Origin of the sequence: Chryseobacterium sp. GP-SGM7 (assembly GCF_049166575.1) — a bacterium.
GTDB lineage: Bacteria > Bacteroidota > Bacteroidia > Flavobacteriales > Weeksellaceae > Chryseobacterium.
This window is the reverse complement of record NZ_JBMHFF010000001.1, coordinates 922,743-1,153,428: the sequence shown is the minus strand read 5'-3', so window position 1 is coordinate 1,153,428 and position 230,686 is coordinate 922,743. Positions and strand designations below refer to the sequence as shown.

Genomic DNA, 230,686 nt, shown 5'->3' with positions numbered 1-230,686 from the left:
CGTTATACTTGACGGTTGATTGAAAGAGGAAGTAAACAATGCTGAGGCTCAACTTACCCGCAATACAATCACCGCTGTAAATAATAGTTTAGAGGATGGCTTTTGCGATGCGTTTTGGAACAAGAAGCAGTGTTTTACCTATCACAATATCCAGATTATTGGAGATTGGCACGCAGAATCTACCATATTGCATGTTGCTTCATACAAAGCGACTATATTGAAGACATTAAGATAGGTTTTCTGGAATTTAATGTATTTTTCTTCTGCTGATCCGCTGATCAATGATTAGATTCTACGCTGACTCGCCTACAAAGCTTCTTCGAATAAATTTAATGCAGGAATTGTAGATATTAAGCTTTGCCAGGAATCTTTCTTCCAAAGAATCACCGAACTTTTTGCAAGTGCTTCAATGTTATATTCTGATGGCGTTCCGTTGTTATAGCTTTCCTGATCTGTCATCCACCAGTTTTCAATTCCAAAACGCATCGTATGATCAGTACCATCCTCACCAAAGCGGTATAATCTGCAACATCCACACATGATAAAACAGTTGTAGTTCCAAACCTCACCATCGTGGAGAAGAGATTGGATTTACGCAAGTTACGTTCTAATCATGCCTCGCAGATCATTTCAAATTCTTCATCGGAAATTTCTACAAACTGTTTTAAATAATCTTTAAATATGCTGAACATAAGCACAAATTTATCAAATTGAATTGGGATAATTAATTAATTAAATTAAGATTATTTTAAATCCTAAAGATGCCAATAATAAACTGACGAATTATTATTTAATACAATTTTTCAGGAGCACCGAGATAACTTGGATACTTATCATTGGGATTTACAATAATACGCTCTAAAACTACTTCCGGATCAATCATAAAAATTTTTAAGGTATGAAAACCTTGTGTTTTCACGTCCAGCGTTGCATCCAGCCATCGCTGGTTATCAAAGACCTCGGTACGACGGGGCTTTCCACGGGAAATAAGAGCATAATTGTGTTCGAATTCCGGCAATGGTTTAAGCGTTTTTGAACGGCTGAGGTTTTCCTGAGTATATTCTTTGAATTCATCGTGATAACCTTTCCTTGCATCAATGATGACAGGATCTTCGTTGTCAATAGAAACTGCAATTCTCAATCCCCGACCAGGATTAACATCCTGCGTTGGTAAAATTCCAAGTAAAACTTTTGCAAGACCTGCCTCAGGTAGAAAAATCTGGTATTCTAATCGAGGTGACTTTTCAGGAGTTGAGCTTGGTGCAGTTGTAGGATTAATTCCCATACACGCCTCTGCCCTTCCTAATCCTGGTAAAATAATCCATTCTGCATTATTTCCTGCCGTCTTGTTACTAAATTTATTGGCTGGTATAGAAAATTCACCAGAATATCCGCCATAGAAAGGATTTTGGCTAACAGGCGTATTCTTTTTTAAAGTTTTTACAGCCACCGGAACTGTTACTTTTCCCTGCCTGATTTGAATCAAACCATCAGCTTTCCCTTCCGGAGCTTTTTTCCAGTCGATGTCTACATAAATGCGTTGTTCAGTTTCTGTTGTTCCTTTTTCTGAACTTAATTTAATCCAGGATTTATTTGCTTTAGCCGTAAATTGAAGCGAACCTTTTCCACGGTTGAAAATGTCAACATAATAACGTTGTTTGTCCAGTGCATCAAATTGCGGAAGTTCCGCTTTTTCATATGTTCCAGGCCAGGATTCGGTACTACCTTCTACTGCAACCCCCAATGTCGGCGATTCCAAAGGCTCAACTTCTGAGAGCGAAGGCAAATTGTTTTCCTTCGGCATCGACCAGTGTTTGTAACCGATATGCACATCGCTCATCATATTTTTCCACTTGCCTCCTGCCATTGAGTCATTATAACGGGCAGTCAGTTTCTTATCCAATTCAAAAAGTTTACGGGCTCGATCAGAATAAAAATTAGCACTCACACGACCTTGTTTGGCGTAAAGATTATTACGGCCTGCAGACAAATAAATTTCTGCCACACCCGCTGAAGCTTTTGTTGGATAAAGCACCAATTGATAATAAGCATCCAATGCTTCTTTAGGTATTTTTTTCTCTAAAGATTCTGCTTTTAAAGTAAGATCCTGCCAAAGCTTTTGAATACGTTCTGCTTCGTGGTAATTGACAAAACTGAAAATATAAGGATCCTGAACCTCCGGCTTACGCATTAGGTTGTATTTGGAATATTTTGATACAATATCTGCAACTTCTTCGGCGTGCTCTTTTCCGAAAATTGAAGTTGCCCAATCCTGCATATATTCAGAAGTTTGTGTTGCGGAGATAGCATCAGGATTCCAGGCATAACGCATAATGAAATCGATGGGCATTTCCTTTGGTTTAAGGTCTCCAACATTGACAATCCAGATACGGTCAATGCCGCTATTATACGCAAGACTTAACTGTTCACGCAGTTTTGGAACTGTTGTGGTGTTGATCCATCGGTCATTCCACGGACCACCGTTCATGTCAATATGATAGTATAATCCCAAGCCGCCTTTCCGCTTTAGTTCGTTTGCGGGTGCGGTACGGCGGATGTATCCCCAGTTATTATCGCAGAAAAGTAATGTCACATCATCAAGAACATTCATTCCGGCATCATAGTAACGCTGGACTTCCGTAAAAATAGCCCAAAGCTGAGGAACTTCTGCCGGATTTTTATCATACACCTTGCCGATAATCTCACGCTGATCTGCAACTACCTGTTTCAGTGTTTTAATATTTTCTGCATCGTCACCTTTACCCATTGCAACGTCTCCGTCACCGCGCATACTCATTGTAATGAGATTATCATAATTTTTATTTCTTTCCAAACCTTCTGTCCAGAATTTCTTCAGATTTTCTGAATTTGTAACATAGTCCCAGTCACCGATCTGATCTTTACGTTTTGTATATTCTTTTTGTGAGCGCATCATCGGTTCGTGATGTGATGTTCCCATTACAATGCCATATTCATCAGCAAGAACAGGACTCATCGGATCATCCTCATTAAAAGCATTTCCCCACATCGCAGGCCATAGGTAATTGGCTTTCAAACGGAGTAAAAGTTCAAAAATATGACTGTACACTTTGGAGTTGATTCCTCCAAAATGTTTTGCAGACCAACCGGAAAAGGAAGGACTTTCATCATTAATGAAGATTCCGCGGTATTTTACTTTTGGCGATTCCTGAAGATAACGGCCTGCTTTAATATAAATATTATTGCTCTTTTTAACTGGTGCATCTGCCCAAAAATACCATGGTGACACTCCCATTTTTTCAGAAACATCATAAATTCCATAGATGGTTCCGCGCTTATCGCTTCCTGCAATGACAAGATTATCTCCAACGGTCTGAATCACAAAACTTTCCCATTTTCCTTTAAGGGCATCTACATTGAGTTTACAATTTGCAACCAACTGATCGATTAGCTTGCTTTTTCCAATAGTACCCACAATGATTGCTCCAGACACAGTTTTTACTTCGGGAGTAACGGGCGATGCTATCCCAGTCACTTTGCGTACGTCATCACCAAGATCATTGGCTGCACGTATGACGCCTTTCCAATCATCAGGATCTACAACAATTTTAGCCGTAACTTTTTCTGAGGCTATCCTGAAAGCATATTGTGTTGATGTATGTTGAATATAATTTGGAAGTAAACTCAGTGTACCTTGAGTGGTTTGTGCATTAGTTATTAAGCCAATACATAACGAAATGATTAAAGCTAATTGTTTAAGCATAGACTTTATATTTAGAATCTTTATACTTTTTTGCCACTACAAAACAGTATTATCTGATAAATATATGAAATTAAATGTTATTTCTACATTTAATAATTTATCCAATATATTGCAACTTTAAAAGAAATAAAATATGGATCAATCTCAAAACTTGGGGAGCAAAATAAAATAATAACTTTGCAGGATGTTAAACGATGCCGAACTTTTTAAATTATTTTTACCGGAACTCTTGATTGAACATTTTGAGATTGTGAAATTTGAAGAGGAAAATAAAATTCTCCATATTTATTTTGAAGAGAAAAATACAGCTCCCAAAGAGTTTTCCACACTCATTTTGCAGTCAAAAGGATTTGTTCCTGAAATTACGGCAGATGATTTTCCTCTCCGCGGAAAAACCGTAAAACTCCATATTAAACGCAGAAGATGGACGGAAACAAAAACCGGAAAGATTATTCAGAGAGACTGGAATCTTATTGCCAATGGAACGCGCATGACACAGGATTTTGCCGAGTTCTTAAAAAAAATCAGCCGATACTAAAGCACTTCCCTGCAAAACAATTGGCGAGATGTATGGCGTGGATGGTAAGAAATTCCAAAGGCAGTATAAACAAAGCCTCAGCAATTTTAACGATTGGGAACAAAAACCGCATGCTGAAGAACAGATTCTTTATCCTGAAAATATCTCATCACAGCTCTCCATTGACGAAGTAGCACTTTCCGAGGGTGAACTCTACACCGTTTTAACCTCAAAAAAGGCAAAAGGCAGAAAAGGATGTCTTGTTGCTGTTATCAGGGGAACAAAAAGTGAAACCGTCATTGAACATCTTTTAAAATTAAGTAGAAAAACACGAATGAAAGTTAAAGAAATCACTCTTGATATGGCAGGTTCAATGAAGCTGATTGCTAAAAGATGTTTTCCGGCTGCAACGCAGGTTATAGACCGTTTCCACGTTCAGAAGCTTGCCACCGAAGCGCTGCAGGAGATAAGAATAAAACACCGCTGGGAAGCTATTGAGCTGGAAAATGAGCTTTTGGAAAGATCTAAAGAAAAAGAAGTAAAAACAGAAATTGAAATTTTCAGCAATGGCGATACCAGAAAACAGCTTTTGGCAAGAAGCAGATACCTCTTATACAAAAGCAAAGAGAAATGGACTCTGGAACAAACTCACAGAGCGGAAATTTTATTTTATCAGTATCCCGATTTGGAAAAAGCATACAGTCTGTCTGATGGACTTCGCAAAATTTACAATCAAAATATCACGAAATCGGTGGCGATGCTCAAGCTGGCGCACTGGTTCAAGAACGCTGAGGAATCCGGATTTAAATCTTTCAACACCTTAATGAAAACAATAATGCTAAACTATAATGGTATTCTAAATTACTTTAATGCACGCAGTACAAATGCTTCAGCAGAATCTTTCAATGCAAAAATTAAAAACTTCAGATTACAGCTGCGAGGCGTAAGGGATAAATCGTTTTTCCTATTCAGATTATATAAACTTTTTGCTTAGTCCCCAAGTTTTAAGATTGAGCCCCTATTTTGGTTTTTTTTGATACTGCGCTAAAACAAAAAACGCTGTAAACATTGATGTTTACAGCGTTTTAGCTTATTTTGGTTTCTAACCTGGCGGAGAGAGAGGGATTTTGTACCCATTTCTCATCGCTTTATGGATAAGATTTTCGCTGTGGCATCTCTGTGAATGGCCTCAAATAGGACATTTGCAAAAAAGTGGTAAAATCCTAATTTAAATTTTACGTAGTAAAACTAAAAATTTCTGCTCAAATCTGCAAGTAAAAAGACCAAAATTTGAACAAGTTTTTTTAAGTTTAATCCAAGAATTTAATCCTTCTTTTAGCGCCTGAATTTTCTCAGTTGGAATATTTCTAAAAGAAAACGAAGAAAAAAAAAAATTAAAAAAAGAAAAAAAGAAAGCCTTTTGAAAATGAGCGTGGCATTCTGTCAAGGTTTTTTGGAAAAAGTTTTTGCGTAGATTTTTTATACGTAAAAAGTTTTTCTGAAAATCCGGAGGACTTGACCTTGACAGAATTTAGCTGTTTGACTGGGAAGCGAATTATTTTTGGTTTCTGTTTTTATTTTTGTCTCATGATTATGAGAATACTCTGTAAAATTGAAAATATCCTTTGTAATAGTTAAAATACTAAGTTCTATCTACTAAAAAGTTTAATAATTCTTGTTCACTTTTATTCATTTTAGTCGTAAATTCACTAAAATTTCCGGAAGGTTGAGGTATTGCTAAGCCTATTTTTTTTAGAATTCCATTTGTTTCTTTTATTCTATACTTTTCAAAAAACGTTGTCTCCTGATTTGGAAATAGCAAGAATCCACAATTAGAATTAAAACGATACATATATGCTATCGTTTTATAATAAATGCTTGTTGCTTTCTCGGTGTTTTCGGAATATGATTTTTGTCGATTAAGTGGGGTATATTTTGCATCACCAACGCAAAATGGTTTTGTCTTACTTATAAAATCTGGATATATTAATTGAAAACTTTTATCATTACTCTCAAAAAGATAATGACTATTTGTTCTTGTTTTATTTTCGGGATGAATAAAATCGTCTTTCAGAATTGTGTTCAAATATTCTTCCCAAAGCCAAGCACCATCAAACAATAATCCATAAATTTTGTCTTTTTCTTTACCAAAAGTTATTTTTTCGTGTTTTAAGATTTTTAAACAAATTTTCTGTAACATTCTATACTCCGTAAAATAAGGATGTGAAAATGGTCTTAGATTAGAAAATATGATTCTTTGACGAGAATTTTTACTGTAAGTACTTTGAGTAACGAAAGTAAATTTACTAACAATGTCTCGCACGTCACTATCATTCGTCAAAATATCGCTACCAAAAGGATGAGTTTTTATATATTCAATTGTATGACGAACAATTTGTGTTAAATTATTATTGTAACTATGTTCTCTTGTGGTATATGCAATCCTACCCATAAATGGGTTGTTCATAAGAAGATGTCTTTTAACATTAATAGCTCCTTTAATATTAGCATCATTATATTCCTCTTTTCTATATGCCTTATACAAGCCTTGTGAATATGCTTTTTTTAAGTAATATGGAAATAGATAAAGCAAAAAATCCCAAATATTTTCTTTATTCGGTGTTTGGTCAAAATTTAAAAGGTTTATTGAAAAAACTTTTTGTAACATATAATGCAAGAAATAGTCATTCTTGTCATTTTTTGCAAATCGTGAAGAAATTGTTAGCTGACTTACATTACGACCAACAAACCCCATCAAATTATATGTTGTTAACTTTTCTTCATCCAAGGAAAAGATATGCGAGTTCTCTATGCCGTCGTGATATTGTCCTAAAGAATGAGGAAAAATAAGCAAATCAGGGCTGTCTTTTTGTAAATCAATAAGATTTTTGTTTGCAATACCAGATAAATCTTCAAAATTTAAATTACTAAATTCATCTATATTTATTCCTCCATTATTATCAGTTGTCCTCATTAAAGTAATATGCATTTTTAAGGACTTCTATTTTGTCTTCTTCATTAGGCATACCCCGTATGTATTCTCTTAACAGAGGTTCAATACGAAGTTCCCAAATGGTTTCAAAGTCTTCTCTCGGATTTCCATTTGTATCAATAAAGTAAGCCCCACCAATATGATACGAAGTATTTAACCCATCTGTTTTTGAAATTTGTTCATTTAGTTTTGCCATTTTATATTTTATTACTTGTGGCAAATTCATATTTTCTGCACTTTGCTCTGCTGTAATTTCAATCCATGAAAAACGTCTACGCATAGCAAAATCAAAACTTTCAACACTGCGATCAATGTCATTCATTGAGCCAATAATGTAAACATTATCTGGAACATAAAATACTTCATTTTCATCTTCGTGTAAATTAGCATATTGTGTTTTCACACCCCCTTTTTTACCTCTGTAAGCCGGATCTATTGAGAAAAAAAGTTCCCCAAATATTTTTGATATTTCTCCTCTATTTATTTCATCAATCACGAAAACAAAAAGAGGCTTTAACTCATCTGCCTTTTCTTGTTTTGTAGATAGATTGTCTTTAAAGTCAATTAAATTAGATACAGATGCTGAAAATTGATTATGAAAATTATTAGTAGTATCAAAATCTTTTATGTCATCTAAATTTTCACAAATTTCTTCTAAACTAGAGTAAATTACTCTATCAATAATATCCCTTTTAGCTTTTAAATCTTTTCCTAACAGTTGCTCTATTCTTAATTTATAATTATTAATCGTAGAATTTACTAACCCTAATGTTTGTAAATATTTTTCATAATCATCTAAGGTGAAATTAATAATGTGTCCAACACTAATAGCACTAACTCCAATAGCTTTTTTACAGAATTCTTTAAAAATTCCATTTTTTAGTTGGAAACCAATATTCCCATTTACATCTGGTTTTGTAGGGCGTAAACCTTCTACAAAATCAGTATAATCGTAGGATGGATGAAATTGGACAAAAGCAAATTGATCACTTTTTTCAAGTTCTTCATCAGATTGAATACCAATTATTTGTTTTGCTATTTGTTTTGCTAAAAATGTTTTCCCTGTCCCTGGAGCACCTGTTAAAATAATATTTTTAGCTTCTTCAAGAAGTTTTGTATAAGGTTCAATATTTTCTGTCATTTGTTGTGTATTCTCATTCCACATAATAATTAATGAATTGAATTCATTGAAGAAAGACTTTAGATTATCATTTGGTAAATTATTATCAAATAAGCCGAGATCATTAATAGATTGATTTACTTTTAAATCAATTCTTTTAGCTGGTTTTAACCACCATTGATATTCTTCTAAGGATAGCGAATCTATTTGATTTCCGTTCCATCGTGCTATGATATTTAATCCTGTCTCAGCCCAATTTAAATAGCATTTTACAGTTTTATAACTACCATAGTTAGGTTGGATGTTAATATAAACATTACCGTTTTCATAATCCTCCCAATTTTTTATCTGATTTTGGATATTTCCCCCATTATAACCTTGTCCAGTAGCATAAAATTCATTTTTGGAATATAAAGGTTCAATATATGATAGATATCCTCTGTTTTTTGTATCACTATTACTTGCTAGCCATTCAAGATGTGCTACAAAGTACTCTAAAAGATGTTTAAATTTTTCGTATTCGTTCATTAGTTTTTTTATTGTCTAACCCTTATACAGATTATTTTTCAAATCAAATATATCATTTGTTACTGAATCTTGTATCATAATATTAAAACTAAATCTTATTCAAATATTTGAACAAAGAATAATTGCTTTATTGAAATTTAATCACATATGGAAAATTTGATTTTGGTGATTATGTGAAAAATTTTTATTCTGATAATCATTAATAATAACAAAACACCATATACTAAACTCATTGCCAGTAACATAAAAGCTATTGTTTTCAAATTAATATTTTCTTTTCTTAAATGCAATAATAAAAGGATTCTAGAGTTGCTAACTTTGTTAGGACACATTCTTATATTCTTTATTGGTGATAGCATAAAGCCTCTTATTGAAAATAACATAAAAGTAGAAGAAAAAATAGAAGATGAAGTACATTTAATTGAGTATAGAGGTATAGTTCCTCAGAATATTATTGAAAAATGGATCAGTTTTGAAGTTTTTATCATGAATTTAGTTAAATACATTCAAAAATAATCGTGTAATTAATTGATAAACTGGCAGTTATATAAAAATAAAGAAAATAATTAACATAGTTAATAAATTTTTTAATTTTGTGTGACGAAATATTTATTTTTTTTATATAAAAAATGATTTAGAGTACGAATTAAAAACTTCCATGAAATATAGTACTGAAATAAAAGAAATTAAAAAGTATATTAGTAAAAAAAGTAATCTTAACTTTGATGCAGTAGATATTTTCAGTGGTGCTGGAGGATTAAGCCTTGGTGCCGAAAAAGCAGGAATGAACATCCTAATTGCAGTTGAAAAAGATTTAAATGCTTCTAAAACTTTTTTGCATAATCATCCATCATCTAAAATTTTATGTGAGGATATCTGTGATATTAATCCATTAGATTATATTAATCCAAATCCTTTTATAGTGTTTGGAGGACCACCTTGCCAAGGATTTTCAACCTCCAATACTAAAACCAGATCGTTAGAAAATACTAATAATTATCTCTTTCATGAATTTCTTAGATTTGTTAAAGAGTTACAGCCATCATGGTTTCTGTTTGAAAATGTAGAAGGAATAACTTCTTTCGATAATGGTAATACTGTTAAGGAAATAAAAAGATTATTCGGTGAACTTGGATATAGTACAACTGAAGATGTTTTATTTGCCTCAGATTATGGAGTGCCACAACATAGAAATCGCTTTATAATGGTAGGTAATAGATTGGGGATTAATTTTGAATTTCCGCAGAAATTTGATTACAAAGTTTCTGTGGAAGATGCTATTTCAGATTTACCATCTCTTAAAAACGGAGATAACATTAATGAACTTTCTTATTCGAAAAGCATATCTAATTCAAGTGATTATGCAAAATTAATGAGAAAAAATTCAAAAAAATGTTTGCAAAACTTTGTATCAAGAAATAGGGATTATGTTTTGGAAAGGTACAAACATATTGGACAAGGTCAAAACTGGAAAGCAATTCCGGATGAGTTAATGCAGAATTATAAGGATAAGAACAATTGTCATAGTGGGATCTATAAACGTCTTAATGCATCTCTGCCTTCAGTTGTTATTTCTAATTATAGAAAAAATATGCTGATACATCCTTTTGAGAATAGAGGCTTATCAGTTAGAGAAGCCGCAAGACTTCAAAGTTTTCCGGATGATTTTATTTTTAAAGGTACTTTATCTCATATACAACAACAAATAGGTAATGCGGTTCCTCCTTTATTAGCTGAGGTTATTTTTAAAGCAATTAAATTTCAGCATGAGCAAGCACTAAATTAAACATTACTAAATTTTAAGCCTTCACCTTCTGCTGTTTTTTTTAAATTATATAATATTGCGGATTGTTTTTCAGATGGCAATGTAATTTTACCACTTGCCATCTTAGATAATATATCGCTTTGCATGCTTGATAGTTTTAGTGCAGATTTATTTTCCATATAATAAACATATAGGGTTTTCCAAATTTTTATAGGAGTTTTTATGACTTGTACCTGCATATCTATACCTGTATCTACAGTTTTCTTGTTTTTTTCTTCTTTTTGAACATATTTAACTTCTTCATTTGTAATAAATAAGTTATCATCAATCTTATCAAATTTAATTTTAAGTTCTTTAACACTTTCCCAACACTTATGATTTTTTGTCCATTGACCAATATTTGCAAATCCAGGAGGTGGAGAAGTTATTTTAAAATATATTTTTTCGGCAATTTTTTCCAATAGGAACAATAAACTTTCTGGAATTGTTTGGTTTTGCCAAATAATATTAAAATTTAAGTTTATTTCCATCTCTTTAATTATAAAAGAAAAAAATGCTATTGTGTATGTTACCGTTTGAGCTCTAAATCCCCCATCATACCACGATGATTTTGTAACTAATCGTTCAACAGTACGGAACATTATAATTTTAGATACAGCATCTTTAAAATAAGACTCTGTTATTGCCAGCTTATCATTTTCTAATGTTTCACTAATGTTTTCTGCAAATTTCTTAAAACTATCCTGTGCACCTTTAGAAACTATATCTGGTTTTTGATTCCATGAGTTTTCAGCTTTAGAGAGTAAAGTTTTATCTATTAGTTGATTTTTAGGGTTTTCCAACAGAAATTTTCTTTTATCAACAGCAGAAAGATACGCTTGACTGTTCAAGTATTCTCCTCGTATTCTTTCATAATACCAATGCGTCCTTCTTTGTGCCCCGTCAGCAGCTGGTGCAAAAATTCTAGTTGAATAGCTCTTCATATCCTTATGAAATGGGCTATTAGAAAAGAAATCAGAATTATTTATTTTATTTTGTGTATTTGCATATTCTGCCACTTTTGAAACAAATTCATCTTGATTATTTGATTCTGTAACCACTGATAATTTCATCTGTACAGAAACTTTTGAAGTATCCATCTTTGAAACTTTATTAGCTGCATATATAGCTGAAGTAGTTTGACCACCATTTACTATTTGAAAATTCTTAATTACGTTTATATTTCCATTTTCTCCAAATTCTACAGAGGAAGCTGTAGCAGTAATACCATTGTTATATGCGAAAAACATTTCTGGTGCAGTTTCTATAGTATTACGTAAACCTCTATTTACAGCTCCTCTAAATTGTAGAAACGTTCTCACATTTTGCTCAAATAATTTTTGACCAAAATCCTCATATACTTTAACTAATGTATCTCCACTAATTACAGTTAAATAAGAATGATAAGAATTGTCTTCATTATTAACTTTTAGATAGGGTAAATCAACTTGAATTTCAAATTCACCAATTCCACCTGCTATTGAATAAATCTTATGCAGATATTCAATATCAATGATTCTAAATTCAGTGTGAAAATTCAAGAAAAACTCTGAAGAGATGTCGGTTAATGTTCTTGTTACTCGCCCATCAGTTAACAACATCAACCTAATTTTTATAATCTGATTCTTTTCATAGTATTTTTTCAGGTTATATGCCATAGAATATGCATCGGATGTTTCTTCCATCTGTAAATAAAAACCCTCAAAACTTTTTTTTAGGAATGATTTCATCCTAGTAAATTTTGAATCTAATTGTGTTTTTGTTAAGGTCTGTATCCCATCATCTTGAAAATATTGATGATTTAAAATTGTCAAAACTCCTCTTTCTTCATCAAAATCATATCCTAATGCTTCAGTACCTTTTTTAGTATATTCTGCATAAGTATAATTTTTAGTCAAATCACCAATTGAAACTAAGTCTTCACAGACAGTTTCAAAAAATGCTTGTGGACGTAATAATGTGCGGCTTTCTGCATCACTAAGAATAGATTGTGTAAAATACTGATGAAATTCTTCAAGACTAACCATACAATTGAATTATATTATTTTATTCACATCTAATTCGAACCTAGTACAGAGCTGAAGGTCAATGGAGTAGTTGACTGAAATTATTTCTGGAGAAGTTTGATGTGGTAATATCCTTGGGAAATCTTTTTCAACAATAAATCCTCGCAAACTATCGACAGTAAATTTATATATAACATCGTAAGTTATTCCTGGCATATACCCAAATTCAATTAATTTACGTTCAAATACTTGAATTATACTTATAGACTCACAAGAAATCAACATATCTAATTCACTAATAAGATCTACGATTGATTGTCCATTTTCAGCTTCTGTCAAGCCATAAGCAATTAAAAATAAAGGCTTTACATCTGTAAATAACTGATGAGTTGAAGAAATGTTAACTTGAGGCCCCCTACTGGTTTTGTAGGATTTTATTTCAATAGATATGTCATCCAAGGAAAAATCTTGTCTGTCAGATTCTGGACCACCCCATGCTGTTATAGCATTTGCTACACCTCTTTTTGGAATAAGTACCTTGTTTAAAAACATTAATTCGGCAAACAAGCCCATTTGTATCATTAAAGATAATGAAATTTCTGTATTCTGCATTAAAAATGCCTGCCAGCGCTTAAGTCTATTTTCGACAGCATAAACCATTTCCTCATTATTGTAGTAAGCTAAACATATAGAGATTATATCTTTGCATACTGAAAAGAAGAGTTCCCAGTCATTTTGTCTATTTAGAATTAAAAATAATTCACCGCAATTTTCATGATTTCTTTTAATCAAAGAAATACCCCTCAATCTAATATCAATTTGAGTAGTCTCAAATTCTTTTGTAGTCTTCAAATAAAACCCATAATTTCCAGTCTGATCCATCATCCAAAACAAGTCATGGTCTATTTCAGAATTTATTCTTCGAATAGAATCAGGTAACATATCGAACCAAGGGTTTAAGAGCTTATCAGTCATCACTTTCGTTTTCTTCTTCTACTTCCTTAAGTAGATTGTTATAATAAACAGTATTTATTTTTAGTGTTATTGTTTCTGTATCACTTAAAACATCACCCGGAAAACTAGTTCCAAATGCAGCTAATGCATTATCATTTATAGATGACATTTCTGGATTTGGTTCAATAATATGTAACATCAAAAGGGGGCGTTTCATTATTCTTCGAGCCTCAATTCTATTAGTTCCAATTTTTTTTCTTTCAGCATCATCAAGAGAAATTGATTCTGCGTTACCAGAAGATACTTGTCTATTTTGTAATTCATAATTATTATCAGATTTAGTGATAATTTTACGCTTCTCTTTCTGTATGACGATGTTCGAATTAATAGTAAATGTTTCACCTTGTCCACTGTAAAGTGCTATATCCCAATTTTCATTACGCTCTTGAACGTATTTTTTTATAAAACTTATAGGCATTCTTGCCGTCAATCCTAGTGGATCATTCTGAAATGTAGTAAAGTCATTTAAAAATTTTAAAATTAGTTTGCGATCAACATCTTTCCATAAAAAATTATTATTAATTTTATGAGAGTCGGCAGGTAAACTGTTTATTAAATTTCTAACACATTCAATATTATTAATGATTTCATTAGATTTAGAACTTAATACGCTTGTTTCTTTTGCCTTTCCATCAAGTCGCATTGAATAATTAAATTCTCTAACATTTTTTTGTTTATTTCTCGCTGTAATTTGTAGAGCACTATTTGGATTTTGTTTTATTGCTAATCCAAATTTTTCGGGAGTCATATTATTGTCAGACATTAGTTGAAAGTCATACATAAGCTCTTCGGTTGCAGTAATTATTTCTGCAAAATCAACAATCTTATTGTAAGGCATATAAATTTTACATAAATCTTCATAACCTGACCTATAACCAAACCATCTCCCCATTTGCATTAGCGTATCATAAAATACAGTATTTCTTAAAAAATAACTTACACTAAGACCTTCAAGTGTATACCCTCTTGCTAAACTTGTGCCTCCAATTACGATTGCATTAGTAACCACATCCTTTCTATATTCTAAGGGAACAGTTGTTTTCTGATGCACTTCACGAACTAAAACGGAGCTTATTTTTTGAGTTAGGACTTCGAGTGTATCCTCCCATGAAAATTCATTTTGGTTAAAGTATTTTGTATAAGTTTCTGATAAAGCCCGAATAAGAAAACTTTGATTTCTAGCATCTGGCAACATCCCAAAAACAATAACATCTTCTTGTATACTTTCAAGATAAGCTGTTATCATTACTGCAATTTTTTGATGTACTCCTGTAAATCGAGTTGCGTGAACAAGCATACTATTATGACTATTTCCATATCCTCGCAAGTTCCTGATTGCAATATTTAAAAGAAATACTTCAATCGCTTCTTTTAAACTATCGGGAATTGAAGAAATTTCAATATCTTTTCTATGACCTATTGGTAAATCATCTTCGTTATCAGTTATTTCAATTAAGTGTTTATTATTGGTATCTAAGAAAATTTTTCGTGCTCCAAAATAGTTTGATGGCGCATCAAGTGAATAAATAAAGTCTTTTGGAAATAAATCACGACCTATACTTTCATTTCCAGCTTCGTGATTTATAAAAATATTTGCATATGGAGTTGCTGTATATGCAACATAAGCACTACGTGAAAAAAGACTCAGTAATTTTCTTATGCCTCCATTTATTGCTGTAGGATCTTCTTCTTCCTTAGTATTTACCGATGCATAATCAGATTCATCATCAATAACAAGCATTGCATGATCTGCGACTTTATTTTTATACTGTTTTTCTAACCAGCTAATGACACTTTTCAATGTCGAAGTGTTCTTTTTGATAACAATTAAAATAGGTACATTGATAGTTTCAAAATTTAGCCCTTGTGAAGCCCTATCAGCATCATGTCTATTAAAATCTCGCAATACCGTGGTAAGACTATATGGTGTAGAAACCTTGTCTAAATCTCCTTTTCCTGCTCCTACTTGTACACCATTTGTATGTCCGACAAAAGCCTCATTTAAACGTTCTTGTGTCTGATTTCTAAGATTATTCATTCCCCCAGCAATTACCACAATAAACTTATAGCCTGCATCTGCAGCTTTGCAGACCAATCCTGCATAATTACCTGTCTTACCTGATTGTACATGGCCAACAACCATTCCGTATCTTGAAAAAAGAGGTAAAATAGGATTTTCGATATTATTCATTACAATATCAGTATCTGTGTCAATTGTTCTTGCAACCTCAGTGGGTAAAAATGATGAAATATAATTCTTGTATCTTTCCCAATAATATTTTTTGTTTTTTTGCTTTTCAACACTTGTCCACCAAGTATTATCTCTCACTTGCTGTTCTATACCTTGAATTAAAATACCTGCTTGCATTTTCACATCAAAATGTGTTTCAAGCTCACGTGTTATTCTTTTCCAATCATCATCTTCCAATTCAGAAATAAATTCTACTGAAATGACCTTTGCAAACATTTCATACCCAATTTTGTTGATTACTAATTTTGTACTGTTTACTTCCTCTTCAATTTTATTTTCAGGTAAAACCCCATCAATCTTCTTAAGATTATTGAAAATATGTTCTTTTATAGCTAAATAGCTTGTAGTATTCATGGCTTAAATATTTCTTGTCGATTTTTAAATATTTCAGTTTTCAATAGTTCTTGCTTATATTCCTCGCTTAATCCAGAATCTTGGAGCATATTAAGCAATTTATTGATATCATCCTCTGTCAAAGCACTTTCTTGGTTTATTGAATGAGGGTTAGTTTGTAGCTTTGATTGAATAGCATCAAGAGGTAAGTAAGCCTGTAAACCTCTTAAATAATATTTTAGTGTTTCTTTTTGATAATCATCAAGGCTAGAAATCAGATTTATAAACAATGGATGATTTTGATTTATTCCGAAGCGAAAACTCTCATTCACTGGAAATATTTCCCAAAATTGAGTTAAACTTTTATCTTCTATTTTTTTTCCCCGAGCTGAAAATGGTCTAGCACCTTTGTCTGTAACCTGATTTATAATACGACGAAGGTCTGATTTTATAATATCAGCAGGCCTTGCTATAGATTTTTTTATGTCAATTCCCCAATGAGAATCCATAGAATTTGGAATTTCAATTCTTACTCTTATAAGCTTATGAGCGTCAATAGCTTTATGAAGCCCCCACCATGTACCATATATGATTATTCTATTTTCACGATATAAATAAAATCCTTGTGACTTTACATATCCCTCTTCTGTAGCATATAGCTCATATTCCTGTTGTGAAATTTTAGAATGGTGTGGCAATATAAAAGGATGTATTTTTACACTAGCACCCAGAATATTTATTTTTTCAGATGTGATCTGTTGTGTAGCAGGATGATTTATATTAAAAGGATTAAATGCTTTAACAGGATTGTTATTTACAAGGATATTTATTTTTTTTGAGGGAACTTGACCTTCCAAAAATTTATGAAAAACAAGTGACAAATGTTTTCTCACTCTATCAATTATTTCAACAAAATTTAGGACGGGAATCTTATCAATGTCTTCCCATATAACTAATGTTCCTGTGTTTAATTTTTGAAATTCATCATAATGAGGAAAATCAGTATAATCTTCAGGTGTAATTAAAAACCATTCATTTTTTTCAGAGATGAAATTTAAATCCCATTGGCGACACGAAATTTCCCCCTGGTTTTTGGTAACAACGGTAAGCTTTTTACATTGTGAAAAAGAAGCTGTCTTAAGTCCTAGACCAAATCTTCCTAAATCATTTTTCTTACGGATGTCTTTTGGGCTTGTACTGGCAAGCCTCATTGCTTCTATAAGTTCTCTTTCAGACATTCCGTTTCCATTATCCAAGATTACTATAGAAATCTCAGGTTTTTTAACAGCAAATATTTTAATTTCTGTACTTTCGGCAGTAATACTATTGTCTATTAAATCTGCTATTGCTACTTCAACAGAATAACCTATTTCTCTTAAGGATTCTATAAGATGACCCACATTTGGCCGAACAGACTCAGTTTTCATTTACTTAGGTATGATTAGTTCTTTTAAATTTTTTAGCAACAACTACTTTAATTTCTCAACAATACATAAAAATATTCGGTCAACCTTTTTTGACTAAAAACCTCTTAACACTTTATTACTACAATATTTTGAAGCATTGATTTGATTATGTATTTATGAAGTAATATTACTAATCTTACACAATACTATCACAATATATTTGATTTCATTTACGGTTTTCCGTAATAACTAATAGATTGTGCTAAAAACTTTCTAAATTTAATTAAAATTATAATTATATTTTTCTAAATAATAATTTAATAAAAAAAAACATAATAAATTTATCTAATTCTATTATGGTTTTAAATTATAATTTACAGAAAATGATGAAAGAAAAAATTATATTGTGAAAAACTGGCAAAAAATTTTATATAAGATTTTGTTTTCAGTAAAAATGAAAAAAAATATTTTTTTTCTCCTCACTTAACAACTCGAAAGATTCAACTGATTAGATTACTAGAAATGCTGAAATTCTAAAATTGAGAATAAAAGTATATGTTACGATTTTATATTCAAGCAGTATGTATGAGTTATTTTGTAAAGTGTTAAATTATAAGAAATTCAGTATTATGATGATATTTCTATTTAGTTATTATAAACAGTATGATTATATAAAAATCAATTATTATCATTAGTTTATTTTTACATTATAGCCCAGATAAATTCAAAGTTTCCTTCTTCCCTCCTTACTTCTAAATTTAAACTCTTCAGAAAAATCTATCATCACCACCTGACTTCCCTGAAACGGATTATAGGACGGCTGATAATCAATATAGCCCGAAGAATGTAGATTCTTCAGGCATTTATGATAGGTGGCTTTTGAGCGGATCTTACTAATGCGCATCACTTCATCGCGGGAAATACTGACCGGATTTCGGAAACGGCTGAAATTCCAGAACTGGAATAAGGCTAAATAGAGGCTGATGTGTGATGGATTAAGCGTATTATCCTGAGCCACCTTTTCATAGAAAGCTGTGAGGTGTTTGATATAATTCATAATTTAGTCTCGGTGCTTCGAAATATCATTGCTTATTTTTCAGCATTTCTTCAATGTCTTTGTAATTGTAATATAGTGTTCCACCGACACGGGTGTAAGATAAAGTTCCATTGATGCGTAGCTTCTGCAATGTTCCGGAGGAGATTTTCAGAAGTGCTTTGACCTCTGACGAACGAAGCCATAATTTCTGTTGGGAAATTTTTATTTGAAACAGGTTTTGTAGGTCTTCCAACAATTCGGTTTTAAATTCCTGAAGGTCTTCTTTGGTGATTAGGTTTACGATCATAGCTACTTCATTTTTGTTTTTGACTTAGTTTTCTTCTACAAAGTTGTAGTATTAAAACATTGAAAACAATAGTGCTAGAGGGATGTGGGCTAAATAAGAACAATCTGGATGATGAAGAAATCTTTTGGAGATTAAAAAAGAATAAATTGGAATTTACTAGATGGTTTACAAAGAAAAAAAGACGAGTTCCGAAGTCTTTTCCCTTTTTACAAAAAAGGCAAGAGAGTCTTGGATATAAAACTTGAAAAGTTTGTATATACAAAGACACATCTTGCTTAATTGTACCGCCGATTTTTCAGAGCTCTGAAATTTGACTGCATTTTACTGATTACTAACCAGTTGTATTAATTGCTTTTGAAAAGAAAAAAAGCAGAAAAGACAATGACATAAGGGCGGTTTAATTTTTGAGCCGCATTGAAAGTACACGGTTCAAATTCTGCACCGAATTAGGGATGACCGGCTCACTTTTTGAGCCAGGTAAGCGTTTTGCGGTAACATTTTTGAGCCAGTTTTCAAAAAAGTGGCGCAATTTTTAAGCAGGGCTGTGAGCTGCTTTACTTTCTTAGATACAATTTAGAGATATGGAGGTTTAATTCTTGAGCCGCATCGACTGTATACGGCTCAAATTCTGCGCCGGGTTAGTGATGAACATCTCACTTTTTGAGCCAGATAAACGTTTTGTGGTAACATTTTTGAGGCGGTTTTCAAAAAAGTGGCGCAATTTTTAAGCAGGATCAGTGTTGAGTTGCTTAGTTTTTGAGCCAGTCTTAGACTGACCTGTACACATTCTGCGCAGGTTTCAATTTTACCTGTACTTAAATCACGCAGGTTTATTATAGATTATCGATCAATCACTTTACGCGAAGATTGATTATATTTGAATTACTTTGAAGTTTTTAAAGACACCCAATGAATTACCAGACATTTGAACCGGATCAGAACTTGACAGCATTTATCAGATGTTATTGGATATTGGAAAGCCCGAAAGAAGAACCCCCTGAAAAGCAGACCATCGTTCCCGACGGATGTATGGAGATGATCTTTCATTATGGCGATCTATACAAACAATACTTGGATAATGGGAACAGCATTATCCAGCCCAGATGTTTTGTTATCGGACAACTTACGCGGCCACTTGAGATTCAGCCGACCGGCGAGACAGGAATTTTCTCTATCCGTTTTCATCCGGAAGGATTTTTGCCTTTTACCACATTTCCTATAAAAGAGATGGAAAATACCGCTGTTTCATTGGAAAAGCTGTTCGGAAATGATGGACTGGAAATTGAGCAACAGATCTTAAATGCCAATTCTACTACGGAGAGAATAAAGCTCATTGAAATATTTTTGCTGAATCGGCTGACTGACATCGAAACCATTGATCGCATTGTAAAATCAACCATAGAAACCATTGTAACAGCCAATGGACAGCTATCAGTTGACGAACTGTCCAGACAAACCAATCTTAACCGAAGACAATTGTTGCGTAAATTTTCTTCGGCCATCGGTTTGAGTCCCAAACAACTATCCAGGACGATCCGATTGCAGGCTGCGCTCAAAATGTTGCTGAATGATCAGTTCTCCAACCTCGCAAATCTGGCTTACGAAAACGAGTACTATGACCAGGCGCACTTTATCAAAGAGTTTAAAGAATTTACAGGATCTACGCCCAAAGAATTTTACGGTGGTCACCTTACGATGTCTTCGCTTTTTTACGGAACGGATTAGACTTGTCCCATTTTTACAATTTTAGTTTTAAAAAACATTGCAACTTTGTCATCTAAATTTTCGACAAAGAAGCCCTCCCGTGTTTGGAAATTAAATAAAATAACAATTATTCAATCAGCTAATATTATGAAAACAGGAGTAAAATTTTTTATTACAGTAATTAGTTTGGCTATTCTCTATGCCTGGACAATAAAGCAGACAAAAGACATTCAAAAAGCAGAATGGCTGATCGGTACTTGGGAAAACAAGACCCAAAGAGGCAGCCTCTATGAAACCTGGACTAAAGCTGGTAATAATGAACTTTTGGGGAAAAGTTATACTGTCAGAGGCAAAGACACGATCGTTTTTGAAAATATCCGGCTCGTGCAGGAAAATAAAAAATTGTTTTACATTCCCACTGTTAAAAATCAAAATGATGGTCTGCCTGTTCGTTTTGTTGCCAAAACTATTTCAGGAAATCAATTGGTCTTTGAAAATCCACAGCACGACTTTCCGCAGATCATTGCTTACACAAAAATCACTTCCGATTCATTGATCGCCGAAATTTCAGGAACAAAAAACGGACAGAAACGCAAACAGACCTTTCCTATGAAAAGAGTGAAAAAGTAAAAATGTAGACAAGCTTTTGTTAATTTGATAAATTAAAATATATAACTGCAAAAATTCTACAGATTGTCCCTTCCTTCACTGTCAGGGATATCAAGATCTTCCAAAGAACTTTTACCACCCGGAGTATCCGATTTTTTGATGACACTGATCTCTCCATTGAGCTCGATGACAACTGCCAAAACATCATCTAACATTTCAATTCCTTCCTGACGCACTACAGCGTTAATCTCATCAACCGTTATGGCCTCGGTGTTCATATTGTCTTTGAGGTATTTGCCTTTATAGAACAGTAAACGTGGAGAGGAATTGATCAGGTGCTCCATCTTATCGGATGTACTTGCCAATTTCGCAAACAGGTATTGTAAAGCTATTATCAGAAATAAGACCATTACACCTTCTGCTAAAGGAACCATCGCAAGCATCATATAGGCCAATGTGGAACCCAGAGCGACCGTGACCACAAAATCGAAAGCATTGAACTTAGCCAAGGTTCTTTTTCCTGAGATCCTGATGAAAAGGAATAGAATGATAAAAGAGGCGATGGTCATCAATGCGACCTGTCCAAGCTTTTCCCAATTTTCAAATAAGAGATCTTTCATTTACTATTTTTATCATTAGTGTTGATAAAATAATGCCAGAAATGAACTGGAATGAGGATAAGCTTCACACAAATGTTTATGGTGCAATCTCTTCCATCAAAGTTGTTTTTCCGACTCTATGGGAACCTGTAAAATCTAAAGAGTTTTATCTTCCACTCATATTCTGGTCATAAAAATCTGTGAATTTATTGATCAGGTCGTCTAAATTTTCTCTATTAAATTCTCCAAAGCCTAATGTCATAACGTGTCCTTCAAAATTATTTGATAAGACACGGTTGAAATTTTCGATATACGTATGAGCGTGTCCCTGCAACTGCAATTCAGCATTTATCATTTTTACCCAATGTTCTTCATCTTTATCATCTATCGAGTAAGTTAAATAAGGCAGAACAAAAGGAACGAATCTATCATATTGCTTATTCTTATGGGGATTTAAATTGTCATTTGGCCAAATCCTGAAATTCTCCAGTAGATTTAAATTTTCAGATCGAACAATTGTAGCAGTTTCATTTCTTGCAATTTCAGAAATAATTTTCCCTTGGTCCTGAGTATACAACCAAAACCAAGCTAAATCCCAGGCAGTAGCACCTTTATGATTTATTAAATTATAAGGATGAAATATTGAATCTATTGCGATATAACCTTTTCCATTACCAATCGTGTTTCTAATAATTTCTATTAAATCATTATGATTGGAGATTTTTTGCATAGGATTTCCATTAATGAATCCATAAATATAGTTCGACGTCCAATTTGATGGTTTATGGTATCCGTCATCAAGAATAGAATTTTCATTGATTTTTTCAGATTGTGAAATTGCGTCATCACTTTCTTTTAATTCATTTTCCTTTTTATGTTTTGTCTTGAAAAAGTCAAAAAATCCCATATTTATCCCTTATTTAATTATTCTTTAACATTCCAAATATACGCATTGAATCAATATCTATAGGTATTTCAGCAATTCAATCTTCCTCAATCTCTTGAATCAGAGAAAATCTGTGAAATTGATTTGGATGTCTAAAATATAGATTCCAGAAACTTTACGATTTGAGGAGTGTTGTAGACATCATCCAAACACAACTTAATTAAGATCTTCATTCGCAGCAAACTTTTCTCTGCACTGATGCTGATACTCTTGTAGCGACATACCATAGATCTCCGAAAACAGTTTTAGAAAGTTGGAGCGAGAGGCAATTCCGCATAATTTGGCAAGAACTTCAGTTTTCTGATGTGCTGTTGTAGGATCTTTCGCGAGCAGTTCGGCGATATACTTAATGCGCAACTCACTTAGGTAACGGTTAAAATGCATTCCTTTCTCTGTGTTAATATAGGCAGATAGATAATTAGCGTTTGTTCCTACTCTTATGGCAATTTTTTTCAAACTCAGGTTCGGTTTTAAAAACTCTTTTTCGTCTTCAAATTTCTGTAGATTCTTCCGAATTCTGTTGCGAATCTCTGCACTCAATGTGGATTTTGGCGGTGAGACATCAGTTTTTAATCTCTCAATATCAACACCCACACCCGCTAAGACCACATCGTATGTTTTCTCGGACTTCTTTTCCAGATAAGTGCTTATAGTGAATATAAGTAAGAACATAGAGACTGCTACAACGCCAACGAGAATATACCTGTAACGTTGTGTAATACTCGAATATTCAATATTTATCCGTTCGGCCTCAAACTGTATAAAAAGATGATGTGTGTCTTCTATGTTTATTTTTTCAATTTTGTGGAGGGTATTGGCAAAAGATAAGCTCTCATCTATATTTGATTTTTTACGGGCATTCTCCAGTAAAATGTTATAGTTTTCCGTAAGCTCAGGAAAGAAAAAATGGTATTTCTGATAAAGAGAATCAACTTTTCTAAAAAAACTAAAGGATTCTTGTTCTCGGTGCTGAGCCAATTTATTCTTTCCCAGATAAAAGTAGATCACTGATATCCCGGCAAAGTCATTTACCCTGACCAGTTCCGGTTGTGCACGATTGAGATCGGCAATACTTTGCTCGTAATTTCCTTTACGGAATTTAGAAATGCCTTCTGATTTAAAAAAACAACTCCTCAACTGGACGAAATCTAAATCTTTGGGTATTTCCCTCTTGCCTATTTCAATTAAGCGGTCGGCACTATCATCATCTCCCATTTGCTGGTAGCAATAGATAAGTTGATGTAAAGTATTATAATAGCCTTTGCGCATATTGTACAGGATATCTGGGGAATTACTTTTCAAAATTTCCTGTCTAAAGAATGCAGAACAGGCCTCAAATTGACTGACCGCTTCATTATAATATCCCAGATAACTCTTCATTACACCCAGGTGATATAATATATTATACTTTATGTATGGACTAGTGCTATATCTGGCGTAGGATAACGCTTTTATATAATCATCCAATGCAGGTTGATAGTCTTTAAAAATAAAGTAAGACACAATTCCCCTTCCAAGATAAGCAGAGGCAATAAGATCGTTATTACAACTATGCTGAGCGGAAGTTATTGCACTGTCTGCATACAGCTTTTTGCGGTATCCTGATGGCTCAAAATGTAGGGCATCATGGTATGCATATGTTAATTCGGAATAATTTTTTTCTTTTTTCGCGAGGGCAATTAAAAGGTCAACGTAAGAAAGTGCTGTAGTATCATTAACCTTCTTGTAATCGTACTTTTTTCTGATTTGATGATAGGCCACATTGTCTGTACTCTGCGCAACCCATAATTCCGCAGTGGAAACCAAAAGCAATATGAACAACCTGAACATCTGCACGTTATCTTCATTTTATTAAAACCTTTTATAAAATTACATTATTTTTTATGGAATATCCAACTGTTTGTAAACTACATAACCAAAATACCATCCATTACGGTTCTTATTCACACAAAATAACATTTGATGTGCTGAATAAGCATCATTTGTCTTTTTGAGCACAATGTCTAATTCCAACTTATAATCACTTTTATGAAAAAACTATAGCCTACAGCTATGCCGCTCTGGGATTTTGATACAGAGGATCAGTTTATAAACTGGCATCAGACATAGGAAACAGGCATCGTAAATCATTTTTTTTGTTGAATTTCTGTTTTACATTTGATCAGTAATTGTAAGAAAAATAGACATATACTTTACACAGAATACTGTCAACAATAAACTAATGTCATGAAATATTTTAAAAAAATAATACCATTTGCGGTAAGCATTTTCTTTGTTATTCTCTTCTGCTATGCAGCTATCAGTAAGATATTGGATTTTGAAAATTTTCAAGCCCAGATTTCAGCATCACCTTTATTGAATAAATTATCACAATTCCTGCCTTACACTATAATCATTGTTGAATTTCTTATTGCAGGATTATTATGTTACCGGAAAACCAGAACTATTGGACTGATAGGAAGCCTTGTTTTGATGCTCATCTTCACGGTATATATCACTTTACTGCTAAGGACAAGTAAAAATCTCCCTTGCTCCTGCGGCGGAATTTTGGAGAAAATGAGTTGGCAACAGCATTTGTATTTCAATATTGGCTGTGTCGTCCTTACTATTATTGCTTTAGGTATAAATCTAAAATACAGCAGGCCTGCTGAATAAGTATGTTACCGTATTATTTACGGATGATCGATCGTGACTGAATTTGTAATTAATGTTCAACCTTACAATTAGACAGCCGAAAGCTGTTTAACAACCGACAATTTTTAATGTATTTACCAACCACAATTTGTCCGGGAACACAAAGAATGCGGTATAATGGTACGACAAGTTTTTAAAACTATGGGTACAACAAGTAATTTTTACCGGTTCATCCATAATTCCCAGACAAGTTTCTAAAGTTTTTAAGGTAATCTTTTTTGATGTATAAAAAGACCGCAATTATGAAATTCAACCAATTTTTAAAAGTTAATGCGGTAGCCATTGCTGCCGTGATATTCTCTGGGGCTGTAATGTCCTTTAAAGTAATGGAGAAAAAGTCTGCTGACAAACAGTATTTTTACAACAGCAGTGATGTGTCAGAAGGTGCATTCGCTGAAGTCGCCAACTGGCAGGAAGGAACAAGCCCATCCTGTATTACTTCAGGAAACAGACCTTGTTCGATGACCGTTCCGGAAGGAAGCAACCTGAGTGATGTGATCGACGGGCTGACCAATGCCCAGGTTCTTGCGATTCACCCAAGTGAAAGAAGACCGTAACTGATCATTTTTTAACAATGAAGGGCTGGAAAATTTCCAGCCCTGTTTTGTTTATCTCGGATTCTGCGGCATTCCGCTCAGCGTTATGATATCTTCCGGAATGGCGATCGCATAGCGAGGGTCGTTCGGTGGTAACGTATAAGTTTGTCCTTTTACCATTCTTGTCAGCGTAATATTAGCCCCATCGCGGTTATACCGTTTGAGGTCTGGCCACCGGAGCCCACGGATCAGAAGCTCTTTCCGTCGTTCCTTCAGAACAATATCCAAAGCCTCCGACTGCGAATTGGCAGTTATAGGAACAAAGGTTCCGGTTTTCCAGCGTTTAATGAGAAGATTGTTAAGATCATTCAATCCCTCCTGAACCCGGTTTAACCTAATCTTGCATTCAGCTGCCATCAGATACAACTCATCGGTAGCAACACTTACGAGCGGACCGTTGGCATTATTATAATACGCCTTGAACAGCACTTCATTGGCAGCATTCTTTCTGAAGAATACACTCTTCCGCAGATCATTATTATCGTACATCTGGTAAATGTTGTCAGGGATTTTGGCCGGAATCAAATGGTATTCATACTTCATCGCTGCCCAGAGCAGAACCTCTTTGTTCAATTCGGCAACAGGATAATCCGCATTAGGATTCAGGGTATTGAAATCCATCAGCTCGCTATTGATGTTTAGTGCCGCTTCCGTTTTGCTGAGCGCTTTCTCATAATCTCCCATAAACAGATAAGTACGGGCTAATAGACCATAAGCCGCTGCCTTTGAGATCCGCATTCCGGAAATTTGTTTTGGTAACAACAATGGAATGGCAGTCTGAAGGTCACTGATAATCTGCTCGTAGGTCTGCTGTACCGTTGACCGCACTGACGGAATATTCATATCCGGATCTAATCTTAGAGGAAGTCCCAAGTCTATTCCTGCGGTTTGAGGATTATAAGCTTTACACCAGACCTGCGCAGCATCAAGGTAGCGGAAGGCACGCAAAGCCAACGCCTGACCCCTGATGTTATCAGCCTGCTCGCCGGTATAGTTCTTATCCTTCATATTGAAGAGTACGGCATTACAGATATAGATGCTTCGGTAACAGGCTGACCAGTCATTTCCGGAGGAAACCGGAGTAGCCACATTGTCCGGCATCCAGATATAAAGGCGTTTGGATGCCTCGAAGCTTAATGCATTATAATCTGCATCCGTCAGGTAATAGTCATCCGAGCTTGTTTCACCGCTAGAGGCAAAATCGACATTCAGAAAACCATAATTGTTGAGCAGCATCTGGTTGTCTTCCAGCTTATCAGGCGTGGCCAGCTTCAGGTCTGACTTTTCGTCTAAAAAATCACTGCAACTCAAAACGGATAGTATTACCGGTATTAGCACTGATAATTTAAAGAGTGTTTTTATTATGTTGATTGTCTTGATCGTTTTCATATCTCTGATTTTTTAATTTTATATTTTTAAAATTTAGCTTTCAATCCTAAAGTATACATTACAGGAGGCTTTACCACATAGCTGCCTAGATTAAAATCAGGATCGATCCCGCTTTTGCTTTCCTGCCATAGGATTCCCAGGTTACTGATATTGGCGTAGAGCTGTAAGGCTTTTAGCGGCATTTGCTGCCACTGCTTTTTGTTTATCTCATAGCCCAAGTTAATGTATTGCAGACGTATATGGTCACCTTTCTCAATCAGAGCCGCTGAACCTGCATAAAAGGCATCCCGGTTGGAGTTGGTTTGATACTGATTGGAAGGCACATCGGTAAATACTTCGTCTCCTGGTTTCTGCCATCGTAAGGCATAATCGCTGTGCCCAACCCAATCTTTAAAAAGGCTGGTGTAATTGATCGATGGCCTTCTGAAATAATACCCCAGCTTATAGGTGATCCCTACATCCAAAGTGAATTGCTTATAAGAAAAGGTATTAGTCAAGGAACCGTACACCGTAGGAATGGCAGAACCAAAATATTGCAAATCCTTCACATCAGCTCCCATTATCTTGGCGTAATCCTTACTGACCTCGCCGTTCAGATAACCTCTGGGGTCACCATTCTGAGGATCAAGCCCTGCCCACTGGTAAGCGAATATGGAATAGATCGGCAAGCCTTCAATGCCCGAAATGGGAACACTTGACAATACAAAATTCCTGGCAATGGTACTGCTTGGATAGTATTTCGTCACCTTGTCCTTGTATGTGCTGAAATTAGCCGTGGTCTGCCAACGGAATGCTTTATTGATGTTGATGGTCCTTAATTCCACATCAATACCGCTCCCTTCAATACCTGCAACATTCCATACCAGGCTGGTTAATCCTATTGTATAATCCAGCGGAACCTGGCCGAAGAGGTTTTCTCCTTTTTTACGGAAATATTCTACAGAGCCGGAGATCCTATTGTTGCGGGTGGCAAAATCCAGTCCTGCATTGATCATCCTTACCGTTTCCCATCGAAGCTGTGGATTGTAATAATTGTCAAATCTAGCCATCTGTTCCTGGGTGTAGGTAGAAACACCCAGTATGGCCATTGTGGTCACGGCAACCATTGCAGGGTTGATATTGCCGTTATAACCGTAAGAGCCTCTGAGCTTGAGTTCAGGCAGCCAGCTAAGCGGATAGAACTTCTCATTAGAGACATTCCAGGAAAGTCCTGCCGACCAGAACGGATTCCACTGGTCATTGGTCTTTAAGCCGAACAGGTTGCTGGCATCTCTTCTGGCACTTCCGGAAATGGTATAGCGGTTATCAAAGGTATAGGCAGCATTGGCATATATGGATACAAAGCGATTGTTGGTTTCCCGCAGGGCATTAAGGTTATCAATAAAGGAAGTACCACCCGTGATCAGTGGGTATTTATTTTTAAAGTCCACCGTACCGAATGAAAGGTTGTTCGAATCATAGCCGTAGTATCTGGTATTGACCGATTGGGAATTGGCATCCCGGACCTCTCCGCCGGCAATGGCTGAGACCTGATGTTTTCCAAATCCTCTGTTGAAATTCAGCTGACCACGGAAATTGTTGATGAGCAGCTGTGAGGTAGTTTTATCCAGTATGCTGCCTTTCGGAACGTTATAGGTCAGACTGCCGTTGGAATTGATGACCGTGAAGCGGTTGACATAATCCCTGACATAGTAGCTTTCTTCATCATAAAGACTGTTGGATAGACCGGTAGTTCTCTGGTACTGGTATTTCAGATCAGAATCAAATCCCTTCAGGATCTTGTAGTTCAGTCCCGCATTGAGGATAATCTCCGAGCTTCTGCCTGTTACTGAGAAATGCTGCCAGTCGGTCAGCGGGTAATAGTTCCAGTCCAGTAATTTTCCATTCCCCAATCCTGATTTGTAGCCCTGCTCAAAAGATTTTGAGACGATGAGCGCATTACCGTTCGCGTCTGCCATTTCCATATAGGGAACCGCATTGGTCTTCATAATAATACTGCCGTAGGCGCTTCTTCCGTTTCGGGTCGCTGAATGGGTAAAGAAGATCCCGGTGTTCAGGGTAAAGTTCTTCAGGGGTTGCCAGCTGTTCTGGAAACGAAGGTTCATACGCTGGTAGTTCTCACCGAGGTTTCCGGTATTGTCATCGTATCCTAATGAAGAAGTCCACGAAAACTGCTGTGCACCGCCAGCCATACTCAGTGAATACTGCCTGTTGTCCAATGGCTGATACATATACCTTTTGAATTGGTCTCGTGAATCAATACCTTTTAGTCGTTCAATTTCCTTCTGAACGGTTTCGTGAGAAAGGAGGCCTTTTTTTTCCTTGTTGAGAAGATCGACAACCGGAGAAAGGACGGGATGGCTCGACGAGTTGATATCGGTGTTATAAAAGTTCTTTTTAAAAAGCTCTTGCTCCACATCGATAAAATCTGCGCTGGAAATGACTTTGAGGTAATTCAGATCCGGTTTGGGGCTTGTTGTGAGAAAGGTATTAAAATCCACCGTGATCGGCTGATTATATTTTGCTCCCTTAGTGGTAATGACAATGACCCCGTTGGCAGCTCGTGCTCCCCAGATGCTCGCAGCTGCCGCATCTTTGAGAATGGTGATGTTCTCAACAATATTGGGATTGATATTGCTGATGTCGCCTTCGTATGGAAAATTGTCCACAACGATCAGCGGGGCTTTCGGTCCCTGAATCGTGCTGAGTCCTCTGACCATAATCTGCGGCGTTCCCTGGGAAGTCCCCCGGCTGATCACAATGCCATTCGCAGTGCCAGCCAGGCGGTCAAGGATATTGGTGGAGACCTGTGTGTTCAGGGCGGTCTTACCTACGGCGGAGAACGAACCTGTGGACCGCTCTTTCGATATTTTCTGATATCCCGTTGTCAGTACCACTTCATCGATCTGTGCCACTTTCTCTGATAGGTAAATCCTCAAAGGTTCTGGAAGTGGCAGTTCCAAAGGAAGTACCTTTTCTTCATAACCTTTACCGAGAATAACCAGGCTGATTCTTTTTTCGTCTGTACTGAGGCTGAATTTTCCGTTTTGGTCTGTTGTGGTGGCGGTTTTGGTATTCTGTATGGCTACCGTTATGCCTTTCACCGGCAATCGGGTGGTTTCATCCAAAACGCTTCCCGTAATTATCTGCTGCGCCATTATGGGAAAAGCAAAACAGGTGGCGGGAAGCATTAATAATTTCTTCATAGTTTGATATAGTTTTGAGTTGTTGATAATTCAATGAAATATTTAAATGTTAACCTTAGAATCAAGTAGATCAATGATCCAATTTGTTTGACGATGGATAGATGACAGATAATTTTCATTATTGAATATCTTTAATGACCATCATCAATAGATTACGTTCTGCTAGGATCAGGTCAAGGTCATATTTCTGAAGTTCTTTCCTGAGTGTCGGGATATCCTTGATGCCGGAGACTTCCAGATCTACATTTCCTGTATAGCCGGTCTCATCGACAAAGATTTCTTTAATGGGAATTTCGCCGTTCAGCATATTGATCATATTTCTGAGCGGTGCGTTTCTGAGGATGGATGGTGTCCGTGGAAAGGTGGAGCGTTTGTCCCCGCCTTTGCTCGCCAGCTTATCTTTCTGACTTGTTCTTATTAATATCAGGCATTGTACAGGTCTCTTTTCCAGTGTTACGGTGTAGCCGGAATAGCGGTTGATATCTTCCAGCATATATTGATAAAGCGCATCAGCCATACTTTCGGGAATGATGAATTCGTAGTTATAAAGATTAGAGGTATCATTGGAACCGTCTGCTTTTTGTTGAAGCACAAGTTTTTGGGGTTCTTTAACTTCAATGAGCATTCTTTTACCTGTAAAGGATTCTTGAGATTGCTGTCTGAACAATTCAAAACCGATGGCATAATACATATCCCAAAGAGGAAGGTTGGTAAATTGTCTGCCATTGATCGCTCCGGATGCTGTGGTCCGGAATGTTCCGCCTGAGCCTATGTCGGGAATGGGGCCTTTGGCAAAGAATGAATAATTGAGGAGCTGGATATTTTTCTGACGGTCATAATCCTCGGAAAGCATCAAGGGACGTTTTCTGTCCATTTGAATAATGGTCTGCAATGAAGATTGCTTTCCATCCAGGATCTCATTAATGGTCTCTTCGGTAAGCTGCGTTGCATCGGTTGTACTCAGTAGTTTTCCATCCTTGATCCAGATGATAAACGGTACACCGGCGTGCGGAAAAAGCTGATGAAAGTAGGAATCGTTATAAACGGAAGTCAGAGTGTTATACTTCTTTCCATTTTGAGACACAAAGAATTTTTCCAGTGCCGGCTTGTCCTGATTGCTTACCGGAAGTATCCTGATTCTGTCCCCGAACTTCTGTTGCAATGTAGTTATCTTAGGAATATTCATCAGGCAGGCACTGCACCAGGTGTTCCAGAAGTCTATTAGAATTAATTTGCTTTTATCTTCTGAAAGATTTAATGTTTTCTGTGAGTGGTTGACTACAGGAAGAGAGGTTGTCCAAAAACTTTCGGGAAGATGTTCTCCGACTTTAACAGACTTGTTCTGTGCAAAGGATGTGGTAGCCGCCACAAGGGTAAAAAGAAGGGACAGGATTCCCCTGCAAAAGATATTTTTCATACTTTTGAATAGGTTTTTAATAATTATTAATCACTCATTATGCTCTTTCCGTTTGGTCGCCAAACTCTTGCGGAAAGGGCTTTCTTATTTTTAATAGGGGGTAATTCTAGGTACTGTTTTCCATTCTCTGATTTTTAACGGTTATTGACTCTTTGGGATTCTTCTTTCAAGGATAAGGTGTGCAGCATCCAGCATTTTGGTAAGATGGATGTAAGTACTGATAAGGTTGCTCTGTTCAGCATTTTTAAATACACCCATTGAGAAATAGACTACGATAGCTATATAGTAATCAAAGTCCTTAATGCTGTATTCGGCAAAAGCCTTTCTAAATACCAGAGTTGGGTTTAGATATTCATCATCAGAAAGAGAAGCCTGCATCAATGGAGAGGAATTCTCAGAATCAGTATTCATTTTCCAAGTCATTTCCTTCAACCTAATTGCATAACAAGCCCGCACAAAAGACCGCAAGACCTGATGAAAATGAAAGATCGCCGAAGAATCCTCATTAATCGCTGTTTTCTTTTTCCCGGCATAGATCATAATATTGTTGAGCATCTGTTTGGCGGTAACCAGGTCATTAAAATAGAAGAATAATTCAATAAGTTTTATCCCGGAATGTTTCCTACTGCCGGACCAAAACCGAGCTTCAAAGTCTACCCTTTTATTTTTCAATCGTTTTTGTATTTACTTTGTTTAATGACCGCATAGGAGGAAGCCTTGGAGTCTTTCTTACAAAGCTCCCCGCCCATACAAGCCAAAAATTAATATGAATGAAATTGTGTCCCGTGAAAGCTTAAAGCCGCAATGGTTGCGCTGCCATTGTATCTGTCCTAATCTGATACTGTATTTTGTAAAAGCAGCTTAGAGAATTGTAGAGATAGCGGACTGCATAGGAAATAAAAACGGCGTGGAACTCTACTTACCGTATCAGAGGTACTGCCATACCCTTTACCACGAATAAGAGAGCCCACGCCAAAGCGTGAGCATTCTACTTATCCTCTCGTGGTAAATGAAAATTGGCAGTTTTCTGATACGAGATTCTAAGCGAATAGCTTCTAATATTTTGAAGTATCGCAAAGTTACATTTAGGTAACTTATTTCACAAATATAATAATATTTTTCGACATGTGACAAATATGTCAATGATATTTTTGACAAATATGTCACTTTTATTTAATGAAATATATTGATGACAAATACTTTATCGCACTTGCTGATCACATAAAATCCATACTTGAAGATAAAAAAATTGATATTGTTGATTTAGCAGCAGCCGCTAATCTCGATAGAAGGCAAGTTTATAGATTGTTAAATAAAGAAAATGTTCCAAAATTATCAACATTATTACGTATTTCTTTAGCGGCGGGAATTGAGCCGCAACAACTTTTTGCACTAAAATTTGATTTTGAAGGTTATATGAAAGAAAATAACATACTTACGGTTACTAAAAAAAAGAAAAAATAATAATGCTATAAATTTTCTCATTCCTAAAATGTAGAGGACACTCAGAACTCAGAAAATTCAGAGAAAATCCAGATCGTATATTTGGATTCTTAATGCTATTAAAAACAATAACCATGAATAAGACTATTGAAAATTATTTTATAAATCATTATCATTATAGGTAAGGTAATTGTTAAACTAACAGTATGGTGACTTGCTAAAAAATGTAAAGAGTCTTTTTTTCTAAACTTAGACAACTTAAATTATTTTCATCAAACCATACTGCAATAGTTTTCGTAAATCTCTATAAGTAGGGTTAAGTTTATTCTCACTATATTTTCCAAATTCACCATACTTTGATACAAATTGATACCAAACCAATTCTTTTTTCTGTTGTTCAATAATACTTTCAAGAAATTCCTTTTTTATATAATATAGCTTTGCTGATTCAGTCCAAATGAACTTAGTTACTTGCTCATTTTTTGAGTTGTAAAAAGATAAATCTTTCGGATTGAAATAAAATTGATTGATATTGGAAATTTTAGGATTTAAAAATGGAAAACTTGGATTCTGATACCGGTTATTTGACCAACCTGACCATCTGTATTCCCAAACGAGCTCATCCATTTCAAATTCTTCTTCACCATAACTTCGGTCTGTATTTTTAACAAATTTGCTCCAATTGATTTCTCCTGCATAAATATTATAGAAAGAATTGCTATCACCAGAATAATAGCTTCCGTTTTCAATACTTTTTTTAAACTTATTGATTTTACTTTTCGATGTCAAAAATGAATGTGTAAACAAATTAAATTGTGTATCATTTTCTTTCCCTTTCTGATTAATAGATGCAGAAAGTAGCACCCATTCTTCATTCGTGAAAAGTTTGTGTATATAGTAAGAATCTATAAAATCGTTATCATCAGAATCAATCCATTCTTGCACTTCTTCTTTGCTGGAAGGAAAAAAACAATTTGCTATAATTTGATTTCGCACTGCACGTCTTGGAAAAGTTGGGTCATAACGAACGTCTAAACACCTGTATCGGTTCTTGTCACCTGACTTAAGTCTATCATCTAAAAATACATAGCCTACAAATTCAAAGTAAGACTGCCAAAGGTATTTTTCTGCATAAAATTTAATTTTAGAACCATATCCATACCTGTAATTTTTCTCTTCTTTAAACTGCTTATTAATTGAGTCAAAAAGTTTTTCGTTATAGCCATTCTCCTTTACTCTCTTTAAAATAAATTCTATGCAATCACTCTCCGAAAAAGTGTTATGTCCTTCGTAACTACTTGTTGAAATTCCTGCTATTTGATGTTTAACAAAATCGTACATATCTACACCTGAAAGCGAAGCATTAAAACGAGAATAAGCTTTCCCATTCTGAGATTTGGTGGGCTTCTTTGTAGAAATTCTAAAATTACCTTTATTAAATTTAATTTTTTTTCGATAGTCAAGTTTGAAGTTTTCATAGGCGAATTCGGTAATTGTTAAAATATACTCAATTACTCCAATATGAGTATTTTTCCAATTAGGCAAAAAATCACTTATCATAAGCTTGAGCGCATTCTCAGTCAAGTCTTTTTCTCTCACAGCCAACAAAGTTCCGCATATGGATGCAATAAGTGATTCTATTGCATTTGCATCTTTGAAATCAAAACATTGTTTGCAAAATCGAAACAATTGATTAGGAAAAGACCGCCCAATTAAATATAGGTTTTCGGTAGCAAAGTCCCTAAGAATTTGATTTGTAGATACTGTGCTAATGAATGAAATGTAGAAACATTCTTCCGCTTCAATAGCTGTTAATTTTTCTCGTAATGAAGCTTTATTGATTGCTTCTAACAAATCATAAGTTGTTGCATTATTTTTCCGTATAATTTCTGTCCAAAGAATATCGATCTCCGTTTGCTTTAAATGAAGTAAAACAGACATTGTAAATAATGAGAGCCCGTGAACTTTCTTTTGAAATATATTTTCGTATAGTTTGCTCAAAAGAAGGTTATGGTTAATATCATCCTTTGTCGATTTTGAAAATATTTTTCTTAATTTTTCTTGCCCTGAAGTATTACCAATATAGTAATCAATATTTCGGTAGCTAATTTCTAAAGTTGTCGTATTGTCGAATAATTCAAAAAACTCTACACCATATCTTGAAGGTAAAAGATACAATAATGAAATCATTATATCTTCAGCCAAAGGATGTGCATTATCTTCAGTAAATAGTTTGTTCTGAATATCGTTTTTGTTTAGCCATTCTTTCGCATCATCTGCTGTTTTAGCATTTACTAATAAAACTTTTGAAGCAATAAGATAGCCTGCCACTAAATCGTAGGCAAACTGAATTTTCTCGTTATCAGTTTCATCCAAATTTCTTTGAAATAGACAAAGACCTTCATCCAAAATTTTGTCCGCTATTGTTCCTGCAAGCGTATCACTATTGGGAGAAATAATGGAAACGAAATCAACAATATCAATATCTCGGGAATTGTCATTCCATAACTTTTCACACACCTGCGAAACTCTAGAATTGATGTTTTTTTTACTTAAGTTATCATCATCGGTAACTTTTCTGATGATGTTATCATAATACTTATCGAAACTTTGAAAAACATTGTCAATGGAAATATTAATATTTCTACTTCCTGTATTAGCTTCAGAAAATATTTTCAATAAAAGAGGATGGTTGAATAAGTCTTTATTAAAGTTCCAGGATGTCGGAACTATGTCATATTTATTGAAGTACTTAGGTACGGCCGATTTTTTTTGTTTTTCCGTAAGCCCCTCCAAAACAAATGTATTTTGAATATCAGTTATGCTATTCTTCTCAAAGATTGAATTAATATACCTGTCTCTGCAAGTTGTGATCAGGCATACATAATCAAGCTTTTTAATTTCAGTTATGATGTCATAAATGTTTGTTCTCCAAATTTCTTTGTAGGGGTTACTTTCATTTAGCCCATCAATAATTATTGGTATTTTAAAGCCCTTAATAAAACCCAATGTATTAAGAGCCCGCAAAAATTGTTTAAAATCATAATACCTTTCTAATCCCAAAGATTCTAATGCTATTTTTTGAGGGAAATCAGATTTCCTAAAATTTGAACCCAGAAATAGAACTGCCGGAATATTTTTTTCAATACAGGTTTTAGCTATATTACAAGCAATGTTTGTTTTGCCATAACCAGCACTGCTAAGAATATGTACCTCTTTTTGATAAATTAAGTCTAATAATTCTACAAGTGGGGTTGGTATTGTCTTATGATTATGGATTCTTCTTTCAAAGTTTTCAACTGTAACAAAATGACTATGTAAAAGATGTATCTGTTCAATGATGTCTTCGTGACGCCAGTCGTATTGCTTTTCTTTTTTGCTTTTCGCCCACTTTCCATCTTTAATAGTTTTGTTTAATTTATCTGCATATGAACGATACGTTTTAAGATAAGATTTAATCTTTTCATCTAAATCTCTACACTTTTCAATACTTAATTTTGAATCCAAAATAATACAGACTTCATCAAGAGTATTGCAAATGAAATCGATTAGCGCCAAAACATCTTTAGCATAATCTGCGTTTAAAAATGATTCTAAATCTTTTCTCTCTATATTTTTTTTTGAGCTTTTAATATCATCCTGTATATATGTACTTTTAAGTTCAATTTCTTTATAAATCTCTTTGTAGTTAAGTAAGTACAGGATTTCTTCATCGTAATCCGAAGGGACATAGAGGTCAGTATCAAACTTTGTATGTAAGTGTTGTATTTGCTGTTGCGTGTATTCTTTTACAAGGTCAAAACTTATAAAATTTGTATTAAAATAATGATGAAATAATCCTCCAAATTTTGAATGTTCACTGGATAAGAAGTTCTTAAAGGTCTCTTTATTCCAATGCAAAATTTTTGATTTTGATGATAACTTATTTAATGATGTTTTTAATTCTTTAAATGCACTTTCTTTAAAGCTTGCTGGTGTACAAACAATCCACAACTTAATATTAGGATGTTCTTTTAATGTGGTAGCAAAATTATTCTCCAGATGTGTTCTTCTTTCCTTCGTAAGACTCGTGTTATCTTCGGTATTATACCACCACTTAACCTGCCATCCTATTTCATCTCCAGCTCTGAGATTTAACTCTGGACAGTCTGTATGAAGTAATAAGTAAAATTCAGAACCTGGGGTATTATAAAAATTATCAAAATATCCATACTTGGAATAACGGAGGTAAGCGACTTGAAAACAAAAAGATTCAAAACTTATGTCTTTAGCCTGTTGGTTACTATCAAATTGACTCCATAAAATATTAATCATACTAATGCCTCTGCCTTATTTTCTGTTTTACACAAATTGATCTGGCTATAATATGGACAACCACCTCTACAGTTACTACTATTTTTACAGGTTCGTTCACAAGTATTCACTTGTGCACTTCGATACGTTTCCCAATGACCATTCCATATATCAGAAAAACTTTTTTCTCTCAAGCTGTATGTGTCTCTATTATGATTTGCAAAAGAACACGGTTTTACATTTAGATTCTCATCCACATAAGCTGAAAAAAAGGCACATTCGCAAGGCTCAATAAAATCAATTGTAGTATTTGTAAAGTGCATCAACATTGGCATAAAACACGAATCGAACCCAATATTTAGATTGCAGGAATGTGCATCCACCAATTTGCAGAATTTTTTCAAATCATCATTCAGCTGTAAACACAAATCTTCTTTGCCTCTTCCCATAGGCTTAAACGTCAGAAATATAATTGAGTTAAAACCTTTAAGTAGGTTATTATATTTTCCCTCCAGAATCTCAATTCCTTGCTTTATGCTTTTCTTGTCAAGTATGAAATGAATGTTTGTTTTAATTCCTTCTTCAATAAAAATATGCGCCTTGGATAATGGTATTGATCGAATATTTGGATAAGAAATGGCAACTGCACCAACAAGTGGTTTTATTTTTTCGGCTATATCTTTTGTGATATGCATTGCATTTGTAGTAAAATTCGGGACTACATTATATTTTCTTGTTACTTTTAATATCTCAATGAAATCAGGATGTTCTAATGGCTCACCGCCACCTAATGCCACCTGAAAAACATTTCCCCAACGCTCATGATTTAATGATTGAATTACACGTTCGTAGTCTTCTAAACTCATAAAAACATTGTTAGGCACACTGTCCCTATAACAAAAGGTACAACCCTTGGTGCAGTGATTAGATATCGAAATATCAACCAATTCAGGCATAGGTGCTCGATAAGGATCATCATTGACTGTTTTTCCCCATCGCATTGTTATACCTGATTTTGGGTCAGCTATAAAATTGTATTCTTCACTGTGTCTTCTAATCAAGTTCATAATTAATAAGTTTGTGTTTGAGTTACTCCAAATCCATAAATTTTCCCAAGCTCACCTTTCATTATATACTCCCCATAAATATATTTCCAAATCTCTTCATCATCCATTTGAGACAAATCCACTTCTTTTCCTTCTGCTTCTATCCATTCTTTTGTGTTTGTATCTCCGTCAGTATTGAACTCAATTTTCTTGTAATAAATGTCTTCATCTCCAAGATATACTCTTGTTCCATTCTCAAGAAGATCTTCTTTTACAAAATCTCTGATTTTAGCAACTTCCTTATCTGTGTAACTCCCAAAGGCTCTTTCCATGGTTTCTAAAAGCTCTTTCTTCATCGTTATGATATAGCTTACAGAACTGCTATTGGAAACAAAATCATTTCTTATTTTCATAATTATAGTTTTAAAATGTTTAAACTTATATACTTGTTTGATTTATATGAATTAGTCCGATAATTTCTTCAAATAATAAGTAGTTTTTATTACCAACTTAAATCTATAAATCCTCCCCAGAATTGTTATAAAAAGTTTTAATTTATTTCAAAATTAAAAATAAGAATTTTAAATATAAAATGACAATTAACTTGTTATGCCCGATTTTGTATATCATTTATATTTTAGTGTTGGATTAATTCTATTCTTTAAAGCAGAAGATAAGAAGTAATTAAAAACTTATATTATAACTAGCAGTAATGAAGTTAACAACAGTATAATTTACGCGAGCTATCATGTAATAAATATTTAGTTAAAATCTTAGAAGACAATCCATTCAAAATTACTATAAGTGATTTTAAAATAAAGTTAGATTAATTTTTATATTTGAATATATTATCATTTACCATATTCCATTCCTCGACCGTATCCATAACCATCTGACAATTCAATTTGTGTGAATCCTTTTTCATGTATCATATCAAAATATCCTAATGTTTCAAATTTTCTAAACCACACATCATTAAAAAGAACATAGGTCAACTTCATTTTTTTATTACCCTTACCAAAAACCTTAACTGTAATATCCAAACTTCTGTCGAGTAATAAATTTCTAAGATCCTTTCCGTATTTTAATCTTGCTTCGGATTCTTCTGCAGCTTGCTTCTTATCTAAATCAGCAATCTGTTTTTTACCGATTAAATTTTCATTCTTTATTAACGAATCCTTGGTCTTTTCAATTTTGCCTTCAAATTTAGATCCTTTGGTTTTTTTAGCGAGGCCGGTAAATCTTATAATTTCAGTATCAACAAAATATTTCTTAGATTTCAAGATATAATATGCATTTTCAACTTCATCCGAAAGGCTTTTAACAGTAATTGCACGTTGATTTAAAATTTCAATTTCATTTTTTGTAAGTCCCAATCGCTTGATTTCATTTTCTTCCGCTAATTTTTGGGCTGAAACTCTTTCTATTTTTTGTTTTTTCTCTTTTTCAGCTGAAATTTCTAATGACGATTTATAAAAAAAATTAATATAGATTATTGAAATAAAAATCATAGCTAAACCTAAAGTTAAAACTAACTGCCTCAATTTTTCTGTTAGCCTAAGGTTTTGTGCTTCACTATTTTTTGGAAACTTATTTTGTGTAGATTTTATTACTGCAGAATTTATAAGAAAAATCGTAAATAAAAATATAAGAATTATTGTTAAAGTTATCATAGTAGTAAAATAGTTTTAGTTAATGTAGTTGCCCTGATTAGAAAGTGCTATTAATTTTTTTTTCAAAATTAGATAGAATTAGTATTTGAAAATTACGGTAATCCGTAAAGTCATTTTCGAGTATACCAAACTTGAGCTTAAATAGAATTTATAAAATAAAAATCAGTGAAAATACTGATTGTTCATTCTATGTTGGTCTTTATTTTTGCTGTTTACGGAAAGCCGTAAAACTAAATGTGAAGAAGAGAGTAAATTTGACTTATCAATTATATTAATAATACTATGCCGCAAACAGTAGATTCTGCATTCAGTGAATTTAATAGGGATTCTGTCAATTTAAATCCCGATAGAACAGTAAAAGCTATCTCTAGCCGAGAGTGGCTCTGGGGACAATTAAATACATTAGATTCAAAAGATAATTTAGATTTCCCATTTAAATATCAAGATAGACATATTAAATATGGGTCCTTTTCAAGAAAAACAAAAATTAGAGAACTTGATGATATTGATATTATGTTCTGTTTTACAGCGGATGGTGCTACATATCTTCAATCTGGAACTACATATTATATTCAAACACCAAACGCAGGTGAAAGATTGAAAAAATTATCAGATGGTGATATTTTAAATTCCAGAAAAGTAGTTAACAAAGTGAAAAATTCTCTCTCAATAATTGAGCATTATAAATCGGCTGACTTACACTCAAGAGGTGAAGCAGCAACATTAAGTCTTCAAAGTTACGAGTGGGTTTTCGATATTGTTCCTTGTTTTTATACCGATACAAATCTTTATTTAATACCAGATGGAAGTGGTAATTGGAAGGCTACTGATCCTCGAATAGATCAAGAATTGGTCACATCAACCAATCAGAATTATAATGGTAGATTATTACAACTCATAAGAACATTAAAATATTGGAATAAGCATAATTCATCTTATACAATAGGATCGTATCTATTTGAGCAATTTGTAATCAATTTTGTAAAAACAAAAACTGAACTATCACAATGGATTGATTATGATATTAAAGACTTTTTTAATTATTTAGCGAATAATATTTTTTACAATGTTGATGACCCAAAAGGTATCCAAGGGAATTTAAATAACCTTACTTTTGATCAAAAAAATTCTATTTCAGAAAAAGCTAATTGGGCATATAATAAATCTTTGGAAGCAATAACCGCAGAAACTTCGGAAAAAAATCAGGAAAAAGCTATTAATAAATGGCGTGAAATTTTTGGATCAAAATTCCCAATTTATGGATAGAGGTAAAGACATATTAGAAAAACAAAATTCTGAAATAAATATAGATAGACTTCTTGCGCAAAGAAGGTTGTATTCTAATGCAAAAAAAGTTAATTACTTTCTTATTTCACTCACGGTGTTTGTTCCGATTATAATTTCGTTAGTGACAAACTTTTCAAAAATCAAAATAGACGAAAGACATTGGATTTATGTTTTATTTACAGTGATTGCAATCGTTTTAGAAAAAATTTTTGAAATATATATTGATAGATGTAAAAAAATGGCTGCATCAATACAAGAGGATTTTGATACAAACATATTTCCTTTAAAAACTAATGAGTTGTTAAATACTACGTTTGTTGATACTGATATAATTAGAAGATATTCAAAAAAGGATAAAAATAATCCTCAAAAAATTGAAAAAGTGACAAATTGGTATTCAAAAGAGATTGAAAACATAAGTACAAATGTAGCTATACTTTTTTGTCAAAGAATGAATATTTGCTATGATCAAAATATTAAAAAGAAATACAACCAGCTTCTTATTGCCTTATCGATGGTGACTTTTATTACATTGCTAGGTTTATCCTTATTTGATAATTTATCACTAATGAAGTTTATGATTGAAGTTATTCTACCTTCGATTCCAATCTTTACTTTTACTTATAAAGAATATAATACCAGCTTAGAATCTGTAGATAATTTACAAAAATTAAGAGAAATTATCGAAGATAATTTGAAAGAAATATCAATTAACTCGTCTATTGATACAGAAGAACTTAGAAGAATACAAGACAGAATTTATCAAAACAGGATTTTAAGTCCTCTGATTCCTGACTTCATTTATATTTTTTTATGGACAAAATTAGAAGACCAAATGAATTATTCTGTCAAAACTAAAATTAAAGAGTTAAGCTAAGCTACTGCCGAGATGTGATTCATAAAAAGTCTTTATCTGAATAAGAATAAAACAATTATCATAATTTCACAACGAAAGAATTTATCACATCGGATCAGCCTTTGATTAATTTAGAGAAGGACATAAAAGATATCAATAGCAAAGTAATAAACTTTAGGGTTTACTATGCGTTAAATCCGCGTGTAGCATTAATTATTCATTATGCTAAAAAACCAAAAGAAAAAAACTGATGAAGAAGAAATAAACGAACTGAACTCATATATGCTTACAAACTCTGATTATTTTATTTTTCCCCAAACAACCGAATTGCTGGAATATTACAAGACTTGTTTATAAAAATTAATTCTTAGAAACAAAAATAAATGCAGAACCTTTTTCAGAACTTTAAAATATTATTAGAAGAAAGATTGGACAGAAAGCCTCTATTGTCAATTGGTGAAGATTCCATAAGATATGATTTTTTTGTAAGTCTAATGGACACCTATAAATTTAGGGCTTCTCAAATTCAAATTGAAGTTCCTATTAATCACCAGTGTTTTATTCCAGCAAAAGACAAAATATCCTATAGAAATGAAAAGCCATTGATAGACTTAGTGGTTGATGAAAATGATTTCAAACTATCTGTTGAGTTTGGTTTGTTTCGCCAAAACAGTAATGAACTTGAATCCATTAATAAAACTGCTCGTCTGGTAAAGCTCTTAAATGATATGGTACGTATAGCTTTGGAATCCTATTTTAACAAAACAAACGGATTATTTATTTGTGTTGCAGATAGTAAAATGATAGGTCATCAAATAAGAAGTAAAATCGTAAATAGATTTCCTGCCGACTATATCATAACAAATGATATTATAGATCATCAGCTTAAGCAGAAAACCAATAATTTTGACAAAAGGTTTCTCAATGTTTTTCAACCACTTAATAGAAATATTGAAAGCAGACTAATTTATAATGAAAATCTTACCGCAAATTATATAGAAAAAGAAACAAAACTCTTAATATGGGACGTTTGTTTAAGATAGAAAATACTTCAGAAAGGTAATGACTGTAAATTAAGTAGATACAAATTCCAACAGTAATCAAAATATAAATTGCTAATTTTTAAAACTTTACCTACAAAATCCACAAAAAATACTAACTTTGGTTAAAACTAACCAACCATGAAACTTATTTTACTACTGCTATTTTTCCCACTGGTCTTAAGCAGCCAACAAACAATAGATAAATTTATTGGTGACGTCACTGTGCAATGGCTCAATGATGGAAGATCGATGAAGCTAAAACATGAATTTAGTTATATAGATCCGAACGGAAAGCTCTGGAAAGTTCCTAAAAATACTATTGTTGATGGCGCTTCAATTCCACAAGCATTTTGGACAATAATTGGAGGACCTTATGAAGGTAAGTATAGAAATGCCTCTGTTATTCATGACTATCATTGCGATAAAAAAACAGAGAATTGGCAGGATGTTCACTTGATGTTTTATCATGCTTGCATAACAGGAGGTACTTCCATAACTAAAGCAAAAATCATGTATGCTGCTGTATATGCAGGAGGTCCGAGATGGGATGTCACCATATTGAAAAGTGGAAAAGAAAAAATCATAACGACTACTACGGCGACTACCAGCAGCAATGAGATGAAAGAAATTTCTGAGTGGATTGAAAGTACTAATCCCTCATTGGAAGAAATAAATAGCAGATTAGATGGTATTGTTGTAGAAACCACCACAAATCGAAAACAAATAAAGATCTGATTCTTCAATCATTACAAAAAGACACTAATTTAATAAATTAATAATTTAAATGGCACATTATGCAATATCTGGTGTTTGGAAAGATGCTAATAATGTAATTACACATTATGCCGTCCATACAGTTAACATCACGGAGAACACTTTCCAGAAAGCTACTAAATATACAAAAGCCCAGGCAGTTCAACTTCTCGATAGCTCGCTAAATTCTGCACAAACTCTTATTTGGAATTACAGTACAGAAAGGTGGAACTGGGGATCAAAAATTGAGGTTGTTGGGTCACATAATAATAGGTATTTGAGAACAGTTCAAGACTCAACAGAACGAAATAATTTGGCTCATCTTATAAATTATGGATGGATTACCAACAATTTCACATAACAGTAATTATAAAAAATATAGAACTATAAAAACTAATTCATGCTATATCTGACATCCGTCGTAAATCTTAAACTGTGTCAATGGTAGAAAGTTACAATATTGGAAATTTTTTAAAGGTAGATCATATTGAAAGGGCTTTTAAATTAATAAATCTGCAAATAGAAGATGATAAATTTTCTTTTAAAACCTTGGAATTTGAGATTTACAGGAAAGATGAGGTTACAAAAAATTTTGATTGTCAGAAATTCTATGATGATCTTATAGAAAAAGATCAACTTTATAACAATAATAACATCTTTTATAATATAGATTATCTGATACCAAAGGGTGTTTATGGTGCAAGGAAATTTAATTTTCTTTCATTTGAGATGCTCATTCTTTACTATGGCTTAGGATTTTACATATTTGATCTAGTAAAAGATTCATATGAAGTCATCGAAACGAAAAAAGAAAACCGAGCTAATATTTCTACTTACTATGGAGGAAAGATAAATTTTAAAGATCCAGAAAAATCGATGCTCTATTATCAAGCCGACTACATCGACTTCAATAATAAAGTTAATAAACAAATTGAAAACATCCTTAGCAAAAAAAAGAAAGCAGTAATAATCAAATTAGATATTCAAGATTATTTCAAATCCATTGATCTTGAGATTTTAATTGATATAATCCAAGAGTTTGCAGTTCCTTCAAATTCAAAAAAACAGAACTTTGATAGCTCAACGATAGAAGAAATTAAGAATCTGCTTTTATTCATAAACAGATCTCTTAAAGGTATTCCTTTGTTTTCCCAAAATATTCTTTCTAATTTTTTAAGCTATTTATATCTATTTGAACTTGATAATTTTGTACAGAATTTAAGCGTATCCAAAGAAGATGATTTTATATACTGCCGATATGTAGATGATTTTTATCTCATTTACAAAAGAAATAAAGGACTTAAAAACGATACTATTGGAGACGAAATCTTTGATATCACAACAAGTATCTCTGAATTTCTTTATGATAATTTAGGATTAAAAATAAATGAACTTAAAACTCAAGCAGTAATAATTAGTGACACAGCTGACTTTGAAAAATTCATCAAAAAAGAAAAAGTCATTAGTATTCCTGATACCCTTAAAGAAGATAAAAAACCTTTAGAAAAGCTTGAAGAAATTAAGATTATAGTAGAAAAACTGAAAAAAGATTATAGATCAACTGGTAAAGTATCGATCACTATACAAGACAGTAATAAACTAAAAGAAATTTTTTCCACTTCTATGAAACAATACCTAAATTCAGCGAATGCTAAGATTTTGGTCGACAAAATGTTTTTAAATTGGTATCCTGTTCTAACACTTTCAAGTACCCAATCTTTGATATATTTATTGAAGCATTCTAATCAAAATAAACTGCTAAAGGACTTTTTGATTGACAAAATGGATTTTAAACTTAGCAATCCACAATATTTATTTTTATTAGAAAAATATTTGCTGTCGAATAAACCTGACACAGCATTTACACAAGAGATTATTGATATCAAAGAGAGTAATTATTACCTAACGCTTATTAAAAGAATGCTAGATAGTACTACGATTGTTTACGACTATGAAGATATATCTATTAACGGTAATGTTCTTACTAGTAAAAACACATTGATGCAACAGATTAAAATGCTGACTTTAGCTGAAATTGAAGGTAAATATAATCTCGCTTTTAATCATCTTTTAAATATCTATCACTATTACTGCTATACCAACGATCCGAATGCTGGGGAATTGAAAAATTATAATAAAATCAATGTTACTGATTTCCTTGATGGGTTAGGTCTATCTATTAAACAACTTAATTTTTCAATGCAGTTTTTTGACCGCCGAAATAAGAATAATATCTCTCATGCAGGAGAGGAACTGATGGAAAGCTGGGTTGTTAATAGAGATGAATACAATAAATATAAGATTAAGTTGAATAAACTTTTAATTAAAATTCAAGAATTCTTAAAATAGAATTTGCGACAAAAATTTCGGCTACTAATAATATGAATCCAACAATTAAAAATTTCTTAGAAGCATTGAATAAGATTGATGAAAGAGACTATAATACTCAACGAGTAAAATTAGTTGACGAAAATATCAATATTTATGAAGATACATTTTCTACTTATGAAAATAATTTTGTCACAAAATTGAATGAAAAATACGCTGTTTTATTGGAGTTAGGAAAAATTGATGAACCAAGAGAATTGATTCACCAATTTCAAATACCAAAAAAATATGCGTATTCTTCAATGGGTGAAGACTCAATACGAAATAGCTTTGAAAAAATCTCTAATATACCTGATGACAAAGTTGATGAATTTAAAGAATTTTATTTAATTCCTGATTTTATCATTCATCAAGATCAAAAGGATAAATCGGCAGCTAATCAAAGATTAATTGCGGAGGTGAAGACTGAAAACAATCTTTCATATAAAAAGTTTGCATATGATTTTTTAAAATTAATCATATATCTGAATAAGTTTAATTTTCAAAATGCAATTTTTTTATCGGTAAACATGGAAGCAAATATTATTGAGGAGTATTTACAGAGGTATTTTTCGGAAAGAATGTATCTTCCTGAAAATTATAATAAGCTACACATTATTCTCAAAGAAAATTATGAAAAAGAGCCTAATGTATTTAGCCTTCAAGAATTCTTTGATAAAAATATCAGAAATACTTTTTAAACACAAGAGAATTGGATTTAAATATACTAATATAATCTTTAAGGACTTTTCTATAATAAGTAGAAAGTTATTTTTGCAAACTTAACCACATCATTGTTTAATTCAGGAGACAAAAAATATTAACATCTACTAATAATCTTTATTTTAAACATCTTTTTTCATTTTACTTCTTAGAATAGCCATATCATCACTCACTTTCTTATCCAAAATCTTCGCATAGTGCTGAGTAGTCTTAATATTCGTATGCCCCAGCATTTTACTTACACTTTCAATAGGAACACCATTGGATAAAGTAACGGTAGTAGCAAACGTGTGCCTTGCAATATGGAACGTCAAATCCTTGTTTATTCCACAGACACTCGCAATTTCTTTAAGATACGAATTCATTTTCTGATTGCTGAGAACAGGAAACAGCACATCTGAATTGACACATTGCGGATGGTTCTCGTATTTTAAAACCAGTTCCTGAGCCACAGGCAATAATGGAACTCTGGTTGAGGTATCGGTCTTTTGACGATGGGTAAAAATCCATTGATCACCATCAATCCCAACGTTGATGTTAGACTTAGACAATTGCTTGACATCCACGTAAGCCAATCCGGTATAGCAGCTAAAAAGGAAGATATCCCGAACTTGGTTCAATCGGTCTGATGCAAATTCCTTTTCGTAAATCATCTGAATTTCGTCTTTGGTAAGATATGGACGTTCGACAGCCTTTATTTTTGCTTTATAGCCGAGAAAAGGATCTTTGGTGATCCAACCGTGTGCCATACACAAACGAATGATCTTTTTGAAATTTTTGAGGTATTTAACGGCTGTATTGTTTGCGCATTTACGCACACTGCGCAACCAGAAATCATAATCACTGATAAAACCGTGATCGATTTGCGTGATATCAATATCAGAAACTTTGTATTTCCAATTAATGAATTCCTGCGTATGCTTTAAAGAAGTTTTATAACGCTCTAATGTTCCTGGGGCAAAATCCTGACCGACCAAAGCTTCCACTTTGTCATTATGCTCTTGGAATATCGGAATAAGCATTCTTTGCTCAATGTCAGTTCCAAGCAGTTTAGATTTTAAACCCTCTGCCGTTACAAAGTTTTCTTCTTTTAGCATCAGGTAGTGGAAATCGTAAACTTTCTGTTCCAAAGTTTTAAGATAGAGATTAAGCGTTTTGGCTTCTTGCGAATTACCCAATGCCTTGTGTGCTTTAACATCCCATTTCTTCGGATCGATATACCTTTTAGCGGCAATGTCTGCTGCCTTGCCGTCTATCGTGATTCGTAAGTAGATGGGAGCGGTTCCGTTTGTTCTGATCTTATTCTTTTTGATAAAGAATAACAGGTTGAATGTTTTGTTCATTGTGTGATAACTTTAATTAATTAATAATTTACTTTTTGTTACCACTTTTTGCAAGATGTACAATCCTTAGACTGCCTATTGGTCGAGCTTTCCTTGATTTTTCGTGACCCATTTTTGTGATTTTTTGAATGGGACACGAAATAGGACGGATCAGTAACAAAATCTGGGGACTAAGCAAAAAGTTTATATAATCTGAATAGGAAAAACGATTTATCCCTTACGCCTCGCAGCTGTAATCTGAAGTTTTTAATTTTTGCATTGAAAGATTCTGCTGAAGCATTTGTACTGCGTGCATTAAAGTAATTTAGAATACCATTATAGTTTAGCATTATTGTTTTCATTAAGGTGTTGAAAGATTTAAATCCGGATTCCTCAGCGTTCTTGAACCAGTGCGCCAGCTTGAGCATCGCCACCGATTTCGTGATATTTTGATTGTAAATTTTGCGAAGTCCATCAGACAGACTGTATGCTTTTTCCAAATCGGGATACTGATAAAATAAAATTTCCGCTCTGTGAGTTTGTTCCAGAGTCCATTTCTCTTTGCTTTTGTATAAGAGGTATCTGCTTCTTGCCAAAAGCTGTTTTCTGGTATCGCCATTGCTGAAAATTTCAATTTCTGTTTTTACTTCTTTTTCTTTAGATCTTTCCAAAAGCTCATTTTCCAGCTCAATAGCTTCCCAGCGGTGTTTTATTCTTATCTCCTGCAGCGCTTCGGTGGCAAGCTTCTGAACGTGGAAACGGTCTATAACCTGCGTTGCAGCCGGAAAACATCTTTTAGCAATCAGCTTCATTGAACCTGCCATATCAAGAGTGATTTCTTTAACTTTCATTCGTGTTTTTCTACTTAATTTTAAAAGATGTTCAATGACGGTTTCACTTTTTGTTCCCCTGATAACAGCAACAAGACATCCTTTTCTGCCTTTTGCCTTTTTTGAGGTTAAAACGGTGTAGAGTTCACCCTCGGAAAGTGCTACTTCGTCAATGGAGAGCTGTGATGAGATATTTTCAGGATAAAGAATCTGTTCTTCAGCATGCGGTTTTTGTTCCCAATCGTTAAAATTGCTGAGGCTTTGTTTATACTGCCTTTGGAATTTCTTACCATCCACGCCATACATCTCGCCAATTGTTTTGCAGGGAAGTGCTTTAGTATCGGCTGATTTTTTTTAAGAACTCGGCAAAATCCTGTGTCATGCGCGTTCCATTGGCAATAAGATTCCAGTCTCTCTGAATAATCTTTCCGGTTTTTGTTTCCGTCCATCTTCTGCGTTTAATATGGAGTTTTACGGTTTTTCCGCGGAGAGGAAAATCATCTGCCGTAATTTCAGGAACAAATCCTTTTGACTGCAAAATGAGTGTGGAAAACTCTTTGGGAGCTGTATTTTTCTCTTCAAAATAAATATGGAGAATTTTATTTTCCTCTTCAAATTTCACAATCTCAAAATGTTCAATCAAGAGTTCCGGTAAAAATAATTTAAAAAGTTCGGCATCGTTTAACATCCTGCAAAGTTATTATTTTATTTTGCTCCCCAAGTTTTGAGATTGATCCAATAGGACATATAAATCGTGACCTAATTTGATTTTTTTTGATACTGCGCTAAAACAAAAAACGCTGTAAACATTGATGTTTACAGCGTTTTAGCTTATTTTGGTTTCCCAACTGGCGGAGAGAGAGGGATTCGAACCCCCGGACCTGTTACAGTCAATAGTTTTCAAGACTATCGCAATCGACCACTCTGCCATCTCTCCAAAAACTTCGATTGTATCGTTGTTTTCAGTGGTGCAAATATATAATGTTTTTAAATTCCAGCAAAATTTTTGCTAAAGTAATTTCAAGAAATTTAATAATCAACTATAAATCAGCAGAATTATTTTTTTAGAATGTCATATTGAAAATTGAAAACAATCGATATGAAATAAAAAAGCACCTCAATCGAGATGCTTTAGTATGTAAAATTTTGAATTTATTACTATAATTCTGCCAAATATTTTTCAGCGTCCATTGCTGCCATACAACCGCTTCCTGCTGCTGTAATTGCTTGTCGGTAGATATGATCCTGAACATCTCCCGCTGCAAAAACTCCCGGAAGATTTGTTCTTGTAGAGCCTTTTTCAGTAACAATATATCCATTTTCATCTAAGTCTATCTGATCTGCAAAAATATCTGTATTTGGCTTGTGCCCAATCGCAATAAAAATCCCGTGAACGTCTACAGTAGATTTTTCCTGAGTCTGATTGTTGATTACCACTGCTCTCTCTACCAAATTATTTTCACCTTCAATTCCTATTAATTCATGGTGAAATTTCACTTCAATATTTGGCGTATTTTCCACTCTGTGAATCATTGCTTTTGATGCTCTGAATTCATCTTTTCTCACTAACATCGTTACTTTATTCACCAATTTAGCAAGATAAGTAGCTTCTTCAGCTGCTGTATCTCCTGCTCCAACAACAACTACATCTTTTCCTCTGTAGAAAAAACCGTCACATGTTGCACAAGCAGAAACTCCTCCTCCGTTGTATTTTTTCTCGTCATCAAGACCAAGATATTTTGCAGTAGCTCCCGTAGAAATAATCACAGATTTTGAAAAAATCTCTTTGTTTCCGGCATATAATTTATGAATACCACCAACTTCTTTTGAAAATTCTGCCTTAGTAATTAATTCGTAATGAACTTTTGTGTCGAATCTTTCAGCCTGCTTCTGCAAATCCATCATCATTTCAGGACCTGTAATTCCTGCAGGATAACCTGGGAAATTATCAACTTCTGTAGTCGTAGTTAATTGTCCACCTGGTTCCAAACCTGTGTATAATTCGGGTTTAAGGTCTGCTCTTGCTGCATAAATTGCTGCTGTAAAACCAGAAGGTCCAGAACCTACGATTACACAATCTAAAATATTTTGTTCCATAATTTCTTAATCAATTTTAAGGGTGCTAATTTCGGAATTTTTAATGTGTTATTAAAAGAAAATTAATGATACTTGTCAATATTTAACATGTTAAAAGTCGATGACTAAAATTTGTAATCGCTTACCACATTGCGACCCGACCTGAATGGAGCTCTTTTTGTAAATCAGGGAAATGCAAAGGCACAAAAAAGCGGGAATGGAGGGCGGGAATTGTCGCCATAAAAAATATTAAAATAACTTCCGACGTAATCAGATTGTCGACCACAAATAAAATTCACTTACAAAGGAAAATTGACCTTTCACAATTCACCATTACACTTTCATTTTGATCTTATCAACATTGATGATTTTGTACACCAATTCTTTAATCAGTTCGGCATCATTCATACTAACGGCACCCAAACCTTTTCCTTTCATATCAAATTCCCTTAAAATAGAAATAACACGGGTTGAATGTTTCAAAGGATACAATCTCGCAGCTTCCGCATAATCTTTGATAAAATAAGGATTCACCCCCATCTGAGAAGCAATTGCTTGCGGCGGTTGACCAATCATCGTATTGTAAATAATCACATTCGAAAAATAGCTGTACAAGCTCGCCATCATCATCACAAACGGATTGTTTTTCGGGTTTTTACCCATAAAATGAGCAATTTTGAAAGCTGCATTTACATTTTTTGTTCCTAAAGCTTTCTGAAGCTCAAAAACATTGTATTCCTTGCTGATTCCGATGTGGTTTTCAACGACTGTTCCGTCTAAAATCTGTCCGTCTTTAAGGATTATTTTCAGTTTTCCGAGTTCGTTGGCAATTCTCGAAAGGTCGTTTCCAAGATATTCTGCGAGAAGGTGAGAAATATTCGGTGCGGTTTTTATACCTAATCTGATGCATTCATCGGCAATCCATTTCGGGAGATTATTTTCTCTGATGGATTCGCTTAGGAAGAGAAAATTGGCTTTGTCTAAAGATTTTGTAACTTTTTTACGACTGTCTAATTTCTTGTGTTTGTGGGCAAAAACCAAAACGGTTGACGGAACAGGATTTTCGACATACGCTTCCAAAGCTTTGCTTTCATCTTCATTCAGCTTTAAATCTTGTGCTTCTTTTACGATAATAACCTGTTTGTCGCCCATCATCGGAAACTGTCGCGCCAAAGAAAGAATTTCCTGGTAGGTTGTATCTTTTCCGTAGATTACTGTTTGGTTAAAAGCTTTTTCGTCTTCTTCGAGAAAGTCGTGCTCAAGAGCTTTTACAGCAACATCTATAAAGTAAGGTTCTTCTCCGTGGAAAAAATAAATCGGTAAAACTTCTTTATTTTTAATATTTTTGAGGATTAAATCTAATTCTTTCATCGTATAAATGGAACTTCCAAAACTGAACTTTCAGGAAACTTTTGATTTTAAATTCAAGAAAGACAAAGATAAGTTTTTTATTTATGACTTGGTTCGCAAAACTTACCTTTTGCTCACACCTGAAGAATGGGTAAGACAGCATTGGGTACATTATTATCTCACCGTAAAGTCCTACTCTGCTTCAGCTTTAATTACTGAAAAAAAAATTGTTTTAAATGGTTTAACCAAAAGAATAGACCTTTTAATTACGGAAAAAGCGCAACCAAAAATCCTGATTGAATGTAAAGCTCCACAAATTAAATTAACAGAAAAAACTTTCGAGCAAACAGCAAGATATAATTCTATTATCGGCGCTTCTGAAATTATTTTAACGAATGGTTTGCAGCATATCAATGCGTTTTATGAGAATGGTGAGTATCAGTTTTATAAACCAAATTAATTGTTAATATATTTGTAAATTATGAATCATAAAGTATTGCAGAAATATGGCTTAACAATGGCAAAATCGCCGAAAAAATTTCATGGAATCATTTATGGAAATCCAATTGCTAATTACATTTATAATTATAGACATCCTGACGATGTGGCAGATTATATAGCAGATCTGGATTTAGCTATTTCAGGTAATTTCTCTAAAATTGAAGATCCTGATCATGGAGGTGGGATGGGAAACTATTGGTTTGCCCAAATAACGCCTACTCATTTTGAATTGTGGCAGGAAGGGCATGAAAAAATAATAATTCCTTTAGAAGATTGGAAAGAAATATTGCTGGCTTGGAAAGAATGTCTGGAGTAGAAATTTTTGCGATATTTCATTAATTCGACATATTTTTTTTACTTTATTAATTCTGTGAATCTTTTAAAGAACAGTAAAAACTTTAAACAAATTCTTAATCTCAATATTTGTGCATAATATTTGCGTACTTTGATTTTAAATTAATTAAAATATGCTTAAATCAATCTTAATTACCACTACTCTGCTTACATCGACAGCAATTTTCAGTCAGACTCTTAAAAAAGTTTCTTATCAGGATGGTACACAAAAACTAAATGGATTAGTAACTTCAAACGCTGGTAAAAAGCTTCCCGGAGTTCTTATTCTTCCTGCCTGGAAAGGAATCGACAACGAAGCAAAAACTGCGGCTGCAGATCTGGAAAAGCAAGGCTATGTTGCATTTATTGCAGATATTTATGGCGAAGGGAATATTCCGACAGACAATGCTTCTGCGGCAAAAACTGCCGGATTTTATAAAAAAGATTACGCTGCTTACCAGAGAAGAATTTCACTGGCTTTAGAACAACTAAAGAAAAACGGAGCTATTTCAGATAAAATTGCTGTAATCGGATATTGTTTTGGCGGAACCGGTGCATTGGAATCAGCAAGAGGCAAATTGCCTGTTTTGGGTGTTGTATCTATTCACGGAAGTATAGGAAAAGATCAATCAAGACCGAATGATGCTATTTCAACTAAAATCTTAGTAGAAAATCCTGCCGAAGACAAAAGTGTAACATCCGAAGATTACAATAATCTGGTGAAAGAAATGAATGACGGTAAAGCAGACTGGCAAATTATTACATACGCCAACTCAAAACATACTTTTACAGACCCGAAATCTCCCGATTACAATGAAGTAATGGCAAAAAGAGCCTGGAATCACACGCTCTTATTTTTGAAAGAAATTCTGAAATAATAATTAAATTTTAGAAACGAAAAAGCAACCTCATTTATTTGAGGCTGCTTTTTTATATATCACTGGTTTCATTACAATTAGAACACCAGCAATACTCTCTTTCTTTATCTTTTAATCTAATTTTCGTAGTTTCTCCACAGTTTTCGCAGGTAGAATTGCCGCTCTCAACTTCTTTTGCTTCAAAATCGCAATCAAAACAGCTCCACGTTGTTACAGGAAATTTCCCGCCAATAAACCATGTGAAAGACTTCTCTTTACATTTCGGACATATTTGTAATCCCATAATTTTTTTTCTTATTCTCTATTTACCAATTCCATCGAAAAAGCAGGAAGGCAAATCGCAATATATTCGCAAGGTTCTGAAAACGGATTGCTGTAACGAATTCTTGCCCCTTTCTCAATTAAGATGCTTTGTCCTTTTTCTAAAACAACATCTTCGCCATCAATTTCAAATTGTTTTTTTCCGGAAATAACAATGGTAAATTCATCAAATTCCGGAGTCTGATGTGGCTCGCTCCATTTCGGTGGCGCAATCATATGAGCAATGGATATATTTGAATTTTGAGTTGAATTACCCCAGTGTTCTTCAATTAATTTTCCATCGGTAGTAGGAACGATAAAAGGTGATTTTTGAATTTTATATTTTTTCATACATTATTTTTGAACACAAAGTTCGCAAAGATTTTTGACTCCTAAATATTTTTTAAGTTTCGCAAAGCCGTTTCACTTGTACAAGCACACAATCTAATTTATTTTCTCACAGATTTAGCAGATTACACTGATAATTTCAATATTTAAAATCTGCTAAATCTGCGAAAAAAATTTTAATTTAAATCAAATTTTAAATTATCTTCATTTTTAATTTCGTACACAAAATTAGTTCTTGTCGGTTCGCCAAAATAAGCAACTTCTTCTTCCATAATTTTTTTTCCACCCAATCTTTCTATTGCGATCTGTGAACGGAAATTTTCTTTTCCTATGTGAAAATGAACCGTATCTACAAATTGAAATACATAATCGAGCATCAACTTTTTAATTTGCGGATTAATTCCTTTTCCCCATGATTTTGTACCGTAAAAAGTATAACCGATGAAAATACTGTTTTCTTTTTCGTTAAAATCATAAAAACGGGTGCTTCCTAAAACCTCTCCGCTAGATTTTTCAATAATCTTGAAAGCTCCGTTGCTTTCTATTGCTCCATTGAAAAAATTTTCAAAAATGTCTCTTTCATAGCGATTTTTATTAGGATGCTGTTCCCAGACTTCCGGATCTGAAGCTACTTTATACAAAGCCTCAAAATCCCCTTGAACCAAGGGGATTAATTGATATTTATCGTTTTCTAATTTAGGCTGAATCGAAAAATTCATTGATTATAAATTTTAAAACTTAGCTTTTGGCTTTTGCAGCGTCAGATTCTATTTTTTTTATTTCCTTTAATTTTTCTGCAATTTTTGTTACAGCTTCTGGTTTTGCAGGTTTTAAAGCAATTTCCGCTTGAGCCATATCCCATTTGATTACTAAATTTCCAGAATTTTCGTCTGTTGGGTTTAATGTAATTTCAAACCACTCTTGTTTGTCTGCCAATTTATTTACGGGAACCATTACCTCTACAACATCTTGTTTCGGATCATAAGTATAAGCGCCCCACTGTTGAAAATCTTTATTTAAAATTACCTTCCATTCTTTTTCAGTCGGCACAATAAATAAGCCATAAGTTCCTGCCGGAACTGCTTTCCCTCCAAAATTCACGGACTGACCAAAGGTAATTTTTGTTGAAGAATTTGCTCCCGCTCTCCAGACTTGTCCGTAAGGAACCAATTCTCCGAAGATTTTTCTCCCTTTCACTCCTGGTCTTCCGTAATCTACAGTAATTTTAGACATTGAAAACTGTTGTTCAACTTTCTGACGCGGGCTCGCTGCCGGTACAGAATAATCTTGTGCAAAACTTAAAGCCGAAGCTGATATACAAACTGCAAATAATATTTTTTTCACTTATTTTAAATTTTGCCTAAAATTACAAAATCGAGTTCAGAAATCACTTTTTGTGTTAGATAAAATTTGTTAAATAAATTATCGTATTTAATAAATGAATGTCCCGTAAATAGTAATAACTAAATTTTAAGAAAATTCAGTTAAGATCTTTTCAGAATGTTTAGATTCTGACGGACAGAGAAAATGATTGCCGATTTTAACGTTACCATTAAAAACGAGCGACATTCATAAAAAAAAGAGGCTGCCTCAAAAATGGAACAGCCTCTTAAAAAATATCTTAATCCGAGAACTACATGGTTTCCATCTTAAAGCTCATACTTTCAATTACTTTCAAGATTGCTTCAACTGTATCCATGGATGTTAAACAAGGAACACCGTTTTCTACACTCATTCTTCTGATTTGGAAACCGTCTCTTTCAGCCTTTTTTCCTTTGGTAGTAGTGTTTACTACGTATTGAACTTTTCCTTTCTGAATCAGGTCGATAAGGTTCACACTTTCCTCCCCGATTTTGTATCCTATTTTACAAGGAATACCTTTTTCTTCCAGGAATTTTGCAGTTCCTTCTGTAGCCCAGATTCTGAAACCAACTTCATGGAATCTCGCCGCTAAATCTGCTGCTTCCTGCTTGTGTTTATCTGCAACTGTAAATAAGATTGAACCGTGCATCGGAACTTTCATTCCAGCTGCAACCAAACCTTTATACAAAGCTTTTTCCAGAGTTGTATCTTTCCCCATCACTTCACCTGTAGACTTCATTTCCGGACCTAAAGTGATGTCAACTTTCGTTAATTTTGAGAAAGAGAATACAGGAACTTTTACGAAAACTCCTTCTTTTACCGGAACCAATCCGTTTTTATACCCTAAATCTGTAAGTTTTTGACCTAAAATAGCTTTCGTGGCCAAGTTCGCCATTGGAACATCCGTGATTTTAGATAAGAAAGGAACCGTTCTGGATGATCTTGGATTTACTTCGATGACATACACATTTCCTTCAAAAAGTACGTACTGAATGTTCATCAAACCAATCACATTCAATCCTTTAGCTAATCTCTGCGTGTAATCTACCAAAGTTTCGATTTCTGCCTGAGTTACATTTTGTGTAGGATAAACCGCAATCGAGTCTCCGGAGTGAACTCCCGCTCTTTCGATATGCTCCATAATCCCCGGAATAATCACTGTTTCGCCGTCACAAATAGCATCAACTTCTACTTCTTTTCCGGTAATATAACGGTCAACCAAAACCGGCTGATCCGGACTTGCCTCTACCGCAAACTCCATGTAATGAGCTAATTCTGCTTCGGTGTAAACAATTTCCATAGCTCTACCTCCTAAAACGTAGCTTGGACGAACCAACACCGGATAACCGATTTCGTTGGCAATTTTTATCGCTTCTTCTTTTGAAGTTGAAGTTTTTCCTAAAGGCTGAGGAATTCCCATTTCCTGAAGAGCTTTTTCGAACTTATCTCTGTTTTCAGCTCTGTCTAAATCTTCTAAAGTTGTACCTAAAATCTGTACGCCGTGAGCTGCCAGTTTATCTGCCAAATTGATCGCTGTCTGTCCGCCAAACTGTACCACAACGCCTTTTGGTTTTTCAAGTTCGATAATATTCATTACATCTTCTTCCGTTAAAGGTTCAAAGTATAATTTGTCTGAAATTGAAAAGTCTGTAGAAACTGTTTCAGGATTATTGTTGATAATAATCGCTTCGTAACCCATTTCTTTGATCGCCCAAACCGAATGAACCGTTGCGTAATCAAACTCAACACCCTGCCCGATTCTGATGGGCCCTGAACCCAAAACGATGATTTTTTCTTTATCTGAAGCGAAAGATTCATTTTCTTCTTCGTAAGTTCCGTAGAAATAAGGTGTTTCAGATTCGAATTCTGCGGCGCAGGTGTCTACCATTTTGTAAACCGGCATCACTCCGTTTTCTTTTCTGAAATTGAAAACTTCTCGCTCCGTTACATTCCAAAGAACTGCAATATTGATGTCTGCAAAACCTAATTTTTTAGCTTCTAATACAATGTCTTTGCTAAATTTGTTTTCAGCAATAACTTTTTCGAAATCAATTAATTTCTTGATTTTCCAGATGAAGAATTTATCAATTTTACTCCATTCCACGATTTGTTCCCAATCGTATCCTCTTCTTAAAGCATCACCGATGATGAACAATCTTTCATCATCACAAACTCTGATTCTTCTTTCGATTTCTTCTGCCGTTAAAGCTGCAGCCTGTTTGGTTTTTAAACCGATATGTTTAATTCCTGTTTCTAAAGAACGGATCGCTTTCTGTAAAGATTCTTCGAAATTTCTTCCGATTGCCATTACTTCGCCCGTTGCTTTCATTTGCGTTGATAATCTTCTGTCTGCCGTTTCAAATTTGTCGAAAGGGAATCTTGGGAATTTAGTTACCACATAATCCAAGGCTGGCTCGAAACAAGCGTAAGATGTTCCTGTAACCGGATTCATGATTTCATCAAGCGTTAATCCTACCGCAATTTTTGCTGCAATTTTAGCAATCGGATAACCTGTTGCTTTCGATGCTAAAGCTGATGAACGGGAAACTCTGGGATTTACTTCGATGATATAATATTCGAATGAATGTGGATCTAAGGCCAACTGTACGTTACATCCGCCTTCGATTCCTAATGCTCTGATGATTTTCAGTGAAGCGTTTCTCAATAACTGATACTCTCTGTCAGAAAGCGTCTGAGAAGGCGCCACAACGATTGAATCTCCTGTGTGAACTCCAACCGGATCGATATTTTCCATGTTACAAACCACAATCGCGTTATCGTTTGCATCACGCATTACTTCATATTCGATTTCTTTGAAACCTGCGATTGATCTTTCAATGAGACACTGAGTTACAGGGCTGTGTTTTAATCCTAATTCAGCGATTTCTTTCAATTCAGCTTCTGTAGCAGCGATTCCACCACCAGTTCCACCCATTGTGAAAGCAGGACGAACAATTACAGGATAACCAATTTCGTTTGCGAAATTTAATGCTCCTTCAACTGTGTTTACAATGTCAGATTCCGGAACCGGCTCGTTCAATTCTCTCATCAGTTCACGGAACAAATCTCTGTCTTCCGCTCTGTTGATCGCTGAAAGCTTCGTTCCCAAAACTTCAACTTTACATTCTTCAAGAATTCCTGATTTTTCCAATTCTACCGCCATATTCAGTCCGGTTTGTCCGCCAAGTGTTGGTAAGAGCGCATCCGGACGCTCTTTTCTGATGATATGACTTACAAACTGAAGTGAAATTGGCTCGATATATACTTTATCTGCGATTTCAACATCTGTCATAATCGTTGCAGGGTTTGAATTGATCAAAATTACCTTATAGCCTTCTTCTCTCAAAGATAAGCAAGCCTGCGTTCCTGCGTAATCAAATTCCGCCGCCTGACCGATGATAATTGGACCTGAACCGATTACTAAAATTGTTTTTATATCTGTACGTTTTGCCATTTTTTTATTTAGATTAAAGAATTACTAGCAAGGAGCCATAATTCTAAACTTTAATTTTTTACTTTTTATCTGAATTATCTTTCATATTTGTCATTCCGTAGAAATCTAAGCAATATTTCAAACTGTTTTGTTGAGATCCTTTCAGGATGACAAAGTGTGCGATTACTTTTTGAAATCTTCCATTAATGTAATGAAATCATCAAACAAATAATTCGCATCTTCAGGACCCGGGCTAGCTTCCGGGTGGTACTGAACTGAGAAACAAGGGTGAATTTTGTGTTTCAGACCTTCATTTGTTCTGTCGTTCAGCGCGATATGAGTTTCCAGTAAATCTGTTGCTTTAAGGCTCTCCTGATCTACTGCGTAACCATGGTTTTGAGAAGTGATGGCCACTTTGTTTTTTTCTAAATCTAAAACCGGGTGATTTCCTCCTCTGTGACCGAATTTCAACTTGAAAGTTTTCGCGCCACAAGCTAAACCGATTAACTGGTGACCTAAACAAATTCCGAAAATGGGAACTTTTCCTAATAACCCACGGATCATTTCCAGAGCCTGTTGATTGTCTTCAGGATCTCCGGGACCGTTTGACAACATAATTCCGTCCGGATCCATCAACAGAATTTCTTCTGCCGTAGTATCGTGAGAAACAACAGTAATGTCGCAATTTCTTTGAGATAATTCCCTGATAATCCCTAATTTAGAACCAAAATCTACAAGTACCACTTTAAGTCCTCTTCCTGGATTTGCATACGAAGTTTTTGTAGAAACCTGTTCCACCTGATTGGTTGGAAAAGTGGTGCCTTTTAATTCTGCAACAACGTCATTTTCATCAGCCTCGGCGTTTACGATTTTCCCTTTCACCACTCCGGAATTACGAAGAATTCTTGTCAGTCTTCTTGTATCGATTCCAGAAATTCCTGAAAGTTTTTTCTTTTTAAATAATTCATCTAAAGTAATCTGAGTACGGAAATTCGATGGCAAATCACAAATTTCTTTCACAATAAGACCTTTGATCGCCGGCTCTATACTCTCATAATCATCCCTATTAATCCCATAGTTTCCGATAAGCGGATAGGTCATGCAAACAATCTGACCGCAATATGACGGATCAGAAATCAGTTCTTGATACCCCGTCATTCCGGTATTGAAAACCACTTCTCCGGCAGTTTCCAACTCTGTTCCGAAACCTTCTCCATGAAACACTTCACCGGACTCCAGTATTAACTTTTTCTTCATTTTCTTTATCTCTTTATTCTTTATTTACTCTCTATTTAATTCTTTAACCACCCCGTCAAAAATTCTTTGAATTTTTGCCATCCCTCCAAAGGAGGGTAATTGCGAGTGTTTTACTTTTAACTTGGCTCTTTTTCCTTGGCTCTTATTTAAAAGTATAACCTTTATTCTCCAAAGCCTTCTTTAAAATCGCCATTCTCGCGAAGACACCGTTCTGCATCTGCTTGAAAACTCTTGAGCGTTCGCATTCTACCAAGTCGGTATCTATTTCTACTCCTCTGTTGATTGGAGCAGGATGCATGATGATCGCTTCTTTTTTCATGGCTTTTTCTCTTTCTTTCGTTAAACCATATTTTCTGTGGTATTCTGAAGCGGAGAAACTCATTTTTGAATCATGTCTTTCATGTTGGATTCTTAACAACATCAGAACATCAACTTCTTTAATCAATTCATCTACCGAAAGATAAGTTCCATTAATTAAAGCTCCTTCGTCAAACCATTGTTCAGGTCCTGAGAAGTAAACTTTTGCGCCCAATTTCCTTAACGCTTCTGCATTTGAATTGGCAACCCTGCTGTGTTTTACATCTCCGACAATTCCTACTTTTAATCCTTCAAATTTTCCGAATTCCTGATAGATGGTAAGTAAATCAAGCATACATTGAGATGGGTGGTTTCCCGTTCCGTCGCCTCCGTTGATGATGGGAAGGTTAATATTTTTTAAATCATCAAAATATCGGTCTTTTTTATCTCTGATTACGACAAGGTTTACTCCAAGACTTTCAATGGTCTTTACTGTATCATACAAACTTTCGCCTTTATTTACCGAACTGTTGGCTGCATCGAAAGGAACCACTTGCAAACCCAATTTTCTTTCGGCAATATCGAAGCTGGTTTTGGTTCTTGTGCTGTCTTCAAAAAAAAGGTTTGAGCAAAAAACTTCACCTTCAATTTTGGCAGTTTTTCCGTTGGCAAAAGCCAATGCTTCGGTTAGTATGATGTTGATTCTCTCGGTACTTAGTTCTGTAATCGTAAACATAAAATCTTAATTTTTGAACATAAAAAAAGCGAAGAAACATCTTCGCTTAAAATAAATAAATATCGTAAAGGGCGTCTACGCCCGGTAATTCTAATGATATAAATACTGTGTTATTCATTAGGTGCAAAGGTATAACTTTTCGGCGAACTGGCAAAACCAAATTTTCATTTTTTAAAAAATCTGTTTCACTTTTTATTCTAACATTTAAATACTATTTTTGTTTCGAACTCAACTTTATATTTTATGGACTTAAAAGACAAAATGATTCTCAGTATTATTCAGGAAGATTCTACTCATTCTGTAAAAGAAATTTCAGAAAAAATTGGTCTTACCTTTACTCCGACGTATGAACGCATCAAACAGTTGGAGAAACAGGGAATTATTGAAAAATATGTAGGTCTTCTCAATCGTGAAAAATTAGGTTTAAATATTGTCGTTTACTGCAACGTCCGTCTGAAAGAGCAATCTAAAAAAGTATTAGAGACTTTCGAGAAAAACATTATGCAGCACGATGAAGTTCAGGAAATCATCAGTCTGTCCGGTGAATACGATTATATGCTGAAAATTATCGCTAAAGATATTAATTCTTATAATGAGTTTACCGTGAATGTGATTTCAAATATTCCGAGTATCGGGCAATATCACAGTTCTATTGTGTTGCATGAAGTGAAGAAGTCGACTAAGTTTAAGATTGATTTGGCATAAAATTTTAAGTTTAAACCATTAAGGATATTTTAGAAGTTAAGTTTTAATTAAATAAATCTTGGGAATCTGCACCTTAATTTCCTTCACTTCTTAATTTAATTTTAATGGTTTAAAACAATCATTAACTCAGCAGCTTCCCTTTCAATTTATTAAACTGATATTCAATTTTGTCTAAACATAAATTCCCTATACTTCCCTGATGAGTATGATTCAGATTTCCGATTTCAAAATCAAACTGATTATTTTCAATCTCCTGCCCTACTTTTACGTAAGCATCACGGAATGAACTTCCGTTTTTCACTTCTTCATTAATTTTCTCTACGCTGAAAAGATATTTATATTTTTCGTCTTCCAAAATACCATCTTTCACATGAATATTTGGTAAGGTATAATTTAAAATTTCCAGACATTCCTTTAATGAATCAATTGCAGGGAACAGAATCTCCTTTGTCAGCTGCATATCTCGGTGATAGCCTGAAGGAAGATTATTTGTCAATAAAATAAACTCATTTGGCAAGGACTGAATTCTGTTGCAACGTGCACGAACCAATTCGAAAATATCCGGATTTTTCTTGTGAGGCATGATGCTGCTTCCCGTTGTAAACTCTTTAGGAAAACTGATGAAATCAAAGTTCTGACTTAAATAAAGACAAATATCATAAGAAAATTTGCTTAAAGTTCCCGCCAAAGCTGCCATTGCCATAGACAGCATTTTTTCCGATTTTCCACGGGTCATTTGAGCATAAACGGAATTGTAATTCATCGACTGAAAGCCCAAATTATACGTCGTACTCTCACGATCTATCGGAAAAGACGAACCATAACCCGCCGCCGAACCTAATGGATTTTTATTGATGATATTTTTTACCGAAAACAACATTTCAACATCATCCAACAACGCTTCTGCATACGCTCCGAACCATAATCCGAACGATGAAGGCATCGCAATTTGAAAATGTGTATAGCCAGGAAGAAGAACATTTTTATGCTGTTCTGCCAATTTTATTACTATTTGAAAAAATTCATCTGTTAGTGTTGTAATTTCACGGATTTCATCTAATAAATATAATTTGATATCCAATAAAACCTGATCGTTTCTAGAACGTGCCGTGTGAATTTTCTTTCCGGTATCGCCTAGTTTTTCAATTAAAATAGATTCAACCTGCGAATGGATGTCTTCCGCACTTTTATCAATTTCAAAAGTTCCGTTTTCGATATCTTCTAAAATTTCCGCCAAAACAAATAACATCTGCTGTGATTCTTCATTGGAAATAATTCCGACTTCTGCCAACATGGTACAGTGTGCCATTGAACCTTTAGCATCATATTTTGCCAAACGCTCATCAAAGTCAAGATCCTTCCCGACTGTAAATTTATTAACTAATATATTGGTGGCATTGTCATCTTTTTGCCATATTTTTTTCATAAAATTCTTTTTTTTATTTTAAAATTTTCTTTTGTCTTGAAACAAAAGAAACAAAAATTGCCTCCATAAAGTCGGCGAATGTTATTTCAAGACTTATAAACTTCCGCTAAAAAATATTTTTATTCTCTAAAAATCCCAAAACTCGTGCGAATTGAATATTGGTTCTTCGATTCTAAATTTGTGTCGCACTCAAACAGTGGGATTTTCTTAACGTTCATAAAATTATTTTTCTTAACGCTCCAAGTCACTGTTTTTAGACCTCATAGACTCCCATCATCCCTCTTCTAGCTTCCAGCCTATAAAACCTTTTCCAAAATCTGGATGTAAATCTCAATTCCCTCCGAAATTTCTTCCACAAAAATAAATTCATCCGCGGTGTGAGAACGTGTACTGTCGCCCGGACCGAGTTTTACCGATGTACACGGAATAATTGCCTGATCGGAGGAAGTTGGCGAGCCGTAAGTTGTCCTTCCGATTTCCAAACCGGCTTGAACAAACGGGTGATTCATTTCAATTTTTGAAGAATTTAGTCTAAATGATCTTGCCGTTAAAGTTGACTTCATCTGCGATTGGATGATTTCAAAGGCTTCTTTATTGGAATATTCATCGGTAACTCGTACATCCAAAGTGAAAGTACAGGATTCCGGTATGACATTATGCTGAACTCCGGCGTGAATTCCTGATAACGTTACTTTTATCTCACCCAGATAATCCGAAACTTTTGGAAATTTGAAGCTCAGAATTTGCTGCAGATCTTCCATACATTTCACAATCGAATTATCGTTATTCGGATGAGCGGCATGAGAAGGAGCACCTTTCATTTCCCCGTCAATCACCAAAAGTCCTTTTTCCGCAATTGCCAGATTCATCTGCGTGGGTTCTCCTACAATGGCAAGCTCCACATTCGGAAGCTGCGGAAATAAAGCTTCAATTCCGTCAAAACCTGAAATCTCCTCCTCTGCCGTCAAAGCAATCACTAAATTATATTTTAGATCTTCTTTCTCAAAAAAATGCAGAAAAACCTGCGCCATCGAAACCAAAGAAGCACCCGCATCGTTGCTTCCCAATCCGAATAATTTTCCGTCTTTCTCAATCGGTAAAAACGGGTCTAAAGTATAAGCTTTATTCGGTTTTACCGTGTCGTGATGCGTATTCAGCAAAATCGACGGTTTGAAAACATCAAAATTTTTATTCACCGCCCAGATGTTATTTTTAAAACGTTTTGTCGGGATCTGATGTTTTTTGAAAAAATTTTCAATTTCCACAGACGTATTAAATTCATCTTTGCTGAATGATGGAATTTCAATCAGTTTTTTCAATAATTCTACTGCGTTATTCAGTAATTCTTCTTTACTATAAACAGATTTCAGTTCCTGCATGATGATTTTCTATATGGTTTTTTAGTTCGGTCTCTTTAATTAAGAATACCTTATTGACTTTATTTTTTACTGCTCCCAAAGCATTTTCCAGTTTGGGAAGAATTCCTTTGTGAAGCTTCCCTTCCTCTTTTAAGGTTGAAAATTCTTCTTCGGATATATTTTTAATAACAGATTCCGGATTGTTTACATCTTCCAAAACACCTTTTTTATCAAAACAATATAATAATTCAACATCATATTTCATCGATAAAGACTGAGCGATAACCGATGCAATCGTATCTGCGTTTGTATTGAAAAGATGTCCTTTTTTATCATGAGTAATCGCCGAAAACACAGGAACCAGTTCCAGTTTCAGCAATTTTGAAATCAATTTTCTGTTCACGCTTTTCTCTGTGATATCTCCCACAAATCCGAAATCTATTTCAGCATGTTCTCTTTTTTTGGCTTTAATTAAATTGGCATCTGCACCGGAAAATCCTATGGCTTTACATTTCTTCTGTTGAAGTTTGGCCACAATATTTTTGTTAATTCCTCCCGCATAAACCATCGCCACAATATCCAAAGTATCTTTATCCGTGATTCTTCGTCCGTTCACCAGCTTCTGCTCAATGCCTAATTTATCTGCTAAAGTCGTTGCTAATTTTCCGCCTCCATGAACAAGGATTTTCTTTTCCTGAATTTCAGAAAACTGTTGAAGAAATTGTTCTAATAATTCCTCATCGTCAATTAAAGCACCCCCTATTTTTATAACGAAAAGCTTTTCTTGCATGATTTAATTATTTTGAATTAATTTCATCTAAAATTTCAGAGAAAACCGCCTGAGCAGAGAAAATTCGGTTTTTTGCCTGTTCATAAATGATTGAATTTTCACCATCCATCACTTCATCACTCAATTCTACATTTCGACGAACAGGAAGGCAGTGCATTACTTTTGCCTGATTGGTATTTTCCAACTTTTCATTCGTCAGCATCCAACTTTCTTGTACCTCGGGCATTGCCGCATAATCATCAAAAGACGACCAGTTTTTAACATAGATAAAATCTGCATCTTTCAACGCTTCATCCTGATCGTGAATTACTGCCACATTTTTTGTGAAATTTTTATCCAAATCATATCCTTCAGGATTGGCGATGACAAAATCTACGTCCATTTCCTGCATCCATTCTGCAAAAGAATTTCCTACTGCGTGGGCAATCGGTTTGATGTGAGGCGCCCAGGTTAAAACCACTTTCGGTTTACGGTTTACACTGAGCTTGTCGAAGTGCCAGTTTTCTGTAATCGTGATACAATCTGCCAAACTCTGCAAAGGATGACGTGTTGCCGATTCCAGTGAAATCACCGGAACTTTTGCATGTTGCTCGAACTGGCTTAAAATACTTTCATTCACATCGTCTTCTTTATTTTTCATTCCTGCAAAACAACGAACCGCAATAATGTCGCAATATTGATTTAATACTTCAATAGCGTCTTTGATATGTTCAACGGTATCACCATTCATCACGGCGCCATCTGCAAACTCCAAATTCCATGCTTCCTGAGCTGCATTTAAGGTTAAAACATTTAAGCCTAAATTTTGAGCTGCAATCTGACTGCTTAATCGGGTTCTCAAACTTGAATTTAAAAATACAAGTCCAATGGTTTTTCCTTTTCCTTTGTTGGTTTCCGAAAGAGGATTTTCTTTAATTTGTAAAGCTTTTTTTATAATTTCCTGTAAGTTTTCAACATCGCTTACAGAGGTGAATTTTTTCATTTTGAATTGATTTTTTTTACCACAAAAGTCACAAAAGATTATTGTCAATTTTTAAGTTTGATACTTTGAAAATATAAGTTCACATAAGATGAAAATATTTTATTTTCAAAAACTTTAATGCTCTTTAAAAAGTTTTATAGATTCTTAAAATCATAAAACTTTTGTGACTTTTGTGGTTAATTAATTATAGATTTTCTAAAACAGTTTTTAAAGCACTAATGAATACATCAGTTTCTTCTTTTTTAATGTTAAGCGCCGGAAGAATCCTCAACACGGTCTTATCATTAGAATTTCCTGTGAAAATATGATGATTGTACAACAGGTTGTTTCTCACTTCTGAGCAATCCCTGTCAAGTTCAATTCCAACCATCAAGCCTTTCCTTCGGATCGTTTTAATATGTGGAAAATCTTTAATTTCATTTTCAATATAAGCGCCCATTTTCTGAGCATTTTCGATGAGATTTTCATCTTTCATCACGTCTAAAACCGCAATCGCTGCAACACAAGCCAAGTGATTTCCCCCGAAAGTTGTTCCCAGCAAACCATAGCTTGCCTGAAATTTCGGATGAATCAAAACGCCGCCAATTGGGAAGCCATTCCCCATTCCTTTAGCTGTTGTGATGATATCGGCTTCAATTCCAAATTCCTGATGGGCAAAGAAATAGCCGCTTCTTCCGTATCCTGACTGAACTTCATCCAAAATCAAAACAACATCATGTTTTTTACACAATTTTTTGATTTTAGTTAAAAATTCAACTGTTGGAATCATAATTCCGCCAACTCCCTGAATTCCTTCAATAATGACAGATGAAATTTCACTTCCTTGTTTTTCAAAAACTTCTTCAAGTTCTTCGATATTATTCCATTCAGATTTAATAAATCTTTCATCATAATTTACCGGAGCTGCAATTTTCGGATTATCCGTCACTGAAACTGCCGCCGAAGTTCTTCCATGGAATGAACCTGAAAAATACAGCACTTTACTTTTTCCGTTGTGAAAAGAAGCCAGTTTTAAAGCGTTTTCGTTTGCTTCAGCTCCTGAATTGCACAGAAATAAATTATAATCCTCCAAACCTGAAAGTTTTCCTAATTTTTCAGCCAATTCGGTTTGTAATTCATTCTGAACCGAGTTTGAATAAAAAGATATTTTGTCTAACTGGTTTTTTAATTGAGTCTGATAATGCGGATGGTTGTGCCCGATAGAAATCACAGCGTGACCTCCGTAAAAATCAAGATATTTTTCTCCTTTATCATCCCAAAGGAATGATCCCTGAGCTTTTATGGGATTGATGTTGAATAATGGATATACGTTGAATAAATTCATTTTTTGTTTTTTTATATTTTTCTTTTGTCTTGAAACAAAAGAAACAAAAATTCAAGACTGGAAACTCCGGCTAAAATTTTAAATAATTTCCTAAAATTTCTAAACTCGGGCGGAAAGCAAAAGTTCGTTTCTTAAAGATTTTTTTAACCCGCCACTCAAACAGGAGAAATTTTTTAACGGAAATTCTTCAAAATTTCTTAACGCCTCCGTTTCCTAAGTCATTTTAAGTTGTGTTCTAAAAATTCACGATTGACTATTTGACAATTGACTTTTAAAGTTTTCTTTTAAAATGCAATCGGTTTTAAGTTTAATCCTGAATTCTCTTCCCAATTCATGGCAATATTCATGTTTTGAACTGCTTGTCCGGAAGCTCCTTTCAACAAATTGTCAATCGCTGAGTGAATGACTGCAACATTTCCACTCTTTTCAATATGAATCACACAGCGATTCGTGTTGACAACCTGCTTTAGATCAATTGCTTTTTCACTTACCTTTACAAAAGGCTCATCTGCATAAAAATCCTTAAACAATTGCTCAATATCTGAAAGTTCTACATCTGTTTTCACCGTGGAACTCGTAAAAATTCCCCTCGCAAAATCCCCTCTCCATGGAACAAAATTCAGACTGATTTCATTATGATTAAAAGAAACTAACTGCTGCAAAATCTCATCCACATGCTGATGTATCAAAGTTTTATAGGCTGAAATATTATCATTTCTCCAGGTAAAATGCGTCGTTGCCTGCAAAGACTGACCCGCACCTGTAGAACCTGTAATTCCCGTTGTATACACTTCATTCAACAAACCTTTTTGAGCTAAAGGAAGCAAAGCCAGTTGAATTGCCGTTGCAAAACATCCCGGATTGGCAATACTTTTTGCTCCTGAAAGTTGTTTTTTGTTGATTTCAGGCAATCCGTAGATAAAATTTCTGTTTTCAAAATTTCCATCTAAACGAAAATCATTTCCTAAATCGATGACCAACGTTGAATCTTTTACCGGATTTTGAGTCAGCCAATTCTGGCTTTCTTTATGAGGAAGACATAAAAATAAAATATCTACTTCTTCAGGTTTATCCGTTAAAACCATCTCACAAACTGTCGTTAAATCCGGGTACAAATCTGAAATTTTTGTACCTGAATTTGAACGACTATATAAAAAACTCAAAGACACGTGAGGGTGAAAAGCCAGCAGACGAACCAGTTCGCTTCCTGTGTAACCGTTGGCGCCAATGATTCCTGCTGTTTTTGTTTCTTTTTGATTAATCTCAATCATTTTTACATTTATTGTTGATAATTGATAGGATTTTCATCCTATCCTTTAATAAACCGTCCCTTCGGGACTCAATTTATCGCAGCGAATTGCATGCAGCCTGACTTGAGCGGAAATCCTTTTGTGAGGAGAAACGACGACAAAAGATTGGGAGCGGAAGGCTGATAAAGCTGCCCAAATCTTATTTATTTATCTGATATTATTTATATAAATATGATAGGATTTTCATCCTACCCTTTAGTAAATCGTCCCTTTAGGACTCTTTTAATTTATATTCTGATTAATCTGATGATATATATTTAAAGAATTGCTTACAATTTTCGTGTAGCCTTTCACGTCTTCGCCTGTCCATGCTCTGTTTACTTCGCCGTAGCTTCCGAATTTATCAGACATTAAATCATGCTTAGATTCAATTCCATTCAAAATAAATCTGTAGGGATGAAGGGTTATAAAAACCTTTCCGCTGACTGTTTTTTGAGAATCATCTAAGAAAGACTCGATATTTCTCATCACAGGATCTAGGAAAAGTGCTTCGTGAAGCCAGTTTCCGTACCAATCTGATAATTGAGACTTCATCATCTGCTGATATTTTGAAAGTGTATGTTTCTCCAATAAATGGTGCGCTTTGATAATCACAGATGCCGCAGCCGCTTCAAAACCAACTCTTCCTTTAATCCCAACAATCGTATCTCCAACGTGAATATCGCGACCGATTCCATAAGCTGAAGCCAATTCTTCAATTTTCTGAATGGCATAAACGGAATGTTTAAAACTTTCGCCATTCACCGCTATAACTTCACCATTTTTAAACTCAATTTCAAGTTCTGAAGGCTGAGTTTCTTTAATCTGAGAAGGGAAGGCTTCTTCCGGAAGATAATTTCTTGACGTCAACGTTTCTTTTCCTCCGACTGAAGTTCCCCAAAGTCCTTTATTCACAGAATATTGTGCTTTTTGGAATTCCATTTCATAGCCATAGCTTTTTAAAAATTCAATTTCTTCTTCACGGGATAAAGATAGATCACGAATGGGCGTAATGATTTCAGCATTCGGGCACATTACCTGGAAAATCAGATCAAAACGAACCTGATCATTTCCCGCTCCTGTACTTCCGTGAGCAATCGCATCTGCTCCAACTTCAATCGCAAATTTTGCAATTTCCTGTGCCTGAATGGTACGCTCTGCGCTCACAGACAAAGGATAGGTATTGTTTTTCAGCACATTTCCAAAAATTAAATACTTTACGCAAGAATTGTAATAATCTTCCTGAGCATCGACGCACCTGTATTCTTTTACCCCAAGATTCAGGGCTTTTTTCTCCAGTTCATTTTCCTCTTCTTTAGAAAAACCTCCTGTATTTACAGTGACTGCATAGACTTCATACCCAAGTGTCTCACTCAGATATTTAGCACAGTATGAAGTGTCTAAACCTCCGCTAAATGCTAAGATTACTTTCTTGCTCATTTTGATATTTATTTTCGGGTTGATGATTTACAACACCATTTATTTTATTATTTTCAGAAACGAAAAGCATTGCAGTACAAAGGCAGTTTTTCCGTTCTTTTTTCATTAAAATCTCATAATTTACACAGCTTTTACAGCCGTTCCAAAATTCTTCATCCTGAGTCAGTTCAGAATAAATTACCGGTTTGTAACCCAGATCGCTATTGATTTTCATTACGGCAAGACCTGTTGTTAACCCGAAAATTTTAGCATACGGATATTTATTTTTGGATAATTCAAACACACGATCTTTAATTAATGTTGCCGCCCCTTTTTCCCTGAATTTTGGAGAAACAATCAAACCTGAGTTAGCCACAAACTGACCGTGTGACCAGGTTTCTATATAACAGAAACCTACCCACTCCCCGTTTTCAGTGGCAACCACAGCATTACCTTCTGAAATTTTTTTACTTAAATATTCGATAGAACGTTTTGCGATACCCGTTCCTCTGCGCTGTGCAGAATCATACATTTCCTGCTGTATTTCACTCACATACATCAGATGTATGGATGAGGAAACTTCTATTTCCATTTATTTATCTGAATTTTTTGGCAAATTTAAAACATAATAACTTTAAAAACCAAATTAAAAAGATAATTTTATTGAATTAAATTAATAAACAGGTAATTTTATCTTTAAGGCAAATTAATATTTTGCTAAATTATTATATATTTGCTAAAATACTATATATGGAAAATATTTGTCCGAAATGCAAAGGCGAAAAAATAGTTAAAAGCGGAATCATCAATGAAAAACAAAGATTCCATTGCAAAGACTGCAATTATTATTTTACAGTAAAAAAACTGGGGAAACAGATTGACGATTATTATGTAACCAAGGCTTTACAACTCTATCTTGAAGGCTTGAGTTTCCGTGAAATAGAAAGAATTATTGGTGTTTCACATGTAACAGTAAGTTCGTGGATTAAGAAATATAATATAATCCGCCCACCTCATTCTGACTTTCATCCTGTCTACAAAATTTTAAAGCAAAATGAATTGGTTGAATACATGGGTAAAGAAGAAAACATTAAAAATTCCGGACTTATAATCACTCAGTTTGCAGATAAATATATGCTGATCAAATGGGAACGATTTAAAAAATAGGTTGTTGAGTTTTTAGTTATAAAATATAGGTTTAAAAAATTAACAACCTAATTATCAAAATTTTAAATTGACATAAAGATAATTTTTTAACTTATTATTATCATTTATAATTCATAACTATATAGTAAGCATTTATATATATTAAATTTTCACAAGTAAATTATTAATTACAATTTGGCTTTCACAAAATAACAGCCAAAAAATTAATAATTTATGAAGAAAATATTAAGTTTTATTGGATTAGCTTTAATCAGCAGTTCTGTATATTCACAAGGTTCTCCAGATTACGGAGGTGGTCTAAAGATCAATATAAATCCTGAAGGAGATAAATACGTAAGATTTATTCTCTGGGATCAGTTCTGGATCAGAAACTCTGATATGAATCCCGGAAGTATGGTTGGAGGCGAACCTACCGACAATACATGGAATTTAGGAAATCGCCGTGCACGTATTTTAGCTTACGCTCAAATCACCAAGCGTTATATGATCATGACGCATATTGGAATTAATAATCAAACTTTTATTAATGGTGGCGCAACAGGAACTACCGGAACAGGTGGTTACGGAAACGGCAAAAAACCTCAGCTTTTCTTTCACGATGCATGGAACGAGTATGCCGTTATAATGCCCGGTGAAGCAGGAAAATTCAGTCTTACTTTAGGAGGCGGACTTCATTATTACATGGGACTTTCACGTATGACAATGGCTTCTACATTAAACTTTCTGACTTTAGATTCGCCGATTTTCAGCTGGCCATTGATTGATAATTCAGATCAGTTTGCGAGACAGATGGGCGTGTTCGCAAAAGGAAAATACGGGAAATTTGAATACCGAATGAGTTTAAACAAACCATTCGCAACAGATTTGACTCCAGCCAACACTTTAATTCCGGGAAATGAGGTGGCAGTTGATAACAACGGAAACCCAAATTGGTCTAAAGCTGGTTATTTTGAATACCAGTTTTTAGATACAGAATCTAATCTCCTTCCTTTCAAAGTAGGTTCTTACTTAGGAACTAAAAAAGTTTTCAACCTTGGAGCTGGTTTTTATCATCAGGCTGAAGGAACAAGAACTTCTCTCAATTCAAACATAGAAAAACACGATATTACTTTACTTTCTGTGGATGCTTTTGCCGATATTCCTTTAGGTGAAGCTAAAAATAAGATGGCAGTTTCTGCATATGCAGGATATTTTAACTATAATTTTGGTCCGAATTACATCAGGAATTTAGGAACGATGAATATCGCAGCCAACGACCCGAATTTTGTAGGGCAAAGAGCTTTGGCAGGTCCCGGAAATTTACAGCCGATGATCGGAACCGGAAATGTTGTTTACGCTCAGGCTGGATTATTACTTCCAAGTCAGGCAGAAAAACCGAAAATCAGAATTCAGCCTTTTGCAGCGTATACTTACAAAGATTTTGAAGCATTTGACAAACCTTCATCGCAGTTTGATGTGGGAGCCAACTGGTTTTTAGACGGTCATCACGCAAAAATTACAACACAGTATTCTACAAGACCGGTTTACACAAGCCCTGCTGAAAACCCTAAATCTAAAGGAGAATTTATTGTACAGTTCCAAATTTATCTTTAAAAAAAGACTATTTCCATTATAATAATTTAAACAAAAAAATCTAGTGATATGAGCGAACAACATCATAATGCTTACGAGAATATGACAGATAAGCAGAAAAACCGCACCATCTGGAGCGTGATCACCGCATCATCCCTCGGAACTTTAATCGAATGGTATGATTTCTACATTTTCGGAAGTCTGGCTATCGTTTTAGCTACAAAATTTTTCCCTGCAGACAATCCTACCGCAGCATTTTTATCTACTTTGGCAACTTTCGCCGCAGGATTTGTCGTAAGACCTTTCGGAGCTTTATTTTTCGGAAGATTAGGAGACATTATCGGAAGAAAATACACGTTTTTGGTAACGTTGTTAATCATGGGATTCTCCACGTTTTTGATTGGATGTATTCCCGGTTACGAAACTATCGGATTTATGGCACCGGTTTTAGTTTTAATCTTAAGACTATTACAAGGTTTGGCTTTAGGTGGAGAATACGGAGGAGCAGCAACTTATGTGGCAGAATACTCACAACCGCACAGAAGAGGTTACTGGACTTCATGGATTCAAACAACGGCAACCGCAGGACTTTTCATTTCATTAATTGTCATTTTAATTACTAAAAACACGCTTTCTGCTGAAGATTTTGATTCGTGGGGATGGAGAGTTCCGTTTTGGATTTCAATTTTAATGGTGGGGGTTTCTTATTTCATCAGAAAAAATATGAAAGAGTCTCCGCTTTTTGCAAAGGCTAAAAGTGAAGGAAAAACTTCAAAAAATCCTTTAAAAGAAAGTTTCGGGAATAAATTTAACTTCAAATTTGTTTTGTTGGCATTATTCGGAGCTGCGATGGGACAAGGTGTAATCTGGTACACAGGTCAGTTTTACGCCATGAGTTTCCTTCAGAAAGTAATGAATATCAATTCGATGCAGGTCGATTATTTGATGGCAACAGCTTTATTGATGGGAACACCGTTTTTTGTATTTTTCGGCTGGTTATCTGATAAAATCGGAAGAAAAGCGATTATGATGACGGGAATGCTGGTTGCAATTTTGGCGTACAGACCAATCTACGACAGCATGTACAAAAGTGTCAATATCGAGGCAAAAACCGTTGCCGATAACGGAATAAAAGAAACGAGAACTGCAGCAGTTCACAAAACAATTGCTTCAGACAGCTTAGTTACATTTCACAAAGAAACTTCTTTTACAGACGGAACTTTAATGAAAAAAGACAGCATCGTTCATTGGTCAGCATCTGGTCCGGTGATGAAAGACGGAAAAGCGGAAGAACCAAAAGTATCCACATCGATTACACTGAACGATGATACGAGATGGTATTTGGTATTCTTGGTTTTCATTCAGGTGATTTTTGTAACGATGGTTTATGGTCCGATTGCAGCATTTTTAGTTGAAATGTTCCCGGTGAGAATTCGCTATACCTCGATGTCTTTACCATACCATATTGGTAATGGCGTGTTTGGAGGATTGCTTCCTGCCGTAGCAACTTATCTGGTCACTCAGGGAAAAGATGCGGGTCATGCAACCTGGTATCTGGAAGGACTTTGGTATCCTATCGGAGTTGCAGCAGTCTGTTTAGTCATCGGATTGATTTATCTTAAAAATAAGAATAATAATATCCACGATTAATAGGCGTATTCACTTAAAAATTATTAATTTTAAATCTAACAAAATGGACGGATTAAAAAAAATATTAGGCATTGTCTGGATCTTGATCGCACTTGCGGTGGCGTATCTGGGAATAACAGTAATGGGCGTTCCGAAACTAATGTCAGGAAAACAGGAAGACCTTGTATTCGGAATCATCATACTTTTCGTATTGGTACCGATTGTTTCCGGCGGAATGGCAATCTTCGGATATTATTCTTTAACCGGAGAATACTCGGATGACAAGAAATAAATTATAAGCGATAAATTGATAATTGATGAATGATCCTGTTCATCAATTATCGTTTATCAACAATCATTCATCAATCATGAAAAAGCGTCACGAACAAAAACTGATTATTCTGAGCGTAGGTTTACTTATTGCTTTCAGTATTCCCATTGCATTGCTTTTCAACAGTGAAAAAGAAGTTTTTGGTTACCCGATGATTCTTGTTTATTTGTTTTCGGTTTGGATGGTTTCCATCATGATCTCTTTTGTAATTGTAAAAAAATATGATGAGTAGTTTCGCATTATTTGTCGTTGTTTTAATTTACCTCGCACTTTTGTTCTTAGTTGCCCATTTAGCAGAGAAGAAAAAAAGTAAGTTGTGGATTAATAATCCTTACATCTATGCTTTGTCTTTGGCTGTCTATTGTACAGCATGGACGTACTATGGAAGTATCGGCGTTGCAGCAACAAGCGGACTTAATTATTTAACGATCTACATTGGCCCAATTATCGTAATTCCTGCCTGGATTTACATTAATACAAGAATTGTTCGTATTTCAAGAGTAAATAAAATCAGTAGTTTGGCAGATTTCATTTCTTTAAGATATGGAAACAGCAGAAGTTTCAGTGCTATTATTACTTTGGTTTGCATTTTTGCGATTGTCCCTTACATTGGTTTACAGATTAAAGCAATTTCAGAGACTTTTCACCTGGTGACAGAAACAGCAATTTCAAAGAATATTTTTACGGATAATGCAACGTTTGTTGTGATTCTTATTGCCGTATTTTCATCATATTACGGTACAAAGTATGTTGATGCTTCCGAAAAACGTTTAGGGATAATTTCAGCGATTGCCTTGGAGAGTTTTTTAAAATTGTTTTTCATTATTATTTTAGGATTATTCGTTATTTATTTTGCATTTGACGGATTTTCAGATTTGTACCAAAAAGCCAGTAAATTTTCAGATTTCAAAGCAAAAAATACATTTAACGGAATTGAAGGTGCGATGAACTGGATGGTTCTCTGCATGATTTCCGGAACGGCTATTTGTATTTTGCCACGACAGTTTCATACTGCCATTGTTGAAAACAGACAGGAAAAACATATCAAAACAGCGATTTGGTTTTTCCCATTGTATCTTTTAATATTCACCATTTTTATCTTTCCAATCGCTTGGGGCGGAAGATTGATTTTTGAAGGTCAAAATGTAAATCCCGAATTCTACTCTATTCTGATTCCACAGTATTTTGATAATACTTTGATTACCGTTTTGGTTTTTTTAGGTGGATTAAGTTCTTGTATTTCGATGATTATTATTTCCGCGATTACACTATCCATCATGCTTTCTAATAATTTAATTATTCCTTACGGATTATTAGGAAAATTTAAAGCAGAAAATGAGATTAAAAACACAAGAAATATCACCAACATCCGTAAATTTTCGATTTTTGGATTAATTATTTTAGCTTTTGCTTTCTACAAATATTTTATTTTAAAAACTTCTTTAGATTCGGTTGGTTTAATTTCATTTGTTGTGATTGCTCAATTGGCACCTTCATTTTTCGGAGCGATATTCTGGAGAAGAGGAAGCTATAAAGGTGCAGTGATCGGACTTTTTGCAGGTTTAATTATCTGCTATTTTGGATTAATCATTCCGCAGTATTATTTCTCTTATAATTCTGAATTAAAAGGAATTCTGCGAGAAATGTATGATGTTTTTCAGTTTTTCGATATTACTTTTTTAGACAGAATTCCTGAAATTTTCTTTTGGTCGATTTTAGTGAATACTGCCCTGTTTACCATCCTTTCCGTAAGCATGAAAGGTAATTACCGTGAAAGAAATTTTGCCGAATTATACGTTGATATCGACAAATACATTCAAAATCACGAAAATGCATTCATTTGGCGAGGAACAGCTTATGTTTCTGATATTCAAAATATTCTGGAACGTTTTTTAGGCAAAAAGAAAACCGAACAGGCAATGAGAATTTTCAATATTAAATACAGTATTGATACTCAGACTGAAACCGCTGATTCAAGATTTATTAAATTTTCTGAAAACCTTTTGGCAGGAAGAATCGGAACTGCTTCTGCAAAAATCCTGATTGAAGGCGTTACCAAAGAAGATAAAATCTCATTGAAAGAAGTTTTAAATATTTTGGAAGAATCGAAAGAAAATATCTCATTAAATAAAAAATTAACCGAAAAATCTAAGGAACTAAAGCAACTTTCTAATGATCTCACCGTTGCCAACGAAAACTTAATTGTAAAAGACCGACAGAAAGATGACTTTTTAGATTCTGTTGCGCATGAATTAAGAACTCCCATTACAGCAATCCGTTCAGCAGGAGAAATTCTGGCGGATGACGATGATATTCCCCTAGATATCAAACGTGAATTTTTAAACAACATTATCACAGAATCTGATCGTTTAAGCGAGATTATCAATGATATTTTATATTTAGACAAACTGCAGCACGGCGAAATTACTTTAAATATTAAGGAAAATAACATTATTGAAAGTTATAAAAAAGCCCTTAATCCTATTCTACATTTAATTCAGCAAAAATTCATCCACATAAGCGAAGTTGATTTATTGAATCATTACTTTTATGAATATGATGAAGCCCGATTTATCCAGTTATTCCAAAATATTTTAGGAAATGCTTTGAAATTTACGGAAGACCAAGGAACAATTCAAGCCAAATTTTCAGAAAAAGACAATGATTTAATTATCAAAATTTTCAACACAGGAAAAAATATTCCTGAGGAAGATTTAGAAATGATTTTTCATAAATTTTATCAGTCTAAAAATCAAAACATATTGAAACCCATCGGAAGCGGACTCGGATTAGCCATTTCAAAAAAAATTATTGAAGCTCACAAAGGAAAAATAAAAGCAGAAAACAGCGGATTAGGAGTGACTTTTACGATCACTTTGCCAAAAATAAATATCGCATCAAACGATGAACTCGAAAGGGTTCAATATGAGTAACTGAAATTGAATCCTTCGGATTCTTCTCAAAAGAAATAAACAATGAAGTTGAATAAAGAAAATACACAATGAAAAAAATATTAATTGCGGATGACGAGCATAAAATCCTGATGTCTCTGGAATACAGTTTCAGGAAAATAGGGTATGAAGTTTTCATCGCCAGAGACGGAACTGAAGTTTTAGAATTTTTGAAAACAATTACTCCGGATGTCATTTTACTCGATATTATGATGCCCAATCTCGACGGGTACAGCACTTTGGAAGAAATTAAAAAAGATAAAAAACTGAACAATACAAAAGTTCTTTTTCTAAGTGCCAAAAACAACCCGAAAGACATTGAAAAAGGCCTTGAAATGGGAGCTGATGCGTATGTGACAAAACCTTATTCAATTAAAAAACTCATTCAGCAGATTGAGGAACTTTTAGCATAAACCAAACACAAATATCACAAATAGATTGGACGAATAACACAACCTCTTAGTGTTATTTGTGAAAAAAAATTAGTGCAATTCGTGTTTAAAAAACAAAAATATGAGCACAGACGATTTATTTAAACAAAGCATAGAAAACAAAGAGCAGTTCTGGAAAGAACAGGCTCAGGAAATTTCGTGGTTTGAATTTCCCAAAACAATTATTTCAAAGGACGAAAATAATTATACCCAATGGTTTACAGACGGAAAACTGAATATGTCTTACCTCTGCATCGACAAACATATTGAAGACGGTTTTGGGGACGAAATTGCTATTATCTATGATTCTCCGGTGACCAATCAAAAAATAAAATATACATACAATCAGGCAAAAATTGAGATTTCAAAATTAGCAGGTGGATTGGTTTCTTTAGGTTTAAAGAAAGGCGACACCACCGTAGTTTATATGCCGATGATTCCGCAAACGCTATTTGCGATGTTGGCTTGTGCCAGAATTGGCGTGATTCACAATGTGGTTTTCGGAGGTTTTGCGCCGCACGAACTGGTCGTGAGAATCGATGACTGTGAACCGAAAGCTTTAATTACAGCCACCGCAGGAATTGAAATTGCCAAAAGAATTCCTTATTTGCCATTGGTAGAAAAAGCGATTGAACTTGCTCAGAATAAAGTCGAGAATATTATCGTTTTCAACAGAAAATTGGTTGATAATCAGACCGAAATGTTCGATGGGATTATTGATTATGAAGAATTGGTTTCTAAATCAGAACCTGCAGATTGTGTTTCCTTAGAATCCAATCATCCATTATATTTATTATACACATCGGGAACAACGGGAAAACCGAAAGGAATCACAAGAGATACAGGTGGTTACGCTACAGCTTTGAAGTTTTCGATGAAATATACTTATGGAATTGAGCAAGACAAAACTTTTTGGGCAGCTTCCGATTTTGGATGGGCAGTCGGTCACAGTTTTACGGTTTACGGACCTTTAATCAACAGAAATACAACCATTATTTTCGAAGGAAAACCCATCATGACTCCCGATGCAGGAACTTTCTGGCGAATTATTTCTGAGCATAAAGTTTCGGCTATGTTTACGGCTCCGACAGCAATTCGCGCAATTAAAAAAGAAGATCCGAACGGTGAACTGGTAAAAAAATACGATTTAAGTCATTTTAAAAAACAGTTTTTGGCGGGAGAAAGATGTGATGTGGCGACTTTAGACTGGTTTCAGGAACATATCGGAGTTCCCGCAATCGATCATTGGTGGCAGACAGAATCCGGTTCGCCAATGTTGGGTTTACTCACTTTTAACGAAGATTATAAAATCAAAAGGGCTTCCGCAGGAAAACCAACTCCCGGTTATGATATTAAAATTTTTGATGAAAACGGATTGGAATTAAGCGAACATAAAGAAGGTTATTTAGTCATCAAACTTCCGCTTCCTCCCGGCGCAATGTTAGGAATCTGGAATGATTATGAACGTTTTGAAAAAAGCTATTTATCTCAATTCAAAGGTTATTATTTTTCAGGAGACGGAGCGATAAAAGATGAAGACGGCTATATTTTTATCACAGGAAGAGTGGATGATGTGATCAATGTCGCAGGACACCGGCTTTCAACCTCCGAAATGGAAGAAATTGTTTCTTCACATCCCGATGTCGCCGAATGTGCGGTTGTTGGAATTGATGATGATTTACGCGGACAGGTTCCTTTTGCAACCATTGTTTTGAAAAACGGTTCTGAAATTTCCGAAGAAGATGTTGAAAAAGAAATCATTCAAAGTGTAAGAGAAAAAATTGGCGCTGTTGCTTTTCTGAAATCTGTAATGGTGGTAAAAAGATTGCCAAAAACACGTTCAGGAAAGATTTTAAGAAAATTGATTCGAACCATAATTGATGGTAAAGAATTTCAGATCCCATCAACCATTGATGATGAGAAAATTATTGAGGAAATTCAAATGAAAATTAAAGAATACAGAGGTTTTTAAATTGTTTTAAAAATGGAAATAATTAAAGCAACTCCTTCTGATAATGAAGTTTTAACAAACATCACAAAACTGTCAAAAGCATATTGGGGATATTCAAAAGAACAAATGGAAAGTTGGGCGGAAGATTTAACGATAACAAAAGATTATATTAAAAAAAATGAAGTTTATAAATTAATTGTTGAAAAGTCGGTTGTTGGATATTATTCTTATTTCATTGAAGAAAATAATCATGTAAAATTGGATAACTTATTTATTTTACCTGAATATGTCGGAAAAGGATTTGGAAAAATTTTAATGACTGATTTTTTAAACAAAATAAAAGAATTGAAAATTAAAAATATCACTCTCGAAGCTGATCCAAACGCAGAAAAATTTTACGAACGTTTCGGCTTCATAAAAACCGGACAAATAGAAACATCAATAAAAGACAGATTTTTACCAATAATGGAACTAAAATTATAAAGCCCTTGCTGAGTGAAACGCCCTTGCGAACAGAAAATATGCAGTAAGATTATTACAAAAAACTTTGTGAACCTTGCATTAAAGATCAGCAATTTAAATCAAAACAAATAATAATTTAATAAATTCTAAAAATAAAAAGTATGAGAAATTACGTGATCGAAGATTTACCACACTACTTTGAAGAGTATAAAAAATCCATCAAAAACCCTAAAAAATTCTGGGACAAAGTTGCCGATCAGAATTTCGTCTGGTATCAAAGATGGAGTAAAGTGGTAAAATATGATATGAATGAGGCAAAAATCACATGGTTTAAAGATGCTAAATTAAATATCACAAAAAACTGTCTCGACAGACATTTATCGGTGCGAGGCGAAAAAACCGCAATTATCTGGGAACCCAACGATCCGAAAGAAGAAGCACAGCATATTTCTTACAACGAATTGTATGAAAGAGTCAACAAAACAGCCAATGTATTGAGGGAAATGGGCATAGAAAAAGGCGACAGAGTCTGCATCTATCTTCCGATGATTCCAGAATTGGCAGTTACAATGTTGGCCTGTGCAAAATTAGGAGCCGTTCATTCTGTTATTTTTGCAGGATTTTCGGCATCTGCAGTAGTTTCCAGAGTGAATGACTGTGGTGCAAAGCTCTTAATTACTTCAGACGGAAGTTACAGAGGAAATAAGGTTTTAGATCTAAAATCAATTATTGATGAAGCTTTAGAAAAATGTCCGACGGTAGAAAAAACTTTGGTGGTAAAAAGAACCCACAACGAAGTGAAAATGAAGAAAGGCAGAGATTTCTGGATGGAAGAACTTTACCAAAAAGCTTCTGCAGACTTCGTCACCATCATCATGGATGCTGAAGATCCTTTGTTTATTCTGTATACTTCAGGTTCTACAGGTAAACCGAAAGGGATGCTTCATACTTGCGCCGGTTACATGGTTTATTCGGCTTACACATTCAAAAATGTTTTTAATTATCAGGAAAACGATATTTATTGGTGTACTGCAGATATTGGCTGGATTACAGGGCATTCTTACATTCTTTACGGTCCGTTATTGAATGGAGCAACAACCGTAATTTTCGAAGGAGTTCCCACTTATCCTGAACCGGATAGATTTTGGGAAGTTATTGAAAAACATAAAGTGACCCAGTTTTATACAGCTCCGACTGCCATTCGATCTTTGGCTAAAGAAAGCGCAGAATGGGTGGATAAACATGATTTGAGTTCATTGAGAGTAATTGGATCTGTTGGAGAACCGATTAATGATGAAGCTTGGCATTGGTTTAACGATCATGTCGGAAGAAAAAAATGCCCGATTGTTGATACATGGTGGCAAACAGAAACGGGTGGAATTATGATCTCTCCTATTCCGTTTGTGACTCCCACAAAACCAACGTATGCAACGCTTCCTTTACCGGGAATTCAGCCTGTGTTGATGGATGATAAGCGTAACGAAATCACAGGAAATCAGGTGACAGGAAATCTTTGCATCCGTTTTCCATGGCCGGGAATTGCGAGAACGATTTGGGGCGATCATCAAAGATATAAAGAAACTTATTTCTCAGCATTTCCAGGGAAATATTTCACTGGTGACGGTGCTTTAAGAGATGAAGTAGGTTATTACAGAATTACAGGGCGTGTAGATGATGTGGTAATTGTTTCCGGACATAATTTGGGAACTGCTCCAATTGAAGACAGCATTAATGAACATCCAGCCGTTGCAGAATCTGCAATTGTAGGATTTCCACACGACATTAAAGGGAGTGCTTTGTATGGTTTTGTGATTTTAAAAGATTCAGGATCAGACAGAAAGCAGGAAAATTTAGTGAAAGAAATTAATCAGCTCATTTCAGATCAGATTGGCCCGATTGCTAAACTGGACAAAATTCAGTTCGTTTCCGGGCTTCCGAAAACCCGTTCAGGAAAGATTATGCGAAGAATTTTAAGAAAAATTGCAGAAGGCGACTTCTCAAATTTCGGCGATACTTCCACTCTGTTGAATCCTGAGATTGTGGAGGAAATTAAGAATGAGAGATTAAATTAAAACTATTCATTATTATCTTATAATTTTGAAACTCTGAGCTTAGGTTCAGAGTTTTTTATTAACCATAACAAACAATAGACAGTCTCTTAATTTTATATAAATAATTATAGATAAAATAAAATATTTATAATATTATTAAATTTTTACCAAATATTACTAAAATATTTCTATCTTTAGATAACCAAAACAAATTACTATGTCGAGCATTTTAGCAGGATTATTTGGAGCAAACAGCGATTACAAAAAACTCGAAAACGAAATTGAGAATTTAGGTTTTTTAGATTCTGAGTACATTGTATATCTTAGTGACGATCATCATAACTCCCAGTATTTGGCGAGTGTAGAAATAAAAAACAGAGATATGACCGATAAATTGAGGCACGTATTTTCTGAAAACCATGTACATAAAACTTACCTATTTGAAAACATGAGCATTGATCAGGCTTCCTACAGTAATCTGAAAAGATTGATTGATGCGAGAAGCAAAGCTGAAATTCACAGCAGTCCGGATGTTAAAATTAAAGTTCAACATGACGGAATGAACTCTGAAGTGAAAGCTTAAAAACTAAATAAAAACTTGTAACCGAATCCGCAGATTTTCTTTCTGCGGATTTTTTATTTTATCAACCGACAAATCATAAAAATTTTCGTATTTTCGTTTAAATAAAGCCTTTTACACAGATGAGTTACGACTTGGAACAAGAAAATAAAGAAATCTTAGCGAGGTATAAAGACCTGATTTCTAATACATACAGAACTTTGGATGAAGAAAATAATAAACTCATCCGAAAGGCTTTTGATATTGCTCTTGATGCACACAAAGACCAAAGAAGAAAGTCTGGTGAACCTTACATTTACCATCCTATCGCAGTGGCGAAAATTGTCGCTAAAGAAATTGGTTTAGGAGCAAATTCTATTGCCTGTGCGCTTTTGCATGATGTAATTGAAGATTCAGATTATACTTATGAAGATCTAAAAAAGATTTTTGGGGAAAGAATTGCAGGTATTGTGAACGGATTGACGAAGATTTCTATTATGAATCATCAGAACATTTCTGTACAGTCTGAAAATTACAGAAAATTATTACTGACGCTTTCCGAAGATTTCAGAGTGATTCTTATAAAAATTGCCGACCGACTTCATAACATGCGAACTTTGGACAGTATGGCACCCGATAAACAGAAAAAAATTGCTTCTGAAACGGTCTATATTTATGCTCCGATGGCTCACCGGTTGGGATTATACAATATAAAATCTGAGCTTGAAGATTTATCATTAAAGTATAATAATCCAGATGTTTACAATGAAATTACAGAAAAACTTGAATTAGCGAAAGATAACCGAATTCGTTATATTGACGAGTTTACAAAAGAAGTTTCTGAAAGACTGAAAGATGAAGGTTTAAATACGAGTATTAAAGGCCGTGCCAAAGCAATTTCTTCTATCTATAGAAAAATGCTGAAGCAGGGTGTTTCTTTTGAAGAGGTTTTTGATAATTATGCTATCCGAATTATCTATAAATCTGATGCAAAAAACGAGAAATTTCTTGCCTGGAAAATATATTCGATTGTAACGGATGTTTATCACAGTAATCCTTCAAGAATGCGCGACTGGATCACGCAACCCCGTTCTACAGGCTATGAAAGTTTACATTTAACAGTTCTAGGTCCCGACAAAAAATGGATTGAAGTACAGATCCGATCCGAAAGAATGGATGATATTGCCGAAAAAGGCGTTGCTGCCCATTACAAATACAAAGAAGGGTATAAACAGAGCAATGATGACAGAAATTTTGAAAAATGGGTAACCGAAATTCGGGATGTTCTCGAACAACAGCAAAACTTATCGACTTCTGAACTTTTAGATAATATTAAATTAAACCTTTATTCGAAAGAAGTTTTTGTATTTACTCCGAAAGGTGAAATTAAAATTCTGCCGACAAATTCAACGGCGCTTGACTTTGCGTTTTCTGTTCATACCGATCTGGGAATGAAATGCTTAGGTGCAAAAATCAACGGAAAATTAGTTCCCATCTCTTATATTCTTCAAAACGGAGATCAGGTAGATATTCTTTCTTCTCAAAACCAAAAACCAAAGTTTGACTGGCTTGATTTTGTGGCAACTTCAAAAGCAAAATCAAAAATTAAGAGTTACTTAAACTCAGAAAAAAACTCTTTTGTAGAAGAAGGAAAAGAGATCTTACAGAGAAAACTTCGTCATGCAAAAATCAATTTTAATGATGAGGAAATTAATAAATTACAGAAATTCTTCAATCTCAAAACTTCACAGGAATTATTTTTAAAATTCCAGACAAACGAGCTCGACGCGAGTAGTTTAAGAAAATACATTGAAAGTAAAAATGTGTTTAACAATCTACTTTCCAGGTTTAAAAGAAGTCCGAACAAAAATCAACATTACGAAGAGCCTAAAGAACAAAATCTGAATATGATTGTTTTCGGGAAAGATGAAGAAAAACTGAATTACAGCTATGCTAAATGTTGTACGGTGATTCCCGGCGATAAAATTTTCGGTTTTATTACAATTTCTGAGGGAATAAAAGTTCACAGTGACAATTGTCCGAATGCAATCAATCTTCGCGCACAATACGATTACCGTGTAATTCCTGCAAAGTGGGTAAATGAAGAAAGCTTCAAAAACCGTATCAAAATTGAGATTGAAGGCCTCGACAGAATGGGAATGATCAATGATATAACCACCGTTATCAGCGGCGCAATGGGAATGGATATGAAAAGTATGTCGATTGAGTCTAACAACGGTATTTTCACAGGAAATATTAATTTAGAAGTAAAACATAAAGGTCAGCTTGAAGAAACGTTTAAAAAATTAAAAGCAATAGACGGAGTTTCCAAAATTAAACGAATCTAAATTATAAATGAAACTTTCTATCTATTTTAAAAAGTTTTTTGAAAGTAGCCAGTCATCAGGAATTTTATTGATTTTATGTGTCGCTTTCGCTTTACTAATCGCTAATTCTTCTCTAGGAAATAGTTTTCAGCAATTTTTAGATTTTCAGCTAGGCTTCGAGAACTTACACCTGAAATATTCTGTCAGCACTTGGATTAACGATGGTTTGATGGCAGTTTTCTTTCTGTTGGTAGGATTGGAAATTAAAAGGGAACTTGTGGAAGGTGAGCTTTCGTCTTTTAAAAATGCTTCATTACCAATTTTTGCAGCAATTGGCGGAATGGTGATTCCTGCATTAATTTACAGCGCATTCAATTCACAAACAGATTACAGCAACGGTTGGGGAATTCCGATGGCAACAGATATTGCTTTTTCTTTGGCAATTATCTCCATGTTAGGAAAAAAAGTACCAGCTTCACTCAAAATTTTTCTTGCAGCTTTGGCAATTGTGGATGATTTAGGAGCAATTTTAGTGATTGCCATTTTTTATACCGAACAGATTCACTGGATGTATCTTTTACTATCTCTTGGAATTGTTGCGGTTTTAGTTCTCCTAAATTTTTTAAAAGTCAAAAAACTCATTTTCTATCTGATTCCGGGAATATTTTTATGGTATTTCCTGCATCATTCCGGGATTCACGCTACAATTGCGGGAGTTTTACTGGCATTTACAATACCAACCAATGAATCTGATACCATCATCTCACCACTAGAAAAACTCGAACATTCGCTGCATTTTCCTGTAAGCTTTTTAATTATGCCGATTTTTGCTTTAACGAATACCAATATTGCTTTTAGTAATAATATGACGGATGGATTGTTCAGCAGCTTAGGATTAGGAATTATCGGCGGTTTGGTATTCGGAAAACTGATTGGAATCAACCTTTTTTCTTTGATTGCTATTAAATTAAAAATCAGTTCGCTTCCCCAAAACAGTTCTTGGAATCAAATGATAGGAGTCGGACTTTTAGCCGGAATAGGCTTCACGATGTCGATTTTTATTGCCTTACTTTCTTTTAAAAATGAAATTGATTTTCAGGATGAAGCGAAATTTGCGATATTGATTGCCTCAGTGATTGCTGCAATTTCAGGATATCTGGTTTTGCATTTAAGTTCAAAAAATGAAGAATTAGAAGAAGATTAATTTCTTTTAACCGTCCAATTCCCTTTAGCACCTTTCATTTCCCAAGTCCCGGTTTTAGAATTAAGATTTCCGATAACGTAAAACCCGGAAGGTGCTTTTGTTTGAATTGAAAGACGCATTAATGAGTACTGTATAGTAAGTATAATTCGGTCATATTCAAAGCTTGATCTTGTAATTTTTACAGAACCTTTTTCGCTACATTAATAATCAATTCACCTGCAGAATCTCCGGTAAAGATACCTGTGTAATTTCCTCTGTATGGCGAAACATAGTTTTGTGCTTCTTTGTTTTTATCAATTTGATCAATCATTTCATCGGAGGATTGTAATCCGTTAAAAAGAGTAAAAAGTAAGGCAGCTTTTATAAAAATTTTCATTACTCAGTTTTTTTTTCATTAAATGGTCTTCTGTGATCTTCATCACTTTCAAGATTGTGTTCAGAAATTTCAGATTGATTTTCTGCCTCTTTTTCAATCTCATCTGAAAGTAATTTTTCAATTCTTAATTTTCTTAACGCCATATTTAATTCATTTCCGAAAAGTAAAAGGTAAACATTCACATTCACCCAGATCATCAAAAGAATCATACTTCCGATAGACCCGTATAAAACATTGTACCGGGCGACATTTTTTATGTATAAAGTAAAAAAATAAGTGGTAACAATAAATAAAATCGTTGTAAGAATCCCTCCCGGAATTGCCTGTCTGAAGCGGATAATTTTCACAGTTCCCAACCAGTAAAACATCGTTAAAAGCAGAAAAAAGAATACAGGAAAAGAAACAAAACCTATTATTTTTGATAAGTTTCTTACCAGCCATGAAAGATTATATCCCGGAGAAAAATCTTTTAAAACCACTTCAGCATAATATACTCCGAAAAGAGCCAGAAATATGATCGTTACAAAGCCAATAGTAATAAAAAATGACAATATAAATTCTTTAACATCAGGAAGTTTATCTTTGGAGTTTTCATTAAAGCCATTGATTAATGAAAATGTTCCGTTGGTTGCAAAAATTAACGCAATCAATATCGTTAAATTACTGATACCCTTCATGTTTGGAATAATATTATCTACTATATACCCACGTACGTCACCCTCAATATTTGAAGGGAAAATATTATGCATCAAAACCTCGAAAATATAAAATTGAAGCTTGTCATAATGCGGCATGTAAGGAATTACAGATAACAAAAACAAAAGAAAAGGGAAAAGACTTAATGTAAAACTCCACGAAATAGCGGCTGCTTTTTTTCCGATTTTACCTTTAAAAACTCCTGCAAAATAAATTTCAAAGAGTTGCCATAGTGATATTCCTAATAGAGGAATATGAATATTATCAAAGAAGTCTCGAATTTTCAGGATGAATTTAGGAGTTTTCAGATTCATAAAGTATATTTGCGCTCAGCAAATATAAGAAATGCGTATCAATTTAGTTTGTATCGGGAAGACAGATGACAAAGAAATTACTTCTTTGATCAGTTATTATCTCACCCGACTTCCAAAACACTGGAATTTTGAGATCACTGAAATTCCGGATGTAAAAAATGCCAAAAACCTTTCACCTGATCTTCTTAAAAAAGAGGAAGCAAAATTATTTTTAAATCAGATGGATAAAAATGATCTGGTCATTCTTCTTGATGAAAAAGGAAAACAGTTTACAAGCCGAGAATTTTCAGCGAAAATAGATTTCTGGATGAATTCTTCTGTGAAAAAAATTCATATTCTGATTGGTGGAGCTTATGGTTTTGCAGACGAAATTTACAGCAGAGCCAACGAAAAAATGTCATTATCTAAAATGACATTTACACACCAGATGATTCGTTTATTTATTATAGAACAAATTTATCGTGCAGATCAGATTCTTCAAGGGAAACCTTATCATAATGATTAAAATATATTTTAATTTAAAATATTGGTCTGTGTCAAAAAAATTATAAAGATAGATCAAATTGCTTTTCAAAAATTTTCATTTGTTCTTTGCTGTAATCGTGATCTCCTTTCATAACTTTAGGTTTTAGTTTTTTGATTGCTTCAACTGTATAATCGAAAAGCTCTTTATAATCAAATTGTTTTAATGTTTTTGCAGTATAAATTAAATAATTAGAATTTTCTTCTTTATCAATCCTCAGTTTTATAGCATCTTTAGCATTTAAAATTGCTTGTCTGTCATCAAGAAATTTTATGAAAAACTCCAAGTGTTGCAAAAAATCCAGCTCCAAAATATATTTGTTTACAATCTCTTGATACATTGGATTATTTAGGGTTTTCAAAAACTTGATATTCGCTTGATAAAGATTAGGTAATTCAACTTCTTCGTTATCAATATCACCTGCAGAAAATTCATTTATCTTATTTTTTTTAAATCCATTATATAAATAACTTGCAAGATCATTTTTATTGAGAATTTTTTTTGTGTAATTTTCAAATACATAATTATCCAGTACTCCATCATTTACCCAGGCTTCTTTTATGTAAGGATAATATAGTTCGCAATAATGATCAACAAATACTTCGTTTTTAGAATCATAAGTACTCCTACTCAAAGGCGAAATTAAAAAACTCCTTCTGGGATTACCAGAATTAAATATTTTTTCAACAAGTATCTTCGCATTTGGGCTACAAAATTCTGCAACAGTTCTCAGATAGTTTTGGTACGCAAAAAAATCTTCATCACCTGCAAATTTTTCAATAAACTGCTCTAGAAATGGAATAAATTTCTCATCAGGAAACTCCTGTATCGCAAAGAAGGATTTGTCGCCAAAACTTTTAATAAATTCTATATCTTCCTGTTTCTTAAATTTAGCTATATATGTAAGAAGGTAAGGGAAATTTTTATCTCTGACTAATTTTTTTATTGCATCATAATATTCTTTTTTCAAAGGAATGGCATACTGAATATTCGACAATAAATTTTCATTTAATGGTTCAGATGCAAAAATAAAATTTAACAGTTCATCTTTTAAAGCACTTTCTCTACTCTCATACGTTTTGGGATTTAATGTTAATCTTTCAAACAGTTCTCCATTATAAATGATAGATCCAACCTCCGGATCAAAATTTCTAATGGTGTGATTTTCTGTTAATATATCTTTTCTTGCAATGGTTGCTTTAAAAAGTTGAACAACAGTTGCTGTATCATTATCATCGAAAAATTTTTGAATGATTAATTGTCTGAAAGAAAAGGGAATTTCTTGTTTATAGTAACTTACTAAATCCGATTTATTCGCTTTTGAAAGAATTGACTTTTCTACTTTATATCTTAACAATACAGATTCATCAAAATTCTCTATCATTCTGGGATCACCTATCAAAGATAAAGAATCATACTTTTTTATTTCAAATTCGAGTTCTTTTTTTATTTGCGTAAAAGCGAAAAAAGGAAATAATAAGAATGTAAGAATAAAAGTTTTCATCATATTTTTCAACTAAGCCGTTTGAAAAGTTTTGTATTTTCCAAATTTACAAATCTAACGAATTTACAATGTCGTTGCTATAAAAATCAAATAGCTATTTTAATTTATTACAACCCATCTGTCTTTTGGCTTCACCAACAACAAAAGCCACAGAGTTGGCAATATTAAAACTTCTGATTAGTTTAGACATCGGAATCGTTAAATGATTTTCAAAATGATCTAACACTTCTTTACTCAAACCTTTACTCTCCTTCCCAAAAACCAACCAATCACCATCCTGAAAATCAGTTTCCAGGTAAGATTTTTCGGCATGTGAACTCATTAAAAAAACTCTTGACAGATCAGGAATTACTTTCATCCATTCATCTACATTTTCATATTCTGTAACGTCAAGATGAACCCAATAATCTAATCCCGAACGTTTCAAATTCTTATCATCAATTATAAATCCAAACGGGTGAATAAGATGTAATCTGCTTTCGGTTCCTACACAAAGTCTTCCGATATTTCCGGTATTGTTGGGGATTTCCGGTTCTACAAGAACGATATTTAACATGAATTTAATTTTTTCCTGAATATTTAAATAAAAATGCCATCTGTTACAATGACATTGATGAATCTTACGATTCTATTTTTCAATAAAATTTGCTTTCTACTTTTTTGCGCACTTTGCCTCAAACTCTGTCAGCAAAGTTTTTTCATGACCTAGTGCAATCGCTTTATCCAAACTTGCACAGGCTTCTTTATCTTTTGCAGTCTCAAATAAAACTGTTGCTTTTGTGACATAAGACTGAGAAAATTTAGGATCAATAGAAATCGCTTTATTAATGTCTGCTAAAGCTTCTTTTGATTTTTTCATTTTCAGATAAATATCGGCTCTGCCGTTGTATAATAAAGATTCTGGTTTTTCAGAAAGCATTTGATTATAATCTTTTAATGCACCTTCCAAATCACCGCTATTTTTTTTTAGGGTCGCTAAGCCGGTTCTTGCATAGATATTGTCCGGCGCAAAAGTTAAGATTTGCTTTAAATCTGCCATTGCCAAATCTTTCTTACCTAAATTATTGTAAATTTTAGAACGAATAAGATAAATTTCAGGATTTTCTGGCTCTAATTTCACTCCGGTATTTGCATATTCTAAAGCTTTAGCACGATTTCCTTTCTGATTGTGTAATGCTGCAAGATTTTCGTAAACAGCAATAGATGTAGGATTAGATTTTAAAGCCGATTCATAAGATTTAAAAGCTGCGGCTGTTTTACCCAGCCTTTTCTGTGCAGTTCCTAAACTAATGTAATATTCAGACTGATATTTCTGAATATGCTCCGATAATACCAATTTTGAATATTGCTCTTCAGCACATTTGTAATCTGCTTTTTTGAAACATTCTTCTGCCGTTTTTTTATTCTGAGCAGACAAAAAGCTGAATGATGTAAAGGCTAAACTAAGAATGAGTAAATGTTTTTTCATAAATTTATGGTTTGTTTGTTAATCACTTTTTTTGCGAGTACAACAAAAAGCCCTCCCAATAAAGTTCCAACAAACGCCCCCACCAAAATATCTATCGGGAAATGTACTCCTAAATATATACGGCTGTAAGATACAACTGCAGCCCAGACAAATATAGCATAAGGAAACCATTTAATTTTATCTTTCAATAAAAAAGTAAGGTAACTTGCTAAAAAAAAGACATTTGAAGCATGGGCAGAATAAAACCCAAACGAGCCGCCACAATTTACAATACGCATCGATCCGTAAATTGTAGGATCATGACATGGTCTTAATCTGGCAACACCATACTTGAAAATTCCCGAAATCTGGTCTGAAACCGTAATTCCTATGGCAACAAACAACAGAATGTAGAGCAGAGATTTTAATTTAAAATTTTTATAAAGAAAGTACAGAAAAATCACGTAAAGCGGAATCCAGATCCATTTTTCTGAGATCATCGTCCAAAACGGATCAAAGGCAGTATCGCCTAAATTGTTGAGATAAAGAAAAAGATTTTTATCTTCCTGAATAATTTCCTCCATGATTATCGGCTTACCGGTCCTTCGTAAGTCTCATCATCTGCAGGTTTTACTTTTGGAGCTTCCTGTGCGTTTGATGATTCTTCTTTAAGAATATTTTCTTCGATATTTTTCATAGGATTAAAATCTTTGGCAGCATCTTTTACTTTTTCAATCTCACGTTTTATTTCAGAAACAGGATTGTCTGTTTCTTTCATAATTTCCGATTTGATATCGTCTACTGCTCCACGCATTTTTCTCACTCCTGCTCCAAGATCACGAGCAATTTGTGGCAGTTTATCCGGACCAAACAAAACTACAATTGCAATGGCAATAAGTGCCATTTCTCCAATGCTTAATTCCATGATGCTAAATTACAAAAGATATACGAATCTTAATGATCAAATATTTATATTTAATAAAATATTAAGTTTTATTATTCATCATTTTTCAAAACCTGAATATCTTTAATAAGCTGTTGAATATCAGTTTGCAGTGTTCCGTTGTAAATTCCTCTTATTTTTTTGTTTTGATCTGCTAAAATTATATGTTCTGTATGAAGAAAATTGGTGCTGTCTTTCGTAAAACCAATATCTTCCTCGGCAAAGTATGATTTTCTTGCCAGTTTGTAAATCTGATTTTTATTTCCTGTTAAAAAATACCAGTTAGGATTGTTTATTTTATTTGATTTTTTAAAATCTTTAAGCTTTTGCGGAGTGTCAATTTCCGGAGTAACAGAGAAAGAGAGCAAAACAACGTCTGAATCTTTTTCATATTTTTTGCTTAAAATATCAAGATTTTTAATCATTACCGGACAAATACTTCCGCAAGATGTAAAAATAAAACTGGCAATATGTATTTTATGATTGATGAGTTGATCGGTTACCGCTTTATTATCCTGATCGGTAAATGAAAACGAACCTATTGTATGTGTAATTTCTTTTTCAGCTTCTTTTTCAGACAAAAAATGCGGGCTAAAATCGGGAGTGTTGTAATAGGGTAAAGAACTTTCTTTGTTACCAGTACAAGAAAATATCATAAATAAAGCCCAAAAACTACTTCTGAAAAATACTGTCTGTAACATTCACACAATTTTTAGTTCCTAATAACCCATATCGGATTCCGTTTTTCATTACATAATTTGACCTAACCTTACCGTTGTCGTAAAATTGTTTCTGACTTCCATCTTCATGCCCAAGTTTGTAATGCATTGCTTTGATCAGCTGTCCTCTTTCATTCCATTCTTTAAACTCACCATTGTTTTCACCCTTCAAAAAAGAACAAGCCAATTTTGGCTTTCCATTTTCCCACCATTGCTTTAACGTTTTTACCTTCGTTCCGTTATTAAAAAAGCGTTGTTCCATGAGCTTTCCATTCAGAAAAAATCTTTTCCATTGAGAATGTTCTTTTCCGTTTTTGAAACCCATTATTTCAGCAGTATCTTTCGTATTCGGATAAAATGAATAGATAATTCCGGAAAATGGTTTGTTATCATTTACTACTAAACCATTCCTGTTTTCCAAATGAAGTTCGTTGAAATTATAAGATTTCAATTTCTCATTATCGTTTGAGCGACAACTTAAAAAAAGAAATAATATGGAATTAATTGCTAACAGTTCCCGCAGTTCCATAAAATCCATTTCCGTTTATATAAGGATCTGTGCTTGTAATATGATAGTGATATATTCCGCCCGGATAATCTGTCGTAGCTGCTGTATGACCATGATAAGCATCCAGAGAAGCACTCGCCACTGCAGAACCGTTTTCTTCAGGCCCGTAAACAGGGAAACCGTCTAAAAGAAAACCCAGAAGCGCTGATTTTGAAGCTTTTACAGTTGTGAGATATTTGGGTTCTACATGATAATGATAGTCACCTCCCGGAGCAGGATGTCCCCACCATTGATCAAAAGAAGCAATCTCTCCGGAAAGAGGTTGATTAGGACCTGCATACTGATTGAAAAAAGGAACTCCATTGAGTGAAACCCCAATCGGGCCTAAAGGTGTTGCCGCATGAACAGAAGCCATCACAGGATTGATAGGAATTTTAAATGTATAATTTTTTGTTGAAATCGAGTTTGGATTTTTAGAAAATGTATAACCACCAAAGGTCGTTCCTGAAAAATTTTCATACAAACTGTTGCTCGTTGCGTAATAAATACTTTTATGATCTGGTGTTCCTGTTGTTTTTATATAAACATAAGTACCATCTGAAGTGATACTTGAAGCACCGTAAATCTTTTTGTAAATATCGGGGACTGATGAACCGTTGGTAATTTGTTCTACAGTTTCTGTTTCATCGCTGCTTTTACAACCAAAAATACTGATCAAAGCCAAGCAGCATAGTGCTAATTTTAATATTTTCATACATTTATGTTATTTACCTCAAATATACAAAAATATTATAATGAAAATTTATTTTTATTATAAATTCAACAAAGCATTGGGATTTTAGTTACGATTTTCTTTTCTGAAAGGCGTAATAGGTGATTATCACGCTAATTGAAATCATAATAAATGCCAAAAAGAAAGGAGCGCCAGGAAATCTAAAGCTACTACTTTTTTCACTGAAGTGATAAAATAAATATGTCATCAAAGGTGGACCAATACAGGAAGTGATGCTCATTAATCCCGTAAGAGCACCTTGAAGCTCGCCTTGTTCATTGGATGCAACTCCTTTACTGATGACAGATTGCAGAGAAGGGCCGCAAATTCCGCCCAAACAATAAGGAATTAAGATAACAAACATCATCCAACCTTCTGTTGCGAATGAGAAAAGCAACATTCCGATTGCATATAAAATCAAACCAATATAAATACTTTTATACTCTCCCAATTTCGGAGTTGTCCAACGAATTAAAACACCTTGAACAAATGCCACCAAAATGCCGACAACTCCCAACGATATACCCACCATCAATTCGTCCCACTTAAATTCGCTCATTGTAAAATAATTCCAGTTGGTCTGTACAGCGTGACTTGCCACATAAACCAAGAAAAGAGTAACAACCAATCCGGAAAGTTCGGGATGTTTTAAAAGAAATTTAAATGATCCAACCGGGTTTGCCCGTTTCCACTCAAATTCACGTCTTTTATCTTTATCTAAACTTTCAGGAAGAATAAAATACCCGTAAAGACAATTGAGTAAACATAATCCAGCTGCCGCATAAAAAGGAACTCTGGGACCGAAATGCCCTAATCCGCCACCTAAAAGAGGGCCAATAATAAATCCGAGGCCAAAAGCTGCGCCAATCATTCCGAAATTTTTTGCACGGTCTTCATCTGTCGAAATATCTGCGATGTAAGCACTTGCCGTTGTAAAACTTGCACCCGTAATTCCGGCGATAACTCTTCCAACAAATAAAAGTGCAATACTCGGTGCTAAAGCAAGAAATATATAGTCAATAGTGAAGCCAAAAAGTGATATTAAAATAATAGGTCTTCTGCCGTATTTATCACTTAAATTTCCGACAATGGGAGAAAAAACAAATTGTGTAAATGCATAGGCAAAGGCGAGCCAACCACCATATTTCGCAGCTTCGTTTACACTTCCGTGAATGAGTTGTTCAATCAATTTAGGAATCACCGGAATGATAATCCCTAGACCGATAACATCTATTAAAAGTGTTACAAATATAAAGCCTATGGCTGCTTTCTTTTTTGAATTTTCCATTTCGGTGCAAAAATAGGAAAATAGAAAAATATAATCGTTCTAAATTGTTGTTAGTTGTTAGTTGTTAGTTGTTGGTTGTTGGTTAACAAAATTAAAAGATGAATTTTAAACATACAAAAAGAGCCTTTCGTTTGAAAGGCTCTTTTTGTATTTAATATAATGTAGTCTAAATTATTTTGAAGCAAGAACTTCTTTGTTTTCAGAAGATTTACCGTGTACACCTTCTTCTTTTCCTGTTTTAAGGAAGTCGTATGCGATTGCTGATGCAATAAAGATCGATGAATAAGCACCGAAACCGATACCAATTAACAATGCAAACATAAATCCTCTCAAGTTGTCTCCACCAAAAATAAAGATTGCAAGAATTACCAGTAACGTTGTTAAAGTCGTGTTGAATGTTCTACCCAAAGTACTTGAAATGGCATCATCAAACAATCCAGATAATGTGAAAGCTTTTTTCTCTCTCAAATATTCTCTAATTCTATCGAAGATAATTACCGTATCATTGATTGAGTAACCCAATACAGTAAGAATTGCCGCAATAAAATCCTGATTGATCTCCATGTTGAAAGGCATTATTTTATGAAGCAATGAATAGGCTCCTAAAATAATGATCGCATCATGGAATAGTGCTGCAACAGCACCAAGAGAGAACTGCCACTTTCTAAATCTTACCAAAATATAAATAAAGATTCCCGCTAATGCTGCAACTACTGCAAAAATACCGTGAGTCTGAATATCGTCTGCAACCGTAGGTCCTACTTTTTCTGAAGAGATAATTCCAGCATGTGCTGTATCTGCAGACTTGAATTCTTCTAAAGTAATATTTGACGGTAAGTTTGGTTTCAGACCTTCAAATAATTTCTGCTCGATAGTCTGGTCGGCTTTTAAAGATTCATCATCAATAAGGTAATCTGTAGAAATTTTCAGTTGTTTGTCATTTCCGAAAGTTTTAGCTTCTACAGAAGAGTTTTTACCATCTTCAGTAGTGAACATTTTCACAAGATTATGTTCTACATCTTCAGCATTTACCTCTTTATCAAATCTCACAACATAATTTCTACCTCCTGTAAAGTCGATACCATATTTAAATCCGTTTATGAAAATTGAACCGAGAGAAATAACCGTTAGGATAGCAGAAATAATGTAAGAATATTTTCTTTTTCCGATAAAATCGATCCAGGTATTTCTGAAAAGGTTTTTCGTTGGAGGCGTCCAAACAGAAAGTCCTTTACCTTTATTTAATCTGTGGAAGATCATTACTCTCGAAAGTAAAATCGAAGTAAATAATGTCATTACAGCACCGATCAATAAAGTTAATGCGAAACCTTTTATAGGTCCTGTTCCGAAGAAATACAACACGATAGCCGTAAGAATCATCGTTAAGTGACCATCTATAATTGCATTTAATGCATGTTTGAAACCGTCTTTATAAGCTTCAAGAATACCTTTACCTGCAAATAATTCTTCTTTTGTTCTTTCGTAAATAATTACATTGGTATCTACCGCCATCGCCATCGATAGTACGATACCTGCGATACCGGGAAGAGTCAAAGTAAAGTCTCCGGAATCCATAATTCCGAAAATATAGAATAAGTTGATAATCATTGCGATTACAGCGTAAACTCCCGCTCCACCGTAATAGAAAATAATATAAGCAATAATAATTAAAAATGCAATAGCAAATGAAATAACTCCGGCATCAATAGATTCCTGGCCTAATGACGGACCAACTTGTGTAGCCTGAACCACTTTTGCACCTGCAGGTAATTTACCCGCTCCTAAAACGTCTACCAGTTCTTTAGCTTCTTCCTGAGAGAAGTTACCAGAGATCTGAGTTCTACCGTTAGGAATTACACCCATTACATTAGGTGCTGTATAAACTCTATTATCCAAAGTTACAGCAACTGGTCTGTTTACGTTTTTCTCCGTAAGGGTTTTCCAGTCTTTCGCACCTTTAGAATCCATTTGCATGTCTACTACAACTCTGCTAAGTTCGTCATAGCCGATACTTGCTGTTTCCACAGCACCATCTACAGGAGCTTTTTGGTTGATATTACCTTTTATAGCATATAACACTAAACTTTTTTCATCTGAAGATTCCGGCTTATACCCCCACATAAACTGGGTATATTTAATGTTTGCAGGACGAAGAGACTGAGCAATTTTACTGTTAAGAATTTTATTTACAGTAGCAGTATCCGTCAGTTTTACGCTTGCAACACCGTTTGTTTTCAATTTATCAAGCTGAATAAGGTTCATGAAGTTTACATTCTTCTTCACTCCCATAGAATCACCTTTAGCTGAAACCGTAGCTGTTAAAGTCTGGAAATAAGGAATCACTTCCGGAACCTGCTGTACTTCCCAAAACTGAAGTTTTGCAGAAGTCTGAAGCATTTTCTTCACCTTATCGATATCTTTCATTCCAGGCATTTCCACAGAAATTCTGGCAGTACCAGGAACTCTCTGAACGTTTGGCTGCACAGCACCCATTTTGTCAATTCTGGTTCTGATAACTTCGAAAGCAGTACCTACAGAAAGATCGATTCTTTTCTTTACGATGCTTTTTACCTGCTCATCGGTGGTATTGAATTTAATTTCAGAAAGATTGGTATTTCCGAAAATTTCAGGATCTGCAAGTTTAAGATTTGCACCTTTTGCTTTGTTTACGGCATCAAACTCAACAAAAAAATTGTCGATATAAGATTTTGTAGAGCTTTTCTGAACCTCATCAGTTTTGTTTAAAGCCTCGATAAGAATCGGATTGGTAGAATAATTGGTTAAATCATTCACCAAATCTCTCTGATTGATTTCTAGAAGAACATTGATCCCCCCTTTAAGGTCAAGACCCAATTTCATTTCTTTATCTTTCGATTTAGCATAAGAAAGCTCTGTAAAACCAAGATTTAAAGTTTCATCTTTTAATCTCTGGATCTCTTTCTCGTTTCCGTTCGCAGCTTCGATTTGCGATTCAATCTTGCTTGCGTACCAGGTTGGTAATAGCTCGTTTAAGCAAATTAACCCTAGTACAATAGCAACAATTGTAATAAGTCCTTTTCCTTGCATTTTATTATAACTACGTTAAATTAAGTCGGCAAATATAATGATTTTATTGATATTTTATGAATTTTTAAGAACAGAAATGGTTTATTTCCAGATATATTGACGCTTATTTTTCCGGATTAAATTTTTATTTAATCATTATATTTCAAATTTCTTAGATTTATACAAACTCTGTTGGTATGAAATTTTCATTTCAAATTTACAACACCTTTAATTTCAAAATATTATGAAAAAACTACTATTTTCTTTAGGTATCTTTTCTTCTATGATTTTTTACTCGCAAAATTTTAATCTTGAAGAATTTGCAACGGGATTGACAAGTCCTGTAGAAATCACCAACGCCAATGACAGCCGTCTTTTCGTTGTTCAACAGAATGGAATTATTAAAATCATTCAGTCAAACGGTACTGTAAACGCAGCCGATTTTCTAAATATAAGTACTAAAGTTTTATTTGGCGGTGAAAGAGGTCTTCTGGGTCTCGCTTTTCACCCTCAATATGCTACAAACGGCTACTTTTTTGTGTATTACAACAATACATCAGGAAATATTGTTGTGGCAAGATATAGCGTGAGTACAACCAATGCGAACGTGGCTGATCCTAATTCAGAAAAAATTATTTTAAATATTCCTAAACCATTTGATAACCACAACGGCGGAAGTATTCATTTTGCACCTGACGGAAATTTATGGATCGTAACCGGCGATGGCGGAAGTGGCGGTGATCCCAATAATAATTCTCAGAATAAAAATTCTTTGCTTGGAAAAATGTTGAGAATCGATATTAATTCTACTGGTCCTTATAATATTCCTGCAGGAAATCCATTCATTGGTGTTGACGGAGCGGACGAAGTCTGGTCTTACGGATTAAGAAACGCCTGGAAATTTTCTTTTGACCTTACCACAGGAAACGCAATGATTGCTGATGTAGGACAAGGAGCAATTGAAGAAATCAACAGAATGCCGATCACTCAGGCAGGAATCAATTACGGCTGGAGATGCTATGAGGGAAACAGTACCTACAATACATCCGGCTGCGCAGCTTCTACAACAATGACTTTTCCTGTAGCTGTTTATGATCATTCTGGCGGAAAATGTTCAATTACGGGAGGATACGTTTACAGGGGAACGCAATATCCTAGCTTGCTGGGAAAATACTTTTTCGCAGATTATTGCTCCACCCAAATTGGTATGATGGAATCTAATAATTCTATTACATGGAGTACAGCTTATTCAGGGAATAATTTTTCGACTTTTGGTGAAGACAACCAGAAAAATCTTTATGTTGCAGCTGTAAACAACGGTAAAATCTATAAAATTACAACAACTAATCTTGGAGTCCAGGATAATAATCTATTCAGCGAAATCAGAATATATCCGAATCCCGCTCATGAAAGAGTTTTTGTACAGGGGTTAAAAGATAACCAAAGTACTGCCGAAATCATAAGTACCGAAGGTAAAAAAGTTTTAGAGGAAACGAAATTCGACAGCGAAAACAGCATCAATATTACAGGAATTACTCCGGGAGTTTATTACATCAATATTAAATCGGGAGATTTGAAATCTTACAGCCAGAAATTAATTATAAAGTAGCAAATAGCAAATAGCAAATAGCAAATAGCAAAAATAAAGCGATTCAGATCTGAATCGCTTTATTTTTATATTGTCATCGAAAAAATCCTCGTTTCAGGCTTATTTCTCAGCATTCTGAGATCGAAAACCATGGCTACATTTCTTGTGAACGCTCTCCCCTTTTCAGTGATTGTAATTTGATTATTATTAATTTCAACCAATTCATCTTTTTCCATTTCCGAAAGCATATTAAAGGCATTTTCAAGCTCAGGAATTGCCTCTTTATTTTCAAAAGTTGTTTCAAGCTGACACATTAAATTCAAAATATGTCTTCTGATTGATAAATCTTCACCATTCAAAATATGACCTCTGAAAACAGGAATTTCACCCGTTTCAACAATTTTCTGATATTCTTCGACCGTCTTTACATTCTGCGCAAATGCATACCATGAATCTGAAATAGAAGACATTCCTAAACCAACCATCAACTGTGTATTACTTGAAGTATAACCCATAAAATTTCTGTGAAGCTTTTTATGAATTAAAGATTGGTACAAATCATCGTGTTCCAATGAAAAATGATCCATTCCGACTTCGATATACCCTAAATCCTGCAACAATTTTTTTCCGTCTTCATACAAACGGCGTTTTTCTTCACCGCTTGGCAAATCATTCTCATCAAAACCACGCTGCCCTACTCCCTTCACCCACGGAACGTGAGCGTAGGAATAAAATGCCAGTCGATCCGGTTTTAATTCTAATGTTTTTCTGATGGTATGTTCCATTGCTTCCCAGGTCTGATGCGGAAGTCCAAAAACCAAATCATGACTGATTCCTTTATAACCAATTTCACGAGCCCATTCTGTAACTCTCTGTACGTTCTCGAACGGCTGAATTCTGTTGATGGCTTTCTGAACTTTTAAATCGTAATCCTGAACCCCAAAACTCGCTCTTCGAAAACCTAAATCATATAAAGTCTGAAGATGCTCTCTCGTTGTATTATTCGGATGGCCTTCAAAAGAAAATTCGGGATGTTCAGCAATTTCGACGGTATCAAAGATTCCCTGCAGTAAAGTTTTTAAATTTTGCGGAGAAAAAAACGTCGGAGTTCCGCCACCTAAATGCAGTTCCTTTAATTTTGGCTTTTCATTGAATAACTGAAGGTAAAGCATCCATTCTTTCAAAACACTTTCCAGATAAGGAATTTCTACGCTGTGCTGTTTCGTTATCCGTTTATGACATGCACAAAATGTACACAAAGCCTCACAAAAAGGAAGGTGAATGTAAATTGAAATTCCTTCCGCAGAATTGCTTTCATCAAAAGATTTTATCACACTTGATTTCCATTTTTCCGGAGAAAAGGTAGATTCATCCCAATACGGAACAGTGGGATATGAAGTATAACGCGGACCGGGAATATTATATTTATCGATTAACGAATTCATTGTATACTTTAAATTTTTCTAAATAAAATGGAATTCTACAAAAGAATTTCATCCTGCAAAATTAATCATTAGTTCCGAATTAAAGATTATGAAATATATTAGTCTTTCTTTTCGAAATTTATAATGAGTCTAAATACTTCATCTGCAAACTGTTTTCCTAAATCGAGGTAACCAGCACTGTCATAATGCCATGGATCATTTCCGTAATTGTATTTTTGTGTAGCACGAACAATTGCCGAATTTTTATCATCCCGTACAAATTTTTCCTGAGCATATTGCACCAACTCTCCCATCGGCCATACTTTTCCTTTTTCATTTTTTCCTGAGTCTGAAATTTTCCCGATGACAACCGGTAAATCGTCCGTTAAAACCGAAGCCCGCATCTGATTCATCAATGTTTTCAGATGACCATAATATTCGTTTGCAATGTCTTCATTATAACTGGCATCACCTTCTCCCTGCATCCAAAGGATTCCCGACATCAAAAGCTCGTCGGTTTTCCCATTTCCGTCGATGTCTTTTTCGCTTAAAGCATTTTTTACGGTTTTCAGGAAATTATCGTATTGATTAATCCCGTTTTTACCATTAAAATCCGCATCCCAGCAACCGAAATTTGATGCCGCTAAACTGTCAATTGAAGTTCCCTCTCTTGCATATTTTATCAGTGCAATTTTATCATTCGGAAATAATTCTTTTATTCTTTTAGCAAAAGTCATTTCCAAACCAAAGCGGTCTGAAGGTGAATTTATTTTTCCATTCGTCTTAAAACCGGTTCCGTTTCCTGGTTTCAATAAATCCCATTTTCCGATTCCGCCGCTCAAATCTCCGTCGGGAACAGAATTTCCCTGAAAAATATAAACATCTTTAAAAGTTCTGGAATCATTCGGAAGATCTTTATTATACCCAAAACCGTTCATGTTTGACTGTCCCGCCAAAATAAACACCCTTATTTTCTGAGTATAGAATAATGTTGGTATTAATAAAAGGAAGAGTATTTTTAGATTTTTCATTCCGGAATTTTGATCAAAGATAATTTGTTGAAGGTATAATTTCATTCAATTTACAAAGATAAATTCTATGTCTGGAATTTAAAATTTTAATTTCATCACAGAAATTTTATCTTTTCCTGCGAAAACCACGGAGTCTTTATCAACCCATTTACAAACATAAAATCCTTTTTCATCTGAAATTTTCTTCCAGGTTTTTCCAAAATCTGAAGAATAACTGATGTGTTGATCACCAACTGCAACCATTTCTTTCCCTTTAGAATCGGGTTTTATTTTCACGCAGGTCATGTAACCTGCATTTTTTCCTGAAGCCTGAATTTGCCAAGTTTCACCACCGTCGTTAGTCGTTGCAATATTATTGATATTGGCTTCCTGTTTCGTGTAATCTCCACCGACTGCGACGCCGAATTTTTCATCTGCAAAATCAATCGAATAGATCCCCTGTGAAGATTCTCCTTGGATAAAAGGTGTAGAAAAAACTTCCCATGATAAATCTCTCATTTTAAAAATTCTTGATGCTTTTCCACCCGTTGCAATCCAGACTGTTTTATTGTAAGAACTAATGTTTGTATTGCTTGCTGCAAATGCTGCTTCGCCTTTATTTAATTTTATTCTGTCATGATTTGTAAAACCAGTGTGAAAAAAATCATATATTTTTTTCTCAGGAAGTAAAACTGCGATTTTTAAATTAAGATTTTCCTCGGGATCACTGAAACTGAGCCCGTATTTGCCATCCATAAAATGTAAAGCATCATAAAAAGCTGTTTTAACAGTATCAGTAAAGACAATTTCATAACTCAGTTTTTCTTTATCAATCTTAAAAAAATAAGCCGGACTTTCAATGTTAATCGCATAAAAAGATTTTTTGTCTTGGGCTAAAGTTCGAAACTGTAATTTCTTTTCAGACAATCTAATTTGCTTCTGATTCTTTGTATTTTTTAAATCTACATAACCAAATTTTGAATCAGTTCCGCTGTACCAGACTTTATTGTCATACAATTCAATTGCTCGAATGTTTATTTTATCATTTAAAACATTTTCAAAACTCACAATTTGCTGAGAAAATGCAATTAAGCTTAAAAATGAAAATAAAAAGGGTAAAATCTTTTTCATATCAACAAAAATAAAAAATCCACAGAAATCTGTGGATTTTAAAAGTTTATATTTACAGTTTATTTTTCGATAAACTCATCGTAACCTCCTTGGTTTAGAACACTGTTTTGCTTACCATATAAGAAGTAAATCAAAAGTCCTAAAGCTAGCCAACCGATCGCCATGTAAATTGCACTCGGCTCTAAGTTAATAATCAGATAAATATTGATCAAAATCCCTAAAGATGCAACAACAGGAAGCATAGGTGTTTTGAAGCCTCTTTTCAATTCTGGTTTTTTCACTCTTAATAACCAAACAGCAAAACAAACCATTGTGAATGCGAATAATGTCCCGAAACTACACATATGAACCAAAGTACTGATTGGCGTAAGCGCAGCAACTGTAGCCACAATAAGCCCCACTAAAATAGTATTTTTATAAGGTGTTTTTCTTACAGGGTGAATTTCTTTGAACATCCCTGGAAGAAGTCCGTCTTTAGCCATTCCCAAGAAAATTCTCGACTGACCCAACATCATTACCAATAATACAGAAATTAAACCGATTGTTGCAGCAACAGTAATCAAAATAACTGCCCAATCCATTCCCGTAGCTTTTTCAAATGCAATTGCAACTGGCGCCGTTAACGCATCCGGAATTGTACCAAAATCTTTGTAATTCATCATTCCCGTAAGAACCAATGACATCAAAATATATAATGCGGTACAAACCAATAATGAAGTAATAATCGCAAATGGAATATCTTTTCTGGGATTTTTGGCTTCTGCAGCTTGTGTAGAAACCGCATCAAAACCAATATATGCAAAGAAAACCGCAGCGGCACCGGCGATAATTCCGTTAAAACCATAAGCTGCACCCATTTTTCCGTCTGACTGAAGAATCATTTTTTCGTCCGGAATGAATGGTGTAAGATTATCCATATTAATGAAAAGCGCACCTACAACAATTACGAAAACAACTACTGATGTTTTTAAAATAACTATCATATTGTTTGCTCCTGCAGCTTCTTTAGTACCTTTTACCAGGATTGCAGTTACAACTAAAACAATAATAAAAGCCGGCAGATTGAATGCAAAACCGGGCTCTGTTAAACCATGCGAAACCGCATATTGTTTTGCTGTAGAAAAATCATTAGTAAGATAATATGGTAACTCTACATTGATAATTTTGAGAAACTTATTAAAATATCCAGACCACGAAACCGCAACTGTCATTGATCCCATTGCATATTCCAAAACAAGACCCCAACCAATTAACCAAGCGAAAACTTCGCCTACCGTTCCGTATGCATAAGCATAAGCCGAACCTTCAACAGGCAATAAAGCAGCAAATTCTGCATAGCATAACGCCGCAAAAATACAAGCAATACCTGCAACTACAAAAGAAAGTGCCAAAGCAGGACCTGCATGATAATATGCTCCTGTTCCGGTTAATACAAAAATTCCTCCGCCGATAATTGCTCCGATACCAATTGCCGTCAAACTCCACTTACCGAGCACCCTTTTGAGTTCGCTCTTTTTCATATCAGCTTCATAAGCTCCCAGTGGTTTAGTTTTCCAAATATTAGACATATTTTTTTATTTATTAAAGATTTACGAAAATATAAAAATTTTAGAGACCTTAACATTTATTGATAGCTTTTCGTCAATTTATTTTAATTTTAAATTATAAAAAACTGATTTCCACTTTGTTTAACGCATTTTACAGTACTGTATATTTTATCTATTTTTGAAGCCATGAATTTATATGATCTTTTCATACAACCGTATGAAACCTATACAAATTTTCAAATTCTGCTGGAAGCCTCCGCAACAGTTTTCGGGATTCTCAGTGTTTATTTTTCTATAGTAAAAAATATTTGGGTATACCCTACCGGAATCATTTCTACATTAATTTATGTTTACATTCTTTTCAATTTCGGGCTACTGGGAGATTGTATGATTAATGTATATTACACCATCATGAGTATTTACGGCTGGATCTTATGGCACAAAAACTCTGAAGATCACATTCATGTTAATGTAACGTATGCGACAAATAAAGAATGGCTGTATTCTGGTTTATTGTTTGTCTGCAGCATTATCCTTGTTACAGTTATTTATTATTACAAACCCTATATAGACAATCAGTTTTCTATGAAAGATACCAGTTTGGGTTTAGGTCATTTAGACTGGGCAAACTGGCTTGATGTTTTTACAACTTCTACATTTTTGGTAGGAATGTGGTTAATGGCTAAAAGACGCATCGACAACTGGATTTTCTGGATTATTGGTGATCTGATATGCATACCGATGTTTATTTATAAAGGTCTAGGAATCACTTCGGTTCAATATTTGGTATTTACAGTAATGGCTGTGATTGGATATTTCAGCTGGAAAAAAAGTTTTAAAGAAAATACAGTAAAGACATGAAAAATTTAATAAAAATAGGATTTGGAATCTTCATCGGTATAAGCATGACTTCATGTGCAGCTTACGGTGGAAACTATGCCACTTACGGAGATCCTTATTATGACAATGGATATTATTATGCACCACAAGCTTATTATGGAACCGGAGGATATTATGGAAATGACGGATATTACTACAGAAATGATATGAGATACTATTATGATAATGGTGCACCGTATTATTATGGGGATAACAGAACGAAAGTATATGTTCAAAGAAGAAGTGGAGTTACCGGAAATACAGGTTTTAGAAATAACAATACCACTCCGAGAAACAGCAATAACAACGGAGGTTTTAGAAACAATACTTCTGTAAACCCGGGTAACAACAATAGTGGTTTCAGAAATAATACACGAAGCAATACGCAGCAACCATCTGGAAATAGCAACAGCGGTTTCAGAAATAATACACGAAACAATACACAACAAGTACCGCAAAATAACAACAGTGGATTCCGAAATAATAATTCTAGCGGAAATACAACGCAGCAAGCACCACAAAATAACAGTCAGCCCCGTCAGAATAGCGAAAACCGTTCCGGAGGTTTCAGATAATAGATAAGTATTCTAAATAAAGAAACGAGCAGCAAAAACCTGTTCGTTTTTTGTGTAAAATAAAGTAATTTTGCAGGTTAATTTAAGAGAAACAGAAAGTATGGAATTTTATAAATATCAAGGTACAGGAAACGATTTTGTGATGATCGATAACCGTTCCGGAGAGTGGAATAATTTATCAATTCAAAACATTCAAAAACTATGTGACCGCCGTTTCGGGATTGGTGCAGATGGTTTAATTAAGATCAATGCAGCAGAAAATGTAGATTTCGAAGTTGATTATTACAATTCAGACGGTTCTAAAAGCTTTTGTGGAAACGGAGCGCGCTGTTCGGTTGCTTTTGCGCATTTTCTTTCAATTTTTAAAGATAATAAAACAGTTTTCAACGCTATTGACGGACTTCACGAAGCCGAAATCAAAGATGGTATTGTAAAACTAAAAATGGGTGATGTGAAAAACATTTCGAATGATGGAAACGATTCAGTTCTTGATACCGGTTCACCCCATTATGTAAAATATGTTGAAGACATTGCTGATTACAAAGTTTTCGCAGAAGGAAACAGCATCAGAAATTCTGAAAATTATAAAGAAAAAGGCATCAACGTAAATTTTGTGGAAAATATTTCTGATGACGAAATTTTTGTAAGAACCTATGAACGAGGTGTTGAAGACGAAACTTTTAGTTGTGGAACCGGAGTTACTGCATCTGCTTTAACTTTTCTGCAAAAAACCAATCTAACCTCTGTAAAAGTTAAAACGTTGGGCGGAAACCTTAAAGTGTATGCAGAAAAAAATGGAGAATCTTTCCATGAAATCTGGCTTGAAGGTCCTGCTAAACAGGTTTTCAGCGGTAAGGTTGATCTTATTTAAAAAAAACAAAAAACTTTTAATCTATTGTAATAATGAAAAAAGCAATTCTCATTATCGTACTTCTTATTCTTGCTGTGGCAGGATTTTTTGGTTTAAAATTCTACAATAAATATTATGGGAACAACGTATCAAAAGATGGGTATGTTTTAATTCCTCATGGCGCAAAATTCACTCAGATTTTAGATTCTATTACGCCTTACATTGATAATAAAGAATCGTTTATTGAAGTGGCGAAAGATAAAAATATGGATGAATATTTCAAACCGGGTCGTTATCATTTTACAAAAGGTGCAAATAACACAAGTTTGGTAAATATGATCAAAGCAGGAAATCAAAGTGAAAACTCATTCAGAATCGGTGATTTCGGAGATATTTATCAGATGGTGGGGAAAGTAAGCAAAAAAACGGAGCTTGATTCTCTGAAATTTGTAAATGATCTGGATAAAATAGCTTCAGAAAAAGGATATAAAAATGCTGAAGATCTTAAAAAATATTTCTTTATTGATACTTACAACTTTTTCTGGACGGTTACTCCACAGGAATTTTTTAAAAAATTTGAAGATCAGTATAACGCATTCTGGACTTCAGAAAGAAAAGCAAAAGAGAAACAATCTGGTTTAACAAGAGATCAAATTTATGCTTTGGCATCTATCGTTTATAAAGAGTCAGGCGGGAAACCTGATGAAATGAAGACGATTGCAGGGTTATATCTAAACCGTTTTAAAAAAGGAATGAAATTACAATCAGATCCCACGGTCATTTATGCAATTAACAAACAGACAAACTTCAAAGAATCAATCAAAAGAGTTTTGTTTAAACATCTTATAACTCCATCACCCTATAATACTTACGCCCATGCAGGAATTCCTCCGGGACCGATCTGTGTGGTTGATAAAAATTCGGTAGATGCAGTTTTAAGCCCCGATCAAAACAATTACATTTTTATGTGTGCAGATCCTGCGAAATTTGGTTATCACAAGTTTACAGACAGTGCAGAACAACATGTAATTAATGCGAAAGCTTACCAGGATTGGTTGAATTCAAAAAATATCAAATAATAAATAATTTTAACTTTAATTTAACAAATTAATAATTAACAAATCGCTTTCAAAAGCGACCTATCTATTAAAAACATTAAACGAATCGTGAAACTGTGGTATTACAGCTTTTAATAATTTCATAAAATTAAAACCTTTTTATTGCAGTTTTATCTAAAGAATACCTTATGAATCAGACGGAAATAATCAGTATTTTCACAAAGAAAACCTTAGGACTCACCTTTGTACTTTCGGCAGCGGCTTTTGCTTTTGCTCAGGAAAAAGTGGGGATTTCGGGAACGGTAGTTGATAAAAGCAATCAACCTGTACCTTATGCATCTGTAACATTCAGCAACAAAGAAAATAAACTTTTCAGTGATGCAACACTTACCGATGAAAAAGGAAGCTACAAACTAGATCTTACTCCCGGTAACTATGATATTACTGTGGAAGCAATTGACTATAAAAAAAGCGTCCTGAACAAACAAATTACAAAACCCGGAAGCGTTGGCGCACTTTCTATTGAAGCTGAAGCTGTAAGTACCAATCTGAAAACCCAGGATATTCAAGGTGTTACCATTACTGTAGCTCAAAAACCTTATAAAGTAGAGCTAGACAAAAGAACATATGATCCTTCTCAGGATATTGTAAGTAAAGGTGGAAGTCTTCAGGATGTATTATCAAATGTACCTTCAGTTTCTGTGGATACTGACGGAACTGTTTCGATGAGAGGTAGCTCAAATGTAAGATTCTTAATTAACGGTAAACCTTCTGCCCTTCTTGGAATTGATGACGGAGCCAATGCTTTACAAAGTATTCCCGCAGATCAGATTGAAAGAATTGAGGTGATTACCAATCCATCATCAAAATTTGAGGCAAGCGGAACTGCCGGTATTTTAAATATAATTCTAAAGAAAACGAAAAAAACAGGTTTCAACGGGAGCGTTATCGGGACTTTGGGATATTTACCTCAAACCAATTTAAATACTAATTTAAGCTGGAGAAAAGGGAATCTTACGTGGTTCTTAAATGGCGGCGGCGGATATCGTGAATCTAAAAATACGAATAGAAACAATGCTACATTTTTCAATCCGACAAACGGAGGAAGATCACAAACTGACCAGGAATCTATTACTAAAAATAAAAACAGTAATTACAACGTTTCTTCAGGAATAGTGTATGATATTTCTGATAAAACTTCGGTCAATGCATCCGGAACAGTCAGAACTTTCGAAAGCGACAATATTGGAAACATTACTTATGATTATCGTTTTCTGAATGCTCCCGGATTATTTACACAAAGAATAAATACAGGATCTAACAACAATCTAGCCTTTCAGGGAGATTTTGGGTTAGATCACAAATTTAATGATAAAGGTCAGAACCTTTCATTATCATTAAGTTTACAAAGCAACAGATCTTTTAATGATACAGACGTCAACCAGGTTACCAATAATATCTTCGAACTTCAGAACTCGATCAGTCAAAACACTAGAAATAAAACGGTAGTTGGTAAAGCTGATTATGAACTTCCAATCGGAGAAAATTCCAAAGTTGAAGCAGGTTACAGAATAGACATCAATAATAATAATTATGACAATGATGTTTTGGAACGTTATGCATCTAATGTAGACTTCCATTATCTAAACAACTTTACATACAATGCAAATTATGAGGAAATTTTTAATGCAGGATATGTACAGTTTAAAAGTAAAATCGGTAAATTAGGATATCAAGTTGGAGTAAGAAACGAATATTCTAATGTTAATATTAAATATTCTAACCTAAATGCAGATTCAGACAATATCGATAGCAAAAAAAGATATAACAATCTTTTTCCAACCGTATTTCTGAGCTACGAAATCGCAAAAGACAATCAGTTTTTGCTTAATTATTCAAGAAGAATTGACAGACCAAGATCATGGTTTTTAATTCCAAACCCAAGTTACACAGATAATCAGAATATCTTTGAAGGAAATATAGATTTAAATCCTTCTTATGTAGATTCTTACGAACTTGGATACAGTATTTCTAAAGGTAAATTTACCATTAACCCAACTTTATATTACAAGCATTCTACTGATGATGTAAAAATGCTGGTATATTCTGACAACGGAGTTTTTAAAACCAAACCCATAAATTTAGGAAATAATGACAGCTATGGTTTAGATTTAAACTTTAACTGGGATGCTACAAAATGGTTGAAATTTTTAGGAAATGTAGATTTATTCGGATATAATTCGACTGGAATTTACAGTGGACCTGAACTTGCCGGAAAAGAACCCATGTCTTTTGAAGGGAAAGGTTTCTCAACAAGAGCAAGACTGACTTCTACCTTTAAAGTTGATAAAACATTCAGCTTTCAGTTACAAGGTTTCTATAGAGGTGCTCAAAAAACAGCTAACCAGGATAGAAATGATATGTATGCGCTGAATTTTGGCGCATCAAAAACAATCTGGAAAGGAGACGGAACTTTGTCATTCAACATTCAGGATATTTTTAATACCCGTGCTATGAGAAGTACCACCAACAATGCCGAATTTATGAGAGAATCTTATATGCAGTGGCAACCGAGACAGTTTGCAGTATCTTTAACCTACAGATTTAAACAAGGCGAGAAGATTGAACAACCCAAACGTAAGAAAGATATTAACTCTAATGCTACAGGAGACGATCAAGGCGGACCTATGTAGTATTAATATTTCATCATAAAAAAATCCCGAAAATTATTTTTTCGGGATTTTTCTTATTTTACTAAATTTTTTGCAGCTTCTGCTTCGTAGATTCTTTTTCTGAGGTCGCTTGAGGAAAATCTGTGATCCCTCTTGTTATAAAAAATCTCAATTCCTTTTTCTTCGCAGTATTTCTTACCGGTAAAATCTCTGTCTAAATAATCGTCCCCGATAATTCTTACGTCAATGACAAAAGATTTCAGAATATCCTCCAAATCTTCTTCTGTATAATAAGGTATGATCTCATCTACAGCATTTACAGCTTTCAGCTGAATGTATCTTTCTACAATAGTTTGTGTAGGTTTATTTTTAGTCGGGCGATCATGTGAAGGATCGATCTGTAAACCGACAATCAGGTAATCACAAACAGTTTTTGCTTCTTCCAACATTTTGATGTGACCTGCGTGCAGAAGATCAAATGAAGAAAATGTGATCCCTATTCTCTCGTTTTTCATGTGTTATGTTTATAAAGTTTAATTTTTTCTTGATTCTAAATATTTCTGCCATTCCCAGACAGTTTTTAATGATTCTTCTAAAGAAGTTTCAGATTTCCAATTCAAATTCTGTTCCGCTTTGTCAGCATTGGCGTAAGCAACGGTAATATCACCTTCTCTTCTTTCGCAAATTTGGTATGGTACAGCAACTTCGTTTGCCATTTCAAAAGCTTTAACAACCTCTAAGACAGATGAACCTTTTCCCGTTCCTAAGTTGAAAATATCTACAACGACTTCTTCTGAACTATTATTTATTAAATTTTTCAAAGCTGCAACGTGAGCTTTTGCCAAATCTACCACATAAATATAATCTCGAACTGCAGTTCCGTCTTCTGTAGGATAGTCATTTCCCCAAATACTCAGTTTCTCGCGAATTCCTGCAGCAGTCTGCATTACGTAAGGCACCAAATTATTCGGTACACCAATCGGCAATTCTCCCAACAAAGCGGAAGGATGCGCTCCGATCGGATTAAAATATCTCAAAAGACTCACCTTTCTTTTATATCCCTGAGCAAAATCTTTTAAGATCTCCTCTCCCATCTGTTTTGTTTTTCCGTAAACACTTTCCGGCATTTTCAGCGGAGTATTTTCGTCAATAGGCATTTCATCTGCCTGTCCGTAAACTGTACAAGATGAACTGAAGATAAAGTTAGAAATATTTCTTGATTTAAATTCCTGAAGAATATTGATTAAAGAAAAAAGATTATTTTCGTAATAATCAACCGGTTTTTCCTGACTTTCTCCAACCGCTTTATAAGCAGCAAAATTAATGCAGCCATCAATCTGATGTGCATCAAAAACCTGCGTAAGAAGTTCTTTTCTTTTTAAATCAAAAGGATAAAAAACAGGTCTCTTACCTGTAATTTCCTCAATATTATATAGGATAAATTTTTCTGAATTTGATAAATCATCAACTATGATAACTTCAAATCCATTATTAATTAGTTCTACAACTGTGTGTGAACCGATATATCCAAGACCGCCTGTAACGAGTATTGCCATTTTTTAATTATATTTTTTAATCATTTCGTGTACCTATTTCTTCTACATCTTCATATTCTACTTTTAAAACTTTAAACTTATTAACAATAAAAAGTGAAGCTAATATAAAAAAAACACCCATAACCATTCCGTTTGTACCTTGATCGTAAGTTCTGTAAGCAATAAAATAAGTGATTAGTTCAAATAACGTAAAACAAAGTAACAAAATAAGATGAATGTTAGTAAGTAAAATACCTTTTCTATTTTTTACAATAAGAAAATAAGACTGAAATAATGATAAAATCAAAATAAGAGATATTAAAATTAAACCTAAAAAATCAATTCCATCATTTATCCTAACAACAATCGCCATTAAATATAGTATTGCCGAAAAAATGGTAAACATTAAGCTAACGACATATACAATTTTTTTAGAAAATACCTTTTTATCTTTCATTAATTTATCCCATAAACTCCAACACAGCATCCGTAATATACTTCAACTGTTCCTCATCCAGTTCTGTATGCATCGGAAGAGAAATTACCTGGTCTAAAAGTTTATCTGTATTTACAAAATCTGCATCATTGCTTTCCTGATAATAGGCTTTTTGCTTTCTTAAAGCAACAGGATAATAAATCATTGCAGGAATTTCCTTTTCAGTAAGGAATTTCTGTAAATCATTACGTTTTCCGTTTAAGATTCTTAAAGTATACTGATGAAATACGTGCGTTGAATATTCTGCTCTTTTTGGTGTTAAAATATTTTCATTTCCGGCAAAAGCTTCATCATAATAATCTGCTGCTTTTCTTCTTGCATCATTGTAAGAATCAAGATTCGGAAGTTTTTTTCTTAAGATGGCAGCCTGAATACTATCTAATCTTGAATTCACTCCCACTTCATCATGATAATATCTTTCGTACATTCCGTGGTTTACAATTCCTCGTAAACGGTGTGCCAATTCATCATTATTAGTGAAAATTGCTCCACCATCTCCGTAACAGCCTAAATTTTTAGATGGAAAAAAAGAAGTAGTTCCCACTGTAGACATGGTTCCTGCATGTCTTACTTCACCGCTTGAAAAAGTATACTGAGAACCGATTGCCTGTGCATTGTCTTCTACAACAAATAAATTATGCTCTTCAGCAATTTTTAAAATCTCCTCCATATTCGCACATTGTCCGAAAATATGTACCGGAATAATTGCTTTTGTTTTTGGAGTAATTGCTTTTTTTATCGCTTCAGTAGAAATTGTGAATGTATCATAATCAACGTCTACCAAAACAGATTTTAATTTTAATAAATGAATAACTTCTACGGTTGCTGCAAAAGTGAAATCAGCTGTGATAATTTCGTCACCTTCCTGCAAATCCAAAGCCATTAAAGCGATCTGTAGAGCATCAGTTCCGTTTGCACAAGGAATTACGTGTTTTACATCGAGATAAGTTTCCATTTCGTTCTGGAAAGATTTTACTTCAGGTCCGTTGATAAAAGCAGCAGAATCCATTACATTTAAAACTGCATTGTCTACATCATTTTTTATTTTGTAATACTGACTTTGCAAGTCAACCATCTGAATCTTTTTCATAAAATTTTTATTTTTTTAAGTTTTTCTACCGCTTTTATTTGTTGATTTTTAATTTTTCAAACTGAGCGATTTCTTAAACGAATATTTTCGTAAAAATAAGGAATTTAAAGTGCTATCAAAAATTTTATTGATTTTGTTTTATCTTTATACAAAATTATGAGATGAAAAAACTTTTACTCTTTTGTTTTTTAGCCGGTTACTCTATTGCTTTTGCGCAGACTGAGCTTGTTTTTGTTTATTTTACGGGAAAACCAAATAAAGCTGCATTTTATGCAAATCCGCTTTTGGAATTGACTCAAAAGTCGTTAAACAGACGTACTGCATTAGGAATTGCCTTAAATGACCAAGATGCTCCCATCGAGCAAACCTATATTCAGAATTTACAAAATTTAGGATTCACGATCACAGATTATTCAAAATGGCTGAATGGCGTTGCTGTAAATGTGAATCAGGCGCAGGTAAATATCATCAAAGCACAACCTTTTGTACAATCGGTTGAAAGTTTTGCTAAAAATTCTTCATTGGTTTTAAAAACCAGCCAAACCAATAAATGGGCAGATTTTGAATCAGCTCAAAAAAACATGACCGTTTTTGATTACGGATCTGGTTCAGCACAAATTGATCAGATTAATTTAAGACCACTTCATCTTGCCGGTTTTACAGGAACAGGAGTAACAATTGCCGTTATCGATACCGGATTCCCTACTGTGAATACAGGTTCGGCATTTGCAAGATTATGGACCAACAGTAAAATAAAAGGAGGTTACGATTTTGTTTCAAAAGGAACAGATATCTACAATACATCATTAAATAATCACGGAACTGTTGTTTTGGGTGCAATTGGAGGTTATATTGCCAATACTTTTGTAGGTTCTGCTCCCGATGCAGATTTTTATCTTTACAGAAGTGAAACAACAACTGCAGAAATTCCCGAAGAAGAATTATATTGGATTGAAGCCGCCGAAGAAGCCGACAGAAAAGGTGTTGATATCATCACCACTTCTTTAGGTTACAATAATTTTGATGATCCGAAATACAGCTATACTTACGCCGATATGAACGGCACAAAATCTTTTATTGCAAGAGCAAGTGAAATTGCTGTCAATAAAGGAATTTTCGTTCTAATTGCTGCCGGAAATTCTGGTGAAGTTCCGTGGCATTATATCACAACTCCGGGTGATAATGTAAAAGTTTTCACGATTGGTTCGGTTGATTCTGCCGGAAATTCGTCCGGGTTTTCTTCGTATGGTCCCAATTCTTTGGGAATGATAAAACCGGACGCAAGTACAAGAGGAAGTGCTTCGACAACAGTGGATAATAATTCTACCATTTCAGTTTCCGGAACTTCAATTGCAACACCGATTGCTGCAGGTGGAGTTGCTTGTTTAATACAGGCTTTTCCGGGGATGAACAGAGATTTGATGAGAACAAACCTGAGACAAACCGCATCTCTATTTCCTTCTCATACAGATCAAATGGGTTATGGTATTCTGAATTTTGGAAATTTCTATAATTCTACATTAAATACTTCAGAGCTCGTAAAAAAGAAAACCTTTGCAATCTTCCCAAATCCCGTAAAAAACATCCTGAATATTGCCACAGCAGAACAGATAAATTCAGTAGAAGTTTTTGATAATTTAGGAAGACTTATTTTAAAATCTGCTCAAAAATCCATCAAAGTTGAAGATTTTTCTAAAGGAACTTATTATTTAAAAATCCAGACAAAAGATAAAGTCTACTACGAGAAATTTATAAAAGAGTAATCTGATTATTTCTTCAAAAAATCTAAAATATCCTGATTGAGCTGTTCTGCATTTTCAAAAGGAATCATGTGTGTAGCGTCTTTATAGATTTTCAATTCGGAATTGGGCATTTGCTTCGCCATAAATTCGGTATGTTCTCTTGTGATGACATCTTTTTCTCCGGCGATTACCAAAACTTTATTCTGAATTTTATTTAACTGTTTCTCTGTAATTTTTGGTTCTTTCAGCATGAGTTTTAATAATCTGGTTTCATTGAAATTCTCCGGTTTATTTTGAAGCTGTGAAACTTTATACTTAATCGTAAAATTATCAATCAGATTCTGATCAACTCCTTCCGGGAAGGCATTTGCTCCGATTGTAATTAATTTATTTAAGCTTTCGGGATATTTTATGGCAAATTCCAACCCCGTATTTCCGCCATCGCTCCAACCTGCAATACTGATCTTTTGTAAACCTAAATAATTCGCTAAAGCTTTTACATCATCAGCAAAAATCTTATAATTGAAGTCTTTTTTGGTTGTATCCGTACTTTTTCCCTGCGCTCTTGTATCCATCACAATCACTTTATATTGCTTTGCAAGAACCGGAATCTGCTGATAAAAATCTTTTATACTTCCCGAGTTTCCATGCAGTAAAAACAGGGGTTCGCCTTCACCATAAACTTCATAATAAAGGTGGGCATCTTTTAAGTTTAAAAATTTTCCCACTTGATTATTTTTTCCGTAAATCTCTTTATTCGATTCTTCCACATATTTACTAACGTCTCCGAAATCATAGGCAAGAGCTTTGTCATCAAATTCTTCCTGTTTATTATCATCTTTAGCATTTTTATCCACTTTCACATCAATATTTATGGCGGGAGCGGCAATACTCATTTTTTGCCAATCTCCATAAAATTTTCTCAAATAACCTGTTCTGAAAAGTGCCGCACTGATGTTTAATCTACCTTCAAATTCTTTCAAAAACTGGATTCCAACAAAAAACTTTCCCTGAACCCAGATATTTTTATCATTCACATCCAGCGTAAAAGTCTGGTCTACAATTTTATCTTTCGTTAATTCTACCGTAATTTCTTCATCCAGAATACTTTCATTGGGGAAACCATTTTTTTCATTATAAATCGTGTATCTCATCACAACAGGTCGGTCTGCTGTAATACTTGCTATATTAAGATTGATGTTTCTGATTTTTGATTTCTTACTCGCTTTAAATTCTAAAGCTGTTTCTCCCAAAAAATCTTCTTTTTTAAAAGCCGGATTGACAGAATACATCACAGATTTTGTCTTTGTATTCACACCCCAGTTTTTATCAACTAATTTCTTAGGTTTTAATTGAACTTCCCGAATATTTTTAACTTTTTCTTTCAGATAAATCTTTTGAGAACTTTGTTTGATAAAATCTGATATATTTTCTGTAAAGGTTTCGTACCCTGCAACTTCAACTTTAATTTTATTTGAAATTTTTGCTTTGGAAAGATCAATCGTGAAATTCCCTTTCTCGTCGGTTATTTCCCCTGTATTTTCTTTTTCTATACCAATTTTAGCATAAGGAATCGGCAAATTTTCATCTTTGGAAAAAATAGTTCCCGAAATAGTTTGAGAATAGTAAAAACCGGCTGTAAGAAGTAATGACAAAAGATTGAGTTTTTTCATGATTATAATTTGAAGCAAAAATCAAGATTATCAGTATAAAACGCTCTTAAAATCCTATTAAATTTAAAACAGAAATCGTTAAATATTATTTAAAAATCACAATAAAGTGAACCTTATTCTTAATTTATTTAAAAGGTTTTCTCTGAACCCACTCTACTTTTGGATTTAAAGATGTAAAAATCTTTTCAATAAAAGGATTAATTGCTTTATGAGTATGTTTAATTAAACCAAAAATTTCGATTGGTTCTGCCCCGATTGTCGACTTTATTTCTAAAGCTGTTCTTCCAAAAATAATCCGTTTAAATTGATTTGAAATCCCGAATTCTGTCATATCAAAAAGCATATTCAGATAAATCTGTTTTTCTTTCTGGATTTCTCTATTGTAGCCGAGAAAGTACGTATCAATATCCTGATTATTAAGAATTAAAGTATAAAAACCAATCGGTTTTTCATTTAAGAAATATCCGAAAACTTTGAAATTTTCCTGGAGATTCTGTTTCATGCTTTCAAAATGGTGATCGGTAAGAAAAAAAGTATTGAAAGGTGCATTTTCAGCAACATTTTGATATAAAACGTTCATTTCCTTTTGATGCTTTTTTACAGCATCAAGATCAAGTTCAATTTTCTGAATTCCTTCGAGTTTTTTCTTTGCAGATTTCAATCTTGCTCTGTATTTTTTAGAAAAATCATCCGCATAGTTTTCAAAAGTTTTCCATTCAGGTTTTATATGTAAAATCATATTTGGCTGAACTGAGAACCTGAAATAGGATGTAAACTTTTCATTATCAAAATTCTTTAAAAACGATGTCTGATAATCTTTAAAAATAATCAAAGAAGATTTTCCGAATTTATTTTGTAGTGTTTTAGCCGCTTCATTTAATAAAGAAACTGATTTTTCTGCGGAAATTTTTGAAGTATCAAAATAAAAACCATTTTGTCCGGTCAACATATTATTGCCGAAAATCATCACATCTTTTGTAAACTTTTTGGCTAAAAAATTTCTGACACTGCATAAAATTTCATCTTTCTGAAAAGTTTTATGCTCAATAAAACTCAGATATTGAAACAAAGCCCCGCCAATTAGATTTTCGTCTGCAAAAAATCCAACAAAAAAACATTTCATATTCGCCGGTTTCGAATCTTCCAGAACACGAAAATATTCTTCAGACAACATCATATTATGTTGCCCGATTACAAGATTCCAATCTGTTGGAAGTTCTTTTACAAGAGTGAAAATTTGAAAAGTATAAGACATAAAAAAGGCCACAAATGTAGCCTTAAAATTTATATTACAAAATTATTTTTGAGTCACCCAATTGAAACCGTCCATTGCGTACCAACCGCAGATAATTCCGCCCATTATTGTAATGGTAATCGTCCAGAATCCGGTGTTGATAAATACATATTTCCACGACTTTCTTTCAAACATCGCATTGATTGCAATTAAAGGAAAAACAAAGAAAATTCCTGTCATAAATGAATGTAAAGCACCGTGACCAAACGAACGATACGCCATTCCGTAATCATGCATAAAAGCAGTGTATGAAGGTTTTGCTAATTTTTCGTCACCACCTATCATTCCCAACGCACCAAACTGATGAATCGTGACAAACTGAAGAAACATTCCGATTAAAATTGATAAAATAATTGACAAAATAAAGACAACGCCCATATTTGCGCTTTTCATTTTCTCTTGTGTCAATCCGGATTCTCTCATCCAAACATTTCCGAAAAGCTTAGGATTATACCAGATAAATCCCATTACCAAAGGAACTAATGCGGCAAAAAGTATTGCCAGAAAATTAATTTGCACCATCGTTTTTATAATTAGTTTAGTATTTCAAATCTACATTAAAAAACTTTAACACCATATATTTAAGCAGTTAAAGCTTTAATATTTCGTACTTTTGCACCACAAAATTTAGATATTCATGAATTACGTTGCTGCTGAGAATCTTACAAAATCTTACGGAATAAAAACCCTTTTCAAAAACATCAATTTCAACATCAATGAAGGTGACAAAATTGCCATCGTTGCCAAAAACGGAAGCGGAAAATCTACCCTTCTTAAAATCTTGATGGGCAAAGAGATTGCAGACAGCGGAACAGTTGTAATTAATAAAGACATTCAGGTGGTTTTGTTTGATCAGGAAATCGATTTTGAATCTGATCTTACGATTGACGAATTTATGATGACGCTAGATTCTGCGCCTATTTTAGCTTTAAAAAAATATCATCATGCATTGCTGTCAGGAAATCCGGATGAGATGGAAACTGCATTAGCTGAAATGGAGATTCACAAAGCCTGGGATCTTGAGAATGAAATGACGCAAATTCTCTCTCAACTGAAAATCACGGATCTGACTGCTAAAATGGGAATGCTTTCCGGTGGACAGATTAAACGTGTTGCATTAGCAAAACTTTTAACGGAAACCAGAGCTGAGCATCGTCATACCTTATTAATTATGGATGAGCCGACCAATCACCTTGACGTGGAAATGGTAGAATGGCTTGAAAACTATTTAAATAAAGCAAAAATCACCCTTCTTCTGGTAACTCACGACCGATATTTCCTTGATGCAGTTTGTGGAATTATCTGGGAAATGGAAGATCAGAACTTATATTTTCATCAAGGTGCTTATGCGACTTATCTTGAAAACAAGATGATTCGTGAAGATAATTTGAACTCGACGATTGACAAAGCTCAAAACCTTTACCGTAAAGAACTGGAGTGGATGCGTCGACAGCCAAAGGCAAGAACTACAAAGTCAAAATCTCGACAGGATGATTTCTACGAAACCGAAAAAATTGCCAAAACAGATACCCGTAAAGAAAAATTAGAGCTTGATTTTGAAATGAAGAGATTGGGAAATAAAATTCTTGAGCTTAAAGATATTTCTAAAAGCTATGGTGACAAATTATTACTAAAAGATTTCAGTTACTCGTTTCAGCGTGGTGAAAAAGTAGGAATTGTTGGTAAAAACGGAGCCGGAAAATCTACTTTGTTAAACATCATCCAAGGTTTTGAACCGAAAGATTCAGGGGAAATTGAAAAGGGTGAAACTATCAAATTCGGATATTTTTCTCAGAAAGGTCTTAAGTATAAAGAAGAAGAACGCGTAATTGATTTCATTAAAGATATTTCTGAAAATTTTCCTTTAGCGAACGGAAGAACAATTACCGCATCGCAGTTTTTAAGATTATTCTTATTCGACGATCAGACTCAATATTCGCCGATTTCGAAACTTTCGGGTGGTGAAAAGAGAAGATTGCATTTGATGTATATTTTATATCAAAATCCAAACTTCTTGATTTTTGATGAGCCAACGAATGATCTTGATCTTCCTACATTGACGGTGTTGGAAAATTTCCTTTTAAATTTTCAGGGAAGTTTGATTATCGTTTCTCACGACCGTTATTTTATGGACAGAATTGTTGACCATATTTTAGCATTTGAAGGTGAAGGAAAAATTAAAGATTTTATCGGAAACTTCTCAGAATACAGAGAAAATAAGAAGTTGGAAGAGGGAAGCAAGAAGCAGGAAGTACCTGAACAAAAAACTGAAGTTTCTAAAAAAGTTGACTCTGTTCTTCCAGTTCCGATCTCCCCACTTCCAGCTAAGAAAAAACTTTCTTTCAAAGAACAGCGTGAGCTTGAAACCATTGAAAAAGAAATTCCTGCTTTTGAAGAAAAAAGAACTCAGATTTTAGACCAACTGAATAATGAAGCTGATTATGATAAGATTTCAAAACTTTCAGCAGATTTAGAAAGTATTTCAGAAAAGCTGGAAAATCACGAAATGAGATGGCTGGAAATTCAGGAAATGATGGGTGAAGCTTAAATTCAATTTAGAATTAAACATAAAAAATAGCTGTTCAAATCTACTGAACATCTCTTTTTGTATTTCTTCAGAAACTATTTTTTCTTTATCATTGTAAAAATACTGTAAAACAGAAATGCAGTTCCTAATGTAAGAAATCCGTATTTCAAATACATATTATCATCTACTAATGTCATGGCGATTCCTACAAACAGCAAACCTATAATCGTAAAACCTGAGCTTCTTTTTTTCATTTTTTAAGTTTTAATTCAAATCAATAACCTTCCCTTTCTTAGAACTTTCAAGAGCAGCTTCAATGATTTTCATATTCTGTACAACTTCACTTCCAAGCGACGGCAAAGCATATCCGAAAACAATATGTTCATAAATTTGCTGGTAATAATTCATGTAATTTCCCGGCTCAGTAAAAGTTGGAATTCTTTGTGACTCTGAATTTTCATTAAAATAATTTAAAATCCCATCGGCTTCTTGCAAAGGTTTCGTCCAGTCTTTTCCGTAGGTAGGAATTGCTCCGCCTGCTAATTCGTTTTCCTGATCATCAGTTCTTTCCTGTAGAAAACTTCCTTTACTTCCATGAATTTTATAGGCATAATGATCTTCTTTCGTGAAAACCGAAGATTTTAGTCTCACTCTTAAATTACCTTTATAATAAAGAAGGATTTCAAAATAATCATTAGCAAGGCTCTCTCCTTTCATTGAAAAAACATCTGCAAAAAGTCTTTCAGGATACCCAAAAAGCTGCGTTGCCTGGTCTATCAAATGCGAACCAAGATCGTGAATAGATCCGGAACCGTTTAATTCAGGATTTTCTTTATGCTCTTTTGCACTTGGCTCAGTCCTGAATCTGTCAAAACGAATTTCCACTTCTTTTACTTCGCCTAATTTTCCTTCAGCCAAAACTTTCTGAACCTGCAAATAATCTCTGTCGAATCTTCTGTTTTGATAAACACTAAGGAAAAGATTTTTACTTTCAGCTAAATTGACCAATTCCTGAGCTTCAGAAACGCTTACTGTGAAAGGTTTTTCAACAATAACATTTTTACCAGCTTCTAAAGCTTTTTTCACATAATCGAAATGAGTCTGAACCGGAGTATTTACAACAACCAATTCTACATCAGCATTTTCAATCATTTCTTCTACTGAGCGATAAATAACGGCATCAGGATATTGAGCTTTTGAATCTTCTTTGGAACGCTCCACAATCGCCGACATAAAAAAACCGGGATGTTCTTTTAAAAACGGAGCATGAAAAACTTTACCGCTCATTCCGAACGCACACAGACCTACTTTTACCAATTGCATAAGATTTATTTTAAACAAAGATATTTAAAATTTTAGCATAAGATTTTTTGTCCCGAAAAGATAATTAAATATGATAAAAATCAGAAATTTATTTTTAATTATTCTAAACAAGAATCCTACATTTGCCATTATTTAAAATAGCTCTAAATAACCAATGAAAAAACAAATTACCACATTAGGATTTTTAGCAATTTCAGTAGCAGTTAGTGCACAGCTTAAAAATACAGAAAGTGATACACTGAGAATTACAACTATTGAAGATGTAAATCTGCATAAATCGGGAAATCCAAACAAGGCAACTTCGATGTCTACCAAGTCAAATCTGACAATAATGGAAACGCCGCAACCTATTGCCATTGTTACTCACGAAATTATCGAGCAGCAACAATCCAGACAACTGAGTGATGTTTTACAGAACGTAAACGGAATCTATGTAACGTCATCAAGAGGAAATTCTCAGGATAGTTTTGGAGGTCGTGGTTTTATTCTTGGTAATGATAATATGTTTAAAAACGGATCGAGAATTAACAGTGGTATTTTCCCGGAAGTAAGCGGTTTGGAGAGAGTTGAAGTCTTAAAAGGAGCCAATGCAATGCTTTATGGAAATACGGCTGCAGGTGGAGTAATCAATATGATTACGAAAAAACCTAAATTTAATTTTGGCGGAAGTATCGGTTTAAATGCAGGAAGCTGGAATTCTTACAAACCAACGGTAGATATTTACGGACCGTTAAGTAAAAACATAGCATTCCGGGTAAATGGAGCTTACGAATATGCTGAAAGTTTCAGAGATGTGGTACAGTCTGAAAAATATTATTTTAATCCTTCTTTTGTATTTAATTTAAGCCCAAAATCACAGTTAATTGTTGAAGCTGACTATCTTAAAAATAATTTTACACCAGATTTCGGAATTGGCGCTGTTGAAAATAAAGATAGAAGCTATTCTATGAATACAGGATTGGCAAGAAATGTATTTTTAGGAACAGATTGGCAGTATCAGGATGTTGAGCAGGTTTCTACCAATGCAACATTTAATCATCAGTTTAATAATAGTTGGTCTTTAAATTCTACGGTTTCTTATCAAAACTACACCAAAGATTATTTTTCTACAGAAAGAGTTCAGTGGGGTTATGCTGCAGTAAAACCGAACCAGCTTTCTTGGAACAGACCATTGAACAGAACTTATAACGAGCAAAATTATACTTCAGCGCAGGTAAATTTAAATGGTGAATTTAATACAGGAAGTATCAATCACAAAGTTTTGGTTGGAACTGATGCAGATTATGGAGTGAGTGATTCTTATACTTATTATAATCCTGATAATAACAAAGTTTTTGGTACAAGTTATTATTTTGGCACAAATGGTTTGTCTGGTATTAACGGACAACCTGGAACTATTTACCTCGATGACCCATCTACTTGGGTTTCTGGAGCAATGCCCAACTCTACAGCATTAAATAAAACAAGAATCAACACGAGAAGAATTGGTTTATATGCTCAAGATTTCGTTAGTCTTACAAAAGAATTTAAGGTAATTGCAGGCTTACGTTGGTCATATATTGAAAATATGCCTACTATAAGAACAGATTTTAAAATAGCGACCAGTAACATCGTTAATCCTAATTCTACAACAGGAAAAAAATTAGTGGAAAACTCTGCCACTTCAGATCAGGCAATATCCCCAAAAGTTGGTTTAGTTTATAATCCAAATGAAAATCTATCAATTTTCGGAACATATACCAACTCATTTGTAGCCAATACAGGATTAGACGCATTTTCACTTCAATCTCTAAAACCTTCAATGGTAGATCAGTATGAAGTGGGAGCAAAGAAAAACTTATGGAATAATGCTGTTGCGGTTAATCTTTCGCTATATCAGATTTCTTACAGAGATTTTTATCAGGCATTTATAGATCCTGCAACAGGTTTAGCGACCACAGATCCGAGAAATCTAAAAGAATTTGTTGGAAAGATGAGAAGCCGAGGAGTTGAATTAGATATTACAGGAAATCCGACCACAAATCTATCAATTATCGGAGGTATTTCTTACAACAATTCTGTGTATCTAGATACGCCAGAAAAAGTAGGTTACGTAGAAAACCAAAGATTGGTAAGAACTCCTGCTACAACAGCTAATTTATCTTTATTCTATACTTTTACGAAAATAGTTAAAGGTTTAAAAATTGGGGCTTCTGCATATTACATTGGTGATCGATTGGCAGGATGGAATGACACAAAAACCGGAGCCAACAGTTTAGCAGCCAGAAACGGAGTAAGCAGAGCTTTTGAACTGAAAGATTTTACGACAGTTTCTATTTCTGCAGGATATGAGTGGAAAAAATTCATGATCCAGGCAAAAGTTGGAAATTTATTTGATGTAGAGAATTATACTGTTCACGAAAACTATTCTGTGAACCCAATCGCACCAAGAAACTATTATTTTACACTGACCTATAAACTATAATTTTTTTAATAAATAATTTTCCCTTTCGAAGTGGAAGTTGCAAATTTGCAGCTTCTACTTTTTAATTTAAAACTGAGTATATGGATAAAATTAAGGACACCAGAAGTTTTATGAGGATTACCCACCGTTATTTGGGATATTTCATGGCAGGAATTATGATGATTTATGCTGTTAGTGGTGTATTGCTGATTTACAGAGATACAGATTTTCTGAAAAAAGAAAATAAAATTGATAAAAAAATTGCTGTTAACCTTTCAGAAAAACAACTTGGTAAAGAATTAAAAATCAAAAATTTTGAAGTTGAAAAAAAAGAAGGTGATATTTTAAAATTTAAACAGGGTACTTACAACATTGCTACAGGACAGGCGAAATACACAAAAAAAGAACTTCCCTTTGTTTTAGACAAAATGACGAAGCTGCACAAATCACAGTCTAAAGATACCCTTTCTCCTCTCAATGCATTTTTTGGTGTATGCCTTTTCTTTTTTGTAATATCAAGTTTTTGGATGTTTAATCCAAAAAGCAGACCTTTTAAAAGAGGTATCAAATTTACGGTTGCAGGTCTTATTTTGGCAATAATTCTTATTTTTATATGAATCGGAAACTTGACAAATCAGCTTCCTTAAGGGTTTGTAATTTTTTTTTATGTTTATGTTAACAAAGAAAAAATGTTCCGAATCAAATGATGTGGCACATTTATTGATTTTATCGTTTTGTCAAAATAATAAACATTAATATTTAAAATTATAAATTATGAAAAAGTTAATTTTTACAGGTATAATAGCAATCGCTGGTTTGACTACATCTGCAAATGCACAAATTCAAGAAGGAAACTGGATGGTTGGTAGTACTTTGCTTTCAAGTAACTTCGGATTAAATACTGGAGCTGGGTATGATATTAAGCTTCAACCAAGAGCTGCATATTTTGTAAAAGATAATATTGCAGTTGGAGGTTATGTAACTTTAGGATTTTCAAAACCTGGAGCAGGAGAATCAACACAGTTTGATTATGGAGTTGGGGCTTTGGGACGTTATTTTTTATCTCCAGGTGAAAAAGGAGTTGATAATTTACTAAATCACGGTAGATGGTTTTTTGAAGGAAATGTTGGAGTTGGAGGATTTAATGTAGAAAATGGTATATCTACTACGGGACTAGACTTTGGAGTAGGTCCTGGCTATTCTTACTTTATTACACCGAATATTGGGGTTGAAGGATTAGTAAAGTATAATGGGGTAACAGGCGTTGGAAATGAAGGTCTAACATCGAGAATCAGTTTTAATGTTGGTTTCAGTATTTATTTACCAACTTCAAAAGCAAAAGCAATTGCCAACGACATAAAATAATTTAGTCTTATCTAAATAAAACAAAAGCGGCTCAGAAAATTTTCTGAGCCGCTTTTTCAATTAAAACTAAACTATATATAATAAATAAAAAATCTAAGCCTATTTATTGGGTTGCGGTGTATATCGTAAATATGGTTTTATTTCTGTAACACCTTTCGGGAAAATATTTTTAGCATCTTCTGTAGAAATTGCTGGTGGAATAATCACATCATCACCATCATTCCAATTCACTGGAGTTGCAATTTTGTGAGAATCTACCAATTGTAATGAGTCTAAAACTCTGCTGATCTCATTAAAATTTCTACCTGTTGAAGCAGGATAGGTAATAATTAATCTTACTTTCTTTTCAGGATCAATGATCAATAAAGACCGCACAGTTGCTGTTGCAGAAGCATTGGGATGAATAAAATCGTACAGCTCAGAAACTTTTCTGTCTTTATCTGCAATAATCGGAAACTTTACTTCCGTATTCTGAGTTTCATTGATATCTTTAATCCATTTTTTATGATCCTCTGCTCCATCTACACTTAGTGCGATTACTTTTGTATTCTTCTTTTCAAATTCAGATTGTAATTTTGCAGTAAAACCAAGTTCTGTGGTGCAAACCGGAGTAAAATCTGCCGGATGTGAAAATAAAATGCCCCATGAATTTCCTAAATATTCATAAAAATTAATATTTCCCACTGATGAATCTGCCTGAAAATCTGGTGCGGTATCTCCTAATTTGATTGACATAATATTTCTTTATTAGTCTACAAATTTAATAGACTTTTAGTAACTGGCAAAATTTTTGCTTAAAAAATATTTTAAAATTTAAAAATAATTATGGATTATGGCTTAGGTTACGTAGATACCGTTTACAAAGTTTTGCAAAACTGGTATATTACATTCGCAAAACTTACTCCCAAACTTGTCGTAGGGGTTCTGGTATTTATGTTTTTTTTATTTACAAGTAAATATCTGAGTAAGCTTGCCGTAAAAATCATGCATAAAGTCTTTCCAAACACAAAGAAGGAAGGGTCAGTCATCACCATCATCGGTATTTTCAGATTCATGATTATGTTGATGGGAAGTTTCATTGCATTAGAAATAATGGGATTCAGCGGCTTTCTGTGGAAATTTATCGGAAGTTTAGGAGTTGCCGGTGTCATTGCCGGTGTCGCTTTGAAAGATTTGGTTTCAAGTATTTTTTCGGGAATGCTGATCGGAATTGACAAAGCTTTTAAAATTGGAGACTATATTACAATAGGAAATCACTCAGGAACCGTGCAGGATATTGGTTTTTTAACCACAAAACTCATCACAGACGACGGGAAAAAAGCTTACATTCCCAATCAGGTAATTTTTAATGCTCCGTTCTATAACATTACAGCATCCCCACAAAGAAGAATTATTTTAGATTTTGAAATTCCTGCGGATGAAGACATAAGTAAAGCACAGCAAGGTATTTTAGATGTTATTAAAAATTTAGAAAATATAGATAAACTTGAAACGGCAGAAGTAAATTTCACCAGTCTAAAACAGGGAATTTTCAATCTTCAGGCAAAATTCTGGATTGCTGTTGGATCAAATATGATTCATATCAAAAGTGAAGCGTTAGAAAAAATAAAAAAACGCCTTGATGCAGACGGAATACCTTTAGTAACACCTACGAGTATAAATCTAATCAATCAAACAAGTGAAACGCCAAATCCCAATGATAAGTTGGATTTATAATCAAAAAAGAGACTGCCATAAATAGCAGTCTCTTTTCTTTTAGCTTTAAAATTATTTTTCTTTAAGCAGAATTTCTGCTTGCATTGATATTTCCAAACAGAGAACGTGTTACCAACTTTTCGTAAGCCTCTTTATTTCCCTCTCCTTTCTGAATTTTCATTAAAGCATATTGCTGAATACTCAACAATGGAAGTACAATTTTCTCACGAATCTTTACCGACTTTCTGGACAACGGATCTTCCTGCTGAAGCAATTTAAATCCGGTCAATTCCAGCATAATATCTTTTGAAAGATTGTATTCTGTGAACAAAACGTTCCAGAACTCACCGAATTTTGGGTTATTTTTAATGTAATATGTTAATGGAAAATATGATTTGTTCATACTCATCATCGAGTTTAAAACCAAAGTTTTAAAGAAATCCGAGCCTTTATACAGGTCAATAACTTCATTAAATCTTCCCTGCTCTTTCATCTGCTGCATCGCAAAACCAAACCCGAAAAATCCGGGAACATTCTGTTTCAACTGAGACCAGGATCCTACAAAAGGAATTGCACGTAAATCCTCAAACTTCAGTTCGCTGTCGCCTCCACGTTTTGAAGGGCGACTTCCGATATTGGTCTTTCCGTAATATTCCAAAGTACTCATCTCCTGTAAATACGGAACAAACATCGCATGAGCTTTTAAATCTGAATATTTTTTATAACTAATATCCGCCAGTTCGATGATTAATGCTCTTTCTTTTTCCGTTAAATCTTTTTTGGAGTTTTTGAAAACATCATTCTCCACTCCGGCCGTCAAAAGCTGTTCGAAATTATATTTTGCCTGTTCTTTATTACCAAAAATACTGGTAATCGTTTGTCCCTGAATCGTTAATTCAATTTTATTATTGGCAATTGTTTTTCCTTGAGAAGCGTAGAAATCATGCGTTTTTCCGCCTCCTCTTGCAGGTGGACCTCCTCTTCCGTCGAAGAAAATAACTTTAATTCCGTTTTCTTCTGAAAGTTGGGTTAAAACTTCTTTAGCTTTATAAATTTCCCAGTTTGCCTTCAGATAACCGCCGTCTTTTGTTCCGTCTGAGAAACCAAGCATAATTGTCTGTTGATTTCCCCGTCTTTCCAAATGTTTCTGATAAACAGGATTTCTGTACAGTTCATTCATCACATTTTCAGCGTTGGCAAGACCTTCCATTGTTTCAAAAAGCGGAACAATATCCATCTTAATTTCTTCATCCTGATAACCTGAAATTTTGAAAAATGCATACACATTCATCACATCTTTCACCGCGTCAGAATTTGAAATTATGTAACGATTCATTCCACGAACTCCGTTTGACTCCTGAATTTCTTTAATCTGGGCAACATTGATTAAGGTATCGGAAACAATTTCGTCATAAGAATCAGTATCAATTTTCTCTGAAATCTCAATTAGTTTATTAAATTTTTCAATGTGATCAGCTTCAATATCTCCAAAAAGTTTTGCAAAAACATCATCAATAACTTTCTGATGAATTCTGCTGTCCTGACGAATATCCAAAGTGGCAAAGTGCGTTCCGAAAATCTTCACACGATCTCTGAAATTTTGCAGCAAATCTAAAAACAGAGAATTGTGCTGGCTTACCAATATTTTTTCAACATCATTTAATCTTGTTAAAATATCTTCAGTCGTAATTTTTTCATTTCTAAAAATAGCACTGTACAATTCATTGCTTAATTGAGTCAGAATTTCAGAAACACCTCGGAAACTTAGTCTTCTTCTTACATCTTTTAAATTTCCGTAATAAGATTTTAAAATCGCTGTACGAAGTTCTTCCGAAACTCTTTTCGTAACCGCAGCTGTGACAAATGGATTTCCATCGCGGTCTCCACCCGGCCAAAAACCAAGCTGAATAATATCTTCATGAAGATTAAAATGTCCGTTATCAAAAGTTTTTCTGATTTTCGTAAAGAGTTCTCCAATCGTATCATAATAAACGTAACGCAGATAATGTATGATGCTCAATGCTTCATCAATCGGAGTTGGTTTTTCTTTATTGACGAAAGGTGTTTTTCCTAATTGCTGTAAAAGGGTGTCAATATTTGTAATCGAGTCATCCGTAATCGCTTTACGCAAATCATGAATAATTCTTTGAACCGAACTTGGGTAAAACTGTGTCGGATGTGCTGTGAAAACAACTTTAACAGTAAAATCTTTCAGTTTTTCACGTACTTTTTCCAATTTGTGATCGTGAAAAGATCTTTCATAAAGATTGGTAACCGTTCCGCTGTCACTTTCAGAATGTAATCCGGGGAAAGCTGCATCTTCAATACTATCAAACAAAACTACCTGTCTTTCAATATATTGAATGATTTTAAAAAGAAGTTCAAGTTTTTGTTCTTCAGTTTCTAAATCGGTATGATTTTTAAAAAATTCTTCTACAATTTCTACCGGAGTTTTTCCCTGATCGTACCCAATTTTACTTTCTTCACAAAGAAACGGAAGCAGCATCCCGATATTAGTCATCTTATCATAAGGCAGGCTCATAAACAAAGAATTGTAGATCTGGAACTTATTTTCCACAATCTGCCTGAATTTTTCTGCGCGCTGGTCGTGTATCATATAACAAATGTGGTAATTTTATAAATAAATAGCAATAATTTTTAAGGCAAATAATAAAATATTGCATTAATATTATTTAATTTTGAAAAAATCTCACCAATTAAAATTTAAATGAAAAAATTAATCATATTTCTTTTAATCTCGTTTCTTTTCACAGCTTGCGCAGAAACCTGCTACAATCCGCCGCAACCGATTGTTTTTGAATTTGTAAATTCTAATGATGAAAATCTGATTACCAACGGAACGCTGACTCAATATTCAATTAAAGAGGAAAATCAGACAGCAATTCAGCTTACGAAAACATCGGATGACAAAGTTCTTTTAGAAAATGTCGGAGCTTACAATGGTACAAAAAATTACACTTTCAGTTCAAATCTTAAAAATTTTGAATTTTCAATTGAATCATCAGAATTTAATTCGGGATGTGACGGATATCAAATCAATAAATTAACGTTTACAGGAATTGCAATTGATGTAAAAGACGAAAAGGGTCATTATAAAATTGTTTTCCAATAAATTTAAAGAAATAGATAAAACGTTAATTAATGAACAATTTACAGTCAATATTTTTCTACGTTAAGGGAATTTTAATTAAGAAATTCCCTATTTTTTTGTAGTTTCGTGATAACAAACTCTAAAATATTTCGATAATAAAAACTTTGTTTCTGTTTTTTAAAATTCTTGCAATAACTTGAAAATGCCTATGCAACACAAGAAACAATATATTACACTAAATGTATCAAACTAAAAATTAAAAGTGATGAAACTCAATAAATTATCTGACCTCAGTTTAGAACAACTCGAATCAAAGAAAAAAACAGTCAAAAGTTTAGCAATAGGATTGGGAATTGTGATAATAATTGCCTGTTCTGTACTTTTCTATGTTGCAATGACTTCCGAAAATTTTGCTTTAATTGCCGTTGCTGTAGGAAGTTTAATGTCTTTAATGCCTATTTTCATTAGTATTAGCCAAATTAATGCTGAAATAAAATCAAGAAAATCTAAATATCTGTAATTAAAATATTGTTCTCTTTTAATAATTTAAATTCAAGCTAAATTTCAATAGTTTAAATAAAATTAAATCATTCAAATTTTAAAATTTTCTTAACTCAGTTTTTGTATTTCTATGCTTACATTTGATGTAAATAAATTAGAACAATGCTTAATTTCGAGTTTAAAAATCCTACAAAAATACTTTTCGGAAAAGGTGAAATTGCAAAAATTTCAACTGAAGTTCCCAAAGATGCCAAAGTTTTAATGATTTACGGAGGCGGAAGCATCAAAAAAAATGGTGTTTATAACCAGGTAAAAGAAGCTTTAAAAGACCACGACTTACACGAATTTGGTGGAATTCCTGCCAATCCGGAATACGAAGTTTTAATTGATGCTTTAAAATTTATTAAAGAAAACAACATCACTTATCTTCTTGCTGTTGGTGGCGGTTCTGTAATTGATGGTGTTAAATTTCTTTCAGCTGCTGCAAATTATGAGGGCGAGCCTTGGGAAATTCTGACAAAACCTGTTCGTACTTTCGAAGGTGAAGGAATGCCTTTCGGAACTATCTTAACTTTACCTGCGACAGGTTCTGAAATGAATTCAGGCTATGTCATCTCAAGAAGAAAAACCAATGAAAAATTATCTTCGGGCGGACCTGGATTATTTCCACAGTTTTCGGTTTTAGATCCTGAAGTGATCAGATCAATTCCAAAAAATCAGATTGCAAACGGAATTGCCGATGCTTATACGCACGTTTTAGAACAATATATGACAGCTCCGTCTTCTGCAGATCTTCAGGAAAGAATTGCTGAAAGTATTTTAATAAGTCTTCAAAATGCTGCTCCAAAAGTAATGTCGGAAGAATTTGATTACGATGCTGCAGGAAATTTCATGTGGTGCTGCACAATGGCTTTGAATGGTTTAATTCAAAAAGGAGTGATTACTGATTGGGCAGTTCATGCAATGGGACACGAATTAACTGCTTATTACGGAATTGATCATGCAAGAACTTTAGCTGTTATTACACCTTCACATTATCGTTATAATTTCGAGACCAAAAAAGGAAAATTGGCTCAATATGCTGAAAGAGTTTGGGGAATTACTGAAGGAAACGTTGAAGAAAAAGCTGAAAAGGCCATTTTAAAAATGGAAGAGTTCTTCCAAAGTTTAAATATTAAGACAAAACTTTCAGACTATACTCAGAATTTTAACGGAACAGCAGAGAGAATTGAAAAAGCTTTTACTGAAAGAAATTGGTCTGGTTTGGGCGAAAATAAAAACCTTTCCCCAAAAGATGCTTTCAAAATTGTAGAAATGAGTTATTAATTAAAATGACAGCTTAAACTTGGCAGACGATTTTTTTATCTTCTGTTTTTAAAGTTCTGCTTTTTGGCTGTCATTATTTTTTCTGCAAACATTTGTTTAAAAAAGCTTGATTTCATTACAGATATTACAAATTAATTTATATTTTAGCATATTCTTAAATTTGTGAAAATGAAAAAACAATTACTCTTATTTGCCTTTTCTGCATTAGCTCTTACATCATGTGAAGATGACGATGTACAGGGATACGAATTGGATATGCTGAAAGGCGAATGGAAAACAGCTAAAATGGAAATTATATCAGGAGCTGATAACGAATCAGTTTTGCAAACTTTTGCTCCTACTGGTTGTGCTGCAAAGAGTATTACAGAGTTTAGAACCGATTACTATATTTCTTATACTGAGTTTTCAGGAGCAGATGCATCATGTACCAGTCAAAAAACAGAAGGAACTTATGGTTATAGCACAGAAACCAAACAAATGGTGACTAAATACAATAATGATCAGGAGCGTGTGTATAAAGTTGTGATTCTGAGTAATACAGAACTACGCTTAATGCAGATGAATAATAATATAGATATAGATGGCGACATGAAGCCAGACCCAACGTATATTACGTATAAAAGATAACACTAAACTCCCGATAAACGGGAGTTTTTTATTATATTTATTTTCATAAAAATTTAGAAACAATGAAGAAGATTTTTTCAGCATTCTTATTGCTGACTTTCGTCCTGATTTTCGCCCAGGAAAAACAGCCAATGTTCTGGCAAGACATTCAAAATTTCAAAAAAATTGATCAGGATACAGCTCCACCTAAAAATTCTATTTTATTATTAGGAAGCTCATCTTTTACAAAATGGAAGAATGTTTCAGACTATTTTCCGGGAAAAGTTATTATTAACAGAGGTTTTGGCGGTTCGAGATTAACTGATTTGAATTATTTTTCAGAAGATTTATTAAATCCTTATGAACCTAAACAAATCATCATTTATTGCGGAGAAAATGATTTTGCTGACAATGATAAACTGAAAGCCGACGTCGTTGTAGATCGATACAAAACTTTTTATAAGAAAATTCGTGCAAAGTTTCCGAATACTCAGGTTGATTATATTTCGATAAAATATTCTCCAAGCAGAGAAAAACTTTGGCCGCAAATGAAAGAAGCCAACAAAAAGATGGCAAAGTTTATGAAAAAAGAAAAAAATGCCGATTTCATAGACATTACTAAAGTGATGAACGATTCAAACGGAAATATCCGCAAAGATCTGTTTGTAGAAGATATGCTTCACATGACTCCGGAAGGTTATAGATTGTGGACATCTGTGATGAATCCTTACATGAAGTAATAAATGAATCGCTCATCAAGAAATACTCCGATTTTTAAAAATCTGAAGATATTTATCACGCTCTGAAAACCATTACAGATCTATTCCCGGAAAATAATGTTTATCTGAAAGAAATAAAGGAAAACCTTTTGGGAGACATCATGATTATTCAGGCTAAAATTTCCGGTGCCGAAGCTGTAAAGCTTTACGACATTAAAATGGAGAATGCTGCGCTTATCAGAAAAGCAGCACGAGATATTATGATCGGCGGTAACACTCTCCAAATGTTTGGTTTCGAAGACGTAAAATATTATAAAATCGTCCGTGATCTGGTTGAAGAATTTAGAATTCTTTTTGCAGAATGGGTAGAAGGTTTTAATCCTAAACATTTTATTGTTGATGATTGGGGACTTTTTAATCCACCTGGGATTTCAAAGGATTACATTCAGCGTGACGATGAGCTTAATTTTCTTTATGAAGATGATGATGATCTATAAGTGATTTATAAATTCACTATCATTTGATAAAATTTCCTTTAATTTGCATACTAAAATGAATTTAATGAAAAAATTTCTACTGCTTAGCATCCTATCTACAGGTTTAGTTTTCAACTCATGTTCGAAAAATGATGATGATGATGAGCCAGTGAACGAATTTTCGCTTGTCGGAATATGGCAACCATCGAGAGAAATTGCAGTTTCGGGAAGCAATGGTGTGACTATTTCAAATGAAATGTTTCAAGGATGTTATTTAACGAGCACTTATGATTTTAAATCAAACAATAGTCTTGTGATCAATCTTTTTGAAAGTAATACAAGTGGAAGCTGTGTGAGTACAGGAATTGTTACTCTACCTTATTCTTATGATCATCCTAATAAAAAATTAGTCATTGATAATGAAAATGTTGAGATTATAAGCCGTACAAAAAACGAAATACAGTTGGTCGATCACTATGAAGATGTAAATGGAGATAACATTGATGACAAAATTATTTTTGTTTTGGTAAAAATATAAAAAACCAATTCCTTCTGGAATTGGTTTTTGTTTTTTGAAAATAGCTAAAATTTATTTCAGTTTTATTTCTTTCTCTTAGATTTCGAAATTGCTTTCTGTTGCGCTCTGTTTGCTCCGAATTTTTTTGGAGTTTTTCTTTTTGAAGGACCACCCCAGTTTTCTTTTTTATTTTTATCTTTTTTCTCATGGAAAGCGCCGCCCCCATCGAAAAGCTTCACCTGAGCCGGATTTTTCATTACAATCTGATCTTCTTCAGAAGCAATTTTTTTAGGATTGATTTTTACAGTCTCCGGGAAATCGATGTAAGCTAGTTCTTTGTTCATCAGCAATTCGATATCCAAAGCCAATTCTTCTTCTTTTTTTGCAACAAAAGTTATTGCTTTACCATCTTTATCTGCTCTACCCGTTCTACCGATTCTGTGAATATACTGCTCGGGAACTTCTGGCGTCTCAAAATTGACAACATGGGTAATATCTGAAATATCAAGACCTCTCGCCATTACATCAGTTGTTATTAAACCTCTGATTTCTTCATTTTCAAAACGTTTCATCGCTTTCAAACGATAGTTCTGAGATTTATTTGAGTGAATAACATCGAATGCTTCAGGAAAAAGCTCGTTGATTTGAGTGAAAAGCAAGTCAGCGTGTTTCTTGTTATTGGCAAAAATCAATACTTTAGACATATCGTCACTACTTTTCAATAAATGCTCAAGCAAATTGATTTTTGTATTAAAATTTTCAACTTTATAAGCAGTCTGTTCAATTTTTTCCAGTGGAGTTCCTGATTTTGCCAATGAAATTTCAATCGGCCCCGCAAAATATTCATCCAGCATATCATCAACCGCTTCAGTCATCGTTGCAGAGAAAAGAATATTCTGTCTTTTCTCACGCATCATTTCAAAAATATGCGTTAACTGTGGTCTGAAACCAAGATTCAGCATTTCGTCGAATTCATCGATGATTAATTTCTGTACTTCTTTTAAAGAAATTGCGTTATCAATTGCCAAATCCATGATTCTACCCGGGGTTCCTACCAAAATATCACAACCGTCATTAAACAATAATTTTTGTGTATTGATATTTTTTCCACCGTAAATCCCAATAACTCTTGCAGTAAGATTTTCTGTCAGTTTTTCTACGATTTCAGTTACCTGAACCACCAATTCTCTTGTAGGAACCAAAACAACAACTGTAGGATTTCCATTCTTGTTATATTTCCAGGTCTTTAAAACCGGTAATAAATATGCAAGTGTTTTTCCCGTTCCTGTTTGCGCAATTCCCATTACATCACGGCCCGAAAGAATTGGACCGATACTTTTTTCCTGAATTGGAGTGGGTTCAAATAAATTTAAATCTGCTAAAACATCAAGAACTTTAACCGGAATGTCAAAGTCTGCAAAAGTGAGTTTTTCCATTTTGCAAAGATAGACAATTAATTTTTGTATTTTTAGGCTGGAAGATGGATGTTTGAAGCAGGAAGTTCTTCATCCACAGATTTCACGGATTTATACGGATGACTATCTTCTAAATCTATTTTAAACAGTAAATTTCAGAACATATATTTCCAGATTGGCCATGAATGCACAAATATTAATTTTTAAATAATTGTCAATTATTCATGTATTCGTGGCAATGTTCATTTTCAAAAATCTGTAAAAATCTGTGAGATCTGCGGGAGATTAAAAAATTACTTTCGTAAAATTCTTAGCAACAAAATAATCACCAACAAAACTGAAAAACAAAACCCTAAAATAGCTATCACAGACATTTCGCCAATCCTAGGTCCGGATTCTGAAACAAAAACAATTGCTGTCGCAATAATATTTGCTCCCAATATCATGGCTAATATAAGATTAATAACACTAGTCTTAATCAACTTATTCGTCTTTTCAATATTTTTAATTTCACTTGAAATCGTAAAGCTGTTATCGTCTAATTTCTGTAGAACAGATCTTAGTTCTTTAGGAATTTCATCGATATTCTCTGTGAAAGTCATCGCTTTATCGATTCCTTTTTTAAGGAGTTTTTTTGGACTGAGTTTTCTTGTAAATATTTTTTTGGTGTAAGGTTGAAGACTTTTCACAATATCCAAATCCGGATTAATGGTTCTTCCCACACCTTCTATTAAACCTATTCCTTTAAATAAAAGATAAAAATAATCGGGCATATATAACCTGTTATTTTTCAGTACATCTTTCATTTTATTGATGATTATATTTGGATCAATATCTTTCAGAGATGTGCTGTGAACAAAATTTAAAACTTCTTCAACATCGCTTTCAAATCTTCTTTCATCAGGAATTTCATAACTGACCGCCATTTTCTTCAGATAACGGACAATTTTATTTGAGTTTTTGGCAACGAAAGCCACAATGAGACTTTCGAGTATCTCTTTGTCATTCGGCTGAATTTTTCCTACTGCACCAAAATCAATGAAGACTACCTTTCCGTCTTTTTTAACTAAAATATTTCCGGCATGAGGATCGGCATGAAAAAAACCGTAATCTAAAATCTGAGAAACAAAAAGCCTCAAACCAACTTCAGAAACAACAACCGGATCAATATCGTTTTTCAGCAATTCTTCTTTATCGGTCACTTTTATGCCGTCGATAAACTCCATGCACAAAACATTGTTGTTTGAAAATTCATCATAGACTTTCGGAACGTAATTTTCTTTACTGTTCTTAAAGTTTAATGCAAACTGATTGATATTATTCCTCTCATTAACCAAAGAAACTTCTTCGAGCAAAGATTTTTCAAAAGTGGAAATTGCCTGTTTTAAATTTAATTTAGACCCGATTTCAGAATAGGTAGAAATCAGTTTGACTAAATCTTTAATCAAAAGTAAATCGTCTTCAATGACTGATAAAACATCTGGTTTTTTGATTTTTAAAATGACTTCATCACCATTCATCAAGATCGCTTTATAAACCTGCGCAATGGATGCAGTTGCTAAAGGTCTTGAATTAATCTCGGAAAAATATTCTTTTGGAACAATATTAAATTCATTTTCAAGAATCTCTTCTACATTCATTTCCACAACTTCCACCCTATCCTGAAGTTTTTGAAGCTCCTGAATCAATTCCGGCGGAAGCAAATCTTCACGATTGCTGAAAGTTTGCCCAAGTTTCACAAAAGTGGGACCCAATTCTTCCAAAGCGAGGCGAATTCTTTCGTAAACAGTTCCTTTTGAAACAATTTCATCAGGTTGCACAGAACTTTCTTCCGGTTTTTTGCCCATTCTGGCAATCATGTCTTTAAATCCGTATTTACTTAAAACGGAAATCAGTTTTCCCGATCTTTTAAGCTTTCGCTGTTGTTTATCAAACATAATTTTGAGGATGAATTGAGTTGCAAAGTAAGTTCAAAAATTATTCCTATTGAAAATTATTTTTGATATTGCAGTTTACTACTTGGTTTAAAAAAATTATATCACTTTAAAAACCGTCAACAATAAAATCAAAGTTTGCCATCCCAGAATAAGATAGAAAAACAGCCGGCCTGGTTCTGAAATATCTTTTAATTTATCGATGATTTTATTCTTGATAATCTCGGTAAAGCTTACATTTTCATCTTTGAAGTCAATTTCATTAAGTTCGATCTTTTTAAAACCATAAGCAATAATTTTTTTGAACCATTTATTTTCTTTGGAATCTCTGATTTCCTGCAAAACTTTAAGCTGAAGCTTAGTTTTATCAACTCCGCTTTGCATTAATTGAGGTTGATTGGCCTTTACTTTATTTAAAATCCTGTCAATAATCGGGAAAAGTATTTGCTCGCCTTTATCAGTAATCAATCTGTTGATGGTACGAGTCATCACATATTTATTTCCTAATGTAAACAGCAAAAATGGAGCTCCGAAAATAGTCAAGATAGTTAAACCGAAAGAAATAGGTCTTGCTAAAAATAACACAAAAACTGCAGCTTGTCCGTTTGTATGAACAGGACCGCCGCCATTATTAAAAGTCTGAGCAATAATTAAAATGATTGTAATGACGCACAAAATAACTATTGAAATCTGCCCAATGATATTGACTTTCAGAAAACTTAATGTTGCCCGGCTGAGAAGTTTAGCAACATATTTAAACTCGTCTGTAACTGTATTTTTTGTTTTTAATTTATCTATCATTTGTGAAAATTTCAAAGAGTTAAATTAAAAAAAATTATGCAATAATTACATTATAACAGATCAAATTATTCCGAAAAAGTATATTCATTATAATGTCCTAAAAATTTCACATTAGAACCTAAAGAAATAATTTCATCAATGGCATTTTGTGACAAAACATTATGCCATTCACCCGCAACATTGATGAAGAAAAAATAATTTCCTAAACCGGTTTTAAGAGTACGGCTTTCGATCTTTGATAGATTCATTTTTCGCCATGCAAAGACGGAAAGTACCTGATGTAGACTTCCTGCCTGATCTTCGGGAAGTGTTATAATCAAAGAAGTTTTTTCTGACGTTTTTAATAAATCGAGCTGTAGATTTTCTTTACTTTTTGAAATAACAATAAATTTGGTGTGATTTTGTTCAAAATCCTGAATATTTTCATAAATGATTTTCAAACCATACAGTTTTGCTGAATATCTATTCGCAACTGCTGCCCATTTTTCATGTGAATTTTCTGAAACCAGTTTCGCTGAAGCCGCTGTAGAACTGAAATCCTGCGACGGAACATCTTTAAAATTATCATATCTAAAATGGAAAGTCTGCGCCAAAGCTTGCGGATGAGAAATGACTTTTTCAAAAGTTTCATTATCAGGATGAATCATCAGATGATGTGCAATCGGCATGATCAATTCAGTTTCTATAAAAACTTCAAAATCATAGAGATAATCGAGCGTCATCGAAACAGTTCCTTCAATCGAGTTTTCCAAAGGAACAACGGCTTTTTCAACTTCATTATTTTTCACTGCATTGAAACAATCTAAGATGCTCGACTGAGAAATCAATTCTTCATTGGGAAAAATCTGAGATGCCGCCAATTGCGTGAAACTTGCTTGTGGACCGAGGTAGGCTATTTTCATAGAACAAATGTAGAAAATATTGGATAAACCTGAGAATCGGAAGCATACGAAAGTTTTTAATTACACTATAATTTTGATTGTTATATACCAAACCTATCAAAGATTTAAAAATATATTAAAAAACCGATCTAATAAATTTAGTAAGAGTGATACTATTTAGCACAAAAAACCAGCCTTAAAAAGCTGGTTTTATATATCAATTCAAATCAAATTATTCCCATTCAATGGTTGCAGGGGGTTTGCTTGAAATATCGTAAGCTACTCTGTTGATTCCTCTTACTTCGTTGATGATTCTGCTCGAAACCGTATCTAAAAACTCATAAGGAAGTCTGCTCCAGGTTGCAGTCATAAAGTCGATGGTGTTTGCTGAACGAACAACTGCTGTATATTCGTACGTTCTTTCATCACCCATTACTCCGACAGATTTCACAGGAAGAAGAACGACAAAAGCCTGAGAAACTTTCTCGTACAGATCATTTTTGTACAATTCTTCGATGAAAATATCATCTGCTTCCTGAAGAATTTTCACTTTTTCAGCATCTACAGCTCCTAAAATTCTGATTCCTAAACCAGGACCCGGGAAAGGATGTCTGTGAACCAAATGGTGAGGAATTCCTAATTCTTCACCCACTTTTCTCACTTCGTCTTTGAATAATTCTCTCAAAGGCTCAAGCAGTTCAAATTCCATTTCTTCCGGAAGTCCGCCAACGTTGTGGTGAGATTTGATTACTGCTGAAGGACCATTTACAGACTGACTTTCGATTACATCTGGGTAAATTGTTCCCTGTGCTAAAAATTTAGCACCTTCAATTTTATGAGATTCTTCGTCGAAGACAAAAATAAATTCGTTTCCTATGATTTTTCTTTTGGTTTCCGGATCATCCACTCCTGCTAATTTTGAGAGGAATCTTTCTTTAGCATCCACCAGCTTGATGTTCATATTAAAACTTTCGCCGTAGTTTTTCATCACTTTCACGTCTTCGTCTTTTCTCAGAAGTCCGGTGTCTACAAAGATACAGTGAAGCTGATCTCCGATTGCCTTATGAATTAAAACTGCTGCAACAGAGGAATCTACACCTCCGGAAAGTCCGAGAATCACTTTTTGATCTCCTACTTTTTCACGGATTTCAGCAACAGTTTTGTCGATATAATTGGTCAGTTTCCAGTTTTTCTCTGAATTGCAGATTGCAAAAACAAAGTTTTCCAGCATTTTTCCACCTTCTTCTGTGTGAGAAACTTCGGGGTGAAACTGTACACAATATATTTTTTTATCTTCATTTGAAATTGAAGCAATTACTCCAGATTTTGCATTTAACTCAAAACCTGCAGGCAATTCTCCCACTTCGTCAAAGTGGCTCATCCAAACAATAGAATTATCTGTAACACCTTTTAATAATGAAGATTCTTTTACGATTTCTAAATGTGCTTTTCCGTATTCTCCTTTTACGCCTTTATGAACTTTACCGCCTAAAAGATGTGCTGTAAGCTGCATTCCGTAGCAAATTCCTAAAACCGGAATTCCCTGTTCGTACAGTTTTTTCTCAACCAAATGTGCATTTTCTGCGTTTACAGAACTTGGTCCGCCAGAAAGGATAATTCCTCTTGGCTGTTTTTCTAAAATTGTTTCTAATGGTGTGTTGAAAGGTAAAATTTCAGAATACACACCCATCTCACGGATTCTTCTTCCGATAAGCTGGTTGTACTGTGATCCGAAATCTAATATGATAATCCCGTTATTCATTTTTTATAATTGATAAATGATGATTGATAATTTATGAGTTATTTTAATGATTTTAAAAGTTTTTAAGTGCGTTTGTCATTCCGCAGGAAACTAAGCCCTTTAAATTTTTATCATTACTTCACAGATTCCTCCGGAATGACAAAAATTATGTTTTATTTTAATCAACCAACTCAAATATTTTAAACTATTTTTTTAAATTTTGGTTAAAACCAAATTCTTAACCTTTTTTTAAAGTCTTTACAAAAAAAGACCTGGATTTCTCCAAATCTTTTTTTTGCGATTTTATATTAAAACTTTCCGATGTCTTCTCTGTAGAAGCCGTAATCGAAATGTACATGACTTGCATCTTCATAGACTTTTTTGCGAGCATCGTCGTATGTAGCTCCTGTTGCAACGACATTCAAAACTCTACCGCCATTAGAAACCACTTTATCTGCTTTTTTAATTGCTCCTGCATATAAAAGCTGACTGTGTCTTACTTTTTCTTCACCAGTAATCTCAAAACCTACTTCAATATTTCTTGGGTAACCACCAGAACACATGACAAGACAAACTGCTTTTTCATCTTTAAATTTAAGTTCGATGTCTTTCCCGTTCATACAGTCATTTATTACATCAAGAAGATTATTTTCCATCAAAGCCATTAAAACCTGAGTTTCAGGATCCCCGAATCTCATGTTGTATTCTAATAAATAGGTTCCGTTTTTGGTAATCATCAATCCAAAGAAAATCATTCCTTTGAATGTGAAACCTTCAGCTTTAAGACCTTTTACAGTTGGATTTAGAATATTATTTTCGAAATCAACGTAATGCTCTTCAGCAAATTCAGGACTTGGAGCCACTGATCCCATTCCTCCTGTATTTGGACCCGTATCACCGTTTCCTACTTTTTTGTAATCTTTTGCCGCAATACACGGGAATATTTTTTCACCATTGGAGAATGCAATAATCGACGCTTCAAAACCTTCCAAATGTTCTTCGATAACCAAACGAATTCCGGCATCACCGTAAATTCTTCTGATCATGAAATCGTGGATTGTAGCTTCTGCTTCTTCCAAAGTTTCGCAGATTACCACTCCTTTTCCACCGGCAAGTCCGCTAGCTTTTATAACCAAAGGATATTGCTGGCTCTGAATATATTGCTTTGCTTCAGGATAAGAATCAAATACTACAGCTTTTGCAGTTTTGATATCATAGGTCTGCATAAATTTTTTAGAGAAAGCTTTACTTCCTTCGAGACTTGCCACTTTCTTATTCGGACCGAAAACTTTAAGATCATGCTTCTTAAATTCATCTTTCAAACCTGCAACAAGTGGTGCTTCCGGACCAACAATCGTCAAATCTACTTTTTCTTTAATAGCAAAATCTCTAAGTTCTTTAATTTCTGATAAATGAACATTTTTTCCTATTGCATCGGTAGTTGCGTTTCCGTTAGCGAAAAACATTTGACTCACTCTAGAGTCTTTCTGAAGCTTTGCTGCTAATGCAGATTCTCTTCCACCTTCACCTATGATTAATATCCTCATGCTTTTTTTATTATCTAGTCTATTTTACAAATATATAATTTTGAATGCTATAAATACAATTCCAAATTATTTTTTAATTCTATTTTAATTAATGGAAAAAATGTCTAACACCGGTAAACATCATCGGGATTTTATGCTCATTGGCAGCCTCGATGCTGTCTTGGTCTTTCACACTTCCACCCGGCTGAATTATTGCCGTAATACCTTCCTGAGCGCAGAAATCTACCACATCACGGAAAGGGAAAAATGCGTCTGAAGCCAAAACTAAATCTCCTGTGAATTTTTCTTTTGCTCTTTCAATTGCCTGTTGCGTTGCCCAGATTCTGTTGACCTGTCCGCCTCCGATTCCGAAAGCCTGAATTCCATTAGAAACTACAATCGCATTAGATTTTACATATTTTACCACTCTTTGAGAGAATAATAATGCTTTTTTCTGCTCTTCCGTTGGCTGCGTTTCTGTAACCACTTTGATGTCATCAGAAAAAATACTGTCGTTATCCTGAACTAAGATTCCACCATCAACTTTTACCCAAGTTTGTTTGTCTGAAACAGGATTGACGATCTTTATAATTCTTAAATTTTTCTTTTTTCTTAAAACTTCCAAAGCATCCTCATCAAAATCAGGAGCCATTACGATTTCAAGGAATGTTTTGTTTAATTCTTCAGCAGTTGCTGCATCGATTTTGTAGTTCATTGCAACAATTCCGCCAAAAATTGAAACAGGATCACACTCAAAAGTTTTGGTATATGTTTCTAAAGCTGAAGTCCCGATAGCAACTCCGCAAGGTGTAGAATGTTTTACTGCGCAACAAGCCATTTCTTCTTTGAATTCGGTAACTACTTTCCAGCAAAGATCCATATCACGAAGATTGTTGAATGATAATTCTTTACCTCCTAATTGTTCGAAATCTTTCATCGCTCCATTTTCAAAAGTTGAAGCGTAGTAAGCTGCAGTCTGATGTGGATTTTCACCATATCTTAAATCAGCAACTTTTTTATAAGAAGCACTTAAATACGTTGGATATTCTTCATCTAAAAGCATTCTTGAAATTGCCGCATCGTACGCTGAAGTAAGATTGAATACTTTTCCGGCTAATCTTTTCCGGGTTTCGATAACGGTATCTCCGTTTTCTTCCATTTCAGTTTTTACCTTTGCGTAATCTTCTACGTCAGTAATTACGGTTACAGAATCGAAATTTTTAGCTGCTGAACGAAGCATTGACGGTCCACCGATGTCAATAAATTCTACCTTTTCGTGAAGAGGAATGTCTTTGTTTACATTTTCAAAAAATGGATACAAATTTACAATCACCATATCAATTAACCCAATGTTGTGCTCCTGAACAGTTTTCATGTGTTCTTCGTTGGCACGAACCGCCAATAAACCACCGTGAACTTTTGGGTGTAAAGTTTTTACTCTACCATCCAACATTTCAGGAAAATCGGTTACTTCATCGATTTGGATTGGATTTAAACCAGCGTCTTTCAAATGTTTGAATGTACCTCCCGTAGAAATCAATTCATACTTCTGGGATTCTAAAAACTGTGCGAATTCTGTTAATCCGCTTTTGTCAGAAACACTGATCAAAACTCTCTTGCTCATAGATTTTTCATTTTTTGAAGCAAAAACCGCAATAAATTGCGATTTTTACTCATTTTTACTTTTGCCCTTTCGGGACTTTTCACTTTTTACTTTTTACAGTTATTTCAAACTGTAGACCGGTTCTTTCACCTCCGATCTTAACTTTTACTTAGATTTTACTGAATTTTGAAATAATTTTAATCGATCTAAGTGTGTCTTTATATTTTATCGTGAAATGCTTCGACAAACTCAGCATGACATCTCTAATACTAACTGTTTATATTCTGTTTGTCATGCTGAAAGCATCTTAATTGCGCTTAGATTCCTACGGAATGACAAATGTGGTAGCTATTTAGCTGCTTAATACTTTGTTTATTGCTATTGGAAAAATTTCATATTCTATTAGATGAACTTTTTCTGCAACAGTTTCTGGAGTGTCATTTTCTGTGACTTTGAATGATTTTTGAAGAATAACGTCTCCTTCGTCAATTCCTGTGGTTACAAAATGGACAGTTGCTCCACTTTCTTTTTCTTTGGCTTCAATTACCGCATTGTGAACATGATGTCCCCACATTCCTTTTCCTCCGAATTTAGGAAGCAACGCCGGATGAATATTTATCATTTTTCCGACCCAGTTTTCACAGAATTCAGGTTTTAGAATAGATAAAAATCCTGCCAAAACGATCAAATCTGTGTTTTCGGGAATAATTTTTGCCAATTCGCTGCTGAAATTTTTCCCTCTCGGAATCAGAGCAGTTGGTATGTTGTGTTTTTTTGCTCTTTCGAGTCCGTAGCAATCTCTGTCGGCTACAACTAACGATACTTTTGCTTTTTGGATTTCTCCGCTATCAATGGTATCAATAATTCTCTGAAGATTGCTCCCTGAACCTGAAACTAAAATGACAATATTTTTCATTAAAAAAATTACTATTGCTAAAAATACACCCTTCTCTAGCCCCGATTGAAACGGCATCCTTTTTTGTTATTGCGATTGCGAAAAAGTTCAACTTATCAGCTCAATTGTTCGCAATGACAAAAAAGATATAGTGGAAAGCGGGATTAAGCTCCTAAAATTTTAAATTAATTTTCTCGTTTCCTTCTGTAATTTCTCCGATTTCGTAAGCATCGTCCAGAAGGTGTAAAACTTTCTCTGCGTGCTCTGCATCTACTACTACGATCATTCCGACACCCATGTTGAAGGTTCCGAACATCTCTTCACGAGCAATGTTTCCTCTTTTTTCCAACTCTACCATTACACTTGGAATCTGGATTTTTGAAGCATCAATTGAAGCACAGAATCCGTCACCGATAATTCTAGGAATATTTTCGTACAAACCTCCACCAGTAATGTGAGCGATACCCGCAACTTCAACTTCCTCGATTACCTTGTGAATGTCTTTATAATACAGTCTTGTAGGAACCAAAAGGGTCTCGAATAAAGGTTTCCCTTCGAATTCTTCGTTGAAATCCGGGAATATTTTTCTTACCAAAGAGAATCCGTTGGAGTGGAAACCTGAGCTTGGAAGAGCAATAATTTTATCTCCGGCTTTGATTTTTGAACCGTCAATAATCTGATCTTTTTCAACAATTCCTACACAGAAACCTGCAACGTCATAATCTCCGGGTTTGTACATTCCGGGCATTTCAGCAGTTTCACCACCGATTAATGCACAGTTGTTGTCTTTACAAGCTTCCACCATTCCTAAAACGATTTCTGCAGCGATTTCAGAATCTAATTTACCGCACGCTAAATAATCAAGGAAAAACAAAGGTTTTGCACCGTGGCAAAGAATATCGTTTGCACACATTGCGAAGCAGTCTACTCCGATAGATTCGTATCTTTTTGAGTCTAAAGCAATTTTAAGCTTCGTTCCAACCCCGTCAGTTCCGGAAACCAGAACGGGATTTTTGTAACCACCGATTTCGTAAAACGCTCCAAAACTTCCCAAATGATTCAAAACATTGGAATTGTGAGTTTCGCCCACCGCTTTCTTGATTTTATCAACGGTTTTGTAACCTTCTTCTTTGTCTACTCCTGCAGATTTGTATGTGTTGCTCATATTTTGCTTAGATATTTAGATTCGAGATTCGAGAATTTCAGATTTATTACGTCTTTAATATCAAATCTATCTGTCTTTATAATATTAATTTTGAAAATAAAAAAGCCGACAATCTTGGTAGATTATCGGCCGTTATATTATCTGAGAATTTCAGAGTCCACAACATTCCCTTTTTTGGAGAAACATTCTTTAAAAGTGGTCTGAATTTTCATTACTTTTTCTTTTTGCAAAGATATTAATTTTAAGTTAATATTCAAATGCTATTTTTCCAAGATTATTTCGGCAGAAGAAATTTTTGCAACTTTTCCTTTTAACTCATTGTTTTTCTCTTCGTTAGATATTTTTTGACTTTCCTTATCAAAATTATCATTGAAGTGTGGCAATGTAAATGTATCTACAATATTTCCTGCATGTAGAGGAAATCTCTTTGAAGCTGCTTCTAAAACTCCTAAACCACCTCTTGGTCCTGTTGCTGTTGCCATTAAGAACATCGGAATGTCATTCCAAACTTTTCTGCCCTTGATTCTTGACGTCCAGTCGAACACGTTTTTAAATGCCGTTGAGTACGTTCCGTTGTGCTCTGACAGAGAAATAATCAATAAATCAGAATTATCAATTTTCTCTGCAAAATCTACAGCCTGTTGAGGAACACCGCTTTCTGTTTCCAATTGATGTTTGTAGATTGGCATTTCAAAATCATTCATGTCTACAACTTCTACTTCTGCATTTTCAAATAATGATGCTGCGTAAGAAACCAGCTGTTTGTTGATTGATGTATCGGAATTGCTTCCGGCTATGGCTAGGATTTTCATTTATTTTTAATTGTATATTTTTAAAATGTTTTATTGTTGGTTTTTATGAAACCACCCTGTCAAAAAATCTTTGATTTTTTGACACCCCTCCATTGGAGAGGATTTTTTGACGGTGCAAAATTAATTGTTTATTTCAAATAATCAGGTAAATCCATTGGAACTTCCATTAAAAGAATTTCTGTGTCGTCTACAGCTTCAATATTGAAACTCTGCGTGTCCCAAATTCCCAAACCGTCTCTTTCATTTAAAATCCTGTCGCCCACTTTTGCGCTTCCTTTCAAAACAAATGCATAAACGCCGTTTCCTTTTTTGTTGACTATATAGTTTTTGCCATTTCCTGCAGTGAAATTAGCTAAATTGAACCATGCATCCTGATGAATCCAAACGCCGTCATCATTTTTATCAGGTGATAAAATCTGTTGGAAACCATTGATTTTTTCGCCGTCTATGATGCTTTTCTGATCATATCTCGGTTCTACATTTTCTTCTCTCGGGAAAACCCAAATCTGTAAAAATTTTACGGCTTCGTCTTTATTCTGGTTGTATTCGCTGTGCATCACTCCGGTTCCTGCACTCATCACCTGGATTTCGCCTTTTTTAATAACTGCAGTTGTTCCCATAGAATCTTTGTGTTCCAGATTACCTTCCAACGGAATAGAAATGATTTCCATATTCTTGTGTGGATGTGTTCCGAAACCCATTCCCTGAGAAACGGTGTCGTCGTTTAAAACTCTTAAAACTCCAAAATTTTGTCTGTCTCTGTTTTGATAATTAGCGAAACTGAACGTATGATAAGAATTTAACCAACCGTGATTGGCGTGACCTCTTGAATCTGCTTTATGATAAACTGTTTTCATATCTTTTTATTTATTTGTTACTTAAATTGTTATTGTCTTAATGACGATACAAATGTACAGCTACCTTACTATTAAAGCCATTGATTTAGGATAAGAAAGAATCTTAAATTAAGAGATTCAAAACCTGTGGATCTGCATTAAGATAAGATTCAAAATAACCTAAATTTTTCATTCTTGAAACAAGGCCTGAAAAATCATTAGCATCCGAAAGTTCAATCCCGACTGTTGCTAAAGCTGTTTCGCGGGAATTTCTTTTGGTATATTCAAAAAAAGAAATATCATCTTTTTCTCCCAAAACATCGAGAACAAATTCTTTCAGTGCACCCGGACGCTGAGGAAAGTTGACCAGAAAATAATGCTTAATCCCTTTGTAAAGCATTGCCCTTTCTTTAATCTCCTCCATTCTTGTGATGTCGTTATTGCTACCGCTCACAATACAAACCACATTTTTTCCATTTAATAATTCCCTGTAGCTTTCCAGTGCTGCAATTGATAACGCTCCGGCAGGTTCCAAAACAATAGCATCTCTGTTGTACAGTTCCAATATGGTTTCGCAGACTTTACCTTCTTCTACTGCAATGCAATCTGAAATATAATTTTTACTGATGGCGAAAGATAAATCTCCCACTTTCTGCACAGCCGCACCATCCACGAATTTGTCTATTGAAGATAATTCTACATTTGTACCTGACTCCAATGCTGCTTTCATGGAAGCTGCTCCTTTAGGTTCTACCGCAATAATTTTTGTTTTTGGAGAAAGAACCGAAAATACAGAAACTACCCCTGAAATTAAACCGCCGCCGCCTACCGGAACAAAAACATAATCGATCAACTCATTCGTCTGCTCAAGAATTTCCAGCGCCAGAGTTGCCTGACCTTCAATAATCTGGGCATCATCAAACGGATGAATAAATTCAGCATTATTATCTAAACTATACTGTATTGCAGCATCTTTGGCATTATCGAAAGTATCTCCTATTAATTTAATTTCAACAAAGCTGCCACCAAACATCTGCACCTGCTCAAGTTTTTGCTTCGGCGTGGTAACCGGCATAAATACAATTCCTCTTATTTGAAGCTCGCTACATGCGAAAGCTACTCCCTGAGCGTGATTTCCGGCACTTGCACATACTATTCCCCGACCGGTTTTTCCATCTTCGAACAGACTATTCATCTTATGATATGCTCCTCTGATTTTATAGGACCGCACAGGCTGGAAATCTTCTCTTTTAAGGCTTATTTTTGCATTAAAATCTTTAGAAATTCTAATATTTTCATGTAAAGGAGTTGTTTTTACCACAGAAGATATTTTTTGCTGAGCTTTTTTTACTGCTTCTATCGTAATGCTGAATGTTTCTGTTTCCATTTAATTTGCTCTAAATTTATTTTACAAAATGGGTCGCTTCTACGATAAGCCTGTTTTGACAGATCATTTACTGTGTTTTTATTGCTTTCATGGCCGTCATTGCCTTGCGTAGTTTTCTTCCGACAATTTCTACAGGATGATTTCGAAGCTGCTCATTTACTTCAACCAAAGCAACATTATCTACCCCATTATCTCTATTTTCATTAAAATTTTTGCCCACAAGATCAGTATCCACTTTTCTCATAAAATCCTGAAGCAGAGGTTTACAGGCCTGATCAAAAAGGTAGCATCCGTATTCTGCCGTATCTGAGATGACACGGTTCATCTCAAACAATTTTTTTCGGGCAATGGTATTGGCAATCAGTGGTGCTTCGTGAAGAGATTCATAATATGCAGATTCAGGTTTGATTCCGGCTTCAACCATCGTTTCAAAAGCCAGCTCAACCCCCGCTTTGATAAAGGCTACCATTAAAGTATAATGATCAAAATATTCCTGCTCGGCAATTTCCACTTCTCCTGCCGGTGTTTTCTCAAAGGCGGTATTTCCTGTTTCAGCTCTCCATTTTAAAAGATTAGCATCATTATTTGACCAGTCTTCCATCATTGTTTTGCTGAATTTTCCTGAAATAATATCATCCTGATGCTTCTGGAAAAGCGGACGCATAATGTCTTTTAATTCTTCTGAAATTTCAAACGCTTTCAGCTTTGCAGGATTGGAAAGACGATCCATCATCCCACTTACTCCGCCATGCTTTAATGCTTCGGTAATGACCTCAACTCCATACTGAACCAATTTGGAAGCATAACCTGCATCAATTCCTTTTTCTACCATTTTATCAAAAGAAAGAATCGAACCAGTCTGCAGTAATCCACATAAAATCGTCTGTTCGCCCATCAAATCGGATTTTACCTCAGCTACAAAAGAAGATTTAAGAACACCTGCTTTATGACCGCCGGTTCCCACACAGTAAGCTTTTGCCTCACTCCAGCCTTTTTCCTGAGGATCATTTTCAGGATGTACGGCGATTAGAGTAGGAACACCAAAACCACGGAGATATTCTGCTCTTACTTCAGAACCCGGACATTTCGGAGCTAACATAATGACGGTGAGATCTTTTCTGATCTGCATGCCTTCTTCCACAATATTAAACCCATGAGAATAAGATAAAGTTGCACCTTCTTTCATGAGAGGCTGCACTGCATTGATCACTGAAGTATGCTGCTTATCGGGAGTAAGATTAATCACAAGATCTGCTGTTGGAATCAATTCTTCATAAGTTCCTACGGTAAAATTATTTTCAGTAGCGTTTTTCCACGAATCCCGTTTCTCATCAATTGCTTCTTTTCGCAGAGCATAAGAAATATCAAGTCCGCTGTCTCTGAGATTAAGCCCTTGGTTGAGTCCTTGTGCACCGCATCCGACGATAACTATTTTTTTTGATTTAAGAGCATCAATACCGTCAGAAAATTCTGAACTGTTCATGAATTCTGCCTGCCCCAACTGATGAAGCTGATCTCTTAGTGATAATGTATTGAAATAGTTTGCCATTTTTAATTTTTTTATTTTCTTAATGATTTATGATTTCTAATTTTTACATGGTGAAAACGTCGTCTCTTTTTTCAAGATATTCGTTTTCTACGATTTCTACGGAAGGTTCTTTTCTTTCAAAATCGAGTATTTTTTTGTGGAATCCTTCACTATTTTTAATAATGGCTATCCTTGCTCCTCTTACAAACTCTATTAGTCCGTATTTGGTTAATTCTTCAGTAAGTCTGTCGATTTCTTCACGGTGTCCTGCGGTTTCGAACACAATATAATCCTTTCTGATGACCACCGTAGAAGCTCCATATTGTCTTAAAAGTCTTTCTACATACATTTTTTCGGTGACCACAGCTGCCGGAACTTTGTAAAGTGCCTGTTCCTGCCAAACAATCTCGTCATCTGTATTGTAATATGCTTTCAGTACATCAATTTGCTTTTCTAACTGTCTGCAAAGCTTACGTACTACTTCTTCCCCTTCACTGATAACAATGGTAAACCTGTGAATTCCTTCCACCTCAGATGGCGATGTATTGAGGCTTTCTATGTTTATTTTTCTGCGTGAGAATATTCCTGATATTCTTCCGATGAGCCCTACAGAATTTTCCGTAAAAAGACTTATTGTAAATTCCTTTTTTTCCATTTTTTGATTTATTTAAGCCTTATATCCGAAACTGAACTTCCTTGCGTAACCATAGGAAATACATTATTTTCTTTTCCCACCATCACTTCCAGAAGATAGGCCCCATCATGATTTAACATGGTTTCGATAGCTGCCCGCAGATCTTTTCTTTCTGAAACTTTCTGACCTTCTATATAATATGATTTTGCCAGAGCCACAAAATCCGGACTGGTAATATTAACAAATGAATAGCGTCTTTCGTTAAACAGCTCCTGCCACTGACGAACCATTCCTAAAAACTCATTATTAAGGATTAAAATTTTAACTTTAGCTCCAAACTGCATGATCGTTCCCAGTTCCTGAAGCGTCATCTGAAAGCCTCCGTCTCCGATAATCGCAACAACTGTTTTTTCCGGTGCACCATACCATGCTCCGATTGCGGCAGGAAGTCCAAACCCCATTGTTCCCAAACCACCCGATGTAACGCTCGATCTGGAATGATTGAATTTTGAATACCGGCATGCAACCATTTGATGCTGACCGACATCTGTTGTGATGATTGCATTTCCTTCTGTAAGCTCATTCAGGATATTGACTGCTTCTCCCATGGTCAATATTTCAGATGACGGATGCAATTCGTCGTTAATTACCTCCTTTATTTCTTCTTTTTCCAACTCCCGGAATTCGTTAAGCCATTTCGAATGATCTTTTTTATGAATTAATTCTGTAAGCAAAGGCAATGTTTTTTTACAGTTTCCCCAGACCGGCACTGTAGTTTTAACGTTTTTATCAATCTCTGCCGGATCGATGTCCAGATGAATCACTTTTGCCTGTTTTGCATACTGATCCAGTCGCCCTGTTACACGGTCATCAAAGCGCATTCCGACAGCAATCAGAACATCACATTGATTGGTCATTACATTCGGAGCATAATTTCCGTGCATTCCTAACATTCCCACATGAAGCGGATGTTCAGTGGGAAGCGCACTTAATCCCATTACTGTTGCAGCCGAAGGAAATCCTGATTTTTCGATAAAATATTTAAAATCTTTTTCTGCTTTTCCTAAAATAATTCCCTGACCGAAAAGAACAAGTGGTTTTTCAGCTTTGTTGATTAATTCTGCTGCTTTTTCTATATATTCATTTCTTATCTCCGGTTCGGGACGATAGCTTCTGATGTGCTCACATTTTTTGTAACCAGTATAATCAAAAAGCTGAAGCTGAGCATTTTTAGTAATATCAATTAAAACAGGGCCCGGTCTTCCCGTAGAGGCGATGTAAAAAGCTTTGGCAATAGCATCGGAGATTTCAGAAGCATCTGTAACCTGATAATTCCATTTGGTAACGGGTGTCGTAATATTGATAACATCTGTTTCCTGAAAAGCATCAGTTCCCAACAGTGAAGCAAAAACCTGCCCTGTAATACATACAATAGGATTACTATCGATCATTGCATCAGCAAGCCCCGTTACCAGATTGGTTGCGCCGGGTCCGCTTGTTGCAAAAACAACTCCTGTTTTTCCTGAAGTACGGGCAAATCCCTGTGCAGCGTGGATTGCACCTTGCTCATGCCTCACCAGAATATGTTTAAGTTTTTCATTATAGTCGTAAAGTGCATCGTAAATGGGCATAATTGCACCACCGGGATAACCAAAAACAGTAGTAACTTCTTCGTGAAGTAAAGCTTCAAGCACAGCCTTTGAACCCGTCATTTCAACAGTATGAAAATCTCCTGTTGAATTATTTTTTTTAGTATTCAGAATTGTATTCATTTCATTTAATTGTAGTGAAAATTTATTGATCGGTCACGCAACCTTCCGAAGCATCGGCAACAGATTTTGCGTACTTGTATAAGATTCCCTTTTTTACTTTGAAATCACGCTGTACAAAAGCTTTTTTTCTGAGCTCGATCTCTTCTTCAGAAACCATGAGATTGATAGTATTGTTTACGGCATCAATTTCAATAAGATCCCCGTCCTGCACCAAACCGATTAATCCGCCTAAGAAAGCTTCCGGAGTAATATGTCCTACAACAAAGCCATGAGTTCCGCCTGAAAAACGGCCATCGGTAATGAGAGCTACATTTTTCCCTAATCCTGAACCCATTAAAGCAGAAGTAGGTTTCAGCATTTCAGGCATTCCGGGAGCACCTTTAGGACCTTCATTTTTAATCACCACTACATTTCCCTCTTTAATTTTATTTTCTTCGATGCCTTTTATGAACTCTTTCTCCCCATTGAAAACAACAGCTTGCCCGTTAAACGATTCACCTTCTTTACCTGTGATTTTTGCAACACAACCTTTTTCAGCAAGATTTCCATATAAGATTCTGATGTGTCCGCTTTCTTTGATGGGTTCTTCAATTCTTTTGATAATATTCTGATCCCTATCGATAATTGATGTCACATGCTCCAAGTTTTCAGCTAAAGTTTTTCCTGTAACGGTAAGACATTCTCCATGAAGAAAACCCAAATCCAGTAAATATTTCATTACTGCAGGAACTCCGCCCACTTTATGAAGATCATCCATCAGATATTTTCCACTGGGTTTTAAATCTGCCAATAATGGAGTTTTGTCGCTCATTTTCTGAAAATCATCAATAGTAAGAGGATGCCCGATCGCTTTTGCAATCGCTATAAAATGAAGAACAGCATTTGTACTTCCTCCTAAAATCATAATCAACCTCAAAGCATTTTCAAAAGCTTTTGCTGTCATAATATCTGAGGGTTTAATATCTTTCTCCAGTAGAATTCTGATGTAATGACCGGCAAACTCGCATTCTTCTTTTTTTTCTCTGCTCAATGCCGGATAGGAAGATGAGTAAGGAAGGCTCATTCCTAGAGCTTCAATTGCTGATGCCATTGTATTGGCGGTATACATCCCTCCACAGGCTCCCGCACTTGGACAGGAATTTTCAATAACTCCCTGAAAATCTTCATCCGAAATTTTTCCCGCTATTTTATTTCCCAAAGCTTCAAATGCAGAAATGATATTCAGATCCTGACCTTTATATCTTCCGGGCGTGATGCTTCCGCCATAAACCATTATTGAAGGGCGATCTAAACGTGCCATAGCGATAAGAGAACCGGGCATATTTTTGTCGCATCCGGGAACGGTAATCAGACCGTCATAATACTGTCCTGCACAAACCGTTTCTATAGAATCTGCGATGATATCACGGCTGATCAGTGAATATCGCATTCCGTCTGTACCATTCGTCATCCCGTCACTGATGCCAATGGTGTGAAACATTAGTCCCATCAAATTCTCCCGGTTAACTCCCGACTTTACAATTTCAGCTAACGAATTGAGATGCATGTTGCAGGTATTTCCATCATAACCCATACTTGCAATGCCAATCTGCGCTTTGTCAAAATCTTCTTTCTTAAAACCGATCCCATAGAACATAGCCTGCGTGGCGGGTTGCGTAGGGTCTTGGGTAAGCGTTTTTGAATATTTATTGAGACTATGACACATATTGTAATCTTTCTTTTAAATAAGAGTAATCTTCTTCCAGCACCAAATGTCTGTAGGCTGTCTGAATTAACGCGGCTTTTGTGTCTTCCCAGGGTTTTGCAAAACTCACTTCATCCATTGATCCTAATGCAACGATTTCCGCTGCTGTCCCACAGAAAAATGCAGCATCTGATCCACGCATTTCTTCCGGAGTTGAAAACTTTTCCTCGTACTGAATTCCAAGCTGATCACATATTTCAAAAACAGTAGCTCTGGTAATACCTGGAAGAATATTTCCCTTTGGTGCCGTAAATAAAGTGTTATCTTTTTCATAAAAAACATTAGCTCCGGAACTTTCTGCCACAAAACCATTTTCATCTAAGACAATAGCTTCGTCGAAACCTTTATCTTTAGCTTCCTGACAGGCAAGAATAGAATTTACATAGTGACCGCTTACTTTTGCCTCCACCTTAAAAGCTTTAGGATTGGGTCTTTGAAAGGATGAAGTCATTACTTTCATCTGATTGGCAAGATATCCGTTGTCCCAATTCCAGACTTCGATCACGAGTGAAGATTGTTTTCCTTTTGAAAGTGACATATTAGGCGAGCAAATTACCAAAGGACGGATATACGCATTCGAAAGATTATTTTTTTCTAATAACCGATAAGTAATCTCCATCATTTCCTCTGCAGAATATTCGAAAGGAATCATCATTAATTCTGCAGATCTTTTTAATCTCTCATAATGCTCTAATGCCTTGAAAATTTTAGTTCCGTTTGACGTTTTGTAAGACTTGATTCCTTCAAATACAGCATATCCGTAATGAAGAGACTGACCGTAAAGATCTGTTTTTGCATTCTGTGCATTTATAAACTCTCCGTCAAAAAAAAGAATTGTGTTCTGGTTGTAATACATTTATAATTGTTTAAAATTTTTCACAAAAAAAAACCATCCTGATGAGGATGGTTTATACATTATTTTTAAAACTAATAATTACATGCCATCTCTCACCATTGGTAATCCAATAATGATAATAATGACAATAATAATAGTAGTTAATCTGTTCATGTTGTTTCAATAACCAGACAAATGTATATATTTTTTTTAAATAAAAGACAAATACATTATATATTTTTTATTTTTTTCTTCTTTTAAAAACAAAATAACCAACAAAAAAGAGATTTCCTTACCTATATAAACAAATAACAAAATTAAAAATAGTTGCGGAAACAAAATCAAGTTTTTCTTTGAAATAAAATGTAGTAATGCTAAATTTTAAGCTGATAAACATCTGCTAAAAAAAGTTATAAACGGTTTCAAAACTGAACCCGCTTTATTTCATAAAAAATAATAACCAGAATTATTTATTTTTCAGCTGTTGTAGTAAAACATCTTCAATTGCAGCCTTTTCTTCTATAACTTTATCAACCACTTCATTCGGAACAGTTACAGACAAGACATATTGCTTTACTTTCCACTGTCCGTTTATTTTTTCTAAAACTCCGGAACCACGACAGATTTTCATTTGCGTATCGAGTAATTCATCAAACCAAGCCATTTTTCCGTCTTTACTGAAATAGATATTTCTTTTTAAAGAAGTAAAGTTCCAGGTTTTCTTTTTGTAGAAATGAGGTTTTGCCCAGGTTTTAAATTCCTGTTTATTCCATATTTCTGTAGCATCAGTTCCGATAAATGTAGATTCATCTGCGAAAAAATTAAAATATTTTTCAAATTCTGCATTGGCAGCAGCGACGTTGAAATCATCAAGCATTTTTGAAATTGCTGTTTTTTCTTTTTCAAATTTCGCATTTTTAGATTGCGCTGAAAAGCCTGAAAAAGCAAATAGGAAGATTGCTAAAGCAAAGAAAAGTTTTGTTTTTTTCATATTTTATATATATAAGTTGTAAATAATTCTAACGCTAAGTTCGCAAAGTTTTATTAAACTAATTGAAAATATTTTTCGTTCGCAAGGGCGTTCTACTCAGCAAAGATTGCAATTACATTTAACTGGTTTCTTTATCAATTATATCCGATGCAAAAAAGAGTTTCACCTTTATTCACAGGTGGTGTTCCTACTTTATATAAGATAATTCCATTGGTTTTTGAAATAATATCATGCTTTTTATCTCCAAATCCGTTGGTAATATATCCTAAAATTTGATTCTTTTTCACGTGATCTCCACTTTTTAAATCGCTATAAAAAATTCCGTCATCGGGAACTCGGATGTAGTCTTGGTGATTTAAAAGAATTGTCGATTTTTGATGCATGTTTTTTGGTATTTTCATCGTGTAATTTCCTGAGTTTTCAAGCATATTATACACGGCCCTTTTAATCAAATTCACATTATCTCTCTGAACGGCACCCAATTTTCCGGCTTCAATGCTTAAAGCAGTAATTCCTTGCTGAGTAGCTTCTTTGAACGCATATTTCGCAGGTTCTGTCGGCGATAAAGTATAAGGATAAGAAACTACATATTCTATTCCTGATTTTACAGATAATTCATGAGCTTTCATGGTATTTTCAGGCATATCTTTTCTGTCGTAATAGCAGACAAAAGGCAGCAAATCTTCATTGGCATCGCCGCCATGAATATCTAAAAATAGAGTTGAATTAGAAATAATTTCTTTGGTGATAATATGTGCGATCTGATCAGTCGGAGTTCCATTTTCAGAACCCGGAAAAGCTGTATTTAGATTTTTTTGATCTAAAGGATTAATAAAAGGCGTTCTTTTTTGAAAAGATTCTACATTGGCAACCGGAATGATAATTAAACTTCCTTTTACATTTTCTGGCTGAATTTCTTTTAATAATTCCTGAACGGCAATAATCGGCGGATATTCGTAACCATGTATCCCTGCAACAATAGTAAAAACGGCACCTTTTTGTTTTCCTTTAATAATCGTAACCGGCAAATATGTTTCTTTCAAATCACTTTTAATGGAAAAAGCAGTATCTTTTCTGAAAGAACCGCTTTTATTTAAGATTTCCTTCACCGATTGAGATTTTAGCATTGAGAAAGAAGCAAAAACTGATAATAAAACCGTTTTCGAAATAAATTTTATCATTTTAAAGAGCATTGAATTTAAGATTCCAGAATTTCCATACGTTTTGCAATTCTATTCGCCAACCAGCTTACATAGAATAACTGGAAACTATGGTAAATCATGACAGGGAGCAGAAACAAAACTTTTTGTTCGTCGGGAATTCCTAAAACCAAAAGAAACAAACTTCCGTGAACGAGGGATTTCTTTGAGCCGCAAAAGGTAGTTGTAATGACATCTTTTGGTTTAAAATTCATTTTTTCTGCAATCAATTTAAGAATATAATACGTTGCAAAAAACAGAAATATAACAGTGAATGCCAATACAATAAAGACAAATGATGGAACGGCAACGAAAATATTTTCAATAAAAGCCGTTGAAAAACTTTCATAAACAATCAATAAAATAATCAGGCGGTCAAATTCTGAAATTACATTTGAATATTTAGTTACCCATTTCTTGAAAAATGGATTCAGCAAAACACCTAAAATAATGGGAAGTAAAACTTTTAACAGCAACTGTTGAATAATCTCTGTTTGATTTCCACCTTCACCATTTGATGTGAGGAAAAAGCTCATGAGAAGAGGTGTCATAACAATTCCTATAATTCCAGAAATGGAGGCATTAAAAATTGCTGAGGTGACATTCCCTTTTGCGATGGAAACCATTACAACCGATGAAGAAACCGTTGATGGTAAGCTTGCAAGGAAAAATACCGAAAGCCAGATATTGAAATATTCAGAATCTTTGATGAAAGGATAAAAGGCCAATGCCAATAAAGGAAAAAGGATAAATGTTCCGGACTGAATCAGCAAGTGTAATTTCCAGTTGGATACATCTTTCACAACTTCTTTCAGATTCAGTTTTAAGCCATACAAAAGGAAAATACCTGCAATTCCCCAATCGATAAACCCTGAAAGGTTGAAATATTGATTATAAGATTCGTGAAAAGGAATCAGCTTTGCCATGAAAACCATCCCGATAAGTAAAAAAAGAAAAGTATTCTGTTTGGTGAAAATTTTATTAATCAACTTCATTATAGACCATTTAAAAGAAAAATCCTCAAAGTTTCTAGCTTTAAAGATGCTCAATTTACGAATAATTTATTTTACAGGTTTAATAGAAACGGCAAAACCTCCGCTTCGGGCCATTTTAAAATTGATTTTAGACTTGCTTGTAATCTGTTTTTTGTAGATGTTATAGCTTTGAGGATTATTAATGTAATCTGCATCTTTTCCATCTTCATAAATTATGGCTTCGTATTTTTTATTTTTATCTAAAAACGAAAAATCTACCGTATAATCTCTTTTATTTTCATCAGTAATTCCACCTACGAACCAGTTTTCTGTACCTTTAGCTTTTCTTGCGGTGACAACGTAATCTCCAGGTTCCGCCGAAAGAATTTTTGTATCATCCCAATCTGCCGCTACATCTTTGATAAACTGGAAAGCATCGATGTGTTTTGCATAATTCTCCGGTAAATCTGCTGCCATCTGTAAAGGCATATACATCGTCACATACAATGCCAATTGCTTTGCTAAAGTGGTTTTCACAAAACGCTTGTCTCCCGGAAAGTAATAATCTAATTTGGTCTGAAAAATTCCCGGTGTATAATCCATTGAGCCGCCCATCCATCGTGTGAAAGGAAGAATCGTCTGATGATCGGGATTGTTTCCTGCGAAAGCTTCATATTCTGTTCCACGGGCTGCTTCCGCTGAAATATAATTCGGATACGTACGGCTTTCTCCTCCAGGACGAACAGATTCGTGAGAATTCACCATGATTTTATAATCGTTCGCTTTTTCTACAATCCTGTAATAATGATTGATCATCCACTGCGAATAATGATGCTCCCCTCTCGGAATAATATCGCCAACATAACCCGTTTTCACAGAAGTGTAACCATATTTATTCATCAGCTGAAAAGCCTGATCTGCCCATCTTTCATAATTCGTTGCTGAACCTGAAGTTTCATGATGCATGATTAATTTTAAACCTTTAGAATACGCATATTCATTCAACATTTTAATATCAAAATCGGGATAAGGCGTCATAAAATCAAAAACATATTCTTTCGAATGACCGAACCAGTCTTCCCAACCGATATTCCAGCCTTCAATTAATAATCCGTCGAAACCGTTTGCGGCAGCAAAATCAATGTACTCTTTTACCCTTTTGTTGTTGGCTGCATGTTTTCCATTGGGTGTTAATTTAGAAAAATCGGTTACACCCAGATGAACATTATCTGCAGTAGAATAAGCCCACTGCGCTTTTCCGATAATCATTTCCCACCAAACGCCCATATATTTTGTGGGTTTTATGTAAGAAGTGTCTGTATATTTTGTAGGTTCATTTAAATTAAAAAGCATTTTAGAATCCATCAGATCTTCAGCTTTTGGCGAAACGATAATGGTTCTCCACGGTGTTACAGAGGGTGTCTGAATATATCCTTTTGCACCTTGTCGGTCTGCGGTAAGGTGTGTTTTAAATTTAAAATTTTGAGCATCTACTTCAAGATGTGAAGCCGCATAATCTAAAACGGCTGCTTCGGCAATATTGATGTACAAAGGCTCTTTTCCAACCTTTTTCAACATTAAAGGCGACTGAACTGCATTTTTAATCAATTTCTGAGAAGCATTGGAATCAAAAGCTTTGTCCCATCTCGCAGGAATTTCAGAGACATTGGTTTCCTGATATTTATATTCCTGAGAATCGTAATCGGCAACCATCCACCAAGCTTTCATATCGGTTGGAAAATCAAATTCTGTATCTTCTTCTTTAATGACAAAATAATTAAGGTTTTTCTGTTGTGGAAATTCATATCTGAAACCTAAACCATCATTAAATAATCTGAATTTTACTACAATACTTCTGTCCGTAGAACTTTGGTTCAGCGTAACCGCCAATTCATTATAATGGCTGATGTAATTTTTCTTTTCACCCAAAACCGGTTGCCAGATTTCATTTTTCGAATCTCTTTTTTCGGATGTTTTTACGAAATCGTTATTCAAATCAAATTTAGCATCCTCAGTTTTGGTAATCTCAGAAGAAAACTGCACCGAAGTATCTTTGAACAAACGCAATCCTAATTTTGAATCTTCAACTACTGTTGCGCCGTTGTATTTTAAATTGTAAAAAGGAACTCCGTTATTAAGCTGGAAATTCATTTCAAACTTGCCATCGGGAGATTTCAGAGATTGTGCATTTAATCCTGAAAACATCATTGATAGTAAAACTGCACCCATTGTAATTTTCATCCTGTAGAATTTAATAAACTTTAAAAGTAAAAAAATAGCACCAACAATTGGCCATAAATCAAATTAAAGATTCTTTGTATTTCGAAAATAAGTAAAAAGCTTTGTTTATTCTAAATTTTTCACTGCATTTATTTTGTTTTGCTTTGCATTTGAAATTATCGCAAGGTTAGACAAAGTTTTTTCTAATATATTTTTTTTTAAGCCAAACAAAGGCACTTCGTTTAAGTAAGAAATACAAAAAATTACAATTATCAATATGGCAGATTGAAAATATTTTTTTCGTCAGGAGATTTCAGAGTCTGTTCATGTAATTCAAAATACATTATCAAAAGTATAACTGTAACAGTTGTAATTAGTTGAATTTTTTAAAATTAAAAGTGAAAATTAGAACCATCATAAATCAAATTAAAGATTATTATATCTTTTATGTAAATTTTTATTTTGAAAATAAGTGAAACGGCTTTGTTTATTCTAAATTTTTCACTGCATTTATTTTGTTTTGCTTTGCATTTGAAATTATCGCAAGGTTAGACAAAGCTTTTTCTAATATATTTTTTTAAGCCAAACAAAGGCACTTCGTTTAAGTAAGAAATACAAAAAATTACAATTATCAATATGGCAGATTGAAAATATTTTTTTTCGTCAGGAGATTTCAGAGTCTGTTCATGTAATTCAAAATATATTATCAAAAGTATAACTATAACAATTGTAATTAGTTGATTTTTTTTTTTAAATTAAAAGTGAAAATTAGCATCAAGAAACGATCATAAATTAGATTAAAGATTATTTATATCTTTTATGTAAATCTTTATTTTGAAAATAAGTGAAACGGCTTTGTTTATTCTAAATTTTTCCCTGCATTTATTTTGTTTTGCTTTGCATTTGAAATTATCGCAACGTTAGACAAAGCTTTTTCTAATATATTTTTTTAAGCCAAACAAAGGCACTTCGTTTAAGTAAGAAATACAAAAATATATTACAGACATTCTACTTAGCGTAGTCCGGAATTTTGCTATATTATCATTATCTTTGCAGACTTAAAACTATACTATAAATGTCAAACAAAAAGATGATTACGGCGGCTTTGCCTTATGCAAACGGACCGGTTCATATTGGGCATTTGGCGGGAGTTTATATTCCTGCAGATGTTTATGCGAGATTTCAGAGAAGATCAGGAAAAGACGTTGCGTTTATCTGCGGAAGCGATGAGCATGGAATTCCTATTACCATAAGAGCCAAAAAAGAAGGGGTTACACCACAAGACATTGTTGATAAATATCACGAAATCATCAAAAAATCGTTCTCAGATCTGGGAATTTCTTTTGATGAATATTCAAGAACGACCTCAGAAAATCACCGTGAAACAAGTCAGGATTTCTTTAAAGTTCTTTATGAAAAAGGAAAATTCACAGAAGAAATGTCTGAACAGTATTTTGATGAACAGGCAAATGAATTTTTGGCTGACCGATACATCGTTGGAACCTGCCCGAACTGTGGTAACGAAAATGCTTACGGAGACCAGTGTGAGAAATGCGGTTCTACCCTTTCTCCATCAGAACTGATCAATCCAAAATCAATGTTGAGCGGAAATGTTCCGATTTTAAAAGAGACAAAAAACTGGTATTTACCATTAAATGAATATGAAGATTTTTTAAACGAATGGATTATCGAAGGTCATAAAGACGACTGGAAACCCAATGTTTACGGACAGGTAAAATCCTGGCTGAATGACGGTCTGAAGCCTCGTGCAATGACCAGAGATTTGAATTGGGGAGTTCCCGTTCCACTTCCGAATGCAGATGGAAAAGTACTTTACGTTTGGTTTGATGCACCGATTGGTTACATTTCTTTCACGAAAGAATGGGCAGCAAAAAACGGGAAAGACTGGAAAGAATATTGGCAAAGTGAACATTCTGATTTAGTTCACTTTATCGGAAAAGATAATATTGTGTTTCACTGTATTATTTTCCCTGCAATGATGAAGGCTCACGGCGATTTCGTTATGCCGAAAAATGTTCCCGCTTTTGAATTTTTGAATCTTGAAAACGATAAAATCTCAACTTCAAGAAACTGGGCGGTTTGGGCACACGAATATGTAGAAGATTTCCCGGGGCAACAAGATGTTTTAAGATATGCTCTTCTTTCTTCGGCTCCAGAAACAAAAGATAATAACTTTACATGGAAAGATTTTCAGACAAAGAATAACTCTGAGTTAGTAGGAATTTTTGGAAACTTTATCAATAGAGTTGCGGTTTTAATTCATAAATATTATGATGGAATTGTTCCAAAACCAAGTGGTTTTTCAATTAATGATCAACTAACATTAAATATTATCCGCAATATTCCAAAAAATATAGCTTTTTATCTTGAAAAATATGAATTTAGAAATGCTCTAAATGAAATGATGAATATAGCAAGAGTTGGGAATAAATATCTTGCCGATGAAGAGCCATGGAAAACAATTAATAATGATCCTGCAAGAGTTAGAACTCAAATGTATATCGCGGTACAAATTTCTGCAATGCTAGCAACTTTTTGCGAACCATTTTTACCTTTTACATCTAAAAAGTTAAAGGATATTCTTAATCTAAAAGTTATAGATTATCCAAGAAGTCATTTCTCTCCACTAAATTCGATGATACTTAAAAACTCAATAAATATTGAGAGTAAAGTAAGTTATTTAGATCTTGAATGGGATGATTTTGCATATATATTAGATGAAATAATACCTGCAAACCATCAAATCAACGAATCTTCTCTTCTTTTCTCAAAAATTGAAGACGACGTGATTGATTTTCAAATTCAGAAATTAGAAAATACAAAACAAAGCAATAAAAAAACAAACCCTAACGCCAACCCAATGAAAGACGAAATACAGTTTGATGATTTTACAAAAATCGACCTGAGAACAGCTACGATTTTAACTGCCGAAAAAGTTGAAAAAGCAGATAAATTATTAAAACTAACTGTTGATACAGGTGTTGACGTGAGAACTGTGGTTTCAGGAATTGCAGAAAGCTTCACTCCGGAAGAAGTAATCGGAAAGCAGGTAATGATATTATTAAACCTTGCTCCAAGAAAAATCAGAGGCATTGAATCTCAGGGAATGTTGCTATTGACAACAAAACCTGACGGAAAATTATCTTTTGTAACGCCGGATGACAGTAATGTTGAGAACGGTATTGAGATTGGATAATTTTTAATTTTAAGTCGTTGCTAGTTTTTAGCTGTTATTTGATGGATTGATATTCAATGCATTAAATACAAAAAATATATTGTTAAACATTTTCGGACACCTATATAAACGAAAAAAGACGCAAAATTTGCGTCTTTTTTTATTCTTGGATATCTCTTATTTAATTTTCTTCGCCATGTAATCACTTTCATTTCCCAAACGGTCTATTCCTTTTATCGCAACAGCATTTAAGGTCTTACCATCTTTAAACTTAGGAATTTCTTTTGACAGTGTTTCTAAAGTAAGAATTTCAGTATTCCAAACTCCGTCATATTGCGTAAAAAGAACCCATTGAAAAACACTTCCTATTTTCTTTGAACTCCAACTTGTCTGTACAGAACTACCATTGTCATTGGTAAATAAACTTGGTTTTTCTAAAGGCATTGCTTTAATCCACGGACTTCTGGGAGTTAAAGCTTTTTCTTTGTACGGCCCGTTTTTTAGTGTCGAAAGCATATTTGAGTTTTTCGTTAAACCGGCAATACTCCAATGAACTTCTCCTGCATCATTCGTCAGAATTTGTCTTGACAATTCGATCTGATTTTTAATTTCAGTTGGCCGGTCAGAAGTTTTTATTTCAACGGTATTTAAACCTGGCCAAAGATGACGGTTCATTGTGTTTTCAGATTTCCACCAGCTCAGTAATGAAGCAAAAGGCTGTCCTTTAGATTCAATCGGCCAATACAGTTGTGGCGAAAAATAATCAACCCAGCCATTATTTAACCATAATTTAGCATCAGCAAACAATTCGTCATATTGAGAAGAGCCTACAATTCCTTCCGGATAACCGGGTTTCCAGATTCCAAACGGACTTATTCCGAATTTTACATAATTTTTTTCTGCATGAATTTCCTTATAAATTCTTTCAACAAATTTATTCACATTATCTCTCCTCCAATCTGCTCTTGATAATGTTCCGCCAGAACTTTGGTAAATCGCCCAAGTTTTATGATCAGGAAAATCTACACCTCGATTGTACGTTGCATATGGATAGAAATAGTCATCAAAATGCACTGCATCAATATCATATCGCTTTACAATATCTTTCACAACATTTGAAACATGCCCTTGAGTTCGCGGATCGGCAGGATCAAACCAATACATCCCGTTTTTTAATTTAATCGTAATATCTGAAAGTTTACTCGCCATTGAAAGATTCGTCACTGCTCCGCCGTTTGAATGATGCGCCCGATAAGGATTTAACCAAACATGAAGTTCTAAACCTCTTTTGTGAGACTCTTCGATCCAAAACTGTAACGGATCATAGTTTGGATAAGGAGGTTCACCCGTTTTTCCTGTTAAAAAATATGACCATGGTTCTAATTCACTTGTGTACAAAGCATCTGCGGAAGGACGAACCTGAAAAATCACAGCGTTAAAATTATTTTCCTGAAGCATATTCAACATATTGATGGCTTCAGCTTTTTGCTGCTCTACAGAAAGATTATTTCTTGAAGGCCAATTGATATTGGCAACACTCGCAATCCAAACTCCTCGGAATTCACGATTAATTGCCGGAAGATTTGCTTTAAAATCTTCGCCGACAGGAATTTCTGAAATTGGCGGAACTTTTTCAGAATCGGGAGCTTTGACGGTAATTTTTGAAGTTTTCGTTGTTTTTATCGGCTTAGCCCTTGAAGAATTTTCTCTTATCACACATGAAGTGCTGAAAGATGCGAACAGACCCAGTATACAGACTAATTTTATTTTTGTGATTTTCATATTTAATTCCTGGAAAAGGATTTCTGAATTGTTAAAAGACAAAACTAATGATATAAAGATAATTTTAAAAGTCTTGCACTGCAAAATTTAGTTAAAACAAAAAAAGATTAGGAAGTGATGCCTTATTTTCATGAAAAAAGCCCCGAATAATCGGGGCCTTAGATAATATTATTTCATTCTTCGCAAAATATCCTTTGCTCCGTGATGAATTAGAAGAATATGAACTTCATTTTTGGAAATAATACGATAGATAATTCTGTAATTACCTTCAAAAATCTCCCTCACATTATCATCATCCATCTCCGTAACTCGTTTTCCAGTAATCATTCCAGTTTTTAAAATCTCAGTTTTAACTTGAATTTTTTCTATTTGGAATCTGGCATATCTTTTAGAATCTAAACTTATAAAATCATAGATTTCTTTTAAATCTGTTTTGGCTGATTTTAACCATTTTATTCGAACCATTGTCCCATTTCTTTTTTGAGATCTTCTTCCGAAATAATATCATTTTCGTCCGATTCTTTTATTCTGGTTTCCAACTTTTCAATCATTATGAGCCTTTCAATCACTTCATCTATGCTAATTTCATCCGGAAATTCATCTATTTGTTTATGCAGTTGCTCTTTAGTAATTGTCATATCAATAGTATTTTAATAAAGCTAAATTAATAAATAAAAAATAAAGCCCCGAAAAATCGAGGCTTTAAATATATTTGGAATTTCAGATTATGCTTTCGCTCCTCTTTCGATTCTTTTTCTTTCTTCTTCAGAAAGTACTTTCTTTCTCATTCTAATGAAGTTTGGAGTTACCTCGATTGCTTCATCAGCCTGGATATATTCCATACATTCTTCCAGAGAGAATAAGATTTTTGGTGCAACACCAGTATCTTTATCTTTACCTGAAGCTCTCATGTTGTTCAGCTGTTTTGCTTCAACGATGTTTACAACCAAGTCACCTGGCTTGTTTTGCTCACCAATTACCATACCTGCATAGATTTCCTCGCCCGGATCAACATAAAACTTACCTCTATCCTGAAGTTTAGCAATAGAATATTCTGTAGCCGGACCTTGAGTTTTAGAAATCAATACCCCGTTACTCCTTCCTGGAATAGCACCTTTGAAAGGCTTATATTCTGTGAAACGGTGCGCCATAATAGCTTCACCTGCAGTAGCTGTTAACATCTGAGAACGCAATCCGATCAAACCTCTTGAAGGAATTTCGAATTCCATGTGTTGCATTTCACCTTTAGTTTCCATAATGTGAAGATCACCTTTTCTCTGAGTCGCCAAATCGATTACTCTGGAAGCGAATTCGTCTGGTACATCAACAACCAAAGATTCGTAAGGCTCTAGTTTTTGTCCGTTTTCGTCTTCTCTCAAGATAACCTGTGGCTGTCCGATCGTCATTTCGTAACCTTCTCTTCTCATGGTTTCAATTAAAACTGACAAGTGAAGAATACCTCTACCGAACACTAAGAATGTATTTGCATCATCAGTCTGCTGAACTCTTAATGCTAAGTTTTTCTCTAATTCTTTAGTTAATCTTTCTTTCAGGTGGTTTGAAGTAACATATTTACCATCTTTACCGAAGAAAGGCGAATTGTTGATAGAGAACGTCATATTCAACGTAGGCTCATCAATTGAAGTTCTTGGCAATGGCTCCGGATTTTCGATATCTACGAAAGAATCTCCAATCTGGAAAGCATCAAAACCTACTACGGCACAGATATCTCCAGCCAATACTTCGGTTACTTTTTTCTTTCCAAGACCTTCAAAAACGTATAATTCTTTTACTTTTCCTTTAACAATTTTTCCGTCTGCCTGAGCTAAACCAATCCACTGGCTTTCTTTAAGACTTCCACGGATTACTTTACCAATTGCAATTCTACCCAAGAAAGAAGAGAAATCCAGAGATACAATCTGCATCTGTAGGTTACCTTCCTCAACTTTAGGCTCAGGAACATATTCTAAAATACCATCCAATAACGGGAAGATATTATCAGTCTGCTCTAATGAAGTGTTGAACCAACCTTGCTTAGAAGACCCGTAGAATGTAGGGAAATCTAACTGCTCTTCAGTAGCATCCAATGCAAAAAACAAATCGAATACTTTATCGTGAACTTCTTCAGGACGACAGTTTGGTTTGTCTACTTTATTGATAACAACCAAAGGTCTAAGACCTAATTCTAAAGCTTTCTGCAATACGAATCTTGTCTGAGGCATTGGTCCTTCGAATGCATCTACCAATAAGATTACACCGTCTGCCATTTTCAAAACACGCTCTACTTCACCACCGAAATCGGCGTGACCAGGAGTGTCGATTACGTTAATTTTAACGTCTTTATAGTTAACAGAAATATTTTTTGATAAAATGGTAATTCCTCTTTCTCTTTCAAGATCGTTGTTATCCATTATTAATTCCCCACTTTCCTGATTTTCTCTGAAAATGTTTGTAGCATGAATAATTTTATCAACCAAAGTAGTTTTACCGTGGTCAACGTGTGCGATAATCGCAATATTTCTAATGTTTTGCATGAATGATTTTTACGGGTGCGAAATTAGTAATTTTTAATCAATTAATCATCATCAATATTTATTAATTAACAAATTCATAATGAGAAGTTTACTTGAAAGTCATTTATTTTGAGCGATAAACCATTAAATTGAATCATATAGCTTTTAATAAATTAAAAAAAATCAAAAGGAAATTTTATGAAAATGAATATTCATCACAAAAACTCATAATTATTTTATCAGGTAATGAGTTTTTTATTAATTTGCATATACTAAATGTAGTACGGCTATGAAAAGAATCATTACATTCTGTTTTTTTTGGGCTCTAAGCAGCCATTTTTCTTCACAACAGGCAGCAGACAAAGCACTTCAGACTTTAAATGACAAGTTTTCTCAGGAACATATTTATATTCTTACAGATAAAGATCTATATCTTTCGGGGGATATCGTGTGGTTTAATGCGATGATTTTCAGGAATTTTACTATTTCCGATATATCAACTAACTTTTTCATTGAAATGTATGACCGCAACAAGAAACAGATTTTGAGAAGACGATTTCCTGTTTTTAATGGTCTTGTACAAGGCAGTATTCAGCTTCCTGAAGATTTGAATGAAGATGTTTATTATTTCCGTGCCTATACTCCGATGATGAGCAACCTGAGTGAGGATTTTCAATATTTAAAACAGATTCCTGTCTACAATCCTTCTTCGCCAAAAAAACTGGTAGCAGACAAAACTTCATCATGGTCTGCAACACTGCATCCTGAAGGAAATTCTTTCATCCAGAATATTCCGGGTAAAATTGCGGTGCGACTTCATTCGAAAGGAACTCCACCATTGCAATGGGAAGGTTATGTAATTGAAAAAAGTAATCCTGAAAAGAAAATTACCACATTTAAAGGTTTAGACGGAAATGTTGGTATTTTTACAATAACTCCTGAAAAAGATAAAGTCTATGAAGCTGTCATTACAGATAACAATGGCGTGAAAAACACAGTTTCTCTTCCAAAAGTCTCTGAAACGGGAATAAGCCTGCAGGTCATTAGCGAAAAAGATAATATTAAATATAAAATACAAAATACTGCCGAAGTTCTTCCTTATTATAATGTCGTTGCCAATATCGGTGAACAGGTAGTTTATAAAGCTAAAATTAACCAGCTTAAAGATGCATTTCAGTCAATTCCAACCAATCAGTTAATTAACAGTATTTTGCAGATTACGGTTTTTGATGATAAAGAAAATGTGCTTGCAAGCAGAATGTGTTTTGTGATGCCTCAAAATTTGAATATTTCTTCTCCTGAAGTAAAACCTGAAACTCTAAGCACTGAAAAAAGAGGTTTTAATTCATTTAATATAAAATCTAAAGATATTCCCAGCTTTTCTGCTGCGGTATTTGATCCTGAAGACAAAAAATCTTTAGATGATGAGAGTTTTCTAAGTTCTCTTTGGCTTACAAGTATTATTAAATCTAAAATTGACCGTCCTGCTCAATATTTCGGAGATAAAAGAAATGCAGAAGCTTTGGATGCATTATTAATTTCTGAACAATGGAAAATGTTTGACTGGAAAGAAATTATTTCCGGGAAATACCCTAACATCATCAATAATGCTTCAAAATATATTTCATATAGAGGAAAATTAACTATAAACGCAAAACCTGCACCCCAACAGAACCTCATCCTGTTTATAGAAGGAGAAAAATCCGGAAACCAAGTATTTGAGGTAGAAACAGACAGCAATGGCGAATTCTTTTTTGATAATATGATTTTTGAAAAGCCTATTAAAATTACTTATCAAATAAACGAAGCCAACGCAGCGCTTAAAAGCAGAACCAATGTTTATGTAAATCCGGTAAATACATTTATTTCATTAAAAAAGGAATTACCACCTGTTGAAAATTACACTCTTGTCGATAGAAAATCTGCTGCTGAAATTTCACAGTCAGCAGAAATTACAAAAGCAGTAGAATCCCGAAAATATAAAAAAGAATACAATGAAAAAGTTACTCTGATTGAAGAAATAAAGATAAAAGCAAAAAAGAAAAATCTTACCGAAGACCTCAACAAAAAACTGAGTAGCCCACTTTACAACAGCATTAACGAAACTGTTTTTGATTTCATTAATGATAACCAATCTGCAGCCAGCTCACCCAATATTATGCAATGGCTACAAGGTCGGGTTGCGGGTTTATCCATTAATTATGATAACGGAATTCCCACTCCGTATATTCGTCAGTCGAAAGCGAATGTTTATTTAGACGAAATGTTGCTCGATGCAGGTTCAATCAGCGGAATATCTGTTTCTGATATTGCGATGGTAAAAATTATTAAAGACGGGAGCGTTGGAATGAGTGGCGGCGGAAACGGGGCTGTACTTATTTATACAAAACGAGGCGATACCCAACCTGCCTCTCGTGGAAATTCTTTATCTAATATGACAGATGTGAACTTTTTTGTAATGGAAGGCTATAATGAAACTGAAAAATTTCCAGATTCAGATTATGGAAATTCTGATTTATCAAAAATTGGTTATGATTACCGATCTGTTTTGTATTGGAACCCTCTCGTTGAAAAAAATGATGACACTGACACTACAAAAATTGATTTTTACAATAATGATACCGCAAAGAAATTCAGGTTTATTATTTTAGGATTTGATACCGAGAAATATATACCGGTGTATTATGATAAGATTGTTCCTTAAGTTTTGTAATAGCAAATTAATGATTTAATATAAAAGCTAAATATTCAAAGTATTTGCCTTTTACATACCTGTTATCATAATTATTTTTTTGAATATAACACAACGAAACATCAAAATTTGAACGTTATCTTTGGGATACACAACAACCGCAACAATGACCGTTGCTGAATATAACGCGTTGTGAATTGCTTTCATTTTTCAGTATCTTTGGGATACACAACAACTCTTCTGTTTGTATTACTGTAATTTCATCAGTTGTGAATTGCTTTCATTTTTCAGTATCTTTGGGATACACAACAACTCACTATATTTGAGTGTGTATAATCCTGATGTTGTGAATTGCTTTCATTTTTCAGTATCTTTGGGATACACAACAACCTAAGATCATTGGAAGTTGCTGTGAATATTGTTGTGAATTGCTTTCATTTTTCAGTATCTTTGGGATACACAACAACTAAGTTAATATAAATTTTTATACGGTGCAAGTTGTGAATTGCTTTCATTTTTCAGTATCTTTGGGATACACAACAACGATAAAACCCACCACCACGACCAATTAATAGTTGTGAATTGCTTTCATTTTTCAGTATCTTTGGGATACACAACAACTTCTGTTCTTCACGCAATAATTCTTTCTGCGTTGTGAATTGCTTTCATTTTTCAGTATCTTTGGGATACACAACAACTTAGACACAAACGGCTACAAGCTAATTCAAGTTGTGAATTGCTTTCATTTTTCAGTATCTTTGGGATACACAACAACATACATGGTCTTCACAACAACAAATAAATAGTTGTGAATTGCTTTCATTTTTCAGTATCTTTGGGATACACAACAACCGTTGACAACATCGAAGCATTAAGAAATTAGTTGTGAATTGCTTTCATTTTTCAGTATCTTTGGGATACACAACAACTCTAAGCAAGTAATGGATGTTATTTTAACAGTTGTGAATTGCTTTCATTTTTCAGTATCTTTGGGATACACAACAACAAAATAAAAATAATGAATTACTTAGAGTTAGTTGTGAATTGCTTTCATTTTTCAGTATCTTTGGGATACACAACAACTTTAAAAGAACATTTTGAAATAGTTTGTACGTTGTGAATTGCTTTCATTTTTCAGTATCTTTGGGATACACAACAACGTTAAAATATGTTCAAACCAAAACCGATTGGTTGTGAATTGCTTTCATTTTTCAGTATCTTTGGGATACACAACAACACAATGAAGGTTTGGGATAGAACCCAGAATGTTGTGAATTGCTTTCATTTTTCAGTATCTTTGGGATACACAACAACTGTAATAGATAATTTTACAGTTCAATGGTGGTTGTGAATTGCTTTCATTTTTCAGTATCTTTGGGATACACAACAACGATTCAAAAAAAGTATTTAAACTTCAAAATGTTGTGAATTGCTTTCATTTTTCAGTATCTTTGGGATACACAACAACAAGAAATTAAATAATCAATAATCCTAAGCAGTTGTGAATTGCTTTCATTTTTCAGTATCTTTGGGATACACAACAACGACAAGTTCTTTACATAACGCAACGACTTCGTTGTGAATTGCTTTCATTTTTCAGTATCTTTGGGATACACAACAACCACTTCCAGACGATGATGACATTTGTCAAAGTTGTGAATTGCTTTCATTTTTCAGTATCTTTGGGATACACAACAACAAAATAATTGAACTATTCTCCGGGATTGGTGTTGTGAATTGCTTTCATTTTTCAGTATCTTTGGGATACACAACAACTTGACTTAAATTATCAATATTAGTAACAGAGTTGTGAATTGCTTTCATTTTTCAGTATCTTTGGGATACACAACAACATGCCCTTCGAAATACTCTCAAACTATCAGGTTGTGAATTGCTTTCATTTTTCAGTATCTTTGGGATACACAACAACTTATTGCTTTTTATGCAATAACCTTTGTGAGTTGTGAATTGCTTTCATTTTTCAGTATCTTTGGGATACACAACAACTCTTTGAATGCATCATTTAATGCAGATGTTGTTGTGAATTGCTTTCATTTTTCAGTATCTTTGGGATACACAACAACGGTAACATTAGACAATGATGGAAGTTGGTTGTTGTGAATTGCTTTCATTTTTCAGTATCTTTGGGATACACAACAACGATTTAGGATTTGGTGATTTTGCTTTTATAGTTGTGAATTGCTTTCATTTTTCAGTATCTTTGGGATACACAACAACCTCTCTAAATTCTTTAAAAGGGCGTTCATTGTTGTGAATTGCTTTCATTTTTCAGTATCTTTGGGATACACAACAACAGTTAAAACTTTCGTAATTGCAACTGATAAGTTGTGAATTGCTTTCATTTTTCAGTATCTTTGGGATACACAACAACTGGGCTAAAATCCAAACGAATGCCGGAAATGTTGTGAATTGCTTTCATTTTTCAGTATCTTTGGGATACACAACAACTGAATTTGGAAGCATTGGAAGACATATTGAGTTGTGAATTGCTTTCATTTTTCAGTATCTTTGGGATACACAACAACACGCTTAAATAATATGTTCTTTAAAGAAGCGTTGTGAATTGCTTTCATTTTTCAGTATCTTTGGGATACACAACAACGTTGAGTAAAAAAATAAGGCTTTTAAACCTGTTGTGAATTGCTTTCATTTTTCAGTATCTTTGGGATACACAACAACATAATAAACTTGCACCCTGCTTCCAAGTCAGTTGTGAATTGCTTTCATTTTTCAGTATCTTTGGGATACACAACAACGAGTTAAAAAATGACCTTGTTAGACGTTTAGTTGTGAATTGCTTTCATTTTTCAGTATCTTTGGGATACACAACAACAAACATTGCTAATATCCTGAATGACCAAATGTTGTGAATTGCTTTCATTTTTCAGTATCTTTGGGATACACAACAACCTCAAAAAATAATCTACTGATTTTCAGTAGATTATTTTTGTTTTTAGGAATCAAAAATTAAAACAATTCGAGTTGTTGGAAGGTCGGTGGCGGTTCTTCTTTATTTCTGGCAAAGAAAATTTCTATGTCACCAAATTGTTTATCCGTGATACACATTATGGCAACTTTACCTGCTTTTGGCAACATAAACTTCACTCTTTTGATATGAACCTCAGCATTTTCACGACTGGGGCAATGGCGAACGTACATTGAAAATTGAAATAGGGTAAAACCATCATCAATCAAACCTTTACGAAAACGGTTGGCATCTTTCATATTGGCTTTGGTCTCCGTCGGTAAGTCGTATAATACTAAAACCCACATAATTCGGTAAGCGTTAAACCTTTCGGCATTCATTTTTATGGTTTTGTTTTGCGGTATGACAGGTTGCAGCCCGACTTGAGCGGAAATCCTTTTTTGCCAGGTCTTAAATACTATTTAATCTGAAATCGTCTGCAAAAAAGATTGAGAGCGGAAGGCGGAAATAGCTGCCATAAAAAAAATTACTGTAATTCAGGATAAGAAATCATTCGTTTTTCTCCTGTATAACATTTGTAAAGCGAAGAAGCCGTTGTTTTTACAGCCACTAATAATGGTCTTGTTTTATCATCAATTCGCACATCCCTGGTTGCAATTTGGAGAATGTGTGCTTTAAATTCTTTCGTCAGTTCCTCAGTATCAGGATTTACTTTCAGCCATTGCATTACCAACAAATCCACAAACGGACGGTAAGGCTCCATCAAATCATCTGCAAGACAATATGGATTATATTTATTTTTATGGAAAATTCCCAATACAGGAAGCAAACCGGTTTCCACGATCGCTCTCGCCACAATACTTCTGAGAACCGCATATCCAAAGTTGAAAAACTGATTCGGCGAATCCCCAAAACGCTGTCTCAAAAAATCTAAACTAATGAGATATTTCCAATAATGTTGTGCCGCAATGCCTTCCATATTGGTGATATCGCCCGATTTCACATTCTTTTGATACTCAAGCATGGGTTCATAATAATTCCCTAATCTGATCAAAACTTCTTTTTGATTCTCAATTTTACACTCGACGGTTTGTTTCCAGAGTTGTTTTTTGAGCGGCTCGCTTGCTTCTAACTGGTCTTTTACCCTATCCGAATGTTCTGTATGTCCATACAATGGCAACATAATTCCATGTGGCAAATGATGCGCATCACAACTCACGACCACCACATTATTCCCCATCATTTTCTGTATCAATTGATGCGAAACCGTGATTTGAAAATGATCCAACATCAACAATCCCAAATCTTCAACAGGAACCTTGCCTCTCATCTCGTTGGTGGAAGGTTCCATAATGTACATCTGCTCATCTTTAAGTTTGAGGTAAGCAGGATTGCCGATGTAGATGGAGCGGGTGATCATAATCTATTTAGTATTCGTTAACTTGAACAATTTTCCCAATATGATTGAGCCTCACTTTTACTATATTTCTTAATCCTTCTAAGCTTTTTAACTGTATGTAAGAAATATTACGAAGTTCTTTTCTTTCCTCAACAGAAGTTTCTAAATGATGTCTGAAAACAAAATCTCGTACAAAATAATTACCATAACCAACTTTTGAAATCTTTTGAACTCTAAACATATTCTTAGAAATAATACTTAGGTTCCTATCATCAAATAAATCAATTTCTTTTGGATTAAAATCTTCAGATGGGAATAAGAAAATTTCATTTTGCTTCAAAGAAAATAAGAATTGATACCCTTCACTGCTCTTATATGATTTATCTACTATATCTAAACCTTGGCTAACTCTTTCAACCGCTTCGTACAATGAAACTATATTATCATCCAACTCTTGATTTTCGTTAATATAAACTGCTAAGTGATGATTATTCCCCGTACTTACAAAATCTACTGCGATTCTTTTTCCATTCTCATCTAAAATGTAATTTCCAAAATGGTCTTTTTTGTAATGCAAAGCTTCCGCATTACTAATTCCCGTAATTGTAACGGTCTTTACAGCAATACCTTTAGATTTATTAAGCCATATTGGGTTCTTTTCTAAATCAGAAAAAGCTTCCTTGGAATTTCCATTAAATGCTTTTAACCTTTCGGTCAAAATATCACGCATCCCTTTATCAGTAACTTTTTCAATATTCTTAAAATCTTTAAAATTATCGGGATTGACAGATTTCCTGACGGTATAGCCCGTTTCATACCAACTTAGAGTTACACTTTCAGGCACTTGTTCAGTTCTCGTTACATCCAAAAAGAGTGGATTCTTAGCCAAAACATTTTTTCCAGTAAATGCTCTCTTAGAATCTCCATCAAACTCCTGCAATCTTTCTAACAAAGCGTTTCTGAATTTCTCATTCTGAACTTTATTTATAGTTTCTAAATCAAACTTTCCGGATACTTTTTCTTCCTTAGTTTTTAGGAATTTAGAACTTCCATAAATAGTTTCTTTATGAAGTTGTCCTCTTGGTGTCAGTTCTGTTTTTAAAACAACACTCCCCTTTTTCTTAATTTTATTGATATTCTTCGTTACAACTTTATTTTTAGCCTTATGAGAAATTAAGACCTCATCTAAATGCTTTTTCGCATCTATCCTGAAATTTTTAATTGGTTCAATAAATCGTCTTTGCTTAGAACCATTTTTCTTTTCAAATACTTTGGTAATTAAATTTTCGATATTTGAAATCATTTTGTGTTGCTTGTGACTCTCATCTTTTCTTGCATTCAGATAATTCAGATATTGAATATGATTATGAGTTGTAAAAGCAACCGTCAAAGCGTCCATTGCGTGGTGGCGATGGTCATTTCTTTTAGTCCAATCTATAATTCTTTGTTTCTCTTCTCCTTTAGAATTAATAACCGTTTCCGTCAAACCTAATTTTCTGTATTTTTCCAGATTAAGTTCTTTCATTGTGTTCACAAGATTCCAGTCTTCACGGAGTTTATCTGTGATTCTTCCTGTTGTAGGAACTACAGAGTTGGTAATTTCAAAAAGAATTTCTTTTGCCTTTTTAGCTATATATTGTGTGTTTCGCAAATCTCTTTCTATAAACCCATCTCCTATTTCAATACCCTTTTTCTGGAGTTTTTCATATTTAGCTTTCGTAATCCCACCTTTATCATAAAGTTCTTTTATTAGATTGAGGAATTTTTCTAATCTCTCTTTTCCTTCAATTTCAAGATAATCAAAAGCTGTAAAATTCCCCTTTTTAAGATTAGCACCTCTAGGAACTAAAACTTTATTAGAAAAACTATCATCGAAGAATCTGGATTGTGGAATAATATGGTCGATGTCATATTTATCTGTAAAAAGTTCATCTCTTTTGATTTGAACATCAGTGTATAAATCTTTAAACAGATTTTTCTCTAATTCTAAATATAACTTATATCGAATAAGGTCGTTTCTCGACGGCGATTTTATTCCAAATTCTCTCTGTAAAACTTCCGCATATTTCTGATGAAGTAAAGTTGCTTTGCTGATTTCGGAAGTCATATTTGCACGCTCTTCCGCATTATTTTTCAATTCACGGGCGAGTTCTATTCTTATTTCGTCTGGTCTTCCATATTCTTTAGATACTTCATTGACGAGATTTATCATTTGATTCAAAATCTTTTCAACCACAGGATTTCTTAAAGAATTTTTTGGTAGAATCTCCAATTGCTCTTTCAAAACTCTGTTTTCAAGTTGTTCTTTGGTTAATGAATTTTTAGAATGACTATTATATCCTGCAAATTCACAAGCACTAGGTTCATTAGGCCTATCTTTTCTTCCTCCGTAAGAAAACCCTGCTTTTAGATGGGTGATAATCTTTCGCATCGCTTTTGAACTCAAACTCCCATAATCCTGAGAGAAACCAATTTCAGCCAATACTCTGGAATGCTCTTTTTTGAAACCAAATTTCTTTTCTAAAAGCTCATACAATTTTTCGTTTCCAGAAGGGGAATCATCACCTTCATAGGAATATAACAAATGCCAAAGCTGATAAGAACTTTGCTTTTCAAAATCACTTCCATCTAATTCTGGATTGAAATCTAATATAGAAACATCAATCCCTAATTCTGATAACTTTTCACTGACAAACTTTTTTATAACTGTAGCAGAAGAATGAATTTTAGAAACATTTATCTCGTCGTCTATAGTCAGTTTAAACTCTTTTGGAAATTGTATTCCTTCATTAGCTATAATTTTAAGAAAGGCTGTGTAGAGATTTTCATTAGTATTATTACCTTCAATATCTTTAAAATTCGTTTTCCACTCTTTACCAGAATAGCCAACGATATCCAAAACATCTTTTGCAGAAAGTCTTCCTTTAATATTAACTTCCTCAAAAATGGATTGTTTAAAGTCTAAATCTATTGGGAAAATTTCTTTAGATTCTACATTCTGAAACTGTAAATTATTAAGAACCTGCCAAATTTTAAACTCTTGAAACAATGGAGACGACTTAGGTGCTACTTTTAAACCAACCGTTTTCTTTTTAGTTTTTCCGTTTTCTGTAATTTCTATTTCTCTATTTTCAAACTCACAAATACTGATTAATCCTTTTTGAGATTTGAGTCTCCTTTGATAAAAAATAACAATATCACGGATTTCTTCTTTTAATTCTTTCGTTAATTCTTTATGATATTTTGCTTGAGTTTCCCAAATATTTTCAAACTCATCCAAATAATCCTGTCTGTAAAAGACCTGATTTTTTAGCTTTGTATGAGGATTTACTTTGAGTTGTTGATATAAATATTCGCCAACTGTTTGGTTACTGAAATACAATTCTTTACTTCTGTCGCTAATGGCACCAAGATAACCACTGGAATTGTTCAAATTACTATTTATTTCTTGGAAAACAATAGCCAAGCTTTCAAAATCCAATTGTTTTTTAATAGCTTCGCTTCTCCAAAAGTATCGTTCTATCTTTTTCTCCTGCATCGTCCCAACTTGTTTGATGCCAATTAGAGAAAACGGTTCTTTCAAAATTGCCCAAGTTGCATTTTTATTTTTGCCTTGTAGCTCTTTATAAAGATTATCTGTTAATATTTCTGAGTAATATTGTTTTTGAAAATTCCAAATTTTGTCGAACTCTGCTTGTAAATCTGAACGATAAAAATCCGGTAATTGCTTTTTACCTTCTTCTAAAAGCTTAAAAGAATATTCTCCTGGCGTAAGATTTTCTTCATATAATTTCTTGGCGACAACCATTCCGTCAACAATCTGACCTTCATCTTCATTCTTGGCTTTCCTACTGCTTTTGTAACCTCTTTTTTTATTGATAAGAAGTAATACTCTTGCAAATTCAGACAATTCAATTCTTTCTTTAGCTGAAATTGCTCTAATTTCTTGAGTCTGAAAAGTTGAATTTTTTCCAACTTCAGTTAATAAATCAGCTTCTTTTATGATATTATTCTTTTGTAAGACATCAATCAAATTTTCTCTTCTCAATTTGAACCTTTGAAGATTTCTTCTGGCACTTCTGGCTAATGTTCTACTGGCATTGGTAGTGATAGGCTTACCTTTTTCAAAATTAATTTGCTCATCCACAGTCAAAGGATTCACACGAACACCTAGCTTAATGATTTTATTATTCTCCGAATTCTTCTCATCTTCTTGAACAAGTGCCCATCCAATAGATGAAACTCCCAAGTCCAATCCAAGTATATTTTTAGTCATAATTATTTAGTTTTTTGAAATTCCTTAAAATTAAAAAGAAATTATTTCATACAAATGCGGAAAACCGTAAACACATTAAAAATATTATTTTTAGATTTGTATCCGAAAGCAATTCACAATAAGGATTATTCCGTTGTGAAAACATTTAGCGCCTCGCCTATCTGCGGGGCATTTTTTATTTTAAATGTTTTTGAACTTTCTGATATACAAAGAAAAATAACGTTGGTTTTTACTCACTTTTAAATTCAAACAAAATTTCTACACTTTTAATAACATCTGTTTGAATACTTTTTTTCTCTTTTTGTAATATCTTTTAATCATATCAAAACATTTATTTTCTCTGAAAAAGTCAGTATTTTAGCCAATCAAAAAAAATTCATGAAGACTGTAGATTTCATTCAAAAGCAACTCAACATATCAGATAAAAGCATTACTGCAACTTTAAAATTATTGTCCGAGGATTGCACCATTCCATTTATATCGAGATACAGAAAAGATACAACAGGAAATTTGGATGAAATTCAGATCGAGCAGATTGCAAAGCTCAATAATCAGTTTGAAGAGATCATTAAGCGTAAAGAAAGTATTTTAAAATCTATCGAAGAACAAAATGCTTTGCATCCTGAACTGAAACAGAGAATTGAAGAATGTTTTGATCTTCAGGAACTGGAAGATTTATATTTACCTTTTAAAAAACGCCGAAAAACAAAAGCAGATGCAGCTAAAGAAAAAGGCCTTGAACCATTGGCTAAAATAATAATGAGCCAAAAATCTCAGGATATTTATTTTTTAGCTTCTAAATATTTAAATGATCAGATTGGAAACGAAGAAGAGGCGTTACAAGGTGCAAGAGACATCATAGCAGAATGGATCAACGAAAATATGTATGTCAGAAAAAATCTTCGCCGATTATTTCAAAGAAAAGCTATCGTAACTTCTAAAGTTGTAAAAGCAAAGAAGGAAGAAGAAGCCGCTCAAAAATTTTCTCAATATTTCGAATGGGAAGAGAGCTTAAACAGAATGCCTTCTCACAGACTTTTGGCAATGCTGAGAGCAGAAACGGAAGGTTTTGTAAAGACCAATATCGGAATTGATAAAGATGAAGCAATAGATTTTATTGAAAATGCGATTATAAAATCTAAAAATGACAGCTCTGAACAGGTTTCTTTAGCCATAAAAGATTCTTATAAAAGACTTCTTGAGCCCGCAATTTCCAACGAAACTTTACAGGAAGCAAAAGAAAAAGCAGATAAAAAAGCCATCGAAATATTTTCAGAAAATCTCAGCCAGCTTCTCTTGGCTCCGCCTTTAGGTGAAAAAAGAATTTTAGCCATCGATCCAGGTTTTAAAAGCGGATGCAAAATCGTTTGTCTGGATGAAAAAGGAGATTTATTGCACAACGAAACCATTTATCCTCACGCTCCGCAAAATGAAAGCGGAATGGCAATGAAGAAAATCCGCTCGATGGTGAATGCGTACAATATTCAGGCAATCTCTATCGGAAACGGCACAGCAAGTCGTGAGACCGAATTTTTCATTAAAAAAATTGCTTTTGACAAGCCATTGCAGGTTTTTGTGGTTTCAGAGGCAGGAGCTTCGGTTTATTCGGCAAGTAAAATTGCAAGAGATGAATTTCCGAGTTTTGATGTGACGGTTCGTGGTGCGGTTTCTATTGGAAGACGGCTTTCTGATCCACTGGCTGAATTGGTGAAAATTGATGCAAAATCTATCGGAGTAGGTCAATATCAACATGATGTAGATCAAACCCAGCTGAAAAACGAGCTGGATTCTACGGTGATGAAATGCGTAAATTCAGTCGGAATCAATCTGAACACCGCCAGTAAATCTCTTCTCAGCTATGTTTCCGGGATTGGTGAAAAAATGGCTGAAAATATTGTAAATTATCGTGCTGAAAACGGAGCTTTTGAAAACAGGAAACAATTGAAAAAAGTTCCAAGGCTTGGCGAAAAAGCTTTTCAGCAATCTGCAGCGTTCATCAGAATTTTAAACGGCGAAAATCCGCTGGATAATTCGGCTGTTCATCCCGAAGCCTATGGAATTGTTGAAAAAATGGCAAAAGATTTAGGCCTGAAAACAAATGACATCATAGCCAATAAAGAGAAAATAGCTTTAATACAACCCGAAAACTACATTACAGACACCATTGGGATTTTAGGAATAAAAGATATTTTAAAAGAACTTGAAAAACCAGGATTGGATCCTAGAAAGGCCGTGAAGGTTTTTGAATTTGATCCTAATGTGAAGAAAATTAACGATTTGAAAACAGGAATGATTCTCCCGGGAATTGTCAACAACATTACTGCTTTCGGATGTTTTGTAGATTTAGGAATAAAAGAAAGCGGTCTGGTGCATATTTCTCAATTAAAAGAAGGTTTCGTTTCTGATGTAAATGAAATCGTAAAACTCCATCAACACGTTCAGGTGAGAGTCACCGAGGTTGATGAAGCAAGGAAAAGAATTCAGTTGAGTATGATATTGTAATTTTTTAAAGACAAAAAAATAAGCCGGCTGAATGAGCCGGCTTATCTTTTATTTTTTAGATTCTTCAACAGAAACTTTTCTAAAGTCTTTGAACAATTTGCTTAGTTCTAAAGCTGATTTACGAGCTCTTGTTCCAGCTGCTTTGTTTCCTTTTTCAACTTGTTGATTTGCCTCTGTTGTGAACGCTTCAAATTCAGCGTTGATTTTTTCGATAAGTTCTTTCATGTCTATAAAATTTAGGCTGCAAATATATGTTTTCAGACGATTCCAGCCTAATTGTAGAGGTTTTTTTTAATGGAATACACGAAAATATAACATGAAAGATCAAAAAAGAATAAAAAAGAGCTAAAAAAATTACCTGAACGATAGATTTAACATTATAATTCACTTTTCTTACTTGTATTTTTTACATCTCAATTTTTCTTTGAAAGAAGTTATGGTGCCAAATAATAAACCAATAATTCCAAAGTATTTTATTTTTATAACTAAAACCTAAGCTTAGATAAAATAAATTGAAATTACCTTAAACATAAAGCATTATTTTTTGAATATTTCAGACATAATATTCAAAATGAGTGCTAATTATATTTTATAATTGCTTATTTTTGACGAATATTATTATAAAAACACTCCACTCACACAATGTTTAAAGTATTCGATGAATTAAAAAAAAATGGGTTTAGTATAAATCTTGTTTCCGAAATAATTGAGCGTAACAATTTTTCAAGAAAATTTAATACATCAGATTATTTTTCTATTTTCTTAATTGGTGAAGATCTCGATATTACTGTTGAGAATAAAAAATATCATATTTCTGGTGGAAACTCTGTATTTATAGGCCCTCAGAAAAATGTAGAATTTGGAAATGCTTCCGGTAAAGAAATTTACGCAATTGTTTTTTCTAAAGAATTTTTTGATAAAACTTCCAAGGACAGTATTTTTTTAAATTCAAATCTATTTTTCAATTTTAAATCTCACATTTTTGTCGCACCATATTTTGGAAATAATGAATATAATAAGATTATTTTAATCGAAAGACTCAGAAAATTCTCTGCTGTAGATCAGGAAAAATTTTTTATTTCCGCCGCTCATAATGCTATTGAGAGTTTAATTCTTGATGCTCATCTTCATATTGATCATCAAAATGACCCCAAAGAAGAACATCTCCATTCTGTAAGTTTGGTCAATAGATTTACTGTGATTCTCCAAAGAGATTATAAAAAAGAAAAGAAGGTTTCCTATTACGCAGGTGAACTGCGGGTATCAAGCAGAAAACTTACCGACATGACAGAATTTGTTTACGGAAAATCTGCGAAGCAAATGATTATTGAGAAAATAACTTTTGAATGTGAAAAGGCAATTAAATTTTCTAACAATACTTTATCTGAAATTGCATTCGATTTAGGTTTTAAGGATGAGGGTAATTTCACCAATTTTGTGAAAAAGCACAGTGGGAAAAAACCATCGGATATGAGAGAACTGGCTGGTTAATTTTCATCAGATTACATCATTATTTTATCATAAATAATAAAAATTGCTCTATTTTATAGAGCAATTTTTATTTGTAATTGTTTGTCAATACAAAAAACATAAATATCTGAATTTCAATTATATATAAAATAATATTACGTATATATTTATAAATTTTTACGTAAAAATTATTAAATCAAACCCACACTAAATTGTATTACGTATTTCTACTGATTACATTTGTAGTATAAATAAATGAAAACAGATAAAAATCAATCAGTATCATAAAATACAAGAACACCAAATCACAAAGTTTTAAAAGTTTTTATTAGTATTAAATCTATTCTTTTCAATCAATACATTCAATCATATTAATAAACTTTTCATCATCAGTTTTCAGTGGTCACTGGATTTATTAAGTTAATTGATAAATCCGGTAACCTTTTTTATCTATCAGAGAAAACACCAGTTTTCAGTTGCTTTTTCACTTAAAAAGCATTTTCAGGGGTAAGATATTCTTATTAAAAACACTATTCATTACATCGAATACAGTGTCGTCTACTCATTTTTGTAAAAATTCACAAAAAATAAGCGTGTTTTTGCAAATCTCAATCTCTAAATGACATATATCTTTGCACTCGAAAAGAATAGATAATCATCTAATTAAAACTGATTGATAACATGAAACAATTTTTATTTACAGCATTAGCTCTAGTAGCTTTTGCAAGTTCTAAAGCTCAAAACGTTACTTTAAACGTTATTCTTAAACCAATCCAGACTTTAACTGTAAAGGAAGAACAGAAAACCGTAAATCTTGAATATGCTACTACAGCAGATTACCAAAATGGGGTAAGCAAGACAAACGATGATCACTTGACGATTTACAGCACAGGTGGATTTCAGGTGAAAGTAAAAGCAACTGAAGCAAACATGCAACTTAACGGTAAGACTATGGCAGTAAGCACTGTTAAGCTTTCTTCTTCTGCAGGTTCACAGGCGTTAAGCAATGCAACTTACCAACAAGATTTAGCACTTTCTGCAACTGAAACTACTTTGGTTTCTTCATCTAGCGGTGCTGTTAACAAAAGTGTAAGTGTAAAATATACAGGTTCAGGAGCAAACGCATACATTGATAACTATGTGCCAAACCAAAACCCTTCTACTTATAAAGCTACTTTGGTTTACACTATTGTGAGTGCATAATATATTTGAAAACTGATATGATGATACAGTGTCACAATAATTTTTGTGACACTTTTGTCATAAATAGAACTGATATGAAAAAATTTGCTTTACTTTTCTGCTTTCTCATTATCCGGATCCATGCGCAAACCGGTATTTCGGTGTCTCCGCCAAGAGTTTATTTTGAAACTATTCCCGGTAGCAGTAGTACACAAAAAATTACAGTAACCAATGTCAGCGTAAAACATACGCTGGATCTCGCTGTAAGCTTAGGCGATTGGGAATATGATGAAAAAGGAGAAAATATAATGCAACCCGCAAATACTTTAAAAAACTCCTGCTCACAGTGGATAAGTATCAACAAAGAAGATGCATATTTCAGTCTTGCACCCGGAGAAAGGAAGGAATTAAATGTAACTCTTACTGTACCTACAGTCTCTAAAGACGAGCTTGCTGCACATACTGCCGTACTTTTTGTGAGCCAGATGAACCCTGTAGACGGAACAGATAATACAGGTGCGAAAATAAAAGTAAGCGTAAAATCAGGAATTAAAATTTTTCATAAGAAACCAGAAACTTCTCTGAGAAAGATAGAAATCAAGGATTTAAAATTCGATACCGCAAAAAAAATCATTAATCTGCAGTTTGAAAATCAATCTGAATTGTGGACTGACGGAAAAATCACTACCGACCTTATCAATACAACTACCGGAAAAAAAATTGCAGTAGATCCTGTAGTATTTTATACGCTTCCGGGAAATATTAGAAAATTAAGCATTCCCGTGAAAGATTTAACCGAAAAAGGTGCTTACAATTTATCTGTTTTAATTGATAACGGAGACGATAATACTCTGGAAATGGCAGAACTGAATTTTAATTATGAGTAAGTACTACACTGTTTTTTTTCTGATTTTTATTTTTATATCAAAAGCTCAGGTTTCTGTAAGCTCATGGACCAACAGCTATATGCAGGTTAACAATTACAACGGTAATACTAATCCGGATGCCTATACAGTCACTTTTTCAGGTAACGGAAATTTTAATATTCCTCATTGGAGACTTTCGGCAAAACTTCAGCAAAATATAATTTCTGAAAACGGTCAATATACTATTCCCGGAAATAAAGTTTCTTTCCATCCAGTATCTGCTACAGGACAGGCAGTTCCTGGTCCTCCTCCATCAATAGCTCAAATCGGCGCACCTTCAAATGTTTTTTTACAGGAAAATGTAGAAGCTTTTTTAGTTCCTCAATCAAATGCACCACTATACAATGCATCTTCCTCACCAAATGCATACTACTATTTATCATTAAAATTTGCTGTTACTCTCATGGGAGGAGCTTATCTCGGAACATATCCGGCATGGACTCGTTTTTATGCAACAGTAGAATTTACGGCTTATGATCAAAATAACAATATCATTGGCAGAATACCCCATACTTTTCAGTTTCATATCGGTACGCTTTCCGGAACTCCGCCTACAACACAGGAAATGTCTTTAATTATAAATTCAAACGCTGCAAATGGTACATTGGAATTTGACAGTATGCAGGATTATAATGACGGAAACAGTATTAACTATCCTAATGGTTTAAAAGTAAATACGAATACCAATTTTCAGATTAAAGTCCGTGCGCTTCAAAATAATCTTACTTCACCTTTGGGATATACAATTCCTATTTCTGCGATTCATCTGAGACTACAGCCTTTATCACAGGGAACTCAGACTGTCTATCCACTTACATTATCATCTACAAGCCAGATTTTAGCCAAAGGAAATACAAGCCATAATACGACCTTTAATTATGATCTTATTTATTTTTCGTTAGCTCAGGATCAACAATTGATCAACGCCAGACCCGGAGAGTACTCTACCACTTTGCAGTATGAAATCACTCCCCAATAATTTTTCTGATGATTTTTAGTTGCGGAAATAAAATTCTGTTTTCTGTTTTTTTGGTGCTGTATTTTTTTAAAATTAATGCACAAACCAATCAGTTTCCTGTAAAAATGGAAATCGAGAAGGATAGCAATGCTTCAAAATCAAGATTAATCAATATCGTTGTTGCACTGCAAAATACTGGTTTAGAAACTTTTTCAGGAAATCTCCACCCTATTTTACCCGATGGTTACAAAGCCATTTCAGGCCTGCAGATTCCTGTAAATCTACAAAAAGGTGAGAAGAAATATATTCCTTTAAGAATAATAGAAGATAACAACGTCAAAGCAGGAAGTTCTGATATTAAAATTCAACTTGTAGATCAAATCGGTAATATTATTGCTGAACAGATCACCAACAACATTATAGAAGTTGATAATAATCTGAGCATGACTTCACTTTCACCAATTATTTTCAGAAATACTACAAATGAACCTATTTCTGTAAAAGTACGTGTATTGAATACCGGAAATATTGCTCAAAACATTACTTTAGTCTGTAAATTTCCCGATCCTGACAAAGGCAATTTTTTTATTGAGCAGCAAGCGGTAATAGATGTGAAAAAAGATTCTATTTTTACGTTTAGTTATCAACCTTCAAAGAGTCTTTCGGATATTGCAAATTATACAATAAACATCTCCGGTTTTAGAAATCCCGAAAAGGAAATTTTCAATACAACAAGTATTACGGTTCAGAATATATCAAGCATACAAAAATTTCAGGAAGCACAGTATGGCAATATTACAGACCCTTTAAGAAACGAAATCACAACTTCTTACCGAAGAGTAGGGCAAAATTTGAATATGTATCAAGTTTATGGTTCAGGAGGTTTTAATCTTCCTTCCGGATATCTTGTAATGAATGGCAACGCATCCTTATTCAGCAACCAGCAACTGCCTATTCTTACCAATACAAATATCAGCTTTTATCAGGGAGACAACTTTTATAATGTAGGATCGATCAGTAAAATGTTTGAAACTACACTTTCGGGAAGAGGTGCAGAATACAGCCATAATTTTGGAAGCAGTAAACGGATAGAAATAGGGATTGTAGATCAAAATTTCAATCTTATTGAAAAAAATGCTTTTCTGAAAAATGGTTATGGCTTCTTCACCAAAGGAAGCCTGAATACCAATAACGATAACAAAAATATCTCTGCTGCGTACATTTACAGATATGATCCTTTCGAAAAAGCTAAACATCACATCTTAGGAACTGAAGGAAATTATGCTTTAAATAAAATATGGACATTTAACGGTAAACTAAATGCCGGTTTAAGCTCTTATGAATTACGAGACGTGTTAAAACCTTCTCTGGCATTAGAAACTAACTATAAAGGAGCAATAAAAGCATTCGACATCAGTGGTAATTATTTTTACAGCTCTGATTATTTTCCTGGAAACAGGCGTGGAAGTGCACAACTTCAGCAAAATATTTCAAAAAATTTAGGAGATTATAATATTTTCACGAGTTTTAGTTATTCCAATTTTACACCAAGATTTTTTTATTTTGACAGAATACAAATTTCTGAAAACGTAAGGTATGAAACCGGTATAAAATTCCCATCAATTAAAAAGCTGAATTTTGGTCTCAGTTACCAATATCAAAACGAATCATCCAATAGTTACAACAACTTCTTCGGTAACTGGCAAAGTGAAGAAACCAAACAGTTTAGCGCCCATCGATTGGTAGAATCGCTTACCTGGTCTAATTATAAAACCAGACAAACAGCTTTAGTTTCTCTTGAAAACGGGATTTCGCAATATCCGCTTCAGGAAAACCCGCAGTTTCAGCTCAGGTTTAATGCAAACTACAGTTTTAGGAAACTGAATTTCAATGCTATTTATCAAAAAGGAAGCTATTATCTTTCAGAATATGCCTTTGCCTATCAAATCAATAAAAATGAAGATTACAAAAAACTTTCTCTGTCATTATTTTATAACGAGCAGTTTTTAAAGCAAAAACTCAGCGTAAATACAGGGATTTCTTATGTAGAAGATATGATTTACGGAAAAGCTCCTTCAGGCTTTATTAATGCCAAATATAATACAAAAAAATTTGCAGCATTTTTAAATTCTTCATGGTATAATTATGCTGTAGGTTCGTTAACGAGCAATATCCTGACAATGGAAATAGGAATTACTTTTAATCTTAAAAAAGCATCTTTAGATTCAGGTAAAAAAGGGAAAATTCAAATCTTTACTTTTTACGATAAAAACAACAATAATATTTTCGATCCGGAAGAAAAACCTGCTCATGATTACATTGTCAGCATCAATAATGTCGTGCTGAAAACAGACGATTCCGGAAATGCACTATATAAAGATATTCCTTTTGGTAATTTTGAGCTGAAACAGCTGATTCAACAGGGTTGGTACTACGATGAGCAGAAATTAGATCTTGATAAATACACTTATCCACTCACTATTCCGTTACATCAGAACGGTACTTTAACAGGCGAATTGTTTTTAGATTACAATGCGACAACTTCTGTAGATTTTGATATCAAAACATCATCAGTATTTTTTAACATACTGAAAGACAACAAAATAATAGAAAGATTCAGCCCAAATGACGAGGGAAAATTTACCTCATTTTTACCGACAGGAAATTACACAGTTATTATCGATGAATCTTCTCTTCCTGCCAATGTATACTGCGAACAGAAAATCAGAAACATTAATTTAATTGCTGGAGAAATAACCAAAGTTCCTGATTTTATCCTTAAAGTAAAACAGAAAAAAATCAATAAGAAAACATTTAGCAATTAATTATTTTCTGTCAGATTTTTGAAGATATTTATTTGCTTTTCATTTTACCATTTTTAAATCTTGTACTTGCCGTCTGATAATATGAAATAGTTTCAGAAACCAAGCTGTTATTTTTTGTTTTAAGCTCAGACAAAGACTGATCATTTCCGGAAACCCTGAACTGTTTCACTCTTTTTCTGTCATCAATTTGAGTAAAAACATTCGATTTTAGCATCCCCAAAGTTCGGTAATTTCCCAAAAAAGCTCTTTCATCGCCCACTTTAGTTTGATTTATGTCTTTTCCAAATAAAGAGGTTGTATAGTTCCAACCCAGATAACCGAATACAGTTGGCATCAAATCTATCTGTGAAGTCAATCTTTCGATTTTTTCAGGCGAATGATTCAGGTTATAAATAATGGCAGGAATATGATGCTTTGCAATATTGATTTCCCATTTTCCTGCACTGCTTGCACAATGGTCTGCAACGATTACAAAAACGGTATTTTTAAACCAGGGTTTTGTTTTTGCTTCAGCAATAAATTTTCCCAGCGCATAATCTGTATATTTCACAGCCGCATTTCTATCTCCTTGCGGAAGATTTATTTTGCCGTTGGGAAAAGTATAAGGTTTGTGATTGGAAGTCGTCATCACAAATTCAAAGAAAGGTTTTCCTTTTTTATGGTTCAGATCTGCATATTTTATCGACTGTTTATACAAATCTTCGTCACAAATTCCCCATGCATTTTCAAAACTGACCTCATCATCTTTAATTGGAAATCTTGAAGTTTTAATTTGATCAGAAAGTGGGTTTCCTCTGTCTCTATCGACAATATCAAAACCTTGTCCGCCAAAAAAATTATTCATATTATCAAAATAACCGTCACCACCATAAATGAAATACGGATGATAATTTTTAGACCTGATGATTGTAGAAATCGAAAAAAGATTATCATTATTTGGTCTTCTTACAATACTGTTTCCGGGAGTTGGAGGTACAGATAAAGTTAGAGCTTCCATTCCACGCACAGTTCTTGTTCCCGTTGCATATAAATTGGTAAAAAAGATGCTTTCTTTCGACAACTGGTCATAATTGGGCGTTAGCTGATCTTTATTGCCAAACTCTGCAAGAAAATCTGCGCTGAAACTTTCAATAGTTACCAAAATAATATTGGGTTTTTGCTCAGAATTTCCGGCTGTTAATCTGGAAATATCGTCGTAATTACCGGTTGTAAATTTTTGATTTTCCTGCAAAAGATCTTTTTTCAGAATTGCGTACGCTTCTTTATCCTTAAGTTTAGGATAAAATGTTTCATAATCGAGTTCGTTTGATCTGAATGCAGAAATAAAAGAAAATGCTCCGTTTTTTCCCAGCTCGTTTATCACCAGATTATTACTAAAATCTGCCTGTTTGTTTTTAAGTATCAAACCCAGGCAAACTGAAATAATAAGTAAAGGAAGTCCAAATAGAAGACGCTTCGAAACCGGAATTTTATCTGAAAATGTATATTTAAAGATATTTAATTTTCTAAATGCTATAAAGCTAAACACGATTAATCCTGCCAATACAGCAGCAATTACAGGAAGCGGATAAGATTCGTTGATATTTTCAAAAACTTCATAAGTGTAAATGAGATAATCAACAGCAATGAAATTAAAACGTACACCAAACTCATCCCAAAAAGGAATTTCTGCCAAGAGACTGAAATAAATAATAATGAAAATCAGCGTTAGGTAAAAATAAGTAAAGCCTTTGTCAAATGCTGAACCTATAAATTTTTTAGGTAAAATTATAAGATATAAACCGTACAGAAACAGAAATAAGATTCCTACAGTAAAATCATAAATAAACCCCGTAAAAAAAGCCCTAAGAATATACATAAGATTAAAATCTACATCTTTTGAAGACCAGATTAGGAAAGAAATCCTAATAATAAAAGAAAGTAATAGATATAAACTTAAAAGACTGAAAAATGCAGCAAACCTTGATCTGAAAAGGCTCTTAGTAAAAACTGAAACTCTTTTTGATTTCTCCATAATTAATTTAAACGGCTATATTAGTTATCAATTTAGAAGAAATATTGAATTTTAGAATTTTACAGAAAAAACATGAAAATTATTGTCAAAATAATAATAAATCTCCCATTGCTGAAATCTACAAATTTCTTTTATAATTGCCAAACCGAGACCACTACCCTTATTATCTGAAGAAAATCTGGAAAATCTTTTGAAAACCAAATCAACGTTTAATTTTTCTGATCCGGAGTTATAGACAGATAAAGATGTTTCGCTGAGTTCAATCTTAATGATTCCCGAATTAGGAGTGTATCGAATTGCATTAATAAGAAGATTATTAATTAAAATCTCTGTTAATGAAGAATTTCCCACAGTTTTCACATTAGATTTGATTGTTTTTCCAATTAAAATATTTTTCTGTAAAAAATGTTCCTGAAGTACTTCCAAACATTGTATGACAAGTTCATCCAGGCGAATATCAGAATTTTCAAACTGATCATTTTCAATTTTTGCCAAAAGCAGTAAGTTCTTATTAATTCTGGAACTTCTGGTTAAAGCAAGATTCATGTCTTCGGCGATTTGGTATTGCCTTTCAGTCAAATCTTTGTTTTGCAATAAGATATCAAGCTTATTTTTCAGAATTGCCAAAGGCGTTTGCAATTCGTGAGAGGCATTTTCTGTAAATTCTTTCTGGGTTGAATAAACAGAAACACTGTGATCAATCAGTTTTCGGAGCGACTCGTTGAGATCTTCAAATTCTTTGGTATCTGTTTGTAGAAAATCAATTTTATCATGATTATTGAGATTGAATTTTTTTAGTTTTTCTAAAGTATCCCTGAAAGGAGCCCAGATTGTTTTTGATAATCTTCTGTTTAAAATAAATAAGCCCGTTACAATCAACAGAAAGAAAAACCCTGTCACCAAACCGATGATCATTACCGTATCTTCTGTTTCCTCGATATTGGTTTCTATGGTGAATAAATAGGGAATATTTTTGATGTAAACAACCTTTTTCAGACATCGGTAGCGTTCAATTTTCTTATCAGCTGAGAAAGGCTTGTATTTTTCAACACTGAAAATAGAATCCGGCTGAATTTGATTTTTAGTAATTTTTTCAATATTTGTTCCCGGCTGAATTTTATTCCAAAGCGCAATATTCTGTTGAATTTCATCATCATTCATATTGGCCTGATTAAAATCGTAGGAAGTTTTTTCAGCGACAATTGTATTATGCTCATCCAGCTCTTGCTGCCAAATAAAATCTACTGCAAAATAATATACGGGAACACTGATCGTAAGTACAATCAGAACATAAATTATAAAAGGTCTTGTGGTTTTGCTTAAAAGTGGCTTCATCCTAATTTTCCCATTTGTAACCTGTTCCGTATACCGTTTTCAAGTAATGGTCGCAACCTGCATCATAAAGTTTTTTCTTCAGATTTTTTACATGTGCGTAGACAAAATCATGATTATCGAGCATATCTGCAAAATCTCCGGAAAGATGTTCTGCCAAAGTACTTTTTGAAATAACTTTATTTTTATTTCCGATAAAATAAATCAGCAGATCAAACTCTTTTTTGGTTAAAATAATAGTCTGATTATTAATCGTTACGGTTTTCGCCAATAAATCGATTTGTAACTCATTATTCTGTATTTTGTTGGAATTATCAAACTGTTTTCTTCGAATAATCGAAAAAACTCTTGCCATCAATTCAGAAAGATGAAAAGGTTTTGACAAATAATCATCTGCACCCATCTGAAGCCCATGAACACGGTCATCTACAGCATTTTTTGCAGAAACTATGATAACACCTTCTTGCTTATTCTGGCGTCGCAATTCTTCCAAAATATCCAACCCATTTCCATCGGGAAGCATAATGTCTAAAATAATGCAATCATATTGATAAGTGCTGATTTTATTTATTGCCTGATGAAAAGTAAACGCAAATTCGCAGAGATAATTTTCTTCAGAAAGATACTCAGATATGCTTTTGGCTAAATCTTTTTCGTCTTCAATAATTAAAATTTTCATGCTGCGAATTTAGATTTACAAATTTAGATTTAAATATAGAATTTTAGATTGAGATAATCACTAATGTCCGTGCTCACCAGAATTGCTCAATTTAGCATTCACAAAAAATGCCCCTTTCACTACAATTTTTGACTCTGGTTTGATTTCGCTTACCGAAGTTATTGCCGTATAACCCATATCAGAAGAGCCTTTCACGATTTCAATCTTTTCGAAATTCATTGTTTTAGAATCTTTTTCATACGCTTCACCTTTTTCCTCATTATGTTCTTCTGCTTTTTTATTGGTCTGAACAAAAACATAATATTTCCCATCGGCTTCCACAATAGCTTCATCGGGAATTGCTGGGGTTGTACTTTTATCCAGGCTTACGATTCCGGTAATGTTCATTCCGTCAATCAAACCGATTTTATTTCCGGTAACATTGGCGTGAACGGAAATTGTTTTGCTTTCGTTTTCAAAAGACGAACCGATGCTGTAAATTTTCGCATCATATTCGGTTTCAGGATTATTGGTCAATTTAAAATGTACAATTTGTCCGACTTTCATTTTCGGTAAATCTTTTTCAAAAACCTGTAAATCAAGATGAATCGATTGGTTATCAATAATATCTAAAACCGGAGAAGAAACATCTACATAACTTCCAATCTGCGCATTGATATTGCTGATTGTACCGCTAATCGGCGAAGTAATCACCAATCCTGAACGTAGATTTCCATTCGTTACTTTCGCCGGACTGATTCCCATCAACTGCAACTGTCTCTGCAACGAAGCTCGCTGAGTTCTTAAGCTTTTCAGTTCTGAATCTGCACTCTGAAGATTCTTTTTTGCTCCTGCATCATTGTCAAACAGTTCTTTTTGTCTTCGGAATTCCTGTTCAGCAAAAGAAATTCTGCTGTTTACTGTTAAATATTGCTCCTGAACCTGAATATATTCCGGATTATTAATGGTTGCCAAAACCTGACCTTTCCTTACAAAATCTCCAATCTGCACTTTAATGGTCTGAATAACACCGCCGTACAAAGAAGTTACAGTCGCTTTTTTGTTGTTCGGAACTCTCAGTAAGCCATTGGCTTTGATGGTTGAAGTCAGTTCTTTCATTTCAATAGTTCCTAAAGTAACACCGACTGATTTCATTTGTTCTTCGGTTAATTCTGCGATGGTTTGTGGAGCTTCTTCGTGATTTTCTTCCGTTTGCTCGGTTTCTACTTCGCCTTTCGGTTCTTCTTTTTTCCCACAACTGATGGCGAAAATTGAGACGAATAGTAATGAAATGATTTTATATTTGATTTGCATTTTTATTGATTTATGATTGAATTAATAATAACAACAGATTCGTTCACCTGCTGAATAGATTCCAGATATTTTAATTGAATATTGGTGGCGGTTTGCAAAGCGAAAAGATATTCCACATAAGAAATTTCTCCGGTTTTGTAGCCTAATTGTCCGGCTTTTGTAATTTTCTCAGCATTTGGAATTGCCTGATTTACGTAATACTCATATTGGTTTACGTTTTGCTGATATTGGTTTAGAGCATTTTCCAACTGAGCTTCCAGTTGTTTTTGCTGAAATTTTGCATTCGATTCCGCCATTTGTTTTTGGTAATCTAAAGACTGCATTCTCGCTTTTGCCGCCCCAAAAGTCAAAGGAATCGAAACACCGACTGTCGCCGAGTGAAAACGGTTTCCGCCGTTGAAATACTGCTCCATTCCGTTTACGTTTTGAAAACCAATTAATGATTGATTGGTGTAACCAATTGTAAATTCTGGAAGTCCCTGCGATTTTTCTACATTTTTATTCTTTTCGGCAATTTCCATTTCCTGATAAAAAGCTTTTACCAAAGGATGTTTTGCAATCGCCGAACTGTCCAAAACATAATCGGCTTTTAAAGGCTGATAATTTTGGTCGAAAGGAACTGCAATCTCTTCTGAAGTATTTAAAATGGTTTTTAAATTTTTATAGGCATTCATCAGATACACATCATTTTGTTTCAGCAACAGGTTAATTTCACCTTTCTGAGTTTCCGCCGTATTAATTTCGATTTTCTTAATATCTCCGGCTTTAAATCTTACCGTGGCAATTCTGATAAAATCATTATACAAACTGTCTAAATTTTTTAGTTTTGAATGATTATATTGCAGATATTCAATCTGATAATAATAGGTTCTGACCTGTTTTGCCAATTCGTTTGCCGAAATCTCTCTGTTGATTTGCTTTCCTTTGATTTGCTCATTGAGCAATTCTCTTCTTGCTTTAAACAAAGTAGGAAACGGAATTGTCTGAGAAATTGAAAATGACTGGTCAAATTTTCTGGAATTATACTGTCCTAATTGTGTATCAACATTCATTTTCGGAAGTTCTTTCGCTGTTGGTTTTAAAGCTTCAGTTGATTGAATATCTAAATCTTTTGATTTCATTAAATAACTGTTTTCCAAAGCCAATTGAGTTGCCTGTTGCACGGTCAGAGGATTTCCCTGTTGCGCTTTAAATGTTTGTCCCAAAAATAAAAACCCTAGAATAATTGCTGTTGTAGAAGTTTTAGATTTAAAATTTTTAAAATTGATTTTGGAATTGAAAATAATGTACAACATCGGCAAAACGAATAATGTGAGAAAAGTCGCTGTAACTAATCCCCCGATAACGACGGTTGCCAAAGGTTTCTGAACTTCCGCACCTGCTCCCGTGGAGATGGCCATCGGTAAAAATCCTAATGAAGCGACTGTTGCGGTCATTAAAACCGGTCTTAGTCGGGTTTTTGTACCTTCAATTACAATTTTTTCAAGATACAGATTTCCCATGGAAGCAGAGGGCAATTTTTCATTGTAATTTCCAGTTTGTCCTTTATCATTTGTATCTTGTAATTTGCCATTTGCTTTTCTGAAATCATCAATTAATTGATTGAAAGTTCCGATTAAAACAATTCCATTTAAAACGGCAACTCCAAACAAGGCAATAAAACCAATTCCGGCACTGATGCTGAACGGCATATCTCTGAGCAATAAAGCGAAAACACCACCAATCGCACTCATAGGAATGGCTGTAAAAATCAACGCCGCCTGTTTAAATGAATGAAATGTGAAATACAATAAAAGGAAAATCAATAATAACGAAATCGGAACGGCAATCATCAATCTTTCACTCGCCTCTTTTAGATTCTCAAATTGACCTCCATAAGTAAAATAATATCCGGAAGGCAACTTGACCTTTCCATCTAATTTTTGCTGAATTTCTTCTACAACACTTTGTACATCGCGGTCTTTTACATTAAAACCAATCACAATTCTTCGTTTTCCTGCTTCACGGCTGATTTGTGCAGGACCGAGTTTGTAATTGATATTTGCAACCTGCGAAAGCGGAATTTGCGCACCGGAATTGGTAGAAATCATCAGATTATTCACATCATCAATATTGGTTCGGTTCAGACTGTCCAATCGAACAACCAGATCAAACCGTCTTTCATTTTCAAAAACCTGACCAGCAGATTTTCCTGCAAACGCAGTACTTACAGCATTATTGACGTCTTCGATATTCAAACCATAATTTGCCATTCTTGTTCGGTCGTATTCCACATTAATTTGCGGAAGTCCGCTCACACGCTCGATTTGTGGCGCAGTTGCACCTTTTACAGATTGAATCACTTTGGCTGTTTTGTCTGCATAAATTGCTAAAGAATCTAAATTTTCACCAAAAATCTTTACCGCAACATCCTGTCGGATTCCCGTCATCAATTCATTGAAACGCATCTGAATTGGTTGATTTTTTTCAAAGAAAACTCCTGGAATATTTTCCAGTTTTTCAGAGATTTCATCGGCTAATTCTTCGTAGGATTTTTTGTTTTTCCAGTCTTTTTGTGGTTTTAGAACAACAATTAAATCGCTTGCTTCTGGTGGCATCGGGTCGGTCGGAACTTCGGCAGCTCCGGTTTTACCGACAACCATTTTTACTTCGTTAAATTGTTTGATGATTCTTGAAGCCTGCATCGAAGTTTCAATACTTTGGCTCAATGAACTTCCTTGCGGAAGAATGCAGTGAAAAGCGTAATCTCCTTCCTGCAATCGCGGAATAAATTCGCCGCCCATATTTTTAAAAAGTAAAAGACAAACGGCAAATAACGCAACTGTAATTCCTACAAACCAATATTTTATTTTCAACGCTTTTTCTAATAACGGCTGATAAATATTTTGAAGTTTATTCATCATTTTATCTGAGAAAGTTGATTTGTTTATCGGCTTTTTAGATAAAAACAAAGCACTCATCATCGGAATGTAAGTCAGTGATAAAATTAAAGCTCCTAAAATCGCAAATCCGACTGTTTTTGCCATAGGTGTAAACATTTTTCCTTCAACACCAACTAAAGTCAGAATTGGAATGTAAACAATCAGAATGATAATTTCTCCGAAAGCGGCACTGCTTCTAATCTTTGATGCAGAAAGGAAAACTTCTTCATCCATTTCAGATTGAGTAAGAATTTTATTGGTTTTTCTTAAACCTAAATGATGCAGAGTTGCTTCAACAATAATTACAGCTCCGTCGACAATCAACCCAAAATCAATAGCTCCCAAACTCATTAAATTGGCACTCACTCCAAAAACATTCATCATTCCCAACGCAAACAATAATGAAAGCGGAATTGCTGAAGCAACAATTAATCCCGCCCGAAAATTTCCGAGGAAAATGACCAAGACGAAAATGACAATTAATGCGCCTTCAATTAAGTTTTTTTCTACGGTATTGATGGCTCTTCCCACCAAATCAGTTCGGTCTAAAAATGGTTCAATCACCACATCATTTGGAAGTGATTTTTGAATAGTTGGAATTTTATCTTTAATTCTTTGAACGACTTCGTTACTGTTGGCATCTTTCAGCATCATTACAACGCCGCCAACTGCATCAACCTCACCATTATACGTTAAAGCTCCGTAACGGACAGCGTGACCGAAACCGACATTGGCAACATCTTTTATGAAAATCGGGACGCTTCCTGTTTCATTTTTAACGGCGATATTTTTGATGTCTTCAATCGACGTTACAATCCCTATTCCACGGATGAAATAAGCATTCGGTTTTTTATCAATATACGCTCCGCCCGTATTTTGATTGTTCTTTTCTAAAGCAGTAAAAACGTCGGTAATGCTTATTCCCATTGCTTTTAAGCGGTTCGGATCGATGGCAACTTCATATTGTTTTAATTCCCCGCCAAAACTGTTGATTTCTGCAACACCGGGCGTTCCGTTGAGCTGTCTGCGGACAATCCAATCCTGCATGGTGCGCAAATCTTTGCTGCTGTATTTTTTCTCACTCCCTTTTTTAGGATGGAGAATATATTGGTAAACTTCACCTAAACCTGTACTTACAGGTGCCATTTCGGGAGTTCCGACTCCTTTTGGAATTTCTTCTGAAGCCTGTTTTAATTGCTCGCTGATTAACTGACGGGCAAAGTAAATATCTACATTTTCCTTAAAAACGACTGTAATTACAGATAATCCGAATCGGGAGATACTTCTTGTTTCCTCAATATCCGGAACATTGGCAATACTTTGCTCGATGGGAAAAGTGACGAGCTGTTCAACTTCCTGTCCTGCCAAAGTTGGGCAAACGGTAATAATCTGAACCTGATTATTGGTGATGTCCGGAACGGCATCAATCGGTAGTTTTGTGGCACTCCAAGTACCCCAAATGACAAGCATCAAAGTCATTATCCCGATGATAATTTTGTTTTTGATGCTAAATCTTATGATATTATCTAGCATTGAATTTAATTTTATTGAAAGTCAAACTCAATTCATAAAATAATGAATTACGAGTGACAAAGATGAACAGAAATGCCCTGCAACAGTATTGCAAAGTTTCCACGACAAATGGCTGAAAGACAAACATCTTCCATTAAATCAATAAAATTAAATTTTGGGAGGTTGCCAAATCTGGTCGTACACCAGATAAGCGAAATCATTTTTCTGAAAATGAATTTTCTTTGAGAAATATTCTGAAGTTTTTTTAGTTAAAGGCATTAACGGCTCAACTTTGAAAGATGTAACCGTCATCTGACAACAATTGCAAGAGCATAATGGTGAACAAATATCACCTTGATCTTTGGAATGATTTTCTTCAGAATTAATTAAAATACTGTATGAATCTTTAGAATTAGCAAGAGACTGTACATGAACATCATTACATGGAACTACAGATAGTACCACAAAATAAATTGTCAGAAACAGTTTCAAAATATTCATTAGACAAATGTATAGATTTTTTGCGGGAAATTTACAGTCGGCTAAAACAAAACATTTTTAATATGTAATTAAATAAATCTTTTAAATATGATTAAAAAGATTATTAAGCTCAACATTACCAATCATTTACATATTTAAAATAATAAAAATTCACATTAACGCAATATTACCAAACGTTAAATCGATGCAATAAATAGTTAAACTTAATGTTTTTTATTAGGAATAGATTATCTTTATCTCTGAAATGATAAAAACAACCCCAAAAACTTCCAGCATATCTCATGAACTGAGATTTTTTATATGAAAAGCAAAATTACCGGTGTAGGCAACTACATACCCTCAGAGACCATTACCAATTTATTTTTTGACAAGCATATTTTCCTTAATGAAAATGGCGAAAATTTGAAGGAAGATAATTTTTCAATCACCAATAAACTTAAAAAAATTACAGGAATTGAAGAAAGAAGATATGCAAGCGAAAATCAGGTAACTTCTGATTTAGGATTTATTGCCGCTAAAAAAGCAATTGAAAATTCCGGGATTGATCCTGAAACTTTAGACTACATTATATTTGCACATAATTTCGGAGATGTGAAGTTTGGAACTATACAATCTGATGCGGTTCCGAGTCTTGCTTCAAGGGTGAAAAGTTTATTGCAGATAAAAAATAATTTTTGCGTTGCTTACGACTTATTATTTGGTTGTCCCGGTTGGATTGAAGGAATTATCCAGGCAAATGCTTTCATGAAAGCGGGTATTGCAAAAAAATGTCTGGTAATTGGGGCAGAAACACTTTCAAGAGTTGTTGATGTGCATGACAGAGACAGTATGATTTATGCAGACGGAGCCGGAGCAGTCATTTTGGAAATAAATTATGATGATGATGATTCTGGTATAAAGGCGCATTTGTCTGCTTCTTATACTTTAAATGAAAAAGATTTTTTGAATTTTGCAAAATCTTACAATACCGAGAATTCTCCAGATACAAAATACATTAAAATGGATGGTCGCAAAATCTATGAATTTGCGCTCATCAATGTTCCTGATGCGATGAAAAAATGTTTTGATCAGAGTGGCTATTCTATTGATCAGTTAGATAAAATCATTATTCATCAGGCAAATGAAAAAATGGATGAAGCTATTGTTCAAAGATTTTATCAGCTGTACAATAAGCCTGCACCTGCCGATATTATGCCAATGGTAATCAGTAAACTCGGAAATAGCAGTGTAGCAACGATCCCAACATTATTATCAATGATTTTAGATAATGAATTGCCTGAACATACAATCAATAAGGGAGACATTATTTTATTCGCATCTGTTGGTGCTGGAATGAATATTAATGCTTTTGTTTATAAAGTATAGTCCGATTAAAATTTTTATTAATATTTAGGGGAGAAACATTGAATTGTTTCTCCTTTTTCTATCCGTTTTACCTTAAAATTAATTATTTCTAAACATACTTATGATAAATTAATGAATTGGCATCTTAATGTCAATCAATGAATTACAAATAGAATCTGTAAAATTTTACGAATTATTACACCATAATTTATAATTTATAGTGATCAGATATTGCAAACCTAGGAAACAAAAGTTAAATTTACACCATAGAAAACAGATAATATTGAAATTTAAACCTATATTTACAAATAATAAATAATAATATCAATCAAACAAAACATAAATAAGAAAAATTTAAACAAAACAAATCCCTACCAAATCAAATATTTTAACAATTCTTAATATGAAAATATCTAATTACAAGCTGACGCATTGCATTGCTTATTTATTATTAGCGATCATAGTGTCTTCAATTTTCTTGATTATTTGGATTGACTATTTAGTTTCTGATATTATATTAACCATCTTTTGTGTAGCTGTTTTTTCATTGTTGATGCGCCTTCAGTGTGTTGTTTATGAAAATTCGGGAAATTGTGTGACATTTAGAAAACACCATCCTTTTACATTTAAAAAGTTTATTCCTCCTTTCGTTGAGCTTCCTCAATCCAGCATCAAAGATTTTAATTGTAAAAATAATTTAGGCGTTACAAAGCTGACATTTAAATTAAACTCAAGAAAAAGAAAAAATACAGTAGTCAAAATGTTGCTTTTGGGATTCACCAATTCTCAGAGTAAAAAAATAGTCTCATCATTACAAACGATAAGACTAAATAATGATAATTCACCATTTTCTTAGTTGATAAAATGGCAACTATTTTTGATTAAAATTAATTTAATTCCACATCTTTAAAAACACTTATAGTTCCATCAAAGTGAGCTATAGCAATCTCTATTGCTTTGTCGAAGTCAACGAAATGCTCCTTTTCTGCTTCATCTTTTTTGTCTTTGTCGAAAATCTTTACCTCAAAAGGATTTTCATTTATTAATACCAACTCACCTTCATATTTTTTCTTCTTTTTGTAAAGAACACTTATACTTTCTACTGTTTTAGGGTCTTGTAAAAGTTCATTTTTCAGATCTACTGTAATTTCCATATATTTTTTTGTTTGGTTTATTAAAAAAAATCCCAAAAATTTCTTTTCAGGATTGATAATTGTAACATCAATGATAGAGATCATTGGAATAAAATAAAAAATAAATATTTAATCTAAATCAATTTTATTTTTCATTTTGTATGAGTTACTAAATTTATAATATAATTTTTGGCTAAATAATTCTAATGAAAATTATAGCACAACTGATATACATCTCTGAAATAAAATTCTTCCGTTTCAACAGCTTGTTTTGTGGCAGGAATAGTGTTTGAATAAACCGAAAACTGGTCAAATGGAGTTTTTGTAACCGTTAGAATTTTTTTGGTACAGAAACAATAATCCTGATCATTTTTTTGGTGATCATTTATATGAAGTGTTTTTATTTCAGTAGCGTCCTTCATTGCAGCTATTTCGAAAACAGATTCTTCCAAAGTAAACCAAGGTTCTCCATGATAAAAATAATGATCTATAATTTCAGGATGATTGATTTGCGATAAATTTTCGGGTGCCGAAGAATGGTAACCACCACAATTTTTGCAGAAAGCTACTCTGACATAAACATTTTCCATACTACTAATTTTGGTTGACATCTTTATTACAGAATTTGTGCCATCATCTATGGATTCTTATAAAAAATTTTTATTTTTTATTAATATTAAACATAAATCTTGCGGTTGATAATTTTCAGCACTCCTTCCTTTTCAAGCATTTTTACTGTACGTACAACCGTTTCCACTCTTAAAGCTGTGAGTGATGCAATCTGTTGTCTCGTTAAAGGAATCTGATAAGAAAATTTCGTCTGATCATCGGTGAAACTTTTATAATAATCTAAAGCACCTTTCACACGAACTGCCGGTTTTAGAGACGAATTGTTTTCCAGCATGATGTATTTATAATAAAGTCGCTCAGATAAAAACTTATTGATATCTCTCGACGTTGCAGGGTTTTCATCAAGCAGTTTTTCAAAACTTTTCTTTGACAGTTTCAGAACCTTACATTTTTCAAAAGTTATCGCATTTACGGGATATGTACGGTCGATAAACAATAAAAGTTCACAAACACTTAATCCTCTTTCCAAAATAGCAAAAATAAGCTCTTTACCTTCTTCATTATAGGTATTGAGTTTTATTCTCCCTTCAACTACCTGATAATAATACTTCGGCACATCACTTTCATTAAAAATAATTTCGGCAGGCTCAAAAACTTCTGTTTCTGCACCATAAGCACGTAAAAGTTCTTCAGAAATAAGCATATATATACTTTTTAATTAAACATTTAGAAAATAAAAAATCATTCAACAATGATTTTTTATGACTTTTCAGGGTATTTTGCAACAATTATTCCACACCTGAACGAATTGCTCTATTTTCATTGATATTTCTTCAAATTAAAATCATTAATCATTTCTAAAATACAAATTCTTAAAAACAAAAAATACCACAATATAAATTACAAATAATTGAAAATCAATATACAAATCTGATTACAATTATTTAAATTTTGAGATTTAACCCAAAAAGGCACAAAAAATGTATAGTTAATAGCAACCAAAAAATTTATTATTATGAGAAGTATATTGTGGCTCGTTGCAGTAATCTGCATTATAGCATGGGTATTAGGAATGTTGGGAGTAATTCCGGGAATGGATACAGGAAGTTTAATTCACGCCTTATTGGTAATTGCAATTATAGTTGTGGTAATTAACTTACTCACCGGTCGAAAACCACTCAATTAAGGATACAATTTTAAAATTATAAAAGCTGAAAATTAATTTTCAGCTTTTTTTTATAAATTAAATCAAACTTATATCATAAAAAAAAGAGAACAAAACCGCTCTCTTTATATCATAGTTAACAGCAGTATTAATTTAATTCGAATACGCCGCTTTATTTTGAAAAACATTCATTCCTTCAATTTTTCCATTTTCATTATTATAAATGACTTCAACTGAAAAACATGAAATTTCGTACAAAACATACTTTAAAGTATTCAACACTCTTTCATTCATGATTCGTCCCTGGTTGATAACCAGATCAGATTGTGTTTGGTTTGGCAAGTTTTTAAAATCGTAAAGTGAAATAGTCATAGCTGTTAATTTTTGTTAATTAGTATACATTTCACTATACAATTTCTTTACCAAAATTTAGATAAACCCCTTTATAAATTAAAAATATTTCTATTTAATTAAAATATTTATTACAATATGATTACGGTCATAAAAATTCATTAATAGCTTTTGGTTATAGCAAAACATAAATTTGAATTATTAATTAATATTTTTGACCAAATGCGCAATCGATTACAAAATTAAGTATCCCGACAGTGCAGGACAATTTACTTATTTAATTAATTTAGATTGCGCTTATAAAGAAAGTATTTTAATACTATTTATATATATAAAATATTCAGACGCTATGAAAAAACTCGTATTTCTACTTCTTACATCAGTATCGATATCATTATCGGCTCAATATAAACCATGGACTTCATCAAAACAGCCTTTACAGGAAATCAAAGCTTTAAAAAAGCAAATCAAAAAACCTGAATTCAGAAAAATTGATTACTTAATAACAGATTTTGGTGCAGTTGGTGACGGAAAAACAAAAAATACAGAAGCTTTCAAAAAAGCCATTGAAAAATGTAATGCAGAAGGCGGAGGAAGAGTGGTTGTTCCCAACGGAGTTTTCTTGACTGGAGCCATTTATTTAAAATCTAACGTTAATCTACATTTAACTGATGGTTCGACTATTTTATTCAGCCAGGACAGCAACGACTACCCTATCGTTTTCACACGGTGGGAAGGAATGGAATGTATGAATTATTCATCTTTAATTTACGCTTATGAAGAAGAAAATATTGCGGTTACAGGAAAAGGGACTTTGGATGGAAATTCTGATTTAGACAATTGGTGGTTTTGGTGTGGTGCTACAAAATACGGTTATAACGAAACCCGTCCGGGAAGGCAAAACCCTGCCCGTGCAAAACTTCACGAATATATGGCCCAGAGAAAACCTGCACGAGAAAGAATTTTTGGTGACGGTTATTATTTAAGACCCAATTTCGTTCAGCCTTACAAGTCTAAAAATTTCTATATGGCGGATGTTTTGGTTAAAAATTCCCCGATGTGGAATTTGAATCCTGTTTTGTGTGAAAATGTGTTGATTGAAAGAGTGAAAGTAATCAGTCACGGCCCCAACAACGACGGTTTCGACCCTGAAGCCTGTAAAAATGTCTGGATTAAAGATTCTTATTTTGACACAGGAGACGACTGTATCGCCATTAAATCCGGAAGAGATGAGGACGGAAGAGACATCGGAAGACCAGCCGAAAACCACATCATCGAAAACTGCGAAATGAAAGACGGTCACGGCGGTGTTGTTATTGGAAGCGAAATTGCAGGCGGGGCAAGAAATATTTATGCTATTGGAAATGTAATGGACAGTAAAAATCTTGACAGAGCTTTAAGAATTAAAACCAGCTCAAGCCGTGGCGGAACTATCGAGAACGTATTTTTCTACAACACAAAAGTGGGAGCTTACAAAGAAGCTGCCGTTCGTTTCAATATGCATTATGAAAAACCGGGAAATCACATTCCGACGATGAGAAATATCTGGGTTGAAAATTTAACCGTTGAAAAAGGTGGAAAATATGCTGTGTTTTCTGATGCTTACGAATCTTCTCCGGTAACGGATTTCACCATGATTAATGCTAAAATGGTAGGCGTTCAGATTCCTTACAAAGTAGATTATATGAAAAATGTGACTTTAAAAAATGTAACCGTTAACCGACAGCCTTTAACTGAGTTAAAACCGTAAAATAAATTATTCAGAGTTTGCGTAAATGAACACAAAGAACACAATGTTTTTAAAAATTATATTGCTTAAAAGTCCACAAAGCCGCTTCGCTTATATAAGATTTCTTGTAAAAACTTGTGCTTTTTTAAGCGAAGCGGCTTTGTGAACCTAAAATGAATTGATAGTTATCAAAAATCTTTGTGAGCTTAGTGTTCAAAAAATTGATGTGATAGAAATGAATACAGAATATTTTAATAATTAAAATGCAAAGAAAAACCATTTTCGCCGGACTTTTGGTTTTGTCGGCATTCTCACTCTCATATTCCCAGTCGAAACATTGGCAGAACAACGAGCGTGAGCTGCATTACAAAGAAGACAAAGGCGATTTTTTATTGGTCAACGGAAAATACCGTTTCAACCGTGCGTTGTACGGAGATAATCGTGCGTCGAGAGTTGAAGCTGGAGATTTGCCGGAATTCGCATTGTATCTTCCGGGAATGGGCGGAAATCTTCAATTCGTCATTCAAAAAGGAAATTCAATTAAGAAATTAATTCAGGCTGATAAAATTGAAACGCGTTATCGTCCAGGAACGATGCTATATGAAATCGAAGACCCGATTCTTGGAACGGGAAATTTAAAACTGACCGTTTTAGCTCAAGCGAAAGAAGAAGGTTTGGTTATAAAAATGGAAACTCTCAACATAGATTCATCAACAAAAATCTATGCGGTTTATGGCGGAGCAAGTGGAAACACCTTTAGCAGAAACGGTGACATCGGTGCAGACCCAGAATCAGGATTTTATTTATTACCAGAATATTGTTTGAATAATCAGTTTCACATTAATAAGAATCAATTTCAACTCAATTATTTAAATAAGAAAAAAGAAACTCAAATTGTCAGCGGAAGTTTTTCAAACGTTAATTCGTTGCAACAAACCGATGCTCAGACTTTAGAAAAATTGGCTGAGTTTACACAAAATAAAATAGATAAATCTCCGATCATTTACGCTTCTTATACTTCACAAAAAAATCCGATTTATATTCAAATTGCGAAAGGAAAATCAGCTAAAAACTTTTCAGATGAAGCATTGAAAAACATCTTTGATGAAGCTGAACAATCGCGTTTAACATTAGCTAACAGAATTCAGTTAAAAACGCCCGATGCAGATTTGAATAATTTCGGAGCTAATTTAGCAGTTGCTGCAGACGGAATTTGGGAAAGTCCGACTTTCCTACACGGCGCGGTTGCCTGGAGAATGCGGTTGAATGCTTGGCGTGGCGCTTACACAGCCGATGCCTTAAGTTGGCACGACAGAGCAAAAAAACATTTTGAAAGTTATGCGAATTCTCAGGTTTTAAAACCCGATTCTGCACCTGTAGAAATGGATACGATGCGTCATCTTGCCCGTCACGAGGAGAAAATGGGAACTTCTGTTTTTTCAAGCGGATATATTTCCAGAAACCCGAATGACAACACAAAACCACATCATTACGATATGAATCTGGTATTTTTTGACCAGCTATTTTCACATTTCAATTACACGGGAGACAAAGATTTTCTGAAAAAAATGTGGCCAGCAATGTTTCGTCATATGGATTGGGAAAAACGAAATTTCAAACGTGGCGATTTGTACGATGCTTATGCGGCGATTTGGGCGAGCGATGCGCTTCAATATTCGGGTGGAAAAGTGACGCATACTTCGGCATATAATTACAGAGCCAACCGTGAAATGGCTAAGCTGGCGAAAATCATCGGCGAAAATCCTCAACCTTACGAAAAAGAGGCTGATGCCATTTTAAAGGCAATGAAAAATGAACTTTGGATTAAAAACAAAGGCTATTTTTCTGAATTTAAAGATGCTTTAGGTAATCAAATTGTTCACGACAAACCGGGAATCTGGTCGATTTATCACGTTTCCGATGCGTTTATTCTGAATGAATTTGAGGATTATCAGAACTTACAGTACATCAACAATCACACACCAAAAATTCCGATTACGGTAAAAGGTGCGGATAATAAAGACTATTTTACTTTAGCAACGACCAATTGGCAACCATACGACTGGTCGATTAACAATGTTGCTTTGGCGGAAAATTTACAGACCGCTTTGGCGTATTGGCAAGCCGGAAGAAACGAAGATGCCTATCAACTTTGGAAAGGAAATTTGGTTGAAAGTATGTACTACGGAATCAGTCCGGGGAATTTTGAACAGCTTTCTCATTACGACGCGTTTCGAGGAGAATTGTATCGTGATTTTGCCGACCCGATTGGTGTGGCTTCAAGAACTTTGACGGAAGGACTTTTCGGAGTTTATCCAAATTTGCTTGAAAATAAAATCAGCATCAAACCTGGATTTCCGAAAGACTGGAATTCTGCCGAACTGAAACTTCCGGATTGGGATTACCAGTTTAAAAGAACTTCAAAGAAAACTGAATATTTATTCAGTTCAAAATATCAAAATGATGTTGTTTTGGAAATGCAGATTCCGGTAAATTATTCCAATATCAAATCGGTAAAAGTAAATGGTAAAAAAGTAGATTGGAAAGTGAAACCTAATTCTATTTTACAGCCAATTATTCAGTTTGAAACGCCAAAAGGAAAAGATTTTAAAATTGAAATCAATTATTCCGGAGAAGAATTAAAAAAAGAACAGACCGATTTCACTTATTATATTTCAGAAAATCTTCAGTTGAACTTTGATTCAAAAAAGAAAATAAAACAAATTTACGACCCACAAAACTTAATTAAAAATTCCCCTCCTTTGGAGGGGTGGATTCGACCAAAGGGAGAAGACGGGGTGGTTCATCCAAAGTTTGAATTAGTCCAGGAACAAAGAAAAGGAACATTTTTCGTTCAGGTTGAGCAAAACGGAACGAGTTGGTGGCAACCTGTGAATGTGGATATTCGTTTTCCTTTAGAAACAAAATGGATGAATAAGAAACTACAAATCCTGTCTAAATCATCCAATCAGATTAATGTAAAACTGAGCATTAATGATTTAAACAAAACTTTTTCGATTCAAAAAAATCAAAATACAACCATTGAAATTCCTTCAAATTATTTAAGTAAGGGAACTAATTCGATCCAACTTGAATACAACGGAATTAAACAAAATAGTGAAATCACCGATTGGAACATTGAAAATCAGGGTCAGTTCAATACTATTTCATTAGCTTTAAAATATAATGAAATAGTAACTGAAATTTTCAATCAGAAATACCTTTCGCCAAGATTGAAAGTTCCTACTCTGCAACTTCCGTGGCAGGGAATCGGGAATTGGTGTTATCCGTTGATTACTGCTCAAATTGACGATAGCGGATTGATGAACAAGAGAAAAAACAACAAAGTTGATTTCCTTGGAATTCCTTTCTTAATTGATAAAACGGATAAAAATATTGCATTTGCAAGTCAGTGGGACAATTATCCGGATTCAATTGAAATTCCTTTGAACGGAAAGGGAAAGAAAATTTATTTTCTGATGGCCGGTTCTACGAATCCGATGCAGTCGCAGATTGTGAATGGAACAATTACAGTTCAATATGTTGATGGTTCGACTTCAGAATTAGAGTTGAAAAATCCAACAAATTGGTGGCCGATTGAACAGGATTTGTTTGATGATAATTTTGCTTTTGAAATTCCTGATGATAAAATTCCAAATCGTGTTCAATTGAAAACTGGCGAATTGTATAAAGGTGGAACTTTAAATAAATATACGAGCATCAAAGGGTTTACAGACCGCCAGATTGATGGTGGCGCTGCAACGATTCTGGATTTGCCTATTGACCCGAACAAAGAATTAAAATCGGTAAAACTGACAGCTGTGAGCAATGATGTTGTAATTGGGATGATGAGTGTGACTGTTTTGAAATAGAAGTTAAAATCAATAGGGGCGGGCTTTAGCCCGTCTAAATATAATGAATTGCAAAAAGGCTTTAGCCAAAACTTAATTTAAATTTTGGCTAAAGCCAATGAATATTTACCAATACTAGAACGGGCTAAAGCCCATTCCTATTGATAACTATTCTAGAATGATTGTTGAAGTATTTTGATACAAAAGTAATCGCAGCCCGACTTGAACGGAAATCCTTTTGTAAGGAGGAACGACGAGCAAAAGATTGAGAGTGGAAGGCGGAAATGTCTGCCATAAAAAACAAATTGACATTCAACGTAATCAATAGCTGCCCAAAATGAAATATAACATTGAATAAATTTAAAATGAAAAAAATTGCAATATACCTAAGTCTTTTCTGCATCGGATTTTCATCCTTAAATGCTCAGAAAATCGACCGCAAAAAAGTCGTTCAGCGACACAATGTTGTGAACACTAAAGCAGATACTTTATCAACTTTAACCGTTGGAAACGGAAAATTTGCCTACACTGTGGATATTACCGGAATGCAGTCTTTTCCGGAATATTATAAAAATGGAGTTTCTTTGGGAACGCAATCTGAATGGGGTTGGAACAGCTTTCCGAATACTGAGAATTTCAAATTTGAGGAAACTTTAAAGCCGTATGATTTCAATAATGAAGGGCGGAAAGCGTTGTACAGTGTGCAAATCAAAGAACCGGAACGGAACAAAAAGGCAGTTGAATATTTCAGAGTCAACCAACATCGTTTGCAACTCGGAAACATTGGAATTGAACTGACTAAAAAAAACGGACAAAAAGCACAGGTTTCAGATATTCAAAATATCAATCAGAAAATTGATCTGTGGACAGGAATTATCACAAGTGAATTTTCTTTAGAAGGAACTCCTGTAAAAGTCTGGACGGCTTCTTTTCAAAATTCAGATAAAATCGGGGTGAAAATTGAGTCGGATTTGGTAAAACAGAAAAGATTAAAAGTTTTTGCTAAATATCCTTATCCGAGCGGACAGTTTTTGGATGAAGCAGCTTTTTACGGAAATGCTGATAAACATTCAACAAAAATCATTTCTTCAAATTCAACACAAGGATTGATTGAGCATAAATTGCAGACCGCCGATTATTTTACACAACTATATTTTACGGATGGAAAGTTAAGCGAATCCGGAAAGCATTATTTTGTTTTTGAACCTTCTTCAAAAAGCAAAAAACTGGAATTGACGGTTGAGTTTTCAGAGAAAAATCAAAAAACTTCGAAAAGCTTATTTTCTGATGCTGAAAAAGAAAGCACTTCAGGTTGGCAAAACTTCTGGGAAAGCGGTGCAGCGGTTGATTTTGAAGGAAGCACCGATAAAAGAGCCAATGAACTGGAGCGCAGAATTGTGTTGTCTGAATATTTAACGAAAGTTCAGTGTGGCGGAAGCAATCCGCCTCAGGAAACTGGATTGACATTCAATAGTTGGTACGGAAAACCACACACAGAAATGCATTGGTGGCACGGTGTTCATTACGCTTTGTGGGGACGACCGGAAATTATGGAAAAACAACTGGATTACTATTTCAGGTCGTTTGAAAAAGCAAAAAAGTTAGCCGAAAGACAAGGCTACAAAGGCGTTCGCTGGATTAAAATGTCGGATAATGATGGAAACGAAAGCCCTTCTTCCGTCGCTGCATTTTTGATTTGGGAACAGCCGCATCTGATTTATATGACTGAGCTTTTGTACCGCCATAATAAAGACAAAAAAGTTTTAGAAAAATATAAGGATTTAGTGTATGCAACGGCTGAATTTATGGCTGATTTTGCAGCTTATGATAAAGAAAAAAATCGCTATAACTTAGGAAAAGGGGTAATTCCTGCACAGGAAGTTTTCCCTGCAAAAGATACTTTTAACCCGACTTATGAAGTGGGTTATTGGGATTGGGCATTGAAAGTTGCTCAGCAATGGAAAGAAAGATTGGGCGAACCGAGAGATAAAAAATGGGATGATGTCATTAATAAATTGGCTCCGCTTCCGATTCAGGACGGTGTTTATCTATCGACAGAATCAGCGAAAGATTCTTTCACTTTTCCAAAATGGATGACCGATCACCCTTCTGTTTTAGGTGCATTAGGAATGGTTCCCGAATCTCCGAAACTGGATAAAAAAATCATGAAAAACACTTTGGACATCGTTTGGGAAAGATGGAATTGGAGTCACACATGGGGTTGGGATTTCCCGATGACCGCAATGAATGCCGCAAGATTAAATCTTCCGAATAAAGCTTTGGATGCGCTTTTTATGAATATTCAAACCAATACTTATCTGAAAAACGGTCACAATTATCAGGATGAACGTTTGAGAATTTACCTTCCCGGAAACGGTGGCGTTTTAACAACCGTTGCAATGATGCTTGAAGGTTGGGACGGTTCAGCAGGACAATATCCAGGTTTTCCGAAAGACGGAAGCTGGAAAATAAAAACAGAAGGTTTTGAAAAAATGCCTTAGAAAATTTAAACTAATCATATTTTAGTTAAGGTCTGTCAGAAATGGCGGGCTTTTTTTGTGTTGGAGAGTGAGAGAGTTAGTTGAAGCGGCTGAGAGGATGAAAGGTTGAGACCAATTATATTGGGTCAAAAATCTACTACAGTGTAATGTTTTCATAGTTTGGATGATTAATAATCCTTCTTTCGACATCAAAAACGGGAAAAAACAATTATCAAACTGTCTTTTTCAAAAATATGTAAACTTCAATATATCAAATAGTTAAAACCAATAAAAATATTAAACATGATGAATATCATTTATCATAAATTTTTGTAACTTGTCATTTCTCAGTATTAAAGATTTCATGTTTCAATTTCACGACTGAAAATTTATATCACTAAGCAAAGATCATGTCAGATACCCTAGAAATCCATATCAACGAAAACTCCAGAGTTCCGAAATATAAACAGATTGTAGACTCTATTCTCAACGGAATTGATGGCGGACAAATAAAAATCGGAGAAAAAATACCTTCTATCAACGAGCTCAGTGAATCCTGTTTTTTATCAAGAGACACGGTGGAAAAGGCTTACAAAGAACTACGAAAACGCCAGATTATCGAATCGGTGAAAGGCAAAGGGTATTACATTTCACGTTTTAATAAGAATGATATCATCAATATTTTCTTTTTAATTAACAAGCCGAGTACATACAAAATGATGATCTATAATTATTTCGTTAATGCAATCGGTACCAAAGGCAATGTGGAAATGTATATCTACCACTGTGACGAGACGCTTTTCATCAATTCTCTAAAGAAAAATCTGGGCGGTTTTGATTATTACGTAATTATGCCCCATTTCCGTGATGAGCATTCGAAACATACAAGTTCTACGCAGGAAGTTTTAGATATTATCGAACAGATTCCTAAGAATAAATTGTTGCTTCTTGATAATACAAAACCTAACATTTCGGGTGAATACGGTTCTATTTTTCAGGATTTTGAGCATGACATTTATAACGCTCTTGAGGAAGGTTTAGAGAAAATTAAAAAGTACGAAAAAATCATTCTGGTCTATCCCGACAAGTCGATTCATCCCTACCCTTTCCGTATCGTGCGCGGTTTCGAGAAATTCTGTAAAGATTTTAAACTCGACTACGAAATTCTTGACGAAATCTATCCCGACATGGAACTGCAGGACAAAGATATTTTCATCACCATCCGTGAGCGTGATCTGGTGAATCTGGTGAAGCAGATCCGTCAGAAAAACCTGAAATTAGGCGAAGACATCGGCATTATTTCCTACAACGAAACTCCATTGAAAGAACTTCTTGGGATCACTGTAATAACCACAGATTTCAAAGCAATGGGCGAATCTGCAGCCTACATGATTCTTAAAAATAAAAAAGAGGAAGTGAATAATGTTTTTAAGTTTATTCAGAGGGAATCTTTATAGAAAGCTGGATGATGGAAGATGGAAGTTTTTCTTCCGATAGAAATTTCCTTTTTATAAAAATCAGTGACCCTTATTTCTAGTTAAAAAGGGTATTCAAAACATACAATCAAACTTAATTTATAATGATTAAAAAAATCTTATTAGCTGTAAGTTTTCTTATGGTGATTGCATTTTCTGCACAGAAAAACAACGATATCAAATCTGTAACGGATGCGGCAGAAAAACTGAGATTAGCCATGATCAGCGGAGATAAATCCTCTTTGGAATCTTTGATCTTACCGGAACTAACTTACGGACATTCCGGAGGTCATATTGATGATGCTAAGGAATTTGTTGAGAAATTGGTCAGCAAAAAATCTGATTTTTTAACGATTGATATTACAAATCAAAACGTTCAGATTGTTGGAAATACTGCGATTGTCCGTCATCATTTTTACGCTACAACAGATGATTTAGGAAAAGCTCCTGGAGATGTGAGTTTGGATATTTTGTTGGTTTGGGTGAAAGCGAAAAAAGATTGGAAATTGCTGGCGAGACAGGCGGTGAAGGTGGAGAAGAAGAAATAGATATTCTAATGAAAAAAACGGGCTGAAGCCCGTCCCTATTGAATAATATATACTGTAAACAGATTTATTTCACCCTAAACCTCTGCAAATCCTCCGGCTTATCACAGCAAACCTGCTCCATCACCTGTTTGAACTGCATTTTCAGCATTTCAATTACATGATCTCCACCTTTTTCGCCTAGAGCTCCTACAGCGTACATAAAAGTTCTTCCCATAAAGGTAAATTCTGCGCCGCAACTTAAAGCCCGGGCAACATCCGGACCGGTTCTTACGCCACTGTCCATCATAATTTTAATCCGACCTTTGTATTTTTCACTAATATCTTTTACAACAGCGATGGTAGATTCTCCGGCATCCAATTGTCTTCCGCCGTGGTTAGAAATAATCATTCCGTCGAAACCTAAACGTACCGCTTCAGCGGCATCTTCGTCTGAAGCAACACCTTTGATGACTAATTTTCCTTTCCATTTATCACGAATGGCTTTTATTCTGTCGGAATTTAATCTTCCGGAAAAAGTGGAATTCATGAACTGCCCCAACTGTTTCACGTTCATATTTTTATCCATGTATTTTTCCATCGTTTTAAAACTTGGAATTCCGTGCTTCAACATTTCAAAACACCAATCTGGTCTTGCTAAAGCCTGGGTAACATTTCTTAAATTCAATTGTGGAGGCATTGCCAAACCGTTTCTGATTTCTTTGGCTCTGTATCCGAAAGTCGGAACATCAGATAAAACACAAAGTACATCGTAACCCGAAGCTTCACAACGGTCAAGAATATCGTCACGTAACCATTCTTCTCTTGGATGATAGAGTTGAAACCAAGCATTTCCTTCAGTTAATTCAGCGATTCTTTCGATACTGCTCGTCGTAACAGTACTTAAAATGAATGGAAGATTATGTTTAAAAGCTGCTTTTGCTAAAATCTCGGGAGCATTGGGCCACATCAAACCTTGTAAACCTACCGGAGAAATTCCAAAAGGTACAGAATAGGTTTTTCCGAATAATTCGGTTTCCATATGGGCTTCAGTAAAATTATTGTTCAAATATTGCGGACGAAGCAAAACGTCTCTTAACTCACTTGTATTTCGGTCGCGGTTGATATTTTCATTACAGCCGCCGTCCAAATATTCAAAAGCGAAACGGGGCATTTTTTTCTGTGCTCTTTCGATTAATAATTCGAGTGAAGCATATCTTGTATCAAATGGAAACGCCATAGATTTTGGGTGTTTGAGGTTGGGTGATGTCTGATGGTTGATAATTGACGATGCAAAATTAAGTAAATATCAATATTTTCGCTTAACTTCCAGCACCAATCGTCCAGCTTCCAGCAAATTTTTAATAATTCAGAATTAACGGTTGAAGCACTTTCATCTGATAATGCTGCTGTAAAAATGTTTCGTCTATTTTTTTGTTGGAGATCACCATTGATGCACCTAATGCAGAACCTAGCGGAGAATGCGTCGACATCACACTGTAATGGTGAAAATGGTGCGACATGAGTTTCATAAAAACATCATTATCCGTAAATCCTCCATCGATGTAAATGGTTTCAATACCTGAATTCCCAATGGCATTTTTGATGGTGTGAATCTGCAAATCCATCAGTTCAATCATTAATTGATGATAGGCTTCTTCGAAAGTTCTGAATGAATTCAAATCTGTCGCCGTAATCAATTTTCGTTTTAAAATAATCCCTTCGAAACGGAAATAGATGTTTTTATTTTTCATTAAACGCAGATACAAATCCTGATCAAAACGAACTTCACGATGGAAACCATATTCTTTCCCGTAATAATCGCAAAGTTTTTCAACCTGAATTTTGTATTCATTACCCATGAAAAAACGGGATGCTTTCACACGTTTTCCATCGATTCGCATATAATTCAGACAATTGTTTTCGATGTCTTCGTCTGTTAAACTTTCATCATTAAAAGGATTCAGAGAAATACTCCAGGTTCCTGTTGAAAGCAATAAGAAAGGCTCTTTTTTACTTAAAATATAAGGTAAGAGCGCTGAAGAGCTGTCGTGAATTCCGACACCGATTTTAATTTTTTTATTTCTGTAAGAAGTATTAATACTCGCAGAAGTTGGGACAATCGGAGGCAATAAAGCGTCAATTTCCTCTTCATAAACCCAATCGTGGTAATCAGCTTTGTCGTAATCCCAAAGATTGGTATGGCATCCGATTGACGTAAATTCCGAAACACAGATTCCGGTAAATAAATACGATAAATATTGTGGTAAATGTAAGCTGTAACGGATCTTTTTGAAAACTTCAGGATGCTTATACTTTAACCAAAATAATTGTAACCCTGAGTTCAGCATTCCTGCTTGTGGAGAAGCTGTTTCTCTTGCAATTTTTAATTTTCCGCCGTGTTTTTCATAGAATAAATCAAGAATATCCTGATCCATCGCTTTGGTGTAATTGTACAATGGCGTCAAAACATTTCCTTTCTGATCCAAATGCACAAAGCTCGCTCCGTACGTGGAAAAATTGATGGCTTTTACTTCATAATTTTCATCATCCAAAATGGCATTGAAATTATCTTTGATCCAATTTTGCAATGCAGGGAGATCTTCTGTAGGATAACCGTCTTCGTCAGTCGTGAGCGGCAATTCTGTATATTCCCGAACGACCTCTTTATAATTTTTATCAAATAAAAAGAATTTTTTATTGGTCTTTCCAATATCAAATACGATGGTTACCTTTTTTTTGGACATTCCTGTGATGAATTTTATTTAAACACAAATAGCGTAAATATTTTCACAAATTACTCTAATTTGTTTACTTATAATTTTTTAACATAAATTTCGCTAAGATTTTTGATTTGCACATTATTTTCAAATTCGCAAAATCATATTACTCGGCAAAAAATTAATATTTTAATCTAATTTTGAGTTTAGATGAGACTTCTCTTAAAAAATAAAATCATTAAGGAGTGTTCAGATCGTAAGAAAACTTATTATCCAAACACTTTTGCCTTAACGAAACTATATAAGGATACATATAATAATACTTTCGATTGCACCTGAAAGTAGAAATTATCAAATTAAAAACAGGCTTTTATAATCCTGTTGCTTTTACATTTAAGCCTCTTTCAGAGATCAGTTGTTCTCTTATTTTTAGGTTTCTGTACGTTGCGATTGGGTCTAAAGCTGCCCCAGTCTGTAATCTTGCTGCTCTTAATAACGGACGAACATCTGTTCTGTACGCATTTTGCAAAATATCCTGAGCCAAAACAACATCGTTATTTTGTTGCGCTTCTTTTAATGCTTTCTGATCTACCAAAAGTGCGGTTGCATAAGCAATTAAAATCGCTTCCAAAGACTGCAATAAGTCTTCTAAAGGGTCTTTGATGTTGTGACTTGCATCAATCATCCAGGCTGGATATGGATTGTTTGGATTATTTTCCATCCCATACACCAATTCATTGAAAATCAGGAACAAAGCATAAGGTTTGATTGATCCCACTGTTAAATCATCGTCTCCGTATTTGCTGTCGTTGAAGTGGAAACCACCTAATTTCCCTTTATACAACAAAGTTGCAACAATTTGCTCAATGTTTGAGTTTGGTAAATGGTGACCTAAATCTACCAAAGTGTAAGCTCTATCGCCACAAGCATTTGCCAACATGAATGATGTTCCCCAATCCTGGATTGTTGTTGAATAGAAATTCGGTTCGTATGGTTTGTACTCGATGAATAATTTCCAGTCTTCCGGCAAATCTGAGTAGATTTCTTTTAAACTCTGTTCAGTTTTTGCTAAAGCCGTCTGGAAATTTAATTGTCCCGGGAAACTTGCTCCGTCAGCTAACCAGACGGTTAAGCTTTTTGAGTCTAATTCTTTCCCGATTCTGATTACTTCTTTGTTGTGCTCAATGGCGTAAGCTCTTGCATCTTCATTCGCTGCGTTCAGAGAACCAAATTTATACGATTGTTTTGCGTTCGGCTGGTCTTGAAATGTATTTGAATTCATCGCATCGAAAATCAATCCGTGAGAGGTTGCTTTTTCTTTGATTGCTTTCACATCACTCGGAATATCCCAAGGAATATGAAGTGAGATAGCACCTGCAGAATGCGTTAAAGCGTGAATTAATCCTACATCATCTAATTTCTGTTCTAAAGAAGAGGGTTCGCCACCGTAAGAAAATCTTCCGAAACGGGTTCCTCCCGCTCCTAAAGCCCAACTTGGAATTGCCACCTGAAAGTCAGCAATTTTGTTGACAATATCTGAAACGTTGACTCCCGATTTTGTCAGTTTATCTGATAAATAAGCGTAGTCTGAATTGAAGTTTTCAATTTCGCTTTTATTGTTTTGTTCAATGATATCTTTTCCTATAATCATGATTTATTTTTAAATTTATTTTTACCACAAAAGTCACAAAATCTTTTTTGAAGATTTTTAAGTTTAATGTTTTCTGCATTAAAGTTCAAATAAGCCGTCACTTTTTAATTCAACAAATTTCGGTAATGCTTATCTGATCTTTTCACAAATCGAATAATATCTTTAAAACTTTTGTGCCTTTTGTGGTTAAATATTCAATTTTATCTTGGGAACGCATTGGCCATTCCGCCATCTACATTGATGATATTTCCCGTACTTTTATCTAAAATCGCAACACACGCAAACACTCCGTTGGCGATGTCTTCCGGAAGAATAATTTCGTTCAGAAGATTTCTTTTTGCGTAGAATGCAGGTAATTCTTCAACGGTGATTCCGTTTGCTTTTGCGCGACCTTCGGCCCAAGAACCTTCCCAGATTTTGCTTCCAACGATTACACCGTCAGGATTCACAGTATTCACACGGATTTTATCTGCTGCCAATTCTGCTGCCAATAATCTCGTCATATGCTGTTGCGCTGCTTTTGCAGTTCCATAAGCTACGTTATTCGGACCGGCAACAAGACCATTTTTACTTGCAATATTCACAATGTCACCACCTAAATTTTGCTTTTTCATGATTTCTGTTCCTGTTTTTGCGATCAAGAACTGACCTTTAACTAAAACATTTTCAAGCAAATTCCAATCTTTCAAAGTAGTATCTTCCAGAGATTTAGAAATAGCCAAACCTGCAGAATGAACTAAAATATCTACTCCACCGAAAGCTAATATCGTCTGTTTGAACGCTTCTGTAATGCTTTCTTCGATTGTAACATCACACTGAACGGTGATTGCCTGATCTTTGCTGTATTTTGCAGTAACAGATTCTGCAGCTTCCTTATTTAAGTCTGTGAAAACTACGACAGCACCTTCCTGAACCATTTTGTCTGCAATTGCCTGTCCGATTCCGCCTCCGGCTCCGGTTACGATGGCGATTTTTCTGGACAATGGCTTTTCTTTTGGCATTCTCTGAAGTTTTGCTTCTTCCAACAACCAATATTCGATGTCAAATGCTTCCTGTCTTGGTAATGATGTGTATTCAGAAATAGCTTCTGCACCACGCATTACGTTGATGGCGTTGACGTAAAACTCGTTGGCAACTCTAGTCGTTTGCTTATCTTTTGAGAAACTGAACATTCCCACTCCCGGATAAATGATGATTACCGGATTTGGATCACGCATTGCAGGACTGTTTGGGTGTTTGCACGTTTCGTAATATTCTTTATATTCGTTTCTGTACTGTTCAAAAAGTGGATTTAATTTTTCTAAAATAGCTTTAGAATCTGTTAAATCTTCATTTTTATCTAAAGTAAGAACCAAAGGCTGGATTTTCGTTCTCAGGAAGTGATCCGGACAAGACGTTCCCATTGGAGCCAGTCTTTCTAAATCATTACTGTTGATGAACTCTAAAACCACGTCGCTGTCTGTAAAATGACCGACCATTCTGTTTTCAGAAGAAGCCAGACCTCTAAGCAAAGGCATAATCTGAGCAGCTTTGTTTTTACGTTCGTCAGCAGGTAGAGATTCTACTTTCTGTCCGCCAAAAACCTGTCCGTTTTCTTCGATTTTTTTAGCGATGAATTCAGAAGCCATTTCGATAACTTCCAGACTGTTCATGTAAGATTCGTAAGAAGTGTCTCCCCAAGTGAATAAACCGTGGCTACCCAAAACGATTCCTCTGATTCCCGGATTGTTAGCTAAACATTTTTCTAATTGTAAACCTAAATCGAAACCAGGTCTTTGCCAAGGCACCCATCCCATTGTATCACCCCAAATTTCTTTGGTAACGGCTTCACTGTCTTTTGCTGCAGCAACGGCGATCAATGCATCCGGGTGAAGGTGATCGATATGTTTAAACGGAAGTAAACCATGAAGTGGCGTATCAATTGAAGGCGCTTTACTTTCTAAATCAAAAATACAGTGATCAAATAAACCCACCATTCTGTCTTCGTCTGCCAAACCTCCGTATACATTTTTCAGATTACGCAGTCTTTCTGTATACAAACCGGCAATTCCTTTTCTGGTTAAAGTTCCGATGTCTCCACCTGAACCTTTTACCCACATTACCTCAACTTCTTCATTTGTTAATGGATCTTTTTCAATGGTTTTGCAGCTCGTATTTCCACCACCATAATTGGTAATTCTAAGGTCTGCTCCTAATATGTTTGAACGGTATAAAAATAAAGCAACCTGATCATCCCCAAAAGATGCTGCTTTTTTTTCATCCCATAAATAATCTACGTATTTGAATGTTTTTACGTTTTCCATTTGTTTTCTTCTGTTTTTCTGAATTTCAACTCAAATTTAGATTGTTTTATTTGTTGCACTATCCCGCACTATACTGCTAAATGCTTTATTTAAAGATAATTTAACGTTTTATTATTATAAAAATAAAATCATCAATTAGTGAACTTATTGAGTTGTTATGATTAATATTTTGTGATTGAGTGTCATTTAAAATTTAAACATTAAGAAATCTAAAACGGATGACTCTAAAAACCATTATTCTTTAGAAATTCTTAACACTTAATATGAATGTTAATAACCAGGAAGCTGAGTCAGGTTCGGGTTATCAATCATCGGGTGACCTGCAGATTGCGCCGCAAATGGCAGTAATTCTGTTTTATTTGGAACAAATCCGTAGAAAAGACCGTCTCCACCGCCTTGAATCCAGTTTGGATAAGTTCCTCCGTTTTCCGCAGAGCCCGTTGGTTTTGTGTAAATGATATTTCCTATTTGTAATGTATTAACTGCACCTGTACTAAAACCTACAGTTCTTCTTGCGTTTGCATTAAAAGTACTTGTATATGCCTGAAACATATTCGCAGGATACCATAAATCTGTTGCTACAGTAGTTTGTCCATTCGCTGTTGCTACACCTCTCAAGGCAGTTTGATACGTTGCTATCGCAGCTGCAGTTCCATTTACAGGAATATTAGAAACCGTGGCAATTTGTGCAGGATCCGTAATATTAATATAAGTTACCGCCAAGAACGGATCACCATAGACCTGTGCGTTTTTATGGAATTTATATAAACGGATTGCAGGAATATTTGCATAAGCACCTGTTTTGTCTGATAAATTTTTCATCGCCTGTCTTGTAGCGTTGATTTCGCTTTCAAGCTTATTCATTCTGATTAAATCGGTACGAAGCATAAATTCGCCTCCAAATTCCCATTTACGTTCCTGAACTAAAGCCTGTTCGAAAGCAACCTGACCGCTTGGAATTGCCATTGAACCAATTCCTGCACGAGTTCTCACTTGTGATAAAGCAGATATAGCCTGAGCTGTAGGTCCTCCATTCAAATAATTTTGAGTTTCTGCATACATCAACAATACATCAGCATATCTGATTAAAGGAACATTTAGGTTTCTTGCATCTGCCGCCTGAGGTTCTACACACCATCCAATTCTGAATTTACCCTGCATAATACACGAAAATGTAGTTCCTACGTCTACATAAGTATCGCCAGCTGCACCCGCATTTAAGAAATAAATACTGTACGATGTACAAGTAACATCTCTTCTAGTGTCTCCAGCTGCAAAAGATAAATAGTACGTTGGAAGCATAAACTGTAGTGCTTTACGAGAACCATAAGTTCCACCACGAGTTCCCGGATGCGCATATACGCCGAAAGCTCCGTTGGTATTGGCACCGTATTGAGCGATTTGCCACATGATTTCGTTATTAACAGACGACAAATTTCTACGGCAGAAATTAAACCAGAGAGTTTCAAAACCACTTTTTCCTCCTGCAGCCTGCATTAGCGAGTGCCCTCCTCCATTAATAACAGCAGCAGCAGCATTATCTGCGATTTGATATAATTCTTGAACTCTAGCATTATCAGGACGGCGAGACATTGTTCCCGGAGTTGAAGTATTTAATGGCCAACGAAGAGAATATCCTGCTGCATACAAAGCAATTCTTGCCAATAAAGCATTAGCTGCAGGTCTTGTTAATCTTTCCGTTGTAGGAAAACCAGGTTGTCCTAAAGTTGGCATTGCGCTTATTGATTCCTGAAGATCTGCAATAATACGATCATAGATCACATCTCTTGAAGCACGTTTTGGATATAAAGTGCTCGGATCATTCGGATCAAGCTCTACAAGTGGAGACCAAACAGCAGGAACATCACCATATACTCTGATTAGATTGTAATAACAAAATGCACGAATTGCTTTCACTTCGCCCAGCAAGGCATCACGTTTTGCACTTGCAGGCATTTGTCCTAATCTGCTGATTGCAATATTCGTTCTTTCGATAGAAGCATACATTGCTGCATAAATTCCGGTAAGTGTATTTGGAGTATATGCGTCATACTGATAATTACAAATATTATATTTTGAATTATTGGTAGAACCGTCTTCACTAGAATGAGTTACGGTGTCACCTGCTCCCAACTGATAATACATTTCTGTAGGAACCAAGCTTCTGTAACATCCCTGAACAAACATATCTGCTGTAACAAGATCTGAAAATACAGATTCTGTATCTGCAGCATTATAAGCAGGCTGATCTAAAAAGTCATCATTACATGAGTTTATAGTCTGAGTTGCAATAATTAAAGACGGTATAATGATTAAACTTCTTAGAAGTTTTAATTTAGTATTAGATTTTTTCATGATTCAAAAATTTAATTAATTAGAAAGTTAAATTAACTCCAAGAACATAACTTCTTGAACGAGGATAAGTGGAGCTATCAAATCCTGGTGTAACAGCAACACCACTTGCCGCAGAAACTTCAGGATCATAACCAGAATATCCTGTAATTGTAGCCAGATTATTAACTGTAAAATAAATACGGGCATTGGTTAATTTCACATGCTCAAGAAATTCTTTTGCGAAGCTATACCCTAATGTTACCTGAGCAATTCTCAAATAAGAACCATCTTCCACATAATAAGATGAAGGATAGGTAATATTCTGAGAGTTTGTAGTTCCTAAACTCCAAAGACGAGAATTTTCGTCCGGATTTAATTCTTTTAACCTTGCAAGATTGTTGGTGATTAATCCTGTATTAGGATCAATTAAACGATAATAATTACCAAATTCTTCCGGAACGTTTTGATTAAGCGCATATGGACTTAAACTGTGCTTCGTAGCATTATAAATATCATTTCCTACACTGAATTTCATGAATACTGCCATATCAAAGCCTTTGTAAGAGAAATTATTACTGATACCACCAATAAAATCCGGAGTACCATTTCCAATTTTCTGCATTTTTCTGGTAAACTGATCTCCAGCTTCATTATCTGCAGCAAATTTCATGTCTCCCGGTCTGGGTGTTCCGGTTGCAGGTTTTACAACTCCAGGTTTTAAACTAATTGTTCCGTTTGCATTTTGAATGAAATCTTCAGTTGTATAAACTCCCTGATAAACATATCCGTACATATCTCCCAATTGCTCACCAACAGTTGCATAGTAAGTCACAGAACCCGTTCTGTTTCCACCTACACTGAATGTTCTGTTCGTTTGCCCGTTTTCAAGAGACATTACTTTAGATTTATTGAATGAAATATTAAAATCGGTAGACCATCTGAATTTTTCAGATTTAAAGTTTACTGTATTTAAAGTAAATTCCAGACCCTGATTTCTTAAAGACCCAATATTCTGATATTGTCTAGAATATCCTGTCGAAACCGGAAGAACACTCTGTAACAGCATTCCGCTTACGTTATTGTTATACCATTCTGAAGTTAATTTAATTCTGTTGTTAAACAGCGCAAGATCCATCCCCACGTTGGTCGCTTTCAGTTCTTCCCAACGAAGTGCAGGATTTCCTAAATTTGTGCTTGGTACATAAGCCGGATTTCCCGGAGTGTTATTGATCGGGTAATCTGTGAGAGATAAATTGGTCACAAATAGATTGTTTCCTATATCATTGTTTCCCGTAATCCCGTATTCAAATCTTAGTTTTAAATCATTGATAAAATCAACAATTTTAGAGTTTTGCCAGAAACCTTCCTGAGAAACTCTCCAAGCTGCAGCTACAGAAGGAAATACTCCCCATTTGTTATCTGGTCCGAATTTAGAAGAACCATCTCTACGAATTGTTCCTGTTAATAAATAACGGTCATCATAAGTATAATTTACACGTCCGAAATATGACAATAAAGAGTTGCTTGAACGTCCTGTAGATTTATCCTGTACAAAAGCATTAGCAATATCATCCAATCCGAAATTCGGGAAAGGAAACTTGGTTAATCTCATGCTGTTGTTCTCAGATTCAGAATAAACAACCTCGTAACCTGCCAAAACATTAAGCTTATGTTTTTCAGCGAAAGTTTTGTTGTATGTTAAAGTATTTGTGATTTGGTATCTGTAAGATTCGCTATTCCCAATACTTCCATTAATACCCGTATTGACAGGATCTGTAAGAAAAGCTCTTGAATTTTGGTCTGAAAATGCTGTCGATTTACTGTTGTTCCAGTTGTACTGACCCGCAACTCTGAAAGTAAAATTTTTCAGGAAATCGAATTCAAGTCCAGCATTGGCAAGAAATGTTCTTGAACGGTTATTTGAAGTCGATGCATTTGTTTCTACAAATGGGTTTTCAGTATCAAAACCAGAATCTAAACTTGAAAAATCCGGAAAAGTCTGCGAATTCAATAGCTGATCCTGAGTGAAAAGTGTTCCTCCTGTGATTGGCTGAAGAAGTATTTTCTTCATTCCGCTATAAGCTCCACCTCCGTTTGTAGAATTTGAATTAAACATTGAGCTAAAATCTACTCTTACTCCTTTGTATAATTCTGAATTGATATTGGCACGCAATGAGTTCCTTGTTTCGCTAAAATTATTCAGCAAACCATCTTGTTTATTATAATTGTAGCTAATGAACGCCTGAGTTTTTTCGTTTCCTGTAGAAATATTTACATTCTGATTCTGAGTTAATCCTGTACCACCCAACATTCTGTCCTGCCAATCTAAAGCAGAAGCCGAAGCATATTGATTGGCAATCCTGTTAAATGCTCCCGGATAATATCCTGGTGTATCTAAAGGTAAACCGTTGTCATAGACACTGCTAAAAGCTGTCATTTTATTCTGAAGCTGCGCAAACTCATACTGATATTTTACAAACTGCTCTGTATTTGAAATCATATCTATCTTTTTAGACAGCATATCAAACATCATAAAGGAGTTATAATTAATAGTGGTTCTTCCTTTTTTACCGCTTTTCGTTTTGATAACAATAATACCGTTTGAGCCACGCGCTCCGTAGATTGCGATAGCCGAAGCTCCTTTCAGAACGTCAATACTTTCTATATCATTTGGATTAATAATATTCAATGCATTATCCAACTGAAAACCGTCTACAATATACAAAGGAGAAGTTCCCTGCGTAATTGATGCACCACCACGGATGGTAACGTTTGCACCTGCTCCCGGAGCACCACCTGCGGTTACAATATTTAAACCTGCAGCTCTTCCCTGTAAAGCCTGTAAAGCATTCATTGCCGGTGTTGCTGCCAAATCTTTTGCAGAAACGGAGGCCACAGAACCCGTCAAATCAGATTTCTTCACTTTACCGTACCCTATGACAACAACCTCTTCGATATCTTTTGTATCTACTTTAGCAGTATCACTCGCTGCTTTTTGTCCGAACATGAAGCCAGACGCTAGCAAAAATAGCGGTGCAATGAGCGGCTTGATATTCTTTTGTTTAATGATCAAAGACATATATTAATTTTTATGTTACCAAAGTACACCGTTACAAAAGTTCTGGCATCCTGCCTTATCCTGCATCATATAATTCTTAATTTATGATAATTAATTAAATAAAAACCTCTTCTTAAAGCCAAAAATTATTAATTCAATTATAAAAGTCAACGATATTATAATTTTTTAAAATTTAGCAAGAAAAAACACGTTAATTATTTTAAC

General features: G+C 34.2%; 182 protein-coding genes, 1 tRNA gene and 1 CRISPR repeat array. Of the genes, 69 read left to right on the top strand and 114 right to left on the bottom strand.

Translation table 11 applies throughout. The features are described 5' to 3' along the window. Positions 1 to 306: 306 nt before the first annotated feature. Together ACOOWA_RS05075 and ACOOWA_RS05070 are read right to left on the bottom strand one after the other, a co-directional pair. Entirely contained in the window at positions 307 to 540 is a 234-nt protein-coding gene (locus tag ACOOWA_RS05075; protein WP_421373676.1) for a hypothetical protein, read from the bottom strand. A gap of 250 nt (positions 541 to 790) precedes the next feature. Then, entirely contained in the window at positions 791 to 3,742 is a 2,952-nt protein-coding gene (locus ACOOWA_RS05070) for a glycosyl hydrolase 115 family protein (RefSeq protein ID WP_421373675.1), read from the bottom strand. 184 nt (positions 3,743 to 3,926) lie between these two features. Between ACOOWA_RS05070 and ACOOWA_RS05065 the strand changes: the two genes are divergently transcribed. Both ACOOWA_RS05065 and ACOOWA_RS05060 read left to right on the top strand, forming a co-directional pair. Beyond that, complete coding sequence (locus ACOOWA_RS05065) at positions 3,927 to 4,280, top strand: ISAon1 family transposase N-terminal region protein (protein ID WP_421373629.1); 354 nt, start codon at positions 3,927 to 3,929, stop codon at positions 4,278 to 4,280. A 28-nt stretch (positions 4,281 to 4,308) separates the two neighbouring features. Beyond that, a complete protein-coding gene (locus tag ACOOWA_RS05060) occupies positions 4,309 to 5,253 on the top strand; it encodes an ISAon1 family transposase (RefSeq protein ID WP_421373631.1) in 945 nt (314 codons plus the stop codon). Between the two features lie 648 nt (positions 5,254 to 5,901). On the opposite strand, the gene ACOOWA_RS05055 is transcribed toward ACOOWA_RS05060, so the two are convergent. Beyond that, complete coding sequence (locus tag ACOOWA_RS05055; protein WP_421373673.1) at positions 5,902 to 7,233, bottom strand: McrC family protein; 1,332 nt, start codon at positions 7,231 to 7,233, stop codon at positions 5,902 to 5,904. Then, positions 7,220 to 8,899 carry an McrB family protein gene (locus ACOOWA_RS05050; RefSeq protein WP_421373672.1) on the bottom strand — a complete coding sequence of 560 codons (1,680 nt, stop codon included), beginning with the start codon at positions 8,897 to 8,899 and terminating at the stop codon, positions 7,220 to 7,222. Before ACOOWA_RS05050 ends, ACOOWA_RS05055 begins: the two co-directional genes overlap by 14 nt. 658 nt (positions 8,900 to 9,557) lie before the next feature. Here ACOOWA_RS05050 and ACOOWA_RS05045 point away from each other — a divergent pair. Next, entirely contained in the window at positions 9,558 to 10,685 is a 1,128-nt protein-coding gene (locus ACOOWA_RS05045) for a DNA cytosine methyltransferase (protein WP_421373671.1), read from the top strand. On the opposite strand, the gene ACOOWA_RS05040 is transcribed toward ACOOWA_RS05045, so the two are convergent. The 6 genes from ACOOWA_RS05040 to ACOOWA_RS05015 all read right to left on the bottom strand — a co-directional run bounded on the left by ACOOWA_RS05040 (position 10,682) and on the right by ACOOWA_RS05015 (position 19,056). Then, positions 10,682 to 12,730, bottom strand: a complete 2,049-nt coding sequence (locus ACOOWA_RS05040; protein ID WP_421373670.1) for an AIPR family protein — start codon at positions 12,728 to 12,730, stop codon at positions 10,682 to 10,684. The two genes, ACOOWA_RS05045 and ACOOWA_RS05040, sit on opposite strands and share 4 nt — an antisense overlap. 9 nt (positions 12,731 to 12,739) lie before the next feature. Further along, positions 12,740 to 13,684 (bottom strand): PD-(D/E)XK motif protein, encoded by a 945-nt coding sequence (locus tag ACOOWA_RS05035; protein ID WP_421373669.1) that lies wholly within the window; start codon positions 13,682 to 13,684, stop codon positions 12,740 to 12,742. After that, positions 13,677 to 16,328, bottom strand: coding sequence for a Z1 domain-containing protein (locus ACOOWA_RS05030; protein WP_421373668.1), 2,652 nt, complete (start codon positions 16,326 to 16,328; stop codon positions 13,677 to 13,679). Before ACOOWA_RS05030 ends, ACOOWA_RS05035 begins: the two co-directional genes overlap by 8 nt. Beyond that, a complete protein-coding gene (locus ACOOWA_RS05025; protein WP_421373666.1) occupies positions 16,325 to 17,707 on the bottom strand; it encodes an ATP-binding protein in 1,383 nt (460 codons plus the stop codon). Before ACOOWA_RS05025 ends, ACOOWA_RS05030 begins: the two co-directional genes overlap by 4 nt. 730 nt (positions 17,708 to 18,437) lie before the next feature. Then, a complete protein-coding gene (locus tag ACOOWA_RS05020; RefSeq protein ID WP_421373664.1) occupies positions 18,438 to 18,770 on the bottom strand; it encodes a hypothetical protein in 333 nt (110 codons plus the stop codon). 25 nt (positions 18,771 to 18,795) lie between these two features. Beyond that, positions 18,796 to 19,056: a helix-turn-helix domain-containing protein gene (locus ACOOWA_RS05015; RefSeq protein WP_421373662.1), complete on the bottom strand. Its 261-nt coding sequence runs from the start codon at positions 19,054 to 19,056 to the stop codon at positions 18,796 to 18,798. 909 nt (positions 19,057 to 19,965) lie between these two features. Here ACOOWA_RS05015 and ACOOWA_RS05010 point away from each other — a divergent pair. Both ACOOWA_RS05010 and ACOOWA_RS05005 read left to right on the top strand, forming a co-directional pair. Continuing rightward, positions 19,966 to 20,781 carry a DUF6597 domain-containing transcriptional factor gene (locus ACOOWA_RS05010; RefSeq protein ID WP_421373660.1) on the top strand — a complete coding sequence of 272 codons (816 nt, stop codon included), beginning with the start codon at positions 19,966 to 19,968 and terminating at the stop codon, positions 20,779 to 20,781. A 126-nt stretch (positions 20,782 to 20,907) separates the two neighbouring features. After that, the gene (locus tag ACOOWA_RS05005) at positions 20,908 to 21,390 is read left to right on the top strand and encodes a DUF6265 family protein (RefSeq protein ID WP_421373658.1); all 483 of its coding nucleotides are present in this window, start codon (positions 20,908 to 20,910) and stop codon (positions 21,388 to 21,390) included. Between the two features lie 56 nt (positions 21,391 to 21,446). Here the strand turns inward: ACOOWA_RS05005 and ACOOWA_RS05000 are convergent, their stop codons facing one another. Then, a complete protein-coding gene (locus ACOOWA_RS05000) occupies positions 21,447 to 21,989 on the bottom strand; it encodes a DUF421 domain-containing protein (protein WP_421373656.1) in 543 nt (180 codons plus the stop codon). Between the two features lie 41 nt (positions 21,990 to 22,030). Here ACOOWA_RS05000 and ACOOWA_RS04995 point away from each other — a divergent pair, with 41 nt between their 5' ends. Then, the gene (locus ACOOWA_RS04995; protein WP_421373655.1) at positions 22,031 to 22,162 is read left to right on the top strand and encodes a hypothetical protein; all 132 of its coding nucleotides are present in this window, start codon (positions 22,031 to 22,033) and stop codon (positions 22,160 to 22,162) included. Here ACOOWA_RS04995 and ACOOWA_RS04990 read toward each other — a convergent pair. Together ACOOWA_RS04990 and ACOOWA_RS04985 are read right to left on the bottom strand one after the other, a co-directional pair. After that, complete coding sequence (locus ACOOWA_RS04990; protein WP_421373654.1) at positions 22,135 to 22,875, bottom strand: hypothetical protein; 741 nt, start codon at positions 22,873 to 22,875, stop codon at positions 22,135 to 22,137. The two genes, ACOOWA_RS04995 and ACOOWA_RS04990, sit on opposite strands and share 28 nt — an antisense overlap. 195 nt (positions 22,876 to 23,070) lie before the next feature. Beyond that, on the bottom strand, positions 23,071 to 24,720 hold the full coding sequence (locus ACOOWA_RS04985; protein ID WP_421373653.1) for a helix-turn-helix domain-containing protein: 1,650 nt from the start codon (positions 24,718 to 24,720) through the stop codon (positions 23,071 to 23,073). Positions 24,721 to 25,140: 420 nt separating this feature from the next. Between ACOOWA_RS04985 and ACOOWA_RS04980 the strand changes: the two genes are divergently transcribed. Further along, positions 25,141 to 25,569: a MauE/DoxX family redox-associated membrane protein gene (locus ACOOWA_RS04980; RefSeq protein WP_421373652.1), complete on the top strand. Its 429-nt coding sequence runs from the start codon at positions 25,141 to 25,143 to the stop codon at positions 25,567 to 25,569. A gap of 281 nt (positions 25,570 to 25,850) precedes the next feature. Then, positions 25,851 to 26,165 (top strand): hypothetical protein, encoded by a 315-nt coding sequence (locus ACOOWA_RS04975; protein ID WP_421373651.1) that lies wholly within the window; start codon positions 25,851 to 25,853, stop codon positions 26,163 to 26,165. 51 nt (positions 26,166 to 26,216) lie between these two features. On the opposite strand, the gene ACOOWA_RS04970 is transcribed toward ACOOWA_RS04975, so the two are convergent. The 4 genes from ACOOWA_RS04970 to ACOOWA_RS04955 all read right to left on the bottom strand — a co-directional run bounded on the left by ACOOWA_RS04970 (position 26,217) and on the right by ACOOWA_RS04955 (position 32,639). After that, positions 26,217 to 27,593: a RagB/SusD family nutrient uptake outer membrane protein gene (locus ACOOWA_RS04970; protein ID WP_421373650.1), complete on the bottom strand. Its 1,377-nt coding sequence runs from the start codon at positions 27,591 to 27,593 to the stop codon at positions 26,217 to 26,219. 26 nt (positions 27,594 to 27,619) lie between these two features. After that, positions 27,620 to 30,799, bottom strand: a complete 3,180-nt coding sequence (locus ACOOWA_RS04965) for a SusC/RagA family TonB-linked outer membrane protein (protein WP_421373648.1) — start codon at positions 30,797 to 30,799, stop codon at positions 27,620 to 27,622. Positions 30,800 to 30,917: 118 nt separating this feature from the next. After that, positions 30,918 to 32,216, bottom strand: a complete 1,299-nt coding sequence (locus ACOOWA_RS04960; RefSeq protein WP_421373647.1) for a TlpA family protein disulfide reductase — start codon at positions 32,214 to 32,216, stop codon at positions 30,918 to 30,920. A 141-nt stretch (positions 32,217 to 32,357) separates the two neighbouring features. Continuing rightward, entirely contained in the window at positions 32,358 to 32,639 is a 282-nt protein-coding gene (locus tag ACOOWA_RS04955) for a hypothetical protein (RefSeq protein WP_421373646.1), read from the bottom strand. Between the two features lie 753 nt (positions 32,640 to 33,392). On the opposite strand from ACOOWA_RS04955, the gene ACOOWA_RS04950 reads away from it, so the two are divergent. Next, positions 33,393 to 33,680, top strand: coding sequence for a helix-turn-helix domain-containing protein (locus ACOOWA_RS04950; protein WP_421373645.1), 288 nt, complete (start codon positions 33,393 to 33,395; stop codon positions 33,678 to 33,680). Positions 33,681 to 33,917: 237 nt separating this feature from the next. On the opposite strand, the gene ACOOWA_RS04945 is transcribed toward ACOOWA_RS04950, so the two are convergent. The 4 genes from ACOOWA_RS04945 to ACOOWA_RS04930 form a co-directional block, all read right to left on the bottom strand. Continuing rightward, a complete protein-coding gene (locus tag ACOOWA_RS04945) occupies positions 33,918 to 37,973 on the bottom strand; it encodes a hypothetical protein (protein ID WP_421373644.1) in 4,056 nt (1,351 codons plus the stop codon). Next, positions 37,970 to 39,019 carry a radical SAM protein gene (locus ACOOWA_RS04940; protein WP_216444842.1) on the bottom strand — a complete coding sequence of 350 codons (1,050 nt, stop codon included), beginning with the start codon at positions 39,017 to 39,019 and terminating at the stop codon, positions 37,970 to 37,972. The genes ACOOWA_RS04945 and ACOOWA_RS04940 overlap by 4 nt, the downstream gene beginning before the upstream one ends. 2 nt (positions 39,020 to 39,021) lie before the next feature. After that, positions 39,022 to 39,411: a hypothetical protein gene (locus ACOOWA_RS04935; protein ID WP_040996276.1), complete on the bottom strand. Its 390-nt coding sequence runs from the start codon at positions 39,409 to 39,411 to the stop codon at positions 39,022 to 39,024. A 438-nt stretch (positions 39,412 to 39,849) separates the two neighbouring features. Continuing rightward, on the bottom strand, positions 39,850 to 40,671 hold the full coding sequence (locus ACOOWA_RS04930; protein WP_421373643.1) for a hypothetical protein: 822 nt from the start codon (positions 40,669 to 40,671) through the stop codon (positions 39,850 to 39,852). Positions 40,672 to 40,953: 282 nt separating this feature from the next. Between ACOOWA_RS04930 and ACOOWA_RS04925 the strand changes: the two genes are divergently transcribed. From ACOOWA_RS04925 to ACOOWA_RS04895, 7 genes are all read left to right on the top strand, one after another. After that, entirely contained in the window at positions 40,954 to 41,937 is a 984-nt protein-coding gene (locus tag ACOOWA_RS04925; protein ID WP_421373642.1) for an SMODS domain-containing nucleotidyltransferase, read from the top strand. After that, positions 41,930 to 42,835 carry an S-4TM family putative pore-forming effector gene (locus ACOOWA_RS04920; protein ID WP_421373641.1) on the top strand — a complete coding sequence of 302 codons (906 nt, stop codon included), beginning with the start codon at positions 41,930 to 41,932 and terminating at the stop codon, positions 42,833 to 42,835. Before ACOOWA_RS04925 ends, ACOOWA_RS04920 begins: the two co-directional genes overlap by 8 nt. Before the next feature lie 362 nt (positions 42,836 to 43,197). Next, positions 43,198 to 43,857 carry a hypothetical protein gene (locus ACOOWA_RS04915; RefSeq protein WP_421373639.1) on the top strand — a complete coding sequence of 220 codons (660 nt, stop codon included), beginning with the start codon at positions 43,198 to 43,200 and terminating at the stop codon, positions 43,855 to 43,857. A gap of 222 nt (positions 43,858 to 44,079) precedes the next feature. Further along, complete coding sequence (locus ACOOWA_RS04910) at positions 44,080 to 44,592, top strand: DUF1353 domain-containing protein (protein ID WP_421373638.1); 513 nt, start codon at positions 44,080 to 44,082, stop codon at positions 44,590 to 44,592. Positions 44,593 to 44,641: 49 nt separating this feature from the next. Next, complete coding sequence (locus ACOOWA_RS04905; RefSeq protein WP_421373636.1) at positions 44,642 to 44,971, top strand: DUF3892 domain-containing protein; 330 nt, start codon at positions 44,642 to 44,644, stop codon at positions 44,969 to 44,971. Positions 44,972 to 45,051: 80 nt separating this feature from the next. After that, positions 45,052 to 46,959, top strand: a complete 1,908-nt coding sequence (locus ACOOWA_RS04900) for a reverse transcriptase domain-containing protein (protein WP_421373635.1) — start codon at positions 45,052 to 45,054, stop codon at positions 46,957 to 46,959. 65 nt (positions 46,960 to 47,024) lie between these two features. Continuing rightward, positions 47,025 to 47,678, top strand: coding sequence for a hypothetical protein (locus ACOOWA_RS04895; protein WP_421373634.1), 654 nt, complete (start codon positions 47,025 to 47,027; stop codon positions 47,676 to 47,678). Between the two features lie 144 nt (positions 47,679 to 47,822). Here ACOOWA_RS04895 and ACOOWA_RS04890 read toward each other — a convergent pair whose 3' ends face one another. The 6 genes from ACOOWA_RS04890 to holA form a co-directional block, all read right to left on the bottom strand. Further along, positions 47,823 to 49,043, bottom strand: a complete 1,221-nt coding sequence (locus ACOOWA_RS04890) for a site-specific integrase (RefSeq protein WP_421373632.1) — start codon at positions 49,041 to 49,043, stop codon at positions 47,823 to 47,825. Positions 49,044 to 49,213: 170 nt separating this feature from the next. Beyond that, positions 49,214 to 50,158 (bottom strand): ISAon1 family transposase, encoded by a 945-nt coding sequence (locus ACOOWA_RS04885; protein WP_421373631.1) that lies wholly within the window; start codon positions 50,156 to 50,158, stop codon positions 49,214 to 49,216. A gap of 28 nt (positions 50,159 to 50,186) precedes the next feature. After that, positions 50,187 to 50,540 carry an ISAon1 family transposase N-terminal region protein gene (locus tag ACOOWA_RS04880; RefSeq protein WP_421373629.1) on the bottom strand — a complete coding sequence of 118 codons (354 nt, stop codon included), beginning with the start codon at positions 50,538 to 50,540 and terminating at the stop codon, positions 50,187 to 50,189. Between the two features lie 161 nt (positions 50,541 to 50,701). Further along, positions 50,702 to 50,789: transfer RNA gene (locus tag ACOOWA_RS04875), tRNA-Ser, on the bottom strand. A gap of 221 nt (positions 50,790 to 51,010) precedes the next feature. Continuing rightward, entirely contained in the window at positions 51,011 to 51,949 is a 939-nt protein-coding gene (gene trxB / locus ACOOWA_RS04870; RefSeq protein WP_421373628.1) for a thioredoxin-disulfide reductase, read from the bottom strand. A 312-nt stretch (positions 51,950 to 52,261) separates the two neighbouring features. After that, entirely contained in the window at positions 52,262 to 53,299 is a 1,038-nt protein-coding gene (gene holA / locus ACOOWA_RS04865) for a DNA polymerase III subunit delta (protein ID WP_421373626.1), read from the bottom strand. A gap of 7 nt (positions 53,300 to 53,306) precedes the next feature. Here holA and ACOOWA_RS04860 point away from each other — a divergent pair, with 7 nt between their 5' ends. From ACOOWA_RS04860 to ACOOWA_RS04850, 3 genes are all read left to right on the top strand, one after another. Continuing rightward, positions 53,307 to 53,738, top strand: a complete 432-nt coding sequence (locus ACOOWA_RS04860) for a type I restriction enzyme HsdR N-terminal domain-containing protein (protein WP_421373625.1) — start codon at positions 53,307 to 53,309, stop codon at positions 53,736 to 53,738. Between the two features lie 21 nt (positions 53,739 to 53,759). Then, positions 53,760 to 54,095 (top strand): hypothetical protein, encoded by a 336-nt coding sequence (locus ACOOWA_RS04855; protein ID WP_421373624.1) that lies wholly within the window; start codon positions 53,760 to 53,762, stop codon positions 54,093 to 54,095. A gap of 151 nt (positions 54,096 to 54,246) precedes the next feature. After that, a complete protein-coding gene (locus ACOOWA_RS04850) occupies positions 54,247 to 54,990 on the top strand; it encodes a dienelactone hydrolase family protein (protein ID WP_421373623.1) in 744 nt (247 codons plus the stop codon). Positions 54,991 to 55,042: 52 nt separating this feature from the next. Here ACOOWA_RS04850 and ACOOWA_RS04845 read toward each other — a convergent pair whose 3' ends face one another. The 7 genes from ACOOWA_RS04845 to ACOOWA_RS04815 form a co-directional block, all read right to left on the bottom strand. Beyond that, on the bottom strand, positions 55,043 to 55,273 hold the full coding sequence (locus ACOOWA_RS04845; RefSeq protein ID WP_421373622.1) for a hypothetical protein: 231 nt from the start codon (positions 55,271 to 55,273) through the stop codon (positions 55,043 to 55,045). An 11-nt stretch (positions 55,274 to 55,284) separates the two neighbouring features. Beyond that, on the bottom strand, positions 55,285 to 55,641 hold the full coding sequence (locus ACOOWA_RS04840) for a cupin domain-containing protein (protein WP_421373620.1): 357 nt from the start codon (positions 55,639 to 55,641) through the stop codon (positions 55,285 to 55,287). A gap of 173 nt (positions 55,642 to 55,814) precedes the next feature. Next, complete coding sequence (locus ACOOWA_RS04835) at positions 55,815 to 56,357, bottom strand: GNAT family N-acetyltransferase (RefSeq protein WP_421373619.1); 543 nt, start codon at positions 56,355 to 56,357, stop codon at positions 55,815 to 55,817. Positions 56,358 to 56,376: 19 nt separating this feature from the next. Then, the gene (locus ACOOWA_RS04830; RefSeq protein WP_421373618.1) at positions 56,377 to 56,982 is read right to left on the bottom strand and encodes a DUF2911 domain-containing protein; all 606 of its coding nucleotides are present in this window, start codon (positions 56,980 to 56,982) and stop codon (positions 56,377 to 56,379) included. A 289-nt stretch (positions 56,983 to 57,271) separates the two neighbouring features. After that, entirely contained in the window at positions 57,272 to 60,454 is a 3,183-nt protein-coding gene (gene carB / locus ACOOWA_RS04825) for a carbamoyl-phosphate synthase large subunit (protein ID WP_421373616.1), read from the bottom strand. Between the two features lie 162 nt (positions 60,455 to 60,616). Then, complete coding sequence (locus ACOOWA_RS04820; RefSeq protein WP_421373615.1) at positions 60,617 to 61,690, bottom strand: carbamoyl phosphate synthase small subunit; 1,074 nt, start codon at positions 61,688 to 61,690, stop codon at positions 60,617 to 60,619. Positions 61,691 to 61,832: 142 nt separating this feature from the next. Then, complete coding sequence (locus ACOOWA_RS04815; RefSeq protein ID WP_421373614.1) at positions 61,833 to 62,723, bottom strand: aspartate carbamoyltransferase catalytic subunit; 891 nt, start codon at positions 62,721 to 62,723, stop codon at positions 61,833 to 61,835. A gap of 243 nt (positions 62,724 to 62,966) precedes the next feature. Here ACOOWA_RS04815 and ACOOWA_RS04810 point away from each other — a divergent pair, with 243 nt between their 5' ends. After that, on the top strand, positions 62,967 to 63,428 hold the full coding sequence (locus ACOOWA_RS04810; protein ID WP_421373613.1) for an Lrp/AsnC family transcriptional regulator: 462 nt from the start codon (positions 62,967 to 62,969) through the stop codon (positions 63,426 to 63,428). Between the two features lie 121 nt (positions 63,429 to 63,549). Here the strand turns inward: ACOOWA_RS04810 and argH are convergent, their stop codons facing one another. From argH to ACOOWA_RS04770, 8 genes are all read right to left on the bottom strand, one after another. Next, on the bottom strand, positions 63,550 to 64,854 hold the full coding sequence (gene argH / locus ACOOWA_RS04805; RefSeq protein ID WP_421373611.1) for an argininosuccinate lyase: 1,305 nt from the start codon (positions 64,852 to 64,854) through the stop codon (positions 63,550 to 63,552). 296 nt (positions 64,855 to 65,150) lie between these two features. Next, positions 65,151 to 66,233, bottom strand: a complete 1,083-nt coding sequence (locus ACOOWA_RS04800) for a M20 family metallo-hydrolase (RefSeq protein ID WP_421373610.1) — start codon at positions 66,231 to 66,233, stop codon at positions 65,151 to 65,153. Further along, complete coding sequence (argB, locus tag ACOOWA_RS04795; protein ID WP_421373609.1) at positions 66,208 to 67,002, bottom strand: acetylglutamate kinase; 795 nt, start codon at positions 67,000 to 67,002, stop codon at positions 66,208 to 66,210. Before argB ends, ACOOWA_RS04800 begins: the two co-directional genes overlap by 26 nt. A 7-nt stretch (positions 67,003 to 67,009) precedes the next feature. Then, the gene (locus tag ACOOWA_RS04790) at positions 67,010 to 67,984 is read right to left on the bottom strand and encodes an acetylornithine carbamoyltransferase (RefSeq protein ID WP_421373608.1); all 975 of its coding nucleotides are present in this window, start codon (positions 67,982 to 67,984) and stop codon (positions 67,010 to 67,012) included. Between the two features lie 184 nt (positions 67,985 to 68,168). Further along, positions 68,169 to 69,308 (bottom strand): aspartate aminotransferase family protein, encoded by a 1,140-nt coding sequence (locus tag ACOOWA_RS04785; RefSeq protein WP_421373607.1) that lies wholly within the window; start codon positions 69,306 to 69,308, stop codon positions 68,169 to 68,171. Positions 69,309 to 69,592: 284 nt separating this feature from the next. Beyond that, complete coding sequence (argC, locus tag ACOOWA_RS04780) at positions 69,593 to 70,579, bottom strand: N-acetyl-gamma-glutamyl-phosphate reductase (RefSeq protein WP_421373606.1); 987 nt, start codon at positions 70,577 to 70,579, stop codon at positions 69,593 to 69,595. Between the two features lie 261 nt (positions 70,580 to 70,840). Continuing rightward, positions 70,841 to 72,037 (bottom strand): argininosuccinate synthase, encoded by a 1,197-nt coding sequence (gene argG, locus ACOOWA_RS04775; RefSeq protein ID WP_421373605.1) that lies wholly within the window; start codon positions 72,035 to 72,037, stop codon positions 70,841 to 70,843. Continuing rightward, positions 72,009 to 72,608: a GNAT family N-acetyltransferase gene (locus ACOOWA_RS04770; RefSeq protein WP_421373603.1), complete on the bottom strand. Its 600-nt coding sequence runs from the start codon at positions 72,606 to 72,608 to the stop codon at positions 72,009 to 72,011. Before ACOOWA_RS04770 ends, argG begins: the two co-directional genes overlap by 29 nt. A gap of 158 nt (positions 72,609 to 72,766) precedes the next feature. Here ACOOWA_RS04770 and ACOOWA_RS04765 point away from each other — a divergent pair, with 158 nt between their 5' ends. From ACOOWA_RS04765 to nhaA, 13 genes are all read left to right on the top strand, one after another. After that, entirely contained in the window at positions 72,767 to 73,183 is a 417-nt protein-coding gene (locus ACOOWA_RS04765; RefSeq protein WP_421373602.1) for a transposase-like zinc-binding domain-containing protein, read from the top strand. 213 nt (positions 73,184 to 73,396) lie between these two features. After that, positions 73,397 to 74,776, top strand: coding sequence for a porin (locus tag ACOOWA_RS04760; protein ID WP_421373601.1), 1,380 nt, complete (start codon positions 73,397 to 73,399; stop codon positions 74,774 to 74,776). A gap of 48 nt (positions 74,777 to 74,824) precedes the next feature. Next, positions 74,825 to 76,405, top strand: coding sequence for an MFS transporter (locus ACOOWA_RS04755; protein WP_421373599.1), 1,581 nt, complete (start codon positions 74,825 to 74,827; stop codon positions 76,403 to 76,405). Positions 76,406 to 76,448: 43 nt separating this feature from the next. Further along, positions 76,449 to 76,676 carry a DUF6814 family protein gene (locus ACOOWA_RS04750; RefSeq protein WP_421373598.1) on the top strand — a complete coding sequence of 76 codons (228 nt, stop codon included), beginning with the start codon at positions 76,449 to 76,451 and terminating at the stop codon, positions 76,674 to 76,676. Positions 76,677 to 76,701: 25 nt separating this feature from the next. Then, positions 76,702 to 76,947 carry a hypothetical protein gene (locus ACOOWA_RS04745; RefSeq protein WP_421373597.1) on the top strand — a complete coding sequence of 82 codons (246 nt, stop codon included), beginning with the start codon at positions 76,702 to 76,704 and terminating at the stop codon, positions 76,945 to 76,947. Beyond that, on the top strand, positions 76,940 to 79,648 hold the full coding sequence (locus ACOOWA_RS04740; protein ID WP_421374652.1) for an ATP-binding protein: 2,709 nt from the start codon (positions 76,940 to 76,942) through the stop codon (positions 79,646 to 79,648). The genes ACOOWA_RS04745 and ACOOWA_RS04740 overlap by 8 nt, the downstream gene beginning before the upstream one ends. A 68-nt stretch (positions 79,649 to 79,716) precedes the next feature. Beyond that, positions 79,717 to 80,079 carry a response regulator transcription factor gene (locus ACOOWA_RS04735; protein WP_421373595.1) on the top strand — a complete coding sequence of 121 codons (363 nt, stop codon included), beginning with the start codon at positions 79,717 to 79,719 and terminating at the stop codon, positions 80,077 to 80,079. Positions 80,080 to 80,179: 100 nt separating this feature from the next. After that, the gene (locus ACOOWA_RS04730) at positions 80,180 to 82,069 is read left to right on the top strand and encodes an AMP-binding protein (protein ID WP_421373594.1); all 1,890 of its coding nucleotides are present in this window, start codon (positions 80,180 to 80,182) and stop codon (positions 82,067 to 82,069) included. 12 nt (positions 82,070 to 82,081) lie between these two features. Beyond that, the gene (locus tag ACOOWA_RS04725) at positions 82,082 to 82,531 is read left to right on the top strand and encodes a GNAT family N-acetyltransferase (protein WP_421373593.1); all 450 of its coding nucleotides are present in this window, start codon (positions 82,082 to 82,084) and stop codon (positions 82,529 to 82,531) included. Between the two features lie 140 nt (positions 82,532 to 82,671). Further along, positions 82,672 to 84,582 (top strand): acetate--CoA ligase, encoded by a 1,911-nt coding sequence (gene acs / locus ACOOWA_RS04720; RefSeq protein ID WP_421373590.1) that lies wholly within the window; start codon positions 82,672 to 82,674, stop codon positions 84,580 to 84,582. A 196-nt stretch (positions 84,583 to 84,778) separates the two neighbouring features. Next, complete coding sequence (locus ACOOWA_RS04715; RefSeq protein WP_421373588.1) at positions 84,779 to 85,144, top strand: hypothetical protein; 366 nt, start codon at positions 84,779 to 84,781, stop codon at positions 85,142 to 85,144. 119 nt (positions 85,145 to 85,263) lie between these two features. Continuing rightward, a complete protein-coding gene (locus tag ACOOWA_RS04710) occupies positions 85,264 to 87,468 on the top strand; it encodes a RelA/SpoT family protein (protein WP_421373586.1) in 2,205 nt (734 codons plus the stop codon). Positions 87,469 to 87,475: 7 nt separating this feature from the next. After that, positions 87,476 to 88,651: a Na+/H+ antiporter NhaA gene (gene nhaA / locus ACOOWA_RS04705; RefSeq protein ID WP_421373584.1), complete on the top strand. Its 1,176-nt coding sequence runs from the start codon at positions 87,476 to 87,478 to the stop codon at positions 88,649 to 88,651. Positions 88,652 to 88,829: 178 nt separating this feature from the next. On the opposite strand, the gene ACOOWA_RS04700 is transcribed toward nhaA, so the two are convergent. Both ACOOWA_RS04700 and ACOOWA_RS04695 read right to left on the bottom strand, forming a co-directional pair. Continuing rightward, positions 88,830 to 89,027 (bottom strand): hypothetical protein, encoded by a 198-nt coding sequence (locus tag ACOOWA_RS04700; protein WP_421373582.1) that lies wholly within the window; start codon positions 89,025 to 89,027, stop codon positions 88,830 to 88,832. Next, positions 89,027 to 90,037: a YihY/virulence factor BrkB family protein gene (locus ACOOWA_RS04695; protein WP_421373580.1), complete on the bottom strand. Its 1,011-nt coding sequence runs from the start codon at positions 90,035 to 90,037 to the stop codon at positions 89,027 to 89,029. Before ACOOWA_RS04695 ends, ACOOWA_RS04700 begins: the two co-directional genes overlap by 1 nt. 31 nt (positions 90,038 to 90,068) lie before the next feature. Between ACOOWA_RS04695 and ACOOWA_RS04690 the strand changes: the two genes are divergently transcribed. Further along, positions 90,069 to 90,542, top strand: coding sequence for a 23S rRNA (pseudouridine(1915)-N(3))-methyltransferase RlmH (locus ACOOWA_RS04690; protein WP_421373577.1), 474 nt, complete (start codon positions 90,069 to 90,071; stop codon positions 90,540 to 90,542). A 40-nt stretch (positions 90,543 to 90,582) separates the two neighbouring features. On the opposite strand, the gene ACOOWA_RS04685 is transcribed toward ACOOWA_RS04690, so the two are convergent. The 10 genes from ACOOWA_RS04685 to secD all read right to left on the bottom strand — a co-directional run bounded on the left by ACOOWA_RS04685 (position 90,583) and on the right by secD (position 100,807). After that, entirely contained in the window at positions 90,583 to 92,067 is a 1,485-nt protein-coding gene (locus tag ACOOWA_RS04685) for a hypothetical protein (protein ID WP_421373574.1), read from the bottom strand. A gap of 91 nt (positions 92,068 to 92,158) precedes the next feature. Then, positions 92,159 to 92,620, bottom strand: coding sequence for a tRNA (cytidine(34)-2'-O)-methyltransferase (locus ACOOWA_RS04680; protein WP_421373572.1), 462 nt, complete (start codon positions 92,618 to 92,620; stop codon positions 92,159 to 92,161). A gap of 96 nt (positions 92,621 to 92,716) precedes the next feature. Next, entirely contained in the window at positions 92,717 to 93,532 is an 816-nt protein-coding gene (locus tag ACOOWA_RS04675; RefSeq protein ID WP_421373570.1) for a tetratricopeptide repeat protein, read from the bottom strand. Then, positions 93,529 to 94,095 carry a phosphatase PAP2 family protein gene (locus ACOOWA_RS04670; RefSeq protein WP_421373568.1) on the bottom strand — a complete coding sequence of 189 codons (567 nt, stop codon included), beginning with the start codon at positions 94,093 to 94,095 and terminating at the stop codon, positions 93,529 to 93,531. Before ACOOWA_RS04670 ends, ACOOWA_RS04675 begins: the two co-directional genes overlap by 4 nt. 2 nt (positions 94,096 to 94,097) lie before the next feature. Then, positions 94,098 to 94,436, bottom strand: coding sequence for a Sec-independent protein translocase subunit TatA/TatB (locus ACOOWA_RS04665; RefSeq protein WP_421373566.1), 339 nt, complete (start codon positions 94,434 to 94,436; stop codon positions 94,098 to 94,100). 71 nt (positions 94,437 to 94,507) lie between these two features. Next, the gene (locus ACOOWA_RS04660) at positions 94,508 to 95,155 is read right to left on the bottom strand and encodes an SCO family protein (RefSeq protein ID WP_421373563.1); all 648 of its coding nucleotides are present in this window, start codon (positions 95,153 to 95,155) and stop codon (positions 94,508 to 94,510) included. Continuing rightward, positions 95,127 to 95,624, bottom strand: a complete 498-nt coding sequence (locus tag ACOOWA_RS04655; protein ID WP_421373561.1) for a toxin-antitoxin system YwqK family antitoxin — start codon at positions 95,622 to 95,624, stop codon at positions 95,127 to 95,129. Before ACOOWA_RS04655 ends, ACOOWA_RS04660 begins: the two co-directional genes overlap by 29 nt. Before the next feature lie 49 nt (positions 95,625 to 95,673). Then, complete coding sequence (locus ACOOWA_RS04650; protein WP_421373559.1) at positions 95,674 to 96,435, bottom strand: YHYH protein; 762 nt, start codon at positions 96,433 to 96,435, stop codon at positions 95,674 to 95,676. An 88-nt stretch (positions 96,436 to 96,523) separates the two neighbouring features. Continuing rightward, a complete protein-coding gene (locus tag ACOOWA_RS04645; protein WP_421373557.1) occupies positions 96,524 to 97,741 on the bottom strand; it encodes a TCR/Tet family MFS transporter in 1,218 nt (405 codons plus the stop codon). Between the two features lie 171 nt (positions 97,742 to 97,912). Further along, the gene (gene secD, locus ACOOWA_RS04640) at positions 97,913 to 100,807 is read right to left on the bottom strand and encodes a protein translocase subunit SecD (RefSeq protein ID WP_421373555.1); all 2,895 of its coding nucleotides are present in this window, start codon (positions 100,805 to 100,807) and stop codon (positions 97,913 to 97,915) included. A gap of 223 nt (positions 100,808 to 101,030) precedes the next feature. On the opposite strand from secD, the gene ACOOWA_RS04635 reads away from it, so the two are divergent. Beyond that, positions 101,031 to 102,395 carry a PQQ-dependent sugar dehydrogenase gene (locus tag ACOOWA_RS04635; protein WP_421373553.1) on the top strand — a complete coding sequence of 455 codons (1,365 nt, stop codon included), beginning with the start codon at positions 101,031 to 101,033 and terminating at the stop codon, positions 102,393 to 102,395. Positions 102,396 to 102,460: 65 nt separating this feature from the next. Here the strand turns inward: ACOOWA_RS04635 and hemN are convergent, their stop codons facing one another. The 4 genes from hemN to ACOOWA_RS04615 form a co-directional block, all read right to left on the bottom strand. Then, positions 102,461 to 103,819, bottom strand: a complete 1,359-nt coding sequence (hemN, locus tag ACOOWA_RS04630; RefSeq protein ID WP_421373551.1) for an oxygen-independent coproporphyrinogen III oxidase — start codon at positions 103,817 to 103,819, stop codon at positions 102,461 to 102,463. Between the two features lie 98 nt (positions 103,820 to 103,917). Then, positions 103,918 to 104,829 carry a sialate O-acetylesterase gene (locus tag ACOOWA_RS04625; RefSeq protein WP_421373549.1) on the bottom strand — a complete coding sequence of 304 codons (912 nt, stop codon included), beginning with the start codon at positions 104,827 to 104,829 and terminating at the stop codon, positions 103,918 to 103,920. 78 nt (positions 104,830 to 104,907) lie between these two features. Beyond that, a complete protein-coding gene (locus ACOOWA_RS04620; protein ID WP_421373547.1) occupies positions 104,908 to 105,939 on the bottom strand; it encodes a WD40/YVTN/BNR-like repeat-containing protein in 1,032 nt (343 codons plus the stop codon). A gap of 59 nt (positions 105,940 to 105,998) precedes the next feature. Beyond that, a complete protein-coding gene (locus tag ACOOWA_RS04615) occupies positions 105,999 to 107,507 on the bottom strand; it encodes an APC family permease (protein WP_421373545.1) in 1,509 nt (502 codons plus the stop codon). A gap of 165 nt (positions 107,508 to 107,672) precedes the next feature. Here ACOOWA_RS04615 and pnuC point away from each other — a divergent pair, with 165 nt between their 5' ends. The 5 genes from pnuC (at position 107,673) to ACOOWA_RS04590 (ending at position 113,541) form a co-directional block, all read left to right on the top strand. Beyond that, a complete protein-coding gene (gene pnuC / locus ACOOWA_RS04610) occupies positions 107,673 to 108,347 on the top strand; it encodes a nicotinamide riboside transporter PnuC (protein WP_421373542.1) in 675 nt (224 codons plus the stop codon). Beyond that, a complete protein-coding gene (locus ACOOWA_RS04605) occupies positions 108,344 to 108,940 on the top strand; it encodes a hypothetical protein (protein WP_421373540.1) in 597 nt (198 codons plus the stop codon). The genes pnuC and ACOOWA_RS04605 overlap by 4 nt, the downstream gene beginning before the upstream one ends. 100 nt (positions 108,941 to 109,040) lie before the next feature. Next, positions 109,041 to 109,811, top strand: a complete 771-nt coding sequence (dapF, locus tag ACOOWA_RS04600) for a diaminopimelate epimerase (RefSeq protein WP_421374650.1) — start codon at positions 109,041 to 109,043, stop codon at positions 109,809 to 109,811. A 32-nt stretch (positions 109,812 to 109,843) separates the two neighbouring features. After that, complete coding sequence (mltG, locus tag ACOOWA_RS04595) at positions 109,844 to 110,869, top strand: endolytic transglycosylase MltG (protein ID WP_421373538.1); 1,026 nt, start codon at positions 109,844 to 109,846, stop codon at positions 110,867 to 110,869. Between the two features lie 167 nt (positions 110,870 to 111,036). Then, positions 111,037 to 113,541 (top strand): TonB-dependent receptor domain-containing protein, encoded by a 2,505-nt coding sequence (locus ACOOWA_RS04590; protein WP_421373537.1) that lies wholly within the window; start codon positions 111,037 to 111,039, stop codon positions 113,539 to 113,541. 53 nt (positions 113,542 to 113,594) lie between these two features. On the opposite strand, the gene ACOOWA_RS04585 is transcribed toward ACOOWA_RS04590, so the two are convergent. Genes ACOOWA_RS04585 through ACOOWA_RS04570 form a run of 4 tightly spaced genes read right to left on the bottom strand, consistent with a single transcriptional unit; the run spans position 113,595 to position 116,641 of the window. After that, positions 113,595 to 114,035 carry an adenylyltransferase/cytidyltransferase family protein gene (locus tag ACOOWA_RS04585; RefSeq protein WP_421373535.1) on the bottom strand — a complete coding sequence of 147 codons (441 nt, stop codon included), beginning with the start codon at positions 114,033 to 114,035 and terminating at the stop codon, positions 113,595 to 113,597. A gap of 18 nt (positions 114,036 to 114,053) precedes the next feature. Next, complete coding sequence (galE, locus tag ACOOWA_RS04580) at positions 114,054 to 115,076, bottom strand: UDP-glucose 4-epimerase GalE (protein ID WP_421373533.1); 1,023 nt, start codon at positions 115,074 to 115,076, stop codon at positions 114,054 to 114,056. Positions 115,077 to 115,092: 16 nt separating this feature from the next. Continuing rightward, positions 115,093 to 115,512: a hypothetical protein gene (locus tag ACOOWA_RS04575; RefSeq protein ID WP_421373531.1), complete on the bottom strand. Its 420-nt coding sequence runs from the start codon at positions 115,510 to 115,512 to the stop codon at positions 115,093 to 115,095. Between the two features lie 4 nt (positions 115,513 to 115,516). Continuing rightward, the gene (locus tag ACOOWA_RS04570) at positions 115,517 to 116,641 is read right to left on the bottom strand and encodes a DegT/DnrJ/EryC1/StrS family aminotransferase (protein ID WP_421373529.1); all 1,125 of its coding nucleotides are present in this window, start codon (positions 116,639 to 116,641) and stop codon (positions 115,517 to 115,519) included. Positions 116,642 to 116,802: 161 nt separating this feature from the next. Here ACOOWA_RS04570 and ACOOWA_RS04565 point away from each other — a divergent pair, with 161 nt between their 5' ends. Continuing rightward, positions 116,803 to 118,404 carry a S8 family peptidase gene (locus tag ACOOWA_RS04565; protein ID WP_421373526.1) on the top strand — a complete coding sequence of 534 codons (1,602 nt, stop codon included), beginning with the start codon at positions 116,803 to 116,805 and terminating at the stop codon, positions 118,402 to 118,404. Positions 118,405 to 118,409: 5 nt separating this feature from the next. On the opposite strand, the gene ACOOWA_RS04560 is transcribed toward ACOOWA_RS04565, so the two are convergent. From ACOOWA_RS04560 to ACOOWA_RS04550, 3 genes are all read right to left on the bottom strand, one after another. Further along, positions 118,410 to 120,056, bottom strand: coding sequence for an alpha/beta fold hydrolase (locus ACOOWA_RS04560; RefSeq protein WP_421373523.1), 1,647 nt, complete (start codon positions 120,054 to 120,056; stop codon positions 118,410 to 118,412). 124 nt (positions 120,057 to 120,180) lie between these two features. Continuing rightward, positions 120,181 to 121,311 (bottom strand): 8-amino-7-oxononanoate synthase, encoded by a 1,131-nt coding sequence (locus tag ACOOWA_RS04555; RefSeq protein ID WP_421373520.1) that lies wholly within the window; start codon positions 121,309 to 121,311, stop codon positions 120,181 to 120,183. Positions 121,312 to 121,353: 42 nt separating this feature from the next. After that, complete coding sequence (locus ACOOWA_RS04550) at positions 121,354 to 121,872, bottom strand: DUF1761 domain-containing protein (RefSeq protein ID WP_421373517.1); 519 nt, start codon at positions 121,870 to 121,872, stop codon at positions 121,354 to 121,356. Between the two features lie 115 nt (positions 121,873 to 121,987). Between ACOOWA_RS04550 and ACOOWA_RS04545 the strand changes: the two genes are divergently transcribed. Further along, the gene (locus ACOOWA_RS04545) at positions 121,988 to 123,898 is read left to right on the top strand and encodes an ABC-F family ATP-binding cassette domain-containing protein (protein ID WP_421373516.1); all 1,911 of its coding nucleotides are present in this window, start codon (positions 121,988 to 121,990) and stop codon (positions 123,896 to 123,898) included. 74 nt (positions 123,899 to 123,972) lie between these two features. Here the strand turns inward: ACOOWA_RS04545 and ACOOWA_RS04540 are convergent, their stop codons facing one another. Beyond that, complete coding sequence (locus tag ACOOWA_RS04540; protein ID WP_421373513.1) at positions 123,973 to 124,131, bottom strand: hypothetical protein; 159 nt, start codon at positions 124,129 to 124,131, stop codon at positions 123,973 to 123,975. Between the two features lie 10 nt (positions 124,132 to 124,141). After that, a complete protein-coding gene (locus tag ACOOWA_RS04535; RefSeq protein WP_421373511.1) occupies positions 124,142 to 125,200 on the bottom strand; it encodes a Gfo/Idh/MocA family protein in 1,059 nt (352 codons plus the stop codon). A gap of 154 nt (positions 125,201 to 125,354) precedes the next feature. On the opposite strand from ACOOWA_RS04535, the gene ACOOWA_RS04530 reads away from it, so the two are divergent. The 3 genes from ACOOWA_RS04530 to ACOOWA_RS04520 all read left to right on the top strand — a co-directional run bounded on the left by ACOOWA_RS04530 (position 125,355) and on the right by ACOOWA_RS04520 (position 129,008). Next, on the top strand, positions 125,355 to 127,664 hold the full coding sequence (locus tag ACOOWA_RS04530; RefSeq protein ID WP_421373508.1) for a TonB-dependent siderophore receptor: 2,310 nt from the start codon (positions 125,355 to 125,357) through the stop codon (positions 127,662 to 127,664). Positions 127,665 to 127,744: 80 nt separating this feature from the next. Beyond that, entirely contained in the window at positions 127,745 to 128,260 is a 516-nt protein-coding gene (locus tag ACOOWA_RS04525) for a hypothetical protein (protein ID WP_421373505.1), read from the top strand. A 157-nt stretch (positions 128,261 to 128,417) separates the two neighbouring features. Beyond that, positions 128,418 to 129,008 carry a hypothetical protein gene (locus tag ACOOWA_RS04520; protein ID WP_421373502.1) on the top strand — a complete coding sequence of 197 codons (591 nt, stop codon included), beginning with the start codon at positions 128,418 to 128,420 and terminating at the stop codon, positions 129,006 to 129,008. A 99-nt stretch (positions 129,009 to 129,107) separates the two neighbouring features. On the opposite strand, the gene ACOOWA_RS04515 is transcribed toward ACOOWA_RS04520, so the two are convergent. Beyond that, a complete protein-coding gene (locus tag ACOOWA_RS04515; protein ID WP_421373501.1) occupies positions 129,108 to 129,743 on the bottom strand; it encodes a peroxiredoxin in 636 nt (211 codons plus the stop codon). A 90-nt stretch (positions 129,744 to 129,833) separates the two neighbouring features. On the opposite strand from ACOOWA_RS04515, the gene ACOOWA_RS04510 reads away from it, so the two are divergent. Further along, positions 129,834 to 130,724 carry a mechanosensitive ion channel family protein gene (locus ACOOWA_RS04510; RefSeq protein WP_421373498.1) on the top strand — a complete coding sequence of 297 codons (891 nt, stop codon included), beginning with the start codon at positions 129,834 to 129,836 and terminating at the stop codon, positions 130,722 to 130,724. Positions 130,725 to 130,785: 61 nt separating this feature from the next. Here ACOOWA_RS04510 and ACOOWA_RS04505 read toward each other — a convergent pair whose 3' ends face one another. Beyond that, positions 130,786 to 133,320, bottom strand: coding sequence for a phosphoenolpyruvate carboxylase (locus ACOOWA_RS04505; RefSeq protein ID WP_421373495.1), 2,535 nt, complete (start codon positions 133,318 to 133,320; stop codon positions 130,786 to 130,788). Positions 133,321 to 133,431: 111 nt separating this feature from the next. Here ACOOWA_RS04505 and ACOOWA_RS04500 point away from each other — a divergent pair, with 111 nt between their 5' ends. The 7 genes from ACOOWA_RS04500 to ACOOWA_RS04470 all read left to right on the top strand — a co-directional run bounded on the left by ACOOWA_RS04500 (position 133,432) and on the right by ACOOWA_RS04470 (position 137,981). Then, entirely contained in the window at positions 133,432 to 133,836 is a 405-nt protein-coding gene (locus tag ACOOWA_RS04500) for a hypothetical protein (RefSeq protein ID WP_421373493.1), read from the top strand. A 244-nt stretch (positions 133,837 to 134,080) separates the two neighbouring features. Further along, positions 134,081 to 134,335, top strand: a complete 255-nt coding sequence (locus ACOOWA_RS04495; protein WP_421373491.1) for a hypothetical protein — start codon at positions 134,081 to 134,083, stop codon at positions 134,333 to 134,335. A gap of 143 nt (positions 134,336 to 134,478) precedes the next feature. Then, positions 134,479 to 135,642 (top strand): iron-containing alcohol dehydrogenase, encoded by a 1,164-nt coding sequence (locus ACOOWA_RS04490; protein WP_421373489.1) that lies wholly within the window; start codon positions 134,479 to 134,481, stop codon positions 135,640 to 135,642. 168 nt (positions 135,643 to 135,810) lie between these two features. Next, positions 135,811 to 136,269: a lipocalin family protein gene (locus ACOOWA_RS04485; protein ID WP_421373487.1), complete on the top strand. Its 459-nt coding sequence runs from the start codon at positions 135,811 to 135,813 to the stop codon at positions 136,267 to 136,269. A gap of 62 nt (positions 136,270 to 136,331) precedes the next feature. Next, entirely contained in the window at positions 136,332 to 136,988 is a 657-nt protein-coding gene (locus tag ACOOWA_RS04480; protein ID WP_421373484.1) for a GDSL-type esterase/lipase family protein, read from the top strand. A gap of 128 nt (positions 136,989 to 137,116) precedes the next feature. After that, positions 137,117 to 137,464, top strand: a complete 348-nt coding sequence (locus ACOOWA_RS04475; RefSeq protein WP_421373482.1) for a hypothetical protein — start codon at positions 137,117 to 137,119, stop codon at positions 137,462 to 137,464. Positions 137,465 to 137,528: 64 nt separating this feature from the next. Next, positions 137,529 to 137,981, top strand: coding sequence for a lipocalin family protein (locus ACOOWA_RS04470; RefSeq protein WP_421373480.1), 453 nt, complete (start codon positions 137,529 to 137,531; stop codon positions 137,979 to 137,981). Positions 137,982 to 138,043: 62 nt separating this feature from the next. Here ACOOWA_RS04470 and ACOOWA_RS04465 read toward each other — a convergent pair whose 3' ends face one another. From ACOOWA_RS04465 to ACOOWA_RS04365, 21 genes are all read right to left on the bottom strand, one after another. Continuing rightward, entirely contained in the window at positions 138,044 to 139,396 is a 1,353-nt protein-coding gene (locus ACOOWA_RS04465) for a DEAD/DEAH box helicase (RefSeq protein ID WP_421373478.1), read from the bottom strand. 272 nt (positions 139,397 to 139,668) lie between these two features. Further along, positions 139,669 to 141,312, bottom strand: coding sequence for an ABC1 kinase family protein (locus ACOOWA_RS04460; protein ID WP_421373476.1), 1,644 nt, complete (start codon positions 141,310 to 141,312; stop codon positions 139,669 to 139,671). A 96-nt stretch (positions 141,313 to 141,408) separates the two neighbouring features. Continuing rightward, the gene (locus ACOOWA_RS04455) at positions 141,409 to 142,110 is read right to left on the bottom strand and encodes a hypothetical protein (protein WP_421373475.1); all 702 of its coding nucleotides are present in this window, start codon (positions 142,108 to 142,110) and stop codon (positions 141,409 to 141,411) included. Positions 142,111 to 142,175: 65 nt separating this feature from the next. After that, on the bottom strand, positions 142,176 to 143,012 hold the full coding sequence (gene pheA / locus ACOOWA_RS04450) for a prephenate dehydratase (protein WP_421373473.1): 837 nt from the start codon (positions 143,010 to 143,012) through the stop codon (positions 142,176 to 142,178). Between the two features lie 211 nt (positions 143,013 to 143,223). Further along, positions 143,224 to 144,753, bottom strand: coding sequence for a glutamine-hydrolyzing GMP synthase (gene guaA, locus ACOOWA_RS04445; RefSeq protein WP_421373472.1), 1,530 nt, complete (start codon positions 144,751 to 144,753; stop codon positions 143,224 to 143,226). A gap of 287 nt (positions 144,754 to 145,040) precedes the next feature. Next, positions 145,041 to 146,279 (bottom strand): phosphoribosylamine--glycine ligase, encoded by a 1,239-nt coding sequence (gene purD, locus ACOOWA_RS04440; protein ID WP_421373470.1) that lies wholly within the window; start codon positions 146,277 to 146,279, stop codon positions 145,041 to 145,043. A gap of 88 nt (positions 146,280 to 146,367) precedes the next feature. Continuing rightward, complete coding sequence (purH, locus tag ACOOWA_RS04435; RefSeq protein WP_421373469.1) at positions 146,368 to 147,882, bottom strand: bifunctional phosphoribosylaminoimidazolecarboxamide formyltransferase/IMP cyclohydrolase; 1,515 nt, start codon at positions 147,880 to 147,882, stop codon at positions 146,368 to 146,370. A gap of 331 nt (positions 147,883 to 148,213) precedes the next feature. Further along, positions 148,214 to 148,777 carry a phosphoribosylglycinamide formyltransferase gene (gene purN, locus ACOOWA_RS04430; protein ID WP_421373468.1) on the bottom strand — a complete coding sequence of 188 codons (564 nt, stop codon included), beginning with the start codon at positions 148,775 to 148,777 and terminating at the stop codon, positions 148,214 to 148,216. A 151-nt stretch (positions 148,778 to 148,928) separates the two neighbouring features. Then, complete coding sequence (purM, locus tag ACOOWA_RS04425) at positions 148,929 to 149,921, bottom strand: phosphoribosylformylglycinamidine cyclo-ligase (RefSeq protein WP_421373466.1); 993 nt, start codon at positions 149,919 to 149,921, stop codon at positions 148,929 to 148,931. Between the two features lie 260 nt (positions 149,922 to 150,181). Next, positions 150,182 to 150,733, bottom strand: coding sequence for an NADPH-dependent FMN reductase (locus ACOOWA_RS04420; RefSeq protein ID WP_421373465.1), 552 nt, complete (start codon positions 150,731 to 150,733; stop codon positions 150,182 to 150,184). 128 nt (positions 150,734 to 150,861) lie between these two features. Continuing rightward, positions 150,862 to 151,590: a pirin family protein gene (locus tag ACOOWA_RS04415; RefSeq protein WP_421373463.1), complete on the bottom strand. Its 729-nt coding sequence runs from the start codon at positions 151,588 to 151,590 to the stop codon at positions 150,862 to 150,864. A gap of 103 nt (positions 151,591 to 151,693) precedes the next feature. Then, complete coding sequence (ilvA, locus tag ACOOWA_RS04410; RefSeq protein ID WP_421373462.1) at positions 151,694 to 152,956, bottom strand: threonine ammonia-lyase IlvA; 1,263 nt, start codon at positions 152,954 to 152,956, stop codon at positions 151,694 to 151,696. A 67-nt stretch (positions 152,957 to 153,023) separates the two neighbouring features. Further along, the gene (gene ilvC / locus ACOOWA_RS04405) at positions 153,024 to 154,505 is read right to left on the bottom strand and encodes a ketol-acid reductoisomerase (protein ID WP_421373461.1); all 1,482 of its coding nucleotides are present in this window, start codon (positions 154,503 to 154,505) and stop codon (positions 153,024 to 153,026) included. A gap of 43 nt (positions 154,506 to 154,548) precedes the next feature. Further along, positions 154,549 to 155,139 (bottom strand): acetolactate synthase small subunit, encoded by a 591-nt coding sequence (gene ilvN / locus ACOOWA_RS04400; protein WP_421373459.1) that lies wholly within the window; start codon positions 155,137 to 155,139, stop codon positions 154,549 to 154,551. Between the two features lie 8 nt (positions 155,140 to 155,147). Next, positions 155,148 to 156,830 (bottom strand): biosynthetic-type acetolactate synthase large subunit, encoded by a 1,683-nt coding sequence (gene ilvB / locus ACOOWA_RS04395; RefSeq protein ID WP_421374648.1) that lies wholly within the window; start codon positions 156,828 to 156,830, stop codon positions 155,148 to 155,150. Positions 156,831 to 156,912: 82 nt separating this feature from the next. After that, complete coding sequence (gene ilvD, locus ACOOWA_RS04390) at positions 156,913 to 158,595, bottom strand: dihydroxy-acid dehydratase (protein ID WP_421373457.1); 1,683 nt, start codon at positions 158,593 to 158,595, stop codon at positions 156,913 to 156,915. Next, the gene (ilvE, locus tag ACOOWA_RS04385) at positions 158,585 to 159,490 is read right to left on the bottom strand and encodes a branched-chain-amino-acid transaminase (RefSeq protein WP_421373456.1); all 906 of its coding nucleotides are present in this window, start codon (positions 159,488 to 159,490) and stop codon (positions 158,585 to 158,587) included. Before ilvE ends, ilvD begins: the two co-directional genes overlap by 11 nt. Positions 159,491 to 159,935: 445 nt before the next feature. Beyond that, on the bottom strand, positions 159,936 to 160,460 hold the full coding sequence (locus ACOOWA_RS04380; protein ID WP_421373454.1) for a nuclear transport factor 2 family protein: 525 nt from the start codon (positions 160,458 to 160,460) through the stop codon (positions 159,936 to 159,938). A 134-nt stretch (positions 160,461 to 160,594) separates the two neighbouring features. Further along, positions 160,595 to 161,641 (bottom strand): succinylglutamate desuccinylase/aspartoacylase family protein, encoded by a 1,047-nt coding sequence (locus ACOOWA_RS04375; RefSeq protein WP_421373453.1) that lies wholly within the window; start codon positions 161,639 to 161,641, stop codon positions 160,595 to 160,597. A 17-nt stretch (positions 161,642 to 161,658) separates the two neighbouring features. Further along, positions 161,659 to 162,654 carry a bile acid:sodium symporter family protein gene (locus tag ACOOWA_RS04370; protein ID WP_421373451.1) on the bottom strand — a complete coding sequence of 332 codons (996 nt, stop codon included), beginning with the start codon at positions 162,652 to 162,654 and terminating at the stop codon, positions 161,659 to 161,661. A gap of 66 nt (positions 162,655 to 162,720) precedes the next feature. Then, a complete protein-coding gene (locus ACOOWA_RS04365; protein ID WP_421373450.1) occupies positions 162,721 to 164,874 on the bottom strand; it encodes a glycoside hydrolase family 97 protein in 2,154 nt (717 codons plus the stop codon). A 1,054-nt stretch (positions 164,875 to 165,928) separates the two neighbouring features. Between ACOOWA_RS04365 and metG the strand changes: the two genes are divergently transcribed. Further along, on the top strand, positions 165,929 to 168,070 hold the full coding sequence (gene metG / locus ACOOWA_RS04360) for a methionine--tRNA ligase (protein ID WP_421373449.1): 2,142 nt from the start codon (positions 165,929 to 165,931) through the stop codon (positions 168,068 to 168,070). Between the two features lie 156 nt (positions 168,071 to 168,226). On the opposite strand, the gene ACOOWA_RS04355 is transcribed toward metG, so the two are convergent. The 4 genes from ACOOWA_RS04355 to typA form a co-directional block, all read right to left on the bottom strand. Beyond that, positions 168,227 to 169,831 (bottom strand): glycoside hydrolase family 10 protein, encoded by a 1,605-nt coding sequence (locus ACOOWA_RS04355; RefSeq protein WP_421373447.1) that lies wholly within the window; start codon positions 169,829 to 169,831, stop codon positions 168,227 to 168,229. A 168-nt stretch (positions 169,832 to 169,999) separates the two neighbouring features. Then, complete coding sequence (locus ACOOWA_RS04350) at positions 170,000 to 170,296, bottom strand: type II toxin-antitoxin system RelE/ParE family toxin (protein WP_421373445.1); 297 nt, start codon at positions 170,294 to 170,296, stop codon at positions 170,000 to 170,002. Continuing rightward, on the bottom strand, positions 170,284 to 170,469 hold the full coding sequence (locus ACOOWA_RS04345; protein WP_421373444.1) for a hypothetical protein: 186 nt from the start codon (positions 170,467 to 170,469) through the stop codon (positions 170,284 to 170,286). Before ACOOWA_RS04345 ends, ACOOWA_RS04350 begins: the two co-directional genes overlap by 13 nt. 87 nt (positions 170,470 to 170,556) lie before the next feature. After that, positions 170,557 to 172,365: a translational GTPase TypA gene (typA, locus tag ACOOWA_RS04340; protein ID WP_421373443.1), complete on the bottom strand. Its 1,809-nt coding sequence runs from the start codon at positions 172,363 to 172,365 to the stop codon at positions 170,557 to 170,559. Between the two features lie 268 nt (positions 172,366 to 172,633). Between typA and ACOOWA_RS04335 the strand changes: the two genes are divergently transcribed. Further along, on the top strand, positions 172,634 to 175,048 hold the full coding sequence (locus ACOOWA_RS04335) for a hypothetical protein (protein ID WP_421373441.1): 2,415 nt from the start codon (positions 172,634 to 172,636) through the stop codon (positions 175,046 to 175,048). Positions 175,049 to 175,225: 177 nt separating this feature from the next. Beyond that, a CRISPR array of direct repeats spans positions 175,226 to 177,967; the repeat unit is 47 nt; unit sequence GTTGTGAATTGCTTTCATTTTTCAGTATCTTTGGGATACACAACAAC. A 57-nt stretch (positions 177,968 to 178,024) separates the two neighbouring features. Here ACOOWA_RS04335 and cas2 read toward each other — a convergent pair. The 3 genes from cas2 to cas9 all read right to left on the bottom strand — a co-directional run bounded on the left by cas2 (position 178,025) and on the right by cas9 (position 183,658). Further along, positions 178,025 to 178,363 (bottom strand): CRISPR-associated endonuclease Cas2, encoded by a 339-nt coding sequence (cas2, locus tag ACOOWA_RS04330; RefSeq protein WP_267402818.1) that lies wholly within the window; start codon positions 178,361 to 178,363, stop codon positions 178,025 to 178,027. Between the two features lie 146 nt (positions 178,364 to 178,509). Beyond that, the gene (gene cas1, locus ACOOWA_RS04325; protein WP_421373440.1) at positions 178,510 to 179,403 is read right to left on the bottom strand and encodes a type II CRISPR-associated endonuclease Cas1; all 894 of its coding nucleotides are present in this window, start codon (positions 179,401 to 179,403) and stop codon (positions 178,510 to 178,512) included. 7 nt (positions 179,404 to 179,410) lie between these two features. Beyond that, the gene (cas9, locus tag ACOOWA_RS04320; RefSeq protein WP_421373438.1) at positions 179,411 to 183,658 is read right to left on the bottom strand and encodes a type II CRISPR RNA-guided endonuclease Cas9; all 4,248 of its coding nucleotides are present in this window, start codon (positions 183,656 to 183,658) and stop codon (positions 179,411 to 179,413) included. A gap of 378 nt (positions 183,659 to 184,036) precedes the next feature. Here cas9 and ACOOWA_RS04315 point away from each other — a divergent pair, with 378 nt between their 5' ends. Next, on the top strand, positions 184,037 to 186,160 hold the full coding sequence (locus ACOOWA_RS04315; protein WP_421373437.1) for a Tex family protein: 2,124 nt from the start codon (positions 184,037 to 184,039) through the stop codon (positions 186,158 to 186,160). A gap of 48 nt (positions 186,161 to 186,208) precedes the next feature. On the opposite strand, the gene ACOOWA_RS04310 is transcribed toward ACOOWA_RS04315, so the two are convergent. Next, positions 186,209 to 186,385 (bottom strand): histone H1, encoded by a 177-nt coding sequence (locus ACOOWA_RS04310; protein ID WP_055981058.1) that lies wholly within the window; start codon positions 186,383 to 186,385, stop codon positions 186,209 to 186,211. A gap of 417 nt (positions 186,386 to 186,802) precedes the next feature. Here ACOOWA_RS04310 and ACOOWA_RS04305 point away from each other — a divergent pair, with 417 nt between their 5' ends. The 5 genes from ACOOWA_RS04305 (at position 186,803) to ACOOWA_RS04285 (ending at position 193,521) form a co-directional block, all read left to right on the top strand. Continuing rightward, entirely contained in the window at positions 186,803 to 187,651 is an 849-nt protein-coding gene (locus tag ACOOWA_RS04305) for a helix-turn-helix domain-containing protein (RefSeq protein ID WP_421373435.1), read from the top strand. A gap of 660 nt (positions 187,652 to 188,311) precedes the next feature. Continuing rightward, entirely contained in the window at positions 188,312 to 188,833 is a 522-nt protein-coding gene (locus tag ACOOWA_RS04300) for a hypothetical protein (RefSeq protein ID WP_421373434.1), read from the top strand. A gap of 74 nt (positions 188,834 to 188,907) precedes the next feature. Continuing rightward, positions 188,908 to 189,699 carry a molecular chaperone gene (locus ACOOWA_RS04295; RefSeq protein WP_421373433.1) on the top strand — a complete coding sequence of 264 codons (792 nt, stop codon included), beginning with the start codon at positions 188,908 to 188,910 and terminating at the stop codon, positions 189,697 to 189,699. Next, positions 189,692 to 190,717, top strand: a complete 1,026-nt coding sequence (locus tag ACOOWA_RS04290; RefSeq protein ID WP_421373432.1) for a hypothetical protein — start codon at positions 189,692 to 189,694, stop codon at positions 190,715 to 190,717. The genes ACOOWA_RS04295 and ACOOWA_RS04290 overlap by 8 nt, the downstream gene beginning before the upstream one ends. An 8-nt stretch (positions 190,718 to 190,725) precedes the next feature. Then, on the top strand, positions 190,726 to 193,521 hold the full coding sequence (locus tag ACOOWA_RS04285) for a hypothetical protein (RefSeq protein ID WP_421373431.1): 2,796 nt from the start codon (positions 190,726 to 190,728) through the stop codon (positions 193,519 to 193,521). Positions 193,522 to 193,549: 28 nt separating this feature from the next. On the opposite strand, the gene ACOOWA_RS04280 is transcribed toward ACOOWA_RS04285, so the two are convergent. The 6 genes from ACOOWA_RS04280 to ACOOWA_RS04255 form a co-directional block, all read right to left on the bottom strand. Next, positions 193,550 to 195,535 carry an LTA synthase family protein gene (locus ACOOWA_RS04280; RefSeq protein WP_421373430.1) on the bottom strand — a complete coding sequence of 662 codons (1,986 nt, stop codon included), beginning with the start codon at positions 195,533 to 195,535 and terminating at the stop codon, positions 193,550 to 193,552. A gap of 51 nt (positions 195,536 to 195,586) precedes the next feature. Then, positions 195,587 to 196,870, bottom strand: a complete 1,284-nt coding sequence (locus tag ACOOWA_RS04275; RefSeq protein WP_421373429.1) for an ATP-binding protein — start codon at positions 196,868 to 196,870, stop codon at positions 195,587 to 195,589. Position 196,871: 1 nt separating this feature from the next. Continuing rightward, positions 196,872 to 197,546: a response regulator transcription factor gene (locus ACOOWA_RS04270; RefSeq protein ID WP_421373428.1), complete on the bottom strand. Its 675-nt coding sequence runs from the start codon at positions 197,544 to 197,546 to the stop codon at positions 196,872 to 196,874. A gap of 60 nt (positions 197,547 to 197,606) precedes the next feature. Next, positions 197,607 to 198,839: an efflux RND transporter periplasmic adaptor subunit gene (locus ACOOWA_RS04265; RefSeq protein WP_421373427.1), complete on the bottom strand. Its 1,233-nt coding sequence runs from the start codon at positions 198,837 to 198,839 to the stop codon at positions 197,607 to 197,609. A 2-nt stretch (positions 198,840 to 198,841) separates the two neighbouring features. After that, positions 198,842 to 203,293 (bottom strand): CusA/CzcA family heavy metal efflux RND transporter, encoded by a 4,452-nt coding sequence (locus ACOOWA_RS04260; protein ID WP_421373426.1) that lies wholly within the window; start codon positions 203,291 to 203,293, stop codon positions 198,842 to 198,844. A gap of 147 nt (positions 203,294 to 203,440) precedes the next feature. Then, the gene (locus ACOOWA_RS04255) at positions 203,441 to 203,773 is read right to left on the bottom strand and encodes a DUF6660 family protein (RefSeq protein WP_421373425.1); all 333 of its coding nucleotides are present in this window, start codon (positions 203,771 to 203,773) and stop codon (positions 203,441 to 203,443) included. A gap of 300 nt (positions 203,774 to 204,073) precedes the next feature. On the opposite strand from ACOOWA_RS04255, the gene ACOOWA_RS04250 reads away from it, so the two are divergent. Together ACOOWA_RS04250 and ACOOWA_RS04245 are read left to right on the top strand one after the other, a co-directional pair. Continuing rightward, positions 204,074 to 205,138, top strand: a complete 1,065-nt coding sequence (locus ACOOWA_RS04250; protein ID WP_421373424.1) for a 3-oxoacyl-ACP synthase III family protein — start codon at positions 204,074 to 204,076, stop codon at positions 205,136 to 205,138. A 382-nt stretch (positions 205,139 to 205,520) separates the two neighbouring features. Then, on the top strand, positions 205,521 to 205,973 hold the full coding sequence (locus ACOOWA_RS04245) for a hypothetical protein (protein ID WP_421373422.1): 453 nt from the start codon (positions 205,521 to 205,523) through the stop codon (positions 205,971 to 205,973). A gap of 31 nt (positions 205,974 to 206,004) precedes the next feature. Here ACOOWA_RS04245 and ACOOWA_RS04240 read toward each other — a convergent pair whose 3' ends face one another. The 3 genes from ACOOWA_RS04240 to ACOOWA_RS04230 all read right to left on the bottom strand — a co-directional run bounded on the left by ACOOWA_RS04240 (position 206,005) and on the right by ACOOWA_RS04230 (position 207,523). Then, on the bottom strand, positions 206,005 to 206,271 hold the full coding sequence (locus ACOOWA_RS04240) for a hypothetical protein (protein ID WP_421373421.1): 267 nt from the start codon (positions 206,269 to 206,271) through the stop codon (positions 206,005 to 206,007). Positions 206,272 to 206,453: 182 nt separating this feature from the next. After that, complete coding sequence (locus tag ACOOWA_RS04235) at positions 206,454 to 206,840, bottom strand: hypothetical protein (RefSeq protein WP_421373420.1); 387 nt, start codon at positions 206,838 to 206,840, stop codon at positions 206,454 to 206,456. Between the two features lie 86 nt (positions 206,841 to 206,926). Continuing rightward, the gene (locus ACOOWA_RS04230) at positions 206,927 to 207,523 is read right to left on the bottom strand and encodes a Crp/Fnr family transcriptional regulator (RefSeq protein ID WP_421373419.1); all 597 of its coding nucleotides are present in this window, start codon (positions 207,521 to 207,523) and stop codon (positions 206,927 to 206,929) included. Between the two features lie 312 nt (positions 207,524 to 207,835). Between ACOOWA_RS04230 and ACOOWA_RS04225 the strand changes: the two genes are divergently transcribed. Continuing rightward, a complete protein-coding gene (locus tag ACOOWA_RS04225) occupies positions 207,836 to 208,006 on the top strand; it encodes a lmo0937 family membrane protein (RefSeq protein ID WP_421373417.1) in 171 nt (56 codons plus the stop codon). A gap of 132 nt (positions 208,007 to 208,138) precedes the next feature. Here ACOOWA_RS04225 and ACOOWA_RS04220 read toward each other — a convergent pair whose 3' ends face one another. Then, entirely contained in the window at positions 208,139 to 208,357 is a 219-nt protein-coding gene (locus ACOOWA_RS04220) for a hypothetical protein (protein WP_421373416.1), read from the bottom strand. 328 nt (positions 208,358 to 208,685) lie between these two features. On the opposite strand from ACOOWA_RS04220, the gene ACOOWA_RS04215 reads away from it, so the two are divergent. The 5 genes from ACOOWA_RS04215 to ACOOWA_RS04195 all read left to right on the top strand — a co-directional run bounded on the left by ACOOWA_RS04215 (position 208,686) and on the right by ACOOWA_RS04195 (position 218,419). Then, positions 208,686 to 210,086 carry a glycoside hydrolase family 28 protein gene (locus ACOOWA_RS04215; protein ID WP_421373415.1) on the top strand — a complete coding sequence of 467 codons (1,401 nt, stop codon included), beginning with the start codon at positions 208,686 to 208,688 and terminating at the stop codon, positions 210,084 to 210,086. 242 nt (positions 210,087 to 210,328) lie between these two features. After that, positions 210,329 to 213,937, top strand: coding sequence for a DUF4450 domain-containing protein (locus ACOOWA_RS04210; protein ID WP_421373413.1), 3,609 nt, complete (start codon positions 210,329 to 210,331; stop codon positions 213,935 to 213,937). 344 nt (positions 213,938 to 214,281) lie between these two features. Beyond that, positions 214,282 to 216,417, top strand: a complete 2,136-nt coding sequence (locus ACOOWA_RS04205; protein ID WP_421373412.1) for a hypothetical protein — start codon at positions 214,282 to 214,284, stop codon at positions 216,415 to 216,417. 389 nt (positions 216,418 to 216,806) lie between these two features. Beyond that, entirely contained in the window at positions 216,807 to 217,853 is a 1,047-nt protein-coding gene (locus ACOOWA_RS04200; protein WP_421373411.1) for a GntR family transcriptional regulator, read from the top strand. Positions 217,854 to 217,975: 122 nt separating this feature from the next. Further along, complete coding sequence (locus ACOOWA_RS04195; protein WP_421373410.1) at positions 217,976 to 218,419, top strand: nuclear transport factor 2 family protein; 444 nt, start codon at positions 217,976 to 217,978, stop codon at positions 218,417 to 218,419. 64 nt (positions 218,420 to 218,483) lie between these two features. Here the strand turns inward: ACOOWA_RS04195 and ACOOWA_RS04190 are convergent, their stop codons facing one another. The 6 genes from ACOOWA_RS04190 to ACOOWA_RS04165 form a co-directional block, all read right to left on the bottom strand. Next, on the bottom strand, positions 218,484 to 219,635 hold the full coding sequence (locus ACOOWA_RS04190; RefSeq protein WP_421373408.1) for an alpha-hydroxy acid oxidase: 1,152 nt from the start codon (positions 219,633 to 219,635) through the stop codon (positions 218,484 to 218,486). Positions 219,636 to 219,756: 121 nt separating this feature from the next. After that, positions 219,757 to 221,142 (bottom strand): FGGY-family carbohydrate kinase, encoded by a 1,386-nt coding sequence (locus ACOOWA_RS04185; RefSeq protein WP_421373407.1) that lies wholly within the window; start codon positions 221,140 to 221,142, stop codon positions 219,757 to 219,759. 343 nt (positions 221,143 to 221,485) lie between these two features. Further along, positions 221,486 to 222,766 (bottom strand): sugar isomerase, encoded by a 1,281-nt coding sequence (locus tag ACOOWA_RS04180; protein WP_421373406.1) that lies wholly within the window; start codon positions 222,764 to 222,766, stop codon positions 221,486 to 221,488. A gap of 200 nt (positions 222,767 to 222,966) precedes the next feature. Then, positions 222,967 to 225,069: a bifunctional aldolase/short-chain dehydrogenase gene (locus tag ACOOWA_RS04175; RefSeq protein WP_421373404.1), complete on the bottom strand. Its 2,103-nt coding sequence runs from the start codon at positions 225,067 to 225,069 to the stop codon at positions 222,967 to 222,969. A gap of 270 nt (positions 225,070 to 225,339) precedes the next feature. Beyond that, positions 225,340 to 227,424: a RagB/SusD family nutrient uptake outer membrane protein gene (locus ACOOWA_RS04170; RefSeq protein WP_421373403.1), complete on the bottom strand. Its 2,085-nt coding sequence runs from the start codon at positions 227,422 to 227,424 to the stop codon at positions 225,340 to 225,342. 19 nt (positions 227,425 to 227,443) lie between these two features. Then, entirely contained in the window at positions 227,444 to 230,482 is a 3,039-nt protein-coding gene (locus ACOOWA_RS04165) for a SusC/RagA family TonB-linked outer membrane protein (RefSeq protein ID WP_421373402.1), read from the bottom strand. Between the last annotated feature and the right edge of the window lie 204 nt (positions 230,483 to 230,686).

Coding starts and splice junctions, on each gene's coding strand:
- ACOOWA_RS05075 (WP_421373676.1), bottom strand. CDS start 540: ATGTGTGGATGTTGCAGATTATACCGCTTTGGTGAGGATGGTACTGAT.
- ACOOWA_RS05070 (WP_421373675.1), bottom strand. CDS start 3,742: ATGCTTAAACAATTAGCTTTAATCATTTCGTTATGTATTGGCTTAATA.
- ACOOWA_RS05065 (WP_421373629.1), top strand. CDS start 3,927: ATGTTAAACGATGCCGAACTTTTTAAATTATTTTTACCGGAACTCTTG.
- ACOOWA_RS05060 (WP_421373631.1), top strand. CDS start 4,309: ATGTATGGCGTGGATGGTAAGAAATTCCAAAGGCAGTATAAACAAAGC.
- ACOOWA_RS05055 (WP_421373673.1), bottom strand. CDS start 7,233: ATGAGGACAACTGATAATAATGGAGGAATAAATATAGATGAATTTAGT.
- ACOOWA_RS05050 (WP_421373672.1), bottom strand. CDS start 8,899: ATGAACGAATACGAAAAATTTAAACATCTTTTAGAGTACTTTGTAGCA.
- ACOOWA_RS05045 (WP_421373671.1), top strand. CDS start 9,558: ATGAAATATAGTACTGAAATAAAAGAAATTAAAAAGTATATTAGTAAA.
- ACOOWA_RS05040 (WP_421373670.1), bottom strand. CDS start 12,730: ATGGTTAGTCTTGAAGAATTTCATCAGTATTTTACACAATCTATTCTT.
- ACOOWA_RS05035 (WP_421373669.1), bottom strand. CDS start 13,684: ATGACTGATAAGCTCTTAAACCCTTGGTTCGATATGTTACCTGATTCT.
- ACOOWA_RS05030 (WP_421373668.1), bottom strand. CDS start 16,328: ATGAATACTACAAGCTATTTAGCTATAAAAGAACATATTTTCAATAAT.
- ACOOWA_RS05020 (WP_421373664.1), bottom strand. CDS start 18,770: ATGAATTATATCAAACACCTCACAGCTTTCTATGAAAAGGTGGCTCAG.
- ACOOWA_RS05015 (WP_421373662.1), bottom strand. CDS start 19,056: ATGATCGTAAACCTAATCACCAAAGAAGACCTTCAGGAATTTAAAACC.
- ACOOWA_RS05010 (WP_421373660.1), top strand. CDS start 19,966: ATGAATTACCAGACATTTGAACCGGATCAGAACTTGACAGCATTTATC.
- ACOOWA_RS05005 (WP_421373658.1), top strand. CDS start 20,908: ATGAAAACAGGAGTAAAATTTTTTATTACAGTAATTAGTTTGGCTATT.
- ACOOWA_RS05000 (WP_421373656.1), bottom strand. CDS start 21,989: ATGAAAGATCTCTTATTTGAAAATTGGGAAAAGCTTGGACAGGTCGCA.
- ACOOWA_RS04995 (WP_421373655.1), top strand. CDS start 22,031: ATGAACTGGAATGAGGATAAGCTTCACACAAATGTTTATGGTGCAATC.
- ACOOWA_RS04990 (WP_421373654.1), bottom strand. CDS start 22,875: ATGGGATTTTTTGACTTTTTCAAGACAAAACATAAAAAGGAAAATGAA.
- ACOOWA_RS04980 (WP_421373652.1), top strand. CDS start 25,141: ATGAAATATTTTAAAAAAATAATACCATTTGCGGTAAGCATTTTCTTT.
- ACOOWA_RS04975 (WP_421373651.1), top strand. CDS start 25,851: ATGAAATTCAACCAATTTTTAAAAGTTAATGCGGTAGCCATTGCTGCC.
- ACOOWA_RS04970 (WP_421373650.1), bottom strand. CDS start 27,593: ATGAAAACGATCAAGACAATCAACATAATAAAAACACTCTTTAAATTA.
- ACOOWA_RS04965 (WP_421373648.1), bottom strand. CDS start 30,799: ATGAAGAAATTATTAATGCTTCCCGCCACCTGTTTTGCTTTTCCCATA.
- ACOOWA_RS04960 (WP_421373647.1), bottom strand. CDS start 32,216: ATGAAAAATATCTTTTGCAGGGGAATCCTGTCCCTTCTTTTTACCCTT.
- ACOOWA_RS04955 (WP_421373646.1), bottom strand. CDS start 32,639: ATGACTTGGAAAATGAATACTGATTCTGAGAATTCCTCTCCATTGATG.
- ACOOWA_RS04950 (WP_421373645.1), top strand. CDS start 33,393: ATGAAATATATTGATGACAAATACTTTATCGCACTTGCTGATCACATA.
- ACOOWA_RS04945 (WP_421373644.1), bottom strand. CDS start 37,973: ATGATTAATATTTTATGGAGTCAATTTGATAGTAACCAACAGGCTAAA.
- ACOOWA_RS04940 (WP_216444842.1), bottom strand. CDS start 39,019: ATGAACTTGATTAGAAGACACAGTGAAGAATACAATTTTATAGCTGAC.
- ACOOWA_RS04935 (WP_040996276.1), bottom strand. CDS start 39,411: ATGAAAATAAGAAATGATTTTGTTTCCAATAGCAGTTCTGTAAGCTAT.
- ACOOWA_RS04930 (WP_421373643.1), bottom strand. CDS start 40,671: ATGATAACTTTAACAATAATTCTTATATTTTTATTTACGATTTTTCTT.
- ACOOWA_RS04925 (WP_421373642.1), top strand. CDS start 40,954: ATGCCGCAAACAGTAGATTCTGCATTCAGTGAATTTAATAGGGATTCT.
- ACOOWA_RS04920 (WP_421373641.1), top strand. CDS start 41,930: ATGGATAGAGGTAAAGACATATTAGAAAAACAAAATTCTGAAATAAAT.
- ACOOWA_RS04915 (WP_421373639.1), top strand. CDS start 43,198: ATGCAGAACCTTTTTCAGAACTTTAAAATATTATTAGAAGAAAGATTG.
- ACOOWA_RS04905 (WP_421373636.1), top strand. CDS start 44,642: ATGGCACATTATGCAATATCTGGTGTTTGGAAAGATGCTAATAATGTA.
- ACOOWA_RS04900 (WP_421373635.1), top strand. CDS start 45,052: ATGGTAGAAAGTTACAATATTGGAAATTTTTTAAAGGTAGATCATATT.
- ACOOWA_RS04890 (WP_421373632.1), bottom strand. CDS start 49,043: ATGAACAAAACATTCAACCTGTTATTCTTTATCAAAAAGAATAAGATC.
- ACOOWA_RS04885 (WP_421373631.1), bottom strand. CDS start 50,158: ATGTATGGCGTGGATGGTAAGAAATTCCAAAGGCAGTATAAACAAAGC.
- ACOOWA_RS04880 (WP_421373629.1), bottom strand. CDS start 50,540: ATGTTAAACGATGCCGAACTTTTTAAATTATTTTTACCGGAACTCTTG.
- trxB (WP_421373628.1), bottom strand. CDS start 51,949: ATGGAACAAAATATTTTAGATTGTGTAATCGTAGGTTCTGGACCTTCT.
- holA (WP_421373626.1), bottom strand. CDS start 53,299: ATGAAAGAATTAGATTTAATCCTCAAAAATATTAAAAATAAAGAAGTT.
- ACOOWA_RS04860 (WP_421373625.1), top strand. CDS start 53,307: ATGGAACTTCCAAAACTGAACTTTCAGGAAACTTTTGATTTTAAATTC.
- ACOOWA_RS04855 (WP_421373624.1), top strand. CDS start 53,760: ATGAATCATAAAGTATTGCAGAAATATGGCTTAACAATGGCAAAATCG.
- ACOOWA_RS04850 (WP_421373623.1), top strand. CDS start 54,247: ATGCTTAAATCAATCTTAATTACCACTACTCTGCTTACATCGACAGCA.
- ACOOWA_RS04845 (WP_421373622.1), bottom strand. CDS start 55,273: ATGGGATTACAAATATGTCCGAAATGTAAAGAGAAGTCTTTCACATGG.
- ACOOWA_RS04840 (WP_421373620.1), bottom strand. CDS start 55,641: ATGAAAAAATATAAAATTCAAAAATCACCTTTTATCGTTCCTACTACC.
- ACOOWA_RS04835 (WP_421373619.1), bottom strand. CDS start 56,357: ATGAATTTTTCGATTCAGCCTAAATTAGAAAACGATAAATATCAATTA.
- carB (WP_421373616.1), bottom strand. CDS start 60,454: ATGGCAAAACGTACAGATATAAAAACAATTTTAGTAATCGGTTCAGGT.
- ACOOWA_RS04820 (WP_421373615.1), bottom strand. CDS start 61,690: ATGAAGAAAAAGTTAATACTGGAGTCCGGTGAAGTGTTTCATGGAGAA.
- ACOOWA_RS04815 (WP_421373614.1), bottom strand. CDS start 62,723: ATGTTTACGATTACAGAACTAAGTACCGAGAGAATCAACATCATACTA.
- ACOOWA_RS04810 (WP_421373613.1), top strand. CDS start 62,967: ATGGACTTAAAAGACAAAATGATTCTCAGTATTATTCAGGAAGATTCT.
- argH (WP_421373611.1), bottom strand. CDS start 64,854: ATGAAAAAAATATGGCAAAAAGATGACAATGCCACCAATATATTAGTT.
- ACOOWA_RS04800 (WP_421373610.1), bottom strand. CDS start 66,233: ATGCAGGAACTGAAATCTGTTTATAGTAAAGAAGAATTACTGAATAAC.
- argB (WP_421373609.1), bottom strand. CDS start 67,002: ATGCAAGAAAAGCTTTTCGTTATAAAAATAGGGGGTGCTTTAATTGAC.
- ACOOWA_RS04790 (WP_421373608.1), bottom strand. CDS start 67,984: ATGAAAAAATTCACCTCTGTAAGCGATGTTGAAAACTTACAGGAAATT.
- ACOOWA_RS04785 (WP_421373607.1), bottom strand. CDS start 69,308: ATGAATTTATTCAACGTATATCCATTATTCAACATCAATCCCATAAAA.
- argC (WP_421373606.1), bottom strand. CDS start 70,579: ATGATTGAGATTAATCAAAAAGAAACAAAAACAGCAGGAATCATTGGC.
- argG (WP_421373605.1), bottom strand. CDS start 72,037: ATGAGCAAGAAAGTAATCTTAGCATTTAGCGGAGGTTTAGACACTTCA.
- ACOOWA_RS04770 (WP_421373603.1), bottom strand. CDS start 72,608: ATGGAAATAGAAGTTTCCTCATCCATACATCTGATGTATGTGAGTGAA.
- ACOOWA_RS04765 (WP_421373602.1), top strand. CDS start 72,767: ATGGAAAATATTTGTCCGAAATGCAAAGGCGAAAAAATAGTTAAAAGC.
- ACOOWA_RS04760 (WP_421373601.1), top strand. CDS start 73,397: ATGAAGAAAATATTAAGTTTTATTGGATTAGCTTTAATCAGCAGTTCT.
- ACOOWA_RS04755 (WP_421373599.1), top strand. CDS start 74,825: ATGAGCGAACAACATCATAATGCTTACGAGAATATGACAGATAAGCAG.
- ACOOWA_RS04750 (WP_421373598.1), top strand. CDS start 76,449: ATGGACGGATTAAAAAAAATATTAGGCATTGTCTGGATCTTGATCGCA.
- ACOOWA_RS04745 (WP_421373597.1), top strand. CDS start 76,702: ATGAATGATCCTGTTCATCAATTATCGTTTATCAACAATCATTCATCA.
- ACOOWA_RS04740 (WP_421374652.1), top strand. CDS start 76,940: ATGAGTAGTTTCGCATTATTTGTCGTTGTTTTAATTTACCTCGCACTT.
- ACOOWA_RS04735 (WP_421373595.1), top strand. CDS start 79,717: ATGAAAAAAATATTAATTGCGGATGACGAGCATAAAATCCTGATGTCT.
- ACOOWA_RS04730 (WP_421373594.1), top strand. CDS start 80,180: ATGAGCACAGACGATTTATTTAAACAAAGCATAGAAAACAAAGAGCAG.
- ACOOWA_RS04725 (WP_421373593.1), top strand. CDS start 82,082: ATGGAAATAATTAAAGCAACTCCTTCTGATAATGAAGTTTTAACAAAC.
- acs (WP_421373590.1), top strand. CDS start 82,672: ATGAGAAATTACGTGATCGAAGATTTACCACACTACTTTGAAGAGTAT.
- ACOOWA_RS04715 (WP_421373588.1), top strand. CDS start 84,779: ATGTCGAGCATTTTAGCAGGATTATTTGGAGCAAACAGCGATTACAAA.
- ACOOWA_RS04710 (WP_421373586.1), top strand. CDS start 85,264: ATGAGTTACGACTTGGAACAAGAAAATAAAGAAATCTTAGCGAGGTAT.
- nhaA (WP_421373584.1), top strand. CDS start 87,476: ATGAAACTTTCTATCTATTTTAAAAAGTTTTTTGAAAGTAGCCAGTCA.
- ACOOWA_RS04700 (WP_421373582.1), bottom strand. CDS start 89,027: ATGAAAATTTTTATAAAAGCTGCCTTACTTTTTACTCTTTTTAACGGA.
- ACOOWA_RS04695 (WP_421373580.1), bottom strand. CDS start 90,037: ATGAATCTGAAAACTCCTAAATTCATCCTGAAAATTCGAGACTTCTTT.
- ACOOWA_RS04690 (WP_421373577.1), top strand. CDS start 90,069: ATGCGTATCAATTTAGTTTGTATCGGGAAGACAGATGACAAAGAAATT.
- ACOOWA_RS04685 (WP_421373574.1), bottom strand. CDS start 92,067: ATGATGAAAACTTTTATTCTTACATTCTTATTATTTCCTTTTTTCGCT.
- ACOOWA_RS04680 (WP_421373572.1), bottom strand. CDS start 92,620: ATGTTAAATATCGTTCTTGTAGAACCGGAAATCCCCAACAATACCGGA.
- ACOOWA_RS04675 (WP_421373570.1), bottom strand. CDS start 93,532: ATGAAAAAACATTTACTCATTCTTAGTTTAGCCTTTACATCATTCAGC.
- ACOOWA_RS04670 (WP_421373568.1), bottom strand. CDS start 94,095: ATGGAGGAAATTATTCAGGAAGATAAAAATCTTTTTCTTTATCTCAAC.
- ACOOWA_RS04665 (WP_421373566.1), bottom strand. CDS start 94,436: ATGGAATTAAGCATTGGAGAAATGGCACTTATTGCCATTGCAATTGTA.
- ACOOWA_RS04660 (WP_421373563.1), bottom strand. CDS start 95,155: ATGTTACAGACAGTATTTTTCAGAAGTAGTTTTTGGGCTTTATTTATG.
- ACOOWA_RS04650 (WP_421373559.1), bottom strand. CDS start 96,435: ATGAAAATATTAAAATTAGCACTATGCTGCTTGGCTTTGATCAGTATT.
- ACOOWA_RS04645 (WP_421373557.1), bottom strand. CDS start 97,741: ATGGAAAATTCAAAAAAGAAAGCAGCCATAGGCTTTATATTTGTAACA.
- secD (WP_421373555.1), bottom strand. CDS start 100,807: ATGCAAGGAAAAGGACTTATTACAATTGTTGCTATTGTACTAGGGTTA.
- ACOOWA_RS04635 (WP_421373553.1), top strand. CDS start 101,031: ATGAAAAAACTACTATTTTCTTTAGGTATCTTTTCTTCTATGATTTTT.
- hemN (WP_421373551.1), bottom strand. CDS start 103,819: ATGAATTCGTTAATCGATAAATATAATATTCCCGGTCCGCGTTATACT.
- ACOOWA_RS04625 (WP_421373549.1), bottom strand. CDS start 104,829: ATGAAAAATCTAAAAATACTCTTCCTTTTATTAATACCAACATTATTC.
- ACOOWA_RS04620 (WP_421373547.1), bottom strand. CDS start 105,939: ATGAAAAAGATTTTACCCTTTTTATTTTCATTTTTAAGCTTAATTGCA.
- ACOOWA_RS04615 (WP_421373545.1), bottom strand. CDS start 107,507: ATGTCTAATATTTGGAAAACTAAACCACTGGGAGCTTATGAAGCTGAT.
- pnuC (WP_421373542.1), top strand. CDS start 107,673: ATGAATTTATATGATCTTTTCATACAACCGTATGAAACCTATACAAAT.
- ACOOWA_RS04605 (WP_421373540.1), top strand. CDS start 108,344: ATGAAAAATTTAATAAAAATAGGATTTGGAATCTTCATCGGTATAAGC.
- dapF (WP_421374650.1), top strand. CDS start 109,041: ATGGAATTTTATAAATATCAAGGTACAGGAAACGATTTTGTGATGATC.
- mltG (WP_421373538.1), top strand. CDS start 109,844: ATGAAAAAAGCAATTCTCATTATCGTACTTCTTATTCTTGCTGTGGCA.
- ACOOWA_RS04590 (WP_421373537.1), top strand. CDS start 111,037: ATGAATCAGACGGAAATAATCAGTATTTTCACAAAGAAAACCTTAGGA.
- ACOOWA_RS04585 (WP_421373535.1), bottom strand. CDS start 114,035: ATGAAAAACGAGAGAATAGGGATCACATTTTCTTCATTTGATCTTCTG.
- galE (WP_421373533.1), bottom strand. CDS start 115,076: ATGGCAATACTCGTTACAGGCGGTCTTGGATATATCGGTTCACACACA.
- ACOOWA_RS04575 (WP_421373531.1), bottom strand. CDS start 115,512: ATGAAAGATAAAAAGGTATTTTCTAAAAAAATTGTATATGTCGTTAGC.
- ACOOWA_RS04570 (WP_421373529.1), bottom strand. CDS start 116,641: ATGAAAAAGATTCAGATGGTTGACTTGCAAAGTCAGTATTACAAAATA.
- ACOOWA_RS04565 (WP_421373526.1), top strand. CDS start 116,803: ATGAAAAAACTTTTACTCTTTTGTTTTTTAGCCGGTTACTCTATTGCT.
- ACOOWA_RS04560 (WP_421373523.1), bottom strand. CDS start 120,056: ATGAAAAAACTCAATCTTTTGTCATTACTTCTTACAGCCGGTTTTTAC.
- ACOOWA_RS04555 (WP_421373520.1), bottom strand. CDS start 121,311: ATGTCTTATACTTTTCAAATTTTCACTCTTGTAAAAGAACTTCCAACA.
- ACOOWA_RS04550 (WP_421373517.1), bottom strand. CDS start 121,872: ATGGTGCAAATTAATTTTCTGGCAATACTTTTTGCCGCATTAGTTCCT.
- ACOOWA_RS04545 (WP_421373516.1), top strand. CDS start 121,988: ATGAATTACGTTGCTGCTGAGAATCTTACAAAATCTTACGGAATAAAA.
- ACOOWA_RS04540 (WP_421373513.1), bottom strand. CDS start 124,131: ATGAAAAAAAGAAGCTCAGGTTTTACGATTATAGGTTTGCTGTTTGTA.
- ACOOWA_RS04535 (WP_421373511.1), bottom strand. CDS start 125,200: ATGCAATTGGTAAAAGTAGGTCTGTGTGCGTTCGGAATGAGCGGTAAA.
- ACOOWA_RS04530 (WP_421373508.1), top strand. CDS start 125,355: ATGAAAAAACAAATTACCACATTAGGATTTTTAGCAATTTCAGTAGCA.
- ACOOWA_RS04525 (WP_421373505.1), top strand. CDS start 127,745: ATGGATAAAATTAAGGACACCAGAAGTTTTATGAGGATTACCCACCGT.
- ACOOWA_RS04520 (WP_421373502.1), top strand. CDS start 128,418: ATGAAAAAGTTAATTTTTACAGGTATAATAGCAATCGCTGGTTTGACT.
- ACOOWA_RS04515 (WP_421373501.1), bottom strand. CDS start 129,743: ATGTCAATCAAATTAGGAGATACCGCACCAGATTTTCAGGCAGATTCA.
- ACOOWA_RS04510 (WP_421373498.1), top strand. CDS start 129,834: ATGGATTATGGCTTAGGTTACGTAGATACCGTTTACAAAGTTTTGCAA.
- ACOOWA_RS04505 (WP_421373495.1), bottom strand. CDS start 133,320: ATGATACACGACCAGCGCGCAGAAAAATTCAGGCAGATTGTGGAAAAT.
- ACOOWA_RS04500 (WP_421373493.1), top strand. CDS start 133,432: ATGAAAAAATTAATCATATTTCTTTTAATCTCGTTTCTTTTCACAGCT.
- ACOOWA_RS04495 (WP_421373491.1), top strand. CDS start 134,081: ATGAAACTCAATAAATTATCTGACCTCAGTTTAGAACAACTCGAATCA.
- ACOOWA_RS04490 (WP_421373489.1), top strand. CDS start 134,479: ATGCTTAATTTCGAGTTTAAAAATCCTACAAAAATACTTTTCGGAAAA.
- ACOOWA_RS04485 (WP_421373487.1), top strand. CDS start 135,811: ATGAAAAAACAATTACTCTTATTTGCCTTTTCTGCATTAGCTCTTACA.
- ACOOWA_RS04480 (WP_421373484.1), top strand. CDS start 136,332: ATGAAGAAGATTTTTTCAGCATTCTTATTGCTGACTTTCGTCCTGATT.
- ACOOWA_RS04470 (WP_421373480.1), top strand. CDS start 137,529: ATGAAAAAATTTCTACTGCTTAGCATCCTATCTACAGGTTTAGTTTTC.
- ACOOWA_RS04465 (WP_421373478.1), bottom strand. CDS start 139,396: ATGGAAAAACTCACTTTTGCAGACTTTGACATTCCGGTTAAAGTTCTT.
- ACOOWA_RS04460 (WP_421373476.1), bottom strand. CDS start 141,312: ATGTTTGATAAACAACAGCGAAAGCTTAAAAGATCGGGAAAACTGATT.
- ACOOWA_RS04455 (WP_421373475.1), bottom strand. CDS start 142,110: ATGATAGATAAATTAAAAACAAAAAATACAGTTACAGACGAGTTTAAA.
- pheA (WP_421373473.1), bottom strand. CDS start 143,012: ATGAAAATAGCCTACCTCGGTCCACAAGCAAGTTTCACGCAATTGGCG.
- guaA (WP_421373472.1), bottom strand. CDS start 144,753: ATGAATAACGGGATTATCATATTAGATTTCGGATCACAGTACAACCAG.
- purD (WP_421373470.1), bottom strand. CDS start 146,279: ATGAGGATATTAATCATAGGTGAAGGTGGAAGAGAATCTGCATTAGCA.
- purH (WP_421373469.1), bottom strand. CDS start 147,882: ATGAGCAAGAGAGTTTTGATCAGTGTTTCTGACAAAAGCGGATTAACA.
- purN (WP_421373468.1), bottom strand. CDS start 148,777: ATGAAAAATATTGTCATTTTAGTTTCAGGTTCAGGGAGCAATCTTCAG.
- purM (WP_421373466.1), bottom strand. CDS start 149,921: ATGAGCAACACATACAAATCTGCAGGAGTAGACAAAGAAGAAGGTTAC.
- ACOOWA_RS04420 (WP_421373465.1), bottom strand. CDS start 150,733: ATGAAAATCCTAGCCATAGCCGGAAGCAATTCCGATACATCAATCAAC.
- ACOOWA_RS04415 (WP_421373463.1), bottom strand. CDS start 151,590: ATGAAAACAGTTTATCATAAAGCAGATTCAAGAGGTCACGCCAATCAC.
- ilvA (WP_421373462.1), bottom strand. CDS start 152,956: ATGGAAACAGAAACATTCAGCATTACGATAGAAGCAGTAAAAAAAGCT.
- ilvC (WP_421373461.1), bottom strand. CDS start 154,505: ATGGCAAACTATTTCAATACATTATCACTAAGAGATCAGCTTCATCAG.
- ilvN (WP_421373459.1), bottom strand. CDS start 155,139: ATGGAAAAAAAGGAATTTACAATAAGTCTTTTTACGGAAAATTCTGTA.
- ilvB (WP_421374648.1), bottom strand. CDS start 156,830: ATGACGGGTTCAAAGGCTGTGCTTGAAGCTTTACTTCACGAAGAAGTT.
- ilvD (WP_421373457.1), bottom strand. CDS start 158,595: ATGTGTCATAGTCTCAATAAATATTCAAAAACGCTTACCCAAGACCCT.
- ilvE (WP_421373456.1), bottom strand. CDS start 159,490: ATGTATTACAACCAGAACACAATTCTTTTTTTTGACGGAGAGTTTATA.
- ACOOWA_RS04380 (WP_421373454.1), bottom strand. CDS start 160,460: ATGAAAAAAACAAAACTTTTCTTTGCTTTAGCAATCTTCCTATTTGCT.
- ACOOWA_RS04375 (WP_421373453.1), bottom strand. CDS start 161,641: ATGATAAAATTTATTTCGAAAACGGTTTTATTATCAGTTTTTGCTTCT.
- ACOOWA_RS04370 (WP_421373451.1), bottom strand. CDS start 162,654: ATGAAGTTGATTAATAAAATTTTCACCAAACAGAATACTTTTCTTTTT.
- ACOOWA_RS04365 (WP_421373450.1), bottom strand. CDS start 164,874: ATGAAAATTACAATGGGTGCAGTTTTACTATCAATGATGTTTTCAGGA.
- metG (WP_421373449.1), top strand. CDS start 165,929: ATGTCAAACAAAAAGATGATTACGGCGGCTTTGCCTTATGCAAACGGA.
- ACOOWA_RS04355 (WP_421373447.1), bottom strand. CDS start 169,831: ATGAAAATCACAAAAATAAAATTAGTCTGTATACTGGGTCTGTTCGCA.
- ACOOWA_RS04350 (WP_421373445.1), bottom strand. CDS start 170,296: ATGGTTCGAATAAAATGGTTAAAATCAGCCAAAACAGATTTAAAAGAA.
- ACOOWA_RS04345 (WP_421373444.1), bottom strand. CDS start 170,469: ATGACAATTACTAAAGAGCAACTGCATAAACAAATAGATGAATTTCCG.
- typA (WP_421373443.1), bottom strand. CDS start 172,365: ATGCAAAACATTAGAAATATTGCGATTATCGCACACGTTGACCACGGT.
- ACOOWA_RS04335 (WP_421373441.1), top strand. CDS start 172,634: ATGAAAAGAATCATTACATTCTGTTTTTTTTGGGCTCTAAGCAGCCAT.
- cas2 (WP_267402818.1), bottom strand. CDS start 178,363: ATGAATGCCGAAAGGTTTAACGCTTACCGAATTATGTGGGTTTTAGTA.
- cas1 (WP_421373440.1), bottom strand. CDS start 179,403: ATGATCACCCGCTCCATCTACATCGGCAATCCTGCTTACCTCAAACTT.
- cas9 (WP_421373438.1), bottom strand. CDS start 183,658: ATGACTAAAAATATACTTGGATTGGACTTGGGAGTTTCATCTATTGGA.
- ACOOWA_RS04315 (WP_421373437.1), top strand. CDS start 184,037: ATGAAGACTGTAGATTTCATTCAAAAGCAACTCAACATATCAGATAAA.
- ACOOWA_RS04310 (WP_055981058.1), bottom strand. CDS start 186,385: ATGAAAGAACTTATCGAAAAAATCAACGCTGAATTTGAAGCGTTCACA.
- ACOOWA_RS04305 (WP_421373435.1), top strand. CDS start 186,803: ATGTTTAAAGTATTCGATGAATTAAAAAAAAATGGGTTTAGTATAAAT.
- ACOOWA_RS04300 (WP_421373434.1), top strand. CDS start 188,312: ATGAAACAATTTTTATTTACAGCATTAGCTCTAGTAGCTTTTGCAAGT.
- ACOOWA_RS04295 (WP_421373433.1), top strand. CDS start 188,908: ATGAAAAAATTTGCTTTACTTTTCTGCTTTCTCATTATCCGGATCCAT.
- ACOOWA_RS04290 (WP_421373432.1), top strand. CDS start 189,692: ATGAGTAAGTACTACACTGTTTTTTTTCTGATTTTTATTTTTATATCA.
- ACOOWA_RS04285 (WP_421373431.1), top strand. CDS start 190,726: ATGATTTTTAGTTGCGGAAATAAAATTCTGTTTTCTGTTTTTTTGGTG.
- ACOOWA_RS04280 (WP_421373430.1), bottom strand. CDS start 195,535: ATGGAGAAATCAAAAAGAGTTTCAGTTTTTACTAAGAGCCTTTTCAGA.
- ACOOWA_RS04275 (WP_421373429.1), bottom strand. CDS start 196,870: ATGAAGCCACTTTTAAGCAAAACCACAAGACCTTTTATAATTTATGTT.
- ACOOWA_RS04270 (WP_421373428.1), bottom strand. CDS start 197,546: ATGAAAATTTTAATTATTGAAGACGAAAAAGATTTAGCCAAAAGCATA.
- ACOOWA_RS04265 (WP_421373427.1), bottom strand. CDS start 198,839: ATGCAAATCAAATATAAAATCATTTCATTACTATTCGTCTCAATTTTC.
- ACOOWA_RS04260 (WP_421373426.1), bottom strand. CDS start 203,293: ATGCTAGATAATATCATAAGATTTAGCATCAAAAACAAAATTATCATC.
- ACOOWA_RS04255 (WP_421373425.1), bottom strand. CDS start 203,773: ATGAATATTTTGAAACTGTTTCTGACAATTTATTTTGTGGTACTATCT.
- ACOOWA_RS04250 (WP_421373424.1), top strand. CDS start 204,074: ATGAAAAGCAAAATTACCGGTGTAGGCAACTACATACCCTCAGAGACC.
- ACOOWA_RS04245 (WP_421373422.1), top strand. CDS start 205,521: ATGAAAATATCTAATTACAAGCTGACGCATTGCATTGCTTATTTATTA.
- ACOOWA_RS04240 (WP_421373421.1), bottom strand. CDS start 206,271: ATGGAAATTACAGTAGATCTGAAAAATGAACTTTTACAAGACCCTAAA.
- ACOOWA_RS04235 (WP_421373420.1), bottom strand. CDS start 206,840: ATGGAAAATGTTTATGTCAGAGTAGCTTTCTGCAAAAATTGTGGTGGT.
- ACOOWA_RS04230 (WP_421373419.1), bottom strand. CDS start 207,523: ATGCTTATTTCTGAAGAACTTTTACGTGCTTATGGTGCAGAAACAGAA.
- ACOOWA_RS04225 (WP_421373417.1), top strand. CDS start 207,836: ATGAGAAGTATATTGTGGCTCGTTGCAGTAATCTGCATTATAGCATGG.
- ACOOWA_RS04220 (WP_421373416.1), bottom strand. CDS start 208,357: ATGACTATTTCACTTTACGATTTTAAAAACTTGCCAAACCAAACACAA.
- ACOOWA_RS04215 (WP_421373415.1), top strand. CDS start 208,686: ATGAAAAAACTCGTATTTCTACTTCTTACATCAGTATCGATATCATTA.
- ACOOWA_RS04210 (WP_421373413.1), top strand. CDS start 210,329: ATGCAAAGAAAAACCATTTTCGCCGGACTTTTGGTTTTGTCGGCATTC.
- ACOOWA_RS04205 (WP_421373412.1), top strand. CDS start 214,282: ATGAAAAAAATTGCAATATACCTAAGTCTTTTCTGCATCGGATTTTCA.
- ACOOWA_RS04200 (WP_421373411.1), top strand. CDS start 216,807: ATGTCAGATACCCTAGAAATCCATATCAACGAAAACTCCAGAGTTCCG.
- ACOOWA_RS04195 (WP_421373410.1), top strand. CDS start 217,976: ATGATTAAAAAAATCTTATTAGCTGTAAGTTTTCTTATGGTGATTGCA.
- ACOOWA_RS04190 (WP_421373408.1), bottom strand. CDS start 219,635: ATGGCGTTTCCATTTGATACAAGATATGCTTCACTCGAATTATTAATC.
- ACOOWA_RS04185 (WP_421373407.1), bottom strand. CDS start 221,142: ATGTCCAAAAAAAAGGTAACCATCGTATTTGATATTGGAAAGACCAAT.
- ACOOWA_RS04180 (WP_421373406.1), bottom strand. CDS start 222,766: ATGATTATAGGAAAAGATATCATTGAACAAAACAATAAAAGCGAAATT.
- ACOOWA_RS04175 (WP_421373404.1), bottom strand. CDS start 225,069: ATGGAAAACGTAAAAACATTCAAATACGTAGATTATTTATGGGATGAA.
- ACOOWA_RS04170 (WP_421373403.1), bottom strand. CDS start 227,424: ATGAAAAAATCTAATACTAAATTAAAACTTCTAAGAAGTTTAATCATT.
- ACOOWA_RS04165 (WP_421373402.1), bottom strand. CDS start 230,482: ATGTCTTTGATCATTAAACAAAAGAATATCAAGCCGCTCATTGCACCG.